General features: G+C 51.8%; 179 protein-coding genes, 1 tRNA gene, 2 pseudogenes and 1 riboswitch (1 of these 183 cut by a window edge). Of the genes and pseudogenes, 73 read left to right on the top strand and 109 right to left on the bottom strand.

From position 1 onward, the window contains the following. From ACOQPM_RS05570 to hypF, 4 genes and pseudogenes are all read right to left on the bottom strand, one after another. Positions 1 to 260, bottom strand: a pseudogene (locus ACOQPM_RS05570) (hydrogenase expression/formation protein HypE); the annotation flags it as partial. Positions 261 to 325: 65 nt separating this feature from the next. Beyond that, the gene (hypD, locus tag ACOQPM_RS05575; protein ID WP_420628255.1) at positions 326 to 1441 is read right to left on the bottom strand and encodes a hydrogenase formation protein HypD; all 1116 of its coding nucleotides are present in this window, start codon (positions 1439 to 1441) and stop codon (positions 326 to 328) included. A gap of 117 nt (positions 1442 to 1558) precedes the next feature. Continuing rightward, on the bottom strand, positions 1559 to 1834 hold the full coding sequence (locus ACOQPM_RS05580; RefSeq protein WP_420628256.1) for a HypC/HybG/HupF family hydrogenase formation chaperone: 276 nt from the start codon (positions 1832 to 1834) through the stop codon (positions 1559 to 1561). Positions 1835 to 1880: 46 nt separating this feature from the next. Further along, entirely contained in the window at positions 1881 to 4271 is a 2391-nt protein-coding gene (gene hypF, locus ACOQPM_RS05585; protein ID WP_420628257.1) for a carbamoyltransferase HypF, read from the bottom strand. A gap of 225 nt (positions 4272 to 4496) precedes the next feature. On the opposite strand from hypF, the gene ACOQPM_RS05590 reads away from it, so the two are divergent. Further along, entirely contained in the window at positions 4497 to 4706 is a 210-nt protein-coding gene (locus ACOQPM_RS05590) for a dodecin family protein (protein ID WP_420628258.1), read from the top strand. A gap of 109 nt (positions 4707 to 4815) precedes the next feature. Here the strand turns inward: ACOQPM_RS05590 and ACOQPM_RS05595 are convergent, their stop codons facing one another. Next, complete coding sequence (locus ACOQPM_RS05595; RefSeq protein WP_420628259.1) at positions 4816 to 5205, bottom strand: hypothetical protein; 390 nt, start codon at positions 5203 to 5205, stop codon at positions 4816 to 4818. Between the two features lie 216 nt (positions 5206 to 5421). Between ACOQPM_RS05595 and ACOQPM_RS05600 the strand changes: the two genes are divergently transcribed. Then, entirely contained in the window at positions 5422 to 6051 is a 630-nt protein-coding gene (locus tag ACOQPM_RS05600) for a hypothetical protein (protein ID WP_420628260.1), read from the top strand. 42 nt (positions 6052 to 6093) lie between these two features. On the opposite strand, the gene ACOQPM_RS05605 is transcribed toward ACOQPM_RS05600, so the two are convergent. The 7 genes from ACOQPM_RS05605 to ACOQPM_RS05635 all read right to left on the bottom strand — a co-directional run bounded on the left by ACOQPM_RS05605 (position 6094) and on the right by ACOQPM_RS05635 (position 21271). Further along, positions 6094 to 6167, bottom strand: a tRNA-Arg gene (locus tag ACOQPM_RS05605). 145 nt (positions 6168 to 6312) lie between these two features. After that, entirely contained in the window at positions 6313 to 6810 is a 498-nt protein-coding gene (locus tag ACOQPM_RS05610; protein WP_420628261.1) for a biotin/lipoyl-containing protein, read from the bottom strand. Between the two features lie 25 nt (positions 6811 to 6835). After that, on the bottom strand, positions 6836 to 8317 hold the full coding sequence (locus ACOQPM_RS05615; RefSeq protein WP_420628262.1) for an acetyl-CoA carboxylase biotin carboxylase subunit: 1482 nt from the start codon (positions 8315 to 8317) through the stop codon (positions 6836 to 6838). Positions 8318 to 8396: 79 nt separating this feature from the next. After that, the gene (locus tag ACOQPM_RS05620) at positions 8397 to 9944 is read right to left on the bottom strand and encodes an acyl-CoA carboxylase subunit beta (RefSeq protein ID WP_420628263.1); all 1548 of its coding nucleotides are present in this window, start codon (positions 9942 to 9944) and stop codon (positions 8397 to 8399) included. Positions 9945 to 10033: 89 nt separating this feature from the next. After that, the gene (locus ACOQPM_RS05625) at positions 10034 to 10738 is read right to left on the bottom strand and encodes a 4'-phosphopantetheinyl transferase family protein (RefSeq protein ID WP_420628264.1); all 705 of its coding nucleotides are present in this window, start codon (positions 10736 to 10738) and stop codon (positions 10034 to 10036) included. Positions 10739 to 10823: 85 nt separating this feature from the next. Continuing rightward, a complete protein-coding gene (locus ACOQPM_RS05630) occupies positions 10824 to 19532 on the bottom strand; it encodes an SDR family NAD(P)-dependent oxidoreductase (RefSeq protein WP_420628265.1) in 8709 nt (2902 codons plus the stop codon). A gap of 83 nt (positions 19533 to 19615) precedes the next feature. Continuing rightward, positions 19616 to 21271, bottom strand: a complete 1656-nt coding sequence (locus tag ACOQPM_RS05635) for an acyl-CoA dehydrogenase family protein (RefSeq protein ID WP_420628266.1) — start codon at positions 21269 to 21271, stop codon at positions 19616 to 19618. A 489-nt stretch (positions 21272 to 21760) separates the two neighbouring features. Between ACOQPM_RS05635 and ACOQPM_RS05640 the strand changes: the two genes are divergently transcribed. Together ACOQPM_RS05640 and ACOQPM_RS05645 are read left to right on the top strand one after the other, a co-directional pair. Then, on the top strand, positions 21761 to 22552 hold the full coding sequence (locus tag ACOQPM_RS05640; protein WP_420628267.1) for a response regulator: 792 nt from the start codon (positions 21761 to 21763) through the stop codon (positions 22550 to 22552). A gap of 54 nt (positions 22553 to 22606) precedes the next feature. Beyond that, the gene (locus tag ACOQPM_RS05645) at positions 22607 to 25258 is read left to right on the top strand and encodes a HEAT repeat domain-containing protein (protein ID WP_420628268.1); all 2652 of its coding nucleotides are present in this window, start codon (positions 22607 to 22609) and stop codon (positions 25256 to 25258) included. Positions 25259 to 25375: 117 nt separating this feature from the next. On the opposite strand, the gene malQ is transcribed toward ACOQPM_RS05645, so the two are convergent. After that, the gene (gene malQ, locus ACOQPM_RS05650) at positions 25376 to 26899 is read right to left on the bottom strand and encodes a 4-alpha-glucanotransferase (RefSeq protein WP_420628269.1); all 1524 of its coding nucleotides are present in this window, start codon (positions 26897 to 26899) and stop codon (positions 25376 to 25378) included. Between the two features lie 163 nt (positions 26900 to 27062). Further along, on the bottom strand, positions 27063 to 28508 hold the full coding sequence (locus ACOQPM_RS05655) for a glycogen synthase (protein WP_420628270.1): 1446 nt from the start codon (positions 28506 to 28508) through the stop codon (positions 27063 to 27065). Positions 28509 to 28753: 245 nt separating this feature from the next. Between ACOQPM_RS05655 and ACOQPM_RS05660 the strand changes: the two genes are divergently transcribed. From ACOQPM_RS05660 to ACOQPM_RS05670, 3 genes are all read left to right on the top strand, one after another. Then, entirely contained in the window at positions 28754 to 29515 is a 762-nt protein-coding gene (locus tag ACOQPM_RS05660; RefSeq protein WP_420628271.1) for a LysM peptidoglycan-binding domain-containing protein, read from the top strand. Further along, positions 29502 to 29741, top strand: coding sequence for a hypothetical protein (locus tag ACOQPM_RS05665; protein ID WP_420628272.1), 240 nt, complete (start codon positions 29502 to 29504; stop codon positions 29739 to 29741). The genes ACOQPM_RS05660 and ACOQPM_RS05665 overlap by 14 nt, the downstream gene beginning before the upstream one ends. A 101-nt stretch (positions 29742 to 29842) precedes the next feature. After that, the gene (locus ACOQPM_RS05670) at positions 29843 to 30718 is read left to right on the top strand and encodes a deoxyribonuclease IV (protein ID WP_420628273.1); all 876 of its coding nucleotides are present in this window, start codon (positions 29843 to 29845) and stop codon (positions 30716 to 30718) included. Between the two features lie 388 nt (positions 30719 to 31106). On the opposite strand, the gene ACOQPM_RS05675 is transcribed toward ACOQPM_RS05670, so the two are convergent. Continuing rightward, on the bottom strand, positions 31107 to 35054 hold the full coding sequence (locus ACOQPM_RS05675) for a DNA polymerase III subunit alpha (RefSeq protein ID WP_420628274.1): 3948 nt from the start codon (positions 35052 to 35054) through the stop codon (positions 31107 to 31109). Between the two features lie 233 nt (positions 35055 to 35287). Here ACOQPM_RS05675 and ACOQPM_RS05680 point away from each other — a divergent pair, with 233 nt between their 5' ends. Together ACOQPM_RS05680 and ACOQPM_RS05685 are read left to right on the top strand one after the other, a co-directional pair. Beyond that, complete coding sequence (locus tag ACOQPM_RS05680) at positions 35288 to 35707, top strand: MarR family winged helix-turn-helix transcriptional regulator (RefSeq protein ID WP_420628275.1); 420 nt, start codon at positions 35288 to 35290, stop codon at positions 35705 to 35707. 40 nt (positions 35708 to 35747) lie between these two features. Continuing rightward, a complete protein-coding gene (locus tag ACOQPM_RS05685; protein WP_420628276.1) occupies positions 35748 to 37619 on the top strand; it encodes an alpha-amylase family glycosyl hydrolase in 1872 nt (623 codons plus the stop codon). A gap of 9 nt (positions 37620 to 37628) precedes the next feature. Here the strand turns inward: ACOQPM_RS05685 and ACOQPM_RS05690 are convergent, their stop codons facing one another. The 3 genes from ACOQPM_RS05690 to ACOQPM_RS05700 form a co-directional block, all read right to left on the bottom strand. Then, complete coding sequence (locus tag ACOQPM_RS05690) at positions 37629 to 38042, bottom strand: VOC family protein (RefSeq protein ID WP_420628277.1); 414 nt, start codon at positions 38040 to 38042, stop codon at positions 37629 to 37631. Positions 38043 to 38126: 84 nt separating this feature from the next. Then, a complete protein-coding gene (locus ACOQPM_RS05695; RefSeq protein WP_420628278.1) occupies positions 38127 to 40064 on the bottom strand; it encodes an aldehyde ferredoxin oxidoreductase family protein in 1938 nt (645 codons plus the stop codon). A 197-nt stretch (positions 40065 to 40261) separates the two neighbouring features. Continuing rightward, positions 40262 to 40453 (bottom strand): hypothetical protein, encoded by a 192-nt coding sequence (locus ACOQPM_RS05700; protein ID WP_420628279.1) that lies wholly within the window; start codon positions 40451 to 40453, stop codon positions 40262 to 40264. On the opposite strand from ACOQPM_RS05700, the gene ACOQPM_RS05705 reads away from it, so the two are divergent. Next, the gene (locus ACOQPM_RS05705) at positions 40440 to 41873 is read left to right on the top strand and encodes a tetratricopeptide repeat protein (RefSeq protein WP_420628280.1); all 1434 of its coding nucleotides are present in this window, start codon (positions 40440 to 40442) and stop codon (positions 41871 to 41873) included. The genes ACOQPM_RS05700 and ACOQPM_RS05705 overlap by 14 nt on opposite strands. 7 nt (positions 41874 to 41880) lie before the next feature. On the opposite strand, the gene ACOQPM_RS05710 is transcribed toward ACOQPM_RS05705, so the two are convergent. The 11 genes from ACOQPM_RS05710 to ACOQPM_RS05760 form a co-directional block, all read right to left on the bottom strand. Beyond that, a complete protein-coding gene (locus ACOQPM_RS05710; protein WP_420628281.1) occupies positions 41881 to 42822 on the bottom strand; it encodes a YitT family protein in 942 nt (313 codons plus the stop codon). A 228-nt stretch (positions 42823 to 43050) separates the two neighbouring features. Then, positions 43051 to 43311 (bottom strand): hypothetical protein, encoded by a 261-nt coding sequence (locus tag ACOQPM_RS05715; protein ID WP_420628282.1) that lies wholly within the window; start codon positions 43309 to 43311, stop codon positions 43051 to 43053. 87 nt (positions 43312 to 43398) lie between these two features. Then, the gene (locus tag ACOQPM_RS05720) at positions 43399 to 43635 is read right to left on the bottom strand and encodes a hypothetical protein (RefSeq protein ID WP_420628283.1); all 237 of its coding nucleotides are present in this window, start codon (positions 43633 to 43635) and stop codon (positions 43399 to 43401) included. 173 nt (positions 43636 to 43808) lie between these two features. After that, the gene (locus tag ACOQPM_RS05725; RefSeq protein WP_420628284.1) at positions 43809 to 44486 is read right to left on the bottom strand and encodes a response regulator transcription factor; all 678 of its coding nucleotides are present in this window, start codon (positions 44484 to 44486) and stop codon (positions 43809 to 43811) included. A 51-nt stretch (positions 44487 to 44537) separates the two neighbouring features. Further along, entirely contained in the window at positions 44538 to 46499 is a 1962-nt protein-coding gene (locus ACOQPM_RS05730; RefSeq protein WP_420628285.1) for an acetyl-CoA carboxylase biotin carboxylase subunit, read from the bottom strand. Between the two features lie 120 nt (positions 46500 to 46619). Further along, the gene (locus tag ACOQPM_RS05735; protein ID WP_420628286.1) at positions 46620 to 47588 is read right to left on the bottom strand and encodes a phosphotransferase enzyme family protein; all 969 of its coding nucleotides are present in this window, start codon (positions 47586 to 47588) and stop codon (positions 46620 to 46622) included. Positions 47589 to 47642: 54 nt separating this feature from the next. Further along, positions 47643 to 48791 (bottom strand): acyl-CoA dehydrogenase family protein, encoded by a 1149-nt coding sequence (locus tag ACOQPM_RS05740; RefSeq protein ID WP_420630512.1) that lies wholly within the window; start codon positions 48789 to 48791, stop codon positions 47643 to 47645. 89 nt (positions 48792 to 48880) lie between these two features. After that, positions 48881 to 49300, bottom strand: coding sequence for a four helix bundle protein (locus tag ACOQPM_RS05745; protein ID WP_420628287.1), 420 nt, complete (start codon positions 49298 to 49300; stop codon positions 48881 to 48883). A gap of 14 nt (positions 49301 to 49314) precedes the next feature. Further along, the gene (locus tag ACOQPM_RS05750; RefSeq protein WP_420628288.1) at positions 49315 to 50352 is read right to left on the bottom strand and encodes a TIGR03617 family F420-dependent LLM class oxidoreductase; all 1038 of its coding nucleotides are present in this window, start codon (positions 50350 to 50352) and stop codon (positions 49315 to 49317) included. Between the two features lie 176 nt (positions 50353 to 50528). Continuing rightward, the gene (locus ACOQPM_RS05755; RefSeq protein WP_420628289.1) at positions 50529 to 53423 is read right to left on the bottom strand and encodes an SUMF1/EgtB/PvdO family nonheme iron enzyme; all 2895 of its coding nucleotides are present in this window, start codon (positions 53421 to 53423) and stop codon (positions 50529 to 50531) included. 140 nt (positions 53424 to 53563) lie between these two features. After that, the gene (locus ACOQPM_RS05760; RefSeq protein WP_420628290.1) at positions 53564 to 54169 is read right to left on the bottom strand and encodes a nucleotidyltransferase family protein; all 606 of its coding nucleotides are present in this window, start codon (positions 54167 to 54169) and stop codon (positions 53564 to 53566) included. Positions 54170 to 54320: 151 nt separating this feature from the next. On the opposite strand from ACOQPM_RS05760, the gene ACOQPM_RS05765 reads away from it, so the two are divergent. Beyond that, on the top strand, positions 54321 to 55496 hold the full coding sequence (locus tag ACOQPM_RS05765; protein ID WP_420628291.1) for an esterase-like activity of phytase family protein: 1176 nt from the start codon (positions 54321 to 54323) through the stop codon (positions 55494 to 55496). Positions 55497 to 55547: 51 nt separating this feature from the next. Here the strand turns inward: ACOQPM_RS05765 and ACOQPM_RS05770 are convergent, their stop codons facing one another. The 14 genes and pseudogenes from ACOQPM_RS05770 to ACOQPM_RS05835 all read right to left on the bottom strand — a co-directional run bounded on the left by ACOQPM_RS05770 (position 55548) and on the right by ACOQPM_RS05835 (position 71999). Next, positions 55548 to 57161: an acyl-CoA carboxylase subunit beta gene (locus ACOQPM_RS05770; protein WP_420628292.1), complete on the bottom strand. Its 1614-nt coding sequence runs from the start codon at positions 57159 to 57161 to the stop codon at positions 55548 to 55550. Positions 57162 to 57347: 186 nt separating this feature from the next. After that, positions 57348 to 57830, bottom strand: a complete 483-nt coding sequence (locus ACOQPM_RS05775) for a hypothetical protein (protein WP_420628293.1) — start codon at positions 57828 to 57830, stop codon at positions 57348 to 57350. Then, positions 57826 to 58017, bottom strand: a pseudogene (locus ACOQPM_RS05780) (toxin-antitoxin system HicB family antitoxin); the annotation flags it as partial. The gene ACOQPM_RS05775 and the pseudogene ACOQPM_RS05780, both read right to left, overlap by 5 nt. Before the next feature lie 14 nt (positions 58018 to 58031). Next, positions 58032 to 58892, bottom strand: a complete 861-nt coding sequence (locus ACOQPM_RS05785) for a 3-keto-5-aminohexanoate cleavage protein (RefSeq protein ID WP_420628294.1) — start codon at positions 58890 to 58892, stop codon at positions 58032 to 58034. Positions 58893 to 59008: 116 nt separating this feature from the next. Beyond that, positions 59009 to 60229, bottom strand: coding sequence for a phenylacetate--CoA ligase family protein (locus tag ACOQPM_RS05790; RefSeq protein WP_420628295.1), 1221 nt, complete (start codon positions 60227 to 60229; stop codon positions 59009 to 59011). A gap of 44 nt (positions 60230 to 60273) precedes the next feature. Then, positions 60274 to 61068, bottom strand: a complete 795-nt coding sequence (locus tag ACOQPM_RS05795; protein ID WP_420628296.1) for an ABC transporter ATP-binding protein — start codon at positions 61066 to 61068, stop codon at positions 60274 to 60276. 80 nt (positions 61069 to 61148) lie between these two features. After that, the gene (locus ACOQPM_RS05800; RefSeq protein WP_420628297.1) at positions 61149 to 62642 is read right to left on the bottom strand and encodes an ABC transporter substrate-binding protein; all 1494 of its coding nucleotides are present in this window, start codon (positions 62640 to 62642) and stop codon (positions 61149 to 61151) included. Between the two features lie 145 nt (positions 62643 to 62787). Then, a complete protein-coding gene (locus tag ACOQPM_RS05805; protein ID WP_420628298.1) occupies positions 62788 to 63912 on the bottom strand; it encodes a branched-chain amino acid ABC transporter permease in 1125 nt (374 codons plus the stop codon). A 31-nt stretch (positions 63913 to 63943) separates the two neighbouring features. Then, positions 63944 to 64360: a four helix bundle protein gene (locus ACOQPM_RS05810; protein WP_420628299.1), complete on the bottom strand. Its 417-nt coding sequence runs from the start codon at positions 64358 to 64360 to the stop codon at positions 63944 to 63946. Positions 64361 to 64417: 57 nt separating this feature from the next. Then, positions 64418 to 65374, bottom strand: a complete 957-nt coding sequence (locus tag ACOQPM_RS05815; RefSeq protein ID WP_420628300.1) for a branched-chain amino acid ABC transporter permease — start codon at positions 65372 to 65374, stop codon at positions 64418 to 64420. Positions 65375 to 65468: 94 nt separating this feature from the next. Then, the gene (locus tag ACOQPM_RS05820; RefSeq protein ID WP_420628301.1) at positions 65469 to 67385 is read right to left on the bottom strand and encodes an AMP-binding protein; all 1917 of its coding nucleotides are present in this window, start codon (positions 67383 to 67385) and stop codon (positions 65469 to 65471) included. A gap of 6 nt (positions 67386 to 67391) precedes the next feature. Next, positions 67392 to 68165, bottom strand: a complete 774-nt coding sequence (locus ACOQPM_RS05825; RefSeq protein WP_420628302.1) for an ABC transporter ATP-binding protein — start codon at positions 68163 to 68165, stop codon at positions 67392 to 67394. Between the two features lie 224 nt (positions 68166 to 68389). Next, the gene (locus ACOQPM_RS05830) at positions 68390 to 69577 is read right to left on the bottom strand and encodes an NAD(P)/FAD-dependent oxidoreductase (RefSeq protein ID WP_420628303.1); all 1188 of its coding nucleotides are present in this window, start codon (positions 69575 to 69577) and stop codon (positions 68390 to 68392) included. A 103-nt stretch (positions 69578 to 69680) separates the two neighbouring features. Next, positions 69681 to 71999, bottom strand: a complete 2319-nt coding sequence (locus ACOQPM_RS05835; protein ID WP_420628304.1) for an N-acetylmuramoyl-L-alanine amidase — start codon at positions 71997 to 71999, stop codon at positions 69681 to 69683. 183 nt (positions 72000 to 72182) lie between these two features. On the opposite strand from ACOQPM_RS05835, the gene ACOQPM_RS05840 reads away from it, so the two are divergent. From ACOQPM_RS05840 to ACOQPM_RS05875, 8 genes are all read left to right on the top strand, one after another. Beyond that, complete coding sequence (locus ACOQPM_RS05840) at positions 72183 to 73307, top strand: PQQ-binding-like beta-propeller repeat protein (RefSeq protein ID WP_420628305.1); 1125 nt, start codon at positions 72183 to 72185, stop codon at positions 73305 to 73307. A 66-nt stretch (positions 73308 to 73373) separates the two neighbouring features. Then, on the top strand, positions 73374 to 75638 hold the full coding sequence (locus ACOQPM_RS05845) for a glycosyltransferase family 39 protein (protein WP_420628306.1): 2265 nt from the start codon (positions 73374 to 73376) through the stop codon (positions 75636 to 75638). A gap of 24 nt (positions 75639 to 75662) precedes the next feature. Beyond that, positions 75663 to 76937: a glycosyltransferase family 87 protein gene (locus tag ACOQPM_RS05850; protein WP_420628307.1), complete on the top strand. Its 1275-nt coding sequence runs from the start codon at positions 75663 to 75665 to the stop codon at positions 76935 to 76937. Next, positions 76934 to 78085, top strand: coding sequence for a hypothetical protein (locus tag ACOQPM_RS05855; protein WP_420628308.1), 1152 nt, complete (start codon positions 76934 to 76936; stop codon positions 78083 to 78085). Before ACOQPM_RS05850 ends, ACOQPM_RS05855 begins: the two co-directional genes overlap by 4 nt. A gap of 175 nt (positions 78086 to 78260) precedes the next feature. Continuing rightward, a complete protein-coding gene (locus tag ACOQPM_RS05860) occupies positions 78261 to 79115 on the top strand; it encodes an SDR family oxidoreductase (RefSeq protein ID WP_420628309.1) in 855 nt (284 codons plus the stop codon). A 94-nt stretch (positions 79116 to 79209) separates the two neighbouring features. Next, the gene (locus ACOQPM_RS05865; protein ID WP_420628310.1) at positions 79210 to 80337 is read left to right on the top strand and encodes a pyridoxal phosphate-dependent aminotransferase; all 1128 of its coding nucleotides are present in this window, start codon (positions 79210 to 79212) and stop codon (positions 80335 to 80337) included. Between the two features lie 109 nt (positions 80338 to 80446). Continuing rightward, positions 80447 to 81085, top strand: coding sequence for an RNA polymerase sigma factor (locus ACOQPM_RS05870; RefSeq protein WP_420628311.1), 639 nt, complete (start codon positions 80447 to 80449; stop codon positions 81083 to 81085). 480 nt (positions 81086 to 81565) lie between these two features. Continuing rightward, complete coding sequence (locus tag ACOQPM_RS05875) at positions 81566 to 82792, top strand: FecR family protein (protein ID WP_420628312.1); 1227 nt, start codon at positions 81566 to 81568, stop codon at positions 82790 to 82792. Between the two features lie 117 nt (positions 82793 to 82909). Here the strand turns inward: ACOQPM_RS05875 and ACOQPM_RS05880 are convergent, their stop codons facing one another. Together ACOQPM_RS05880 and add are read right to left on the bottom strand one after the other, a co-directional pair. Beyond that, on the bottom strand, positions 82910 to 86407 hold the full coding sequence (locus ACOQPM_RS05880; RefSeq protein WP_420628313.1) for a CHASE2 domain-containing protein: 3498 nt from the start codon (positions 86405 to 86407) through the stop codon (positions 82910 to 82912). Between the two features lie 192 nt (positions 86408 to 86599). Next, positions 86600 to 87601 (bottom strand): adenosine deaminase, encoded by a 1002-nt coding sequence (gene add, locus ACOQPM_RS05885; protein WP_420630513.1) that lies wholly within the window; start codon positions 87599 to 87601, stop codon positions 86600 to 86602. A 129-nt stretch (positions 87602 to 87730) separates the two neighbouring features. Between add and ACOQPM_RS05890 the strand changes: the two genes are divergently transcribed. Beyond that, complete coding sequence (locus ACOQPM_RS05890) at positions 87731 to 88885, top strand: uroporphyrinogen decarboxylase family protein (RefSeq protein WP_420628314.1); 1155 nt, start codon at positions 87731 to 87733, stop codon at positions 88883 to 88885. Between the two features lie 118 nt (positions 88886 to 89003). Here ACOQPM_RS05890 and ACOQPM_RS05895 read toward each other — a convergent pair whose 3' ends face one another. From ACOQPM_RS05895 to ACOQPM_RS05905, 3 genes are all read right to left on the bottom strand, one after another. Then, positions 89004 to 90410, bottom strand: a complete 1407-nt coding sequence (locus ACOQPM_RS05895; RefSeq protein ID WP_420628315.1) for an aspartate kinase — start codon at positions 90408 to 90410, stop codon at positions 89004 to 89006. A 53-nt stretch (positions 90411 to 90463) separates the two neighbouring features. After that, on the bottom strand, positions 90464 to 91729 hold the full coding sequence (locus ACOQPM_RS05900) for a trans-sulfuration enzyme family protein (protein ID WP_420628316.1): 1266 nt from the start codon (positions 91727 to 91729) through the stop codon (positions 90464 to 90466). Positions 91730 to 91832: 103 nt separating this feature from the next. Then, a riboswitch (SAM riboswitch) is annotated at positions 91833 to 92024 on the bottom strand. A 212-nt stretch (positions 92025 to 92236) separates the two neighbouring features. Next, complete coding sequence (locus ACOQPM_RS05905) at positions 92237 to 94384, bottom strand: ATP-binding protein (RefSeq protein WP_420628317.1); 2148 nt, start codon at positions 94382 to 94384, stop codon at positions 92237 to 92239. Between the two features lie 97 nt (positions 94385 to 94481). Between ACOQPM_RS05905 and tgt the strand changes: the two genes are divergently transcribed. The 4 genes from tgt to ACOQPM_RS05925 all read left to right on the top strand — a co-directional run bounded on the left by tgt (position 94482) and on the right by ACOQPM_RS05925 (position 99268). After that, on the top strand, positions 94482 to 95594 hold the full coding sequence (tgt, locus tag ACOQPM_RS05910; protein WP_420628318.1) for a tRNA guanosine(34) transglycosylase Tgt: 1113 nt from the start codon (positions 94482 to 94484) through the stop codon (positions 95592 to 95594). 55 nt (positions 95595 to 95649) lie between these two features. Beyond that, the gene (locus tag ACOQPM_RS05915) at positions 95650 to 96462 is read left to right on the top strand and encodes an undecaprenyl-diphosphate phosphatase (RefSeq protein WP_420628319.1); all 813 of its coding nucleotides are present in this window, start codon (positions 95650 to 95652) and stop codon (positions 96460 to 96462) included. Between the two features lie 3 nt (positions 96463 to 96465). Next, positions 96466 to 97284 (top strand): substrate-binding domain-containing protein, encoded by an 819-nt coding sequence (locus ACOQPM_RS05920; protein WP_420628320.1) that lies wholly within the window; start codon positions 96466 to 96468, stop codon positions 97282 to 97284. Positions 97285 to 97756: 472 nt separating this feature from the next. Then, the gene (locus tag ACOQPM_RS05925; protein ID WP_420628321.1) at positions 97757 to 99268 is read left to right on the top strand and encodes an aminoacyl--tRNA ligase-related protein; all 1512 of its coding nucleotides are present in this window, start codon (positions 97757 to 97759) and stop codon (positions 99266 to 99268) included. An 80-nt stretch (positions 99269 to 99348) separates the two neighbouring features. On the opposite strand, the gene ACOQPM_RS05930 is transcribed toward ACOQPM_RS05925, so the two are convergent. The 4 genes from ACOQPM_RS05930 to ACOQPM_RS05945 form a co-directional block, all read right to left on the bottom strand. Beyond that, positions 99349 to 100116, bottom strand: a complete 768-nt coding sequence (locus tag ACOQPM_RS05930) for a nucleoside phosphorylase (RefSeq protein WP_420628322.1) — start codon at positions 100114 to 100116, stop codon at positions 99349 to 99351. Between the two features lie 13 nt (positions 100117 to 100129). Further along, positions 100130 to 100444 carry a hypothetical protein gene (locus ACOQPM_RS05935; RefSeq protein WP_420628323.1) on the bottom strand — a complete coding sequence of 105 codons (315 nt, stop codon included), beginning with the start codon at positions 100442 to 100444 and terminating at the stop codon, positions 100130 to 100132. A 129-nt stretch (positions 100445 to 100573) separates the two neighbouring features. Continuing rightward, a complete protein-coding gene (gene rocD, locus ACOQPM_RS05940) occupies positions 100574 to 101767 on the bottom strand; it encodes an ornithine--oxo-acid transaminase (RefSeq protein ID WP_420628324.1) in 1194 nt (397 codons plus the stop codon). Between the two features lie 765 nt (positions 101768 to 102532). Next, entirely contained in the window at positions 102533 to 102733 is a 201-nt protein-coding gene (locus ACOQPM_RS05945; RefSeq protein WP_420628325.1) for a hypothetical protein, read from the bottom strand. A gap of 664 nt (positions 102734 to 103397) precedes the next feature. On the opposite strand from ACOQPM_RS05945, the gene ACOQPM_RS05950 reads away from it, so the two are divergent. The 6 genes from ACOQPM_RS05950 to ACOQPM_RS05975 all read left to right on the top strand — a co-directional run bounded on the left by ACOQPM_RS05950 (position 103398) and on the right by ACOQPM_RS05975 (position 110027). Further along, positions 103398 to 103880 carry a hypothetical protein gene (locus tag ACOQPM_RS05950; RefSeq protein ID WP_420628326.1) on the top strand — a complete coding sequence of 161 codons (483 nt, stop codon included), beginning with the start codon at positions 103398 to 103400 and terminating at the stop codon, positions 103878 to 103880. Between the two features lie 105 nt (positions 103881 to 103985). Next, a complete protein-coding gene (gene recJ, locus ACOQPM_RS05955) occupies positions 103986 to 105710 on the top strand; it encodes a single-stranded-DNA-specific exonuclease RecJ (protein WP_420628327.1) in 1725 nt (574 codons plus the stop codon). 70 nt (positions 105711 to 105780) lie between these two features. Next, the gene (locus tag ACOQPM_RS05960; RefSeq protein ID WP_420628328.1) at positions 105781 to 106749 is read left to right on the top strand and encodes an SDR family NAD(P)-dependent oxidoreductase; all 969 of its coding nucleotides are present in this window, start codon (positions 105781 to 105783) and stop codon (positions 106747 to 106749) included. A 54-nt stretch (positions 106750 to 106803) separates the two neighbouring features. Continuing rightward, positions 106804 to 107934, top strand: a complete 1131-nt coding sequence (locus ACOQPM_RS05965; protein WP_420628329.1) for a ribonuclease D — start codon at positions 106804 to 106806, stop codon at positions 107932 to 107934. A gap of 100 nt (positions 107935 to 108034) precedes the next feature. Further along, positions 108035 to 109444, top strand: coding sequence for an MBL fold metallo-hydrolase RNA specificity domain-containing protein (locus tag ACOQPM_RS05970; RefSeq protein ID WP_420628330.1), 1410 nt, complete (start codon positions 108035 to 108037; stop codon positions 109442 to 109444). A 208-nt stretch (positions 109445 to 109652) separates the two neighbouring features. Next, positions 109653 to 110027 (top strand): hypothetical protein, encoded by a 375-nt coding sequence (locus ACOQPM_RS05975; RefSeq protein WP_420628331.1) that lies wholly within the window; start codon positions 109653 to 109655, stop codon positions 110025 to 110027. 58 nt (positions 110028 to 110085) lie between these two features. Here the strand turns inward: ACOQPM_RS05975 and ACOQPM_RS05980 are convergent, their stop codons facing one another. The 18 genes from ACOQPM_RS05980 to ACOQPM_RS06065 form a co-directional block, all read right to left on the bottom strand. Beyond that, on the bottom strand, positions 110086 to 111267 hold the full coding sequence (locus ACOQPM_RS05980) for a glycine C-acetyltransferase (RefSeq protein WP_420628332.1): 1182 nt from the start codon (positions 111265 to 111267) through the stop codon (positions 110086 to 110088). 60 nt (positions 111268 to 111327) lie between these two features. Further along, the gene (locus ACOQPM_RS05985; RefSeq protein WP_420628333.1) at positions 111328 to 112050 is read right to left on the bottom strand and encodes a hypothetical protein; all 723 of its coding nucleotides are present in this window, start codon (positions 112048 to 112050) and stop codon (positions 111328 to 111330) included. Between the two features lie 24 nt (positions 112051 to 112074). Next, a complete protein-coding gene (locus tag ACOQPM_RS05990; protein WP_420628334.1) occupies positions 112075 to 112830 on the bottom strand; it encodes a Nif3-like dinuclear metal center hexameric protein in 756 nt (251 codons plus the stop codon). Beyond that, a complete protein-coding gene (locus tag ACOQPM_RS05995; RefSeq protein WP_420628335.1) occupies positions 112823 to 113317 on the bottom strand; it encodes a low molecular weight protein arginine phosphatase in 495 nt (164 codons plus the stop codon). Before ACOQPM_RS05995 ends, ACOQPM_RS05990 begins: the two co-directional genes overlap by 8 nt. 66 nt (positions 113318 to 113383) lie before the next feature. After that, positions 113384 to 113956: a ribosome hibernation-promoting factor, HPF/YfiA family gene (gene hpf, locus ACOQPM_RS06000; protein ID WP_420628336.1), complete on the bottom strand. Its 573-nt coding sequence runs from the start codon at positions 113954 to 113956 to the stop codon at positions 113384 to 113386. A 101-nt stretch (positions 113957 to 114057) separates the two neighbouring features. Further along, a complete protein-coding gene (locus tag ACOQPM_RS06005; RefSeq protein WP_420628337.1) occupies positions 114058 to 114789 on the bottom strand; it encodes a ComF family protein in 732 nt (243 codons plus the stop codon). A gap of 90 nt (positions 114790 to 114879) precedes the next feature. Continuing rightward, positions 114880 to 115824, bottom strand: coding sequence for a type II secretion system F family protein (locus ACOQPM_RS06010; protein ID WP_420628338.1), 945 nt, complete (start codon positions 115822 to 115824; stop codon positions 114880 to 114882). 17 nt (positions 115825 to 115841) lie between these two features. Then, complete coding sequence (locus tag ACOQPM_RS06015) at positions 115842 to 116840, bottom strand: type II secretion system F family protein (RefSeq protein WP_420628339.1); 999 nt, start codon at positions 116838 to 116840, stop codon at positions 115842 to 115844. A 36-nt stretch (positions 116841 to 116876) separates the two neighbouring features. Continuing rightward, a complete protein-coding gene (locus ACOQPM_RS06020) occupies positions 116877 to 118253 on the bottom strand; it encodes a CpaF family protein (protein WP_420628340.1) in 1377 nt (458 codons plus the stop codon). A 2-nt stretch (positions 118254 to 118255) separates the two neighbouring features. After that, positions 118256 to 119542, bottom strand: a complete 1287-nt coding sequence (locus ACOQPM_RS06025; protein ID WP_420628341.1) for a response regulator — start codon at positions 119540 to 119542, stop codon at positions 118256 to 118258. A 307-nt stretch (positions 119543 to 119849) separates the two neighbouring features. Further along, positions 119850 to 120002 (bottom strand): pilus assembly protein, encoded by a 153-nt coding sequence (locus tag ACOQPM_RS06030; RefSeq protein ID WP_420628342.1) that lies wholly within the window; start codon positions 120000 to 120002, stop codon positions 119850 to 119852. A 237-nt stretch (positions 120003 to 120239) separates the two neighbouring features. Beyond that, positions 120240 to 121310 (bottom strand): ATP-binding protein, encoded by a 1071-nt coding sequence (locus tag ACOQPM_RS06035; protein WP_420628343.1) that lies wholly within the window; start codon positions 121308 to 121310, stop codon positions 120240 to 120242. Between the two features lie 113 nt (positions 121311 to 121423). After that, complete coding sequence (locus tag ACOQPM_RS06040; protein ID WP_420628344.1) at positions 121424 to 122116, bottom strand: response regulator; 693 nt, start codon at positions 122114 to 122116, stop codon at positions 121424 to 121426. A gap of 152 nt (positions 122117 to 122268) precedes the next feature. Continuing rightward, positions 122269 to 123810, bottom strand: a complete 1542-nt coding sequence (locus ACOQPM_RS06045) for a hypothetical protein (RefSeq protein WP_420628345.1) — start codon at positions 123808 to 123810, stop codon at positions 122269 to 122271. Between the two features lie 41 nt (positions 123811 to 123851). Beyond that, entirely contained in the window at positions 123852 to 125441 is a 1590-nt protein-coding gene (locus ACOQPM_RS06050) for a glycosyltransferase family 39 protein (protein ID WP_420628346.1), read from the bottom strand. Between the two features lie 19 nt (positions 125442 to 125460). After that, a complete protein-coding gene (locus tag ACOQPM_RS06055; RefSeq protein WP_420628347.1) occupies positions 125461 to 127056 on the bottom strand; it encodes a hypothetical protein in 1596 nt (531 codons plus the stop codon). A 137-nt stretch (positions 127057 to 127193) separates the two neighbouring features. After that, positions 127194 to 128138, bottom strand: coding sequence for a class I SAM-dependent methyltransferase (locus tag ACOQPM_RS06060; RefSeq protein WP_420628348.1), 945 nt, complete (start codon positions 128136 to 128138; stop codon positions 127194 to 127196). Then, positions 128095 to 128850, bottom strand: coding sequence for a polyprenol monophosphomannose synthase (locus tag ACOQPM_RS06065; protein ID WP_420628349.1), 756 nt, complete (start codon positions 128848 to 128850; stop codon positions 128095 to 128097). The genes ACOQPM_RS06060 and ACOQPM_RS06065 overlap by 44 nt, the downstream gene beginning before the upstream one ends. A 171-nt stretch (positions 128851 to 129021) precedes the next feature. Here ACOQPM_RS06065 and ACOQPM_RS06070 point away from each other — a divergent pair, with 171 nt between their 5' ends. Beyond that, a complete protein-coding gene (locus ACOQPM_RS06070) occupies positions 129022 to 129183 on the top strand; it encodes a hypothetical protein (RefSeq protein WP_420628350.1) in 162 nt (53 codons plus the stop codon). Here the strand turns inward: ACOQPM_RS06070 and ACOQPM_RS06075 are convergent. The 3 genes from ACOQPM_RS06075 to ACOQPM_RS06085 all read right to left on the bottom strand — a co-directional run bounded on the left by ACOQPM_RS06075 (position 129152) and on the right by ACOQPM_RS06085 (position 132503). After that, complete coding sequence (locus ACOQPM_RS06075; protein WP_420628351.1) at positions 129152 to 130330, bottom strand: response regulator; 1179 nt, start codon at positions 130328 to 130330, stop codon at positions 129152 to 129154. The genes ACOQPM_RS06070 and ACOQPM_RS06075 overlap by 32 nt on opposite strands. Before the next feature lie 93 nt (positions 130331 to 130423). Continuing rightward, complete coding sequence (locus ACOQPM_RS06080) at positions 130424 to 131500, bottom strand: ABC transporter ATP-binding protein (RefSeq protein ID WP_420628352.1); 1077 nt, start codon at positions 131498 to 131500, stop codon at positions 130424 to 130426. Position 131501: 1 nt separating this feature from the next. Further along, the gene (locus tag ACOQPM_RS06085) at positions 131502 to 132503 is read right to left on the bottom strand and encodes an ABC transporter ATP-binding protein (protein ID WP_420628353.1); all 1002 of its coding nucleotides are present in this window, start codon (positions 132501 to 132503) and stop codon (positions 131502 to 131504) included. A gap of 511 nt (positions 132504 to 133014) precedes the next feature. Here ACOQPM_RS06085 and ACOQPM_RS06090 point away from each other — a divergent pair. Further along, entirely contained in the window at positions 133015 to 134496 is a 1482-nt protein-coding gene (locus ACOQPM_RS06090; RefSeq protein WP_420628354.1) for a choice-of-anchor Q domain-containing protein, read from the top strand. A gap of 227 nt (positions 134497 to 134723) precedes the next feature. On the opposite strand, the gene ACOQPM_RS06095 is transcribed toward ACOQPM_RS06090, so the two are convergent. The 4 genes from ACOQPM_RS06095 to ACOQPM_RS06110 form a co-directional block, all read right to left on the bottom strand. Further along, the gene (locus ACOQPM_RS06095; protein WP_420628355.1) at positions 134724 to 135350 is read right to left on the bottom strand and encodes a hypothetical protein; all 627 of its coding nucleotides are present in this window, start codon (positions 135348 to 135350) and stop codon (positions 134724 to 134726) included. 175 nt (positions 135351 to 135525) lie between these two features. Continuing rightward, positions 135526 to 136767 (bottom strand): TolB family protein, encoded by a 1242-nt coding sequence (locus ACOQPM_RS06100; RefSeq protein ID WP_420628356.1) that lies wholly within the window; start codon positions 136765 to 136767, stop codon positions 135526 to 135528. Positions 136768 to 136880: 113 nt separating this feature from the next. Beyond that, the gene (locus ACOQPM_RS06105) at positions 136881 to 137996 is read right to left on the bottom strand and encodes a glycosyltransferase family 9 protein (RefSeq protein ID WP_420628357.1); all 1116 of its coding nucleotides are present in this window, start codon (positions 137994 to 137996) and stop codon (positions 136881 to 136883) included. 28 nt (positions 137997 to 138024) lie between these two features. Further along, a complete protein-coding gene (locus ACOQPM_RS06110; RefSeq protein WP_420628358.1) occupies positions 138025 to 138666 on the bottom strand; it encodes a helix-hairpin-helix domain-containing protein in 642 nt (213 codons plus the stop codon). Between the two features lie 355 nt (positions 138667 to 139021). On the opposite strand from ACOQPM_RS06110, the gene ACOQPM_RS06115 reads away from it, so the two are divergent. After that, positions 139022 to 139372, top strand: a complete 351-nt coding sequence (locus ACOQPM_RS06115; protein WP_420628359.1) for a DUF3467 domain-containing protein — start codon at positions 139022 to 139024, stop codon at positions 139370 to 139372. A gap of 139 nt (positions 139373 to 139511) precedes the next feature. Here ACOQPM_RS06115 and ACOQPM_RS06120 read toward each other — a convergent pair whose 3' ends face one another. The 17 genes from ACOQPM_RS06120 to ACOQPM_RS06200 form a co-directional block, all read right to left on the bottom strand. Further along, positions 139512 to 140738, bottom strand: a complete 1227-nt coding sequence (locus ACOQPM_RS06120) for a class I SAM-dependent RNA methyltransferase (RefSeq protein WP_420628360.1) — start codon at positions 140736 to 140738, stop codon at positions 139512 to 139514. An 18-nt stretch (positions 140739 to 140756) separates the two neighbouring features. Continuing rightward, complete coding sequence (locus ACOQPM_RS06125) at positions 140757 to 141380, bottom strand: type II CAAX prenyl endopeptidase Rce1 family protein (protein WP_420628361.1); 624 nt, start codon at positions 141378 to 141380, stop codon at positions 140757 to 140759. Between the two features lie 138 nt (positions 141381 to 141518). Continuing rightward, the gene (locus ACOQPM_RS06130) at positions 141519 to 141914 is read right to left on the bottom strand and encodes an IS1 family transposase (protein WP_420627216.1); all 396 of its coding nucleotides are present in this window, start codon (positions 141912 to 141914) and stop codon (positions 141519 to 141521) included. Continuing rightward, positions 141911 to 142270 (bottom strand): helix-turn-helix domain-containing protein, encoded by a 360-nt coding sequence (locus ACOQPM_RS06135; protein ID WP_420627217.1) that lies wholly within the window; start codon positions 142268 to 142270, stop codon positions 141911 to 141913. Before ACOQPM_RS06135 ends, ACOQPM_RS06130 begins: the two co-directional genes overlap by 4 nt. Before the next feature lie 79 nt (positions 142271 to 142349). Continuing rightward, positions 142350 to 142595 carry an SWIM zinc finger family protein gene (locus tag ACOQPM_RS06140; RefSeq protein ID WP_420628362.1) on the bottom strand — a complete coding sequence of 82 codons (246 nt, stop codon included), beginning with the start codon at positions 142593 to 142595 and terminating at the stop codon, positions 142350 to 142352. A gap of 206 nt (positions 142596 to 142801) precedes the next feature. Then, on the bottom strand, positions 142802 to 146779 hold the full coding sequence (locus ACOQPM_RS06145) for a GAF domain-containing protein (RefSeq protein ID WP_420628363.1): 3978 nt from the start codon (positions 146777 to 146779) through the stop codon (positions 142802 to 142804). A gap of 68 nt (positions 146780 to 146847) precedes the next feature. Further along, positions 146848 to 149196 (bottom strand): ArnT family glycosyltransferase, encoded by a 2349-nt coding sequence (locus tag ACOQPM_RS06150; protein WP_420628364.1) that lies wholly within the window; start codon positions 149194 to 149196, stop codon positions 146848 to 146850. Between the two features lie 24 nt (positions 149197 to 149220). Then, entirely contained in the window at positions 149221 to 150111 is an 891-nt protein-coding gene (locus tag ACOQPM_RS06155) for a J domain-containing protein (protein WP_420628365.1), read from the bottom strand. A gap of 23 nt (positions 150112 to 150134) precedes the next feature. Next, positions 150135 to 152159 (bottom strand): ArnT family glycosyltransferase, encoded by a 2025-nt coding sequence (locus ACOQPM_RS06160; protein ID WP_420628366.1) that lies wholly within the window; start codon positions 152157 to 152159, stop codon positions 150135 to 150137. A 198-nt stretch (positions 152160 to 152357) separates the two neighbouring features. Beyond that, positions 152358 to 154487 (bottom strand): ArnT family glycosyltransferase, encoded by a 2130-nt coding sequence (locus ACOQPM_RS06165; protein WP_420628367.1) that lies wholly within the window; start codon positions 154485 to 154487, stop codon positions 152358 to 152360. A 188-nt stretch (positions 154488 to 154675) separates the two neighbouring features. After that, positions 154676 to 155032: a 50S ribosomal protein L20 gene (gene rplT, locus ACOQPM_RS06170; RefSeq protein ID WP_420628368.1), complete on the bottom strand. Its 357-nt coding sequence runs from the start codon at positions 155030 to 155032 to the stop codon at positions 154676 to 154678. A 90-nt stretch (positions 155033 to 155122) separates the two neighbouring features. Beyond that, positions 155123 to 155371 (bottom strand): 50S ribosomal protein L35, encoded by a 249-nt coding sequence (gene rpmI / locus ACOQPM_RS06175; protein WP_420628369.1) that lies wholly within the window; start codon positions 155369 to 155371, stop codon positions 155123 to 155125. Positions 155372 to 155511: 140 nt separating this feature from the next. Continuing rightward, the gene (infC, locus tag ACOQPM_RS06180) at positions 155512 to 156060 is read right to left on the bottom strand and encodes a translation initiation factor IF-3 (RefSeq protein WP_420630514.1); all 549 of its coding nucleotides are present in this window, start codon (positions 156058 to 156060) and stop codon (positions 155512 to 155514) included. 175 nt (positions 156061 to 156235) lie between these two features. Continuing rightward, positions 156236 to 156436 (bottom strand): hypothetical protein, encoded by a 201-nt coding sequence (locus ACOQPM_RS06185; RefSeq protein WP_420628370.1) that lies wholly within the window; start codon positions 156434 to 156436, stop codon positions 156236 to 156238. Between the two features lie 77 nt (positions 156437 to 156513). Further along, entirely contained in the window at positions 156514 to 157506 is a 993-nt protein-coding gene (locus tag ACOQPM_RS06190; RefSeq protein WP_420628371.1) for a sortase, read from the bottom strand. A 79-nt stretch (positions 157507 to 157585) separates the two neighbouring features. Beyond that, a complete protein-coding gene (locus ACOQPM_RS06195; protein WP_420628372.1) occupies positions 157586 to 157963 on the bottom strand; it encodes a VOC family protein in 378 nt (125 codons plus the stop codon). A gap of 96 nt (positions 157964 to 158059) precedes the next feature. Next, positions 158060 to 160045 (bottom strand): glycosyltransferase family 39 protein, encoded by a 1986-nt coding sequence (locus tag ACOQPM_RS06200; RefSeq protein WP_420628373.1) that lies wholly within the window; start codon positions 160043 to 160045, stop codon positions 158060 to 158062. Between the two features lie 188 nt (positions 160046 to 160233). Here ACOQPM_RS06200 and ACOQPM_RS06205 point away from each other — a divergent pair, with 188 nt between their 5' ends. The 4 genes from ACOQPM_RS06205 (at position 160234) to ACOQPM_RS06220 (ending at position 164806) form a co-directional block, all read left to right on the top strand. Then, a complete protein-coding gene (locus ACOQPM_RS06205) occupies positions 160234 to 160593 on the top strand; it encodes a helix-turn-helix domain-containing protein (protein ID WP_420627217.1) in 360 nt (119 codons plus the stop codon). After that, positions 160590 to 160985, top strand: a complete 396-nt coding sequence (locus ACOQPM_RS06210) for an IS1 family transposase (protein WP_420627216.1) — start codon at positions 160590 to 160592, stop codon at positions 160983 to 160985. The genes ACOQPM_RS06205 and ACOQPM_RS06210 overlap by 4 nt, the downstream gene beginning before the upstream one ends. A gap of 78 nt (positions 160986 to 161063) precedes the next feature. Beyond that, positions 161064 to 162509, top strand: coding sequence for an LCP family protein (locus ACOQPM_RS06215; RefSeq protein WP_420628374.1), 1446 nt, complete (start codon positions 161064 to 161066; stop codon positions 162507 to 162509). Positions 162510 to 162661: 152 nt separating this feature from the next. Then, positions 162662 to 164806, top strand: a complete 2145-nt coding sequence (locus ACOQPM_RS06220) for a PPC domain-containing protein (RefSeq protein WP_420628375.1) — start codon at positions 162662 to 162664, stop codon at positions 164804 to 164806. Here the strand turns inward: ACOQPM_RS06220 and ACOQPM_RS06225 are convergent. The 3 genes from ACOQPM_RS06225 to ACOQPM_RS06235 form a co-directional block, all read right to left on the bottom strand. Further along, positions 164803 to 165600 carry a hypothetical protein gene (locus ACOQPM_RS06225; protein ID WP_420628376.1) on the bottom strand — a complete coding sequence of 266 codons (798 nt, stop codon included), beginning with the start codon at positions 165598 to 165600 and terminating at the stop codon, positions 164803 to 164805. The two genes, ACOQPM_RS06220 and ACOQPM_RS06225, sit on opposite strands and share 4 nt — an antisense overlap. 59 nt (positions 165601 to 165659) lie before the next feature. Then, positions 165660 to 166658 (bottom strand): peptidylprolyl isomerase, encoded by a 999-nt coding sequence (locus ACOQPM_RS06230; RefSeq protein WP_420628377.1) that lies wholly within the window; start codon positions 166656 to 166658, stop codon positions 165660 to 165662. Positions 166659 to 166831: 173 nt separating this feature from the next. After that, entirely contained in the window at positions 166832 to 167128 is a 297-nt protein-coding gene (locus ACOQPM_RS06235) for an isoamylase early set domain-containing protein (protein ID WP_420628378.1), read from the bottom strand. A gap of 180 nt (positions 167129 to 167308) precedes the next feature. Between ACOQPM_RS06235 and ACOQPM_RS06240 the strand changes: the two genes are divergently transcribed. The 18 genes from ACOQPM_RS06240 (at position 167309) to hpaD (ending at position 191897) form a co-directional block, all read left to right on the top strand. Continuing rightward, positions 167309 to 168223 carry a pseudouridine-5'-phosphate glycosidase gene (locus tag ACOQPM_RS06240; protein ID WP_420628379.1) on the top strand — a complete coding sequence of 305 codons (915 nt, stop codon included), beginning with the start codon at positions 167309 to 167311 and terminating at the stop codon, positions 168221 to 168223. A gap of 131 nt (positions 168224 to 168354) precedes the next feature. Next, positions 168355 to 169821, top strand: a complete 1467-nt coding sequence (locus ACOQPM_RS06245) for a GAF domain-containing sensor histidine kinase (protein ID WP_420628380.1) — start codon at positions 168355 to 168357, stop codon at positions 169819 to 169821. Between the two features lie 72 nt (positions 169822 to 169893). Beyond that, positions 169894 to 171348, top strand: coding sequence for a polyprenol phosphomannose-dependent alpha 1,6 mannosyltransferase MptB (mptB, locus tag ACOQPM_RS06250; protein ID WP_420628381.1), 1455 nt, complete (start codon positions 169894 to 169896; stop codon positions 171346 to 171348). 38 nt (positions 171349 to 171386) lie between these two features. Then, complete coding sequence (locus tag ACOQPM_RS06255) at positions 171387 to 172346, top strand: ring-cleaving dioxygenase (protein WP_420628382.1); 960 nt, start codon at positions 171387 to 171389, stop codon at positions 172344 to 172346. 144 nt (positions 172347 to 172490) lie between these two features. Further along, a complete protein-coding gene (locus ACOQPM_RS06260; protein WP_420628383.1) occupies positions 172491 to 173144 on the top strand; it encodes an alpha/beta hydrolase in 654 nt (217 codons plus the stop codon). Between the two features lie 60 nt (positions 173145 to 173204). Beyond that, complete coding sequence (locus ACOQPM_RS06265) at positions 173205 to 173798, top strand: VOC family protein (protein ID WP_420628384.1); 594 nt, start codon at positions 173205 to 173207, stop codon at positions 173796 to 173798. Positions 173799 to 173814: 16 nt separating this feature from the next. Further along, positions 173815 to 175206: an FAD-binding oxidoreductase gene (locus ACOQPM_RS06270; RefSeq protein WP_420628385.1), complete on the top strand. Its 1392-nt coding sequence runs from the start codon at positions 173815 to 173817 to the stop codon at positions 175204 to 175206. Positions 175207 to 175286: 80 nt separating this feature from the next. Next, positions 175287 to 179060, top strand: coding sequence for an ExeM/NucH family extracellular endonuclease (locus ACOQPM_RS06275; protein ID WP_420628386.1), 3774 nt, complete (start codon positions 175287 to 175289; stop codon positions 179058 to 179060). Between the two features lie 81 nt (positions 179061 to 179141). Further along, a complete protein-coding gene (locus tag ACOQPM_RS06280) occupies positions 179142 to 180224 on the top strand; it encodes a pyridoxal phosphate-dependent aminotransferase (RefSeq protein ID WP_420628387.1) in 1083 nt (360 codons plus the stop codon). Positions 180225 to 180257: 33 nt separating this feature from the next. Further along, positions 180258 to 181124, top strand: a complete 867-nt coding sequence (locus ACOQPM_RS06285) for a helix-turn-helix domain-containing protein (protein WP_420628388.1) — start codon at positions 180258 to 180260, stop codon at positions 181122 to 181124. A gap of 176 nt (positions 181125 to 181300) precedes the next feature. Next, positions 181301 to 183562, top strand: coding sequence for a protein kinase domain-containing protein (locus ACOQPM_RS06290; protein ID WP_420628389.1), 2262 nt, complete (start codon positions 181301 to 181303; stop codon positions 183560 to 183562). Between the two features lie 176 nt (positions 183563 to 183738). Next, positions 183739 to 185361: a thiamine pyrophosphate-dependent enzyme gene (locus tag ACOQPM_RS06295; protein WP_420628390.1), complete on the top strand. Its 1623-nt coding sequence runs from the start codon at positions 183739 to 183741 to the stop codon at positions 185359 to 185361. A 69-nt stretch (positions 185362 to 185430) separates the two neighbouring features. After that, positions 185431 to 186711, top strand: a complete 1281-nt coding sequence (locus ACOQPM_RS06300) for a hypothetical protein (protein ID WP_420628391.1) — start codon at positions 185431 to 185433, stop codon at positions 186709 to 186711. Between the two features lie 102 nt (positions 186712 to 186813). Further along, on the top strand, positions 186814 to 187359 hold the full coding sequence (locus tag ACOQPM_RS06305; RefSeq protein WP_420628392.1) for a hypothetical protein: 546 nt from the start codon (positions 186814 to 186816) through the stop codon (positions 187357 to 187359). Between the two features lie 79 nt (positions 187360 to 187438). Continuing rightward, positions 187439 to 188290 (top strand): hypothetical protein, encoded by an 852-nt coding sequence (locus ACOQPM_RS06310; protein ID WP_420628393.1) that lies wholly within the window; start codon positions 187439 to 187441, stop codon positions 188288 to 188290. 85 nt (positions 188291 to 188375) lie between these two features. After that, positions 188376 to 189113, top strand: a complete 738-nt coding sequence (locus ACOQPM_RS06315; protein WP_420628394.1) for a fumarylacetoacetate hydrolase family protein — start codon at positions 188376 to 188378, stop codon at positions 189111 to 189113. 108 nt (positions 189114 to 189221) lie between these two features. Further along, positions 189222 to 190751 (top strand): 5-carboxymethyl-2-hydroxymuconate semialdehyde dehydrogenase, encoded by a 1530-nt coding sequence (gene hpaE / locus ACOQPM_RS06320; protein ID WP_420628395.1) that lies wholly within the window; start codon positions 189222 to 189224, stop codon positions 190749 to 190751. A 159-nt stretch (positions 190752 to 190910) separates the two neighbouring features. Continuing rightward, the gene (hpaD, locus tag ACOQPM_RS06325; protein ID WP_420628396.1) at positions 190911 to 191897 is read left to right on the top strand and encodes a 3,4-dihydroxyphenylacetate 2,3-dioxygenase; all 987 of its coding nucleotides are present in this window, start codon (positions 190911 to 190913) and stop codon (positions 191895 to 191897) included. A 69-nt stretch (positions 191898 to 191966) separates the two neighbouring features. On the opposite strand, the gene ACOQPM_RS06330 is transcribed toward hpaD, so the two are convergent. The 3 genes from ACOQPM_RS06330 to ACOQPM_RS06340 form a co-directional block, all read right to left on the bottom strand. After that, entirely contained in the window at positions 191967 to 192257 is a 291-nt protein-coding gene (locus ACOQPM_RS06330) for a hypothetical protein (protein ID WP_420628397.1), read from the bottom strand. A gap of 141 nt (positions 192258 to 192398) precedes the next feature. Beyond that, positions 192399 to 193415, bottom strand: a complete 1017-nt coding sequence (locus ACOQPM_RS06335) for a fatty acid desaturase (RefSeq protein ID WP_420628398.1) — start codon at positions 193413 to 193415, stop codon at positions 192399 to 192401. A gap of 113 nt (positions 193416 to 193528) precedes the next feature. Beyond that, positions 193529 to 195055 (bottom strand): bifunctional metallophosphatase/5'-nucleotidase, encoded by a 1527-nt coding sequence (locus ACOQPM_RS06340; RefSeq protein ID WP_420628399.1) that lies wholly within the window; start codon positions 195053 to 195055, stop codon positions 193529 to 193531. A 452-nt stretch (positions 195056 to 195507) separates the two neighbouring features. Between ACOQPM_RS06340 and ACOQPM_RS06345 the strand changes: the two genes are divergently transcribed. The 5 genes from ACOQPM_RS06345 (at position 195508) to ACOQPM_RS06365 (ending at position 199622) form a co-directional block, all read left to right on the top strand. Next, entirely contained in the window at positions 195508 to 196491 is a 984-nt protein-coding gene (locus tag ACOQPM_RS06345; RefSeq protein ID WP_420628400.1) for a vWA domain-containing protein, read from the top strand. Beyond that, positions 196475 to 196999, top strand: a complete 525-nt coding sequence (locus tag ACOQPM_RS06350; RefSeq protein WP_420628401.1) for a hypothetical protein — start codon at positions 196475 to 196477, stop codon at positions 196997 to 196999. The genes ACOQPM_RS06345 and ACOQPM_RS06350 overlap by 17 nt, the downstream gene beginning before the upstream one ends. 255 nt (positions 197000 to 197254) lie before the next feature. Beyond that, positions 197255 to 198925 carry a cyclase family protein gene (locus tag ACOQPM_RS06355; RefSeq protein WP_420628402.1) on the top strand — a complete coding sequence of 557 codons (1671 nt, stop codon included), beginning with the start codon at positions 197255 to 197257 and terminating at the stop codon, positions 198923 to 198925. A gap of 35 nt (positions 198926 to 198960) precedes the next feature. Continuing rightward, the gene (locus ACOQPM_RS06360; protein ID WP_420628403.1) at positions 198961 to 199371 is read left to right on the top strand and encodes a GxxExxY protein; all 411 of its coding nucleotides are present in this window, start codon (positions 198961 to 198963) and stop codon (positions 199369 to 199371) included. A gap of 2 nt (positions 199372 to 199373) precedes the next feature. Next, a complete protein-coding gene (locus ACOQPM_RS06365; RefSeq protein ID WP_420628404.1) occupies positions 199374 to 199622 on the top strand; it encodes a hypothetical protein in 249 nt (82 codons plus the stop codon). A 49-nt stretch (positions 199623 to 199671) separates the two neighbouring features. Here ACOQPM_RS06365 and ACOQPM_RS06370 read toward each other — a convergent pair whose 3' ends face one another. The 5 genes from ACOQPM_RS06370 to ACOQPM_RS06390 form a co-directional block, all read right to left on the bottom strand. After that, positions 199672 to 201093 (bottom strand): peroxidase family protein, encoded by a 1422-nt coding sequence (locus tag ACOQPM_RS06370; RefSeq protein ID WP_420628405.1) that lies wholly within the window; start codon positions 201091 to 201093, stop codon positions 199672 to 199674. 29 nt (positions 201094 to 201122) lie between these two features. Then, positions 201123 to 202031, bottom strand: a complete 909-nt coding sequence (locus ACOQPM_RS06375; RefSeq protein ID WP_420628406.1) for a hypothetical protein — start codon at positions 202029 to 202031, stop codon at positions 201123 to 201125. Between the two features lie 71 nt (positions 202032 to 202102). Continuing rightward, on the bottom strand, positions 202103 to 202576 hold the full coding sequence (locus tag ACOQPM_RS06380) for a hypothetical protein (protein WP_420628407.1): 474 nt from the start codon (positions 202574 to 202576) through the stop codon (positions 202103 to 202105). Positions 202577 to 202976: 400 nt separating this feature from the next. After that, entirely contained in the window at positions 202977 to 204194 is a 1218-nt protein-coding gene (locus ACOQPM_RS06385; protein WP_420628408.1) for an AfsR/SARP family transcriptional regulator, read from the bottom strand. A 507-nt stretch (positions 204195 to 204701) separates the two neighbouring features. Then, a complete protein-coding gene (locus tag ACOQPM_RS06390; protein ID WP_420628409.1) occupies positions 204702 to 204893 on the bottom strand; it encodes a hypothetical protein in 192 nt (63 codons plus the stop codon). 243 nt (positions 204894 to 205136) lie between these two features. Between ACOQPM_RS06390 and ACOQPM_RS06395 the strand changes: the two genes are divergently transcribed. Further along, positions 205137 to 208019 carry a BTAD domain-containing putative transcriptional regulator gene (locus ACOQPM_RS06395; RefSeq protein WP_420628410.1) on the top strand — a complete coding sequence of 961 codons (2883 nt, stop codon included), beginning with the start codon at positions 205137 to 205139 and terminating at the stop codon, positions 208017 to 208019. On the opposite strand, the gene ACOQPM_RS06400 is transcribed toward ACOQPM_RS06395, so the two are convergent. The 3 genes from ACOQPM_RS06400 to ACOQPM_RS06410 all read right to left on the bottom strand — a co-directional run bounded on the left by ACOQPM_RS06400 (position 208016) and on the right by ACOQPM_RS06410 (position 212604). Further along, positions 208016 to 209536, bottom strand: a complete 1521-nt coding sequence (locus tag ACOQPM_RS06400; protein WP_420628411.1) for a hypothetical protein — start codon at positions 209534 to 209536, stop codon at positions 208016 to 208018. The two genes, ACOQPM_RS06395 and ACOQPM_RS06400, sit on opposite strands and share 4 nt — an antisense overlap. Before the next feature lie 252 nt (positions 209537 to 209788). Beyond that, positions 209789 to 210811, bottom strand: coding sequence for a metallophosphoesterase (locus ACOQPM_RS06405; protein ID WP_420628412.1), 1023 nt, complete (start codon positions 210809 to 210811; stop codon positions 209789 to 209791). Positions 210812 to 211035: 224 nt separating this feature from the next. Continuing rightward, positions 211036 to 212604 carry a peroxidase family protein gene (locus tag ACOQPM_RS06410; RefSeq protein ID WP_420628413.1) on the bottom strand — a complete coding sequence of 523 codons (1569 nt, stop codon included), beginning with the start codon at positions 212602 to 212604 and terminating at the stop codon, positions 211036 to 211038. Between the two features lie 334 nt (positions 212605 to 212938). Between ACOQPM_RS06410 and cutA the strand changes: the two genes are divergently transcribed. From cutA to ACOQPM_RS06450, 8 genes are all read left to right on the top strand, one after another. Continuing rightward, entirely contained in the window at positions 212939 to 215266 is a 2328-nt protein-coding gene (gene cutA / locus ACOQPM_RS06415; RefSeq protein ID WP_420628414.1) for an aerobic carbon-monoxide dehydrogenase large subunit, read from the top strand. 146 nt (positions 215267 to 215412) lie between these two features. Beyond that, a complete protein-coding gene (locus ACOQPM_RS06420; RefSeq protein ID WP_420628415.1) occupies positions 215413 to 216762 on the top strand; it encodes an MFS transporter in 1350 nt (449 codons plus the stop codon). A gap of 251 nt (positions 216763 to 217013) precedes the next feature. Beyond that, positions 217014 to 218309, top strand: coding sequence for a hydroxymethylglutaryl-CoA reductase, degradative (locus ACOQPM_RS06425; RefSeq protein WP_420628416.1), 1296 nt, complete (start codon positions 217014 to 217016; stop codon positions 218307 to 218309). Between the two features lie 59 nt (positions 218310 to 218368). Next, entirely contained in the window at positions 218369 to 219445 is a 1077-nt protein-coding gene (locus ACOQPM_RS06430; protein WP_420628417.1) for a hydroxymethylglutaryl-CoA synthase, read from the top strand. A 30-nt stretch (positions 219446 to 219475) separates the two neighbouring features. Continuing rightward, positions 219476 to 220630, top strand: coding sequence for a thiolase domain-containing protein (locus tag ACOQPM_RS06435; RefSeq protein ID WP_420628418.1), 1155 nt, complete (start codon positions 219476 to 219478; stop codon positions 220628 to 220630). Positions 220631 to 220799: 169 nt separating this feature from the next. Then, positions 220800 to 221201 (top strand): Zn-ribbon domain-containing OB-fold protein, encoded by a 402-nt coding sequence (locus tag ACOQPM_RS06440; RefSeq protein WP_420628419.1) that lies wholly within the window; start codon positions 220800 to 220802, stop codon positions 221199 to 221201. 189 nt (positions 221202 to 221390) lie between these two features. Further along, positions 221391 to 224483: a tetratricopeptide repeat protein gene (locus tag ACOQPM_RS06445; protein WP_420628420.1), complete on the top strand. Its 3093-nt coding sequence runs from the start codon at positions 221391 to 221393 to the stop codon at positions 224481 to 224483. A 320-nt stretch (positions 224484 to 224803) separates the two neighbouring features. Continuing rightward, positions 224804 to 227743: a BTAD domain-containing putative transcriptional regulator gene (locus tag ACOQPM_RS06450; RefSeq protein WP_420628421.1), complete on the top strand. Its 2940-nt coding sequence runs from the start codon at positions 224804 to 224806 to the stop codon at positions 227741 to 227743. A gap of 23 nt (positions 227744 to 227766) precedes the next feature. Here the strand turns inward: ACOQPM_RS06450 and ACOQPM_RS06455 are convergent, their stop codons facing one another. After that, complete coding sequence (locus ACOQPM_RS06455) at positions 227767 to 229359, bottom strand: hypothetical protein (protein WP_420628422.1); 1593 nt, start codon at positions 229357 to 229359, stop codon at positions 227767 to 227769. Between the two features lie 25 nt (positions 229360 to 229384). Here ACOQPM_RS06455 and ACOQPM_RS06460 point away from each other — a divergent pair, with 25 nt between their 5' ends. The 4 genes in view from ACOQPM_RS06460 to ACOQPM_RS06475 are tightly spaced (at most 39 nt apart) and all read left to right on the top strand, a layout consistent with a single transcriptional unit that may run on beyond the window. Further along, positions 229385 to 229510, top strand: a complete 126-nt coding sequence (locus ACOQPM_RS06460; protein ID WP_420628423.1) for a hypothetical protein — start codon at positions 229385 to 229387, stop codon at positions 229508 to 229510. A gap of 39 nt (positions 229511 to 229549) precedes the next feature. Further along, positions 229550 to 229777, top strand: a complete 228-nt coding sequence (locus ACOQPM_RS06465; RefSeq protein WP_420628424.1) for a hypothetical protein — start codon at positions 229550 to 229552, stop codon at positions 229775 to 229777. Positions 229778 to 229787: 10 nt separating this feature from the next. Beyond that, a complete protein-coding gene (locus ACOQPM_RS06470; RefSeq protein WP_420628425.1) occupies positions 229788 to 230237 on the top strand; it encodes a DUF2589 domain-containing protein in 450 nt (149 codons plus the stop codon). Between the two features lie 31 nt (positions 230238 to 230268). Next, positions 230269 to 230686: the 5' portion of a DUF2589 domain-containing protein gene (locus ACOQPM_RS06475; RefSeq protein WP_420628426.1), read on the top strand. It continues 164 nt past the right edge of the window; only the first 418 of its 582 coding nucleotides appear in the window; its start codon is at positions 230269 to 230271; the stop codon falls past the right edge of the window.

Below are 230686 nucleotides of genomic sequence, written 5' to 3' on the forward strand. Positions count from 1 at the left end.
CCGGGAAAGAACAACGGCCGTACCACAAACGAATCGGTAGAAATGGCGAAACGCTGGCCGGGCATGGTGAAAACAGCCGCATCCCCCAAATCTTCAAGCTGCTCATTGCGAAACGCAGGCAAAAAGAGATGCTCCACCAATTCCGCCGACAGCTTGCCGCCACCGCCATGCCCCAGCACGATGTTGGGGTAGCTCCGCAGCGGCATCGGGCAGACCCAGCCTTCAAAATCCAAATCATGTGTTACTGGTTTTTGGGTCAAAGTTCATCCTTTTTGGATAGAGACTGGAGACTAGAGACTATCAATCTCTAGTCTCCAGTCCCCTTTTAATCGGTGACGGCGACGTTTTCTACCGCCACAAAACGGCCGTACTGAAAATAAGCCGCACACGCCCCCTCGCTAGACACCATCGTCGCACCCAGCGGATTGCGGGGCGTACATTCCTTGCCGAAGGCGGCGCACTCGTGGGGCTTAATCATCCCTTGCAGCACCTCACCGCTGCGGCACAGTTCAGATTCTCTGGTTTCGATATGCCCCACGTCAAAGCGAACGGCCGCATCAAAATCCCGGTACGCTTCACTCAACTCCCAGCCGCTTTGCGGAATCAGGCCAATACCGCGCCACTGCCGATCCGTTACGGTGAACACGTCGGCCAGCATTTTTTGGGCGGCGGGATTTCCTTTTTCCGTCACGGCGCGGGGGTAAGCATTTTCTACGGTGGAACGGCCGTTTTCCAACTGCACCACCGTCCGCCGAATCCCCTCCAAAACATCCAGCGGCTCAAAACCAGTCACCACAATTGGCACGTTGTAGGTTTTGGCGATGGGCTTGTATTGCCAATACCCCATCACGCTGCACACATGCCCTGCCGCCAAGAATGCCTGCACGCGGTTCGTCGGCGACTGCAAAATCACCTCAATCGCTGGTGGCACCAGCACATGAGACACCAGCATTGAAAAGTTCCGCAAATTTTGCTGCTTCGCCAAAAAAACCGCCATCCCGTTGGCCGGTGCCGTCGTCTCGAAGCCGATGCCGAAGAAAACCACCTCTTTGTCTCGGTTTTCACGGGCAATTTTTACTGCGTCCAGCGGCGAGTAAACAACCCGCACGTCACCCCCTTCGCTCTTAACGCGGAACAAATCTTTCTCGCTGCCCGGCACGCGCAGCATATCGCCAAAGGAGCAAAAGATAACGTTGGGGCGGGCGGCAATGGCCAACGCTTTGTCAATAACGCCCAGCGGCGTCACGCAGACCGGGCAGCCGGGGCCGTGAATGAGTTCGATTTTGTCGGTGAGCAACTGGTCAATGCCGTTGCGGATAATCGAATGGGTTTGGCCGCCGCACACCTCCATCATTACCCATTTTTGGGTGGCGATTTGGTCAATTTCGGTGAACAGTTTTTGGGCTAATTCCGGATCACGAAACTCTTCCAAATATTTCATGCGATTTGCTCCTTCGAAATTAAAAAGCGGAACACAGAGTTGCACAGAGAAGCACTGAGCTACACGGAGAAAAAGGAGAAATTTGTGGGTTTTCATTCATGATGTTTATGTGCAAACTCATGAAGACGCCTCTTTCAATGTTTCCTCGTCGGCAAGTAGTTCTTCTTCTAAAACGCCCATCTCGTTAAAAAGTGCCAACGTTTCCAGCGCAGATTCCTCATCGAGCTGGGTGATGGCAAAGCCAACGTGGACGATGGTGTAGTCACCAACTTCAATCTCTGGCAGGTAGGCCAGGCAGACCTCTTTTTGGATGCCGCTGAAATCCACCTTGCCCATGCGCGTGCCGTTGGCTTCATAAATTTCGGTTACTTTTCCAGGTATTCCTAAACACATATGATTCTCCTATTCAGGCCACAGAGGTCACAGAGGTTTATGAGAATTATTGCTGTTTTGATGCAATCATGATTTGTCCCAAAGCAAGTCCACCATCATTGGAAGGGACGAGGCGATGGGTGAATATTTCAAAGTTGTGGTGGTGTAAATGGCGCACGGCCGTTTCCAGCAACATCACATTCTGAAAGACGCCACCACTTAGCGCCACCTGGTTGAAGCCGTGCCGCTGCCGCATTTGCAAACTAAGCTGCAAAATGAGGTTGGCCACCGCATTATGAAACTTGGCGGCGATAACGGCCGTTGCCACCCCTGCCCGCAAATCTACCACAATATCAGCAAAAATGGGTGCCGCATCAAAACAACTGTTTGCTAGTTCAAATTGGTAGCTGGCTTCCACGCCCGGCGCGGCGATTGCCTCTAGCTCAATCGCCGCCTGCCCTTCATACGTCACCTCTTGGCGAACGCCAATCAAAGCCGCCACCGCATCGAAAAGCCGCCCCATGCTGCTGGTAGGTACGCTGTTCAGGTTTTTGGCTAACTGTTGTTGCAAAATGTGCCGCTCGGCTCCCGGGCAGGCAGCAACGCAAGGTAACGCATCATCCCAGGGCAGCCCGGCGGCGTGCAGGTGAGCCAACGCGAGGCGATACGGCCGTTTCACCGCCACATCTCCCCCGGCCAACGGTACATATTTAAGATGCGCCGCTCGTTCAAACCCTGCATAATCGGCCAGCAGCAGTTCGCCGCCCCACACCGCGCCATCGGTGCCATAGCCAGTGCCATCGAAGCTAAAGCCTATGATGGGGGTACGGCCGTCTAGCCGATGCTCGGCCAAGAGGCTGGCAACGTGGGCATGATGGTGCTGCACAGCCACCACCGGCACGTCTGTTTGTTCATGCGCCCAGCGGGTGGAGAGGTAGCCGGGATGCAAATCGCAAACCAGCTTTTCTGGCTCGGTGCGGAAGATGGCTTTGTAGTGGGAAACGGCCGTAGCAAAAGCGTCCAGCGTCTCCAAATTTTCCATATCGCCGATGTGTTGGCTCATGTAGCCGTAGTCGCCTTTGGCCAAACAAAACGTGCTTTTCAATTCTCCCCCCACCGCCAGCGTCGGCGGCACGGCCGCTGGCAACTTCACAGGGAAAGGCGCGTAGCCGCGTGAACGACGGACAGGTAACAAGTTATCGGTTATCAGTAATCCGTTATCAGTGGTCGGTCTATTGATTACCGACAATGGATTAGGGATTACGCGAACCACCGAGTCGTCGCAACGGCCGTAAATCTCGCGGTTGTGCATCAGAAAGGCGTCAGCTAGAGTGGAAAGTTGTTCACGGGCTTCGTTATTGTCCTTGACGATGGGTTCGTTGCTGAAATTAGCGGAGGTCATAACAAGAACTGGAGTGTGGAGAGTGGGGACTGGCGATTGAAAGTCTAACAGGAGGTGGTGGAGCGGCGTGTAGGGCAGCATGACCCCGATGGTGTTGTTGCTGGGAGCGACCAGCTTGGAGAGCGGATTGTTTGCTTTTTGGTGGAGGAGCAAAATCGGCCGTTCTTTGCTGGTGAGCAGCGCTTCTTCCTCTTCTGAAAGATGGGCAAATTGGCGCACAGTGGCCACGTCGCGAGCCATGACGGCAAATGGTTTATCTACGCGCCCCTTGCGTTCGCGCAGCGTTGCCAACGCCACATCGCTGGTAGCATCACACGCTAGATGAAAGCCCCCCAGCCCCTTCACCGCCACAATCCGCCCCGCCGCCAGCAATTCCTGCACCGCCACAATCGCCGCCTCACCCCTCACTGATAACTGAACACCGTTTACTGAATACTGTTCACTTTCCTCCAGCCAGACCCCCGGCCCACACATCCCACACGCATTCGGCTGGGCGTGAAAACGGCGGTCTTGCGGATTATCGTACTCGGCCTGGCAATCGGCACACATCGCAAATTCGGCCATCGTGGTCAACGGGCGATCATAGGGGATGTCCTTGATGATGGTGAAGCGGGGGCCGCAGTTGGTGCAGTTGGTGAATGGATAGCGGTGGCGGCGGTTTTGCGGATCAAACAGTTCGCTCAGACAATCGTCGCACAGGGTAATGTCGGGGGAGATGAGCGTGTTGGTAGCCGCTTGCGCCTGGCTGTGTGTAATGACGAAGTTGCGGCTATTTTGCACGGGCAGTTCAGCAACGAAGATTTGCTCAATGTGCGCCAGCGGTGGCTGGTTGTGGGTAAGCGCGTGCTGGAATTGGGCAACGGCCGTTGTCGTCCCCTCAATTTCTATAAACACGCCGCTGCTGTTGTTGCCCACAAAACCAGTTAAATTGTGCTGCTTGGCTAAACCATACACAAACGGCCGAAAACCAACCCCTTGCACCACGCCCTGCACCTTCAGGCGTTGGCGAACAGTTTGTACAGCAGGCTGCGTAGCCGATGTTGCTTGCTGAGTCATGGCACAATTTTACATCAACCTGCTCCACAATGGGCTGCGCCGAATGACATCATTACCATGTGCCTTTGTTCATATCAATAGAACTTACGCATGTCTAGATTTAATTGGGCTCGTAGTCAGCAATATGCTATTTTATAGATGTTCAGCTTCTTTATATTTGGGGAGCCTTAGGTGGTGGTGAACTGGCACACGGCCGTTCGCAACCACACTTTTTGGAGGAAGATTGTGTCTGAAAGTGTTTACAAAGTAATCGAACTTGTGGGAACCAGTGAAGAATCTTGGGAGAAAGCAGCGATAGCGGCCGTAGAACGCGCCGCCGAAACGCTACGCGATCTGCGTATTGCTGAGGTTGTGGAGCAAGATATGCAGATCGAGAATGGGAAAGTGGTTAGTTATCGTACAAAGGTCAAAGTGTCCTTCAAGTTTGACGGCTAACATAGTCGTCAATCGACAACTTAGTTCTTCAAAGAATATTGCGTATTGCGTAGAAGATGACGGAATACGCAATACGCTTTTCTCCCTTCTGTACCTATTTCATCCGATATTAACTGAATCTTACCTGCGGGCGGCGGGGGCGCAGGGGCACCTTTTGCAAAAAGGGGAAGGCGGGTTGCCAGGAGGGGGCGGCAGGCGTAGGCATCGCTTTGCGGGCGGGCTGGCACTCGTCGGCACGGATGAGCCACTCGCGCCGCACGGCTACACGGGCTTCCTGGTAGCTGGTGCGGGTACGCCTCGCTTCAAACGTCGCCAGCCGATCCAGCAACGCATCGGGAACGGCCGTATTGTCCAAATAATATACAGGCACATCCCCCCAACGCTGGGTGCAGGCTAGATGGGGCAATGGGAATTTTACGGGGAGTTCGGTACGGCCATAAACATGCTCCCACCGCTTGGCTCTATTTTCATTGATTGGTGTAATCACATACTGTGCCATTTTGGTTATCCTTATCTAGTTATAGAACAATTGTTCTAATTTTAGCATAGAACAACTTGCTTGTCTACCTACTTCTTTACCAGCGGAATAATAATATCCAGAGTGGATATTCTCTTAAATTCAAGAATTTATACGACACGATGTAAACACATAAGTGCTTGACTTGGTGGAGGGTTTAATAGAATGTAATGAAAAATTTTTACAAAAGGAAAGCAAATGGCGAACACCAAAATTACGCTTGCAAAGAATTCAGCTTTGTCGAAGCTTGCAATAATTTGTCTTCTCTACGGAGCTGTTTCAATTATTTTGACAGCACTCCAGTGGTTCCTTGTACGTTTTTTAACTCCTTTTTTGATGGCACCAGCCTTACTGTGTTCATGGGGTTTATTTGCTATATTGATGTTAATAACAATCGTGTACTTTTTTCGTGAAGTAAGAAAAACCCCTAAGAAAGCCAGCCTCCCTCTATTGATTAACATTGTTACGTTCTTGATCTTGTGGTTCGTACCGTTTACATCTCTTTGGCTTGAATTTGAGTTCAAATTGAACAAGAGTCAATATGATGAAATTGTACTAATGGTAGAAAACGAACAAATTCAACCCGGAGAAATTGGTCTTGCACAATTGCCGCCTGGATATGAAAATGTTTCAAGAGGTGGGCAAATTATCATTCAAAAAGAAAACGGTGTGACTAGCGTCTTCTTTTTTACTTTTCGTGGCGTTTTAGATAGTTTTTCGGGATACATGTATCGCTCAGATGATACACCACCGCCCAAAAATTTTATCGGCGATTGGTTCCAAATTGAAAGAAAGGAATCACACTGGTTTTTTTGTGCGTCCCAGTAAGAAAAAAGCTCGCCGAATTGGCGAGCTTTTTCTATGTCTGTGTGCCCCTGCCAGAATTCGAATCTGGAACCTTTGCCTTCGGAGGGCAACACTCTATCCAATTGAGCTACAGGGGCGTTTTGTTGCGGGCGGATTTTGCCATACGGTCTGGTAAAAGTCAAATATGGTGAACGGTGTTCCGTCGTCGGTAATCGGTGAACGGTCTGTACGCAAAGCGGTCGCCCAGCGACATTACTGACCTACCGATTACTGATAACCGCCTCAACTGATCTCAACCAGCAGCGTGTTGCTTGCCACCGTCTCACCAGGGGCAACGTGAATGGCTTCCACACGGCCGTTCGTTGGCGAACGCACTTCATTTTCCATCTTCATTGCTTCCAAGATGACAATGGGCTGCCCAGCCGCGACTTCTTCACCAACCTCCACCAAATAGCGAGCGATGAGGCCAGGGATGGGTGCTTTGAGACGGCCGTCGCCGCTGCGGTGTCGGGGAGCCATGGCCTCTAAATCGCGCACTTCGATGGGATGCAGCCCGTTGTTGCCCGCCACCCAGCGCAAATCGGGATCGAACAACAGTTCATACGGCCGTTCGTCCACTATCATCCAGGTGTGATCATTGATCGGCGCATTGGGGTTGGGAATTTGCACCATCACGGTTTCACCATTCACCTGCACGGTAAGGCTGTTAGCCTGCGGCGTGGGACGGTCAAAGCTGATTTCATATGGTTCTTCGTTTAAGGTGATCAGTAATTTACTCATTGGAATTTCTAACTGTGTTAGTCACTTACTGCGGCAGCCGCCGACTGTCTTTGTGCCAACCGCTTTGCCACCGTTCAGGCGTGGTTGGGTTAAACAGTTGATGACGCCGGGCAAAGTGAACGGCCGTAATCACCGCCAGATCACGCAATTGCACCTCAGAATCATCCCCGTTGGCGGTGGGTTTGGTAAAAAAGCTCGTGTTGTAATGTGCCCGCGCAAAAGCAGATGTGTGCATAATGCGCTGCATGAGCGGTAAATTGGTTGGCGTGCCCGCCAACACAAAATCGGCCAACGCACTCTTCATGCGTGCCAAACAAACATCCCGGTCTGCGCCCCAAGTGGTGAGCTTGGCCACGAGCGGATCGTAGTTTGGCGGCACATGGCATCCGTTGTAAACGTAGGTGTCAATGCGTACCTGTGGCCCTGTTGGCAGCCGCACCTCGGTAAGCTGCCCTGGGCTAGGCAAAAAGTTTTGCCACGGATCGTGGGCATTCAGGCGGCAGGTCATCGCCCAACCGGTAAAGGTAATCTCGTTTTGCGTCCAGGCCAGTGGTTCACCTGCGGCTACAAGAAGTTGTTGCCGCACCAGGTCAATGCCCGTCAACATTTCGGTAATGGGATGCTCTACCTGTATGCGCGCCTTGATTTCGCTGAAATAGAAATTTCCTTCGCCATCCAGCAAAAATTCCACCGTACCCACATTTTGGTAATTAAACAGCTTGCCAATAGCCAAAGCCGTTTGCAAAATCGCTTCGCGCTGAGCGTCGTTGAGAATAGGAGAGGGCGCTTCTTCAATGATTTTTTGGTTGCCAACAATGATCGAGCCTTCTCGTTCACCTAGATGTACCAGGTTGCCATGCTGGTCGCCCAGCAACTGTACACCAATTTGGTGAGCAGGCAGCAAGGCACGTTCCAAATAAAGATGTTCGTTGCCAAAGACGGCACGGGATTCGGCGGAAGCGCGCTGTACGGCCGTTGCCAACTGTTCGGGTTTATACACCAGGCGTTCTCCCCGGCCGCGCCCACCGTGGCACGATTTAATCACGAGCGGATAGCCTATTTCTGCGGCTGTGGCGCTGATGGTTTCAATATCATCAACATCCAGGCAAGCGGGTGAGTTGAGAACAGTCGGGAAACCCGCCGCACGTACAATTGCCAATACATCAACCTTAGCGCGAACCGCGTCAATGACCTCGGCGGGCGGCCCAATGAAGCAAATTCCTGCATCTTGACAAGCACGAACAAAAGACGGCCGTTCCGCCAAAAAACCATAGCCCGGATGCACCGCATCCACTTCATATGCCAGGGCAATCTGAATGATCGTCGTCTCATCCAAGAAGGTTTCTGGGGAAGGCAACCGTACGCAAAAATCGGCCAGCCGCACATGCAGCGACTCAACATCGCTTTCGTCGTACAGCACCACCGTTTCAATACCCATCTCGCGGCAGGTACGAATCGCGCGCACTGCAATTTCGCCCCGGTTTGCAATTAAAATTCGTTTGAACATTTTTTCCTCAGGGAGTTTGCAAGTGGCAAGTGTGCGAGTCTACAAGTTTTACTTGCAGACCTGCATACTTGCAGACTTTCTACATTGGCGAAATCCCATGCTTCTTGGATACATGGCTTTCTCGCTTAGAGAGCGTTAGCTCCAGCGCACGCACCAGCGCAGTGCGCGTGTCGCGTGGCTGGATCACGTCGTCAATGAGGCCACGCGCGGCAGCCACGTAGGGATTGTTGAACTTCTTCTCGTAGTCGGCTACCAGCTCTGCACGACGGGCTTCCGGGTCTTCGGCGGCCTGCACATCGCGGCGGAACAGGATGTTGACCGCGCCTTCGGCACCCATGACGGCGATTTCGGCATTGGGCCAGGCGTAGAGCAGATCGCCACGTAGGCCCTTGCTGCTCATCACACAGTACGCGCCGCCGTAGCTTTTACGCAAAATAATCATCAACTTAGGCACGGTGGCTTCGCTGTAAGCGTAAATCATGCGTGCGCCGTTGCGAATGATGCCGCCGTACTCCTGGTCTTTGCCGGGCAAAAAGCCAGGCACATCTTGCAGGGTGATGATGGGAATGTTGTACGCATCGCAAATGCGGATGAAGTGAGTGGCTTTGAGGGAGGCTTTGATGTCTACACAACCTGCCAGCACCATCGGCTGGTTAGCTACAATGCCCACCACGTAGCCATTCAATCGCGCAAAGCCCACCACCATATTTTCCGCCCATAGCTGGTGTACTTCAAAAAAACGGCCGTCGTCCACCACGCTATGAATCACCCGACGCACATCATATGGTTTGTGTGGGTCTGTGGGAACCACATGCTCCAATTCAGGCGTGCGTCGGTTGGGATTATCTACAGGACGCATGTACGGTGGGTCTTCTTTGTTGTTGCTGGGCAGGTAGCTCAACAGTTCGCGCACCCGCATCAGGCATTCCCGGTCATCGGTGGTGAGGAAGTGACACACGCCGCTTTCCTGGCTGTGCATCTGCCCGCCGCCCAGCTCTTCAAAGGTCACATCTTCTTGCATGACGGCTTTAACTACCTGCGGCCCGGTGATGAACATATAGCTCTTCTCGGTCATGAAGACGAAGTCGGTGAGGGCAGGTGAGTAAACCGCGCCGCCAGCACACGGCCCCATGATGACCGAAATTTGAGGGATGACGCCGGAGGCTTCGCAGTTGGCGTCGAAGATTTTGGCGTAACCGCCCAGGCTATCAACCCCTTCCTGAATCCGCGCCCCACCAGAGTCGTTGAGGGCAATGAAGGGGCAGCCGTACTGGATGGCCATCCGCATCGCTTTCACAATTTTATTGGCGTGCATTTCGCCCAGCGAGCCACCCATGACGGCCGCATCCTGCGAAGCGGCCATGGCGTGACGGCCGTTTATCAGCCCAAATCCGGTAACAACGCCATCGCCGTAACGGGATTTCTTGCCGCCGACGTAGCTATCGTAGCGGGGCGTTACCAGCGAATCAATTTCGTTAAAGGTGCCGGGGTCAAACAACAGCTCAATGCGCTCCCGCGCCGTCAGCCGCCCCTTGCCATGCTGCCGCGCGACGTCTTTTTCCGTGCCCTGGGCAATCTCCTGCCGATTTTGCAACTCGTCTTTGTAATACTGCATTTCTTTTATCATCTTTCTTCCCGTTGTCGGTAATCGGTATACTGTAATTGGTAATCAGTGCGTTTTACTGATTACTGGTCATCGATTACTGATTACCGTTTTTATTGTTTAACAACCAGCGTCATCACAAAGTGGTTCATGGTGCGCCACCAGCCCGAAAAGTGCGGGGCTTCTTTTGGCAAGCGTGTATTGTCACACCGAATCTTAAACCGCACCCAGCTATCAGACGGCCGTTCCCCCGGATCAATCAAACAAGAAATGGCGCGTGTATCAACCGACAGCCCCAGGTGCAACGCTTTCAGAACAGACTCTTTGGCACTCCAAACGGCCGTTACCAACGTATCCCGCTGCGTCCCTGCCACCTGCCTTACCAGAAGGGCTTCTGTCTCAGTAAAATAATCATCAATAAACGCTTCGCTGCGCGGTTTAATTAGCTCCAAGTCACAACCAATTGGCCACACTGGTTTGGCAACGGCCGTTACCAGCGCGTGCCCGTGCGAATGGCTAATTGAGATGCTGAATTGACCGTTTACCATCGGTAACTGCGACTCAATGGTAGGCACCCCATCTGCATTGTTGCTCACCGTGATGAGGTCGAGCGGCACGGTCGTATTTTGCGTTTCCCAAACCACCGTTTGCAGCAGCCGCTTGGTTGTCCAGCGACCCAGCAGCCAGTCACGCCGCCGCTTTTCTGTTTTCAATGAGGCCAGTCGCGCTGCTTCTTTTTCACTCAAAAATTGAAACGAACCGCCAGTAACGGCCGTTTGCGGAACAACTTCGTGGGATTGTGCGAGCCAGTGGATCATTTTTCTTCCTTGGAGATTGGAGACTGGAGATTGACTGCTCAAACAGCCCAATCTCCAGTCTCCAATCTCTAATCTCCCCAAATTCCTAAAGTGAAACTTCACCCGGCAGCTGAACCGTCCGGTAGCCGTTCAGCTCCACAAACACGTTGCCAGATTTGTCCACAACTTGTGCATTAAACGCCGCGCCATCATCAACTGCTTCAACGATGGCGTATAGGCGCCCTTTCGCGTCTGCTTCCTGCTTGTAGGCGGTCACGCTGCCAATGGCCAGTGGGAGGGCCATCTGCTGCTTACTGTGGATTTCCCACACGCCTGCCGTCTGGAAGCAGAACTCAACCAATCTTGGGGCGATTAGCTCTGGCGCGTCTACCGGATTGCAATTGGCGGGTAAATCCTGTGCCAACAGACCAATTGCCGTGCCGCCATCTACCTGCACGCTTTCTAAAACCTGGTAGGCCGGGCCGTGGAAGTAGATTTTGTAGATGTCTTCAGCCCCGATGTTCATATCTTCTGCTTTGGGAGCTTTGAATTTCAACTTCTTGGTTTTGGGTGCCTTAGCTCCCAGCCGCACGGTGGCGGTGAAGTGCAGCTTCTCCTGAATGCCGGTTTTCAATTCACGGCGGGAGTGCATACTGGTGTGTACCAGAATTTCCTTGCCATTCGGTACGGCCGTTGCGCTCAAAATCATCATCTGCGGCTCCATCCGGTAATACTTAAACGGGGCGTGGAAATCTTCATTCTCAACGGCCGTTACTGCGTAACCGGGAGCCACCAATGAAGCGATTTCAGCAAACGTTTCTGTACCCATCACGCCAGGCAGCAGCGGCGTGCCGTCCATCGCATGGTCAAACAAAAACGGCTGTTCGTTCGGGTCTAACACCGTTTCTGCCTGGAGGCCGCCGTACAGATTGTACGCTGTCACCTTGCCCACCATCAGCAGATCATCATCATTCACTTTGTCTAAATCGAGGCCACCTGTCGGATGCCGCTCTTCAATGAGAATGCCAAGCTTGCCGCCTGCCAAAATCTCGCCCTTGAAGCCGCTGGCGACCAGCTCACGCCGTACCGTTGGTACGCCAACCTCTGGCGGCAGCATCTCGATGCCAGCCATCTCCATAATTCTGGGAATGGAACCGCGCGTCGCCATGCCAATGCCGCCCCAAGCTGTCCAATCAATCGCGATCCCTTTGGTATTGGGTCGCGTATTGCGGAAGCTACTGGTGAGCTTGCACAGCAGGTCGTTGGCTGCGCTGTAGTCGGTTTGGCCGTTGTTGCCAAATCGTCCCGCCACGGAGCTAAAGACCACGGTTGCACCAATTGGCATCTCTTTGGCTGCACTCAGCAAGCTAAAGAAGCCGTCGGATTTGATGTCGTACACCAGGTCGAACTGGGCTGCATCCTTCTGGTCTAGCCCTCGGCTAATTTCGATGCCGCCTGCATGAACCAGAACGTCGATTTTACCGTACGTCTCGCGAATGTTTTCGACAACGGCCGTTATCGCCTCGCCATCCAGCAAATTCACGCTGTGGTAAAGGGGCAGCCCGCCTGCGGCCGTTACTGCTTCAATCGCGCTCAACGCCGCCTCAGACCGCTCAATTGCCATCAGCTTCTTGTTGATCATCACCGGGGTCGGTTTTTCACCAGCCGCTTTGGCTTCGGCAATGAGTTGGGTCTTCAGTGCATTTTCATCCTCGCGGAACAGCTGGATATGCGGGTCATCCGGTGCGGGTGCTTCTACCAAATCCAGCAGGTAGAAGATGCCGCCGCTGGCCGCTGCCAAATCGCTGACGATGGCACTGGTGATGCCACCCGCCGCGCCGGTTACCACAAACACCGTTTCCTTGTCCAGCGTCAGGCCGGGTTCACCGTCGGCTGCCGGTTGCTCGAGGAGGGTCACGGCCGTTCGCTGTTTACCGACATAGCCAACTTCTACCACACCGGGGTCGGTGATGGTTTCAGCAATCAGCAGATCGGCGAAGGCGGCCGTTTTGCGGCTTACCTCAAAGTCTACCGCTTTCACCAGGACGGACGGCCGTTCATGGCGATACGCTTTGGTAAAGCCCGTCACGCCGCCGCCCAATGGCGCCACTGCGCCGTTGGAGTCGTAGCCGTGCTGCCCGCCCAGCCGCGTCGCCGAAACGAGGAAGTTGTTCGCTTCATTCACCACATCGTACAACACGCGCATCGTGATGGAGAGGTTCTTCACCCGGATGCGGTTGGCTTCGCGCCACGCTGCTAAGTCCATCGTCATCAGGTCAGCTTCCACATCGAGTGCGGGCAGCCAGTAGACGCCCTGGATCGCACCGTCGGCCAGCCAGCTTTGCAGCTGTGCCTCCAGTTCAGCTTGGGGCAGCGTCACGTCTAATGTCAGAACGGTTGCACCCATCTTCTCCAGCTTCTTCACGAGGGCTTTGCCCACGCCGCCTTCGTCCAACGCCACAATCACGCGGCTGTTTTCATCTAAAACGACGCCCGTGGGCACGCATTCGTCGAGATCTGGCCGCAGAACGGCCGTGGCAACGCGGCGGGGGAATGTATCTGCATCTTCGAGATTATATTGGGAAACGGCCGTTTGCGGGGCTGCTGGTGAATCAGAGACGGCCGTTTCTGCCTTCTCCTCAACCGGCAAACGGCTCGCCGCTTTTAAATCAGGCCGCATCTCATGTACAAAACCCACCACCTTCGCCAGCGTGTTGTAATCACGCAGGTTCAGGTCGTCACGGCGGGGAATGTCAAACGCCTGCCGAATCGCCACAAACGTCTCCGCCTGTTTCACCGTGTCGATACCCAAATCAGCTTCCAAATCCAAATCTGGTTCCAGCATGTCCACCGGATAGCCGGTCTGCTCAGCAATGATATTGAGTACCTTGTCCATCACCGGGTCACCGTCAGTCGCTGGTGCTTCGGATGTAGCAACTGGTTCACTCACCGCTGTTTCAGTAGCTGCTGGTTCACTAACTGCCAACTCTGGCCGCATTTCGCGCACAAAGCCAACCACGCGAGCCAACGTGTTGTAATCACGCAAATTCAAGTCGTCGCGGCGCGGAATGTCAAACGCTTGCCGGATGGCTACAAACGTCTCCGCCTGCTTCACTGTGTCGATGCCCAAGTCCGCTTCCAAATCCAAATCTGGCTCCAGCATATCAATCGGATAACCAGTCTGGTCAGCAATGATATTTAACACTTCGTCCATTACCGGGTCGGAGACTGGAGATTGGAGATTGGAGATTGGTTCTGCTTCAACAACTGATTCACTGCTTGCCGATGACTGACTACTAATTACTGGTTCACTGGCGACTGCCAACTCTGGCCGCATTTCGCGCACAAAGCCAACCACGCGCGCCAGCGTATTGTAATCACGCAGATTCAAGTCGTCGCGACGCGGAATGTCAAACGCTTGCCGAATCGCTACAAACGTTTCAGCTTGTTTCACTGTGTCGATGCCCAAGTCTGCTTCCAGGTCTAAATCTGGTTCCAGCATATCCACCGGATAGCCAGTTTGCTCAGCAATAATGTTCAATACCTGATCCATTACCGGGTCGGAGACTGGAGACTGGAGATTGGAGATTGGTTCCGCTTCAACAACTGATTCACTACTTACCGATGACTGACTACTGATTACTGGTTCACTGGCGACTGCCAACTCTGGCCGCATCTCTTTAACGAAGCCAACAACTCTTTCCAGCGTGTTGTAATCTCGCAGGTTCAAGTCGTCGCGGCGCGGAATGTCAAACGCTTGCCGGATGGCGACAAACGTTTCTGCCTGTTTCACCGTGTCGATGCCCAAGTCCGCTTCCAAATCGAGTTCCGGCTCCAGCATTTCGGTGGGGTATCCGGTTTGTTCAGCAATAATGTTGAGTACCTGTTCCGTTACTGTGTCGGAGACTGGAGATTGGAGATTAGAGATTGGTTCTGCTGGCGGCGGCGTTGGTTCTGGCACGGCCGTTTCTACCTTCACCTCTGCTGGTTTTGCTTCTACAGGTTTAGGTTCTAGCTCTTCCTTTACTGGCTCACTGATTACTGACGACTGTTTACTGATTATCGGTTCTGGCATGACGATGGGTGCGGGTTGTGCCGCAACGCCAACGCTGCCTTGCCCTATTTGGGTGCGAACCACGGGGCCAGTGCCGTACTGCCAGTTGCTAGGTGCGGGTGGCCGTCCCGGGTTCCCTTTGGCAACGATGCGTAAGTTTCGCTTTTCGACTTCCAGTTCAGCATAGTCGTAGCCGCTAATGGCATCGAGCCATTGCTGGTAGCGAGGTTGCTGGTCAATGCGGTTTGGCCCACCAGGAATGCGTCGCGTCAGGCTAAAGGCAATTTGGGAACCAAAGCCAGCCGCCAGGTGGAGCGAATATTGCACCGGATACCGTCCGCCACGACTCAGGTTGAGCTGACCCAAGTCTGGGTCTACCTCTTTGTAGTTGGGGACGGGGGGCACGATGCCGTGTTCCAAAATCTTAAGAGCTATCACGTCTTCAACACCCACACCCATCGGATGTCCGGTGAAGCCTTTGGTGTTCGCCACAATGATTTCTTTGGCCGCATCGCCAAAGTTTTCACGCAGGGCCGTTACCTCGGCTGCTGCGCTGCCGCCGCGTGCCGGAGTGAAGGTTTCGTGTGACATGAAAACTAGCTGCGGCGCCATGGCATACCGATTGAGGCCAAAACGACTTTCGGCCGTTTTCAACAAATCATCCATCACCATCGAGATGTGGTCGACGTCTAGCCGGGAACCGTGGAAGGCACTGTTGCGGGTTTCGGTGCTGAGAACCTCAACGATGCCGCGCATCCCACGTTCCTGAACAGCGTCTTCGCTCTCCAAAACCAAAGCGCAGGCACCCATGCCCAAAATCGTACCGTGACGACGCTTGTCGAATGGCAGGGCGGCTTCATCGACTTTGTCATCGGTGGCGGCTGCGCCTAATGCCAGGAAGCCGGAGCCAACCCATTCCATCAGGTGATCGCCAGTTACGTCGTCGGCGGCGATAACAATGACTCTGCGGCAACGGCCGTTCCGAATCCAATCTTCTGCCAGGGCAATACCTTGGGTGGTGCTGGCACAGGCGGCGTTTACGTGGGTGTTCGGGCCACGTGCGCCAATGTACTCAGCAAACTGGCTGTGCCCCATCGCCAAAATGCGGAAAATAAAGCGACGGTCAAAGATGTATGGTTCATTGGTTAGCTGTTCACGCAGCTCATTAATGCGGCGCGTGATTTCCAGCAAGGTCGTTTGGTCACTGGCATAGCGGCGTAAATCTTCCAGCATTTCTAGCTGCTCTACCCGACTTTGGTGCGTGTAGAACCGCTCAAAATCTTCGGCAAAGCGGTCACCACCGGGGAACGCGCTGGCAAAAATGACACCAGTCTCGTCCCGCAACGCCTCAGGCAGCATCCATTTTTGCGGCAGGTAGCTGCCCGTTGTTGTCTTCTTGTAGGTCATCGTCAGCGGAATACCCGCTTCGCGCAGGGCATCTAAACCAGCCGCCATCGCCAACTGGGTGGTGATGTCTAGCGCATCCACCAATTTTTGCGGCACGCCATACTCTTCAGCCAAATCAAAGCTGCCAGGGCGACCTGCCAAACGAATCACTTTGTCCTGGTCGTCAATGGTGGCAAAGCTGCCGCCGCCGTCTGCGGCTTTGACAAGCCGAGTAATTTGCTTACCCACCATCTTGCGCCGGAATCGTTCGGGGATGAGATCAACAAACTGTTCGCCCTGCAAAATGCGGAGGGCGTTGTCTGGGTCCATCACTGGCTTTTCCGTGCCGGGCAAGCCCAAACCGGTGCCGCTAATCACCACAGAGCCGTTGGGTTCCTGGTTGCGATTGTAGGGGAGATTAGAGACTGGAGATTGGAGATTGGTTTGCAGGGCCTGGAGTAACTGCCCTAAATTGTCTGGCGAAGCAACGGCCGTTGGACTGCCATTTGCCGCCGGGGTTGAAACTTTCATAACGGGTTCCTCATTTTGTAAACCTCTGGCCATTGGGGGCGTTGGTTGTGCAAACTGCCCCGCGTATCCGGCCGCGTACAAGCCACACAACGCCTGGTTAAAGGAAGGCATCGTGCCATTTTTGGGATGATTGGTCATCAGAGCGGTAACGTCTTCTTTATCAGCAAAAACATCGTTGGCAAAGCCGCGCAACGCCCGTTTTGGCCCGACCTCTACAAAGGTGCGCATGCCTTGCGCGTAAAGCGTTTCCAGCCCCTTTACCCACTGGACTGGGGAAGCGATCTGCAATTTCAGCATATCTTTAATCGCTTCCACATCGGTCGGGTAAATTTCGCCCGTCACGTTGGCCACTAGCGGCAGCTGTCCCGGTCGGATGTCTAACCGATCCAGCACGCGCCGGAGCGGTTCACTGGCCGGAGCCACAATGCTGGTGTGGAAAGCGTGGCTCACGGGCAGCAACATGCCCCGATACCCTTTGGCTTCAAACTGCTTCACGGCCTCTTCCACTGCTTCGCTCGCCCCACCAAAGACGCATTGGCTGCGGCTGTTGATGTTGGCTGGAACCACATAGCCATCGATGCTGTTCAAAACGGCCTCAACTTCCTCATACGGTGCCAAAACAGCCGCCATCTTACCTTTGTCCGGCACGTCTACCGCTGCCATTTCTGCACCGCGCGCGGCGGAAGCTTCCAGCGCGTGGGCAAACGGCATGATGCCAGCAGCAATCAGCGCTGCATATTCGCCTAACGAATGCCCCATCACCATGTCGGGGTTAAAACCGTAGCTTTGCAGCAGCTTAAAGATGGCAATGTCCATCGTCAGCATCGCGGGTTGGGTGATTTCCGTTTGCATCAGGTCAAAGGTCGCCTGATTGATCGCGTCCTTGTCCTCTGGGTCTACAAAAATGTAGTCGGTGAGCGGCTTGCCCAAGATGGGCTTCATCACTGCATCCGCTTCATCAAACACTTTCTTGACAATGGGTGAGAACTCGACCAGTTCTTGGCCCATATTCACATATTGGCTACCCTGGCCGGGAAACATAAAGGCTATTTTGCCTTTGGGCTTGCCGGAGCCCCGGAAGATGCCCTGGGCCTCCATTGCTTTCCATGCCTGATGGGAATCCATCCCCATCACTTTTTGCGCTTTTTGCAGCCGACCCAGCAGTTCTTCATGGTTGCCAAAGTCGATGACAAGACGTTCTGGAGATTGGACAACGGCCGTTTCTGGCAAAGCAAATTCTGGCGTCCAGCCACCTTCAACTTTCTTCAGCGTGGCATCAAGCTGTTGGCTCAAGCCAGCCGTATCATTCGCTCCTAGAGCGACAATGCCACGCGGCGGGGCCGGTTTACTGCTGGCTGGAGGTGTAGGTGGTGGGGCTGCGGGACGGCCGTTTACCTTCTCACTCACGGCAAACTGCTTGCGGTCGCGCGTTAACGCCCCTGGAATGTGCTCTTCCAACACCAGATGGAAGTTGGTGCCACCAAAGCCGTAAGCACTTACCCCCGCGCGGCGCGGCGTACCGTTTGTTTCCCAATTGCGTGCGTCATTCAGCAGCGCAAAGGGTGTTTGGCTAAAATCAATGTTGGGGTTGGGCGGATTTGCATTCAGCGTCGGTGGCAAAATCTTGTGGTGCAGTGCCATCGTGGCTTTTAGCATTCCGGCTGCGCCCGCCCCGGCCTTCAGGTGGCCGATGTTGCTCTTGGCCGATCCCAAGCCAATGCTGCCGCGCTTGGCTTCGCCAAAAATTTTTGTGAGGCTTTCCACTTCCACCACGTCGCCAACGCGGGTGCTGGTGCCGTGGGCTTCCACCATGCCAGCCGTGGCAGGGTCTAACCCAGCATTTTCCCAGGCGCGGGAGATTGCTAGCTGCTGGCCAATTGGGTTGGGAGCGGTGATGCCCTTCCCCTTGCCGTCGCTGGCGCCGCCAACACCACGAATCACAGCGTAAATCTTGTCGCCGTCCCGCTCGGCATCGGCCAGACGCTTTAATAGGAAGAGCCCCGTGCCTTCGCCCATCACAAAGCCGTCAGCACCATCGCCAAACGGCCGTGTGCCAGTCGCACTCAAGGCACCGATCTTGCAGAACTTCACAAAGCTGCCGATGCCCATATTGCGATCCACACCGCCAGCAATCACGGCATCAATCTTGTGCTCCGTCAGCATCTCAACGGCCGCTTCCACCGCGGCAAAGCTGGAGGCGCAAGCAGCATCCGTAATGAAGTTTGGCCCCCGAAGATTCAACATGTTGGCTACCCGCCCAGAGACGATATTTGGTAGTTCACCGGGCATGGAATCTTCAGTAATCGGGGGAATTTGCTGATCAATATGGTTGTGCCAACCAGTCAAAATGGCTTCCCGCGTAGCGGCGGGCAGTGCCTGAAATTCAGCTACGCCCGTTAAAGCATTCGCATATTCGGGGAAAACAATGCGGGTATTAGTCTGGTAATGCAGCTCACCACCCATTGCTGTACCGATAATGGTGGCAACGCGGTCGGTGTCTAACGGCCGTTCTGGATACCCATAATCCGCCAAAACATCCGCCGCTACCGTCACCGCCCACTGCTGCCCCTCATCCATCGAGGCAGCAACTTTTGGCGGCATCCGAAAACGCTTCCAATCAAAAGAAAAGTCCCGCACCCAGCCACCGATTTTGCTGTATGTCTTATCGGGTGCTTTCGGGTCGGGATCGTAATAATCGGCGATGCTCCAACGGTTGGCAGGCGTTTCGGTGATGCTGTACCGTTTGTTCAGCACGTTTTGCCAAAAAGCTGCCGCACTTGACGCATCCGGCAGCAACGCCCCCACGGCCACAATGGCAATCGCTCGGTCTGCTGTGTTACTCATTTCTTTACTCCAAAAAGAAGTAATAGGGTAATTAGGTAATTGAGTAATTAAATTACCCAATTACTCAGTTACTCAATTACACATTACGCTGTAAAAACCTTATTCAACTGCTCCGAGGCAAAATCCATATCCGCCAAGTTGCCCGTCTGTGCCTGGTAAATACCGGGCAAATTAAGAGAGGCAGCTAAGTTCGGGTCGGTTTGGCCAGCACCAATTGTCCAGCGCAGCCCGTCGGCCGCTACCTTGAGGGCAGCTTCGCGGGCAAAGATGCGAGATAAAGCTTGGCGGGTGGGCACGTCTAGCTGGATGGCTTCAGTTGGTTTTTGCACGACGCGCTCGGCAAAAACGGCCGCACACTCCGCATAAGCCACCAGTTCACCCAGCCGGAACAACACATGCTGGTTGCGCGTCAGCCGATCCAGACGGCAACGCTCCAAAATCACTGCCAAGGCTCGCAGCCCCATCGCGGCAATTCCTGCCCCATTGTCTGGCTCTTGCTGATGAATGGCAGCCAGACGATTTGCCCACTCTTTGTAATAATCGCCACGCGACTTTAGATGCTGCTGCCAGCGGTCACGGGCAATTGTCCACTCCATAATTTCAGATGTGCCTTCATAAATGGTGGTGATACGCACGTCCCGCTTGATTTTTTCTACCATGTACTCTTTGGTGTAGCCGTAGCCACCCATTGCCTGAATGGCATCCTCCGCCATTTTGTTGCCTGCTTCGGTCGCCATATATTTGGCAACGGCACCTTCTGTTTGCAACCCTTCCTCATCACCATCCAGCCGTTCAGCCACCCATTCAATGTAGGTGCGTGCCGCTTCCAGCTTGGCAGCGTTGGGAACAATAAGCTTGTGCGTGTACCCTTGCTTTTGGCTCAATGGGGCACCGCCCTGAATCCGCTCTTGGGAGTAGCGGATGGCACGGCGCAGCGCTTCCCAGCCTGCCCCCAGACCAAACGCGCCCACCATCAGGCGGGTATAGCCAAAAACTGCCTGCGCTTGAGCTAACCCTTTGCCTTCTTCCAAACCAATCAGGCGGTCAACTGGCACGTAAACATTATCCAGAAAGAGAGCGGCCGTATTGCTGGCGCGAATACCATGTTTATCTTCCGGTTTACCTTTGGTGAACCCCTCTGCATCAGCATCAACCACAAACCAGCTTGGCCCGCCGGGAGCCAAGGCCAAAATGGTGTAAATATCGGCCACGCCACCGTTGCTAATCCACTGCTTGCGCCCGGTGATGTTATAGCCAACAATTTCGCCATCTTCTTCAACAGGCTCCGCCTTCGTTGTCATTGAAGCCAAATCACTGCCCGCTTGCGGCTCCGTTGCGCCATAAGCACATAGCAGCGCTTCTTCAGCAATACGGCCGAACCAATATTGCCTCTGCTCTTCAGTTGCCCCAACACTAATGGGATCAGAACCGAGGAAAGTCGCTAGTACGCCCGTTGCAATGCCCAAATCCACCGTAGCCATCAATTCAGAAACGCGGTAAATGTCATAAGCGCCACCGCCCAGTCCATCATACTTTTCTGGGATGAACAGAAGATGCAAGCCAATGGACATCGGATCGTATAGCTCTTTCAGGACATCGTGGGGAAATGTATCGTTGTGGTCTAGCTCTAGTAAAAATTCGGGGGTTAATTTGCGTTCAGCATACTTTTTAATGGTATCCAGAATCATATCGCGGGTCTCTTTGTCGAGACCAACTTCAGGTACGGCCGTATCAATCATTTCATCCTCCAGAAAAAAAGAAGCAAAGCAAATGCAGGTTTGCTCTGCTCCCCAATATTGCAAATGTGCTGTAATAAACTATTTGGCTGCTAATTGAATTGCGAAATTTTTCACAAACCCTGACTTTGATTGTAATTACTTATAGTAAAGGGCAAGAGTGACAACTGTCATGTGATATAGATGAAAAAAGCATAATGCGTTGTGTCATGATGATTAGCTTTCCTTATGCAAGAGATAAGTTAGCGAAGTTATTGTAGATGCTTTCGGGGGGTATTCAGAGTGACAACTGTCACGCACTATTTAGGCGAAAAGCATAATGCGCTGTGTCATGGGACGAACGGCCATTTCTCCATGAAGGTATGCTAGAATATGGTCATCTTCATATCAGTAAAATAGGCAGTACGATAGTGCAACTTGAGCCAATGACAACTGCGGCGGAGCGGGATTTCAGTCTAATCGAAGACCGATCCGGAGCAGGAATCTCCTGATATGATCAATATTGACGTCTTTGAAAAAAGACTGCTAGACTTGAACAAGGCAGGTACTATGTCTAATCCATTGATGAAGCTGCTTAAAGACATCACAAATTCATATGATTTGGATGAACTAAAGACCTTGTGTATAGAATTAGGTGTTTCTTATGATAACTTAAGTGGCGACAATAAACTTGAGTCAAAAGCTAGAGAAATGATTCTTCATATGTGTCGCCGCAACAAATTAAATATTCTTTTAACAGCCTTACAGAATACGAGACCGCATCTGTTTGAGCGAGAACTAAATCAAAATTATATAGATACACTTTACGATTCACTCCAAATTTTTAATGACAACAAAAATTTAGATCAAGGCATCCATGACTCAGGAATACCAGTTGAAAGAGGGAAAATCAAAGCACTCATTGTTGAAGATATTCCTTCTCAACAAAATGCCATCCAACAGATTCTCCATGAAATTGGAGCAAATGTAACCATCGCTAATAATCTTGATTCGGCATTAGGGTTTATACGGCTAACAAAGTTTGAGCTCATAACTTTGGATATGCAATTAGATGAGATGGACTCAGCAGGACAAGTTGGTATCATGTTACTTGATCAGTTGCGAACCTATCAACGCGAAGCTGTTGTTATTATTATCAGTGGCTTGCCCTGGTCAGGAGAAAATGTTCGAGATTTTCTTCGTGACTATAAAGCATACGACTATCTTAAAAAGCCTTTTAAGCCTGATGAACTCAAAATGCTGATAAATGAAGCATTTCCTTTACCATCACAAAATAAGAACTAGATTGCATCCAACAGAAGGGCAATATTGGGTTATCAATTTTTTTGGAAAAGATAAATGACGGAATTAAAGGAATGCCTTCCCAGAATTGTTTACGCCGATGATGATCAAGAAATACGGGAATTAGGGGCATTTGTCTTGCAATACAATGGATTCGAGGTCATCGAGGCTGAGGATGGAAGGGAAGCTATCGAAAAGACTTTAGAGTTTCACCCCGATTTAGTGATATTAGATGTTCGTATGCCTAGATTATCTGGATACGAAGCAATTAAATATTTAAAATGTTATCGACCCGTCAAAAATATTCCAATCGTGATATTTTCTGCACATGGGCAGGAAGCTGAAATATCTTTTGCTTTAGAGTTGGGAGCCTCCGACTATATAGTAAAACCTTTTGCTCCAGACACGTTAATTCGCTCTATTAGTTCTTTAATTGGCGAAATATCACAATCACCTGCCTCAAAAATTTGGCATAATAATACACCTAATGAGGCTTTTGCTGAATATAAGCAAAGGCTTATTTCCACTCCATTGGTTGAAGAATTAGAAGATATTTCCTTTTGGCTAACGAAGATTGCGGATTCTCGTTGTGTTGAGAGTCTGTTAATTTGCCTAAACTATAACGATAATCCACGTAAAGGTGATGTTATTGAGACGTTGGGAAGACTACGAGTTAAAGCGGCCATACCCAAGATTGTTGAAATCGTAATTAGCAAGGCATCCACGCAGCTTCGTTCAATCTCCGCTTTGGCACTTGGCAATATTGGAGATGTCAACTCCATTTCTGTGCTTGGTAATGCTCTAAATTACGATCATAACCATGTTGCTAATGCCGCAGCAAAGGCACTTGGAAATATTATGGATGACGCCAGCATAGTTTATTTGGGACAAGCTTTAGCTGAACATAAGAGTCCAAATGTGAGAAAAACGGCTGCTGATATGTTGGGCAGAATAGCTTCCCCAACGGCTGCTGACATATTGGCTCATGCCCTTCATCATGATAAACCGAGCATAGGGATTGCGGCAGCTCGGGCACTTGGAAACATTGGAGACGATGCTAGCATAATACACTTGGGACAAGCCTTAATCGAACACAAGAGTCCGAAGGTAAAAAAAACGGCTGCTGATATGTTGGGCAGAATAGCTTCCCCAGCTGCCGCTGATTCACTGGCTCATGCCCTTCATCATGATAAACCGAGCATAGGGATTGCAGCAGCCAAAGCATTTGGAAACATTGGAGACGATGCCAGCATAATACACTTGGGACAAGCCTTAGCCGAACACAAGAGTCCAGATGTGAGAAAAACGGCTGCTGATATGTTGGGCAGAATAGCTTCCCCAACGGCTGCTGACATATTGGCTCATGCCCTTCATCACGATAAACCGAGCATAGGGATTGCGGCAGCTCGGGCACTTGGAAACATTGGAGACGATGCTAGCATAATACACTTGGGACAAGCCTTAGCCGAACACAAGAGTCCGAAGGTAAAAAAAACGGCTGCTGATATGTTGGGCAGAATAGCTTCCCCAGCTGCCGCTGATTCACTGGCTCATGCCCTTCATCATGATAAACCGAGCATAGGGATTGCAGCAGCCAAAGCATTTGGAAACATTGGAGACGATGCCAGCATAATACACTTGGGACAAGCCTTAGCCGAACACAAGAGTCCAGATGTGAGAAAAACGGCTGCTGATATGTTGGGCAGAATAGCTTCCCCAGCTGCCGCTGATTCACTGGTTCATGCCTTCCATCATGAGGAAAATTTTGATGTACTTATCGTTGTTACTGAAGCTTTGGGCAACAATACAGTGGCAGGAAGTGTGCGAACTCTGCGACTGGCTTCAAAGAATCATCAGAGCAAACGTGTCCGCGAAATTTCAAAACGGCAATTAAAATACGTTGAAAGTATAATTAAAAACATCGCCCTTCTGGATTCAGATTATCTAGTATTAAGAGGGGAGAGCGTTATTAGATTGGCAAATTTAGCTAAACACTCAAGTTCATTAACTGCAACAAACGCACAAAAAACTTTCTGGGCAAATGTTCGTCACAGTCTACCAAGTGTGACTGATAATGCTTCTTCTGATGAAAATAAGGAGAAGTGGGGTAAATTGAGTGATATTGCCTTTGCGTTATCCGGAGAGAGACAGTACCAAAATAAAATGTTACGTGAGATCGTAATCTCAAAGAGGGAGCCAGAATTATTAAGCACTGCCCTTTCAGCACTAGGACATAATATAGATGAGGATTCCGTTGACCTAATAATTGACTGCACCTCACATGAAAATCATAATATTCGTCGGTCAGCCGTTGACGCCTTAGGACGGATCAAGAAAAAATCAACGGCTTCCTTGATGATAAAAATGTTAGATGATCCTTCTCCAAGCGTACGGTTAGCAGTTGTTATGGCTTTGGCTTCATTAGATACATCAGAGACGATACAAGCCCTTAATAATGAATTGCAGCGTGGAAACAAACATATGCGTATTGACGTGACAAAAGCATTAGGGCACTCCAAAAACCTGCTGGCAACACGCTCAATTTTGCAACACATATTGCGTGAAAAAGATACCGATGTATTACATTCTTCTATTCAGGCTTTGGAAACAAAAGTTGTAGAAGATGGCACAATCATAGAGATTTTAACACCGTTTTTAGATCATCCGAGTGATCATGTGCGCCAAGTAACTACAAAAATCTTGAAATGATCACCAATGCCGAAACAAAATGCTAACAATACGGCAATATTAGTTCAATACAATAAAACAGAAACGATTATAAACTCTATTCATTCCTCTCTCTTATCACGAAAAATGATTTGAACCTTAATCTAGCTTATCTTCTGGTTGGGGCATACGGCCGTACATCTCTGTCATGTCTCCCAAACGCTTGGCAATGCCATCGGTGAGCATGTGGGGCAGGTAGCGCCAGCGCCAGTAGCCACCCACCTTGCCGGGGAAGTTCATCCGCGCTTCGTTGCCCAGCCCCATGAGGTCTTGCAGGGTGGCAACGGCCGTATTCGACACCGACGCATACGCCAATCGAGTCATGTCCCAAGAGATATTTTGTCCGCTAATTTGCATGTAGCGGCGAATATGATCCCGCTCGGCATCGATGGCGTTTTGGTACCAGCCCAGCACCGTTTCATTATCGTGCGTGCCCGTATAAACAACACAGTTCTTATCAAAAGTGTGGGGCAAGAAGCCGCTGTTGCGCTCGCCGCCAAAGGCAAACTGCAAGATTTTCATGCCGGGAAAATCAAACTGATCGCGCAAAGCCTCCACTTCCGGTGTGATCACGCCTAAATCCTCGGCAATGAGGGGCAGTTCGCCTAGCTTGTCTCGCATCGCCTGGAAGAATTTTGCCCCCGGTCCCGGAACCCACTGGCCAACAACGGCCGTTGGCTCCTCAGCCGGAATCTCCCAATACGCATCAAAGCCACGAAAATGGTCAATCCGCACGATGTCTGCCTGGGTAAAGCACATTTGCAGACGAGCAGCCCACCATCTGTAGCCGTTGTTCGCCATGCGCTCCCAGCGGTAGAGCGGGTTGCCCCAGCGCTGCCCAGTCTCGCTAAAATAATCCGGCGGCACCCCGGCAATCACAGTCGGCGCACCGGTTTCATCCAAGTAAAACAGCTCTGGGTTGGCCCACACGTCTGCGCTGTCGAAGGCAACAAAGATGGGGATGTCGCCCACAATTTGGATGCCGCGCTCGTTGGCATACGCCTTCAGGCTGAGCCACTGCTGAAAGAAGAGGAACTGCAAAAATTTGTGGAGATCGACTTCTCTTGCCAGCTTCTCGTCCCAGCCTGCCATTGCCTCCGGTTCGCGCAGGGCAATCTCGCGGGGCCACGTATTCCACACGCCACCTTCATGTTCTACATGATGGTTTTTCAGTGCCATGAACAAGGCGAAATCATCCAGCCAGCTTCTTTGCTCAGTGCAAAATTGCTGATAAGCAGCTTTTTGTTCCTCAGTGCCATGCGTCAGAAAATATTCGTGAGCCTGCTGCAAGAGCGCAGTTTTGTACTCAATGACGGGACCAAAGTCTACGGTGTGGTCTGGAAATTGGGGGAAGGTGAAAACGGCCGTTTCCGGCAAATACCCATCCCGCACCAATCGGTCTGGACTAATGAGCAGCGGATTACCGGCAAAAGCAGAAAATGCTTGGTATGGAGAGTCACCATATCCTGTAGGCCCCAGCGGCAAAATTTGCCATAAAGATTGCTTGCTAGCGACCAAAAAATCTACAAATTGGTAAGCCGAATCACCAAAATCACCAATGCCATACCGTCCGGGGAAGCTGGTCGGATGAAGTAAAATGCCTGCGGCACGTTTAAAGCGCATAATTGAGAACCTTTTCTGAGATTGAGTAACTGTTCACGTCATACCTGCAAAGGCAGGAATCCATCTGCCTGGATACCTGCCTTCGCAGGCATGGCATTGAGGGCAACTTGTTCAGTTACGGATTTTGAATGTTTTGGAAAAGTGTAATCGAGTAATTACTCAATTACCCATTCAATGTGCGAGCAATGGCCCATTCATAAAGCTGCTGATACCCGCTGGCGGAGCGTTGCCATGAGAAATCGGCCGTCATGCCGTTTTGCTGGATAGTTTGCCAGCGGGGCTTGTCTGCATTGTAGACGTAAATGGCCCGTTGGAGGGCGTGCCAAAACGAATCCGCATTGTAATCATTAAACAGGAAGCCCGTTTCGCCATCCCGCACGGTGTCGGCCAAGCCACCTGTGGCGCGCACAACGGGCACGCTGCCGTAGCGCATGGCAATGAGCTGCCCCAGGCCACACGGCTCAAACAGCGAGGGCATGATAAACATATCGCTGCCTGCGTAGATGAGCGGAGCAAAGTTGGCATCGTAGCTTAGGTAGGCGGTCATTTTGTCTGGATGGTAGCTGGCGAGTTTGGCAAACATATTTTCGTAAGCCGGATCGCCCGTGCCCAAAACAATAAATTGCGCCTCGCCAGCAAGGCCGTTCATCAGTAAATGAATGACGTGGCCGGTAATTTCTAGTCCTTTTTGAAAATCAAGGCGAGTGACCATGGCAACTAAGGGGATATTGTCTCGCTGGGGCAGGTTGGCGCGGGCTTGTAGGGCGTGGCGGTTGTGCAGGCGGTTTTCTAAATGCTCGATGTTGAAGTGGCTGGCTAAACGGCCGTCTGCTGCCGGATCCCACTCTTCATAATCCAGGCCGTTCAAAATGCCATGCACATCATAATGGCGATGGCGCAGCAGGCTGTCTAGCCCTGCCCCGCCGGAGGGTGTCATAATTTCCTGGGCATAGGTAGGGCTGACGGTATTGACCATGGTGGCATGGTAAATGCCCCGCGCCATGAAATTTACTTCACCGTATCCTTCTTCAGCCAGCGAGTGCGTTTGCAAGCCCAAATAATTAAAAATTTGCCAATCGGTTTTGCCCTGATGGGCTAAATTGTGGATGGTAAAAACTGTGGCAATGCCGCGAAACGCCTCGTATCCTTGCCCGGCCGTAGACAGCCAAGTAAGCGCGGGAGCAGTATGCCAATCGTGAGCGTGAACTACGTCTGGCTTCCAATCCAGAGCAATGGTTAGCTCTAGTGCAGCACGGCTAAAGAAGGCAAAACGGTAAACATCATCATCGTAGCCATACAGGTTCGGGCGATTAAAAAGATTACCTTCGGCAATAAAATAAATGGGAACTTCACTATTGGGTAACGTACTTTGGAACGCGCCTGCCACAAGCTGCCCTGCCCCTGTTGGCACAGTGAGCGCACCAGGCATCGGCGTAACGCCAGGATAGCCAGCCTCAATCTTTTGGTAAGCAGGCATCACGACGCGAACATCGTGACCCATCTCGTGTAAGGCTTTGGGCAATGAGCCACCCACATCGCCCAGCCCGCCAGTTTTGGCAAAGGGAGCAACCTCGGCGCTCAGAAACAGTATCTTTAATTTCTTGGACATCAAACGGCCTTTATGTAAAAGCGGGAAAGTTTTTGAAAATTAGAAGTGCCTTTCTCTCGCCTTTACTTGAATCACAATGCGTTAGGTTCGTTTATCTAAAAATCTTCTTGTGATTTGCTTATCAATTTCTTCCTAAAAAACCATCAATCGCTATTTTCCCTGATTTTGGCCATTGTTCAACAGAATTGTCTATTTTGGTGTGACTTTGGCAGTGATGTACAATAACAACAAATGAGGAGAGTGGCATGTCGGCTCGAAAAATGATCCCTTTTTTATTGCTAAATGTTCTGGTGTCTGCCGTGGTGGTTTTGGCTATTTTGTATTGGTGGGATGATCGGGATGATGGCTCGGAAACGGCCGTTTCCATCCCTACCACCATCACCCCAGCCGCCTTGCAAAATACGGCCGTCTCCCAACCCCAAATTGCCCCCACCAACACCCCAGAGCCAGACAGTGGCCCACCCATCCACATTGTGCAAGCGGGCGATACTTTAGGCACCATCAGCCAGCTTTACGATGTGCCGCTCGATGACATCATGGCAGAAAATGGGCTGACCAACCCCAATATCATTTCCGTTGGGCAGCAGTTAGTCATTCCCATTGGTGGTATTTCGACGCCCATGCCAGCGGATACGGCCGTTCCTGAAGAAGCGGTTGTGCCAAGCCCGATTGCCACAGAAGCAGTTGGTTCTGGAGAGGCGGTGGTAGAGATAACGGCCGTTATCGGCCCCGGCCAACTGGCCGATGAAGCTATTTTGCTCACCAACAGCGGCGAAGATCGCATTGCCCTACAAAACTGGACGCTGCGAGACGAAGACGGCCATGAATATGCGTTTGGTCAGGTTACACTTTTTGCTGGCTCCGATTTGCGAATCAACACAGCCAGCGGAGCCAATAGCCCAACGGCACTTTACTGGGGGCTTGATGAAGCCATTTGGACGTCGGGTGAAACCGTGACGTTACAAGACAGCACCGGGGTCACCCGCGTAACCTATGAGGTACCTTGAGATGCGTGGTTTAATTGATCGAAAAGGTGAACAGTTTGCGTATTTACAAGGCAGCACGCTCTATACCCTGGCTGGCGAACCGACCGGGCGGGTGCGTGACGGCTTTATCGAAGATTTAGCCGGAAAACGCATGTGGCGCGTGGTCGGCGACGCTGTTTATTCGCTCGATGGCAACGAGACCATCGGCTATTTCAGCGCCCCGCGTGGCGAAGAGTACGATTTCTAAAACATCGGTAAGATTTTTCAGCCGCGAATTTCACGAAACGCAAAAAAATAATAAGATTCGCGTAATTTGCGGCACATTACATCATTTAAGCGAGGTCATTTATGCGATTAGGCGCACACATGAGCGCAGCAGGCGGCTTGTTCAAGGCGTTTGCCCGCGGCGACGAGGCTGGCTGCGACTCCATGCTGGTTTTTACAAAAAGCAATCGGCAGTGGAAGGCCAAACCAATCACCGAAGAAGATGTAGAGAAGTATCGCAACGCAGCAGCAGAATATCCCCATATTGATCCAGTGGCAGTTCATGCTAGCTACCTCATCAATATTGCCTCGCCCGATGAAGCGTTATGGGAAAAATCGTACTTGGCGTTAAAAGAAGAGGTTTTGCGAGCGGCAGCGTTTGATTTGCCGCTCATTACCTTTCATCCCGGTTCGTTTATGAAGAGTGATGAGCAAGCAGGCATGGCTAAGATTGCCACTGGGCTAAAACGATTGCTGGCGGAAACGGCCGTATCCGCCCCTAATGTCACTGTCTGCATTGAAACAATGGCCGGACAAGGCACACATATCGGCCGTAGCTTTGAACAATTGGCCACCATCCTCAATGAAGTTGGCGAGCATGACCGATTAGGCGTCTGCTTCGATACCTGCCACGTTTTCGCCGCAGGCTACGACATTCGCACCCCGGAAACCTACGCCGCCACGATGGACGCCTTCGATAAAGCTATTGGCTTAGACAAAATCAAATGCTTCCACCTAAACGACAGCAAGCATGAGCTAGGCTCCAACAAAGACCGGCATGAGCATATTGGTGAGGGGTTCATCGGGCAGGCCGGCTTTGCCAATTTTGTGAATGACCCGCGCTGGGCAAACCATCCCGCCCATTTGGAAACGCCCAAAACCAAAGAGGACGCCGACGGCAACGAAATCGAAATGGATCCGGTGAATTTGAAAACTTTGCGGGATTTGATTGAGAATTAAAGTGAGGGGATTAACCTTTAATGATGAGTGAAACGTAACCAGATCAGCCATCACATTTCACCCCCCACAAAATCTAATGGCTCTCATCAGAAAAACAGATGGGCGGGGAAACCTTATAAAACCCCGCCCAGTCTCCCAATTTCCTTTCCTGGTAAATCCAAGTAAAAGAGATTGAAACGAGGAAGTACGTAAACAGTGTAACACACCGCCCCATTGGTGTCAATATGGTGACATTACAGTGTCTTTTTCGGTTCTTGTTATTCGTCTGGGGGTGGACTAGAGACCACATCATCATTCTCTGTGTAACTCTGTGTTCCGCTTTTTAATTTTCCAAAGCAGGTACTAGCACTATGCAAATAAATCATCAAGGGGTTTGCATTATGCTATTTTATTGATTGTACACTTTAGCAATGCCGGGGATGGTGCGGAGGGTTTCCAAGAGTTCGGGGCAACTGCGGGTACGGCCGTTTTCAAATTCCATCTTCAAATCTTGCCCGCTAATCAAAATTGCCAGTCCGTCACTCCCCTCGTACTCATTTACCTTGTTTAGCACGCGGCGGCAGGCGGCTTGCCAGTTGCCCACGGGGCGCACTTCTACCACGACAATTTTATGAATACCGTTGGTTTGGCGCGTAGGCGCGGGGCTAACCAACGGCTGTTTGGTTGGCATAGCCACTGTGCCATTACCAGCGGGCTGCGCCACCAGACGCGCTTCCGAATCTGCATCAAAGTTGGGGGGTGGGGGCGGCATCCGGTTGTTGCTGGCAACGGCCGTTTCTCTTGGCGGGACTGTCTGCTGCAAAGTTGGTTTCGGTTCGGCAACATGGGTTGGTGGTGGCGGCGTGTAGGCTTGCGCTTTGCCATTGCCGTTTGTTTGGGGCAATATGGCCGTTTGTTTAGCCCGATTTGGTTTCGCAGAAGGCGTGGCATCCGCATCCTGGGCAATCTCCAGGTTGGTTTCAACACGATCCACAATCAGGTTCACGTCTTCGCCCTTTAGCTGCACCTTGCCCGTCACCAACATCACCTGATCCACAGCCACATCATCGCGGCACGCTTTCCAGGTGCGAGGGAACAGCACCAAATCCAGCTTGCCGTCCAAATCTTCCAGCGTGGCAAAAGCCATGGGATCGCCCTTTTTGGTGGTCAGCGGGCGCAGCGTGCTAATCATGCCCGCTAGCCGCACCTGCTTGCCGTTCCAGTTCGTGTCAATGTCGCCAATGGTGGCGTTGGTGCGGGACTGTAGCATGGCAAGCGGCCGTTCCAATGGATGCTCAGACACATGCACACCCAACGCCTCTTTTTCCCACTCCAACAGTTCCTTGTGCTTAACAGGCTTGAGCTGCTTGGGGTGGTGCAATAAATCTACCGCCACGTTGAGGGCAGGCGTGCTGGCACCGCCACCAAACAGGCTCATCTGCCCGGTGGAAGCAGCGGCGTGTTCACTACTGCTAAAATTCACAATTCGGTCAAGCGCATCTACAAACTGCTCCGGCGTGCCCCAAGTGTCGAACACTCGCCCCTTGGCCATGTATTCAAGCGGCCGTTTGCCCACACGCTTCAAATCTACCCGCTTGCACAAATCTTGTAGATCCTCAAAAGTGCCGTTTGCCTCTCGCTCTTCAATAATCGTCATGAGGGCAGCCGCCCCGGCATTTTTGATGGCACCAAGACCGAAACGAATTAACGGCCGTTCCCCGTCATCCTCAATCGTAAAGTCCAGCCCCGAACTGTTGATGTCCGGCGGCCCTACGTCAATGCCCAAATTCTTGGCCTCGGCAAAGTAACGGCGCACCTTTTCTGTGTTGTCCCGCTCCACAGAGAGCATCGCCGTCAAATATTCCACCGGATAATGCGCCTTCAAAAAGGCAGTCTGGCAAGTCACTTTAGCATAATCGGCCGCATGTGCCTTGTTGAAACCGTAGCGGGCAAAAAATTCAATATCACCCCAAATTGCTTCACCAACCTCCCGACTTAACCCTTTGTCCGCGACCCTATCCACAAATTGGGCATGATGCTTCTCCATTAAATCTTTTTTCTTTTTGGAGACAGCTTTGCGGATAATGTCTGCTTCACCTGGCTCATACCCTGCCAGATCAGAGGCGATACGGATAATTTGCTCCTGGTAAACCAAAATCCCGTAAGTATCATTCAAGATTGGCTCCAGAGCAGGGTCATGATACTCAACAATATCTTTTTCATCATAGATAGCTGAGTGCATTCGGCGAATGTATTCGGGAATATTCTCCATTGGACCAGGACGGTAAAGGGAGATAGCCGCCATGATATGGTCGAAGCGGCGGGGCTTCATTTCCATCATCAGGCGGCGCATCCCCGCGCCTTCCACCTGAAACACCCCAGCAACCTCGCCCCGCCCCAACATGTCAAACAAGATTTCTGGCTTCTTGGTGGAGTCTGGCCCCACATGTCCCTCGTCGTAGGGAATGTTGTCCATCGTGTAGGCGATGCCGTACCTCTCTTCAATGAGTCGGGCGGCGCGACGCATCACGGTGAGGGTGCTCAGCCCTAAAAAGTCCACTTTGAGCAGGCCAATAGATTCTACTATTTCCATCGGCCATTGGGTCACACGATCCACGCCACCAAGCCCTTCGTCGCCGCTAGTGGGCTTGTTGAGCGGCACGTATTCATGCAATGGCTTATCGGAGATGATGACGCCGGCAGCGTGGCTGGAGGCGTGGCGAGCCACTCCTTCTAAATTGCGGGCAGTGTCTAGGAGGGTGCGAACGGCCGTTTCCCCCTTATATTTTTGCTCCAGCTCATTGGAATAAAACTCATGCTCCTTGTCCAGCACATTTTCAATTTTTACCGGCTTGCCAGGGATGGCAGGAACCATCCGAGCGATCACATCCACCTCTTCTAGCGGCATGTCCATCGCCCGCCCCACGTCGCGGATGGCCGCTCGCGCGCCTAACGTTCCAAATGTAATGATTTGTGCCACTTTTTCAGAGCCATACCGCCGTTTGGAATAAGCTACCATCCAGTGTCGCACATCGTCCGGGTAATCCAAATCAATATCCGGCATCGAGACGCGCCCGGGGTTCAAAAACCGCTCAAAAATGAGGCCGTTGGCCAGCGGGTCTATGCTAGTGATGCCTAACGTGTAGGCCACCACCGAACCTGCGCCGGAGCCGCGCACGTTCCACCAAATATCATTCTCTTTCCACGCGCTGTAGCTATCGTAGGGGAACGGGTCTTGATACTGTTCCCACCATTCGTCACTGCGCGCTGCCCATTCGCACAAATCCCACACAATGAGGAAGTACGTCTCAAACCCCATGCGGCTAATGATGTTTAGTTCATGATCCAGCCGAGCACGCAGTTCAGCATCACTTTCAGCTCGCTCGCCCCCATAGCGCCAGGCAAGCCCTCTCTCGCACAAAAACCGCAAATAAGAGTGTGGATCATATCCGGCTGGTACCTCAAACTCTGGCAGATGGTATCCCTCGGAATCCAGATTTACGTCACACATCTCTACAATGCGTAGGCTGTTCGCCAATGAATTCAGGATGAGCTCTTCCTGGTATCCATTGCGCTGAAATAGCTGGAACATCTCATCCCGCGATTTGACATAATACTCTTTGTCAGAGAAGGTCAACTTGGGCGCATTGACAGTGGAGCCGGTCTGGATGCAAAGTAGCACTTCATGCGGATCGGCATCGCTAGCCAGCGTGTAATGCACATCATTGGTGGCCAGGAAGTTGTTCTCCAGACCAAAATGGGGGGCCATTTCGACGAGTTTTCTGTTGATTTCAGTGAGTTCGGGGATGGAATGCTCTTGCAGCTCAATAAACAGCCGATCTTTACCAAAAATATCCAAGTATTCGCCCATCAGCTTTTTGGCGAGCTTGGGATTGTTATCGCCTAGGGCGCGTGGGATTTCGGCAGCCATACAGCCAGTGGTGGCAATGAGACCCTCGCTGTGAGCAGCCATGAAGGCGCGGTCAATGCGTGGTTTATAGTAGTAGCCGTCTAGCTGTGATTTGCTAGCAATTTGCAGCAAGTTGAGATAGCCCGTCTGATTTTCAGCCAGCAGCAGCATGTGAAAACGGTTTTTGTCCAGTTGGGGGTCGCGGTCTTGCATGGTGCGTTGCGCCAGGTAGGTTTCTACGCCGATGATTGGCTTAATGCCTGCCGACTTGGCTGCACGATAGAAGGGCATGGTGCCGTACATCGCGCCGTGATCGGTAAGGGCGATGGCTGGCTGATCGAGCTCTGCGGCGCGGTTGACCAAATCTTTCACACGACTCAGGCCGTCTAGCAAGGAGAATTCACTGTGGCAGTGGAGGTGAACAAACTGGTTGTGGTTTTCACACATGGTGGACAATTTCCCTTAAATTTTGTTCAGCGAGGAAGGCTATTGATACAGTTGCGAGGCGACAATTGTTGTAATGCCCCACATGGTAGACAAGTATAGCACAAACGGCCGTTTCCAATGTAAAAATTTTCAAACTTTTAAGACCAACTTTCTCTGTTGCCGTGTTCACAAGTATACGCTACAATTTGGTATATATTCTCAAATGAGAATATATCATTTGCAAATAAATTGCTATGGAAAGAGAGATTTTTACGACGCTGCGCGAACTGCTGTTGCTGCTGGTTTGGGAGATGATGCAGGTGTTACGGCCGTTCCACCTCACCCCAGAACAGTTTGACACGCTGCTGCTGCTGGAAGTTGATAGTGGCTGGCGCATGGGGGATTTGAGCGGCCGTTTGCTCGTGGACAACAGCAAAATGACCCGCATCGTGGATTATCTGGAAGGGCAAGGCTGGGCTGAACGCCAGCCAGATCCTAACGATCGGCGGGCGCAGCGCGTGTTCCTGACGGCTACAGGCTCCAACCACCGCGAGGCGGCCCAAGCAGCGCATTTGGGAGCACTGAAGGCAAGTTTATCTGGCTTTGACGAAGCAGAGCGGGCGCAATTGTTGGATTTGCTAGCAAAATGGCGTACCAATTTAGGAGATTCGTAATCGGCTTGGTAGATCATTTTTCCATTGAGGAGAACAACCAATGGCTGAAGAAAATGTATTCGACGAAAATGAAGCAATCGCCACCGCCCCGGGCGACATTCCGCTGCCGATGGTGCGCGAGCGGATTGCGGCACAAGCCAACCAGTTCCGACACGATAACACGATACGGCCATTTGCCCCCCAACCTGATGAACCTGTTCAAATCTGGGCCACCAGCGGGGTCGAGATGCCGCTGGATCGCGCCGAAGTGTGGTTTACCACAGATGGGAAATTGCCAGATACCACCTCTGAAAAAATGCCAATGACGGTAGAAACAGTTGATTGGGAGGCCGGTGCAGGGTATTTGAGCCGCTGGCACGCCACTTTGCCCGGACAGGTGGGCGGAACGGCCGTTCGCTACCGCATCGCTGGCTGGCGAGCAGGCCGCCCCGCCGACGCACCGCCGGATTTGTTTGCCCACGACGGTCAGGGCTTTTGGTATCCAGTGGATGACGAAACGGGCATCCAAACCTTTGCTTACTACGTGGAACCGAAACAACCCATCGGCCCAGATTGGATGCAGGAGGCGGTGATTTACCACATTTTTCTAGACCGCTACCATCCAGGGACTGTGGACGGCCGTTTCTCCCCAGACATTGACCAAAGTGACCGCCATGCCCGGCACGGCGGCACGCTGCGCGGCGTCACTCAAACGCTGCCCTACCTGGAAGCGCTGGGCATCAACTGCCTCTGGCTCTCACCGCTAGGCTTGGCTGACACGTATCATCGGTACGACACTAAAGATTTGTTTGCCATCGATCCAGAGCTTGGCAGCGAGGCTAACTTGCACAAGCTGGTTAAACAGGCACATGCGCGTGGCATTCGTGTCATTTTAGATTTTGTACCCAGCCACTGCTCCTGGAAGCACCCCGCCTTCCTCGCCGCGCAAGAAGATCCGGAAACAGACAGTGCTTCCTGGTTTGTTTTTTACGAACACCCAGACAAATATCGCTGCTTTTTAGGCATGATTCCCTACCTGCCCTCGTTTGATACGAATGATCCGGCAGGACGACAGCATATTTGCGATGCGGCCGTTTATTGGCTAAACAAATTTAAGCTGGACGGCTTTCGGCTAGATCACGTCATCGGGCACGGCATGGATTTTTGGGTACAGTTCCGCCAAGCAGTGCAGGCGGCCAATCCTGCGGCAGTGACAATTGGCGAGGCGACCGATTCGCCCGACGCACTGCGCCGTTACCGAGGGCGAATGAGCCATGTGCTCGACTTTCCGTTGGCAACCGCGTTTCGCTACGCTTTTGCCCTCGATTTGTGGGATGTGGCCCAGCTAGACGCCTTTTTGCAGAGCTACGAGGCGTACATGGTCAGCGGCGCAGATCGGGTCAGCTTTTTAGACAACCACGACATGAATCGCTTCCTCTTCATGGCAGGCGACGACGTGAATCGGCTGAAGCTGGCGGCACTGTGCCAATTTACGCTGGCTCCCACGCCAATTATCTATTACGGCACCGAAGTAGGTCTGTCGCAAACGGTGAACAAGAACCAATCTGGCTTTGGCGGCGACCACCATGTGCGGGCCGATATGCCCTGGCAGCCAGAAGATTGGGATGAGGAATTGCTCACGTTTTATCGCCGATTGGTACATTTGCGGCGGACGCTGCCTGCACTGCAGCGCGGCTCTCGTACGCGGCTGCACGTAGATGCGGCAACCCAGACCTATGCCTATGCGCGGGAATTGGATGGTGGGGAAACGGCCGTTGCCCTCTTCAACCTTAGCAACAAAACCCAAATTATCCAACTGCCGAATGCAAATTCACACCAATGCTTACTTTCTACAGGGGAACAGCCTGAGTTTATTGGGAATGGTGTGGTTTTGGGGGCGAGAACGGCCGTTCTCCTTGTAAATCGTGAATGATTGCGTAGCTCAATCGCTTGCCCCGACCTGACTAATCTCAAACAAATGCCCGTCCGGGTCACGGAAAAAGCAACGAATTTCATATCCCCAATTTACCGGTGGCGTTAAAAATTCTGCGCCACGCGCTTTGAGCGTTTCATACGCTTGCTGGCAATCCGGCACGCGAACGGTCATGGCATGGCTAACGCGGTTTGGCTCGGAGGGAGGCGCAAACACAACATCTGGCTTGTCTTTTGTTGGCTCCCCGCCAGTGACAACCAGCAGCCAGGCTCCTGCAAAGCTAAACACGATGGACGTGCCACCATACTCGTTGTAAAGGGAAGCCCCTAACACGTCTCGGTAAAACGTTCTGGCACGATCCAAATCGCTCACCACGAGGATGTGCGTTAAGGTCATGCCTTCGGTTGGAAATGTGCTGCTCATTTTCTACTCCAATCTAACATGCAAGATGAGGTACGAAACGGCCGTTCCTCCCTTCACAATTCACAATTAATTATTCACCATTCCCTAAATACCTAAATCATCTGCTACCCAGGCCAAACCAACATCTTCCAGCGTGGCGCGGATAGGGGTACCAGTGGTAGCATCCCAGCCAGCTTGTTCGTGGTACATATCTAGGCCAGCTTGCAACTCCTCATTTTCAATCATGATGCCATCGGAACGGCCGCCTGCCAACGGTTTGGTTAGCAATTTCTTGGGCAAGGTGTCGTGGTCGCGGGTCAGCCCCTCACGCGCGTTGTAAGCCCGCATCAGGTTCAGGCGACGACGGCCGATTTCCTGAATCTCATCCACCGTTACGTCCCAACCGGTGGCCGCTCGCATCAGGTCGGCCATTTCTTGCGTGCCATACATCTGCCAGCTAGGGCCGTACACAAATTGGCAGACGCTCACCGTGTCGGTGGCGCTGTAGGTGTACTGCGTTTTCAGAGCAAACTCGATTTTCTCCGCGTTGAGTACCTTGGGATGCTGCGGCGTGTGCAGGCCAAGCTGGTCGAGTCGCTGTTTGTAGAACCGCTCATACGCCTTCTCGCTGTACACCGGGTCATGCTCGGAAGATTGATGGTCCGCGCCAAAGGGATTGGTGGCGTAGATGACGCCCAAGCTGCGCTTGACGTGGGGCATGTGAGCAGGTAGCTCCTGTCCCTTCACCGTCAGCAAATATTCATGCCCCTTGCCCAGCCGAGCGGCGGCTTTGGCGGAGCCATCGGCCAAAATATCGCCGAAGCCTTCCCGATTGAGCGTCTTTTTGAGCATGGCCATCATCGCCTCGGCGTTGCCGTAGCGCAGCTCGATACCGTCGGTTTCATCCAGATTGATGACCTCGTTTTCAAAACATTCCATCGCCCAAGAGAGGGTGGCTCCGCAGGAAATGGTGTCTACGCCGTACTCATTGCAAAGCTGGTTGGCGTAGGTCACGGCCAGTAAATCATCCACGCCGCAGTAGGAGCCGAAGGTAGCGGCCGTTTCATACTCCGGCCCACCATATTCGGGGATGAGCCTATTGTTTTTGTACTCAGCTTCCACCACCCGCTTGCAGCGCACAATGCAAGCGTAACAGGTATCACGGCCGTCTTTGTCTTGTTTGCCTGCTTCTGCGCCGCGCAAAATTTCATCGTACAGCTTTTCGCCACTGATGCCCTCGGCGTTGGCCATCACCCCTGAATCCCAATTATGGGTGGGCAAGCCACCGCCGCGATCTTGTCCCATCACGCTGCCGATGGTGCCGTAGCGACCAAAGCTCTCCATGCCGCTGCCGGGGAAGCCTTTCGCACCTGCTTTGGACAGCGCGGCGACCGCTTTTTTGTCGGCGGGGGTTACTTTTTGGGTGCCGCGCACCGCTATTGCTTTCAGCTTCTTGCTACCCATCACGGCCCCAACGCCCGTGCGGCCCCAAGCCCGATTGCTCATGTTCATGATAGCGGCAAAGTTGGCCAGCTTTTCACCCGCCGGGCCAATTTGGGCAATCTCGATCCGCTTGTCGTTCAGTTCATCGTGTAGAATGTTGTCTACGTCCAGCGTCGTTTTGCCCCACAGATGACTAGCGTCACGCAGTTCAGCCTCGCCATCGTTAATCCAGAGGTAGACGGGCGTGTCAGAAGCCCCTTTGACAACGATGGCGTCGAAGCCTGCGTATTTCAGCTCGGCTGGCCAGAAGCCACCGGCCTGGCTGTCGGCCGCGCCGCCGCTGCTGGGGGATTTGCAGGTGACGGTGCAGCGGCTTTGCCCGCTCACGGGCAGTCCGGTGGGGGCACTGAGGGCAAAGGTGAGCGTGTTTTCCGGGCTGAGGGGGTCGGCGTTGGCGGGGGTGTTGTGCCAGAGGTAGTAAAGTCCCATCAGACTGCCGCCCTGGTAGTGACGGTAAAAGTCCTCGCTGGGATTTTCAATTTCTAATGTGCCGTTGGTTAAATCAACGTGAAGGATGTTGCCGGTGAATCCGTATAACATGTGAGACGCTCCTTACGGTGAGGGTGTGGGTTTTTATTTTTGCCGCGAATTGCGCGAATTGCGCAAATTGCGCGACGCGAATTGTTGGGATAAAACTATTTTATCTGGTGAGCGGGTGGTTTCCAAGTGTGGTTTACTGTTTTATAATGGGGCAAGTTGCAAGTGTGCAGGTGTTCAGGATTCCAAGTTTTCAGGTGTCAGGTGAGGTTTGTGATGAAATGGGGATGGGTTGGCGCAGTCATTTTTGTGGTTTTGGGATTGGTGGCCTGTGTGGAGGGGGAAGAATTGGGGGTGAGTACGGCCGTTCCTACCCCACTTCCAATGATCGAACCGACTGTGATGGAAACGGCCGTTGCTGTTGTGGAAGCAACGGCCATGCCTACTAACATTGCAACAGCTACAGCTACTCCCACCCAATTACCAACGATGACCCCAACGTCAGAAGGTTTTCTACGATTTGAGCCTAGTCCGGACGGTCACCCATACCCTGAAATACCACTCGTTGAAATGGATGTTTCAAAATACCGACTAACAACTCCTGATACAACAATTTTATTTCAGGTTTTGTTGGCAACGATGAAGGAAACTTGCAACTACGATCATGAAACCCAATATCGAGCAGAGTATGCTTTTGGCGACTTGTTCAGAATGCTCAAGTTTGAATATGACAAGCTTACGGAAGAGGAGTTAGAAAAAACAGCTTGGTTAATTCAAGATACGGACAATTGTTTAGGAGAAGGTTTTTCTCACTACATACCCGCAATAATTCCACAAGCATTACAGATCGGCACAGTAAATTTTCTCAATCAAAACAAGATAAGGTTTGAACCTTTAGTTCAGTCGTCACCAGAGATTGGTTTTCAGGCAATTCCAATTGATTATGATCCTTTGCTTACCGAATGGTTAATTGAAGCAACATTTTCCAGGTACGATCTCAGAATTTTTGTGCCAATCTATGAGGATAACTTGGGAACTTATCATTTAATTCCAAATGAATTTACTCCACAACAAATCCGCTCTTTATTTGGACGTGAATTAAGGCCAGGTATTGATCTAACCGGTGATGGTGTCAACGAAATCATTATCGTAGCGCGTATAGACGGAAGCACCGCAGTTGGTCACCCTGGTTTTATTGAAATATTCTCGTGGGACGAAGGTTTCATAAAAACATTTGATACATTGTGGATTGGTGATGCAAGGGTATTCAGTGCGGCGTTTGACACGGACTACACAATTGCTGATTTTAACAACGACTCGGTTCCAGACATTCAAGTAATAAAGCCCCACTATGACTTTGATTTTCCCAATTGCAATTGGTTAGAGAAGCATCTCTACTCCTGGCAGGGAACTGAAGTAAATTCAACCATTGAATTTTTAGAGGAACCAAATAGATCGGAATGCCTAGCGCTAGACATAGAATATGCCGGCAGTTCTTTGCTGATCGATGGGAATTTTCTGATTGATTCGTATGTCATTAATGACTCTGCTACCTTCACATATGATGAAACTGGTGATTCCCTGCGTGGCTTTGTATCAAACCATGCTCATATTATGCAATGGCACACATTGGCTGGACATGATTTGGATTACCTGCAAGAAGTCCTCCAACGAACATTAGATCGGATGGATTCTGAACAAAGTTTTTATCAGCCTTCGCATCTTCGGTATTTACTTGGATTGAGTTTTGAGCTGAACGGGGAGGAGGAAACGGCCGTCGCCACCTACCTCGATCTCATTCAGCAATACCCCACCTCCCCGTGGAGCTGGCTGGCATGGGCGCGTCTGGAACCCATGCCGGATGAGCCGTAGACGCTTTCTACTTTAGCACGCTGGCGGGCATAGGGGTAAAGCCTGCGCCCATTGCCTCATGGCTGACGCCGATGGTTACAAAGGCGTCCGGGTCGGCTTTGGCAACTATCTGCTTTACCTGCCTCACCTGCGGCCGTGTGACGGTACACAGCACCAGATATCGCGTCTCCCCGGTAAAGCCGCCCGTCACCTCCCAAAAGCTGACGCCCCGATGCAGATGAACCATCAGTTCATCAATGACGGCTTGCGGCCGATTGGTGATGATGGTGGCGGTGCGGGCACTGCTGGGGCCTTCCAGCGTGTAGTCGGAAGCCAGCCCATTCAAAAAGAGCATAAGAAAGCCGTAGAGCGCAATGTCCCAGCCAAAGACAAGGCCAGCGGCCATGATGGTGAGGCCGTCGGTGTAAAAGTAGACCTGGCTAAGCGGCTGACCCGTTTTTTGCTGGATGATGCGGCCAATGATGCCGGTGCCGCCCATTGTGCCGCCAGAGCGATAGATAAGGCCACCGCCGATGCCGCCCACAATGCCGCCGTAAATGGTGGTCAGCAGCAAGTCGTCGGTGATGGGGTATTGGCTAAGCCAGTGGGGCATGTAAACCACAAAAAAGTCGGTGGCAATGGAAAAAACGGTTACGGCCACCAGGGTGCGTAGCAAAAAAGCCCAGCGACCCAGGTAGAAAAAGCCTAGAACGAGCAGAGGCAAGTTTAGCGCCCAATAAAGTAAGCCAACGGGCCAACCCACAAAATGGTTTACGATGATGCTGATACCCGATACGCCCCCAGCAGCGATGTTGTAGGGTACCTGGAACATGGCATAGCCAAAGGCGGCCATGATCGCCCCCACAATCATCACCACGTTGAGTCGGGTTTGATACCAAATTTTTGCCCAGGGCAACGGCCGTTTCCGCCCCTGTATTCGTCTACGTTTAATGGATAATTGCTTTATCATCTTATTGCTCCCTAAATCAGAAAAAAAGCACCATCTTTTACAAAGTGATGGTGCCTTTGTATATTTGTGTGGGCAGGAATAGCTGACGCTGCTTTTCTACCTTACAAATCATGACTTACGCAATGAAGACTACAAAAGTCTTGTTCACACTGGAATTTATACCATTAGACTCAAGACTTTTGTAGTCTAGTTAGGCCGAATGCGTAAGTCCTAAAATTAGACGACGAGCTAATCATCCCAGTCGTCATCACCGTACTCTTCGTCGTCGTCATCAAAGTCATCATCATAATCGCCATCGAATTCATCGTCGAACGGGTCTTCAAAGGCCCAATCGAGCTTGATGGGTGAATTGCTGACGACTTCCAGCTCATCGCCACATTCTTCACAATTTACAAATTCACCGACCTGAATTTTGTTCATAAAACGAATACGCGCACCACAGCCGGGGCAAATACCAACTTCTGTTTTGAATTGCGGGTTAAGTGTCATACTTTTTACCTCCTAATCAGGAAATTGAATGAACTTTGGGTCACAGAACTACCTTGTTTTGGCAATCAGTTACCCTGAGTCGGCTTATCACCGCCACACACGTTTGTGGCGCTGGTTAAACTTGGGAGATTCAAACACTTCTATATCTTCTTCCCAATTTTCCGTTTTTAGCCGTAAAGCCACAGGAGCTTTCCGTACAACTTCTAGCTGCGCCGAGCAACGACGACAGGTAGCCAACTGACCCATGAAAGGGAATTTTTTAAAGCGAACTTCTTCACCACAGTCGGGACATAATCCAATATTTTTGGATTGAGCCATGCTCATGAGATTTGTACCCTCTTTCTTAAACCAGGGGCTCAAAGCAAGCCCGAGCAGATATTGATGGGTATGACTATAGTGGGGATGTGTGCAAGAAGCGGGGCAAGAGGTGTGTTATTTTTGTGCCAAAGTGGATACGGCCGTGTCAAAAAGATATTATCCGCAGATTTTCTCTGAGGTTACACAGAAAAGCGATAACCAACGCCGGGATGGTTGTGGATGAAGCTTGTCTCATGTGGGTCTGGCTCAATTTTGCGACGCAGGCGGCGCACCAAACCGCGCACCAACTCCCGATTACCCTCGCCACTGTACCCCCAAACGCGCTCAATAATCACGTCGGTGGGAATCACCTGGTCGGCGTTGGACATAAGTACATAAAGCAAGCGGAACTCCAGCGGCGTGAGCGGCTGAGCGGTTTTACCCGCCAGCGTAACCGTGCGCGTGCCGGGGTCCAGGCTAATATTTTCTGAGCGGATGGTGGTAAGTATGGAAACTGGCACAGAACCTGCCCGACGCAAAAAGACGGTGACGTATCGGGCTAATATGCGGGGAGAATACGGCCGTTCCAGAATCAAATCTACGCCCGCATCCAGGAGGTCACAGGTGGCGTCTTCGGTGAGGGGATCACGCAGCAGCAGCAACGGCGCTTGCGACATGGTGCGAATGGTAGCGACTTCTTCAGTGACGGCCTCACCGCTCTTGGCCGATAGCAAGATGAGGTCAACCGGCTGTTTCAGCAGTGAGCCTAGTGCCAGCTTTACCGAGGCCGTGCGTGCCACCGCCAAGCCCGTATGGCGCAAAATGTAGCTTAAAAACTCCCGTTCTTCGCTGTTCTCAGCGATGACAATTGCCTGCATACAATCACCATTTATTTAGATTGGTAAATTTTGCCACGCCTTCGGCAATTGTCAATTGGCAAATTCCAGGCGGAGCAGTTGAGCATCAGCAGGCACGGTGTCGCCCGGAGCGTAGAAAATCTCGGCCACCCGCCCAGCAGCCGGAGCGCGGATGGTGTGTTCCATTTTCATCGCTTCCAGTTTCAGCAGTGGGTCACCCTCGGCAACCGTTTGGCCTGGTTTGACCATTACCGCCAGGACGGAACCAGGCATCGGGGCGCGTAACGATCCGGCAGTGGCAGATACGGCCGTCTTCCGGGACAACCTGGGCAGCACAGTCACACAAACCGCACCAGCGTCCGTCTGCACCCAAAAATCAGCCTCGTTTTGGACGATGATGAGTTTGTGAGAACGGCCGTTCACCACCATCGTCCAATCTGGCCCCACCTGCGGTGCACAAGCCACGGCAAATTGCTCACCTTGAATTATTATGTCAAATTGTTTGGTCTGGAAGCGAAGCGGTTCCAGCAGCACCGTGATCGTCTCATCGTCTGCTAAAAATTGGCTACGGATGGGGCCGTTGGGATTGTTACGCCAGTAGCCGCTGCTCTGCGGATGCTGCGGCCAGCCAAAAAATTGCGCCAAGGCCGCCCCAATTAGCCCCAGCGCTAGGTTGCTAGCAGGTGGCTGCCAATTCGCCAGCTTGTCGGCCAAAAAGTGGGTGTTGTACTGTCCAGACGCAAATTCTGGCTGCTGCACGATGGCTTGGAGATAGGGCAAATTGTGGGTGAACCCTAGCAGAACGGCCGTCTGCAAAGCACGATCTAGTCGCTGAACGGCCGTTTCTCGATCTGGCCCGTGTACAATAATTTTCGCCAGCATTGGGTCGTAATGCACCGAGATGTCATCCCCTGTTTGGATGCCATCATCCACCCGCACCCCCTCACCCGCCGGAGACTGCCACAGCAGCACTGGACCAGTGACGGGCAAAAAGTCGTTGGCCGGATTTTCGGCATACAGTCGCGCCTCGATAGCGTGCCCGTTCAGCGAAATCTCGTCCTGTGCCAACGGCAGCGGTGCCCCAGCCGCCACTGCGATTTGCCAAGCGACCAAATCCTGCCCAGTAACCATCTCCGTAACGGGATGCTCCACCTGGAGGCGCGTGTTCATCTCTAAAAAGTAATAATTCCCTTGATGATCCAGCAAGAACTCAACGGTCCCAGCATTGTCGTAATTGACAGCACGAGCGGCGGCAACGGCCGTTTCCCCCATTTGTGCTCTCAGTTCGGGCGTCAGTGCCGGGGAGGGTGCCTCTTCAATGACCTTTTGGTGCCGCCGCTGAATAGAACAATCCCGCTCGCCCAAGTGGATGATGTTGCCCTGCTGGTCGCCAAACACCTGAATTTCCACATGGCGCGGTTGAAAAACGAGCGCCTCCAGCAGCAATTCATCGGAGCCAAACGCCTGCTTTGCTTCACGTCGGCAGGTAGCCAATGCTTCTGGCAATTCATCCAGCTCAAAAACGAAACGCATTCCTTTGCCACCACCCCCGGCCGCCGCTTTCACCATCACAGGCAGCCCAATTTTCTGCGCTTCGGTCTGGAAACGGCCGTCTGCCTGATCCTCCCCGGCATACCCTGGCAACAGCGGCACGCCTGCTTGCGCCATCAGCTTCTTGGCAGCACGCTTGTTGCCCATCAGCTCAATGGCCTCTGCATTTGGCCCGATGAAGATAAAACCAGCATCGCTACAGGCGCGGGCAAAAGCGGCATTTTCTGCTAAAAAGCCGTAGCCGGGATGAATGGCATCTACGCCGGTTTGGCGAGCTGCGTCTAAAATGGCATTTTGGTTGAGGTAGGATTGTGTGGCAGGGGGTGGGCCTATGGAAACGGCCGTGTCCGCCACCTTTACATGCTTTGCCCCCACATCCGCCGCCGAGTAAACCGCCACCGTGCGAATACCCAGCCGCTGGCAACTCCGCACAATACGATACGCAATTTCCCCCCGGTTGGCAATCAAAATTGAGCGAATCACAAGAACTGGAATCTTTTTGGTATTTATCAAAGCTCTCGCAGATTGAAAAGGTTAAAATCTGTTGAATCTGTGAAATCTTTGATTATCTTCTCTCCGTCATTTGCACGCGGCACTTGGCGGCTAGTTACTTGCCGGAGCAATAAAGGTATGCCCCACCAAGCCATCGTTCATGGAGAACAAACCAGTCTGCCAAATGCGCCGAATGGTTAAGAACGGTGCAATCGCCGCATGTTCATTTTCAGATAGCTGTCGCTGGGAATAGTAACCAGCAAAAAATGCTTCAGACAGGTCGGCAGATTGATTATGAATGAGACTCGTGTTGAACAAAAAGACGGCAATATCATAAGCACGCCAGCCCAGACCGCATAGATCAAAGTTAAAGAAAGTGGGCTGATTATCCCTCGTAAAAAAGACGCTGCTGTTGTGGAAATCCCCACCAATCGGCCCCCAACCATCTGGTGTATGGATCTCATTGGCCAGCAAATCCTCAATTTCCTCTTTGGCTTCCTCAGCAGAAATCATTAAGATTTCCAAATCATCGGCTCGCTTTTTGTCCCAATATTGTTTAATCCGTTCAATTGGTTTGTCTACTAGAAATTCTAAATTCATTGGCTGGCGTTCATGCTTGGGCACATAATCGTTAGAAGCCAGATGTATCCGCGCCATCTCACGCCCCAGAACAAAAAGTTGTTCCTCATTTTTGAGCGACATGGGACGCCCTGGAGCCAGGCTAAATAGCGCAAAGTAACGCAGACCTTCGGGTGCATTGAGGCTACTCAGCAAACCGCCATCAGCACGCGGAACAGGGTAGGAGACGGGCAAGCCCGCCTCGTGCAAATAGTTGAGCCAATCTACCTCGTACAAATAATCGGATTCCTGGCGATTGAGCCGGGTGTCAAACTGATAAACACGCACCACGAACTTTTCGCCATTGCCTGTGGTAACTTTGTAATGGTCATTGTCCTGCGTTCGCAGCATTTTGCTAAAGAGCTTGCAGCGCACGGGGCCTTCCAGGTTGTATTCGGCTTGAATCAGTTCAGCCAAAGCATCAGCCGCTATAAATGAGCGCATCACGCGAATTTGGTTCATATTGGATTCTCCCTTTTTTCGGTAATCAGCAAACGGTAAACCGATTACCGTTCACTATCTCGTTAGTATGCCTTCGTATTTGGCAATGATGTTAAGCATGATTTCGTCTGCGCCTGCACCAATGGAAAGCAGGCGGGCGTCACGGAAGTAGCGGGCGACAGGGTACTCTTCTACATAACCCATACCGCCGTGGAATTGCAGGCAAGTGTCGGCCACTTCGCGGGCAAGTCTACCTGCTTTTAGCTTGGCCATAGAGACTTCTTTAGTCATGTCGCCGCCTGCTACCAAGACGCGCGTACAATGGTACGCTAATTGGCGCAATGCTTCCACTTCGGTGAGTAATTCGCAAATTTTGAACTGAATCCACTGATTTTCAATCAGCGGTTTGCCAAACGTTTCTCGCTGGCGACAGTAATCAATCGTTAGTTGGAGGATGCGCTCCATACCGGAGATGCCCATCACCACGCCTGCCAGCCGCTCTTTTTGGAACTGCTGCATTTGCAGCATGAAGCCTTGCCCTTCGGGGCCAATGCGGTGGCTTTGCGGCACGCGCACATTGTCGAAGGAGAGAATGGCGGTGTCGCTGCTGTGGTTGCCCAGCTTTTCCAGCTTGCGGCTCACGCTGAAGCCAGTCACATCCGTGGGCACAATGATGAGGGACATGCCCTTGAAACCGCGCTCGTCGCTGGTACGGGCCAGTAGGGTAAGGTAATCTGCCTGGGTGCCGCTGGTGATCCACATTTTGCTGCCGTTGATGACGTAGTGGTCGCCGTCGGCTACGGCGCGGGTTTGGATGGCAGCCACGTCAGACCCTGCATCTGGCTCACTGACAGCAATGGAGAAGACGGCCGTTCCCATCACCGCCGCCTTCAAAAATGTCTCCTTCTGCCAAGGGGTGCCAAATTGCGCCAGTGCTGGGGTCGCCATGTCGGTTTGCACAGCAATGGCCATCGGCACGCCCGCGCAATGCGCCCGTCCCACTTCTTCCAGCATCACCACCTGATACCAGTAATCCAGCCCCATCCCGCCATATTCTTCTGGATAAGTGATGCCCAGCAGCCCTAAATCGCCCATCTTTTTGAAGAGGGCATGGGCGGGGAAAGTTCTTCCTTCTTCCCACACTTCTACATTGGGATTGATTTCACTTTCAACAAAACGCTGCACCGTTTGCCGCAGCATTTCATGTTCGTCATTGAAGTAAATTGACATAAGGTCTAATCCTTCAAGTTTGCGAGTCTGCCTGTCTGCGAGTTTGCAAGTAAAAACAAGAGACTTGCTCAGCAAGAACGTTTTCATTTTTTCTTGAATTGGCTTTGCTTGCTGATATTGGGAGCAATGAGAGCAATAATTTCATCAATTAGCATTAAACGATGATTTAGCAGCTCCTCTGAGAGCAACCTACGTCCTTTCCAATACCATCCACGCGATTCTCTGGCTTCGCCAATGGCAATTTTTAGCCGATAAGCATAATCTTTTCCATAGCCACGGCCGTATCCTTCCTCGATATTCGCGCTAATGGAACCAACACTGCGTGCCAGTTGTCGAGCAATTGCTTTACCTCTTTCATCATGGAGTAAATATTCACAATCCTCCCACATCAAATCATAGGCAAACAACGCTTTTTGATATGCTAAAAAGTTCCACAGTGGATCATTCTTTATTACAGTATGAACATTCTGCTTCCACTGTTCATAGTTCAACGGTCTACTCATTGTTCCTCCAAATTTTACTCGCCACTCGCCACTCGCAAACTGGCAAACCCTTCAATACTTGCCCGCCATCCCTGCTGATTCTCAGTCGGGATGAACGGCAAATAATAGCTGACGCGATCCAGCAATTGACCATATTTATCATGAATAATCCCAGGCAACTCCGCCCAGGTGCCGCGCACGGCCATCACGTCCAATATGTTGTCATTGATGAGGTTTGGCATTTGCGCCCACTTCCCTTCGCGAGCGAGCTGACTGAGCTGAACGGCCGTATCCTCCCACCCATGCAGCTCTGCCAACACTCGGTAAGCGGGGGTGCTTAAGTAAAAGGAGATTTGCTGCTTCACATGGTTCTCGGCAAACGTTTCATAGTCGGGGTCGTCGGTGGGAATGGCGAAGACGGCCGTATTCAACGAAATATCTGCGCGAGAACGGCCGTTTTTCTGCAAACCCGCTTCAATATGCGGCAAGGCAAACTCTTGGAGGTATTTGACTGAATGAAGGGCGTGGATGTGAACCCCCTCACACAGCTCGCCCGCCAGCCGCAGCATTCCCTTGTTCACGGCGGCGATGTAGATAGGAATGTGTGGGTGTTCGATGGGGCCGGGGTTAAAAAATGGGGTCATGAGCTGGAGCTTGAAATATTCTCCCAAAAAATCGAGCGGAGTGCCGTTTTGCCAGCAATCCCAAAAGGCGCGGGTGGCTAAAATTGTTTCGCGCATCTGCTTGAGCGGCTTGTCCCACGGTGCGCCCAGCCGCAGCCGGTTGTGCGCCTTTACCTGTGTACCTAAGCCGAGCATGAAACGGCCGTTGCTAAACTTCGCCAAATCCCAGGCCATCTGGGCCAGAATGGCGGGCGTGCGGGGGAAGGCAACGGCAATGCCTGTGCCTATCTGCAAATTACTGGTGTGCTCCGCGCTGAGCAGCAGGGGGAAAAATGGATCGTGCTGGGTTTCGGCTGTCCACAGCCCATCAAAGCCGAGAGTTTCGGCCGTTTGCGCCATCTGCGCCATCTCGTTCAAATCATGGGAAAGTAAAGTTACATCAAATTTCATCGCAGTTCAATCCTTTAATGATATGGGGTCCGGCAGAGGTGAAACAGGCGGGAACGATTCGATGATAGCAACAATCATTTCTACCACCTGTCTCACCCAAATTAGTTCTATGTTTTTAGTTACATCGTGCCATCCCGCCATGATTTATATATCACCTCCTACTCTGGATACAGAAACTAGTATCCCGAACCAATGGGAGAAACAACGCGAAAACCAAGGGATCTGCTCCTGCTGTGCGGATTTATCCTGTCGCGGATACCAACCTGCGCGTCGTCCTGAAGGTTCCTCCACGAACCGCCGCGCAGCACGCGCCTTACTTTTTTCTCATCATACCAACTATTCATCCATTCCCACACGTTTCCAGCCATATCGGTTGCGCCGCACACCGCCTTCCCTGCGGGGAACATGCCCACAGCGCAGGTTTGCCTAAGCCTGGCTTCATAAGTATTCGCAAGATCCATCTGCCATTCAGCACCCCACGGGCAGTTTCGGTCATCGGTGTGCCCCGCTGCCAGCTCCCACTCAGCTTCAGTTGGTAAACGATAGCCATCATTTATCACCTGATTCAACCAGTTACAGAACGCCTCTGCTTCATACCAACTTACACCCGCCACAGGCTGGTTCGCCTGATTTAACTCTCCATTATGCCAATAACGCGGTTCAGCCCAACCTTCTCTCTCTTTCCAGCCCCACCCCTCATCAGACCAGCAATTGCGCCACTCGCCACTATAGCCGCCATCTGCCATAAATAAGCGATATTGGGCGTTTGTTATAGGGTATTTAGCTATGGCAAACGGTGCTAAAGTGACTGTTTCATCCTTCTCGCGCAGCGTAAACGACTCGGGTTCGGTTATCACGGGCAACATCAAAAGCTCCTTACTACAAACCCCTGGCCGCGGATCGCCCAAAACAGCCAGTGCCGAACCCGCTGCCGCCCGCTGCTGAACTGTCAGCCGCCCACCATCCAACAAAGCGGCCAACATCTCTTGCAAACGCGGTAGCAACTCCTGTCCCACATCATCCATCTGCAAAGCATTTTTCCCCACCACGGCAGCCATTTCCCCTGCCAACCAAACCTGCTGCCAGCTAATCGCATCATTTCCATCAGGCAGCATGTTAGGGCACACAATATCAATACCATCTACTGCCTTTTCCCGGTTCTTTTGGTTAAAAATCAGCGTTCCTGCTGCCAGATTCAACACTTCCCGCCAACTGTCGCTTTCTGCCGCCAATTTTGCCGCTTGCCGCCCAAACCGTCGCAGGCTGGCTAAATGGCACGCTGCTAAATATTCCTGGAAAGTGCGGTGCGGAAACGTAAACATACGCTCATCCTGACCACCCCGCCCAATTAGCAAATGCGCCCGCCGCTCAGTATATTCCACAAACTGCTCTGCTTTGGCGTAGCTCCCATCCAAATATTTTCGGGCTATTTGAACGACCTCGCTCTCGGGAATATCGGCCGCCTCGTCTCGCGCAGCCTGCTGGTTGTGAGCCTGCCAGCCAATTTCCCACAGTAGGCGCTCTAAATTTTCTTGGGTCGTGCCCAACTGGGCTAAAACGCTAGGGAGTTCCTCGATTTGCTCTGCCTCTTTGTGTCGCTGCCAGCGCAGCAATAATGTTTCTACACATTGCTGGTACAGTTTGGCGCGTTCATCGGGCAAGGTGCCGTAATAAGTTTGCACCAAAGTCATTATTGTCAGCAGCATAGGATTTTGCGCCAGTGGGTACAGTCCTTCTCGCCGTGCGGCTGCTTGCAGTTGCCGTGTCATTGTTTGGGCTTTTTCTTGGGTAAGCTCCCCCAAAGTGTGTAAACTACCGTACCATCTGCCAATAAAATCATCAATTTGCTTGGCATCAAACGGTTCAATTGTTTGTACAGGCACCCGCGCGGCCTCTTTGGTGTTAAAGGAAAGAATGCGACAAGTCGTTACCCAGCGGTTGCCCCCATAAACGCCATTATCATGGGATTGAATAGCCTGCCAAACCTGAGACCGCTGTTGCACCGGCACTTCATCCACCCCATCCAGCAAAAAGATCAACCCTCCTCTTTGACCCTCAGCACGTAAGGCCGGAATAGTTTGTCCTAAATCCTCTTTTTCTAGCTTCTTGGTCACAAATTTCCAAATTGCCGTCGATGAATGAGGATCAAATTCTACAGTCGCTAGGTCCCGCAAATTAAGCAAAATTGGAATTGGGAGAGGAGGTCGCCAGAACATCTGCCTCGTCCTCGTCTTTGTTTCATAATTTCCAGTAATGGGATCACCTAACGTGCGATATTTCCCACTTTCTGTCCATGAGAGTCCATCTTGCCATTCCCCCTCGGGAGCCAAACGAACTTGTGCCAATAAAAATGCCACATATCGTAGCAAAGTTGATTTACCAGAGCCTGGATCTCCTAAAAGTGACAACTTAGGCGCATGGTAGATATGTCCAATCATTGCATGGCATTCCCAGCGTTCTTCTTTTCTTGATTTCGGAAGAAAAATATTGGTCGACGCCCTGGTATTGAGAGAAATAAAGACCTGATGCAATGATAACTGCGAACTTTCTCGCCCGCTGGGGTCTAGTGGACCCAGTGGCAAACGGCTCGTTTGGCGAACGACGGTTTCCAAGTAAATTTTCAAGGCAGCTTCATATGGTGGGGTAAGCATGGTACCAATTTGCTCAATTTTGGTCAGTAGTTCACGGTGACGGTCAGCGTCCCGCTCCTCCAAAATGCGGGTAGCGCGGTAAAATTCCTGTTCGGTTAGGTAGTCTATAGGCTGAACCTGGGCAAAAACAGCTTCAACCATCTGCTGGATGTCGGCGGCAGTCAATTTTTCTTCTTCGTCCTGGGCTACGCGATCAATCAGCCCAGCCAGCGCGTCACCACCTATCTTTTCCACAAGTTGCCCAATGAGCGGCGAAGCTGCCGCTACCGCTGCCATATTTCCTCCAGCCACCGCATAAATGGTGGCGGCAGCCGTGCCATAAAGCAGCACTTGCGCTGAACCTTTGGCCACATTTTTCGGCGATAGCGCTACTAAAATTCGGTCTAATGCTCTTTTCTCTTTTGAACTTTCTATTGCCATATCTACCCTCCAAACACTGGCTTATGTTACCCGATTTAGCCAAAAATTCCGACATTGTAAGTGCATTTGGATTTGGTTTTTCTGGAAGAAGAACGCTACGCAATTTGGGCAAAGTACCACGAAATCCTGACCCGCCTTATTTATTCTTCAATCACGCGAATGCGCGGCCATTTTTGCTGAATCTGCTTGTCTTGCAGCCGCTGCTGGAACTGTGCCTGCGTCACCCGTGCCGGGTTGCGCCGCAAAACCATCTGAAACAAATCGTCTAGCCCAAACGGAGCCACAATCTGCAATGAATCATCTGGCAACAGGCGAACGGCCGTACAGGTCGCTGTCTCAGGCCAGGTGGCAATCGCCTCGGTGGCAGCGGTAAACGGTGGCCACGTTTGGCCAAAAAGCTCCGCATACCACAGATGCACGGCAGCTTGATTGGTTGCTTCCCATTCGACGGTGGGGAGAACGGCCGTTAGCTCTGCCGTCACCTCAGCATCCCGCTCTGGCCGCAAATCTGTGGCATCAAAAAAGGCAACATCAATGTCCCGTGGTGGGGTTGGCTCACCGTACCCGTGCAAATAATCCCACACCAAATTGCGAATCACCCCTGCGCCCACCAACCAATCTGGCGGATTGCAGTGCCGCACCGCTCTCAAAATCGCCATCATCTTTTCACTTTCCAAAATGAGCTGTTTCAGTTGGATTTCATAACTTGCTGAACCGCCAGATATTGATCCCGAATACTCATTCATGATATTCTATCCTCATCTATAATCCTTGCGTTACGGCCGTTTCGCTTAAAGCCGCCTTCATCTCCCCACTCTACCACAATAGGGTCCAAAAACGGCCGTATGCCACTCATTTGCTCATTGAGAGCATCTAATCCCAAATGGAGGTTGTTTAATGTCCAATCGACCCAAATCCCGGTTGATGATCATCCTGTTACTGCTTCTATTCACCCTATTATTTACCTCAATCGCTGTTGCCCAAACAAACCAATCACATCACGGTGCCCAAACCGTTGCCAGCTATGAATTTTTGGGCGAAGTCACTTTCCCCACGGGCACCATGTTCCGTGATACCGAAGTTGGTGGCTTGTCTAGCATTGTGTACGACGGCCGTACTGGCCTCTACTACGCCATCGCCGACGACCGCAGCGAAATCAACGACGCCCGCTACTACACCATTTACATAGACGTCTCCGATGGCTCCCTAGACGATGGCGACATCCATTTTGTGCGCGTCACCACCATTTTGGATGAAAATGGTCAACCCTTCGCCACCGGTTCGCTAGACCCCGAAGGTATCGCTCTCATGCCGAATGGCTCGCTCTTCATCTCTTCTGAAGGCAGTGCCGGAGCCACGCCACCGATTGACCCTTTCATCAAACGGTTTACGCGCGGCGGGATTCAGAATGGCGAATTGACTGTTCCCAGCAAATATTTGCCGGACGGCAGCACAGTCGGTGTACGCAATAATCTGGCCTTTGAGAGCCTGGCCATCACCCCCAACGGCCACTATTTGGTAACAGCCACAGAAAATGCGCTGGCGCAAGATGGCCCAGCAACTGATGTTGGCCAGGGAAGCTGGTCGCGCATCTTGGCGTATGATTTGCACAGTCGCCAACCCGCACATGAATTTGTGTATGAAGTAGGTGAAGTGCCAGAAGTGCCCGATCCGCCAGACGCTTTCCGCACCAACGGGCTGGTAGAGCTGCTACCCATAGACAACAGCGGTACGCTGCTGGCAATGGAACGCGCTTTCTCGGTGGGGCAGGGCAACACCGTTGGCATCTATGAAATTAGCATTGCTGGGGCAACCGATGTTTTGGGCTATGATGATTTGTATGATGAAACGACGGGAACGGCCGTACCGTTCACCCCCGTCTCCAAAACGCTGGTTTTCGACGTTGAAGCTGATTTTGGCGTGGCTCCCGATAATTTAGAGGGGATGACTTTTGGGCCGATGCTGCCAGACGGCCGTCACCTGCTCATCCTGGTATCAGACAACAACTTTAACCCAGCGAACCAGCTTACTCAGTTCATCGCTGTGGCGGTAGAATTGGCTCCCGCGCCATAACATTTTTGTTCGCGTAGGTGACAGTCACTTTGAAAGTGACTGTCACCTCGTTTACATCCGAAAAACCCCATAGTGCGGCTGACCCGGCGTAATAAAATCCACATTGTGCGCCACAGAAAGCCCCACGCTCAACGCTCGGCGCGTGTCTCGCGGATCCAAAATGCCATCATCCCACAGCCGCGCCGTCGCGTAGTACGGGTCAGACTCCTGCTCAAATTTTTGCCGCGTCATCATCTGCATCGCCTCGATGGTTGTCCGGTCTGGCTCGATACCCCGCCGCTTGGCAGCCGCTTCCTGCACAATGCCTAGCACTCCCGCCGCCTGTTCGCCACCCATCACGGCCACCTGGCTATTCGGCCAACTCCACAAAAAGCGCGGATCGTAGGAACGGCCGCACATTGCATAATTCCCCGCGCCATAAGAACCACCCACAATCACCGAAAATTGGGGTACGCTGCTCGTCGCCACCGCGTTAATCATCTGGCTGCCGTGCTTGATGATGCCACCCCGCTCGTACTGAGTCCCCACCATAAAGCCCGTGATATTTTGCAGATAGATCAGCGGCGTGCGGCTCTGATTGCACAGTTGAATAAATTGCGCCGCCTTGTTGGCACATTCAGAAAAGAGAATGCCATTATTGCCCAAAATCCCTACAGGCCAGCCGTTGAGCACCGCATGGCCTGTCACCAAGGTCGGCCCATACGCTGGCTTAAACTCGAAAAACTCAGAGCCATCCACCAGTCGAGCAATGACTTCATGGATGTCAAACGGCAGGCGCGGGTCAGCGGGGATGACGCCCAAAAGCTCGTCGGGGTCGTAAGCTGGCTCACGCGGCGACTGGCGACGGCTGAGGCACGCCTGTGGTTTTTGCTGCTTGAGCTGTCTGGCAATAAAACGGCCGATTCGCAACGCATCCGCATCATCTTCCGCCAAATAATCGCTTAAGCCCGACACCTGTGCGTGCATCTCTGCCCCGCCCAGCGTCTCGTCATCCACCTCTTCGCCGATGGCCATCTTTACCAATGGCGGCCCGCCTAGGTAAGCCGTTGCCTTGCCCCGTACAAAAACGGTGTAGTCGCTCATCCCGGGCACATACGCCCCGCCCGCCGTAGACGAGCCAAAGACCAGTGCCACTTGTGGAACCCTCGCCGCCGACAGCCGCGCCTGGTTGGCAAAAGTACGCCCGCCCAAAATAAAAATCTCATCCTGATACAGCAAATTGGCTCCCGCCGACTCCACGCAGGTGATGCAGGGTAGCCGATTCTCGGCGGCAATCGTTTGCGCCCGCAGCGTCTTTTGCAGCGACATCGGGTACACCGCCCCGCCTTTGGCGGTGGCATCATTCACGGAAATGAGGCATTCCACACCGCCCACCACACCGATCCCTACAATTTGCAGGGCGGCTGGCGCTTCATCGTTGTACATGCTCCACGCCGCCAGCGGAGACAGCTCCAAAAATGGCGTATCGGGATCCAAGAGTAATTCCAGTCGCTCACGCGGCAGCAGTTTGCCCTGATCCCGAAATTTCTTTGCTCCGCGCTCGCCGCCGCCAGCACGCACCTGCGCCTGCCGCGCTTCCAGCGTTTGCACCAGTTCCAGCATGGCGGCGCGGTTGGTTTTGTATGCTTCGCTGCGGGTGTTGAGGGATGATTTTAGTTTATCCATTTTTTAGCCACAGATTTCACGGATTACACAGATTTTGTTTTGCTCTCTGTGAAACACTGCGCTCCTTCAAAATAGGACACGGATTGGACGGATAACACGGAATTGGATTCTTGGGTCATGACACATTGTCCCGGGGATGAATCCCCAGGCTATGGCGATCGCCGAATATTGATAACCAATTACGGTTCACCGATTACCATTCACCACGCGCAGGCTTAAACCGCCATCCATCACATCTCTGCCCATAACGTGCTGCTGGTGTCGAGCGTGATCGTCTTGGGAAAACTGCTCCGGCTGGGGGAAGGGAGCGAAACGTCCCAACAGAATGGCATCAATCAGGTACGCAACGAGGGCTACGTCGTATTCATCGGACAAGGAACGGTATTGGCGGGGGTCTTGGTTAACCAGCAGCACGTCGGGGACGTAACCGTTTTCATCCGACACAATTTGCAATTGGAAGATGCAGCTACCGCTAACGCTGCGGTGGAAATAAAGCCATTCGTCTTCCAGATAGATGAACCATTTGTCATCAGGGGTTTTGGGAATCAAGCCCTGGCTGATGGTGACAAACTCTTCGCGGGTGTACTGTCCATCGAGCAGCAGTTCTTTGCGTAGTTCAGGCATTGGTTTGTTGGGCCAGGAAACGGCCGTTGCCCGTTGTTTACTCATTAAAAACCTTCTGTTTTACCTCAAGATAATCATCCACTGCTTCTTCAAACGCTTCTCTAAACTCTCGTTCCGAGTTCCCGTGAAAGCCCACCACATCTCTTATCGCCGCGATATGCCCAACGAAACATTTATCTTCATCACTGTATTCAATTTGTGCAGTAAAACCTTTATACGTCATTGTCTTCATCGCTCAATCTCTGCCTAGGATACGATGTCCAGTTTTAGGATTTCACGCGCCTTGGCGACACTTGCTACCTCACCACCAACCAGGCTCACCAGCCTGGCCGCTTTGGCCACGAGTTCACCGTTGGATTGAGCCAGTTCGCCGTTGGGCAAGTAGAGATTGTCCTCCAGCCCCACCCGCACGTTGCCGCTCATGGAAACGGCCGCTGCCGCCAACTTCCACTGCTTTTGCCCAATGCCAATCACCTGCCAATGGGCATTTGCTGGGAGCCGATCCACCTGCTGCACCAGATTTTTGGTGCTGGCCGGGATGCCCCCCAGCACGCCCATGATCAGGCTAAATTGGTACGGCGGTCGCAAAATGCCCAAATCAATTAGCGGCTGGGCGTTGTTGATGTGGCCGCTGTCGAAACATTCCATTTCGGGGCGCGTACCTGCCTCGTTCATCGCTTCCAGAAAGAACTGGATGTCGGTGAATGGATTGGCAAAGACGTGATCGTGGTAGAACCTTTTGTGCTTGCGCGAGTAGATGGCGTAATTCATCGAACCCATGTTGAGCGCGGCCATGTCTGGCTGGAGGGCGCGAATGTGGTGGATGCGCGTTTCGCGGTCTATGCCGATGGCGCCGGTGGAGTAGTTGATGATGACATCGGGGCAGCGCTGGCGCACCTTGGCATCAATTTGGGCATAGGTTTCTACGTCAAAGGCGGGACGGCCGTCTGGCTGGCGAGCGTGAATATGCACAATGCTGGCCCCAGCGTCTACGCTACGCCGCGCTTCTTCGGCAATTTCTGCGGGTGTGTAGGGGATGGCGGGGGATTGGGCGCGGGTGGTGAGGACGCCGGTGAGTGCGGCCGTTATGATTGTTTTTTGGCTCATGTTGGTTGAATTATAAATAATATTGGGCGAGGCAGACGGTGGAAAAGAGCGTTCGCTTTGCCTAATCGTTTCCCGTCTGCCTACGCCCCTACCAATTACCGTTTACTGATCACCGATCAAGCCTGCCAGTCGCGGGCATCCACCATGCCGGGGGCGTTGTCAGCTAAGCTGCCAGGGGCGATGAACTCAACTTCGTCCACACGGACACGGCAGAGCCCCTGTACGGCCGTTTTGATTCGGTCGGTTACGGCCGTTTCATCCACCCCCTCAACCTCCACCCGCACCACAAAATAATCCTTGTGCTCCGGCCGAGAGACCACGCCCTGCACCTTTTGCACGCCCGGAATTTGCCCGGTGGCAAAGCGCAGCTGGTTGGGATGAACAAACATGCCCCGCACCTTCGCCGCCTCGCCGGAACGGCCGACCAAAATGATGCTGCGCTCCGTTTGCTGACTCTGGCCGGGGTTCGGGTCCATGTTCATCGCCATGTCGCCCGTGCCTATGCGAATCAGCGGGTAAGCGCGGCTAAAGTTGGTCGCTACCACCTCGCCAGCCTCACCGGGGCCAACAGGTTGGCCAGTCTCGCTATCCACCACCTCAATGATCGGTTCAGGCAGCAAGGGCATCGCCATGCCATCACCTGTGTTTAGGGCTAATAAGCCAAAATCGGCCGTAGCGTAAGCATTGCCCACCGCCAAACCGTACTCCTCAACAAACGTTTGTCGCAAAGTTGGCGGTAGCGGTTCAGCCGAGAAAATTGCGGTTTTTAGCTGCAAATCGTTCTTAAAATCAAGGCCGCTGGCTTCTGCCTTCTTAATCAGGCTCATCAAAAAACTGGGCGTACCGCTGTAACCCGTCACTTTCAAATCCTGCATCATCTTTAGCTGAAGCTCCGCGCTACCCGTACCGCCCGGCACCACGGTGCAGCCCAGCCGCACCAGCGCATTATCAAACAAGTACCCAGCCGGAACCAAGTGGTAAGTAAAGCTGTTCAGCACCACATCACCTGGCTTAAAGCCCGTCGTTTTCAAAGCACCAACAGCCACGTCCCAAGCTCCTTCGTCTGGTTCAGGGGCTGGTTCATAAATTGGGCCAGGGGAGAAAAAGATATGCGTGACTTTCTCAGGCGGAATGCCCAACATGCCGCCAAATGGTGGATTTGCCTGCTGTAAGGCCACAATCTCGTCTTTGGGCAGCACGGGTATTTTGGGCAAATCGGCCACACCTTGAATATCGGAGGGCATGATACCGGCTTTCTCAAATCGCTCACGTACAGCAGGCGCATTTTCATAAGCATGTCGAACAGTTTCTCTCAGTTTTGCATCTAAATCGGTCATAAAACTAGTTCCAATAATGAGGAGAAAGCATCCCCACAAAATGATTATCCAAGCCAACGCTTGCGGCGTTTGTAATGTTTTACGTCGCGGTAACTTTTGCGCTCACCAACTTGTGTAAGGCCCAAATAGAACTCTTTGATGTCTGCATTTTGGGCAAGTTGATCGGCTTCACCGTCGAGGACGATACGGCCGTTCTCCATCACGTAGGCATATTCGGCCGTTTTTAGAGCAACGTTAGCATTTTGCTCCACTATCAAAATAGAGACCCCGCCCTCTTCATTAATACGACGAATGATTTCAAAAATGTTTTGCACTAATAGCGGAGCCAATCCCAAAGATGGCTCGTCTAATAGCATCAGGCGCGGTTTGGCCATAAGTGCCCGACCAATCGCTACCATTTGCTGCTCACCACCAGAGAGATAACCGGCTGTGCGATTTCTCAAGGGCTTCAAAGCCGGAAAATAATCATACACCTGTTCCAATAACTGCCTGGTTTCTGACTGGCTAGGATTCACCAAAGCCCCTACTCGCAAATTTTCCTCGGTAGTTAGATGTTGAAAGAGACGCCGCCCTTCAAGCACTTGCACAATGCCCAGCCGCGTAATTTCCTCGGCAGGCAGCTTATCGAGTCGCTCACCATCAAACTCAATGCTGCCTCGCGTCACTGCGCCATCCTCCCGCAGCAGCAAGCCAGAGATCGCCTTGAGCGTGGTAGTCTTGCCCGCGCCATTTGCCCCCAGCAAGGAAACAATCTGCCCCTGCCCTACTTCCAGCGAAACGCCGCGCAGCACCAAAATAACATCACTATAAACGACTTCGATATTGTTGATTTTTAGCATAAGAAGTGGGAAAGCCACAGAGGGCACAGAGGAATAAGAGAAAACCTTATTCACCTCTGTGTTCTCTGTGGCTAAAAAGATTAGTTGTTGGAGAAATTTTCTTCCGGGCGCAGATCGGGCGTTGTTGTCCAATCTTGCAACGGCACAAATGCACCACCTTGCACCTGACGGATTTGCGCCTCATGCGGGGAGCGACTGTTGTTAGAGAAGTCTACACGCATGACACCATCCAACACATCAATAGCACCCAACTCAATCAAAGCTGCATGAACATCAGCCCCTGTCAGATGATCAAAACCGACATTGTCAATGGCTAGCTCAATGGCGCGAACTGCCAAATCTACACCGGCAAAGGTCAGCAAGTACCCAACACCATGCTCGGCTGGCTGACGCTCATTGAGGGCAAACTGCTCTTCAGCAAACTGGATGCCTGGATTGTCTGCATCTGTCCAGAACAGGTAGGGGAATGGAGAAATCATGCCTTCTACCAAGGCTGGATCGCTTACAAAGGCATAGATGGAGATGTCCATCGCCCAGTTGTTGGCCCCAAACAAGAAGGATTCGCGCAAACCAAGCGCACCTAAACCATTCAAAATGGAAGCAGGACCAAAAGCAAGAGAGTTGGTGTAAATCACATTGGCACCCGCAGCTTGGGCATTGAGGATCGCCGTGGTGGTATCGGCCGTTGGGGCGGGATCGATTAGTTCATTGGCCACAATTTCGATGCCGAGGCTTTCAGCGTAGGCTAATGCCTCATCGGTGTAAGCACCCTGGCCGTAGGCGGTGGGCCAGCTAATGTAGGCAATCTTGATGTCGTCGCCAGCGCCTTCTGGCTTCACGTCATCCCAGTTAGCACTGATATAATCCATGAACAGGGCGAACTGATCGGGGTAAATGGGGGCGTAGCCAAAAGTGTACCCAGATTCTGGGCCGTAAAAGGCAACAGAGCTGAGACCAGCAGCCAGGTTGGGAATTTGGTCTTCCACAAAGCGGCTAGCCAGAGCTTCACCATCGCCAGAACCATAGGTAAACATAACGAGGACATTGTCATCCTCGCTAGTGTAGCGGTCATAAGCAGCTACAGCTTCATCCACACTGGATTGGGTATCGGTAAATTCCAGTTCGATTTGCGCGCCACGAATACCGCCATTGGCGTTAACGGCCGCAACAGCATCATTGAACCCATTGATCAGCGGCCCGGTGATACCGGCTAAAGGCCCGGAAAGGTCACCAAAGTGGTAGAAAGTGATGGTTTCGCCTTCGAGATTGTCAGTTCGCATCTCTTCATCCATCGCTTCCTCTTCTTCGTCCATTTCTTCTTCTTCTGCCATCTCTTCTTCGTCGTCAGTCGCTTCTTCAACAGCTTCCACAACTTCTTCGGCGGCGGCTTCTACCGTGGGAGCAATTTCTTCAGCAGCCGCTTCGACAGTAGGGGCAATTTCTTCCACAGCATCTTCTACCGCTTCGGCAGCGTCTTCCACTGCCTCTTGCACTTCAGCAGGGCTGCCGCAGGCTACCAAAAACAAGGTGCCTAAAAGTAAAAACAGCAATGTAAGTACGGGTATTTTCTTCATGTTTACTCTCTCCTTTCATGGGTAAATAAGATTTTTATCTTGTGTGAAATGGTTTGTGAAAATTCACCTCCTTGCCAAATAAATTAGTGGTTGATGGTTAGTGGCTAGTTGTTTGCATCAGCAACTTGCCACTAACCACCAGCAACTATCTAGCAAACGGCCGTAATCGCCAAGCAGCCTTTATCAACCGCCAACGATACGCCAAACCGCGTGGTTCAAAAATGAGAAACAGGGTGAGCGCCAGGCCAAAGATGAACGGCCGTAACGCCGCGCCAATCCCACCTGCATTTTCCGGGAACAGTTGGATGATAGGTGGGGTTAGCAACGTGGCTAGCTCTTCTAGAAAGATGATGAGCGTGGTGCCAAAAATGGGACCAACGCTCGTTCCCAGACCACCCACAATTAACATCCCCAACATGATAATAGAATCATTCAAACCAATGGTTTCGGAGTTAAGATGGCGTAAATTGTGCGCCAACAGTGAGCCAGCCACACCTGCATATACCGAGGCAATGAAGAAGGCGCGCAGCTTGTAGCTAAATAAATTGATGCCCAGCAGTTCGGCCGCCAGATCATTGTCGCGGATGGAGATGAAGGCACGCCCCAGGCGACTGCGCGCAATATTGTGTGCGGCAATAGTGCTTATGAGAAGCACCACGAGCGTGATATGTATAAATTCTGTGGGGGTGGCAAAACGGTAAAAGCAAGCGGCCGTTTCCGCATCAAACGTCGTGCCTAAATAACAAATATCGTTGATAACCGGAATCTGAATCACCGGCACCGGCACGTTGATACCTTGCGCCCCGTTTAGCACGTCGGGCCACAAATTGCGCGTAAACCAGGGAATAATAAATTGGGCACTCAGCGTAGCCATGACCAAATAAAACCCTTTAACCCGCAGCGAAGGCAAGCCAAATAGCAATCCCACCAAGCCAGCGCCCAAACCGGCCACCGGTAAGGCCAAAAAGAAACTCCAGCCTAACACACCAACCAGCAAAGCCGAAATGTAACCACCCACCGTCATAAACGCCGCTTGCCCTAGCGAAATCTGCCCTGTGTATCCCGTTAAAATATTCAGCCCCTGTACGGCAATCATAAAAATACAGATGCGATTTACCAGAGAGACCAGTGACTCAGAAGCAACATAGGGCAGAGCAAACAGCAAAATCAAAAAGGCAATCAACACCACATACTGCCACGGCTTCCGCAGCACGGCCATATCTTGTTCGTAAGAGCGGTCAAAATCACCTGCTGGTCTTAAAACAGCCATTTTTTCTCCAGTTGCTAGTTTTAGTTGCTAGTTATCGTTTGCGTTGTTGCTCGGCGATGATGGTAAGCATTCGGATAATTTCCGTTGCCAAGTTCATGCGATGGTTCACAACCTCTGCCTCTAACGCTTGACGACTTCGCCAGTACCAGCCTCGTGTTTCACGAGCCGATCCAATCGCAATGCGTAGAAATCGTGCATAATCTTTACCAAAGCCACGGCCGTATCCTTCTTCAACATTGGCCGAAATTGAACCGCTGCTACGCAATAATTGCGACAATCTTGCCTGACCTAAACGGTTTCCTTGCAATTTTTCACAGTCTAGCCATGCTAAATCAGACAAAAACAGCGATTTTCGATATGCTTCCAATCGCCACAAAGGATCTTCCTTAATGCAATTTGGCAAAACCTCCAGCCATTCCTCATAACGCTTCCAATCAACTTTGTCCACAACTTAACCACCAACCACTAACCACTAACCACTAAAACTAGCCACTAAAACTAGCCACTAAATTCTTTCGATGCGCTTTTGACCAAACAGGCCATCCGGGCGGAAGAGCAGGACAATGAGCAAAATAACGTAAGGAATAATTGCGGCCGAATTGCGGATTGCTTGAGCAGCTTCTGGCCCCAAAAAAAAGGTAGGAGGATTGGGGAGGCCAACCAAGCCTTGTGCCAAGCCCACTATTAGGCCACCAACCACCGCCCCAGGAATGGATTCCAGGCCTCCTAGCAGCACAGCAGGGAACGCAGCCAGCACCACAATCGAGAGGCTCAAATCTAGACCGCTGGCGGTAGCTATGAGGATGCCGCCTACGGCCGCAATAATGCCAGCAATGGCCCAGGAGATACCAAACACGCGATTGATGCGAATACCTACACTTTGCGCCGTTTCATGATCCTCAGCAGTAGCACGCATGGCTAAACCAGTGCTGGTGTATTGAAAAAAGAGCCAAAGCAGCGTCACACAAACCATCGCCACTACAAAAGACCAAACTAAATTTTGCCGTAGCACCAAAATCATGGGATTGTCGTTGTAGGTAAAGGGCAAGGTGATTTGATACGGATTCGTCACATCGAAAATGACGGGGAAGCTGCGTTGTACGGTGCCAAAGACAAGAATCGTCAGCCCTTGCAGCAGCTGCGCCAACGCCAATGTCATCAAAATAATAGAGAGGAGCGGCTGCCCAGTCATGGGGCGCAGCGCCAGGCGTTCAATGAGCAAGCCCAGCAGCACAGAAACGACCAAAGCGCAAATGATAGCCGCCCAAAGCGGTAAGCCCATGCCATCATCAGAGGCAAACCACCAGGTAGTCATCGTGCCAATGAGGAGCATTTGCCCCTGGGCAAAGTTGAATACCTCGGAGGATTTGAAGATGAGGACAATGCCCAAAGCAATGAGGGCAATGGGGCCACCGTTGAGCAAGCCGGTAATTGCAAATTGGGGAAGTAGCTGCCAGTTCATACGCTTATCCTGCAATTTTTTCTTTTTGCCACAGAGGGCACAGAGATTTATGAAGTTTTCTCTTTTTCCTCTGTGTTCTCTGTAGCATCGTTTTTTAGTAGAGGGAGGCGATTTTTACGGCCGTTTCCACCACACTCGTACTGCCATCCTGATACTGCACCGTTGCCCGCACCTCTACACGCTCGCTGCCATTGTACATGCCCGTAATGATGTCGTCGTATTTGGTATACAACACATTGCGCTTCAGCTTGCGAGAGCGGGTCATCTCCTCTTCATCCGCGTCGAACTCTTTGTGCATGAGAACAAAACGGCGCACACGGCCGTTTGGCGGCAAACTTTCATTCACTTCCGACACCGCCTGCTGAACCAGGTCGTACACTTCCTGCTTCTGCGACAGATCAATGAAGGTTGTGTAACCAAGACTACGCCGCTCGGCCCAGTTGCCCACATTGCCAAAATCCATCACCATGAGCGCCGTCACGTAATCTTTATCTTCTCCACCAACCGCCATCACATCCTTAATGTAGGGGCTAAACTTTAGTCGTCCCTCAATAAATTGGGGCGAAAAGACCTCGCCGTTGGCCAGACGCAGCATATTTTTCACCCGATCCTGGAAGATAACGTGCCCATCGTCATCAATGTAGCCTGCATCGCCAGTGCGGAACCAGCGACGGCCGTCTTCATCCACCAAAATATCCTTCGCTGTTGCCTCTGGATTTTTGTAATACTCCTTCATCACGGTAGAACCAGCGATCAGCAGTTCACCGTCTTCTGAAGTACGAATCTCCACGCCAGGATAAGGCACCCCCACGCTGGCAAACTTAATATCCCCATCTCGGTGTACGGTCACGCCACCACACACCTCAGTAGAGCCATAAATCTGCTTCAAATTAATGCCCAGCGCATGGTAAAAGCGAATATGATCCGGGCTCAGCACCGCGCCAGCCGTGTAAGCTCCACGCACATTTGATAACCCTAACTGATTGCGTAGCGGGGCAAAAACCAGCAAATCCCCCAGCGTATACGCCGCCTTCAAACCCAAACCAATCGGTTCCTTGTTAAACTTCTTATCTGCCACCCTGTAGCCAATAGGCAAAAACGTTTCGTACAGCTTGCGGTTTAGACTTGTTGATTCCTCAATTTGCACCTGCACCTGCCCCACTAGCTGATCCCACAGCCGGGCTCCATAAAAAAGATTCTGTGGGGCAATTTCCCGAATATTTTGGCGCACCGTTTCCGGTTCTTCAGGGAAATTCATAATCATGCCCTGGTAGCAATGTGGCACAATGCCAAAAACAGGCTCGGCAATCCAGCCCATTGGCATAAAGCTTACATGGTTGTCCGTGTCGTAGCGTGGATCAACTTCAAAAGCCATCGCCGCAACCGTAAGAAGGTTGTCATGGGTTAGCACGACCCCTTTGGGGAGGCCGGTCGTGCCAGAAGTGTAACAAATGAGCGCAGCATCATCCTCTTGTCCCAGGGCAATTTCCGTTTCAAAGCGATCTGGCTCTTTCTCAGCCAACGCTGCTCCCAACGCCTGCACTTCTTCAAAAGAGATCAGCCAATCATCGTCATAACTCCACAAACCCTTGTCATCCCAGTAAATGACCTTTTTAACGTTTGGCACCTCTTCTTTTAGCTCCAGGAACTTGTCACATTGCTCCTGATCTTTGGCCAAAGCAAAAGTAGCATCGCTGTGGTTGATGATGTAAGACATTTCGCTGGGAATGGCATCGGTATACATGCCCACACCAGCAGCCCCCACCGCCTGCATGGCCACAAAGCCCCACAAATATTGGCGGTCGTTATCACCAATGCTGCACAAATGGTCGCCACGCTGCAAACCCAGCACAATCAACCCTAAGGCAAAGTCTCGCACCTGCTGGTAAGACTCTTGCCACGTAAATTCGCGCCAAATGCCAAACTCTTTTTGTCGCAAAGCGACTTTATTTGGTGCAGCTTGCCCGACCTGTGCCAAAAAATGTTGGGGGATTGTATTTAGTCCGTTCATGATACTTTATGCTTTACCCAAATAGGCATCAATTACCTTTGCATCCTGCTTCACTGCATCCGGTACACCATCGGCAATTTTTACGCCAAAATCTAGCACCACCACACGGTCAGAGATGTCCATCACCAAGCCCATGTCATGTTCAATCAACACGATAGTTACACCGCGCCGCTCATGAATGTCCAAAATGAAGCGGGCCATATCCTCTTTTTCTTCGATATTCATGCCCGCCATTGGTTCATCCAGCAGCAGCAGTTCCGGCTCCATTGCCAGGGCGCGGCCTAGCTCTACCCGCTTACGCAAGCCATAGGAAAGCGCCCCGACAGTCGCCTTGCGAATGTGGGCAATCTCTAAAAAGTCTATGATTTCTTCTACAACTTCACGGTGCTGTACTTCTTCGCGCTGGGCACTACCCCAATATAACATGCTGGCCAGGCTATTTTGCTTCATGTGGATATGGCGGGCAGCCATCAAATTATCCAGGGTGCTTAAGCCTGTGTAGAGAGCAATATTCTGAAAGGTGCGGGCAATGCCTAAAGATGCAATTTTGTGGGTGGGGGTTTTGGTGAGGTTTGCATTTTTGAAAAGAACCTGCCCTTCCTGCGGACGATAAAAACCACTGATGCAGTTGAGCATGGAGGTTTTACCTGCCCCATTTGGCCCAATAATGGCTCGAATCTCTCCTTTATTCACACCAAATCCAACATCTGAGAGGGCAGCATTGCCCCCAAAGCTCAAGGATACATTTTTAACATCGAGCAGGACGGCGTTTGAACTCATGCAACCTCTATTTTGTATTGAGTGGCGCAGGACACAGGCTTTATGGAGCCAAGTCGGTTACGTTTTTGTTTATGTTCTTTGCACAAAGGGTGTTCTTCTCTTCTGTACAAAAGTTACCATATGCGAGGGGGATAGGCAAGAAATTTTTAGAGACTGGAGATTAGAGATTAGAGATTGAAAGTCTCTAGTCTCCAGTCTCTAATCTAGTCATTTTGGGGCAGCGTTCAAGTTGTTTGCACGCGATCTGTTAGCAGTATTTGGGGCAGCTCGGCAGGGATATAGTTGGGGTCGCGCCAGCGGGTGAGCTTGATAGCGTGGCGAGCCAGCCACCACCCCGCCCGGAAGAGGCGCGGGTATTTGAGTACATAGGCAAAACGAGCCAGCCGGGTACGGATATTTAGCTGTACAAACAGAGGGTGTTTCTGTAGCTTCTCTTTGTAGGTCTCGAAGCTGAAATCTTGCCGCGCAAACGCATCTTCTAATGCTTCGGCCGCCACTTCACCATAACCGAGAGCAAAGGAAATGCCTTCGCCAAAGAGCGGGTCGGTTCCGGCAGCATCACCGACTAAAATGATGCGGGGCTGAGCGAAACGGCCGTCCTTACCCCACCACCGTATCGGATGACCTTTCAACTTATAGTCGCGCAGGCTGCGCTCGCGGGCTGCCATTGAATCACCCAGTGTTTGTTTGAGGTTTGCTTTGGGACGTTCTGGCCGGGCACGGCTATCGAAGACACCTCGGTTCATGTATGGTTGGCCATTTACATAGCTGGGGAAGTCCCAATAGTAGCCTTGCAACTGGTGGTCGGTCATCGGGGTAAAGTCGAACACAGCTACGCCGTTGCGGAATTCTGGCTGGACGCGGGCATTTTCTGGCGTCAGCACCTCGATGAGGCGCGCCACGCGAGAATCATCATCCCACTTGAGGCGGCGGCGTACAAAGCTGCGGGAACCATCGGCCGCAACCACCGTTTTGGCATGAAATTTGGCTTTTTCGGTGGTGACTTCGACGTAATCGTCGTGCGGAACCACGTCGGTGACGGCTTCTCCTTGTCGGACGGTGATGTTGAGAGATTCGGCCGTTTTCACCAACCAATGGTCAAATTCATCCCGGCGGATAATGCGGAACACCGGATTGCCAAAAAAGGAGTAGCTTTTGTCTTGGTAAAGCAAGCGCACTTCACGCACTTCAAAGTTTTTTGGCTCAAAGGGCAGACCCAGCCGCGCCAAAATATTTTGCCCAATGTGGGTCACGCCCCCGCCACACAGCTTTTCGCGTGGATGCACCGCTTTATCTACCACCACAATGCGCTTGGCCCATTCTGGATTGTTTTTGACCATGTGTAATGCGGTTGATGTCCCTGAAGGCCCCGACCCCACAATTAAAATGTCAACGTGTTGAATCTCCGCCATTTTCTCCCTTTTGCCTCCACTGTTGACAGTAACCAGTATTCAGTAATCAGTATCCAGAGGGTTAGCTTTTCCTGAAAACTGATTACTGTTTACCGTTTACTGATTACTTGGTGATCATAGGTAGCATTATAGCATGGGGCAGGGGAATTGCCTGTTCGGTGCTGAGGGCGGCTGCGGGCGTGTCTAGGGGTTGAATGTTGCCTGCCACATCGGTGGCGCGGACGCGAAATTCGTAGATTTGGGTGGGGTCTGGCGCGGTGAAGGTTCCGCCTACGGCCGTTGTCTCCGTCAACCAACCCGTCCAATCCAATTCACCTTTTACCCGGTATTCCACGTCGTAGCTGGCAATGCCAGAGAGTGCATCGGAGCCATCCCAATGGATAAGGAAGGTATCAGTGATGGGCATTTGGTAAACGGCCGTAATCGTAGAAGTCGGTACAGTGGCATCAATGGCAAATTGGATGGGTTGCATGGTGAGGGTATCTGTGATGCCGTCGGTCGTGGTGAGAACGGCCGTTGCCTGCCAATACAGTTCCGGCTGATCGGTGACAAAATCAACGGTGTGTGTGAGAACGGCCATGCCCCATGTTTCTGTGACCAGCTTGGTGGTTTGCGAAATATCGGTGCTCACAGTAAAGGTGGTGGTGAGCACCTGGTTGGTCGTCGTGAAAATCTCCCAGCTAAAGTCCACTTGCGGATTCGTCACCCAACTGCCCTCGGTAGGCGCAATGGGCGTCAGCGCATCCGGTGGCGGTTCCACCTCCAGCAGTCGCATCCCGTCAAACCAAACGCCCAAGCCATCATCGGTCGTCAAATCATCCAAGTAAACAGAGTTGTCAGTACCAGCCGTGAGCGCATAGGTTCCCAACGGTAGCCACAGGCCTAAATATTCCTCGTGGCTGGCGGTAAGCTGCGTTACGCCACCCGCGTGAGTAATTTCATACGTTGCACCTTCCGTTTCGCCAGTGCCGGTATTGCAATATGGCACATACATCTCGATGGTGTAGTAGCCATCTTCGGGAATAGTGGGGCGCCAAACGGCCGAATTACTACTCTCGGCGGGATTGGTTGTGGAAAAAGTGTAGTACGAATGGCCATTGTGACCACATTCGTTCAGGCCTTCATACCAGTTGGCGCTACTTTTGGTGAACTCCGCGCTATCTTCATGCACATATAGGTAAGGGTCTACCAAACCGATATTGGCCGCCACCTGCTCGCGCAGCCAGGGCAATAGCACATGCGCCTGGTCGCCGGGGCATTCGGTAGTGCCATACACATCCCGGTGTCCCATCAAGTTAGGGCGACCACCCGTTACAAAAGGCATCTCGGCAGAGGCATCAAACACGTTGATGTCCTGTTGATCGGCCTTCCAGGAAAGCAACTCAACCAATGAGTCTTTCATTGCCTCCGGCGGGTCAATGCCGGGCAGGCCGGGGTAATCTACGGCCGTAAAGGTGCCGATGAGCGAAACGCCCATGCTGCCCGTGTTGGCACCAGCGGCGTGGGTTCCCACCACATCCAGATTTTCGTAATCTTCATTCAGGTGCCCTTCGTAGATGATGCCGTTCTGGTCAATGAGGTAGTTATAGCCAATGTCGCCCCAGCCCCGGCAGCTAGAGCAGGTGTCGGAAGCAGGGTAAGTGTGGAAGGCCCAGATGGCCCGCACCGTAGCCGCCCAGTCGCTGCTGCTGTTGCTAGAGACGGTATGATGCACAATCATGTGGCTGGCGTCGTCATATGCCAGGCCGTCAGTGTAGTCACAATCAACAGAGGTGCACCACACCTCGCGGCTGATGACGGAAGGGCGCGGGTAGCCCGTGCCGCTAGGCTTGCTGCCGTTGGCGGCGTCTAATTCTTGCTGGCGTGCCAGCAGTTCTTCGGCGGTAGGGCCGTCGGTGGTATCAATGAAGGTAAAACTGATGCTGTGGAGTTCTAGAGCCACCAAGCTGCTAAAACGGCCGAAACTGACGCTGAACTGAATCGTGTCGTGTGTCTCGTCAGCCTCTGGCACGGTGATCATGTCGCTCAGGTTTTCATGATCATCTTCTTGCACCAAGTCTAGGTGGCTGTGCAAATGGTACCATTCTGACCACTCACCGCTGCCTTTACGGGTACGTAGCTGCACCTCTAGGCTAGTATCGGTTGGCACGGTGGCCTCCCAACTAGTAACGATGGCATTGAAGTTGATTGGGGTTTGGATGGGATCGGAGATGTAAACGGCCGTAAATGCTGTCGCATTGAGTGTGAGACCTGTGGGGGAAACGGCCGTGTCCATCCCAGAACCCTGCTCGAAATCATCCCCCTGCCAAGTGAGGCTTTGCATGATGGGGGCTGCGGCAGTGGATCCGGTTTTGGGCCAGCTAACCGCCACCAGGAGGGTAAGCAGGGTTAGGAAAGAGATTGTTTTCAAAGATTTAATCATCGTTCGCTCCCGCAAGGATTGGAATTGCAACTTTCTCTCCCCAACGGGTGCATCTTAGCAACGGTGCTAGAAATGTGCGGTATAAAAAGGGTGAATTTTTGATTAGCGTGGGGTGAATGCTTAGGAACGGGGTATGGTAGAATTCCTCAAGTTTTAGTCAAATTTTGGATATGGCCGTTGCCAATGAAACAAACTTCACAACGCAGGAAAATAATAGGGGTAGTTTGGATTACTGTAACGATTGTGTTTGCTTGCTCTCAGTTTCTACCGCAATTTCTTCCACAATGCTATGCACCAAGCACAGTTCAACGTACATTTATTGAAAGTGGCAAATTTGAAATCCTGTGGCAAGCTCCAGATGTATACATTGCTCCTAGCCAAAGTGCCATTCATCTGGTTGCCAATGAAGAGCATGTTGTACTTTGGGGAAGGCTCGATTACCCATGCGGCAACCCAAATCCAATGAATTTGAATGCAATTGATGGATCGGTTTTTCGTCGTGGAGTCAGGTTTTTACCTTCAAATCTTGGAATTTATCATACAGCCTACAATTCAAATTTTCTCTACCTAGGATACGACGGACCAGGTAAAGCTTTGGAAGGTACAACCGCTGGTGCAGGTGGTGTCGCGGCTTATAAAATTAACAGCGGCGAAATTAGCTGGACGCGTCAAATATCCGGAACTAGAGGAATACATTCATTGGTTGCTAACGAAAATATTATTGCCTTCGATGGTGGCGGATTCTCTGATTGGCGTTATTTGATCAGCAGCCAAACCGGTGAAATCATAGCGAAACAAAACAAACGGGAATTTCACAAATTAAACCTAGAAATTTCACCATCCAATTTTGCTTACTGGTACTTGCACTTATTTACAAACGAAGATGCGCCATCACAAGACACAGACCTGCAAGCTCTAACATTTTGGTCAGAAAAGTTTGACAATGTTTTTCAGCCTCCCCTTTTGGCCGATAATTCAGTACTCCTGCGAAAAGATGATGGCACAATGCCCGGAACCGTCATTGCCTTACATCCAGAAACTGGTATGCCACTTTGGCAAACGAACCAAAATGTCATCAGCAATGTGGCCATTGCTGATTCAACAGCCTTTTTCCTAACAGATTCAGCAGAGCTTGTAGCTTATAACATCGAAAGCGGTCAACAAATTGGCTCCGTACAGTTCTCCGGTGAAACTGTTTTGCTGGAAGCAGACAGAGGCTATTTTGTAGCTGCTGGCGGAGAAAATGTTTTTGTTTATTTTGGCGACGGCCGTCAGCTTTTTGCTTTCCACTTTATCGGTCAAGAATAATCCGCCAATGCCAATTAGGAAAAGCGGTTCTTGTGCCAAACTATTAAGATACGTATGATTACCCACATGCGTGATCCCAGGCTCAAGTGGGGCCTCATATTTCTCTTTGTTTTGTGGTTGTTTTATGGGCTGAGTGCTTACTATGTGGTGCAAAAGCCGTTCAGCGTGCCGCAATTAGTATTGTTGTTGGAAGACCCATCCGCCTGGCTGACGCTGGATTTTGCCTGGTCGTCGGTTTTCCGTTCGCTGCTGGATGTGGGTACGGCCGTTCTCATCAACCTCGCCGCCTGGGGCATTGGCATAACAATACTTCGTTTTACAAAATTGAAGATGGATGGGTTGGAAACGGCCGTTTTCGGCACAGGTCTCGGCTTTGGCATTCTAGGCTTGTGGATATTCCTACTCGGACTCATCGGCGCATTCACCCCCATCGCCTTTTGGGGCACAATGGCCGCCGCCCTTGCCCTCACTCTCTGGCAAATCTCCAAACAAATTAAAAATCTGCGCCAATCTGCGAAATCCGCGGCTAAAAAAAATAAATCTCCGCGCTCTCTGCGGTTAAATTTCCCCTCACGCGGCATCACATTTTATCTGCTCATCGTCCTAGGCCTCGCCCTCATCATCGCCCTGCTGCCCCCCACCGATTGGGATGGCCTTTTCTACCACCTCAAAGGCCCCAAACTCTACCTGGAAGCCGGGCGCATCGTCGGCGGCATTGACATCCCCCATCTCAGCTTCCCCGCCCTCTTCGAGATGCTCTTCACTCTAGCAATGGGTCTACGCGGTGACGTTGGCGCAGTCGGCGACAGCGCTGCCAAATTGCTCCACTTCAGCTTCATTCCCTGGCTGATGGCTTTGGTATATCTCATTTCAACCAGATTTTTTGCCACAGAGGAAAAAGAGAATTCCTCAAAAACCTCTGTGTCCTCTGTGGCTAATAAAAAAAGTGGGTGGACGGCCGTACTCATCCTCATCTCCATGCCCATGGTGCTCAACCTGGGCGCACAAGCCTACAACGACCTGCCGCTGGCTTTCTACCAAGTTGCGGCATTGGTGGCTCTGCTCCGGTGGCGACAAGCCGAGCAAACTGGCTGGCTCCTACTCAGCGGTGTCTTTGCTGGGCTAGCGATGGGTCTTAAATACACCAGCTTTGTCACCCCGCTGCTTCTGGCTGGCACAGTCATCTGGCACTTTTGGCAGCAAGAAGTCCGCGCTGTGGCCGGCGTCCCCACCGTGCCGCCAAGTGGCGCGGTAGCGCAAACTGCGCCGAGGCCGGCCACAGCACAAACAAAGCCCCCGCGCCTTCGCGCCTTTGCGTGGCAAAAAGTAGTCAAACCACTCCTCATCTTAACTTTAGCAACCACCTTCGTTGCCCTGCCCTGGTACCTCAAAAATTGGGCGTTTACCGGCAACCCCGTCTACCCCTTCGTCTTTGGCGGCCACTTTTGGGATGATTTTCGCGCGGCCGCTTATGCAGGCACTGGCACGGGTCTTGGCTTTGATCCGATTGCCCTGCTGCGCCTTCCCCATGACCTCATCCTGGGTCTCAACGACGCCAGCCAGGATGGGCAGCCGGGACCACTGTTTCTCATCTTTTTGCCAGCAACTATCATTTATGCGTTTGCACAGTGGAAGAAAAGCGGGGGAGTGGAACGGCCGTTCAACCTTCTGCTCATTTTTGTCTTAGCCCAATACCTATTCTGGGTCTGGGGGGTCATCTTCTCCGCTGGATTGTGGCAAAGTCGCCTGCTGCTGCCCGCCTTTGTCGCCCTCACGCCCATCATCGCCTGGATTTTCAACGATTTAGCCCGCTGGGATCATCTCCAATTTTCGTTGCGCCGCTTTGTTCGGCTGGTCATTATCCTCGCGCTGGCGTTCAATTTGGTGGGGCAACTGCTCAACTGGCTGCCTGGCGTGCCGCTCACCTACGTCGCTGGCAGTGCCAGTAGGGATGAAATTCTCACCCACTGGCTAGGCAACCACTACACTGCCATGCAGGGCATCAACGACCAAACGCCGCCCGATGCCATTGTGCGCTTTTTGTACGAACCGCGCAGCTACTATTGCGACCGCGACTGCCGTCCCGACTCCATTTTAGACACCTTGGCCCATCTGGAATATTTACATAACGATGCAGATGGCATCGCCCAGGCGTGGCGCGACGAAAGCGTTAGTCACATTTTGCTCTTTGAAACTGGCTACGAATTCATCCGCGAGCAGCAAATGGAATGGATTTCGCCCCAAAACATCCACCTCATGGACGACCTCGCCGCCACCCATCTGCAACTCATCGCCGATTGGGGTGATTACCAGCTATACAAACTCCGATAACGCGCATTGTAGGGGCAGACCCCCGTGTCTGCCCTAAATTGGGGTGCCCACGGAGGGACACCCCTACACAACCTTATGCAATTTTTCACCCGCAAAAATTTCCTCATTTTCCTATTCATCATGCTCCTGTTCGGCGTCAGCGTGGTGGGCATGTACACCTTCTTCACCTCCAAAGTGCCTGGTGCCAACGACTTTTTCCCCCGCTGGAAAGGCGCCCAACTTTACTGGCAAGACGGCATTGATCCCTACTCCCAAACCGCCACCGAAGCAATTCAGCGCGTCCTGTACGGCGGCAAACTCGCCCGCCCCGACCAGGACCAGGTGCTATTTGTCTACCCGTTCTACACCGTGTTTTTGCTACGGCCGTTGGTGAATTTGGATTACGCCTGGGTACAGGCAATCTGGCTGGTCATCGTCCAATTTTCGCTCATCGGTGGGGTGATTGCCACACTGCGCCTGCTGGATTGGCGACAGCCCCCCTGGCTGCTGGCAATCACGCTACTCTGGGCCGTGATCATGTACAACAGCACCCGCACCATCGTCCTGGGTCAGTTTGCCGGGCCGATTTTCCTTTGGCTGGCAGGCACCCTGCTGGCACTCAAGCACGAGCGAGATGCGTTGGCCGGGGTGCTGCTCTCGCTCACCACCCTCAAGCCGCAGATGAGCTACCTGATCATTCCGGCACTGATGCTGTGGGCGGTGTGGCACCAACGCTGGCGCTTTGTGGCTGGCTTTGTCGGGACGATGGCACTGCTGACTGGATTGTCCTTTTTGCTGCTCCCTAGCTGGCTTACCAGCTTCATCGAGCAGGTGCTTTACTATCCGGATTACACCGTCACCCCCTCGCCGCTGCGGGTGATTACCAGCACCTTTTTCCCCGAGCTCGGCCAGCCGGTGGAATACGTACTGATTGCTCTGCTGCTGGCAGTGATGCTGTGGCAATGGTGGCAATTGCGCCATGAAGCAACCACCACGCCCAAATTCCTCTTCATCATTGGGCTGATGCTAATTGTGACCAACAGCATCATCGTGCGTACGGCGACGACGAACTACGTCATCATGTACATTCCACTCTTTTTGCTGCTGCACACGATAAGCCAGCGGTGGCGGGGCGGCAATGTATGGGTAGCCGGGCTGCTGTTGACACTGCTGATAGGCACCTGGGCGCTCTTCCTCACCACCATCCAGGGCGATTTTGAGCATCCCGTCACTTACCTCCCCCTACCGATTGGCCTGCTACTGGGGTTGGTCTGGCTAGCATGGGGGGATAAATTGAGAATGGTGAAGGGTAAATTGTGAATCGTGAAGTAGGAAACGGCCGTTCCCCCTCCCGAACCCTTCTCATCCTAATCCTAGCAATCGTGGTGCTAGTCGCCGCCGTCATCCTCATTGCCCCACAAATGCCCCGCCTGCGCGACTTTGACCAGACGTTTTACCCTGCCGCACGCTACACGCTGGCGGGCGAAAATCCGTATACGGCCGAATATATCGAAACCGACCAGGGCGCACCTCCCGACTTTTTTAGCCCCGCCTGGCTGCTGCCCATTTTAGTACCCTTCGGCTTGCTGCCACAGGAGATTGCCCGCACGGTTTGGGTACTATTTTTGGTCGGGGTGACATCGGCAGCCTTGTTGCAAATGCAGGCGTGGGGGTTTAGGGGATTACGGCCGTTGCTCCTCATCCTCCTCCCCTGGGCACTCATCACCCTGCTGTTTGGGCAAGTCACGCCGTTGGTGCTGCTGGGCACGATTTGGGCGATAAATTTATTGCGTATTCCGTATTCCGTAACACCAAACGCAACACGCAATACGCAATACGATCTCCCTAAACTAATAATCGCCTTCCTCCTCATCGGCATTAAGCCGCAGCTGGGTATTTTCATCGCCGCGCCGCTGCTGCTGGAGATGCTGTGGCGGCGGGATCGGAGGCTGATTGGCCTCTCGATTGTAGGTGGGCTGTTGCTGGGACTGACGCTGCTCATCACCCCGCCTTGGCTTATCAGTAAGGCAGCGGCCGTTCAAGAAATCACCGCCCCGCTGTGGAAATCCACCCTAGAGCGGGAGTTGACGCTGTGGGGCTGGCCGCTTTGGTTGGCTCAGCCAGTGCGCTTGTTGGTGGTTTTGGTGATGGCGCGGTGGGCGTGGTTGCAAAAGGGAACGTCGCCACTATGGTGGGCTGGTTGGTTAACGGCCGTTCTCATCATCACCCCCTACACCCGCGCCTACGACGGCATCCTGCTGCTACCCATTTTGGGGCTAATGGTGATGCACCGCCGCTGGCAATTGGCACTTTTTGTCGGCATCATGGCATTGTACATCCAGCTACCCATCGGCGAACTGGGCAGCGTCGTGGCCTCCCTTACCCTCTGGCTACTTTTTATTCCCTGGCCCGGCTTGCTCGCTGGCTCACTCCCTGCCCCTTTTGTTGCCAATTGGTCAAATAAATAATCACGAATGGGACGAATTTCACGAATCAATTTGAATTACATTCGTATCATTCGTCAATTCGTGCGATTTGTGATTCCCTTTTCCACCAAAATCGTATGCCGGATTGTTAGCGAATGGGCTACAATAATCCTTGAGAGGATATTCCTTTTTGAACAAAAGCAATTTGGAGATTAGCATGATTCTAGTGACAGGCGCAGCGGGAAAGACAGGCTTGGCAATCTTGGCAGCGTTAAAGCAGCAAGGGGTCAAAACGCGTGCTTTTGTGAAAGATGACGAGCAAATTTTATCGGTTCGCAAAGCAGGTGCGAATGAAGTGGTGGTTGGGGATTTGCTGGATGCAGATGTGTGGCGCTTGGCGACAACGGCCGTTTCCACCATCTACCACATCGCCCCCAACATGCACCCGCAGGAAGTACGCCTTGGTCAATTGATGGTCGCCGCCGCCCGCGCCATTGGCAACTGTCGCGTGGTTTACCACTCCGTCATTCATCCCCAAATTCGGGAAATGCCCCACCATTTTAGCAAGCTCAAAGTGGAAAACGTTTTGTTCAACTCCGGCTTGAGTTACACCGTTTTGCAACCCACGGCCTACATGCAAAACTTGCTTGCCTACCTGCCATCCATCCAAAACGAAGGCGTGCTGCCCGTGCCTTACCCCGCCAAAACGCGCCTCAGTTTGGTTGATTTGCAGGATGTAGCCACGGTCGCTGCCAAAATTCTAACTGAGCCAGGGCATGAATACGCCACCTACGAACTGGTTGGTAACCGCCCCATGAGCCAAACGGCCGTTGCCGACACATTTAGCCACATTTTGCAGCGCCCTGTCGAAGTACGCCCCGTCTCGATAGATGCGTGGGAAGCCCAAGCGCGGGCTAAAGGGACGGATGAATTTACAATTGAAACGGCCGTTAGCATGTTCACCTACTACGCCCAAAGCGGCATGGCAGGCAACCCCCACCAGCTTCGCTACCTGCTCGGCCAAAACCCCACCAGCCTCGCCGACTTCATCAAACGTACTACCAGTGGCTAGTAAATGGCTGTTAGTGGCTAGTGAACTTTGCAAACCACCAACAACCAACAACTAGCCACCAACGACTAACCACCAACCACCAGCAACTAATCCAATGAAAATCACTCCCTTTGCCACCGAACATTTCTTTGCCGAGTACGAATTCACCACCCCTTACCAACTTTGCAACTCCGATTGTGAAACCATCACCATTGCTGAACTACTAGCGATGGCCGAGGTGGATTTAGCTAAACTAGGACAACTCGGGTTGGGCTACACTGAATCGCAAGGCAATCCACAGCTACGCGAAGCGATTGCTGCCAGCTACACCACCGCTACCCCCGACGACATCGTCATCCTCGGCACGCCGGTGGAGGGCATCTATTTAGCCGCCCGGGCCCTGTTAGAGCCTGACGACGAGGTGATTGTGCTCTCCCCAGCCTACGACGCGCTTATCAATATGTTCGAGCACGTTGTTGGCCCAAGCAACGTTAAAAAGTGGCAGTTCCAGCCCACCGACACTAGCTGGACGCTCGATTTTGAGACGCTGGCACAAAAAATCACGCCCAAAACCAAACTGCTCGTCGTCAATTTTCCGCACAATCCCACTGGCTACCTGCCCACGCCAGAGCAGCTTACCCAACTGGTACAAATCGTCGAGCAGCACAACCTGTGGCTCTTTTACGACGAGATGTATCACGGCCTGATCCATTCTGGCACGCCCTCCATCCCCTCGGCAGCAGATGTTTACCAGCAGGCCGTAGTCCTGTCTGGCTTGTCTAAAACGTACGGGCTTCCCGGTCTACGCACTGGCTGGCTGGTGATTCAGGATGAGGCGCTGCGGCAAAACGTGATGAACTGGAAGTTTTACACCAGCATCTGTCCCCCAGCCCCGTCGGAGTTTTTGGCGATGGCGGCGTGGCAGGTGCGGGAGCAGCTACGGCAGAAAAATATTGCCCAAATTGAGCATAATTTGGCACTGGCGGAGGACTTTTTTGCGCGATGGGAAGCGTTGTTTGTGTGGAAACGGCCGTTAGCCGGTTCCGTCGCCCTGGTAAAAATGAACATCCCCTCCGTGACCCAGTTTGCCACCCAGATGGCCACCGACGCAGGTGTCCTCATCCACCCCGCCACCACGCTCGGCAGCGATGACCAACACATGCGTATGGGCTTTGGCCGAGCAGCTTTTGCTACCGCCTTAACTCATTTCGACAACTATTTGCAGCAAACCACATTGCCCTAATTCAGGACAAAAGTGCTGTTAAGAATGCGGGAATTTGCCTCTTTACTGCTTAATTCCACCTAGTTAAACTGCTATACTGGCAAACATTCACACCAATAGGAGGCCATTCATGCCCGCTTCTGAGCCTTCCCTTCCTTGGCAGATGCAGAAGCACCAGGAAATCTTGACCGAGAGCAATCCTACGGCGTTTGCTCAGCTAGCTGAGCTTGCCTTGCCTCACCTTATTCACTTTTTGCGTCGGGAATTCCGCCAGGTTGAGCCTCATCTGTGTGAAACGGCCGTCATTGACTGCCTGCTCACTTACCACCAATCCCCTAACAAATATAACCCCGATAAACTGAGCCTATTTGCCTACCTACGCATGTCTGCCCGACACGATTTGCTGAATGCTATTGACAAACACAATCGCCAGAAACGTCCCCTGGTTCATATTAATGAGCCAGATGTGCAATCTCAACTTATTGGGGAAGACAATACAGTAGAAGATGGTTTCTCTTTTGCAGACTGGCTGGGTGATGACAACAAAACCGCCACTCAAACAATTTTGCACGAATTTGAAGCCAATCTATCCAGCACTGATCGGCAGCTCTTTTTACTGATGCTCAATGGCGTAAGAGAAACTGAGCCGTATGCTGACATCTTGCAGATTTCCACCATCCCGATCACCGAACAACGACGCGAAGTTAAGCGTGCTAAAGATCGCCTCACCAAACGCCTTCAGCGCTTTGTGAATCGCCACAAAGTATAAATCCCTCCCTCACCATTTCATCAAAACTATTTGTCGAACTTTGCCGGTAACTTCGGTACTAAGCTATAGAACAGCAAAAATATCTATAGTTCTCAATAATTGTGAAGGTGCCTTATGCAGAACCAACCATTGCTACAACTAGCCAAGCGCTCAGCGGCAGACCCAGCTTTTATGGCGAGCCTAATTGCACAACAAGCCCACCGGGAACAGGTTCGCTGGGAGCAGATGGCTGAGTTGTTAGACATCTCTGATGAGAAACTGGCTAAGCTGGCCTTGTGCAAACTGCCGCGCGACGATTATTTCATGCAAGACCTACGCCACATTTCGGGGTATTCAAGCGTCAATCACGTTGTGCTTATGCACTTTATGGATTGTGTACAAAAAGAGGTACGCATGGCACGGCACAGCAAACCATCTACTGCACCTAAACAATCTAGTACAAGACAACCTAGCCGAAACACATGGAGGACGAATTTTTTCATGACAAATAAAAGAGGTTTAGCCTTTAGCTTAGCAGCAGTACTTATTCTGATTTTGGGCGCTTTTGTGCTGGCACAGCCTGGGAACACGGAAGCTACATTGATTGTCTCGTCCGGTGAAGCGGTTGTGAACCAGGCTGGTGGCGCAATTTTTGCGAGTATGGCGGAAGATACGGTTGCTTCTGGTGAAATTGTTACAGTTAGCGAAGGGGATACCATCCGAGTGGCAGAAAATGGTTCTGCCCAATTACGGCTGCAAGATGGCAGTACAGTTGATCTGTTTGGAGGCAGTACCGTTACTGTGGCCGAATTGGTGATGGAAGAAGATAGCTATCGCTTTCAGCTCAATTTGATCAGTGGCAAAACATTGAGCCGCGTGGTGCGTTTACTGAGGGCCAACGATACGTTTGAAATCAAGACCCCTTCCTCTACTGCTTCTGTACGTGGCACAATATTCACTGTAGAGGTTCAAACAGGGGACAGTACGCACGTTGCGGTTGAAGAGGGTGTGGTGCGCGTCGCGTTGCAAGATGGTGCGTTTACGGATGTACAGGCAGGGTTCCAGGTAACGGCCGTTACCGACAAGCCACTCCAAACACGTCCAAACAGTGAGCCAGCAACGCCAACGCCTGCCGATGATGATTCAGAACCAGAAGACGACGGCACACCATCTGAACAAGATGAGGAGCCAGATGATTCACCTGAATCACAAACGGAAAAAGTCGTTATTTGTCACTATCCCGGTGGGGACACAACGAAGGGCAATACCTTAGAGATTAGTGCCAATGCTTTAGAGGCTCATTTGGCACACGGCGATACGGAAGGGGCCTGCCCCGACTCGCCTGATGGCGAAGAGGATGATTCATCTGAATCGCAAACGGAAAAGGTCGTTATTTGTCATTATCCCGGTGGGGATACCAGCAAGGGCAATACCTTAGAAATTAGTGCCGACGCACTGGATGCCCATTTGGGTCATGGTGACACACTGGAGGCTTGCCCCGACGACCCATCTGCTGATGAGGATACTAGCCCTGGCAACAGCGGCAATGCGCCTGGACAGAATGATGATGAGAACCCTGGTAACAGTGGCAACGCACCTGGACAAAATGACGATGGCAACCCCGGTAACAGCGGCAACGCTCCCGGAAACAACAACGGGAATGGGAACTCCGGTAATAATGGCAACTCTGGTAATGGCGGCAATGGCAACGGAGGTGGCAAACCGTAATGGCTTTCAGTTGAGCAAACTACAGAGAAATTACTCTTCCGTATTCAAAACAGCTTCTGTAGTTTACGTAAACGGCCGTAAAGAACACAATTCTTTCATCATTATTAAAACTGTTCTTTACGGCCCCTCTTTTTCATCAGCTTCTTGGGAAGGCAAGGCAAACAACGGAACGGCTGCAATTCGGCCTGTGATTCGCAATGGGGTCAATGGCAACGTTTCGATACCGCGAACGGCCGTTTCAGCTTGACTTTGCTCACCCAACACAATTTGCCACGCACTGGCAACCGACAGCATCTCACCTGCCAAATCAACAACCTCGCCTAAAGTCACAAATGCTCCCTGGCTATTGGCTCCTGCGTATCCTACAATTGCTTGCCCCGTGTTGATAGCAAAGCCAAAAGAAACCCCACGATGCGTATGATCCGCGGGCAGCGAATCTTGATAGCGGCGAATCTCATCCCGCAATGATTGCGCCGCCTGCACTGCCCGCCACACATGATCATCTTGGGGAAGCGGCACATTAAATGCCGCCAGGATTTCTCCCTGTTTAGATTGGATCACCGTTCCCTCGAAAGCCAAGATTGTTTCATTTACCTTTTTATGGAAAAAATCTAGCATCGCTAGTACGTCCATTGGATCGTGCTGGGCAGCGAAAGTCGTTTGTCCCTGCATCCCAATTAGCAACACAGTTACCATTTGTTCCTGACCATCCAGGTTTAGCTCCCCTTGTCGTACGGCTTCGAGCGTTGCCTGGGCAATTGCGGGTGACACATTCGAGGCAAACAAATCCATTATTTCCTGTCGCCGCCGCACTTCAACAGAGTAGCGGTATGCAGTGACTAGCAAATAGCTTAACCCCATGGTCGCAAAAGGAAAGTACAGATCGAGTAGGATACCTGTTGCGTCAAAAAGCCAGCCAGCCAGCAAAAAGTACGTTCCGGCAATGGCCAGCATAAAAACCAAGCCACTCATTGGACGTACGCTCACCCACCCGACTAGCAGCCCCAACAGCAGCAAAATCAATATACGAACGGCCGTCACCGGCACCTGAATAAACTTTTCTGACCAAATGGATTCAATGACATTGGCCAAAATCTCTACGCCATACATGGGACGGCCGTCGCTAACAGGTGTCAAGTAGCGGTCTGGCTCAGCCGTGGCGGTAATGCCCACAAGGACAATCTTGTCACGCAGGAGAGTCTCTGGCACGCTGCCAGCCAGCACATCCTGATAGCGCACCATGTTAAAGGTGGTTTGGCCCGATTGAGCTGGTGGGCCAGCGTAATAAATTCGCATCTCACCATCTGCTTCTACTGGCACCTGACGACCCAAAATGGACAAACGGCCGTTTTCAATCGTACTTTTATCCACGCCAACCCCAACATAACTGGCCAGAGCCGCAATGGCTAAACTGTTATACGATTCACCATTTGCCGAAACCACCGTCGGCACCCGGCGAATATAACCATCCTGATCGTGTAATATGCCCGTATGCCCCAGTGCAGCCGAAGCGGCCGTCAGCACCGATTGGGGCAATACAGCTCCCTCGTATCGCAGTTGCCCTTCCAAATCGTGGAAGGCATCTCCTTGCACCAACACCGGCTGCACCACATTCCCTGCCGCTGCCATTGCTTCGGCCAGGGCTGCATCTTGGTCCGTTTCGGCTTCAAAAACAAAGTCAAAGACAATTGTCCCAACATCGGCTGCGGCAAGCTGGTCAATAAGTTCAGCATGTAGCGAGCGAGGCCATTGATCCCAACGGCCGTACTGGGCCAGGCTCGCATCGTCTACCTCAACAATGGTAATAATGTCACTTACCGGATAAGGAGCGAGTAGCACATCCTGCATTTGTGCAGCCGAAACTGAAAAGACGCCAAGAACCAGCAGCAGACTCAACATGGCACCGGCTACAATGCCAATCAGGCTACGCGCCAACGAAATACTTTCTTCATCTTCAAGTAGCTGCTGCTTGAGACGCTGCCACAGTAAACGACGACGCACCATAGTGGGCAAAGAAGCGGGCAAGCTGCCCACTTGTTGCTGAATTTGCTGCAAAATCTCTAAGGCAGGCTGGGACGCATCATCTATTGCCCTGCTTGCCAGCAGATGAACGGCCGTTTCGCTCTGCAACCGCCCAATCACAGAAATGGCCTGTCTACTTTGGCTCGATGCGTCCAAAGCCAACTGCGCCAAACGCCTATCACCCACCTCAGAAATGCCTACCGGCTGCCAATCCTCAGCAGCGGGTAACAAATGCAGCAGCGCCTTTAGCGCATCTTGGCGTACACGCCGCTCGGATGATGAAATGCCTAAATCCAACAACTTTTCGAGTGAGATAAGCGTGGTCAATGTGGCCGGTAAAGACCCAGCAGGCTCCCGCAGTAATAACGCCAGCACTCGTCTGACAACCGACTCATTTTCTGAGGCCAGGGCTGTTAAACTTATCTGCCAGCGCAGGTCTGGATCAGGCGAATGCTGCCACCAATGAGACACATCATATTCATGCACCAGCGCACCGCGCAGCAAGAATTGGTAACTATCAGCATCAAGCAGTTTGGGAAAACGGCCGTAATAAGATGATACGAACGCCAAATGAGTTAAACGGGCTAGGAATGGTTCCTCAACTTGCCAGCGCTCCTGGTAGCGCTGGAGTAAATAGACCACATCCTGAGCTACAAACTTATCTTCCATTAGCTGAATTGACTGCAAACTGGGTCCCAGCTCTGCCTGAATCGCCTCTGGGAGTGCCTGGTAGAACATTGTGTAAGCTTCTTCGGCCGTCCCCGGTCTATCTTGCCATTGAAACGCAGTGAATTTTCTGAGAACGGCCGTTAATGCTTCCGGACACTCAACCCCAAGCTCGGCAGGGTCTGGCAAAAGCGCCCCTTCATTTTTTTGCATCGTTGCTAAACTGTAATGTCCTTCCCACGGAAGCTCTCCAGAAAGCATTTGGTAAAGCACAACCCCCAAGCTAAAAATATCCGACTGCTGCGTAATGCTGTGGTACGCCTGCTGTTCATATGGCGCGTACGGCCCTGTCCCCCGCCCGGTATGTAGCACCATCGTGCTTTGTCTTACCTGCTTCGCCAAACCAAAGTCGGCTAAATAAATCCGCTGCTGGCTATCCAGCAAAATATTGCTTGGCTTAATATCTCTGTGCACAATGCCACGCATGTGCAAATAGTTCAAAGCAGACAATATCTGTTTTGCAGTTCGGGCAACCTCAAACAGCGAAATCGCGCCTGCGCTTAACCAAGTGTCTACAGTCCCTAAACCCTTGTAAGCCATAACAAAATATGCAAAAGACGATGCCATGCCAAACTCATATATCGGCAAAATATGGGGATGTTCTAAACTGGCAACTAAATGTACCTCCCGCTCAAAATTAGCTGACAGAATGGAGGCCGCACTCGGATCATTTTTATCTGAAGCAATAAGCTTTATAGCTACTAACCGCTTGCGTACATTGTCAATACCAGACCAAACAACTGCCTCCCCACCCTCGCCAATCCGTTCTAACAACGTGTAAACGCCAAGCTGATAGCCACGTTTTAACTCTAGCGTGTCTTCTTGCTCTGCTAACAGCAGGGGAATTGGTTGGATTTTGTTTGTCATTGCTTGTATTAGTGGCGCATCTATGCGATGCTATTATGCAAACCGCAGGAACTATTTTGAATACCAAAGCGCGATTTCTCTGTAGTTTGCTTTACCAGCCGTATCATACCGGATAATACAGTTCTGTTTCTAGCTTTTAAGCTGTTGGGGGTCGCTTGAGGACAATTTTTACTGCATTTTCATGAACAGCATCTACGCAGATTGCTTTTTGGCACGCAATGTCGCTTTTTCCTCTTCTGATAAAAACGCTATCGTCAGCGCATTTTGCTGCGCTTGTGCCACCTGATCTTCATACAAACCGGCCCGCTCTACCGCAATTTCATACTCATACGGCAAATCAATATCGCTGATGCCCGGGTCATCGGTGTTGATGGTGGCTAAAATGCCATGTTTCAGCATTGTTTTGAGGGGATGGCTAGCGTAATCTGGCACGGTGCTAGTCTGCACATTGCTCGTCAGGTTCATCTCCACGCCAATGCCATTTTCAGCCAGATAATCCATTAAATCGGGGTCGTCTACAGCGCGAACGGCGTGGCCAATGCGCGTGGCTCGCAGCTCCCGGATCGCTTGCCAAATGGCTGGACTGCCGCCCGCTTCGCCCGCATGGACGGTGACACCCCAGCCCACATTCCAAGCGCGCTTAAAGTGCTCCACAAACCATTCGCCAGGGAAATTCACCTCGTCGCCCGCTAAATCCAGCGCTACAAAATCATCCCGGTGGGCGAGCAAGGCATCCAACTCCTCGTGCCCAACTTTAGGGCCAAAAGTACGGCTGATGATGCCAATCAGGTTAGTTTTGACGCCAAAATCGCGTTCCCCAGCGGCAACCCCGTCTACGACGGCTTCCACAATACCCTGCGGGTGCAGTCCATTCGGCTCGGCCATAAACACGGGGCTAAAGCGCAGTTCGATGTAGTCAATGCCTTCCTTCAGGGCATCCTGCACATTTTCGTAGGCGATGCGATGGCACACGTCATAATTCACCAAAATACCAACCATCCACTCAAATTTTTCAAAGAAGGCGAGGAGGCCAGGGACGGGGGTTGTCACTTGGACGAACGGCCGTAATCCCTCCAAATCCTTCGCGGGCAGTGGCAAATTATACTTCCCGCCAACCTCTAGAATTGTTTCCAGCCGCACGCTGCCATCCAGGTGGCGGTGCAGATCAATTAGAGGCAAATCGGGACGAATGATAGACATTGTTGGGTAAAAACCTGTTGTCACTTGATAGAATGCTGGTATGTTATCCGGCGATAAGCGAATCAACAAATATCTAGTAACCAACTTATTCCATACTTGCAGATGCTTTTTGAAGGAGACAGCATGACCCCACGCAAGCGCGTTTTATCCGCCATGAACCATGAAGAGCCTGACCGAGTGCCAATTATTTTGGGCATCAGCAATGCTACTGGCATCAAAATGAAAACCTACCAAAAGCTCAAGAAGCTGCTAGGGGTGCAGGGGGAAGATCGTTATTTGTACGATTGGCCGGAGTTGGGAACGGCCGTTCCCGACGAAGCCATCCTGCAACGCCTCGGCACCGACGTGCGCCCCGTCTTGGATCGTCATCCGGCAGCCAACATGCAGGCCAACGCCAGCCGCGAACCTGGCACACCTTTCATAGATTCGTGGGGCATCGGCCAAGTGGAGTTGGCTCCCGGTGAATGGTTCCCCCACATCAACCCGCTGGTCGAAGCAGAAACCATCGCCGATTTAGAAGCGTTCGACTGGCCAGACATGGACGACTTCAGCCGGGTAGCCCATGTAAAAGCAGAAGCCGCAGCCCTGGCCGCCCAAAACGAGTATGCCATCATGGCCACGCCGTGGCTGCTCTTCCCGCTGGAACGCGCCTTCCAAATGCTGCGGATGGACAATTTCATGATGAGCATGGTAGAGAAGCCCGATTTTGCCAAAGCGCTGCTGGCAAAAATCACCGATTTATGTAAACAATTGATGGGTCATTTTTTGCGGGAGCTGGGCGACAACGTGGACATCGTCAAAATCGGGGATGATCTAGGTACACAAACCAGCCTCCTCATCTCGCCCAAGATGTACCGCGAATTTTTGAAGCCATTCCACGCCGATTACATCGCCTTCATCAAAGAGCGCACCAAAGCAAAGGTGCTATTCCACACTGATGGTGATGTGTTCCCGCTGGTTGATGATTTTGTCGAAATTGGGGTAGATATTTTGAATCCGATTCAAACGTCCGCTGGGCGCATGTCTGAACTGGATGAGCTGAAGCGGCAGTTTGGGGACAAAATCGTCTTTTGCGGCGGTATAGACACGCACCGGGTGCTGCCCTACGGCTCACCAGACGACGTACGCCAGGAAGTGAAGCGCGTCATCGAGGCGTTGGGGCCAGGGGGCGGCTACATGCTGGCCTCGGTTCACACCATCATGAATGATGTGCCGCCAGAAAATGTGTTGGCAATGGTAGACGCGGTGGAAGAGCACGGCCGTTACCCACTCAAATGATTACCTAACTGATGTCACGCACTTCGTCTAGGGAGACTACAAAAGTCTTGGCCGCATTTCAGGTACTTGCCTGACTGAGTAAGACTTTTGTAGTCTTGGACTGCGTAACATGAGTTACCTAAATTAGCGCGTGGATTTGGGCAACGGCCGTTGCTGTATCCACATCATCCACCACCACACTAATGCTGCATTCAGATGAGCCCTGAGCAATAGCGACGACATTGACGCTGTGGTTGCCCAGTGCGGTGAATACGCGCCCAGAGATGCCCGGCGTACCGCGCATCCCCGCCCCCACAATCGTCACGATGGAGACAGGCTCCTGCGCCCAGATGCGATCCACATCCTTGCGCGCCAGCTCCACCGCAAACTCCGCTTCCAGGCTGGCAATGATGCTGTGGGTGGCTGCGTCTGGCGCAGCAAAGCAGATGGATTGCTCCGATGACGCCTGACTGATGAGCAAAACGCTTTGATTGTCGCGAGCTACGGCACCAAAAGTGCGGGCGGCAATGCCGGGGATGCCCATCATGCCCTTACCTTCTACGGTGATGAGACTCAGGTTTTTAATGGCAGTCACCGCCTTGATGCCACCATTGCCGTTGGGCGCATCTGGCACAATGACGGTGCCGGGATGCTCTGGATTGAACGTGTTCTTAATTCGCAGGGGGATGTCATTTTCTACGCAGGGTCGCATCGTTTTGGGATGCAGCACCTTTGCGCCGTAAAAAGCCAGCTCAGACACTTCGCGGTAACTGAGCTGCGGAATAGATTGTGCATTTGGCACCAGGCGCGGATCGGCGGTCATCACGCCATCCACATCGGTCCAAATCCAAACCTCGTCGGCGGCCAGTGCTTCGCCCAGAATCGCCCCGGTGTAGTCGGAGCCGCCCCGCCCCAGCGTGGTGGTAATGCCATCTGCATTGGCGGCAATGAAGCCGGTGACGATAGGAATGATGCCTTGCGCCAGCAACGGCCGTATTCTTCCCACTGTCTTCTCTTTCGTCAGTTCAAATTGGGGGGTTGCATTTTGAAAGTTGCTGTCCGTTACGATCAGTTCGGTGGCATCAATTGCTTCGGCTGGCGCCCCGCTTTGGCGCAGGTAAGCAGCCAAAATGCGGGCGCTCATTTGCTCACCCATGCCGCCAATGATGTCCAGAGCGCGTGGGCTGAGTTCGCCCAGCACATTCACAGCCCGGCATAAATCGGCAAAACGGTCAATGAAACGGCCGTTTTCTGCCAAAATTTGCTGCCGTTCCCCATCAGGCGCCAGCAAGCCGTCAATCGCTTCGTAATGTATTTGGCGTAGTTGCTCCGCCAACTGCTGGTACGTTTTGTTATCCCCACTGGCGGCAGAATGCGCCCCTTGCAGCAACAAATCGGTTACTTTCACTGGTTTGGAACCCATTGCCGAGACGATGGCAACGGTTTGCCCCCACTGTTTTTTTGTGTTTTGAATGAGAACGGCCGTTTCGCGCATGGCTTGTGCGCTGCCAACAGACGTTCCCCCGAATTTCATAACGAGTGTCATTTTTTCTCCAGTTTGCAAGTTTGCGAGTCTGCGAGTGGCAAGTTATTACTCGCTCACTCGCCTACAGGCATACTCGCTAGCGCCTGTGTTAAATCCGCCAGTATATCGGCCGTTTCTTCAATGCCAATGGCAAATCTAACCAAATTATCCTTGATGCCAATTGTGCGACGTTCCTCGGTAGATAGTTCAAAGTAAGACATGATAGCAGGCTGCTCGATGAGGCTTTCTACCCCGCCCAGGCTGGCGGCAATGTAGGGAATCTGCATGGCATCTACCATGCGGGCGGCGGCATTGAGGGCTGCCTCGCCAGGCGGCACGGCTACTTCAAAACTCACGACGCCGCCAAAGCCGCACATCTGTTGGCAAGCAACGGCATGGTCGGGATGGGACGACAGGCCAGGATACCAAACTTGCTCGATGGCGGGGTGGTTTTCCAGGAACTCCGCCACTGCCTGCGCCGAGCGATTTTGCTGCTGTACGCGCAGGGTCAGCGTCTTCAGGCCGCGTTCCAGCAGATAGGCGGCGTGCGGGTCAAGGACGCCGCCTAACATTCCCTGGCTTTGCCGCAGGGCGTGGATTAGCCCTGCCTCACCCACGGCTACGCCCGCCATCACGTCGTTGTGGCCGCTGAAATATTTGGTGCCGCTGTGAATAACGAGATCAATGCCGTAGGTTAACGGCCGTTGATTCACGGGCGTAGAAAAGGTGGCATCAATCATCGTTTTGATGCGTTTGTGCTGCCGGGCAATGGTCACGATGCGCTCCAAATCAGCCACGCGCAGGTACGGGTTGGTGGGGCTTTCGGTGAGAATGATGCGGGTATTTGGCTGGATGGCAGCAGCGAGCGCTTCGTAATCACCCATCGGCACTTCGCTGCTTTCTATGCCCAGCCGCTTGAGGAACGTTTGGCAAAATTGGCGCGTTTTGCGGTAGCTGTCATCGGTGAAGATAACGTGGCTACCGGTGGGCAACATGGAGAGAAGGATATTGGTAACGGCCGTCATGCCTGTGGGAAAGAGCAGCGCATCATAATTGCCGGGCAGATCGCCCACCTCCAAAGCGGCCAGCCGCTGCTCCACGGCGCGCACGGTAGGGTTGCCATAGCGTGCGTACTCCACACGCCCGCTTGTGCCGCCCCACAGTTTGCCCTCCTGGTAGGCAATGAGATCGGCCGTGTTTTCAAAGGTGTAGGTGGCCGTTTGCCAGATAGGCGTGGTAAGGGCATGGCTGGGCTTGGGTGTGCGTGATGGGAGGTGTCCGTGAACGGCCGTTGTGCCATTAAGCAATTGTGCTTTCTGTAACTTGGTTAAATTCTCCATAATTTCCTCCACTTGTCATTCCCGCCTGTGCGGGAATGACAGGCCAAAAACAAAAGCCCCTCCTGGAAGTTACAGAAGGGGCTCATCAATTCATATTCGCCACATCTCATCTTCCAGAAGTTAAACGCTTCTGCCGGAATTAGCACCTGTCTCTTGTTTCGGTAATCGGTGTTCAGTATGTCAGTAACCAGTTTTCAATGATTTTTACTGATTACTGTTTACCGATTACTGACAACTGTCAGAAATGGTTGCTGAGGCTTCATCGGGCCGTTCCCTCCGCCTCTCTAGATAAGAAATGCTGGCACAAGCTGCTGCTTGAACCAGACTTTATTTAGTTGTGATCGAGATGGTAGCAAATGCGGGGTGGGTTGTCAAAAAGTTGCGGGAGACTGAGTTATTTCACCATGTTACGCGGCGTAGACTTCAAAAGTCTCGGCCAACCTTGGTGTTGGGCAAGCTGCTTACAAGACTTTTGAAGTCTGGCTGAGAATGAGCAGTTGACCTCTATTATAAAAATTGATTTAAGCGACTCACAAAGGTGTCTAAACGGTAGGGTTTTTGCAAAAAACCAACGAGGGGCGGCGAGGCAAAGCCGCGCGTTGCCAAATCTTCACTGTAGCCAGAAGAAAGCAAAATACGCACGTTGGGATCAACTGCTTTTAACTCTTCAAATGTTTCCTGACCACTTTTGCCAGGCATTGACAAATCCAACAAGATCAAATCAATCTCATCAGAATGTGCTTTGTATAAATGGATGCCCTCATCACCGTTAGCGGCCGTTAGCACACCGATTTCTTCTATTTCCAGAATATCGGTCACTGCTTCTCGCACAGCTCGCTCGTCATCAATTACTAGTACCAACCCTTTACCGTTCATGCTCACTTGTTCGGGCTCCTCAGGTGGAATCTCAGCTATGTTTGCTGCAATGGGAAATAGTAATTCAAAGGTTGTTCCTTGCCCAGGCGCACTTTTTACGTGCAGACCACCCTTGTGGCTACGGATGATACCCGACACAGTGGCCAAACCCAAGCCTCGACCCGTAAATTTTGTGGTAAAAAATGGATCGAAAATTTTGGATCGGGTTGCTTCGTCCATGCCAATGCCGCTATCTTGCACAGACAGCTTAGCATATTTTTGTGACGGTAGCGGGTGGTCTGTATACCGCCAAAAGCGATGATCTTGTGAGGTGATTTGGCAAACGACCGTACTTAACCAAATGGTGCCCGCTTGCTCACCAATCGCTTCGGCAGCATTGATGATCAAATTCATAATCACCTGCTGAATTTGGGTCACATCGCCTTCGATGTGTGGCAAATCGGGGGCCAGGTTTAGCTGCAGCGTAACCTGCTTGGGCAAAGCTAGGTTGAGTAAATCCACGCTTTCATCAATCAAGCGATTCAGTGCCACTGGTTGAATGGTAAACTGGCCACCGCCTGAATAAGCAAGCAACTGACGCGTGAGACTTGCAGCTTGTTCTGCGGCCTGAACCGCTTTGCTTATGTGTGTAAAAGCCGGGTTTGTTTTAGATAGGTGCGTTTGAGCCAACGTGGTCTGCCCCAGCATGGCAACAAGCAAATTGTTAAAATCATGGGCAATGCCGCCAGCTAAAATGCCCAGGCTTTCCATTTTTTGGGTACGATACATGGCTTGCATCGTCTGTTTTCGCTCGGTAACATCTCTGGCAGTGGTAACAAATGCGGTTATTTCACCGTTTGGTCCTAAAAATGGATTGGTCACAAATTCTATTTCCACTTCGCCATCGGGCATGGGATACACAAATTCCCGTGAAGCAGCCTCACTAGTCTCTAAAACGGCCGCACGATCCTGGTCGCTCAATTCCCCAAACGCCGGGGGAAGATTCAGCTCCCGCCATGTTTTGCCCACCACATCTGCCACATCTACCTGCAGATACTCTAAAATGGCGTTGCTAATGAACAAGAAACGGCCGTCCAGATCAAATACCAAAAAATTATCCGGCGTTGCTGCCAAAATAGCTTCCAGCAGGTGCGTTTGCTGCTTTAGTTCATTTGCCAGTTTGCGTTGCTGCTTCTCTGCCTGCTGCATTGCCTGGAACAGGCGGGCATTTTCTAAAGCAATGGACAAATGCGTAGAAAAAGCGCCAATAGCAGGCACATCTTCAATGCGTAACCGCTCACCTGCCAAATACAACACCCCCACGATCTTTGAGTCGGCATACAATGGTGCCAAGATGGCAGGCAGCTTGAGGAATGGTTTGAGAAACGGTTTGGCAAATCGGTAGATATTTGGCGTGATAACTTGCCGCATCTTTTCTGAATTGTCGGGCAAAAAGATAATGTCTCCCTTCTGCAGAACGGCCGCATCCGCTGGGGCTGCATCTGCCAGGTACGAAAACCCTATCGAACTGAGTCCTAACCTTTTTTCGGCTAGCTCAATGATCTTCATCAAACGTTTCGAAAAGACCACAGAAACAACGCGCAAATTTTCACCAGATTCGTCTAGCAAGTTGACCGACGCATGTAATCCCAGCTTTAGAAGCTGCTCGCCAAAAACCTGGTAAACGGCCTCTTCAGATTGGGCAGCCTTTTGCAAGGCAACCGAAGCTGCATTGAGACCTTGCCAAATCTCACCATGTTGGGGATTACCTTCCAGAGAGGCTATCTGAAACTCAATCATGCTCATTGCCCACAGTGTAGCACAAAGCCTTGAAGATAAATCTAGCAACATAGTACCTTTTTGTGATGGTTCCAAAATTCACATATAATGCGGCGCTATGGATTTTGAGTTTGCTTTTGAGGTCACTGCCACCGATACAGATACTCACGCCCGCAACGGCCGTTTCCACACCCCGCACGGCATCATCGAGACCCCCGTTTTTGCGCCGGTGGGTACCCAGGCGACTGTGAAGGCAGTACGGCCGTCTGACCTGCACGAACTCAACGCCAGCCTCATTTTGAGCAATACTTACCACCTCTACCTGCGCCCAGGCGACGAGCTAGTAAAGGAGATGGGTGGTTTACATAACTTTATGCAGTGGGATGGTCCCATCCTCACCGACAGTGGCGGTTTTCAGGTATTCAGCCTGAGTGAAACGCGCAAAATAGATGCCGACGGCGTTACCTTCCAAAGCCACCACGACGGTTCGCGCCACCGCTTTACCCCAGAACGCAGCATCGCCATTCAAGAAAATTTAGGCGCAGACATTATCATGGCCTTCGATGAATGTCCACCGCCTGATGATCATGATTATGTCAAGCATTCGCTGACGCGTACCCATCCCTGGTTGGAGCGTTGCCTGGCAGCCAAAATCAGAGGCGACCAGGCACTGTTTGGCATTGTGCAGGGGGGCATTTTTGCAGATTTGCGGGAGGAAAGCGGCCGTTTCGTTACCGATCTCGATTTACCAGGCTATGCCATCGGCGGGTTGGCCGTGGGCGAAACCAAGCCACAAATGCACGCCGTTCTCGACGTGCTGCATCCCATCCTGCCCCAAAACAAGCCCCGCTATCTGATGGGCGTTGGCGCACCGGAAGATTTGGTGAACGCAGTGATGCGCGGCGTAGATATTTTTGATTGTGTGCTGCCCACCCGGCTGGCGCGGCACGGCTCTGCCTTTGTGCTGGGCGGGAGGCTGAACCTGCGGAACGCCCAATTCAGTCGCGATCCACAGCCAATTGCCCAAGATTGCACCTGCTACACTTGCCAAAACTTTAGCCGCGCTTACCTGCGCCATCTCGTTAAGGCCAACGAGATTTTGGGCCATATGCTGCTCTCTACTCACAACCTGCACTTTCTCATTAACCTGATGGCGCAAATGCGAGAGGCCATCGGCAAGGGAACATTGGCACAATTTGGCGCGGACTTTTTGCGACATTACGAGGATTAGGTAATTGGGTAATTACCCAATTACAAGACTATACACCAACAAGGCAGCAGACTTTATGTCAATTTTTGAAGCGATTATTCTTGGAATCATCCAGGGAGCCACCGAATTTTTGCCCATCTCCAGCTCTGGGCATTTGGTGCTGCTGCCAGAAATCTTCCAGATGACCAATCCCGACCTGACGCTCATCGGGCTGGTACATGCAGGTACGCTGCTGGCGGTACTCATCTACTTTCGGCAAGATTTGTGGGACATCGTAACGGCCGTTCTGCGCGACCTATCCCAACGACAACCGTTAGCCAGCCCTGAAGCCCGGCTTGGCTGGCTCATTGTGGTAGGCTCTATCCCTGTGGGCATTGTGGGATTGCTGTTTGCCGACTTTTTTGAAGAAGCGTTTGGCAGTCCTCGCGTCGCTGCCGGATTTTTGCTGGTAACGGCCGTTCTTCTTGTGTTGGGTGAGCGCATGTTGTCTGGCAAAAAGGAGATGGCTGCCATGTCCTGGACCGATGCGATTATCGTAGGGTTGTTTCAGATGATGGCACTTTTTCCGGGCGTGTCGCGCAGCGGCAGCACCATTGTGGGCGGCCTGGCGCGTGGCCTAGACCGCCCAACGGCCGCTCGCTTCAGCTTTTTGCTAGGCATACCGGCAATTCTGGGCGCTGGTCTTCAGGCAATCCTGGCGATTTTTACAGAGAGTGCCCAATTTTCGGCAAGCGTCTACATTTTTTCTTTTTTGGCAGCGGCCGTTTCTGGGTATGTCTGTATTCACTGGCTGCTAACCTGGGTAAAAAACCATACGCTGTACGGTTTTGCAATCTACGTGGCATTACTTAGCATCGGGTATCTGATCTATTCTGCCATTATCGGCTAACGAATGAGACGACAATTTTGGCTCTTGTTGCTGCTCATGCTGGTTGCTTGCAGCCCCCAGCTTGCCTCTGCACCCACCCTGCCAGCCACAACCGCCCCCACGCTCCTGCAAATTGGCATCGTCAGCAGCGCCCAGCCCCTTATTCCCCTCATTGAAACAAATTATGCGCCAGAGAATCCACAGGTTGCCTTGCAATTTGTGGTGGGCAACAGCGAATCGTTGCAAACTGATTTGGCCAATGGCTTGCTAGATGCGGTACTGTTGCACCAAATTCCGGTGGGAATCGGCCGTTACTTCAATCCAGTCGCGCTAGATGGCCTCGTTATCGTCACCCATCCAGACAATCCTGTGGCTGGGCTCTCTTTGGCGGAGGTACAGGCGATTTTTAACGGCCGTATCACAAATTGGCAGACAGTAGGCGGAATTGATCAGGCGATTATGCTATTGAGCCGTGAGCCGGGGTCTGGTTTGCACACTTTGCTGCGCCAGCGCGTGATGGCAGAGCAGCGCCTAAGCCCCAATGCGCTACTGCAAACCAGCGACCAGGCCATGCTAACGGCCGTTGCCAAAAATCCCGCTGCCATTGGCTTTAGCAGCCTGGGCAGTGCTAGCCAGACCACCTCCGTGAAAATTGTGCAGGTAGACGGCCGTTTTGCCACCTCAGCCACCGTTACCGACCAGACCTACCCGCTCACCACCCCACTCTACTTCCTCGCCGCCACCGAGGCCGAACCCATTGGCGAGTTGCGTGCCTTTCTAGCCTGGCTGCAATCTGACGTGGGGCAAACGGTGCTGGGGGATGTGTACGGCCGTGTTCGCTAACTTCGGTGCCAGACATCGGCGAGCAAATCAACAATCGGCACTACTATTTTTGTGTATAACTACGAGAGCACCAACAGACTCTCGTGAGGTTAAAGCCGAGCTATACACAACTTTTACCGCACCCTTGTAAACCAAGACTGTTGACAAGCACGACGCTTTTTTTGTAAAGTTACGCCACAATGAACGAATGGTTGAGCTTGATTTACGCACCCGTACCTACCAGCCCCGTTGCCGAGGCAGCGGGCGGCTGGCGTTTGTCACACAATCAGCACATCAATTACCTCACCTAACCATCACCTGATTTGCAACTGTGAAAATGCTTTGCCCCGTGTCTGTCGGCACGGGGCATTTTTGTGTTCACTGGCAATAGGAATTATTTTTTTGCCACAGAGAACACAGAGTTTTAAGAGAATTTCCTCTTTTTCCTCTGTGCCCTCTTGTGGCTGCCCTAAGGGGCTAAGGATTAAAAATTATGAAGATGAGTCGGTTGATGAATGAAACGCTGCGGGAGGTTCCGGCAGCGACGGAAGTGAAGGGGCATGAGCTTCTGCTACGGGCGGGGTTTGTGCGGCAGGTGGCGGCGGGTGTGTTCAGCTACTTGCATTTGGGGCAGCGCACGCTGCAAAAGCTGGAAGCCATCATGCGGCAAGAGATGAACGCACTGGGCGGGCAAGAGATTAAGATGCCGCTGGTACATCCGGCGGTGCTGTGGCAAGCATCGGGACGATGGTATGAGATTGATGCGGAGTTGGGGCGTTTGGTGGATAGAAACGGCCGTTCCCTCACCCTCGCCCTTTCTCATGAAGAAACGCTAGCCGAGTTGGCCCGCCAAGAAATCCACTCTTACCGGCAGCTGCCGCAGATGGCTTACCACATCCAAACCAAATGGCGCGACGACCCGCGCCCGCGCGCCGGGCTGATTCGCGGCCGTGAATTTACGATGCTGGACAGCTACAGCCTGGATACAGACGATGCCGGGCTGGACGAGCAGTATCAGGCACACTTTGCGGCCTACTTCCGTATTTTTGCTCGCGTTGGGTTGCCGGTGCTGGCTGTGGAGGCGGACGTGGGCATGATGGGCGGCACGATGGCGCACGAATTTATGTATCTGACGCCAATTGGGGAGGATACGCTGCTGCTGTGCAATGCGTGCGGCTACCAGGCCAATCGCCAGGTGGCGACGTTTCGCAAGCCGGAAAAGATGCGTGGCACGGAGGCCGCGACGTTTGTGGCGGAAATTGTGCAGGGTGAGGAGACGGTTGAGCAGGTGGTGACGGCCGTTTTCCCGGCAGGCTCCCAAGTTAACGAAACCAAACTGGTGCACCTGCTGGATGCCCAACGGCTGCGCCTGGCGGCAGGGCAGGGCAGCGGCTGGTGGATTTTGGATGATGGCATTGATCCGAAAGTGTGGGGCACAAAGGTAGACAAAGTGGGTGACATCACTGCCGCGCAGGAAGGGGATGCCTGCGCCACCTGTGGTGAATTGCTGCGTACGACGCGGGCGGTGGAGGTGGCCAACATCTTCAAGCTGGGCACGCGCTACAGCAGCACCATGAACGCCACTTTTGTGGACGAGCAGAACCAGGCGCGGCCCATTGTGATGGGCTGCTACGGCATTGGCGTGACGCGGCTGCTGGCTTGCCTGGCGGAGCATCATCAGGATCAGGTGGGGCTGGTCTGGCCGGTGGCGATTGCACCGTACCAGGTGCATTTGTTGGCGTTGCGGGGTGGGGTGGAAACGGCCGTTGCGCTTCACCAAAATTTGCGACAAGCTGGTGTCGAAGTGCTGTTTGATGACCGGGACGTGCGGCCAGGGGTGAAATTCAATGATGCGGACCTCATCGGGCTGCCGCTGCGCCTGACGGTGAGTCAACGCTCGCTGACGGCGGGGGGCGTGGAAGTGAAAGAAAGGATTGGTAGTGAAACGGCCGTTGTTGCCGAGGACGATTTACTCAATTACATCACTAACTGGCTGGCAGGCTAGCAATTTTTTATCCGCAGATTGACACAGATTAGCGCAGATTAGTATTACGACGAAAAATCTGCGTTAATCTGTGGATGATTTCATAGAAGTAGGCAAGCTTCGACGGCAAGTTGGAACAGCCGGGCGCGGGTGGAGCTTTCTTTTTGCCAATTACGGCCGTCCCACGCATCCCCTGTCAAATCATCGCCGCCGTAAAGCAGTTGCCCAAAGCGCACGCCACGAAACTGCGCCACGGCGAAAAAGGCAGCGGCTTCCATTTCCACCACATGGCAGCCCTCTTCGCGGCGGCGGGCAATACGCGTGGGCGTCTCACGGTAAATGGCATCAGTCGTCCACGTTTTGCCCACAATGTAGGGGAGGTGGTGGGCTTGTAAGGTTTGCTCGATGGCCTGCACCGCGTTGGGATGGGCTGCCACTTCCCGGCTGGGTGGCAAATAGTGATAAGAGGTACCCTCATCCCGAACGGCCGTTGCTGGAACCACCACATGCCCCAAATTAATCTCTCTATCCAGCACGCCGCAGCCGCCGCAGGCAATAAAATTGCGGCAACCCAGGGCGATGAGCTCCTCTAGAAACGCACCCGCCAGCGGCGCACCCACGCCAGGGTGCAACACTGCAATTCGCTCGCCCTCAACTTCCATCTCATAAACCGGGTTGCTGCCAATTTCAGAGCCAAGTTTGTACACAACTGAAAGCGTGCCAGCCGCAACCAAATCTTGCAGCACATCCTGAAAGAAGCAAAGCACGCAGCGCCGGGCAACGCCGCTTGGCTTTAGCAATTTTTGTGGGTCAATGAAGGTCGATGTGTCCGGGTCAAATTCAAGGATAGGAAAGGATTCGCGTTTCATGCGGGGAATGTAACTAACTAGACAAAAAGCTGCGAATTTTTTGTCGTAAAGACTGGGGTGCTTTACTGGTGTCCCGGCGGAAACGTTTTTCCCACCAGCGTGAACTACCGCCTGAAGCAGGTTCCCAGCCATCTTTCCGAAGCATGTGCACTAGATCGCTATGTATACTTATGTGGGCGGGGTTGTGTGAATCTGGGATGCCTTCTGCTACACGGCTAAAGGGAACTTCATTCGATTTGCCGGCCTGGTAACGGCCGTTTGACCCTTTAGCTTCCGCCTCAAACCATAACAAGCCGTAGTTCAAACCAGCATGTTCACCACCACCCATATTGTGATACGTTCTGAAGATGATGGTGCAATAATCTCATTTTGTTGATTTCATGCAGGCTTTCCCTAGCGGATTCTTGCCTTGTCCTATTGGCATGGCAAGAATCCGCAGATACCGGACAATCGAAGTTTAGGGCATCATCAAAATGGGCTCGATATGTTCCATTGCCCAATCAATCTCTTCTTTTTTGATAACCAGCGGCGGCGCAAAGCGGATCACGTTTTCGTGCGTTTCTTTGCACAAAATGCCCCGATCCTGCAACGCCTCGCAGAAGCGACGGGAGCGGGTGTGCAGCTCCACGCCAATGAACAGCCCCTTGCCACGTACCTCTTTGATGTGGTCGCTTTCTACGCGTTGGAGGCGACCCTTGAAATATTCACCCAGCTCGTGGGAGCGAGCGACCAAATTGCCATCAACCAATGCTTTGAGGGCGGCGCGCCCGACGGCCGCTCCCAGAGGATTCCCGCCAAAGGTGCTGCCATGATCGCCGGGATGGAACAGCCCTAGCACGTTGCGGTGGCTGAGAACGGCCGAAACCGGGTAAAACCCACCGCTCAATGCCTTGCCAATAATCGTCACATCTGGCTGCACGCCTTCGTGGTCGCAGGCAAACATCTTGCCCGTTCGACCAAATCCTGTCTGAATTTCATCGGCTACAAATAACACATTGTGCCGCTGGCAAATGTCATAAGCTTCTTTGATGAACCCAGCGGGCGGGATGATGACGCCACCTTCCCCCTGAATTGGCTCGAACAGGAAGCCAACAGTGTTTGGCGTGATGGCGGCTTCAAGGGCGGCTGCGTCGCCGTAAGGAATCATGACGAAGCCTGGGGCAAAGGGGCCAAAGTTGTGTTTGTAGCTCTCTTCGCTGGAGAAGCCAATAATAGTGGTGGTGCGGCCGTGGAAGTTGCCTTCGCAGACGATGATTTCGGCTTGGTTGGCGGGCACGTTTTTCTTTTCGTACCCCCACTTGCGGACAGCTTTTACGGCCGTTTCTACCGCTTCTGCCCCTGTATTCATGGGCAGTGCCATTTCATAATTGGTAAGTTCACACAGCTCTTTGAGAAACGGCCCCATCTGGTCATTGCGGAAAGCGCGAGAGGTGAGGGTGACGCGGTGCATCTGCTCTGCCGCTGCCGCCAAAATGCCTGGGTGGCAATGCCCCTGGTTAACAGCCGAATACGCAGCTAGGCAATCCAGATACTTTTTGCCATCCACATCGTAAACCCAGACGCCGTCTGCCTTTTCAATCACTACGTCCAGCGGGTGATAGTTGTGGGCACCGTAGGTTTCATCTAGTTCAATAAAGCGTTGACTTTTCATGTTACACACTCCTTGCCAGTAGGTTATGGGAATTTGCTGAAGTTTCTTATGTAGGATTGGCACTCCTACAACTTATTTATCGTTGCAAAAATGGTTCAAAGGAGTGCCAGTCCTGATACTTATAAAAAAAAGCCTGATCAAATCGGACAATGTCCGGTCATCAGGCTTTGCTCAAACGACGAGAAGTGCGTCGTTATCTTTTCACAAAAACTATGTTGTTTTTCAAGCCTCATTATAGAGAGGGAAACTGTTTCTGTCTATGGGGAAATTGTTGGAGGGTGCGGTCAGTTTTTGTGTAAGGCATAATCTTGATAAGGAAATATCCAACGATGATCTTGCCAGGGCTGCTTTTTCTTCTTGGCTATTTAGTCAGCAAGTACCAACATGCGCTGACAATCTGTTTCAGTGACAATTGTCGATTTTAGGACTGATGGCGACGGCGCGTTGGGGCGATTGGTGACCTAGCTGCTTAGACATCCGCCTATACCATTGTCAGAACGCATCTGTCACTGTCCCATAAATCGCTCGACCAATCGTTGCCACGTATGCTTGAGCGTGAGCAAAGTCAATCACACAGGTTGCCTGGGGACAATGATAATCAATGAAAGACTGTATCCATGGTGCCTCATTCTGGACGGCAACCACCGTATGGGCGTTTTCCCCACCGCGGTGGAACCATTCTACTAGAGCTGAGTGGCTGAACGCCTCTGCCGTTTCCACACGGGAAAAGTAACTAATTTGCTCTGTTTGGGTGACCACTTTTCCCTAGTTTGCATCCCAGCAAGGTCTAAACTCGCCAAAGGTAACCATTTTTACTTCGCGCCAATCGCCATTGGTTAATTGCACCATCGCCCCATCGGTACACATCACTAGTTGTTCCGGTTGTGCCAGCGGAACCGGTGCAGTCACTTCCAACTGGGCTGCCCTTTCTCTGACCAGCCTGTCGGCCACCCGACCATGGCGCATCGTCACATTCTGCAAGCTACCTTTGCTGACCGCTACCTTCCACAGCAGCATTAGCTCTTCTTGCGCCTACCGATAGGTCATCCGGCTGCTTAACCAGGTGATTGCCTCCTGCACCTGAGGTGTGTACCCACCTCACATTAAGCCTAATGCAGGGGGAAAGCGTTGCCCCACAGGGGAGACAACGCCACTACTGCCTTTTGAGGTAGATCGTTTGTCCTGCTTTACTTTTCAGTTTCCGTTCTCGCCGTCCATTTTTGACCATTTTTTCACCACATTGGGGACAGGCTGGCTTATCATGGATTCCGGCTGCTTCTTCCTTGACCATTTCCTCTACTATTTGCCTGCGTAGTTGTGCCAATTCCGCTTCAACTGCCTCCTCTATCTCGGTTAGGGTTGCCTGGGGGTTTGCTTCTCGCCACTGGCGCATCTTCTCTGTTAATTCGTTGGGTTCTGTTTCTCGGGGGCATCTTTTTTGTTCATACCCTTTATTCTCGCTGCTTCCCCCTTTTACACCAATCTTGGACGCACCCACTTTACAAACTTTTTACACCTCAACAACATTTTCTTGCAAAACGGCCGTTAATCTCCCATTCACCATCAAGTTATGCAAGCGTTCGCATCTGCTGGCTCCATGCCAACGCTTGCCGCCACACGGAGGCGCAAAATGTTGCAAAGTTTGTTGAAAAAGAAGGCAGTTTGGATTGTGATGATATTGTTAGGCAGTTTGTTTGTGGTAACGGCCGTTTCTGCCGACACCGCCACAGGTACAGGCTGGGTAGAAGCCCATGGCAGCGGCGTGGCTGGGCTAAAAGGAAACATTGACCGCCTGCACATCAACGGCCATGGCGTCTTGTATTACTACGACGGTGGCCAAACCGACACCCCTCACGTTACTGGCGTGGGGCGCAAAATTGAGCTACCCAACGGCTGGGTCAAATGGGTTGGCTTCCACGGCTCGTTCCACCTGGAAGATGCAGATCACGTAAAAGTGGTGCTGCACGGACGAGATATTGACCTGTACGCCTCTGGAACCGGGAGCATTTGGCTGCGCGGGCATGGCACCTACACACATGGCCGTGCCGACGGCACCATCGTCCATGGCCTCTGGTCACATCCAGATTCCACAGATGAAATGCCACTTGAGTAAGTAAATTGGAGACTGGAGATTAGAGATTGATCAATCTCCAGCCTCTAGTCTCTATTCTCCCTCTACACTGGCAAGCCCCCCCGCTCCGTGTTACCATTCGGAGCTATGAACCGACCCACAACATTGCGTAAAAGCATTTGGCAAGTTGCCCCCCGCGTACCAGATCACATTCAAGAAAAATTTGGCCATATCCACCCCGTCATGCTCCAGGTTTTGTACAATCGGGGCATCATTGAACCAGCCGACATTCAGGCATTTTTAGAGGGGCGGTATCTGGAATCTACAGACCCCTTTTTGCTGCCAGATATGGACAAAGCCGTCGCCCGCATTGAGCAAGCGATTGATAATGAAGAGCAGATTGCCGTTTACGGCGATTTTGATGCGGATGGGGTAACCAGCACAGTGCTACTGACGCAAGCATTACGTGGAATGGGGGCGGAGCGTAATTCGATACGGCCGTACATTCCCAACCGCGTAGATGAAGGATACGGCCTCAACGTTGATGCTCTTACCAACCTCAAGCAAAAAGGGGCTGATCTCATCATCACGGTGGATTGCGGTATCCGCTCTGTGTTTGAAGTGGAACATGCCAACCAGATTGGCCTGGATATGATCATTACCGATCATCACAGTTTGGGGCCAGAGATGCCGCCGGGAACGGCCGTTATCAACCCCAAACGCCCCGATTCCGAATACCCAGACGACATGCTGGCAGGAGTAGGCATTGCTTTCAAACTGGCTCAAGCACTCAAGCAATCCCGCCCCGACCAAGCCACCTTCGATGATGCCGATCTACTGGATTTGGTTGCCATCGGCACCGTAGCTGATCTAGCACCTCTACTCAAAGAAAATCGCAAACTCGTTATAGACGGCCTGAAATCGCTCAATAACTCCAAGCGAGCGGGCATTGCCGCCATTGCCCGTGCTGCGCGCCTGACCCCAGGCAGCCTTACTGCCGAATCCATCGCCTTTGGCATTGGGCCACGCATAAATGCCGCCGGACGGTTATCCAGTGCTTACAGTGCCGCCCGTCTGCTGGCCGCCAACAATAGCCACGATGCCAACCGATATGCCAGCGAATTAGACAAGCTCAACCGCCAGCGGCAAAAACTAACTGCCGATCTAAGTGAACTTGCTGAAGGCATGGTTGAGCCAGACGCACCCATTCTCATCGCCGCAGACGAGAAGTTTGTTTCCGGCGTCGTGGGGTTGGTTGCCAGCCGCCTGGCCGAGAAGCATTACCGTCCGGCCATCGTTATGGAGCAGGGCGAAGAAGAAAGTCGCGGCTCCTGCCGCTCCATTGACCAATTTCACATCACCGACGCGCTAGACGAGGTGGCCGATTTGCTGGTGCGCCACGGCGGACATGCCCAAGCCGCTGGCTTCACCGTTCGCAACGGCAACCTGCCTGAATTTCTTAACCGCATTACTGAAGTGGCAACCCGCAAGCTGCAAGACGTGGAGCTAATTCCCACAGTCAGCATTGACGCCGAAATTGCGCTGGAAGATGTGGATTGGGCACTATTTGAGCATTTTCAACAGCTAGAGCCAACCGGCGCAGCCAACCCGCAGCCAATCTTCTTGAGCCGAGGCGTCGAGGTGATTCACCATCGCGCTGTGGGGCAAAACGGGGCTCATTTGCAGCTTACCCTAAGCGCAGACAGCATGAACGGCTACCGCGAAATTGGGGCGATTGCCTTCCGGCAGGGGGAATGGGCCAGCCAGTTGCCGCAAACCATTGACTTGGTGTACAGCATCAGCGTGAATGAGTGGCGCGGCAGGCGGAATTTGCAGTTGATGGTGAAAGATTTACGGCCGTCTCAATTCTGACCCTCACCCCAGTTCTCTCCCCCTGCGGGGGAGAGCTAGAGAGGGGGGAAATTCACACAAGAAACCAACTATGAAAATACTCGTCACCGGCGCAGCCGGATTCATCGGCAGCAATCTTGCCGAAAAATTAGCCAAACGAGGCGACAGCGTCGTGGGGCTGGACAACTTCAACGATTATTACGACCCCGCCAAAAAGCGCGCCAACGAGCAGCGACTTATCGCCTATCCCAACTTCCGCATGGTGGAGCAAGACATACGCCAGCGGCAAGCCATGTTCGACCTGTTCGAGACTGAAAAATTTGATGCAGTTGCCCATCTGGCGGCAATGGCGGGGGTGCGAAACGCGGTGCTGCACCCAGATTTATATGTGCAGGTGAACCTGAACGGCACGCAAAACCTGATGGATGCCACCCGCACCGTTGGCGGCGTGCAAAATTTTGTCATGGCCTCTACCTCTTCTGTGTATGGCAACACCACCCAAATTCCATTTGTAGAAACTGACAACTGTGACCGACCACTCCAACCCTATGCCGCCGCCAAACGCGCCGCCGAGATGCTGGGTCATGCCTATCATCATCTGTATGGGCTGAATTTTACGGTGCTGCGCTTTTTTACGGTTTATGGGCCAAACGGCCGTCCCGACATGATGGCCTACCTGGTGGCAGAAAGCGTGGCCAAAGGCGTGCAAATTCCTCTGTACGACGGCGGCCAAATGTACCGTGACTGGACGTTTGTGGAAGACATTACCGATGGCGTTGTGGCGGCTTTGGATAGACCGCTGGGGTACGAGATCATCAACCTGGGGCGGGGCGAGCCCACCTTGCTCAAAGAATTTGTGCAAATGATTGAAACATTGGGGGGGCGGGCAGCCAATGTGGTACACAAGCCACGCCTCGCAGCAGACTTTGTAAAAAACCAGGCAGACATTAGCAAAGCCCGCCGCTTACTCGGTTACAATCCACAAATCTCGGTGGCAGAAGGGGTACAGCGTTTTTGGGAATGGTATGAAAAGACTATTCTCTCGGAATCGCCAACTTGACCAAACTGCTATAATGGGTGTCCAAATTCCCGAACCAATTTCTGGAGCATCTTTGTGAATTTACCGCCACATAAACTCATTACAACGCAGTCTGATTGGCAACTTTGTTTAGAACGTCTTCAAGCAGAACCTCGTCTGGCCATTGATCTAGAAGCCAACAGCATGCACGCCTACCGCGAAGAGGTGTGCCTCATCCAAATCAGCATTCCTCATCAAGATTACATTATAGACCCGCTTGGCGTGGATGATTTATGTGATCTGGGCAATATTGTCCAAAATCCTCAGGTAGAGAAAGTTTTCCACGCAGCAGAGTATGATTTGATTTTGCTGAAACGGCAGTTTGACTGGCAGCTGCAAAATCTGTTTGATACGATGTGGGCAGCTCGTATTTTGGGCTACCAGCGGTATGGTTTGGCCAGCATGATCGAAACGGTTTACAACATTAAGTTAGATAAACGGTATCAAAAATCGAACTGGTGCAGACGGCCGTTATCCCCAGAACAACTCACCTATGCCCAGCTAGACACACATTACCTGCTGCCCCTGCGTGACCACCTGGAAAAAGAGCTGCAAGCCGCCAACCGACAAGAAGAAGCCGCCGAAATTTTTGCTGAACAAACGCTGGTAACGCCAAGCAACAACACTTTTGATCCTGACACCGACTTTTGGTCCATTAGCGGTGCTTACGATTTAACTCGGCAGCAACAGGCTGTGCTGCGGGCGTTGGCAATTTATCGGGATAAGGAAGCACACGCACGCAATCGGCCGTTGTTCAAAATTTTTAACGACAAAACATTGCTGGAGCTGGCCCAAACCTTGCCATCTAGCATTTCGGCCCTGCGGGATGTTTATGGCATGTCGGCTGGGCAAACGCGGCGATACGGCCGTCAACTACTCAACACCATCGCCGAAGGATTACGCGCCCCGCCCCCCCCCTTCCCCCAAAAAACCAAACGGCCGCCCGATGCCGCCTTGCACCGATTTGACAAACTGCACACCTGGCGCAAAAAGAGTGCCAGCCAGCGTGGTGTTGAATCTGATGTCATCATTAGTAAAGATGCTCTGTGGGCAATTGCCCTGAAAAATCCAAAATCGGAAGCAGAGCTAGCCCAGCTAGATAAAGTCGGCACCTGGCGCTGCAAAACCTACGGCCAAGAGATTCTGGCCGTCCTGCGTAAGAACTAATAGCCACAGAGGACACAGAGAATAAAGAACAAACAATCCACGACTGAGCCCTTTCTCTAAACCCTCTGTGCGCTCGGTGGCAAAGAAAAAGGAGAAAAAGATGGAGATTACGTTTCACGGCGCGGTACGTACCGTTACCGGTTCGCAACATCTGGTAGAAGTTAACGGCCTCAAAATCTTGCTGGATTGTGGCCTGTACCAGGGTTCCCGCAAGGAAAGCTACAGTCGCAACCAAAATTTGCCATTTAATGCCAATGAGGTTGATGTACTAGTGCTTTCTCACGCTCACATTGACCACAGCGGCAATATCCCCAACCTGGTAAAAAGCGGCTTCACGGGCGATATTGTTTGCACGTATGCCACCCGCGACCTGTGCGCCATCATGCTACGCGACAGCGCCAAAATTCAGCAATATGATATTGAGTATGTAAACAAAAAGCGGAAGAAACAAAATTTACCGCCTGTGGAACCCATCTACACCATAAGCGACGCGGTTCAGAGCCTGAAACATTTTATTGGCATTGGGTATGAACGGCCGTACAAACTTACGCCCAACATTAGCCTCACCTTTTACGATGCCGGGCATATTCTTGGCTCCGCTATCGTGGCTCTAGACATTGTGGACCAGGAAGAGAAACGCGACGTGCGGCTGGTGTTTACCGGGGATATTGGCCGCCCCAACCGCCCCATCCTGCGCGACCCCACCTTTTTAGACGAAGCCGATGTGTTGCTAATCGAAAGTACCTACGGCAACCGCCACCATGCTGAATTGGATGAAGCCAAGACCAAACTGCAAAAAATCGTCAATTCAACATGCAAACGCTCCGGCAAACTGATTGTGCCTGCGTTTGCAGTGGGTCGCACCCAAGAGCTAGTGTACCGCCTCCATCAACTCGTAGAAGCGCAAAAAATTCCACACGATTTACCCATTTTTGTGGACAGCCCCTTAGCTATTGACGCAACCGGTATTTACCGCCTGCACCCGGAGGCGTATGATGAAGAAACGCATGAATTTTTGGCTGGAGACCGACATGGAGATCCATTTGGATTTGAAATGATGCGCTACACACGCACTACCCGTGAGTCTAAAGAGCTAAACTTCTTGCGCCAACCAGCCGTCATCATCAGTGCTAGCGGCATGGCTGAGGCAGGGCGCATTTTGCACCACCTGAAGAACAATGTGGAGGACCCGCGCAACACAATTTTGATTGTTGGTTGGCAAGCGCCCCACACACTAGGGCGGCGCATTGTGGAAAAGCAGTCCAAGATTCGCATTTTTGGCGAGGAGTATCAGCTTAAGGCCGAGGTTGCCACCATCAACGGGTTGAGCGCGCACGCAGATCGGGCGGAGCTGCTGGAGTGGACGGGACGTTTGAAGAAACGGCCGTTGCACACCTTCATTGTCCACGGTGAAGAAGAAGCTTCTTTGGCTTTTGCCGAAGCCTTGCATCAGGAACAGCAGTTTGAAAACGTGGCCGTACCGGAATTAGGACAGAAATTTAAGGTCTAAGTAGCCGTTCAAAAAAACTGCCATTCGCCAACCTCGCAGCATATAAACGCGCCCTCATTCTACGAATGGGTATTTAGCCCAGGATTCCTATGCCCATACCACCCCCTTCTTTGGTATAGTGAACAAGAATACGTCCGATCAATGCAGCCAAACTATTGTGAGATTTATTAAACGCCCATTTGATACGGGCAACGGGAGCCAAGATAAAGTGAGCCATTTTACAGAAACTGGGCTTTGGCACATTGCCAAACCATATGAATCTGAGCAAAGCAATCTCGGAGTAATTTCTGGGAATCAATCTAGCCTTAGCACAGACGTACAAGCCTTGCGACGCAAATTGAAACAACTTCATGCCTGGCCAGAAGCGGGGGATACGTTTTTAGATCTACTGGAACAAGCGCAAGGCTACGGCGTAACGCTTGTGCCAGACGATTACGAATGGTTAGCCCAAGTGGCAGACTCTGCGTGCAAAGGGGAAGATATTGGCTCGCGCTATCCTTCTATCTTCCAAAAGCTGCTTACCTACGCCGATTTGCGCGAAAAATTTTTGCAAACGCTGCACATTCGCAGCATGAGCGTTTAGAAGAACTGTCGCCCTATTTTCGCACAAAATATGCAAAAATACGGCGACAGACAAAAAGTTAAATTACCCCAAGCTCTTTGCCTACCCGACTGAACACATCCAACGCTTGCTCTAAATCATCATGGCTATGTGCGGCCGAATTCATGACGCGAATGCGGGCTTTGCCGCGTGGCACGGTGGGGAAGCCAATGGCCATAGCAAACACGCCTTCCTCAAACAGGCGCTGGCTAAATTTCTGAGCCAGGGGGGCTTCACCTAACATCACCGGCACGATGGGGGTTTGGGTCACGCCCGTGTCGAAGCCTAAATTTTGCATCTCTTTTTTGAAGAGCGCGGCATTGTTCCATAAGCGATCCACCAATTCGGTAGATTCTTGCAACATCTCAACGGCTGCCAGGCAAGCGGCCGTATCTGGCACGGTTAATGCGCTAGAGAAGAGAAACGGCCGTCCTCGCTGCCGCAGCCACTCAATAACAGGTTGTTTGCCAGCTACCAGGCCACCCATCACACCAAATGCTTTGCTAAGGGTGCCGACTTCAATATCCACACGGCCGTGCAGTCCAAAATGATCCACAATGCCACGCCCACCTTCGCCCAATACGCCTTCGCCGTGAGCGTCGTCTACCATCAGCAGAATGTCATTTTCTTCGGCTACTTCACAAATTTTGTCCAGCGGGGCGATGTCGCCATCCATGCTAAATACGCCGTCAGTGACGATGAGGCGACGGCCGTATTCGGTCGTCTCGGCAATTTTTTGGCGCAAATCAGCCACATCGTTGTGGTTGTAACGCACAATTTTGGCGCGGCTGAGTCGGGAGCCATCAATAATGCTGGCGTGGTTTAGCTCGTCAGAAAAAATGACGTCGCCGCGCCCCACAAGGGCGGGAATGGTGGCTAAATTGGCCGTAAAGCCACTTTGCAGCGTAATGCACGCCTCTGCCCCCTTGAAGGCTGCCAGCTTTTGCTCTAGCTCAATATGCAGCGACATCGTCCCCGCGATGGTGCGAACCGCGCCCGGCCCTACGCCGTATTTATCAACAGCATCTTTGACGGCCGTTCGCAATCGGGGGTGGTTGGCTAATCCCAAATAGTTGTTGGCGCAGAAGTTGAGCAGGGAACGGCCGTCAATCGTTACATGCCCATCCATCGGCGACTCGATTGTGCGAATGCGGTTAAACAAGCCCGCCGCTTTCAGCGCGGCAATTTCATCATCAATCCAGGCGATTGCTTTGTCAGTCATTTTGTTCCTCATCTGTTAAAGTTTTCAATGCTTTACTTCCCATTTTGCACTCAGTTTGATTTACCGTCTCCTTTGGTTTCTTGTCGGCATTCTTATATTTGCCGATTTGTAAATAACCTTGATCCTATCATTAGCTTCAGTATCTTTGATAAAGTTATCAAATGAACGACAAGTTTTATTGGTCTTATTGAAGATGATCTGATAAGCAAAAACTTCATCGCCTTGGCCTTTACTATCTAAGATGCTAAAAAGATTCTTTATCTTATCAAAATCTGCTTGAATCTTCCTTTGAAAAATAGATTCATTTATGCCCTCGGGCTTACGGATGAACTTCAACTCAAAAATTATCGCCTCTCCACCAAATTCAAACTGTTTGCTAGGCAAATCAGGCGACATAAACTCTTGTTTCCTGTGTCTAATCCCCTGCCTCGATTTGTTATTTTTTAACATAAACGAAGACGATTTAAGAATGCGAAACGGATCGTAGAGACCACGTAATATACTCAAACGACTATTATCTACAATCGTCAGATCAGGGACGATGTTAAGTCGATCACCATGACCAAACCAAGGCAATTCAGCATGAACCATGCTACCAACTATTCCCTTATCGATTGTTTCTTGAAATTGCTGCAAAGAAGGTAAATCAGAAAGATACTTGTAAATTAAACACTTCAAATCATCTTCTGTAAGAATAAGTGCTTTTTTGTTATTGAACTCTTTTCCAAGGGAATTAATTGCATCTTCTACATCATGCTTTATCTGAACAAAATCCAAAGACATCAAATTTCTCTCAATAGTAAATTCTTACATGGCAGTGGGAAAATCAAAAAAGCGCGTTTCTACGCCAAATTTTTTGGCAAGATGGGCACCTAAGGCCTGCACACCAACGGTTTCTGTAGCGTAATGCCCGGCAAAAATCACGTTCATGCCAAAATCGGCAGCAGCCCAATAATTAGCGTGGGACGTTTCGCCTGTCAGGAACGTATCGGCACCCAATGCTTTGGCTTCGGCCACTTTATCTGCGCCAAAACCGGAGAGAACGGCCAGCCGCTGAACTTTAGCCGGGCCATGTACCAAAACGTGGGCGTTGGTGTTGAGCTGGCTGTTAACCTGCCCCACGAGCTCATCCAGGCTAGGCTGTGTCGGCACGCTGCCAACCACGGCGATGGGCACATTGGTGGGCGAACACCACCATTCTACATTGGTAACGCCAAACATTTTGGCGAGAACAGCATTGTTGCCCACTTCGGGATGGGCATCCAGCGGCAGATGAGCGGCGTACAGATTCAGGCCATGCGCCATCATTTGCCGCACGCGCTCTCCCAGCGGCCCAGCAATTCGCTCTACCTGCCGCCACAGCACGCCATGATGCACGAGTAACATATCGGCTTGGGTGGAAACGGCTGTTTCAATAATCATCGGCGACACATCAACCGCCAAGGCAATCCGTTTCACTTCACTGTTGCTTGTCTCAACTTGCAACCCCTGCGGCCCGTAATCTACAATCTCGCTAATGCGTAAATATTCGTCTAAATAAGCGACCAACTCCGCTCTATCCATTTTCACCCCTCTTCAAAAAGTTTTCTTGCACCAATGCCTGAATGCGTGGCAGCCCTCGTTCAAGTAAATCATCTACCTCAGCCACCATGCGCTCATACTGCCGCCGCGAGCCGCCATATGGATCTTTAACGCAGCCTCGCTTTTGCACCATTTGCCGCAGCGTGTAGATTTTGTGTGCGTGGGCAGGATAAGCCCGCTTCAACGTGCGAACATGGCCTGTTTCCATGCACAAAGCCAAATCTGCCTGCTGCATCACCTGCTCTGTTACTGGCTGTGAACGATGCGGCTGGATATTGATTCCCTGTTCAGACATGAGGGCAATGCTGTGCGGTGCGGCCGTATTTCCTTCAATTGCCCAGGTTCCGGCAGAGGAGACTGTCCAGCCATCTACACCAATCGCGCTCAATTTGGTACGCAGCAACGCCTCCGCCACTGGTGATCGGCAAATGTTGGCTGTACAAACAACTACGATGTGGGGTGCGGTCATTGGAAACTTGTTGGGGAAAAGAATTTGCCCGAAAAAACTATTTTCGGGCAAATAAAATTTTATCAGTTAATCCATATCTGGTTGGAGCAGTCCGTAATTATTATCCCGTCGCCTGTAAAGCACATTCACAGCCTGCTCATCTGCGTTAAAGAATACAAAAAAGTCGTGGCCAAGCAGTTCAATCTGGTCAACTGCCTCATCCGCACTCATGGGCCGCATGGTAAAACGCTTTGTTCGCACAATGGCTGGCTCATCAGATTCAACCATTTCCTCATCAAATGGCAGCGGGTCGCCCATGATCAGTTCTTCACTGTTCCCGTTGCCGCCACCACGCCATTTGCGCCGCCGTCTACCCCGATACCGGCTAATTTGCCGATAAAGCTTGTCCACCACTGCATCTACAGAGGCAAACATATCGTTGCTGCGCTCTTCCGCACGCAAAATGGTGCCTCGGTTGTCTCGGATGGTAATTTGAGCCACCTGCCGCTCCACTGCGTTACGGGCGTTGGTTTCAGAAAGATCTACGTGTATTTCAGCCAGATTGGGCATATATCTATCGAGTTTTCCTGTTTTCTTCTCCACATAGTTGCGTAACCTTGTGGTGACTTCCATGTTACGGCCGTTAACTGATAGTTCCATTGTCTAATCTCCCTTTGTTTAGAGGTTGTTTACACATTTCTATCATACGAGAAATAGTGTGATAGTCACAACTAAAGCGAATAATTTCTTAAGCAGCCAGGCTAAATTGCACGAGCTACACAATAACCGGATACCGACTTGGCTCCATCTATTAGCAGAGTAGTAGCTGCAGCAGCCATTGTTGCCCCGGTGGTACAAACATCGTCAATGAGTAAAATATGTTTGCCCACAACATCTACTTGAGTGGCAAAGGCATCCTGTACATTTTTCAGCCGTTCAACAGCCGTTAAACCCACCTGTGGCGTGGTAAAGCGTGTTCTTTTCAGGCCATCTTCTGTAAAAGGCAAGCCGACGAATCGGCAAAAATTGCGGGTCAACAGGGTAGATTGATTGTACCCTCTTTTGCGCTCGCGCTCGGCATGAAGCGGTATTGGCAGCACCAAGTCTATGGACATTCGCCATTCTGCCCAAGCATCAGCCATGAGCTGCGCCAGCGGCTTAGACAAACCAAAGGCACCATTGTACTTCAGGTTGTGAATCAATTTGGAGGCAGGATGGGCAAAAAGAACGGCCGCACGAATTTGGTTGAGAGGTAACGGCCGTTCTTGGCATGTTGAGCAGCAATCAGTCGCGCGGGGAACGGGCCGACCACATCGGTTACAAAGTGGCGTACGCACCCACTGGATCTGAGCGCGACACGCTTCGCACAACAAAGAACCTGCTTTTTTGCAAGCACCACAGACAGGGGGAAAAACAAAATTGAGGAGGGAATCTGCCAGCCCTCTAGCACGGCTTCGCCAGGTCAAGGCTGGCAGTTGAGTCTTTTCAGTCAACGACTGCTTGACCTTTTCAATAGAAAGAAATTTTGTTAATAAATCAGATGAGACTGCCTTCTTTATAAATAATTGGAACGCAAACTATCTCTATCCGGTAATGCCACCCAAAGAGTCGTTTCGCAACACCTGAAAGCCCGCTGGCCCCAACAAAACAACGAAGATTGAGGGGAAAATCAGAAACACCATTGGGAACAGCATCTTAACTGGTGCCTGCTGGGCTTTTTCTTCAGCCCGCTGCCGCCGCCGCACACGCATCTGCTCAGACTGGATACGCAAAATTTTACCAATACCCACACCAAGCTGGTCCGCCTGCAAAACGGCCGCAATAAAACTCGTCACATCTGGCACATCCATTCGGTCAGACATGTCTCGTAACGATTGGCGACGCGATTTACCTAACTGCATCTCATGAATCACACGGCCAAACTCATTCGCCAGCGGATCGTCCCATTTTTCATCCACTTTCTGCATGGCTGCATTAAATGTCAACCCAGCATCTACACAAATTGTCATCAAATCCAACGCATCGGGCAATTTTTTGATGATAGCATCTTTGCGGCGGTCTACCATGGAACGCAACAACATCCAGGGCAAAAACCATCCCAAAACGGCAGCACCAAGCGTATACAGGAGCCGTCTGTTGAGTTCTGCATTGCCCACACGGGTCATCATTAAAAAGACCAGTGCGGCCAACAACACGGTAAACACACCACGTATCACAATGAAGTCTGCCGCACGCATATTTCTTGGGTTGCCAGCTAGTTCCAGCAGCCGCGTTGTACTTTCTAAGGTTTGTTGTGGCGTATACCGAACCAAAAATTCACTAATGCGCCGAATAAAAGGTACAAAAACGCGATCAGTAAACGGTAGCGATAGCTCAATCTCCTCAATAGAAACTATCTCTTCACGCGCAGCAAATTCATCAATTCGCACTGTCAAAGGGTCATCTTCTGAGCGGCGCAACAGCAAAATGCTGCCTGCCATTAACAAAATGGCAACAACCACAACAACGAGTAACATTAATGGTGACATAATTTAATGTCCTTCAGCTAAACTTCAATATCCACAATTTTACTGATGGCATATGCGCCGCCACCAATCATCATGGCACTAAAACCGATGACTACCCAGCCGCAGGGAATAACCTGAGGCCATATCCACGGTTCCTCTCGAACCCATAATTCTGAAACATATTCCGGGTTGATTAAGAAGAGAACGAAGCCTAAAACAATGGGAAGCAAGCTGATAATCCAGCCAGATACCCGTCCTTGGGCGGTCAAGGTACGAATCTCACCTTTAATTCGCACACGCTCCCGAATCGTAAAGCTAATCGTATCTAGCACCTCTGCCAGATTACCCCCTACCTCACGCTGAATATTTACGGCCGTAATCACCAAATCCAAATCTTCGCTTGGCACCCGCCGGTACATATTCGCCAACGACTGTTCCACACTCAAACCCAAACGAACTTCCTGCACCACCCGCTCAAACTCCACCGATACCGGTGGCGGCAGTTCAGTAGCAATCGCTTCCATCGCCTGCAATACACTATACCCAGACCGCAAGGCATTTACCCAAAGATTAAGCGTATCACTCAATTGGGCATCAAAAGCCTGCATACGTCGCTTGGCTAAGGTTGAAACATAAAAGCGAGGAATACGAAGGCCCAATAAACCGGCAACAACCGCAATAAACCAGGAATTTTGCTGCGGCAAAAAATAGCCAATAGTAGCGGTCACGGCTCCCGATACGATTACCAAGATCACATATTCACTAACGCGCAATTTCGCGTCTGCTCTGGAAATACGTTCCCGGAGAGGCTCAAAAAAGTTACGACCAGATAATGCCTGATCAAGCCGATCTGCTACATCAGGGCCATCATCAACAACGTCTACACTTTCTGGGAGATCCACAACTGTAGTGGTTCCAACAAATTGCTCAATACGTTCGTCAACGCCACTCTCGTTGCCAGTAACTACAATAGCAATACCGGCACCAAGCATTAACAACAAGGCAAAGGCACCACCAATAATAATCAATGGAGACATAAACACGCTCCTATGGGCTCAAAACAGCAATCCCAACTAACGACGACGGCTACCAATGCCAAAGATTGAAGGCGGTAGCATAATCCCAGATTCCTGAATCTTCCACATAAACTTCGGGCGCAAACCGGTTGGGCGCAAACGGCCGATCACCTTACCATTTTCAATATTCGTTTGCTCAAAACGGAAAATCTCAGATGTCGTGATCACATCACCTTCCATACCCTGAATTTCACTGATAGAGGTAACTTTACGCGAACCATCCCGCATACGATCCTGATGCACAACCAAATGAATTGCCGATGCAATCTGTTCACGAATAGCCCGGTGCGGTAAATCCATACCGGCCATCAGAACCATTGTTTCCAAACGAGAAAGCATATCACGCGGGCTATTAGCATGGCCCGTAGCCAAACTACCGTCGTGGCCTGTATTCATGGCCTGGAGCATGTCCAGAGCCTCACCGCCACGAACCTCACCAACAATGATGCGATCGGGCCGCATACGCAAGGAGTTAATAACCAAATCCTGAATGGTCACCGCGCCACGCCCTTCAACATTGGCATTCCGAGATTCCAACGTCACTACATGATCCTGGCGCAACTGTAGTTCTGCTGCGTTTTCAATCGTAACAATTCGCTCTTCATCAGGAATAAAACCAGAAAGGATATTTAATAAAGTCGTTTTTCCAGAACCTGTACCGCCTGAAATCATGACATTGAGCTTGGATATAACGCACGCTTTTAAGAATTCAACAGCTTCAACAGTAATACTGCCGAACTCAATAATATTCTCCACCGTAAACGGTATTTTAGAGAAAATACGAATGGTTAACGAAGCACCATTCAAGGAGATGGGGGGGATAACGGCATTGACACGAGAGCCATCTGGTAAGCGAGCGTCCACCATTGGTGAGCCTTCATCAATACGACGCCCAAGCGGGGCTACAATCCGGTCAATGATTCGCAACAAATGATCATTATCTTCAAACGTTACATTGACGCGTTGAATCTTTCCACCCCGTTCAATATATACATTTTTGGGCCCGTTTACCATAATTTCGGTAACGCCATCCATATGCAAGAACTGTTCCAAAGGGCCAAAGCCTAAAATTTCTGCAACGATAGCTTCAAATAGTCGGCGCTTTTCATTGCGCGTAAGGACAATACTCTCCTCGGCAAGCATAGATTCAAACATTTCCTGGATGGTCATGCGTACTTCGGCCGTTTGGGTAATATCCATGCTGGGATCAAGCTCTGCAATAAGCCGCTGTTGAATTCGATTCTTTAAATCCACATAAGCATCTCGAGAGCCCACTGCTGGAGATGCACGCTTCACTCTCAATTCCTGCAATTTTGAAGGCTCTGCCTGAGTTGATGACTCTTGGTTTCTTTCAATACGTTTTAAGAGAGACACAATTATCCTCCGGCTTTTTCACGGCGGCTAAAAAGGCGCCCAAATAGACCACTTGGTTTTTCAGGTTCTTCTTTGCCGTTACCGATTGGTGTTTTACCTTCCATCAATTCCTTGGCAATTTGATCTGCAACTTTGATAAAAGCCAAGCTGATGGGTTTCTTTTGATGTTCGCCCATGACCATAGGCACGCCCCGATTTGAAGCATCGCTTACCGTCGTTTCATCATCAGGAATTGTGCCATAAATCGGCCGTTTTAACGCCTTGCCAACATCATGAACAGAAATACCCCTGCCCTGCTTGCTTTTGGCCCTGTTGATTAACAACCAAACCTTTTGAGTTTCGTACTCCAAGCTCTCAGCAAGATCAAAAAAGCGGCTAACATTTTTCAGGCTCGATAGGCTTTGTTGTGCAATCAATACAATTCTGTCCGACAAATCCAAAATTGCTAATGTTTTTTCGCTAAGGTACGATGTGGTATCCACAATAATGAAGTCAAAAGATTCCTTCAAGGTTGCTAGCAGTTGCTTAATATTCTCTTCAGTAACTACATCAGCCATTTCAGGGCGAGGGGGTGCTAACAATACATTCAAGTTACTGCGATGCACCTGTGAAATACTACTAATCAAATCTTGGTCAAGTTCATTTCCACGATCGCTTAAATCTGCAATACTGGTAACCGCCTTCATGTTCAACATGACAGAAACATCACCGAATTGCAAGCTCCCATCAACCAAAATGGTTCTGCGCCCCCTGCGTGCTAACGAAACCGCTAAGTTTATGGCCACAGTGGTGCATCCAGCTCCGCCTTTCGGACTGTATACAGCAATCAAATTTCCTTCCGGAGCAGTCATGGGCTCGTCTGGAATATTGCTTGCCTGTCGGGGTTGGCGGGCGGGGGCAGCACTTACTGTTGGGCGCTTATCATGAACCCGACGAATTGCCGCTACTAATTCATCTCCGCCAAATGGCTTGGTCAAAAAGTCGCGGGCACCAGCCATCATAGCCCGGCGCAGATAGTTTGGATCGCTCTGCACCGACATGATGATTATCTGAACTGTTGGAACTGATTCTGTGATTTGTTGGCTTGCCCCAATACCATCTATGCCCGGCATATTAATATCCATCAAAATGATGTCAGGCTGATGTTCTTTAGCCATCTGAACAGCTTCTTCACCCGTTCCAGCTTGGCCAATTACTTCTATGTCAGATTCAAATTGAAGGAGTTTTCTAACATTTTCCCGTGTTTCAGGGAGGTCATCTACTATCAGTACGCGAATATTTCCTGCCATTATACATCCAAAAGTATTGAATTTCCTATTTATTGAATTTTGTTAAGTTTGCTGCCGTGTTTAACTTCTCTCTAAGAATCTTTTGCGGTTGAGGAAAGAGAATCATATCTCTACATAATATTATGCCCTAATCTAGGGATTTAGACCATCATACTATGATCCCTAACAATGTCAATAGGGCAAGTTTATATATATGGTACAGGGGATAAACAAGAACAGTAGAAAAAAAGTGAGCCCTATCTTAAAAGATAGGGCTCAGGTCTCAAAACAAACAATTAATATGTCTTAAAATGAATATTGCCAATAATTAGGCACTGAGACCATCAACGATGCGGCTAAATACGTTACCAATTTGCGGGCCGAGCAGAGTCAGAATTGCAATTACAACAACAGCCACAAGGACCAATACCAATGCATATTCAACCAAGCCCTGACCATCTTCACGGTGTAAGAATAACATCTGTTAAAACCTCCTTTACAGTTTACAGATATAAATCACGTTACAATAGAATTTACGTTATCTAGCTTAATCTTTTCCAAGGTTAGCCACAATAGGATTGTGGTACTTGATTTTTACTGACTAGTTAAAGTTAATCGTAGAGTAGTCCTAGTACCTTACACTTAACATTACTTGTTGCTTTTGGAATCAACTTTTGTAGGGTAGCAGTAATAAGCTAAATCTGTCAAGAATCTCTGCTTATAAGTCAGTATCTTCTAAAATTGGTATCGAAAATTCTACCCTTGTTCCCTGACCCAAATTACTCTGAATATTTAATTCGCCACCCAACATTTCGGTTCTTTCTCTCAAAGTAGATAGGCCAATTGTTTTTTGATTGCCATTGAAAGCGTCGTCAACGTTAAAGCCAGTGCCGTTGTCTTCAACTACGGCCGTTACCTGCTCCGATGCCATATCTATTTGTATTTGAATTTGCGTTGCCTGGGCGTGATTTAGAGCATTTTGAAGCAATTCCTGCACATTGCGGAACACTGTCACCTCAATGTGACTCTCTAAACGGCGCTCAACACCTGTAACGGTAATTGGCACCGGAAGGCCATTCTTTTCCTGAAAAGATTCGGCATATCGGCGCAAAGTAGGAATCACGCCAAGATCGTCCAGCATCATTGGACGCAAGTCAAAAATGAAATCTTTTACATTGCTAAAAGTGGACCCAGCAGAACTTTTCAACGCGTTCAATTCTGTACGAGCCCGATCAGGATTGACATCAAAAAACCGTTGGCAAATTTCTGCTTGCAAAATGAAGTTGCTGATGGAAGAAGCAACGCTGTCGTGCATTTTGCGAACCAAACCTTGCCGCACAGCTTCTTCCGTTTGAATTACCCGAATAACATTTGGCTGATCACCTGTGGCCTTACGCCGGCCTCCTGAAGTTGGAAGAGGCACCGACCCATCGGTTAATTCTATTATTTTTCTTTGAAATTCAGCTAAACGTTCCAGATTGCGTTGGTCGCTTTGCAATTTTTCTAGCTGACCACGCATGGTAAACAAACGTTGTTGCACATCATTAAGCGCTTCATACGCCTCTTTGATGTCTTCACGGGGCAACGTTTCAAAGTTTGTTTGAAGTTGGCGAGTGTAACTGTTTACTTGGGAATTACGCTGCGCCAACCGCTCAACTTCTGCCGCGCTCTGTTTTATAAGGATGTCAATTTCTTTGAGGTCTCGTTGGGTTTGTTCGTAATCTTTGTGGGTTTCTTCTAAAAAAGAAGCGAGCGAAAACTCGTTTTCCATTCCGGCTGTGTCTACCATTTGATATATTCCTTGCGTTTAGCAAGCCACAATGGCGTTATCGCTGCTCATTGTGGCTCACTTAAAGCATTTTCAGAATAACAAATAGTGCTTACTCGGAAAATGCTTTTGGATTAGCGAGAGCCCTCCAGACGCACCCATCCATGACGCAAAGCATATACGGCCGCTTGTGTACGATCATCTACACGCAACTTACGCAGGATGGCCGTCATGTGGTTTTTAACCGTCTGATGGCTAATCCCTAGTTTATACGCAATCTCTTTATTGCTCAAGCCCCTGGTAACATGCTCCAAAATTTCCATTTCACGAGGCGACAGCGGAACAAACAAATCTTCAGAATCACTAATTAGCGGCCCGCTAAAACGGCCGATTCGTGACTCTACCCAACTCATCAGTTCATCATAAGACATTGTCTTCTCTTCCACATAATAGTTGCCTTCACGAACCGTGTGAATGATGTTGATCAATGCCTCAGGTGTAATATCTTTGGGGCAGTAAGCAGAAGCGCCAGCCCGAATGGCGTGAAATACTTGTTCAGCGTCATCGTACCCTGTGATCATAATTACCTTCACATCGGGCAGCTGGGATTTAATTTTGCGTGTAACTTGCAAACCATTAATGGTTGGTAAGTTGATGTCCATCAAAATTACTTCTGGATTAACCTCGTAAGCCATTTCAATGGCAACCTCACCGTCGGCAGCTTCTCCTATTACTTTCATGCGGGAATCTGTTTCTAGAACATCACGCAAACCTTGACGGAAAACAGGATGGTCATCAACAATGAGTAGTTCAGTTTGTTCGGTCATTATTTATTTACCTCGTTTTATAAATTGTTACATGCGAACAGCTTAAATTTTTGCCTTAATTTGGATTCGTTAAATGCTAAAATGCGGATGCTTGTGGTGCGTGTTCAGAAGTGAAATCAGTATAGCAGTTTTCACTTAAACAGGTACTAGGACTACGGTCCCATCATCTGGTAAACGGCCATGTTGTTTAAACCTTGCTCAGTTGTCAGCACAAATTCTGTAGAAAACCGCAGCACAGTTGTTGGCTGATTCACAATTTGGGCGTAGGGCCACCCCGGTGCTGTTACCAGATATTGAGCATCGCTGTTTAGGATATATTGCGCGAGGGCTTCTTCGCTTTCAAGCAATGGAATTACCTCTGGTGAAATGAGGCCAGCTAAATCCAGCAACGGCCGTTCTGCAAAATATCCAATCGCACCAATATCATGGGAAGCAATGAGGGCGTCTGGCGGGGTGTTGTCTGCTAACCACCCCGCCACTGCGACCATTTCCCCTTCAACGATGGCAACATCGGCTGCAAAAGCAAAAGCCCCTTGCAGCAAGAAAAACAATAGTATGATGGTAAAGGACAGGCGCGCTACCTGTTGTACTAGCCATAAGGTACGGGGATTTTCTGACGAACTATATAACAGTACTAGGACCCACCCAGCCAAACCATACAGCACCCAAACGGGCATGATCGGAATAAGGTAACGGCCGTGTTGAAACGTGACCGGCAAACGCCAAGCATAAAGTAAAACGTGCCCCCCAGCCCAAAATAGCGGTAGCAAATAAAGAAGTCGTCGCTGCGCCCAATCGGCGCGAATAGCGTGCCAGGCGGCCACGATGAGGCCAGGTAGCAAAAGTAAGTGGGGGCTGCTAACGCCGCGCCAACCAGAGGCAGGACCACCCAGGCTCAGAAAAAGCAACTGACTAAAACGAGAGATGAAGGGCTTGGCCAAAACGGCCGCATACTCAACCTGTTTGGCATATAGCGTATTGGGCCAAACGGTGCCGCTGGTAAAGAAGTTGAACAGGAAATAAGGAATAAGGGGCAGGACGGCCGTTCCCAACAAAACGCCACCCCTCTGCAACCGTGCCAAACTACTGGTGGGCAATAGCAAAACGCCCGCAAACAGGAGCAGCAGAAGCCCCAAACCATCTGGCCGAATGAGGATAAGCAGTCCGGCAAAAAAACCGAGCCTGGCTACTTGTCGCGGGTTTGGTGAGCCATTTTGAACCATCTCTGCGTACCAGGCGGCAAGCTGTAAACCCATCGCGGCAAAAAAGAGTGTTTCCATGCCGCTGGTAGCCGCCCAGATGAGCGGCCAAGTGAGTACTATCACAACGCCAGCCAGCCAGTCGTGCGCCGCTTTTTGCGGCCAGAGGGTGCGCCAGAGTCGCATCCCGCTCCAGCCTAGCCAGATTAGGCTTAAGCCACCCAACAGATATGCCCAAAACAGGTAGGGAAGCCGCACCAGGTAGCCTAAAGCCAGCAATATCGTCCAGAGCGGGGCGGTAGAGCCTGCGCTGCTGACACCGGGGGTAAATTCGAGACGGCCGTTCCGAGCCAAATTCCGCGCATAAGTCTGGTGAATCCAGGCGTCATCCAGCGGAAAACCCAGCCTGTTTTGGGCAGTGATGCCCAGGAAGAGCGCGAGCCCAATTCCTGCTGCAAGCAGCACCCACACTCGGCGATTGCGCCACCATTTCATAACCTATGCCGCCTTTTCCAAATCATTCTCAAAGCGTAAATTCATGGAGTCAATTCGTAAAGTTGATACCCATCGCGGACAAATAATAATGTAAAACCGGGCTGGCTAGTCTGCTGCACGTACAGTTCGTCTAGCGGCTGCGGATGGTCTACGTCCAAAAGCAGATGGGTCACGCCATACCTGGTTGCTGCCTCTTGCACAATGGCAATGGGTTCGTTGGGAATGCTGAGTGCGGGCAAGCCTGTGTGATAGTAAACACCGGGCGCATTGCCTGCCATGAGTACGGCCATTTCCGGCAACATCGCCCCTACGTCTGCGTACACCTCTGCTTCCAGTCCACTATCCGCCCGCGCATAAAAGAGGGTGGCACTGATGGCAAAGGCGACAATGACAAACAGCGCAGCAAAGCGGGGTTTGGCGGTTTGCGGTTCCCAGTGGGGCAGCTTTGTGGCCATCCACTCAACGGCATAGCCCAGCCCAGCCGTCGCCAGCACCATCAGCCACGGCCACAATGCCACAGAAGAATGTAGTAAGCCGCCACGCCCACCCGGCAGCGTGAAGACGAGGCTCATGCTGGCAAAAAGCAGCAGGGCATACCAGCTCATTGGCCGCAAATACGGCCGTTTTTCCTCATCCCGCCACCATTTCCACCAGCCCCACACAACTAGCGGCGTTAAAAAGACCAATCCGCAGACAGCAATGAACGTGCCGCCAGCCAGCAGCAAGCCATCCAGTTTGGATTGCAAAATATTGCCCCAACCCCACTCCAAAAAGTGTGTCAGGTCAAAGGAACGGCCGTACGCAAACAGATCATCATAGGTGGTGAGGAAGATGGTTTGGGTGCCGCTAGTGGGCAACGGCCGTCCAAACAAGCGCCAGTTGCGGATGAACCAGGGGGTCATCACCAGCAGGTAACCCAAAATTAAATTTACCACAGAGAGCACAGAGGACACGGAGATTTTTCTTTCTTTTCTCTGCGCGCTCCGTGCGCTCTGTGGTGAAAAAATCTGCCAAAGCCACAGCAGCCCACCGACAATTAGCAGCAGCGCCCCATCTGCCCGCGTGAGGTGCGCCAAGCCAGCGGTGAGCCCCGCCAGGAACCACCACTTTTTTGCGGGACGCTGCTGGGTGAAGGAGAGGAAGAGTAAGCACAGCCCACCCGCCCAGGCGAAAGGAACAAAGGTGGAGGGCTGGTTAAGAAAGCGTGTGTAAAACCCGCCGGAGATTGTGAGAAGTACGGCCGTCCACATCTGCCACCGTTCACTAAAAAATTGCAGGCTAATCCAGTAGGCCAGTAACGGCAGCAAACCCGCTAGCAGCCAAAACGGAAGCTGCGCCGCCCAAAAGCCACCCCCCAGGCTATAGCCCGCCGCTGCCAAAATGGAAGTCAGCGGCATCCAGTAGCTGTGGCTGGGCGTAGGCACCCCCGCCGGATCGTCCAGGTATTGCCAGATGACCAGCTCCGTGAAGCCGTCGCCAGCCGCTAGCCGCTGGCCGTTGCTGGTATAGTAGTAAGCGTCCATGTAGGTCGGCGTGGGCATCTGCACCAACCAAATGGCCTGGAACAACAGCCCCAGCAAAGCTAACCACAACCAATCGGTACGCCGCCAGTTAGCAGATTGCGTAGACAAAATCTCCAGTCTCCAATCTCTAATCTCCGTTCCTCACAAAAATCTGGGCAATGTCATCTTCGTATACTTGTTTCCAATCGGGGCTGGTGGCAAGGACTGTTGTTAACGGCGTGCCGCGCTCCATCAAGACGTAATCAACCTCGTATTCGTCCAGCGGTTCTTGCCAGGTAGGGCGCACCTCAAACGTCTCGCGGTAGCGCAGCAAGAACGGATCGCCGTACACGTCGGCACGGCCGTCCACAAACACAGGCACGCCCCGCCAAATGAGGTAGCCACCCCAGTTGTAGCTGTTGTAACCCCGTGCGTCATCCAACCCGGCTTCTTCCAAATAATCCACCGCTGCCACTGGGTAACGAGCAGCAATCGCGGTTTCATTGTTGTCTATTTTGGTGTTGCTGTAGAGTACGGCCGTTCCCACCGCTACCAACAAAATCACCCAATTCAGAACCGCAAACAACAGCTTCATCGTCTGCTCCAATAGCGAATCATGCAAAACAGGCTCTAAGCGACTGCCAGCAATTACATTGTGCCAATGCCGCACAATAATTGGCGTGGCCACGATGGCGAACAGCGGAATGTGCCGCGCCGAGAGTAATCCCGCCGCGCCAGTGCCTAAAAAGAGCAGCAGATCAGTGAAAGTCACTCGTGCTGGGGCCGGCGTCGGCGCATTTTGCGCTGCCGTGCCACTTGCTTTCACGTTGTGGTTGGTGCCCTCATTATCTAACCAACTGGCACGGTCAGGAGACCGGCCAGAGCCTGTAAATTGACCGCTTTTGTTAAAAACCCAGCCCAATACGCCCAACGCCAGCATCCCGGCAAACGGCCAAAAGTAAGTTTGGTGAAAATCGGGGGAGAGCCATTCCTGAATGTACCCCTGCATCGCGCCGCTGCCCAGCGTGAGGAATGGATAAATCCACAGTTCAAAGCCGCTGGGATTCACCGCCGCTGCCAAAAAACTAATAATCGTCACGCCAAAGAGCTGAAAAATCGCAGGCTGCGCCAAAGTGCGTTCCGTCGGTGTGGCCAGCCAACGCTGCGCCGTATCTCCCACCGCGTATGTGCCCAGCAACACCACGCCCAGTAGGTAGCCGCTATGCAAGTTGGCCCAAACCAGCGTCAGTAGCGGCAATAACCAGAGCGTCCACGTACGCCACTTGCCATCTTTCACCCGCTCGACGATGAGGACGAAGACGGCCGTAAGCAACAAGTTAAATATCTGCGGCCGCGCCCCCCAAACGATGGCGGAGGTGATGGCGGCTAATAACACGATGAATGCGGCTAGGTACGGCCGTCCCGCACACGCCAAATACAACAACCAATAAGTCAAGGCAATAAGTGCCGCAAAAAAAAGAATCAGCCCCGGCAAGCCAGCCGCCAAATAAACCAGCCACATAATTACCTGCGAGAGCCATTCATGCGTTACCCACGCATTTTGCGGCACGGTAAAAGTGAACACATCCTGCGCCGGGATGCCATTTTGCAAAATGTACTCTCCCGTCCGCAGATGCCACCACATATCTGGGTCTAGCGTCTCACGCACCGCCATCGTGAAGAGGGCAATGGCAAACAGAGCCACAAACAGTCTTTTAGTGTTCAGAAAAAAGATTTTAGTCATAGGAAAACACGGTACTAATAAACTCTGTCAGCAAAAACCACGCAGCGAAAAAGATTCTTGACAAGGTGACTGCATTCTGCGAATGCTTGGTGAACGGCCGCATCAACATTTAACCATTTACCATTCACAATTAACCATTAACTCGGTTTTTTCGCATACACCGTAAACAAATCACCAAAATTCAGGGGAATAGCCACATGCCCTAGCCGCAAACCATTCACCACCCAGCTTGCTAGGCGACCCAGCGGGCGGCTTAGTGCCTCCACACGACTAACAAAGTAGTTCAGCCGCAGGTAGCGCCCTTCTGCGCCAGACCAAACCACCTCAAACCTATTCTTCTTCAGCATTTGGCGCAGCGTTTTTTGGCTAAAGTAATGAATGTGCATATCCATCAGCCAGGGCCAGCGTGCGCCCATCAGTTTGGCCATCAGGCTGCTGATGTCCATCGTGTGAATCACTACCCAGCCACCTGGCTTTAGCAGATGGTACGCTTTGCCAATCTCGCCCAGCGGATCGGCCACATGCTCAATCACGTCCCACATGGTCACCACATCGAACTGCTTACCTGCCAATTCTGGCGCATCCTGCGTGCCGTGGATGACGTGCAGCCCTTGTTTTTGCGCTACGCTGGCAGCCCATTCGGATGGCTCCACGCCACATGCTTGCCAACCGGCCTCGCAGGCTGTTTCTACAAAGACGCCAATGTACGCGCCTACGTCTAGCAGAGAACGGCCGTTTGCCATCCCCACTCGTTTCTCCATTGCCCGCAAATGTTTTTGGAAGGTTAGCTCACGCGCGGCACGCTCTTGCAGGTAGGTTTCATCAGTAACGGCCGTATATGCCTGCAAAATTTCATCCCCGTCCCAGCGCGGATTGGCATACACATACCCACATTGGCGGCACTGCACAATCTGGGCATGATGTCCATATCCTGGATTGGTACACGAAAACGCATCAACTTCTATCTGCTCTTGCGGCTGAATTGTGGCCGGAAAGCGAACTTTGTAATCATCCGCGCCGCACAAATTGCATGGCACGCTAATCATGATGAGGAATAGGCACTTTTGGTCGTCTTGGCTCACCACCCCGCAGCCGCCGAAACGCTAGCCGCAGCAGCGTATATTGCGCTTTGATCACTTCGTTGCGCGAGATTTTGGTGGTGCCTTTGCGCCGATCTTCAAAAACAATGGGCACTTCCCCAATTTGCCAACCGCGCCGCTGGCACAAAAAGAGCATCTCTACCAAAAAAGAGTAACCACTAGAAAAAATACGATCCAGCGGAATAGATTCCAACACTTCACGCCGATATAGCCGAAAACCGGCCGTAGCATCCCGCGCCTGCAGGCTTAGAAGCGAACGGGCCACAAAATTTGCCCCCTTGCTGAGTAAAACGCGCTTCCAGGTGCAGTTGCGCTGGCCACCGCCCGCCACGTAGCGCGAGCCAATAACAACATGCTTTTGCTTACTCAACTCAATCATGGCGGGAATGTAGCGCGGGTTGTGAGAGAAATCGGCGTCCATTGTCATAATGCGCTGAGCGCCAATGGCTAACCCCTTTTTAAAGCCAGCAATGTAAGCCGTGCCCAAGCCCATCTTGCCCGGCCGATGCACCACATACACCCGCCCCGGCTCTTTTGCCACCCATTGATCGGCCAGTTGGCCCGTACCGTCGGGAGAGTTATCATCCACCACAATCACACCAATGGCAACTGGCAAGGCCAGCAACTGAGAGATAAGATCATCTAAATTATCTGCTTCGTTATAAGTTGGTACAATTACAAATGTGTTTGTCATATCAATTACCACCCTAAAGGCTCGTTCACAAAGATAGCTTGTTCCGAAAACGAACCTCAAGGCCTGGTTGTGTCACAATCAAGCCCTAAAACTGGCTGATTGTAACGGTTACTTTTCTGCCAAACAACTACAATATCCAAACGTTTCCCAACTTTTCTGTCAGGAGTTTGTATGACACAACAACACAACTGGAAGCCAAACACGGCCGTTTCCATCAAGCACAGTCATTTTTTAACGATTTGGTGGCGGCAGAATGCGTATATGTGGGGGGATAACTATTTTGCTGGCAGGTTGGGAGCCATCATTCAGCACTGTCTTCGTCGCCAAAATTGATCAGCCCGCGCTGCAACGCCTCTTCCAGAGAGATGCCATCGGCGTTGCCCGTGCTGTCGCCTCCACCAGATGTATCCCAAAATGCGTCCAGATCGGCCGTTTCGTCTGCAGGTGCGTCAGCAGCACCAGCGAGCAAGTCCATCAGTTCGTCTGGGGCAATGTCCAGGTAGTCGGCTGGGGGAGCGGGTTCTGGTTCCGGTTCTGACGTTGGTTGTGGGGGGGCAACGGCCGTTTCAGAATCATTCAGTGTAGGCGTTTCCACCTTCATCTCCGCCGTATCCATTTCCTCAACCACTGGGGGCTCTGTAGCCAGCGGTGTGGCTGCCAGCGGAGGTGCATCTAGCGAGGGCAGCAGCGCCAGTAAATCCTTGATTGCCCGCTGGGTGAACACCCAAATGGTGCCAATACGCCCCCGGCGGGCTTCCATATCAAAAAAGAGCGTCAAAAAGTGGTGGCGACCAACATTGGCGCAGTAAAATTCAAACGCACTGCCCATGTGGTATTGCAGCGTGAAGGGTTCCGTCGCGCCCAGTTCATCTGCCAAAGAAAAGCTGTTGCTCAAATTATCAGCCACGATACCCATCAGCTTGGGTAAATCGAACTGACGGCCGTCTCCCGCCGAAAACAAAATCTCCCCCACAGCCGAAGCCAGGGTGAGGTGTACGGCACCCGTATCCACCCGCAATGCGTCCAGGCGACGTTGCAAATCATCAGAAACGGCCGTAGCGGCCGTTTTGGTTACCAGCGGTGCGGTTGTAGGGAGCGTAACAGATTCGCCATGCAGGGCAGTGTGAACGGCCGTTAAAACACTGTCTGTATCCAATGGCTTCTGGAAATAGCGGTAAACGCCGAGTTCATTCGCCTCTTTCTTACCCTGGCTAGAAGAGTACGCCGTAATCATAATCACCGGCACGTCTCGCCCCAACGCTTTGAGCCGTCGCACCAAATCAAACCCGCTCATGCCTGGTAGGCGCACGTCGGTAATGAGTAAATCAAATTGAGAGCGGCGCAGCTCCAGCAGCCCTTCTTCTGCCGAAGGAACCGCCAGCACTTCGCAATCCTGATTAGAAAGTTCCAGCATCGAGCGTAAGAACTCCAGCATCTCAAAATGATCATCAACGACTAGAATTTGCTTTGCATCCGCCATAGAGTTACCCACAATTTGGTTCGATTTCGCCCATTATAAAGTCTGCCAACAGGTAAAGACAAGTAGAGTGGCGTGAATAACAGACCTTAACAACTATACTTCAACGATGTGAACCTCTTCTGGCAAATTCTCCCGCGTTAGCTTGCTGGCACCCTTCTCACCCGTTTCCAACAGCCAACACGCCGCATAATGCTCATTGCCGTAATCCTTAAAGGGCGGCTCCTCCTGCAAACATTTGTCAAAAGCCAGCGGGCAGCGCGTGTGGAAGCGGCAGCCAGTGGGCGGGTTCAGCGGACTAGGCACATCCCCCTCCAAAATGACCCGCTGACGCTTCACCATGGGGTCTGGGATGGGAATGGCAGACATAAGTGCCTGGGTGTATGGATGCAGCGGATCGCGGTACAAATCATCGCGCGAAGCCATCTCTACCATTTTGCCTAAATACATCACACCCACGCGGTCACTAAAATGCTCCACCACGCTCAAATTGTGAGCGATGAACAAGTACGTGAGGCCAAAATCTTTTTGCAGCTCCCGCAAAATATTTAGCACCTGTGCTTGAATAGAAACGTCTAACGCCGACACAGGCTCATCACAAACAATGAATTTCGGCCGTAGCGCCAGGGCTCGGGCAATGCCAATGCGCTGCCGCTGACCGCCAGAAAATTCATGGGGATACCGCCGGGCATGATCCGCCCGCATTCCCACGCGGGTAAGCATCTCTACCACAATATCGTACCGGTCAGCGGCGTTCTTGTCGGTGTGGATGCGTAGCCCTTCGGCAATGCTCTCGCCAATTGGCATTCGTGGGTCTAGTGATGAGTATGGGTCTTGGAAAATAATCTGAATATCCCGACGCAGCTTCTTCAACTCATTGGCCGTCAAGTCAAAGATATTTTTGCCATCAAAAATAACTTCGCCAGATGTCGCCGGGAGCAGCCGCAAAATGGTGCGGCCAACCGTAGTTTTGCCGCAGCCAGATTCCCCCACAAGCCCAAACGATTCGCCTTCGTAAATAAAAAAGGAAACATCGTCTACCGCTTTTACCCAGCCCTGGGTGCGCTGCAATAACCCACCTCGTACCGGAAAATGTTTCACCACATTTTTAACATCTACTAAAATGCGCCTCTTTTCGGGCGTGTCACCATTCTGCTCTACATCGCGTGCCATCTTAACTCTCCAATTCCTCTTCATGCAGCCAGCAGCGAACCTGACGGTTTGGAGCAACGGTTTTGAGTTCCGGCTCTTCTTCGGTGCATATGGTTAGATCGTGCTCAACCCGCGCCATGCAGCGGGGCGCAAATTTGCAGCCTTGTGGCAAATCAATAAGGTTTGGCACCGAGCCGGGAATCGTCACCAGCTCCTTTTCTGCCTGCCCCAACACAGGTGTAGAACCGATGAGAGCGGCCGTATACGGATGTTTGGGCGATTTAAACAGGTCAACAACGGGGGCTTCTTCTACCACGCGCCCGGCATACATTACCACCACCCGGTCACACATTTCGGCCACCACCCCTAAATCGTGGGTAATTAAAATGATGGCCGTTTCCATTTTAGAGCGGAGATTACGCATAAGGTCCAAAATTTGAGCCTGAATGGTTACGTCCAGGGCGGTGGTTGGCTCATCGGCAATGAGCAATTCTGGCACACAAGCCAGAGCCATCGCAATCATCACGCGCTGAGCCATGCCACCGGACAGTTCGTGTGGGTAGGCATTCGCCCGCGTCTCTGGCTCTGGAATGCCCACCATGCTCAGAAGCTGAATCGCTCGCTTCTGCCCGGCTTCTTTGCCAAGATCCTGATGAATAAATAACACTTCCGATAGCTGATCGCCAATTTTGAACACCGGATTCAGGCAACTTTGGGGTTGTTGGAAAATCATCGAGATGCGATTGCCTCGAATTTTCACCATTTGAGATTCTGTTAATTTCAGCAAATCCTCATTGTCAAAGTTTATTTCACCTTCAACGATTTTTCCGGGCTGGCCAACAAGGCGCATGACGGATAGCGATGAAACGCTTTTGCCACAGCCAGACTCGCCCACGACACCAAGGACTTCGCCCCGTTTCACATGAAAATCAATACCATCCACCGCGCGGACAACGCCAGCCTCGGTAAAAAATTGCGTTTTTAAGCCTTTGACTTCTAATATAGTTTCTTTGTTATTTTGCACGCTTGGCCTCTTCGTCCCTTGATGGTTTTCCTAATCCATAACCGCTGCAATTTGTCCTTCGGGCAAAATTGTGTATTCCGGTGAATCAGGATGGGGTGGTCATTTTACCAGAGCAAACTTTTCGATGCCATAAGTGACCCAGTCCCTACGCGGTTTTTCAGTTGTCACCAAATAAGACGCGGATTAACGCGGATGGCGCGGATAGAAGTGAATAATCCGCGTTTTCAGCGCTTGTCCGCGTCCTGCCGCCATTTTGATGGCGATTACTGAAAAATCCTGCCAGCCCCTGAATGCTAGGCACTAGACTCAATATATTACAATACTCAATTGTAACCTCGCTCGTAAGTGAGGCTGGCTAGGATTCATCGCGTAGGTAAATGGGCATGTTTTGGGAGAAACGGCCGTCTTCATCATCACCTACACCGAAAGAATCAACAGCCTTTTTAATTGGTAGTTTCCATATTTTTATCATTTGTTGTCTTGCGTCCTCTTTATTGAAGGAGGTTTTTTCATGTTGCAACCAGATTTTACTTTTCAACCCAAAACCAGTTGGCTGACCTTTTGCTTATCTTTGTTCGTGGCGCTGCTTGTGGGGCAGTTGGGCGTTCAACCATCCAAAGCGGGTGGCAATGTGTGGACAGTTTGTCAATCAGCCCCCCCAGATGATTGTGATTTCGACGATATTAATACGGCCGTAAACAACGCATCGGTCATGGATGGAGACATTCTCACCTTTCCTGTTAATCGAGAAACTTACGCGCCAATAAACATTAACAATAAAGAAATTACGCTTCAAGGGAACAATACAGAGATTGATGCTGCCGATGCAGGGACGGCCGTTACCATCACCAACGGCAGCAAAACAGCAACCTTCAACGACTTTACCATCCAGAATGGCAACAGCAGCAACGGGGCAGGCATCCTGCTCAACAGCGGCAACCTAACGCTCACCGACGTGTCGTTCAACGGCAACGACGCCACCAACGACGGTGGCGCACTGTACGTGAGCAGCAGCGGCAGCAGCGTGAACCTGACGGACGTTACCATGCAGACGAATACGGCCGTAGCTTCCGGCGGTGCAATTTACAACAATGGCACCCTTACCGCCGACAACCTCTCCCTCACCGACAACGAAGCAGTCGAAGGCGGGGGTATTTACAACAATGGCACCGTTATGTTAAACAACCAGACGGCCGTACAAAGAAACATGGTTACGCAATCTGGCGGGGGTATTTACAACGATTCGGGGGGCGATGTAACCATCACAGACTCAGATGTTTCCAGTAACGAAGCAGTTAACGGTGCGGCCGTTTACAACGAAGGCACCCTACAAGTGACAAACAGCAATTTGGGCAGCAGCAATATAGCCATGCAGGCCGGGGGCGGGCTGTTCAACAGCGGGCAGGCCACCTTGCTGAACAGCGCCGTTGTACAAAACGACGGCGCAACCGGGGCTGGCATCTACAATGAAGGCACGCTAACCGCCACCAACAGCACCTTCAGCCGCAATGAAGGCGCAAACGGAGCCGGTTTGTACAACCAAAGCGACACCGCCACGCTGAACAACGTCACCATTCACCTGACTATTGGCACATCCATTTTTGCCAATGGCGGCACGGTAAACGTGGGTAATACCATCATTTCTTCTGTTTCTGGTAATGCGGCGTGTGGGGGCAGCGGTAATTTCAACTCCAATGGCTACAATTTGGCCAACGACCAAAGCTGCACCTTCCTGACGGCAACTGGGGATTTGCAAGGCTTAGACCCAGACCTCAACGGAATCAACTCGCCAGCAGATAGCGCAGCTTACCACGCACCAAAGCTCACCAGCCCAGTTATTGATGCTGGGAATCCTGCCGCCCCGGGCAGCAACAGTACCGCCTGCCTTGCCACCGACCAACGAGGCTTGGAACGGCCGCAATCAACTCGCTGTGATATTGGTGCAGTGGAAATTGAGATTTTCCGCCTGTATGTACCAGCCGTGTTGAAGTAATGGCAACGCTTGTTTAGCATCGAATTTTCACGAATTAGCGCGAAACTGTGCCAAAATTCGAGACCATCCGCGTCTTTCGCCCTCACCCAGCTGCGGCACGGCCTCTGACCGCGTCGCCGATTTTGTTGTGCTGCGCTTTCAAATTTTTGCGTGCGTTGGGTGGCAACGAAGATTAAACAATTTCATCAAAATCGAAAAACCAGATAACCAGATATGAACATGCCGGCTCATTCTACAATCTCAAGGACCCAAGTATAGTGCTCTACCTTCCCTGAAGTTTGCTGAAACGTGAATTCAATTTGATGTTGTCCAAGTGTTAATGGTGCCTTCCAACAGTAATCAGCCGGTGTAAGCCAAGCTGTGCGAACGTCATCTGGGTTTTCTGGCATATGTATCACTGGCAAAGTCTTCAGCACAGAGCCTGTCATTTCCATTTGCGTATAATTGACATATAATGCCATTCGTTTCTCCATTTCACCCAAAGGCGTCAAATCATCTCCCTCTTCGGCTAGTGGTTCACTAGACACTCTAAGACAAATAGTTGATTGATACCCTTCTTCCGGATTATCCGTTGCAGAACCGATAATTTCGATACCGGCCGGGGAATAACGATAAATATCTAAGGGTACAATTGAGTACTCCTTAGGGCTTACTGCTTGAATATAGTTAGGGCGCGGCTGAATAGGCGTCATTTCCATTATCCTTATCGGTTTTAGTAAGAAAGACGCATCTTGTGTCGCCATCGGTTCAGGTTCTTTCGTTGAACCAGGTGCACCTGTACTTTTTGTACATGAGCCCAAAATATTGAAAATGAATAACAGAACTACAACTTGCAGAATATATTGCCGAGTCATTCCAATTTTCTCCTGCCCGTATTCGTACCTTGCTTGAATTTGCTGTTGCCTTTGCCGCTCATCTCACCAACTCGTACAGGTTAGGAAAAATGACGCTGTCAGAGCCTGCACTGAGCGAAGCCGAAGTGAGACAAATCACAGCCCATGATTGAGAATACCCGTCCAGAGCAGAGGTTTAGGGAGCCCAATCTGGATAGTCATCATAGAAATTGTTTTCTGTAAGCAATGTTCTTAACTCAAAAGCAAATATTGAAGGAGTTCCGCCCTCGGATGTTGTCAATGTTGAGAAATCAACCGGGATCATAGAAATTTCATAACCACTTCGAACATCATTTGAAGATTTTTGTGGCCCAAAACCATCTGTTTCAATCAACAAATGTCCGCCATTTGCCCAAGTATACCCACCAAATATATCCTCAATAGAAAAAAGAAGGGTCGGTTGTTTGTAAAGATCATCTTGGTTTAGCTGAAATATTAAAAGTGATGCAGATGAAAAATCACCAGGTGATTGAATAAGGGAGAGAAACAACCCATCAAATCTTGGGAGAAATTTTGGTTCATCATAGCGCTTGTTATCGAGGTTTAACCCTATAAGCTCACCGGCTTGCAAGTCCAAGATAGCAATGTGGCTTTTATTGCCTTGCTTATATCCTATGACAAGATGAGAACCATCTGGGGACCAGCTTGGGCAATCCAGTTGATTATTGGGCAGATGTACTAATATTTCTGTCTCTCCTGTCTCAAGGGAAAAAAGTTCAATACGGTTCTGATCCTCCTCGCCTTCGGAATTATTAACCGTGTACGATATTTGTTTACCATCTGGCGACCACTTAGGACAAGCTTTTTCTCCAGGCGTTTCAGATATTTGTATAACTTCTGTTCCATTTATATTCATTACGAAAACTTGGCTAAGGTCATTGTTTCGGTTTGAGATAAAGGAAATCATTCTTGTATCTGGTGATAAATTTGGATGTAAGTCACGGTACTCTCCAGTTGTGAGTTGTATTGTCTCGCCTGACTCTACATTCAGAAGATATAAGTGAATCCCATCATCTATATTTATTATGCCATCCTCGTTTGTATCAATTCTTCTTGACTGATAAACAATGAAGCCTGTTAACTGAGTGGAAAATACATCCATTGTTTCTGTGGGTTCCACCGTGGGTAATAAAGTTGGTTCAGGACTAGAAGTTACGGTTGGGAAGGGTGTTCCTGATGGACTAGGCTGAGGTATCGTCAGAATCGTGTTTATTTCATTTACACTAACCGGTGTTGGTGTTTCAGTCAGATGTAAAGTAGCCGAAGCAATTGAAGCTTCAATTGCTGGATCACTGGAAATCGTACAGGCAACACTTGAGATTATTACTATAAAAAGCAGTCCAGAGAGCAACATATATGCTCTTTTTACTATAGCCATGTTTTCGCCTCTTAAAATATGCCCTTGCTCTGGCACGGTACCGGTACGCCCGAAACTCTGCCCGGCTGCGGCGCGGCTAGAGGCCGTGCCGCCTTTCCTCAATCACTTTGCAATTAGGTTTTCTGGCGAAGGAGTTTATCTGCCGCTTTGATGGCTTGCGTAACGGTGACACCATCTTCCCAGGAAAACGGCCGTCTCACTTCAGCGTTCCATAGCGTAACCACCCGGTCGGCTTTGGGCGAATAGGGGGCAGAAAGGGCGGGGTTGCTGGGACCAAAAATGGCTAGCGTGGGGCAGCCACTGGCGGCGGCAATGTGTGTAGGGCCAGTGTCGTTCCCCACGTAAAGATTGGCTATCTCCCCTAGCGCACCGAGTTCACCCAGCGTCACGCGGCCTGCCCAGTTGGCGCATTTTACCGATGTCATGCCTGCTATGGCAGCGGCATTCACCTGGTCATGCTGGCTGCCCACGAGCAAAATGCGTGCATTGTGCTGGCGGGCTAGATGATTGATGAGCAGCACAAATCGCTCGCTGGGCCACCGCTTGAGCGGATCTTCGTACAGCGAGCCAGCCCCGCCGCCAGGATGAACCACCACCAAAGGTACATCCCCCAACCAGTTTAGATCATCAATGAGGCGCTGGGTAACGGCCGTTCGGTCATCATCGGCAGGGTAAAAAGCCATCGGCGGACGTTCGCCAGGGGGCAAATCTACGCCACACGCCTCGGCCAGCGACAAATAGATATCGACGGCATGTTGTTGGCCCGTGCGGGCCGGAGCCACCAGCGTGTGGGCAAAGCCACGCCCTCCAGAAGCAACGCCAATGCGCTGGGGAATGCCCGCCTGCCACGCCACCCAGGACAACAAGCTGGAACGGCCTGGAATAAGGCAGGTATCATAATTTCCTTGCCGCAGTTGCTCCGCCACTGCTCGAAGCTCGACAAATGTAAGTCGCGCTACGCCCAGGTCGCCCGTGGGCAGTAGTTCAGTAATGTGTGGATTTTTGGCAATGGCAGACCTGGCCCATTCGCTCACGGCCCAATCGAACCGGGTATTTGGAAAGGCGGTGGTTAGCACAGAAAGCAGCGGCGTAGCCAGCAAAACCTGGCTCAGGCAGCAAGGGTGCAAAATGAGCGCTTTTTGGGGCGTAGTAAACGGCCGTCTGCTAAACCGAAACGGTATGCTTAACAATCGGGCAGCAGCGGCAGTTAAAAAGGTTTCTTGGGGCATAAACTGTACTGGGAAACCACCAGTTCCCTCATTCTCCTACAGTAATGAACGGTTCAATTTGCTCAAATTTGGCTGGCCCAATGCCAGAGACGCTCATGATTTCGTCAATGGTGGCAAATGGGCCATTGGTTTCTCGGTATTCTACTATCTTTTCGGCCGTGCTGGGGCCAATACCAGGGAGGGTATCTAACGCGGCAACATCAGCACTGTTTATGTTAACTAATTCACCTACGTCCTCTACGGCCGTTCCCCCATCAACGCCCAAATCAACCGCTTCAGACCGCACGACTGGTTCAGAAATGATCGGTGGCTGTTCGGCCGTTTCTGCCACTGTGGGTACATAAATTTGCATTCCTTCATGCAGTGGATGGGCTAAATTGATAACGGCCGTATCCGCCTCGGTGGTAAAGCCGCCTGCCCGTGCAATCGCATCTTGCACAATGCCACCGTGTGGCAGTTCATACACGGCGGGCGCAGCCACGGCTCCGTTTACAAAAACACGCAGCGGCCCCGGTGTGGGCGTTGGGCCTGGGGCTGCCGTCGGTGCGGCTGGCTGAATAACAATTGGCGCAGGCTGGATGCGCCCTGCCAAGGTTACACTCCCCGCCCCAACAATCACACCGACAAACAAAACAATCAAGTAAGAAAGCAAATTGTTCTTATTAACCACAATCATCCCCCAAAAGATGACGGCCGTTTCACAACCTCAATGAAATAATCTGATGAACATTGGAACTGGATGCCAGCTATTTTACACAGAGTAACAGCCACGTACAAAATGAAGGGTTTTTCAGTAATCGCTTTCAAATGGCGATAGGACGCGGACAAGCGCGGATTATTTGCTTTTATCCGCGTTCATCCGCGTCCCATTTAGTGACAACTGAAAAGCCCTATACAAAATAGCTCATTTTTCAAAGAGGCAGGGTTGCAGTATCTTATGTGGGTAATCTGGCGCGACAATTTGTGTCCAGCAGCACAGAATCGTGTCAAAGTGAATAGATTGTTTGATTTTTATGGAGATTTAAATGAGTGATACACCCAAACCCCAACCAGCAGCCAAGCCAGGGCAAAAGCGAATTGCTATTGATATTCCCAAAGAGTTAACGGCCGTTTACGCCAACCTTGCTTTTATCAGCCACACGCCAGGCGAAATTGTACTCGATTTTGCTCAGATGCTGCCCAGAATGCCGCGTGGTCGCGTACAGTCCCGCGTCATCATGTCCCCTATGCACGCCAAAATGCTGCAAAAAGCACTGGCGCAAAACATTACCAACTACGAGCGGCAGTTTGGTGAAATTCGGCTGCCAACAACCCTTGCTGATCAATTCTTTCGCTTTCCGCAGCAGGGGGGAGACAAAGACGACGATTCTGAATAAATAGTTTCCTAACTCATGTTAAGCAGCGTAGATTTCAAAAGTCTCGAATCTCTCTGGCAAATTGCGGAACTACTTGCAAGACTTTTGAAATCTTTTCACCGGAAGTGCGAAATCTGCGAAATCTTTGTTTTTGAATAGGCTACTCTCGTACCCACAAAGAGACGGTTTCGATGTGAAAGGTTTGTGGCTGCATATCAATTGGCTGCACTTCCACCAGTCGGTAACCTGCTTTGACCAAAGAACGGCCGTCGCGTGCCAACGTCGCCACATCAGAACTCACATAAATAAATTTGAGCGGTTTGGCACGGGAAACGGCCGTTACCGCCTTGCGCGATAAACCACTCGCGTCGGGGTGAGCCACCATGAGCTCCACACTTTCCGGCATCAGCGGCAGCACCGTTTCCACATTGCCTTCAAACACGTTCACATTGTCCAAATCATTCAAATTCACCGTGAGATCGGCCACGGCATCGGTATTGCGCTCGACGGCCACAATTTCGGCCGCCTGCTGCGCCAAAAACGCCGTCAGCGTTCCCGCACCGCTATACAGTTCAATCACATTTTCTTCCCCAGACAACGCTGCATACCGCAGCACCGTTTGCACCACCAGTTCCATCCCCACTGGGCTTGGAGCCAGTGCCACCCCAGGTGACACGCGAAAATCACGGCCGTTTATCTGCTGCACGGAATAAAAATCACCGACGAGGGAAGCGGCCGTTTTGTCTGGCAGCACAATCGCCACAGAAACCGGGAAATCAGCTTCCAGTTCGGGTAGCTCGACCCCATTTACCTCAATCGCCGCCAGCAAGGCCTCATCATCCCCCACCCGCAAAGAAAGCTTACGCAAACCGGGCAAATCCAGCTCCACGTCTTGTAGCAGAGCCACCAGATCTGGCCGGGCAATGGGGCATTCTTCAATTGGAATCACTTCACGCTGTACGGGGGACCAATATCCAGTACGGCCGTTTCCCACCGGACTCAACACCATCTCCACCCGATACCCCCACGGCTCAGGATTGGGCAACACAGGCAGCACATTTGCCCGCTTAAAACCACCCAGCCGCGCCAACTGATCACGCACCACACTTTCTTTAGCCGCCAACTGCGCCTCATAAGACATATGCTGAAAATGGCAGCCGCCACATACCGCAAAATGTGGGCAGCGCGGCGCAACCCGCTCCGGCGAAGCCCTAAGCACCTGCACCAATGCCGCCTGCGCGTACTTATTTTTCTGCGACACAATCTGCGCCCGCACCTTCTCGCCAGGCAGCGTCAGCGGCACAAAAATGGTGCGCCCACGGCTTGCCCGGCCAATGCCAGCCCCCCCGTGAGCTATATCAGAAATATCCAGCGTAACTTTGTCCATAGCACCTAATCGCCAAACTCAGCCAACCCTTGAAGCAATAACCATCGTAAACGTAGAAATAAACCAATGAATCAACCACGGGTAAATAAACGATTCCGACTGCCAGGCAATAAAGCCAAAGCCTGCGCCACCAAAAATAGTGCTCAAAGACTCCACCTCTGGCTTGCCCAAGTGCATAAATGCAAATGGCACCGCCTGCAAAAAGATAGCAGCTCCCGGCCCAAAGGCGCGTGCGAAGGCAAACAGCATCAAACCGCGCCACATAAACTCCCAACCCAGCATCTCCACGCCATTCAAAAAAATAATACGAGCCACCGACTGTTCCCCGGTACGAGCAGCATAGTACGCCTGCATCCCCGGCTGGCGTGCCAAAAACCACAAAATAATTGCTATCCCCGTGCAGGCACCCACCGTCCAGGCCAGCCCTGTTTGCCACTTGCCCAGCTTGAACCCATAATCGGCCATAGGCTCCCGAAACAGCAGCACAATAACCAACAGCGGAATCACAAAATACCAAATCAACCGATCATACGCTTTGATGCTGGTGAACTTGTGTCCATAATAATCCAGCATCGGCACCACCGTTGCCAAAACAATGAGAAAGGTAATCTTTAAATCAAACTGAACGCCACCAATTGTCACGGCCACTCTCCTACAATGAAAAACCTCCCGCAGGTTTCGTTTATAAACACCTTCTTGGCTTAAACCTGCGGGAGGCTATGTATCCATGATGGACGATTATAACAAAAAAAGCCCGACCATAAGGCCGGGCGGGAGTGGCTAATTCTGTAGGCATACGAACTCAATCACATGTTTCTTGTCAAACGGCCGCATCCGATTGTGCAACTGACGTCGGTTCCAGGCATGAGCAAACGCTTTCACATGACGATTTAACCAAACCAAGCTGCGTGAGAAGCAACGGCTCTTTCTGACTAGTCGAGTGAGATAGTGTCGCAGTTCCGCATTGCCTCCTTCAACTGAGTACGTTTCGCTCTTATCTCTTAGCGATAAATGGTAGCCGCGACGATAAATCAAACTGTCGTACAGAGGGAACTTGTCACTGTAATACTGCTCGGCAGGCGCCTCATCAATCATTTTTTGTGCCACTGCCTGCGTGCGTTGCAAAACGGGCTCAATCCCTAGAAAACAGCGGGTTTGCCGGTCTACAACGGTCATGATGTAGATTTCGTTTTTTTCTCACCGATAAAGGTGAAGAGCTCATCCTGTTCAGCTACTTCCACTGGTTCATTAGGGCCGGGCAAGGTTGATGGCAACTTATCAGCGTATGCTTTAAGCCAATTAGCGACCGACTGTGGCGCAACACCTAGATGTCGTGCTGCCTGACGTTGGCTATTGCCATCCAAGACCAAGCGAATGGCTTGTTGGCGGATGGCAATTGGATGGCCATTTGGCTGAGGCTGGGGTACATATTTACGATTGCAGGCTTTGCATTTGAATACTTGGCTACCAGCCACAGTTTTGCCATTTCTAACTTGAGAATCTGTTCGGTGACAGTGCGGACATTGGTTCATGTGCCTTTTATACCATGCCTTTGTGTTTAGTCACTCCCAGGCCGGGCTTAAAGTTTGGAATTAGTTGTTGAAACGATTGTTAAGCAGTTGCAGGAGCTCCAAGCATCTCACCCAAAATACGCTCAATTGCCATCGTGTGGCTGCAATATCCACGCGTGTGGAAAAAGCTGCAGTCGCAATCCCACTGGCCTGACTCATAGTTAATGTGGTGTAACCCACCGCTATCCCCTTCAAGGCGGACATTAAAAGAATCAAAACTGAATCGTTCGGGCTCTTGTGCATAGAACTTTGATTTCTCAATCTTTCCAATCATTCCATAGTCCATAATTTTTATGCTCCTCTCTGCATGAATAAGGGTTCAAGGGACTTCACATTGGTTAATAGAAACAAAAAACGCACGCGAAGTGCGTGCGTTGCGGTCTAAACTGTTGGTGCCTCAACTGATGATTTTGTTGTTTTCTCATCCATGTTCCAAAGTATAACGCACAAAGAGGCGATGTCAATGAACCATAAATGATGATTTACCTAATTTTAAGTTTGAACAGTATCTTGGGGGATTGAAAATTGGAAGGAGGTACCTTCCCCTAATTTACTTTCTACCCAAATTTCACCGCCATGCAGTTCAATGATTCCCTTTGTAATTGAAAGGCCTAAACCAGTCCCTTTTGCCTGACGAATATTGGCGTCATCAGAGCGGAAGAATTTGGTAAATAGTTTTTCCTGATCCTCAGGCGATATGCCGTAACCGCTGTCTTTGACACAGCAGCAAACCATTGGCTGCATCTTGCCGGTTTCTTCGTTGGGTATCATGCGGGTCATAAACCTTAGCCAAACATCGGTGTTGGGCGGTGAGTATTTGCAGGCGTTGCTAAGTAAGTTAGTAAGCACTTGCACCATGCGACCTTTATCCGCCATGATGAGGGGTAGCTCTTCTGGCAGTTCCAAATGGATGCGTATCCCTTTTTCATCACACATTCCTTTGACAGTTTGCATCGTTTCATTCATGACGTTGACGAAAGAAGTTGGTGCAAGTTCTATGTGCAATTGCCCGGTTTCAATGCGGGAAATGTCGGTGAGGTCTTGAATTTGCTGGCTCATGCGCCGGATATTGGCAGACATTGTTTCCAGAAAGTTGTGCTGTTGTTCTGTTAGATCACCCGTCATGCCAGAGAGCAACAGGTCTGTGTAGCCTCGCAGTGAAGTCATGGGGGTTTTGAGTTCGTGTGAAACCATAGAGACAAATTCAGATTTGGCCTGGTTGGCTTCGTTTACTTTTTCGTAGAGGATGGCATTGGCAATGGCGGCGGCGGCGTGGTTGGTTATGCGAACGGCCGTTTGCAGATCATCCTCAGAATAATTGTCAATCTTGTCACTTTCGATGGCAATCACCCCAATAAGCTCCTGCTTATTGATGAATGGCAGCGTCATCTGAGACAGCGTACTATTGTTGCCAATAATATAGTTATCATCATCAATAACATTGTGAGCATAATGTGGCTTTTTGGATTGAATGACGTGACCAATCAACCCGGATTTAGCAGACAATTTTTTCTTATCCGAAAGCTCATTCTGCTGGCCTTCGTACCCTCGCGTTACCTTGCGGGTCATTTCACCTTCTTCATCAACTAAAACAATAGCCCCGGCAATGCCCTGGTAAATGCCTAACATGCGATCCAGGGTGATGTTTAGTACGTTTTCCAGATTCAGAGTCGTGCTTAAATCGCGGTCTAGCTGTTGGAGTAAGAACAGTTCGTCTACGCTTTTTTGTAATTTTTCATCTGTTTGGGCTAAAAGGCGGGCATTTTCCATGGCCACGACGGCTTGGCCCCCAAAGGCCATCAGCAGGCTTTGGTCTTCTTTGTTGAACTCGGCTTTGCTCTTTTTGTTGATAACCTGCACCACGCCCAAGACGGTGTTGTGCCGCACCAACGGTACGGTGAGGATCGATTCAGAGCTAAAATTAGAATCGGCATCAACATCGGAAAACCAGCGGTCGTCGTCTTTGACGCGGTTAACGAGGATAGGACGCCCGGTTTGTGCGGCCGTTCCCGCTAAACCGGCTCCTAACGGCAAACGACGACCAATAAGCCCATGGCTAGACGGCCCTCGTGCCACCTTGAATTCCAGCTCGCCATCTTCTTCACGAGAGATCATGAACGTACCGGCTTCTGTATCCAGCAATTCCATCGCCGTATCCAGAATAAGCTCCAACAAAGCATCCAGTTCCTTAATGGAAGAAAGCGAGAAGGTGACTTTGTTCATGATTTCTAGCTGTTCGGCCCGTTCTTGTAACTTCTCTTTGGTGTCAATGCGTTCCAGGGCAGCGGCCGTTCGGTCGGCAAAAACAGAGAATAGTTGCTGCTGCCGCGCCCGAATTTTGTGGGTGGGATCGCGGTAAAAGGTGTGGATGGCACCAATGGTGTCGGCACCAGCGTTTAGGGGAGCGGCAAGCCAGGAACGGCCGTGTTCGTCTTCCTTCACCACGATTTGCCCCATGCCCATTACCTGATGAATCGCCGGGTCGGTCACGACGCTTTCCGAGCCTTCCTTCTCTTCATATCGCTCCCCGTTTTCCAGGTAAAATGCTGTATAAATTTGCTTGGTCGCTTTGTCGCGCAGCGAAATGAAGAAATCGTTGATGCCCAACAGCCGCTGAAAGTTGATAAATACCAGTTCCAGCAGCGCGTCAAAATCAATAGTGAAGTTGAGTGCCTGTGAGAAGTTACTCAGCATATCCAGCTCAGAAACGCGCGTCTCCAGGCGGCGAATGACGTTGGCCCGCTCTAAACCAATCAATGATTGATCCACTAACGCGCTGATGTAGTTGATTTCTGCCTGCCGAAAATGATCGCGGTTTTGCTTGGGTGAAAGTGACAGCCAGCCGAGCAGCTCACGGCCGTTGTTGATAGGAACCAGAACGGCCGCATTCAAAGCATGTATTTCCGCCGACTGTTCAGAAAAAGGCTGGGGCCAAGCCCGCGTCTCGGTTAAATCTATGGGGGCTGTCGTTTCGCGCATGTAAGCCACCAGCGGCGACTCAGCATTCAGCCGTTCGGAGGCACCATTTTCATAGCTGCTGTAATAATTCATCTGGGCATCGGGCAAAAAGAGGTGTGGCGTACTGTCTGGCACCCCGGAGGCAACATATTTGAGCAGATTTTTAGCAACCTGGTCGGTATTAACGGCCGTTGTCAACTCTCGATTATAGCCGCGCAGCAGTTTATCCAGCGCCACTGGCTTGGCAAAAAAGAGCTGATCAATCGCCTCCTGCAGCCTGGAGCGTAGCGGGTTGAACAGCAGCACCATTGTCACCACCAGCACCGAGAGCAGTACCGGATTTTCCGTTACGGCCCCAAACGTGTTGGTCAACCCCACTGTCAGCAACAAAAAAGCCAACAGCAAAAACCCGGTCATCGCCCCATAAGAAAGTGAGCGGCGCAAAACCAGATCAAAATCGAGCAGCCGATAGCGAACAATGGTATAAGCAATGGCCAGCGGATAGATGACCAGGGGCGGCAAATAAAAAGCAGAAGGCAACCAGGCTACATCCACCATTTGAGATGCAGGAATGAAGAAGAGAACGAGCGGCGTAAACGCTAGCAAGCTGCCGCCTAACACAATGCGCGCCTGCTGCCGTACCAGCGGCGACGGCGAGCGGAAGCCACGATACGCCATCATCAACAACGAAATGACGATAGCCAGCCCGTTAAGCAAAAACAGCGTTCGCCAGGGGATGGCATACTGCCAGGGATCGGCAGAATCATACAGCCAAAGCTGTGCCCACAGCCCAGCGGCCAATCCGGGCAGCAAGGTGAACCAACGGCCGCGTGGATATTTATCTACAAAGCTCATCTCATGAGGGAAAACGGCCGTTAGCCAAATGCAAAATCCCGGCGTGAATGAAAGAGCCAACAGCCAAACGCGGTCAAACTGGTGCAAGGTAAGCATGTTAAACAAGCTGCCCACAGCCAACGCCGCAAAGCCCATAAACAAAGCAAACACCTGCGCCGCTTCACGCTTGGGGCGCACAATAAAGGTCCAAGTGCCAATAACAAGCAGCAAAAAGCCAGTGAGATAAAAGAGTCCAAACTGGTTCCACAAGGCCAAAGTGGTAAATGGAATGACGGGGAGCGTCACCGTGCGCTCGGCATCGGGATGGCCAGACTCTACGCGACTGCCAGCGGGGGGTTGGGTTAGCGTCAGCTCAACCAGGTCGCCGGGGGCTTTGTTGGCAACTACAGCCAAATAATCATCTATGGTACTGATGGGTTGGTTATCTACGGCCGTAATCCGATCCGGATACCCCACTAACGCCTCATCACCCTGCGAAGGCCAGTCCGGTTCGCCCGAATCGTTGATGACTAAATTGGGGTCAATGAAGAAGCCAAGAAAGGGGGATTGTGCCCAGCGCAATGCCGAAAAGGGCAGGAGGAGGTAGATGATGCCGCCCACAAGCAGCAACAAGCCTACTAAACCGACCCGAAGTTGGCTAACTCTCTCCGCTGTCACAATAATATAATATAGAAAACCCACCAAATAGTTGTGTAAAAAACGAGGGAGTAGTTCTCATCCTCGCATCAAGGTTGAACACGGATTTCTGACAATAATAAGCGATCATCAATATAGTGTCCATCCTCGGCAACAATATTCTGGGGGGCTTTTGTCGTAGCGTCAATTAAAGTGACGTGAATACTGTAAGAACCGGGGGGCAAAGTTGGGTCAAGCGTTAACATATGGGCGTCCGCCACAATCTGGCCCAATTGCCAACTGCTGGTGGGGGCCATTTTTGGTGGCGAAGTAATGGTTTGCCATTTGGGCATCCAATCGGCGCAAGGCAACTGGCACAATGCCACCTCCACCAAATAATCCGGCGGGGCATCACGCAACGCTTCCCAATACAGCGTCACTTCGATTGAATCGCCGGGAGCCAGCACCCGCTGACCGTATTCATAACCAATCAGACGCACATCGTTAAAAAAGTTCTGGTTTAGCAAATTGGGGAATGATTGTCCATCCTCGCGCCAATTATCCAGTTCAGCAATGGTGATGTCGGCCAAAGGCAGCGCATCGCCCAAAAAGCTGCCATCTTCGGCAGCGATGCCCAGCCGATAGCTGTTTTCGCCCGGTGCGTACAGGCCAATGCTGAGAACGGCCGTTGCTGGCGCATACATCGTCTCGCTGGCGTGCAGCCGAATCGAATCCACAAAGCGATCACCGGGCTGCCACTGGCTGCTGGGGAAGTTGCCTAAGCCAGGGTGCGTGTCCCGCTGGGCAATCAGTGTGCCGGTTTCTTCGTCAATTAGATGGACAAAGAGCAAAAAGTTGCCTGGTGGCTGGCCAATCACTTCCCAGTACAGATCGAGCGTGAGGACGCCGCCGGGTTGCAGCGTGGTGTCGTCCAATTCAAAGCCGCGCAGGATGGCGAAGCTGTCGAATTGGGCGTTGGTGGGGTTGGGCCCTGCATCCGCCGCAAATGGTTCTGGCTGGGCAAACGCCGCTGCCAGGTAAACAAAAATCGCTACAACAGTGAGGGTCGCCATCCCCACATTGACGGCTGCTGCTAAAATAGCGGTGGGCTTTGTGCCGCCAAACAACTCAACCCAGGCGGACAGGCCGTAAAAAGTGAGCAGCGCCAGGGCGGGCAATGCCGGGAAGAAGAAACGCCCCATTGCCCCGGCCGGGCTGACAAGCAGGTAGTTGAACACGACGGCAAAAAAGAGGGCGACGTTGAGGGTAAGTAGAAGTAGGGGGAAGGCCGACCCCAACCCTAGCCCTCCCCCTGTGAGGGGGAGGAGACGTTGCCCCCTCTCCCTTGAGGGAGAGGGTGTAAGTCGCTCTCGAAGCCAAGAAACCGGCAGAAGACGCAGCACCAACCCCAGCAAACCGATACCCACCAGCCAGCGTAAACCTATGTAGATGCCATCTGGCAAGGGGACTTGCCCATAGCCAAAGCGGCCCCACAGGCTGGTCCAGGTGTAGGGCAACTCAAAAATGGCCACGCCCCAGCTTTCGGCGGGATTACGCACGCCCCACAGCTCCGTGAGCCGCTGGAAGCCAGTCGGTTCGCCGTACAAAATCTGGTTCCGCACAAACCACCAGCCTGCCAGCAGCAGGGTAAAGCCAGCAATGAGCAGGTTCACTTCCCACCAAAGCCGCCACTGTTTTTTGCGCCAGGCGGTGTAGGTAACGGCCGTTTCAATCAAAAGCGCCACCGCAGCCAAATTAAACTTACTCAACAGCGCCACGCCAAACAGCACGCCCAGCCAAATTCCCCAGCGGCGGGACAACCCGGTTTCTGATTGCACCAATTTGACGCCGGCGAGTAGAACGGCCGTACCGCTCAAAGCAGCAATTACATCATTGTTAATGGATCCGGCCATATAAACAAACATCGGGTTAAAGGCCACAAACGCACTGGCTCCGATGGCAAGAGACGGCCGTTTCGGCCACAGCGTTCGCCCCAACAGCCAGGTCAGATACACAACCCCTGCCCCAATCAGCACATTCAGCCCGCGTACAATATGCGCCGCCAACGCCTCGCCAGACCACGGGAACGCTTCCGCCGCTGTATGCAAATACAGATTCTTGTTGTCATCCCCTACCTCCCAGTAACGGTACTGCCAAAATGGATTTTCCTCTAACTGAGAGCAAACCGGACGACCCGTATCAATCCAAAAAGTAGCCGCTGCCCCCAGCGCGTAAAAAAGTGGGGGATGATGCCCCTGAGCACTGCACCCTACCTCCCCTTGCACCGGCAAACTTTTTTGCTGGATGATGTACTGCACAAAACGATAATGGCGCAGTTCATCCGTTGATTCAAACAGCGGATTTATGGCGCTGGAAGCAAAAGAAAGCGTGACAAACGCCAGCAAAATCCAGGCAATTGGTTGTTTGTACCAGACACTTTGTTTATGGACGGCCATCATTCTTTTCTCTTTGCACCCAAACTGTTAATTCGTCCTTCCCTTCTCTAAAAGATCAGGGGAAGAAGTATCATCAAAAAACTCATCAGTTGGTTCGATTATCTCTCGATTCTTTTCCAAACCATGCAATTGCAAATGATCTACACTGCCAGGTTTTACTGATCGGGTCAACTTATTGCGCTTGCCGCACCATGGACACGTAGAAAATCTACCTCTTCTTGTTTCTTCAACCGCACCAGCGCAGCGAATACGCCCGCATTTTGAACAGCCAATCCAGGTTGCAAAAGTACCATTATCATTTTGAATCATACCTTGACAAGCGGGGCATTTATGCCAACCCCAATCAATATCCCCCATCGTGAAATCAGGCTTCTTCAACCGTTTGTGAAGATCATCATCTGTCAAGGCATCCAGTTCAGCAAAACTCGGTATTTTTGAAATGGACCGAGTGCTTTTCCGTTTAAAAAAGCTTTTTGCTTTTCCGTAAATAGACTTCGTTTTGGGGGGCGGCAAAACTGGCACCGGTTCAAAACCCATAATTTGGTAAGGTTCGTCAGAATTACTATTCCGAACCAGCAATGCCTTAAAAATCTCCTTTGTCTGCCCACACCGAACATACAAAAAAGCGTGTTCTTTTCCCCCGGTTTTGACCTGAGTTTTTCCCGGTGAAGAGGCGGCACGTTGTGCCTGCTCTTTTTGTTTTAGCTTACGATCGTAAATAGTCCGCTTAGCTGGACTACTTAAAATTTCATACGCTTCATTAATATCTTTCGCTTTTTGCAGAGTTTCAGGATCATCACGAAGCTCAGGCAACAAAAGATCGGGATGATACTTCCGCATTAAGCGTTTATATGCTGCTGTAATAACTTCTGACTCGGCTTCAGGATAAACCTGCAAAATGCGATAATAATCCTTCATTATGTCAAATTTCCAATTTGTCTTTACGGAATTTCCAAACGCAGATGGTCTCGGCCGTCGGCGGTGAGGATGCGTTGTCCGGTCATTGGGTCGTACAGACCAAAGGCAACAAATGCGGCCGCGCTATCCTCTGGCAGCGTAAGCCAATGCTGCTGCAAAAAGGTATCGCCGGGCTGCAGCGTTACGGGGTCTACCCACAGGCCATCATCTCCGGTCAGGAAGTTGCCCTCTGTATCCAGCAGTTGGGCAAACACCTGCAAGCGTGGCCCAGCATACACACCTGGCGGGGGCGGGTTGCTGATCAGCGGCATTTCCGACAATTGCAATGTCTCGCCTACCTGCCAACCTAGCTCCAGGCGATTGGTTTCGGAATTGAAAACGGCCGTTAACCAGCACAATCCATTCACAAAACAAACCCGCTCATCTGCCCGCTCAGCCAGCATCTGTGCCTCCGTTTGCGCCAGCAGATAGTAGCCAGCTGTCACGGGTGGGTCAACTGGATTTAGGAGCGGCTCGTAGGCAACGGCCGTTTCCGGGAAGCCCACAAAACTTAGCGGCGGACTCAGCAGCAACGCTCGCTCCGCATTAAACCAGCGGGGGCGTACATCTTCATTGTTATGTAAGCCATTTTCCAACGCCAACCGATCCCACGGCCCTGCCAGCAATCCAGACACGCCAAAATCGTTCATTTCCGGGTTTAAGTTAACATAATCCGCTACATCCTGAATATCTGCCCGGTACAAAAAGCGCACCATCCCCCGCTCTGGCCAATGCTGGAAGTAGTCGGGCAAATCACGCATGGCGATGCTACCAACTAACAAGATTGCTAAAAACAGTCCCAAATGAGGCTGGAGACTAGAGACTGGAGACTGGATGGCTTTACTCAGTCTCCAGTCTCCGCTCCCCAGTCTCCCAATCAACAACGCCGCCAAAATGTACGTAGCCGATTGCGCCAAAATGGTATGCCCCAGGCTGGCTGGCGGCACGCTGATGAAGGCAGGCGCAATGCCCGCTAGCCACCACAGCAGCAAAAAAGTGGTGGCCAGTCCGCGCATTTGGGCTGCTGGCTCGATGGCCTGGCGGCGCACTCTAACCCAAACCAACCGCAAACTATCTACCAGCGCCAGTAGCACGCCGCCCCAGAAGAAAATCACGCCAACCACGCCAAACAACGGCCGATTTGGGATGTTGTACAGCCATTCGCCGTCGCCCGTGGCGTGGAACATGCCCAGCGTGATGATGATGTATTCTTGCAACGGTTCAAAGTTGCCGGCGCGGGCTTCCACCAGCGGCACGGCCAGCTCGGCCACTCGCCCTTCTGCTTCTGGCTGGGCTTGCAGGGTGAGAATAAGGGGAATGGCGAGAACGGCCGTTGCCCCCAACAACAGCAACCAGCCACGCCAATGTGCCCGGAAATACGGCCGTGCCAACAACCACACCACCCCCATGAACGCCAGCAAAATCAGAGGCACGCCCCTGCCAGCAAAGTAGGTGTAGAAGCCGAGGTTAATGAACAGAGCCGCAACCAAATAACAGGAGATTGGAGATTTTCGTGGCTCAATCTCTAATCTCCAATCTCCCTGTTTGAAACCACGCCAAAAAAAGTAAAACGCACCCAGCGTCAGCAACGGCATCAGCACATGGCGCAGGCCAAAACGAGCGTACATCAAGCCCCAAAAGCTGAACGTTAATCCGGCAGCGGCCGTTAGCCCCACCATGCGCCCAAACAGTTTGCGCCCCACCAAATAAGTTAGCGGCACGGCCAGCGTGCCTAAAAATGCGGAAAGCAACCGAATCCCCACCCAGTTTGCGCCAAACAGCCCCAACATGAGCGCATTAAGCGCGTGGTACAACGCTTCATGACCAGAGGCATCTGGGTAATAAACAGCCAAATCACCATCCAGCACCTTTTGCGAGATGACCAGCGAATTGATCAGCTCGTCATCGCGCCAGCCAGGGGGCAAATGCCCCAACTGCCACAGCCGCAGCACAAAGGCCACAAAGGTGATGACCACAATCAGCCAAAACTCACGCCGCCGCTGGCTCATGCCATCCCCCCAAATTTAGCCACAGATTACGCAGATTAACGCAGATTATGTTGACGAAACCAAGATGGACTGTCATACCCGCGCAGGCGGGTATCCATTTTGTCGGCGTGGTTGGATTCCCGCTTTCGCGGGAATGACAAGGGGAAATTCCTCTGTGAACCTCTGTGTCTTCTCTGTGCAACTCTGTGTTCCTCTTTTCTATTCAGCAACGCTCATCTCGGTGAGTAACAAACTATCGCCTACGGCCGTTCCATCCTGCCACACTGTCAACCGCTCCGTTTGGGTACAGGCCGTGTCCAGGCAACTGTACAGGCCAACGGTAAGCGGGTAAACACCAACGGCCGTTTCCGCCGGAATCACAATCTCATGCAGCTGCACCAGCCAATCCCCTGCTACCCAACTGCCGCTAGGCGCATCCAGCCGGTCCGCCTGCGCTAGCGGACGGCCGTCTGTACCCACCAAATGAGCAAACAGCAGCAGATCGGGCGCGGCCTGCTGCACCTGCCACACCGTGATTAGCTGCACCGTCTCGCCCGCTGCCACGCGCTCTGCCGATAAATCATACCCCACGATTGTTGCCGCCTCACCAAACTGAGCTGAGTGCGGCGTCAGCCAATCTTGCCACGCCGCCACCGCCTCAGAAGCAGACACACGATACACCCAGATGGGGCGATCCGCATCGTCGGGACGCAGGGGGAGGGTTTCTTGCAGGACGGCTGCTTCAGCTTCGCTCGATGCAGGCGCTTCTAAATAAGGTTCCAACGCTTGCGGCAACGGCGCAAATCCAGAAAACAGCAATAGCGCCTCGTCTGCATTCGGCACAATCAGGCTACCGCGACCATCAAACCAGCGGGGTTCGGTAATGTTTGACGGCAACACCATCTGCGCCAGCGCGGGTGTGTGAAACTGACCGGGCGTAATGGTAGAGACGGCCGTCTCGGTTATGCTCTGCTCCGCTAAATAATCCAGGGCAGCGGTCATCGTGCTTTCGTACTGCACCCGCGCCTCTGGCGCATTGGCCCACGTACCAAAATAATCTCGCACGGTGATTACGGCCGTTCCGCCAAATAACACAATCACCCCCACCAAACCAACCACTTGCCACTCGCCACTCGCCACTCGCCACACCCTATCAATCCCCACCGCCACGAACAAATACACTACCGGCTGCATCCCCATCCCTTGCGTCATGCTCAATTCTGGCCCAGTGATGAGTACGGGAGCCAACCCACCCATCAGCCAAATAATTGCCGCCGCGTAGGCCAAACGGCCGCTCTGCCCCATCACTTCACCTTTGCCGCGAAAAATCTGCCACAGCGCCAGCCCGACGCCCAAATAAAACAAGCCACCCATGATTGGCCCCAGCAACGGCCGTTCTGGAATGTTGTACCGCCAGGCCGTGTCTCCCGCCACCGTAAAAATCGCTAGCCCACCTTTGATGTTGGCCCACAGCAATGAGAAGTCGCCCTGGCGAACGGCCGTAAGCGGCACACTTAACTCATCAATGCGTAGCTCGGCGGTGGGGTTGGCTTGCAAATAGGCAAACAGTGGCCACGCCAGCAGCCCAGCCACCAGCAGCATCAGCAGTGTCCCCGGCCATACCCCCCACATCCAACTACGCTCCCACAAGCCACCCATCAGCAATAACGCTGGAAACAGCAGCCACAACCCCCGTGCCGGAATGTACGTGTAAAAAGCGAGACCGAGGAGGAAACCAGCGGTGACAAAAGTAATCAGTAGTCGGTGGTCAGTAATCAGTAATGTCGCTGCGCGACCGCTGCGTGTTCGGTAATCGGTAGTCAGTTTTCGATAATCAGTTTCCAGTCTCCAGTCTCCAATCCCTAATCTTTGAAAACCACGCCAGAATAAGTACAAGGCCAGCGTAAAAAGCGCAGGCAGCACAATAGAGCGCAGCCCCTGGCGAGCGGCCATGAGCGGCCAGAAGCCAACAGCTAGCCCGGCAGCAGTAAGCAGAGCGATGCGATTGTTGAATGCGAGTCGCGTCCAGGTCGTCATCCCCCCAATCAAAATCAAGCTGAAGAAAACGGCCGTACCTCGCAGCACCCAACCATGTTGCCCCAGTAGCGCCATTGCCCCCGCCGTGGCGTAATCAAACAGCGGTTCACGGCCGTAGCCAACGGTAAAATAAATCTCCCGCGCCCCATCCAGAATGGCAACGGCCGTTATGCCGTGGTCCGCCTCATCATGTGTAAACCCTGGCGGTATGCTATCTAATTGATAAAGGCGAAGGGAGACGGCCGTTAGCAAAATCAGCAGCAGCCAAAAGTAAAATCCGGTTTGCGTCTCCACATCCAATAAATTTCGCATCGTCGGCGGATATTACAAGAGCAAGAAAGCGGAGACAAATACGGCCGTCCTGCGTTTAACCAACATTCAACCAAACAAAAACCTCTTTACCTCTGTGTTCTCTGTGGCAAACAAAAAAAAGCGCCCGCAAAATGCGAGGCGCTTCCAAAATGTAGGCAATCAACAGATCAAGAAAGGCAGTGTACGATTTAGTTCGCCAGCGCGTCCTTTGCCAAACCAACAACGGCCGCAAACGCAGCTTCATCCCGCACAGCAAGATGCGCTAACGCCTTACGATCCAAATTCACATTCGCTAACTTTAATCCGTGCATAAAACGACTATAGCTCAGGCCATGCAACCGGGAAGCCGCATTGATGCGCGTGATCCACAAACGGCGGAACTCACGCCGACGAACGCGACGATCTCGGTACGCATACCAATAAGATTTCATCATGGCCTCATTGGCCCGGCGGAACAGCTTGCTCCGCGTGCCCCATTGGCCTTTGGTCATCTTCAATATTTTTTTATGACGTCTTTGGGTTGTAAACCCACCTTTTACTCTCATTTAAATACCCTCGCATTTGTTGAGCCTGGCGCTCAAGCCAGTTCCCCAAAGGGAAGACCGAGGCCAGGCAGCGAACCATCTGTTAATAAATTAAGCTGGCGGATTTGCCTTATGCTTCTTCAGGTAAGGTGCCAACCGTTTGATACGTTTAATATCACCAGAGTTTTCCACAACTAGCATACGGCTAAACAACCGCTTGGAGCGCTTAGCTTTACGTCGCCGCAGATGGCTCTTGCCGCCTTTGGTGCGTACAACTTTGCCGCTGCCAGTTACGCGAAAACGCTTGGCCGCCGCTTTGTATGTCTTCAACTTATATTTTTTCTTTTTTGCTTTAGCCATTTTTTCCTCTTAAAACAAAGTGAAAGCATAAAGTAAAATTCTGCTCTCACACAAAAGCCCCCGGAGGGGCTTTACCTACGAACCTACATTTTGTATTCTGCACTATTAACAGGCAATAGACTCAGATTGTAAAATAAAAGCTAGCCCGTTGGATTTAATAACAGTGTCATGGACCAACCTTCCAATTTTGGTGCTTGTTCCACTTCAGAAATTTCACCCAACTCTTCAGCAATATCTTCTAAAGTTTTCTGACCAATTTCCGGGTAAGTGATCTCACGCGCTTTGAAGCGAACCTGGAATTTAACCTTTTTGCCTTCTACAAGCCATTTCTTTGCTTTATTTACATACACATCCCGATGAAAATCAGACGTGCGTGGGGTCAGACGAAGCGTTTTGATTTCAATCTGCTTTTGCTGCTTCCGTGCTTCTCGTTCCCGCTTTGTCTTTTCATAAGCAAATTTGCCGTAATCCATGATGCGGCAAACAGGCGGTTTGGCGTTTGGCGCTACTTCCACCAGATCGAGTTCGGCATCTTCTGCCATTTGTAAAGCCTGATTGGTCGGGACAACACCATGATTAGTTCCGTTATGGTCAATTAACCTGACCTCACGAACCCGAATGCGCCGATTAACACGATATTCTGGACCCTTATTGACCCTTGAATAATTTTTACTGCGTCGTTTTCGAATAGTTAATGTTCTCCAATTTTTAAGGTGAGCAATTTGTTTAATTACTCAATCAATAAGTAAACAAACAACCCGGTCAAATGACCGGAATGAGGCAAAAATCATATCACATCAGCCTGGGAGCGTCAAACATTTTGCTGCAAAATCGCCAGCTATTTTTCAGGGTAATAAAGCAAATTTATAGCAAAACGACGTTCAGAACGATTAACAGTACAAACATGCTGGCGGCTAGAACAAAAACACGCCGTAAATCTTTCAGCACATAGGCGTATTCTTGTGCAAAAGCACGATTACTGTCTCGTTTGTTGCCTGCTGCGTTGGCAGCCTCGGCAGTTTGTCGCCTTAACCGGGCGCGGCGGCTTGCGCGATCTTTAGCCATGATTTTTCCTGTGAAAATTATGGATTATGAAATTGGGTACGAGATTGAATGTTACCGCCAGACAACATAAAAAGCCACTAGGTTTTTAGATCGGCGAAGACGACAATGCGCTGGGTGTTAATGCGATACGGATAGCAGGATATGAGGGTGGCACTGGCATGGTCGGTGGGGGCCATTACGGCAACTTCGGTTGGTTCCACAAATTCAATTTTAGTGACGATGTAGGTATAGCTGCGTGCGCCCGTCGAGATGGTGAATTCATCTCCTGGGGAAAGCTTGTTGAGGTCTCGGAAGATTTCGCCGTAGATGTCGTTGTGGGCGGCGAGAACCATGTTGCCATCTTGCCCTGGCAAGGCAGAGCCAATGTGGTGTCCTACCCCGCGCTTGAGTTGTTCCCAATCATATACACCGGGCACAATGGGGGCGTTAACGCCAATTGAGGGGATTTCGATAATGCGAGCCTGTTCAGGACTGGGGGTGGGCAGTGGCGGTGGCTTGTAGGTCTGCATGGCTGGCAGCAGGTGGGCCGGTATGTCGCCAGATTCGATGGGTTCAGGGGAACGGCCGTCTATATACCGATGTCCCGTTGGTAAAACCACCAAATCTATGAGGGGAGCCGCCGTGGGTGTGGGTAAGGTCAACGCCGCCGCCTGCGATTGCTGCACATTTGCCAACTCCTGGTTCAGATCTCGCTGAGTACCCCATAAGCTGAGCAACACCACAACCAAGCCAACTACCGCACCTACTTCTACTAAAAAAAGGAGACGATTGAGCCAGGTACGGCCGTTCCCCCCCTTCCCATTTTCACTATTATCATTTTCTATTGGGGCGGGCTCCGGTTCATCCTCTAGCTGAAGTTGATATTGGCGCAGGGCACCGCTGGGGGCAGCCTGCGGTCGGGGCAGCATGGGCGGGTGCGGATTGGGCGCAGGCAAACCAGCCACATCCACCACGCGCCCTTCTTTTTTCAACCGCTGCAGGCGTTGGCGACGCAAGGCATGTTTTTTGCGATAAAGTAACTGCTCTAGCTCTTCAACCGAAAGGTTTTCGGGCAGATGCGGGTTGCTCATGCGCTCAATGATACGTAAGAGTTTACACTATGTAAAGTAAGAAAAGTCCAATTCGCAAAATTCTCATAATGAAGCCGAGTTATTCAGCACCGAGAATATCAAGTACGTTGCCTGCTGGATCAACGACTTGCAGCCAAAAAGCACCCGGTTGCATTTCAATGGGTTCATCCTGAACAATTTTTTGGTTGTCAGCTTTTAGGCTACGATACAGCTTACCTACTGAATCAACACCTATCATGACAGTGGCTCTTGTGTTATTTTCGTCCGAATTCGCAGCTTTATATCCAGAACCTATCCACAAATCAACATTGCCCATTGTTCCATAAATTTCACCTGGTCTAAATTCGGCCGTTTGCACAAAGCCAAAATAAGTTTCGTAAAAAGCCTGGCATGGCTCAAGTTCATCCACGTAAATCAAGGCAAATTTTAGATCTTGCACAACAACATTTTTGCTCATGACGCCTCCTAGTTTACACACTTAAAAGAACACTTGTTCTGAATTGTAGCTAAACAAACCTAAGTCTGCAAAACCCCAGATACAGCAGAAGCTAATTCAATTGCCAATTTCTAATGGAGATACGGCCGTAAAATCCCCCACTATCTCCCCATCTTCCCCTAAAACAGGTAGGCGGTTGCCAGAAAGTCGATCGTAAATGCCCACGATGGCTTGGTAGCTGCCCAGCGTAGTTTCCACTGGAATGGGGATGGGATGAATTTGGGCCACCAAATCCCCTGCTTGCCAGGCCCAAGATGGCGCATCCAGCGCATCTCGCTGGGCAAAGGGCATCCCAGACGCATCTAGAAGCTGCGTAAACATGACCACATCGGTGGTAAAGGCGGGCGGCACAATTGGCCCCGCGTTGGCTGGGTTGGTCACGCGCCAGATGAGGAGCAATTCGGCCGTTCCACCAGGAGTCACAGAGTTGAGCCATTGGGCATGGTGCAAGGCAAGGGCGTTGTTGAAGTTGGCCAGCGCAGGCTCCTGCGCCCACGCCTGCAACTGTGAGGCATCCAGCCAATAATCGGTAAAGCTGGGGTCTAGATCATCGGGCCGCATGGCAACCGTTTGGCGCGGTTCTAGCCATTGGGCAAAAAACGGATGTGGCGGCGTGGAAGCGGGAATCATGGCGCGGCTACTTTGGCCGCCGGGAGCCACCAGCGCCCAGCTTGCATCGGCCCATCGCTTGTTGGCTTCTTCACCAGTCAGCACTAAATTGATAGAGGGATCGTGTGCTGGGCCGGGGTAAACGGTAGAAAGCAGCACTGGCTCTGTAGAACTTTCGTTTGCCAGATAGTCGAGCGTTGCCACGAGGTTCACCTGGTACGCGCCGCGCACGCCTGGATTATTGGCCCAGGTAATGAAGTAGTCGGTACTGCTACTCCAGCCAGCAAACAGCAGCCAAACGGCCGTACCCACCCCAAGCACCCAGCGAGGCAATGTTGAGATTTTGGGCTTGAGCCACTGCACAACCGTACCAAAGCCAATGGCTGGCAGCACAAAAACAGGAATCAGTGCGGCCAAATTGCGGGTGGTGTTGGCCGTTGGCCCCGTGATGAGTGAGGGCAAAATACCTATGCCAAACCACAGCAGCACAACAGCATAAGACGGCCGCTTCCACCGCCACAAACAAATCCCCAACCCAAGTACAAAGAAAACGGCCGTCACTGCATCAAACACAGGCCGGCCTGGAATGTTGTACGCCAAAAATTGGTCACCGAAGCCCGGCCAGACGAAGGCCAGCAGTGCCGCCGTTGCATTTTCCCAAAGCGGCAGCAAATTGCCGTTACGCAAATTTTCCAGCGGCGCATCCAACATGCTTAACCGCGTCAGGGCATACGGATTTTTCTCCAAATAAACAAAAAGCGGCGTGACGAGTATGCCCGCCAACAGCAGCCCTGCGATTACAAATCGCCAGCTTTGCCGGAATATTCCCCGCTGCTGCCAGGCCAAATACGCCAAAAAGAGGGGGAAAACCAGCCAGGCCACTCGCGCTGCCAAATAGATGTGCAAGGTAATGGCTACGCAAACGCCAAATGCTACCGTCCACCCCCAGCTGCGGCGCGACTGCCCATCACTTTTGTCTAAAAGTAGCCAGAAGAAGTAAACGGCCGTTCCCATGAAAAAGGGCAGCATCCCCGCTCGCAGCGCCTCCCGTGCCGACGCCAAAGGCCAAAATGTAATACTAAGGAGAACGGCCGTTACCAGCGCAGTTGTCTCATCAAAGCGGCGGCGCACCCACAAGTAACTCACCCCAATAGCAAAAACGCTAAATAACACATTCACAAAGCGCAAGGCAAACAGCGTCTTCCCAAATAGCCACATGCTGGCAGCGGCCGTGTAGCTATACAGCGGTTCGCTGCCATAATTCAGCGGAAACACAAACAGCCACACGCCCTGCAAAATGCCAATCGCCTCGCGTCCATGATTCGCTTCATCGTGTGTCAGCCCTGGTGGAATCTCTGAGAGCGCGTATAGGCGTAGGCCAAACGCCAGTAACAAAATGAGCAGAATGGGTAGCCATTTTTGGTATTGTTTCATCACAAGAGGCGCATTATAAAGAATAGCAAATAAATCTGCACACTTCAGCTTTGCAAAATCAGTGCAGGCTCTCCACTGATTTTTAGTCCGTGCAGGCGGGCTTTGTAATCATAGCTGCGATTTTAATCGCCGGATTAAGTCTCAAATTTCGGGAGTGACTAAACACAAAGGCATGGTATAAAAGGCACATGAACCAATGTCCGCACTGTCACCGAACAGATTCTCAAGTTAGAAATGGCAAAACTGTGGCTGGTAGCCAAGTATTCAAATGCAAAGCCTGCAATCGTAAATATGTACCCCAGCCTCAGCCAAATGGCCATCCAATTGCCATCCGCCAACAAGCCATTCGCTTGGTCTTGGATGGCAATAGCCAACGTCAGGCAGCACGACATCTAGGTGTTGCGCCACAGTCGGTCGCTAATTGGCTTAAAGCATACGCTGATAAGTTGCCATCAACCTTGCCCGGCCCTAATGAACCAGTGGAAGTAGCTGAACAGGATGAGCTCTTCACCTTTATCGGTGAGAAAAAAACGAAATCTACATCATGACCGTTGTAGACCGGCAAACCCGCTGTTTTCTAGGGATTGAGCCCGTTTTGCAACGCACGCAGGCAGTGGCACAAAAAATGATTGATGAGGCGCCTGCCGAGCAGTATTACAGTGACAAGTTCCCTCTGTACGACAGTTTGATTTATCGTCGCGGCTACCATTTATCGCTAAGAGATAAGAGCGAAACGTACTCAGTTGAAGGAGGCAATGCGGAACTGCGACACTATCTCACTCGACTAGTCAGAAAGAGCCGTTGCTTCTCACGCAGCTTGGTTTGGTTAAATCGTCATGTGAAAGCGTTTGCTCATGCCTGGAACCGACGTCAGTTGCACAATCGGATGCGGCCGTTTGACAAGAAACATGTGATTGAGTTCGTATGCCTACAGAATTAGCCACTCCCCAAATTTCTATTTGGTTTTTACATATGCTATAATCGCCCCCGCATTTCTAGCATGAAACGCACAAAAAGTATGAAAGTTAATTCAACTCGTCGCACCCCTCCCCGAATTCGTTTACCGCTGTGGGCTGTATCGCTTCTGGGTTTGGGAATTATTATTTTGCTTATTGGTAGCTCGGTTTGGCTGTACCAGACGGTTCAGGCAACCGTTTCTTCTCTAGAAGTCATCAACCCCGATTTTGCCAATCCAAACAGCAGTAGCGCCGCAGCTGTGCAAACATTGCCCGCACCCAGCAGCAGCGATTCTTCTAATAACGCTGCTGATAACGAGCCAGCCCCCATTCTTTCAACAGATGCTCTTCGGCCGTGGGAGGGCAAAAATCGGGTCTCGATTTTGTTGCTGGGCATTGACCAGCGGTGCGAAGAAGATGGCCCCACTCACACAGACAGCATGATGGTGCTAACGATTGATCCAGTTGGCTTGTCTGCGGCCGTTTTATCATTACCGCGTGATTTGTGGGTAGAAATTCCAGATTTTGGGGTTGACCGGATTAACCAGGCTCATTATCTGGGCGAAATTTATGAATATCCCGGTGGCGGCCAAGCGTTGGCCGTCCAAACCGTTGAAACCTTATTAGGGGTACCGATTGACTATTATGTTGCCGTTAATTTTGAAGCATTTGTAGAAGTGGTTGATCTCATTGGGGGTATTGATATTGATGTTCTTGAAGCGATTGATGACCCCAATTACCCCGATCGGTGCTATGGTTATGATCCTTTCTCTATTGAAGCAGGCAAACAACATTTAGATGGTGAAACAGCATTAAAATATGCCCGTACGCGGGCAACCTTTGGCGGTGATGTTGATCGCGCCGCTCGTCAACAGGCTGTCATTTTGGCGGTGCGTCAGCAGGTCTTTGACCTGAATAACGTGACGCAGCTAATTGCCCAAGCGCCACAATTGTGGCACACGTCGCAAGAGAATATACGTACCAATATGACGCTGGATGAAGCCATTCAGTTGGCTTTGCTGGCGCAAGATATTCCTCGTGACAGTATTCGTACGGCCGTTCTTAACTTTGACTATGTATACAACGAAACCACACCAGACGGCCGCCAGGTGCTTGTGCCTGTGCGCGAAAATATACGCCAACTACGAGACCAGTTGTTTGCCCCCCCGGCCATTCCCACGCCGGTTATTGAAAATCTTCCTGCGCTCATGGCTGCTGAAGAAGCCCGCGTGGCTGTGCTAAACGGTACACCCGAATTTGGCTTGGCGGCCTCTACCCAGGAATATTTACAATCTTTTGGCATTAACGTTGTTGAAATTGGTAATGCAGACGCCTCAACGTATCTCACTTCTCAGATTATCACCTATGGATCATACCCCAACACCAGCCGCTACCTAACCCAGTTGATGCACGTCCCCCCGCTCAACGTCAGTAGCGGCACCAATCCTGACGGCGACTACGATATCCTGATCATCATCGGCAATGATTGGAGAGTACCTGGCTCATAGCTGTGCCTGCCTGATGTTTGGGTAGCACTGTTTGTCTCTCCAGAAACGGCCGTGTTCGCCTGCTGGCTGCTAATGCTTGGCTTTTAGGCAATTTGTAAGCAAGTAAGCAAGCCTAGTCGGGCACGTTTGAGGAGAAAACAGGAGGATTGTCCATGCGAAAACCAAGCTGGTCCTGTTTGTTGTTTGGGCTAATGTTGGCAACCCTTATTGCCTGCAAACCCATCAGCGAAGATGAACAGGAGCAACCGACTGCTGAACAACCAACAGCCACAACAGATGTTCCCATCGAAAGTCTAGGTGAACAGGCTGCTACAGTGCCCATTCCTACCAAGCCGTTGGCCACCAGCGCGCCACCCCCTGCGCCAACGGCCGTTCCCACCTCGGCTGCGTACGCTGGTTGGCAACAAATTGGCAATCCAGCGACAGGGTTACAGTTAATGGCTCCCCCAAGCTGGTTCAATTTGTCTGGTCAGGTTGATACGGCCGTTGCCGCCAATGAACTAGGCATCACGGTCTTACTGTTGGCAGACTCACAGCGCACTGGCGATGGCCTGCTTGGCAACAAAAACATTGGCGACGGCGCGTACGTCGCGGGTCTCATTACCCATCTGGATTTCCCCCCCAACACCCCCCAGGCCACGCTCAACCGCCTGGCAACAGACCTTACCAGCCAGGCAGAAAGAACAATCATCGCTCAAGCAACAACGGTAAACGCCACCGTCGGCAGCGGCGGCATGGTAACAGGATCCTATTTAGACCTAGTAGGGACACCACTGCTTTTTAGCGCCAGTGGCACCAATGTGCGTACCCGAATTTATCTATTCTCTACCGCCCTGGGGGGCAATCTTAGCCAGCAAACCCAGGCACTTTTTATTATGAGCAGTGCCGATGGGCAATGGCCTCTATACGAAGCAACCTTTGAGAAGATGGCCAACAGCATTATTCTGCACAACATTTATGCCGATATTGTCATTCAGGATGGCTCTGCCAACGTTCTTGGCAGCTTGGGTCAGCAAGATTTGGTCAATGGAGAACTGAGTGAAGGCGTCAAAGACGTGTGGACGTTTAGCTTGCCCGGCTCTCGCTATGCCAACATCACCCTTAGCCCAGATAACAAAGACATTGATCTCATTCTGTCACTCATCAGCCCCACAGGGCAAACGGTAACACGCATAGACAACGGGTACGCGGGCGATACCGAAATTATGATTGACAATTTACTGCAAGATAGCGGCCTGTATGTGGTGGAAGTAAGTGAATTTTTTGGCGACACGGGTCGTTACACCATGAGCCTGGTTTTAACGGAAGAACCACTCTTTGGGGGCGGCGGCCGTTTGTCACCGGGGCAAACCATTCAAAGCACATTGGCCCGCGGCGCACAACATATCTGGACATTCACGGGCAATGCTCAGGAGGTTATTAGCATTGTGCTGACGCCAGAAAACCAGTTTGATGCCATTCTAGATATTTACGGCCCGGATGGATCACGTTTGGCAGCTCTGGATGAAGGGTTCAGTGGCGATGCCGAGGTAGTGGCCGCTTTGGAATTGCCACTTACCGGTGAATATGACATTTTGGTACGCAGCTTCGCCGGGGAAGGCGGTGGCTACTCGCTTTCTTTGGATGAGGGTGGTGATAGGACGAGTAATTTTTATGATGCTGGAGATCTGATCGCTGGGCAGATTGCTCAAGAAACCTTGCGGGCAAATGAAGCCCACGCCTGGTTCTTTACGGGCCATGCCGGGGATGAAATCTTTATTACCGTCAATCCACTTACGCCTGATTTAGATCTTGATGTTTGGCTGCTCGATGCGAACGTGGCGCGTTTGGCGGAGGAAGATAGCTTCCTTGCCGGCGAATCTGAAACTATTAACTATACTTTGCCAGAAGATAGTCAATATCTGGTATTGGTTCGGGACTTTTTTGGGGAACCGGGTCAGTATGAAATTGATTTGCAAGTCAACCAAGCCACGCCGCCAGAGGAGGCTGGTACGTTGGATTTTGGCACGGCCGTTTCTGACACGCTTCAGCCATATCAAATGGTGGTTTGGTATTTTGAGGCGGAAGATGGGGATGAAATTGACATTGAGCTAACCCCGGGCAATGATAGCGCTGATTTACTCTTTACTGTTTACGACCCGTCGGGCAACCAGATTTGGTCAATAGACGCTGCCCAAGCAGGCGAGGGCGAAGCCGTGAACGCTTACCCCGTGATGATTGAAGGGCGCTGGAGCATTGTGGTACGCGAATTCTTTGGTGAAGCAACCAGCTACACACTGGAGATCAACGAAAATTAGTGGTTTTGAACAAAGTTAATTTGCAGCAGGTTTTCGTCGCAGTTGGGTCTGGTTTGCACGCGATAAATTTGGGAAACGGCCGTGCCGCTCGGCGACTCTAACTGCACATTGTAATCACGCGTCACGGGGGAATCGAAAACAAACTGCTCCCAGCCAGATGGCCCATAATCCGGGGCACTGCCCACCAGCACCCGCTCATCTATGCCGCTGCCCCACACATGCACCCGGTAACTGCCAAATGCCACTGGATTCCGGTTTAAATCCAGCACCTCGCCTGCAATTCCCAACCAACCACAGCCCGCATTATTGGCATGATTTTGCAAATAAAATGGGCTGTTGTCTGTTTTGGTGAATATGAAGGCAGACCGTGTGGCAGTAGGCGTAGGCGTGGGGCCGGGTGGCGTGACTGTGGGCGTGTTGGTTGCTGTGGGCGTGTAGGTAGGCGTAGGCGTTTTGGTGGGGAACGTGGGCAGTGGCGATGGCGTGACCGATGGCTTGAGGGTGCTGAATGGCAGCGGCGTGGTGGAGGGCTGTGCGGGCGGTGGCGTCCAGGTTGGGGCTAAGGGTGGCTCTGTTTCTGTGGGGGTGGCCGTGGGCAGTTCAATGGCGGCAACCACGGTTGGCAATTCCTCGTCTGGAGCAAAAGCTGGTGGCAAAGCTACTGTTGGCAACGACTCGCCCAATCTGTCTAGAAAAGCAAGAGACGGCAGCCGCTCAGGTGCCAGAAAAAAGAGCGCAATCATGACAATAATGCCAACTGAGAGCAGCAGCAGCAAGGCCGCAGCCAGGCTCATCAAGCGTCCAGCACAACCGGAATGTCGTCTACCTTGGGTAGCCATGAATAGTGTGCAGCCTACGAGCCGCTGCTTACCTCGACCACACGCTCGATGGTCGCAGCTTGCCAAAGGCCATCCAGCCAAGTTTCAATTGTGCCTTGCACCAAAATTTCCCGGACCTGCGTGTCCAACGGCCGTTCCGGATCGCGCTCAATCAACTGTACGAGGTAATAAACGGGGATGCCTTCGGCATTGACGGCCGTAATTACCTCGCTTACCCTGCCCGGCTCGGTTAGGGCAAAGGCAGCGGTTTCCACCTCTGGCACCAGCAACGTGCCTGCTGCAAAAAAGCCCAAATCGCCCCCATTTTCTCCCGTGACCCGATCCAGCGAATGAATCTGGGCCAGCGTGGCAAAATCATCCCCGTTTTGTAGCTGGGCCAGCAATGTGTTGGCCAAATTCAGGTCATCTACCTGCAAATAACGAGCGTGAACTTGCTCCACAGCAAAGGGAACCTCGGCTGTAACGGCCGCTACCATCTGTTCTAAAATAAGGCCATATGCCACTTCGTTTCGAATTTCTTCTTCCGTATATTGATTGGCTTCTAGCCAGGCTGAAAAATTTTCTGCGCTGCCAGCACGTTCTTGCAAGGCAATCAACGCCTGCTCCACCATTTCATCCGTTATCACAATCCCCCGCGCCGCAGCCGCCTGGCGAATGAGCAGCTTCCCGATGAGCGCGTTCAACACCTCAGTTTTGTAGCTTTCGTCGCCAGATACTGTTCCCAATTCTGTTACGGCCTGCTCATACCGCACCAGTTCAGCTTCAAACAGAGCTAATGGCAGCGGCTCGCCATTCACTACTGCTGCCAAAGGGGTGTCAGGCGTGGGGGTAATGGGAACGGCCGTTTCCGTCGGCAGCACAATCGGCTCATCACTCACCACTGGGGGAGCTAGCGTTTCGTCTGTTTGTTCAGTGCCGCTAACTGGGGGAACGGCCGTGGGCAACGGATGTTCTTCCCCACAAGCCACCAACACCAGAAACAGCAGCAAAAATAACCAAAATGTTCGTTTCATATTGTTTTCCAAATACAAAATTTTGGCGATTATACCCAGCCCAAAAGGGATGCCAACTCACAACGCCTGCCCCAAACGGATTCTCACAAAAATTTCACTGCCTCCTAAAACAAAAAAATGCGCTGTCTGACCGACAGCGCATCTTGATGTTGCACCGTGAAATCTGGAATGTATCAAACAGTTATCAATGAATCTTCTGAACCGTACTGATTGGCCACATACGCATCTGCCTCCCAATCATTTTCCCACCGTGTACTATCCAACAAATACCGAAACCGGTAAGATTGTCCCGGCTCTAGCGAAAGGGTGACGCTATAGCTACCATCTTTTAGCTGCTTCATTGGATTTTCTGTGGGGCTCCATTCGTTAAACTCACCACAAAGATGCACTGTTTCAGCATCCACATCTGCGGGGAGCTTAAAGGTTACCCGGCACGTTTTCCCTGTTTTTGAATAATTTTTCTTGAGCATAAGCTATTCAACTCCTAAATTAGTGTGGCCGACCGTTGATATTGAAAATCATATTGAGCATCTTGCAGGCGTACAACGGATATGTTGTTAGAATTACGGCCGTTCTGACTTGTACAGGTTCACTGGTATGACGAACAACAACTACAGCTATAAGATACCATGAGACAGTTAGGAGGATCAATGCACAATTATTTAGTCATTCAGCCAGTAGTGGCAACAGCGCTGGCAGAAAACAAACCCGTTGTGGCTTTAGAAAGCACCGTGATTACCCATGGACTACCTTACCCCGACAATGTGGAAACGGCCGTAAAAATGCAAACGGCCGTGCGCGAGGGTGGTGCCATGCCCGCCACCATTGCTATCATCAAGGGACAAGTTCATGTCGGCCTCACGGATGACCAACTGGAATATTTGGGGCGTTTGGCAGGAACGGCCGTACGCAAATGCAGCCGCCGAGACATCCCCCTAGCCATCGGCAACGAGGAGGATGGGGCTACCACCGTAGCAGGCACCATGATCTTGGCCCACCAAGCCGGAATTCGCTTGTTTGCCACGGGCGGCATCGGCGGCGTCCACCGGGGGCATCCCTTCGACATCAGCGCCGATTTGCTAGAGCTAGGGCGCACGCCCGTAACGGTGGTGAGCAGCGGCGCGAAATCCATCTTAGATTTGCCCGCCACGCGAGAAGTGCTAGAGACAAACGGCGTACCCATCATTGGCTACGGCACCGACGAGCTGCCTGCCTTTTTTGCCCGCAGCAGCGGCCTGCCAGTAGACATCCGCCTGGACACGCCCGAAGCCGTCGCCCGCATCGTGCAAGCCCACCAGCAAACCGGGCTACAAAACGGGCTTCTGGTTACGGTTCCGGTGCCAGAAGCGGATGCCTGCGATCCGCAGATGGTTGAAGTGGCCATCAGCCGCGCCACCCAGGAAGCAGACGAACAGGGCATTCACGGGCCAGCCGCCACCCCCTGGCTGCTGCGGCGCGTGGTGGAACTGACAAACGGCCGTAGCCTGCAAGCCAACGTCGCCCTGTTACGCAACAACGGGTACACCGCTGCCACAATTGCTCAGGCTCTAACGGGGCTCTCATAAGCGTTTAACCCAAATTAGTACCATCAGTTCACCGATTTTAACGATTCTTTCTATCGTTATTTTGGCTGGCTTTTGTATAATTGGGCAGCAGCGTGCAATCCGTTGTAAATCTATCAAAACTACTATCATCCATGAGTAAAAATTTAGCGGCAAAAATCAAAAGAGAATTTCAGCGGCTGAACTGGTTCATTATTGCCATATTTTTGCTGCTTCTCATCGTGTTGGTTGCCAGCTTTTTTGTGGTGTACTCCATTGTTTTTGGTACCACCTCCTTCGATTGGCTACCGGCAATGGCCATTGGCGGCCTAACCCTGCTTCTCGGCTTAGTACTAGCTTATGCCGTGATTGACCGTTCCTCAGACCGGATTCAGCGCACCACGTCCCAATTGGTTGATGCAGAGCTGCACGACTTGCGGGCAGCCAATAACCGCGCCAAATCATTGCAATCAATGGCCTCGGTAATGCGCGCCACGCTCAGCTTTGAGCGCGTGGTTGAAGAAGCGCTTGACGTATGCAGCCTGGCTATTGAAGAGATGGGGATTCCCCGGCAATCATTGGTAGGGGCAGTCTTTTTGTTCAACGGTGAGGATTTAATTCCGGTGGCCACGCGCCGGTTTACGGCCGTTGATTACGAAAAGCAGCTACAGGGCAAACGCGGCATCGTTGGGGCTGCACTCACACAGGCAGAGCCCGTCACCACCGATCATCCTCGGCAAGACCCGGAATTACGTCAGTTTATTGCGTTCCATCAATGCCTCACGGCCGCTTGCATTCCCCTACGCGCCGGCTTCCAAATTTTTGGGGCGATTGTGATTGGTTCGGATACGGCCGTAAAGTTCGACAATGAGCATTTTGAGCTATTCAATGGCGTGGCTGACCAGGCCGTCATTGCCCTGCAAAATGCCCAGCTTTACCAGCGGCTGGAGGCTGAAAAGCAGCGCATCATCGAGGCAGATGAGGAAGCACGCAAAGAGCTAGCCCGCGACCTGCACGATGGCCCCACCCAAACCATCGCCGCCATTGCTATGCGAATCAACTTTATCCGCTCCCTGCTCTCCCGCGACCCGGAACAGGCACTAGGCGAACTGGAAAAGGTGGAAGAGCTAGCCAAACAAACCTCCAAAGAGATTCGCGGCATGTTGTTTACGTTACGGCCGTTGGTGCTAGAAACACAAGGGCTCGGCCCCGCCGTAGAAACCGTCATTGCTCGCATCAAAGAAACCGACGGCCTGAACATTCGCCTGATTGGTGGTGACCACGGCGATTTGCTCAACGAGCAAGCCCAAAGTGTGGTTTTCTCTATTGTGGAAGAGGCACTCGGCAACGCCCGCAAATATTCACGCGCCAGCAAAATTCAGGTGCGCTTCTGGCAAGAAGACAATCTTTTTGTGGCCCTGGTGCAAGACAACGGCGTCGGCTTCGACGTGCAGGCGGTGAACCAGGATTACAGCTCACGCGGTAGCCTGGGCATGGTCAATATGCGCGAACGCGCCGACCGAATTGACGGCTCGCTGCGGCTGGAATCTGCCCCCGGTCATGGCACCTCGGTTACGCTTGTTGTTCCCCTCGACAAGCACGGCAGTCACGTCACGGCGTAATCAGTAAACGGTATTCAGTAAACGGTAATCAGTTTATAATTACAAAAACTGTTTACTGACTTACTGATCACTGTGACAAAATTCACCCCAAAACTCCCTAATTTAATATGGCTGGCAGCGGCCTCGCTGGCGGGGTATTTACTGTTTTGGTGGTGGTTTCCGCTACGGCCGTATTTCAACACCGTTCCCCTGCAAGATGTGCGCTCTTTCGCCCTGTCACTTTGGGCTGGTCTGGGATACGGTCTGCTGCTGCTAGCGTTATTCGGACTGTATTGGCTAGCGTTCCGGGCAGTGCAATCGGAACAGAGTAAACCGTCGCTGCTTTTTTTGTTGGGAACGGCCGTACTCTTTGCCATCCCCCTGCTGCAAACCTACCCCATCAACGCCAACGATCTGTACCGCTATGTTATTCGTGGGCGCGTCAGCAGCGTTTACCAACAAAGCCCCTACGCCACCCCGCCCAACGCCTTCCCCGACGATCCATTCCTGCCGCTAGCGGGCGAATGGGCGGATGCCACCTCGCCGTATGGCCCCCTGTGGGAACTTTTGGCGGCGGGCACAGCGGCCGTTACCCAAAACAATCTATGGGCAGGGCTATTAGCCTTCAAACTGGTGGGGCTGCTGGCTCATCTGGCCTGCGGCTGGCTCATTTGGCAACTGTTAGCGCAGACGGATGCCGCCAAACAGCGCGGCTTCGCGCTGCTCTGGCTGTGGAATCCCGCTCTGCTGCTGATGTTTGTCGTGGACGGCCACAACGACGTGCTGATGATGGTGTGGCAACTAGTGGCGATTTGGTTCTGGCGGCAGGAAAGGCCGTTGTTCACATTCTTCTTTTTGCTCCTGGGGGCGCTCACCAAACCGATTGGGCTGTTGCCAATTCCATTTTTTGCTGTGGCTATCTGGCGAGAGCTGGAAAACAATACAGCCCGATTGCGGGTTTTGGGCTGGGGGGTGCTGTTGGGGGGAACGGCCGTTTTCCTTAGCTTCTTGCCCTTTGGTTCCCCACTGGATTTGCTTACCCGTTTGGTGCAAGAATCCTCTGGCGGGCCTGGGTTTTCACCCGGCACCTTGCTGCTGCTCATTTTAGGCGAGCTAGGGCAGCCGTTGACGCCCGAATTTATTGAAAGCGTGGCTAACTGGTTAAGGATACCGTTCGGTTTGTTGGGATTGTGGCTGCTTTGGTCGGGATGGCGATACGGCCGTTCTCCCCTCAAAGCTGCTGCCGATTTTCTGGCTGCCTACACGCTCCAGGCACTCAGCTTTCGCCTCTGGTACAGCACCTGGCCTTTTCTGTGGCTGCTGCTGGAAGATGAGCAGGCAGAGGCGCATGTATTATTCCGGCTGCAGGCTGGCCTCTGGTTTTTACTCAACGTACAGCTTTCCGTACTCATTTATGGGCATTTGCGCGTCTATCTGCTCGGTGGCAGCCAACTCGCCGCTCACCTCATCGGTATTCCGTTTGTATTCTTGTTGCCGATCTTGCTTGCCTACTTCAACACCAGAAATTCAAAGCAGAATTTGATTTAACATTAAACGATTTAACGCAAAACATTCAGGAGTCAATTATGAAACCAGTACAGGGCTTACACCACATTACGGCCGTTGCCAGCAATCCGCATAAAAACGTAGAATTTTTCCACACCATCCTGGGGCAGCGGCTCGTCAAAAAAACCGTCAACTTTGACGATCCCGGCACCTACCATCTTTACTACGGCGATGAAGTGGGCACGCCCGGCACCATCATGACTTACTTTCCCTGGCAGCATATGCGGCGCGGCAGACGTGGCAATGGCGAAACGGCCGCAATGGCCTACACCATCCGTCCAGAAGCAATGGGCTTTTGGCAAAGCTGGCTCAAAAAGAACAATATCAGCACAGGTGAAATCCAGACTCGCTTTGGTGCCGACGTGCTCCCCTTTACCGACCCGGATGGGCTGCCGCTGGAGCTGATCACCAGCAATGCCCCAGCCACCCTGCGCCATTGGGCCGATGGGCCAATTGGTGAAAAAGAGGCCCTGCACGGCTTTCACAGCGTCACACTTTGGCTGGATGCCGTAGAGCCAACCGGCAAGCTGCTCACCGAGCAGCTGGGCTATCAGTTTGTGGGCGAAGAGGGCAACCGCTTCCGCTACCAGGCCGAGGCCAACGACATGGGCATCATCGTAGACATTTTGCGCCGTCCCGGCCAGCCATCCGGCCAATTTGGGGCGGGGTCTATCCACCACGTCGCCTTCCGCACGGTGGATGACGCAGAGCAGTTGGAATATTTGCAAAAGCTGCGGCAAGCAGGGCAGCAGGTGACGGCCGTACAGGATCGGCAATATTTTCACTCGATCTATTTCCGCTCCCCCGGCGGTGTGCTGTTTGAAATTGCCACCGATGCCCCTGGCTTCCTCTATGATGAGCCAGTGGCGGAACTTGGCACGCACCTTAAGCTGCCACCCTGGCTAGAGCAGCACCGCCCAGCCATCGAGGCGCGTTTACCTGAAATCAAACTGAAGCCAATTGCCAAAGCAACACCGTAGCCGCGCTTTCGTAGCGCGAAAACAGAATGCAGATTCACATGCTCTTTTTCCACCGTGAATAAAAACATCCAACCTCCCGTAGGTTTGTGCTTGTACACCGCTGGCGGATGGAACCTGCGGGAGGTTTTTTTCAGGAGAAAGCAAATGACCACAAAAGTAATCGGCCCACATCAGGGGCAACCAATCTTACAGCGCGGCAAACCGATTGATGAAGCCAAAGCAGCCATGATTTTGGTTCATCGCCGTGGCGGATCGTCTCATAGTATTTTTCAATTTATCAATTTGCCACACCCAGAAATCGCCTATTTTGCACCTCAGGCTGGAGGACACACCTGGTATCCGTACAGCTTCTTGGCTCCGCTATCACAAAACGAGCCGGGAATCAGCTCTGGTTTGCAAGCGATTGCTGATTTGATCACACACATCGAAGCGGCAGGTATTCCCGCTGAAAAAATCATTATTGGTGGGTTTTCGCAGGGGGCGTGTTTGGCCAGCGAGTTTGTGGCGCGGAATGCGCGCCGGTACGGTGGCTTGCTGGTGTTCAGCGGCGGGCTAATTGGCCCACCCGGCACGCCGCGCAATTATGAGGGGGCGCTGGACGGCACACCGATTTTTATTGGTTGCAGCGATGTGGATTTTCATATTCCGGTGGAGCGCGTGGAGGAAACGGCCGTTACCCTTACCAATCTTGGCGCATCTGTCAATAAAAAAATCTACCCCAGCATGGGCCACACCATCATCCAAGATGAGCTAGACCACGCCCAACAGATTGTTAAGAATTTATTGGCCACAGATTAACGCAGATTTACACGGATTTTCGTTGAATCCGCGAAATCCGTGGCAAAATTGGAGGCAAGCATGCAAAAAATTCAAACGCAAGGCGTACACCACATCACCCTCATTGGCGCCGATCGGCAAACATCTATTGATTTTTGGGAGGGCGTTTTGGGGATGCCACTCATTTTTGAGCAGCCCAACCTGGACGTGCCTGCCGAGAATCATCTCTATTTTGATCCGGGCGACGGCCGTCTCATCACCATCTTTACTAATGAAAACCGCCAGCCAGACCCTACGCCCAACCCAGAGGGAATCGGCAATTTGCATCACGTGGCTTTCAACGTCTCCCGCGCCACCTACACCCAGGTGAAAAAGCGACTGGATGAGCGGGGCATCTCTAACAGCGGCGAGGTAGATCGCGGCTTTATGTACTCCATTTATTTCCGTGACCCATTGGGACAGCTATACGAATTGGCAAACTACAAATTCGACCCGCCGCTCGGCGTGAGCCATGCCGAAGTGCTGTTGCTAGCGCACAAGCTGCGCGTCGAGCGCGGCGACTACAACATCACCGACGCGCATTTGGCGGATGCCATCGAGATATTGGTGCAGCGCACGACCAGCAGCTTGTCTGATGACCGCAGCCCAAAAGACCCGTACCGATACGGCCGATAACTATTGAGGGACAATCATGCCCCATTTCAATCCAGTTTCAAACGAGGTTTTGGCACAATTAACGGCCGTTCTCACCCCTGATCAAATTTCCACCACCGAGGCCGATCGGCAGCAGCATGCCCAGGATATGTCGCAACACGCGCCACGCTTAAGCGAGGTTGTGGTCTGGCCAACCAACAGCCAGCAGGTAGCCGATGTGCTACAAATTGCTCACCGTCATCGCATTCCCGTCACGCCGTGGGGTGCAGGCTCCTCGCTGGAGGGCAACCCAATCCCCCTGTTTGGCGGCATTACCCTCTCGCTGGCGCGGATGAACCAAATTGTAGCCCTGCACGCCGATGATTTTCAGGTGACGGTGCAGCCCGGCCTCGGCTACAAAGATTTGAATCAGCAGTTGGGGCCGCACGGTCTCTTTTTCGCGCCCGATCCGGGCGCCAATGCCTCCATTGGCGGCATGTTGGCTAATAATGCCGCAGGCAGCCGCACGGTGAAGTATGGTGCTACCAAAGACAATGTTTTAGCAATGGAGGTGGTTTTGGCAGACGGCCGTATCCTCCAAACAGGCTCACGCTCCGTCAAGCAATCTGCTGGGTACGATATGCTGCATCTGTTTGTGGGCAGCGAAGGCACGCTGGGCGTCATTACCCAGGCCACGCTGCGTCTGGCTCCTGTGTCAGCCATCATGAGTAGTGCCGTAGCCACCTTTGCCGATGTGGAGACGGCCGTTGCCGCCGTGGTAGAATTGCGTGCCTCTGGGCTAGACATCGCCGCCCTGGAATTTATTGATGCCGCTACATCGGGATTGTTGAGCCGGGAAGAGGACGTGGATTGGGGCGAAAATCCCACTCTGCTGATGGAAATTCACGCCGCCCATGCCGAAACGGCCGAACTCGACCTCGCGCTCATTCAAGAAACGTGCCGGGCACACGGCGCAGGCCGCTTTGTCGCCACCACAGACGCAGCCGAGCGACAAAAGATGTGGCAGACGCGCCACCACATGTTCGAGACGCTGCGGCGCGTCTTTGTGGGGCATCGCTGGCAGTTGGCCGATGTGGCCGTGCCCATCAGCCAGTTCCCGGCACTGGTGAAATTTGCCCGCCAAACGCTGCAAGAGCGCAACTTGCCTGAACTCATGGTAGGTCATGCCGGGGATGGTAATCTGCACATTGCCATCCCCTACGCAGATGAAGCCACCCGCCAGGGGGCCAATCTGGCCAACGAAGAAGTGGTTTTGCAAGCCATTGCGCTGGGCGGCACGGCCACTGGCGAACACGGCGTGGGTATTGGCAAAGCGAAATTTATGGTGCGGGAACATGGGGAAACGGCCGTAGAGATCATGCGCCACCTCAAACAAACCTTAGACCCCCACGACATCCTCAATCCAGGCAAAATCATCCCCCAGCCTTAAAATTTCTTGCGCTATCCTCTTGCCTCCTATATAAAACCGCAGCTTATCAATCACAACTCCCACTCTTGGAGAAAATAAATATGCGTGGCAAACGACTTTTGGTTCGACTTCTTTTCTTAACCACACTTTTCTCGTTTCCCTTTTTTATCAACCCTTCACCTGCACGAGCCGTAGCATCCTCACTTTTTATTTCCGAATATGTTGAGGGTTCCTCCAACAACAAAGCCATTGAAATCTATAACGGCACGGGAACGGCCGTTGACCTCAGCACCAACAACTACCAACTGGAATTTTACTTCAACGGCAACACCTCTCCCCTCACCACCATCAACCTGGCTGGCTCGCTGGCCGATGGCGATGTGTACATTGTGGCCGATAACGACGCCACCACCGCCATCCTCAACGTGGCCGACCAAACCTCCACCTCCTCCTTCTTTAACGGAGATGACGCCATCGTTTTACGCAACAGCAGCGGCATTGTAGATGTCATCGGCCAGATTGGGTTTGATCCCGGCAGCCAGTGGGGCAGCGGCGACACCTCCACCCAAAACAACACCATTCAGCGGCTAGACACCGTTTGCGGCGGCGACAGCAACGGAAGCGACGCTTTCAATCCGGCCATTGAATGGCTTGGCTTTCCCCAGGACACTTACACCGGGCTGGGTAGCCACACTGCCAACTGCGGCGATAGCCCGCCCTCCGTGGTTAGCACCTCGCCAGTGAACGGCACGCCCAACGTGGCGCTCAACGCCGACATCACCATCAACTTTAACGAGCCGGTAACGCTGGGCGGCAGTTGGGTAGCTATAAGCTGTACAACAAGTGGGACGGTAACGGCCGTTACTACCGGTGGCCCCCAAAGCTACACAGTCAATCCCTCCACTGACTTCACGGCAGGTGAAACCTGCACTGTTACCGTCTTTGCCAACCAGGTCACCGACCAGGATGGCACCCTAGACAACATGACCAGCGACTACGTCTTCAACTTTAGCACCGTCTCCGGCGGCTTTGGCAACTGTGGCGACAGCGCCACTCTCATCAGCGCCGTGCAGGGCAGCGGCAGCAGCAGCCCCCTCAACGGCGTCGCCGATGTCATCATCGAGGGCGTGGTTGTAGGCGATTACCAAAGCACAACCGATGAGCTTTCCGGTTTTTACCTGCAAGAAGAAGATAGCGACGCCGACGGCAACGCCGCCACCTCCGAGGGCATCTTCGTCTACGACAATGGCTTTGGCGTGGATGTGAACCCCGGCGATGTGGTGCGGCTACAAGGCACCGTCACCGAATTTGAATCCAGCGCAGGCAGCGGTGCCTTCCTCACCGAGATGACGACGCTGACCACCGTGACCGTTTGCAGTAGCGGAGCCAGTGTCACGCCCGCCACCATCACCCTGCCCCTCACCACGCTCACCGACCTAGAAGCGTATGAAGGGATGCTCGTGACCTTTCCGCAAACGCTGGACGTGACGGAAACGTACAATCTGGCACGGTACGGCAATGTGGATTTGTCGCTGGGTCGTCTTTATAACCCCACGCAGGTAACAACGCCGGGGGTAGCCGCCAACACGCTGCAAGCCCAAAACGATCTCAGCCGCATCCTGCTAGATGATGCCAACGGGGCGCAAAACAAAGACCCGGTTATCTACCCGGCTCCTGAACTGAGCGCAGCCAATACTTTGCGCGGTGGGGCAACAGTGACGGGCTTGACGGCAGTTCTCGACCAACGCTTCGACACCTACCGACTGCAACCCGTGGGCACCGTCAATTTTGTGGATAGTAACCCGCGAACGGCCGTGCCTGCGCCAGTTGGTGGCACGCTCACAGTCGCCAGCTTCAACGTACTCAACTACTTCAACGGCGACGGCAGCGGGGGTGGCTTCCCCACCTCACGCGGGGCCGACAGCCTCTCTGAATTCAACCGGCAGCGAGACAAAATCATCGCCGCCCTGGCAGACATAGACGCCGATATCGTAGGCCTCATCGAAATTGAAAACGATGGCTACGGCAGCCAAAGCGCCATCCAGGATTTGGTTAATGGCCTCAACGCCGCCACCGCACCCGGCACTTACGCCTTCATCAACCCCGGCGTCAGCCAAATTGGCACCGATGAAATTGCCGTCGGTTTCATTTACAAACCAGCGTCTGTCACGCCCAGCGGTGCGGCTGCCATTCTAGACTCATCAGTCGATCCGCTCTTCCTAGACGCTAAGAACCGCCCTGCCCTGGCTCAGACCTTTAGTCAAAACGGCAGCGGTGAAACGTTCACCATTGTCGTGAACCATTTCAAATCCAAAGGCTCCGCCTGTGATGACGTAGGTGACCCCGACTTGGGCGACGGGCAAGGCAACTGCAACGTTACCCGCACCAACGCCGCCACCGCCCTGGTCAACTGGCTGGCCACCGACCCCACTAGCAGTGGCGACACGGATTTCCTCATTGTGGGTGACTTGAACGCCTACGCTATGGAAGACCCCATCACCGCCATCACCGGTGCTGGCTACACTGACCAGGGTAACAGTCAGCCCAACGCCTATTCCTATGTCTTTACGGGGCAGTACGGCACGCTAGATTATGCGCTTTCCAGCCCCAGCCTCACGTCGCAGGTCAGCGGCGTCACCACCTGGCACATCAACTCCGATGAGCCGCGTGCGCTGGATTACAATGAAGAGTTCAAAACCGCCAATCAGATTTCACTTTACTACAGTGCAGATGCTTACCGCTCATCGGATCACGATCCCGTCGTGATTGGTCTTAACTTGGGCGGCACCAATCCAACAGCAACCCCGACACCCATACCGCCAACACCGACAAATACACCATTACCAACGGCCACCAATACACCACTGCCAACAGCGACCAACACGCCGCTACCGACAGCGACGAACACACCATTGCCGACTGCTACCAACACGCCATTACCAACATCCACAAATACACCGCTGCCAACGGCCACCAATACACCATTGCCGACAGCAACCAATACCCCTCTGCCAACGGCAACAAACACACCACTGCCAACGGCCACAGCGACGGTGACAGCATCGCCTACGCCAACTCCAACCACGCCGCCAACTGGGGGGGATGTGATCTATGTTAGCTCGTCAAGCGGTGGCAATGTGGGCGGCGTCTCGTTTGCAGACGAGGACATTTTGGCCTTTGATGAAACAACTGGCCAATGGAGCAAATATTTCGATGGCTCAGATGTGGGTCTAAGTGGCGCGGGCGCACGGGATGTGGACGCTTTCCACTTATTGGATGATGGTTCCATCCTGCTCAGCTTTGTGGGCGCAACCATTATCCCCGACGTTGGCTCCGTGGATGATTCTGACATAGTGCGCTTTGTGCCTACACTGTTGGGCAACACGACTGCTGGCAGCTTCGAGATCTATTTCGATGGCTCAGATGTTGGTTTAACAACCAATGGCGAAGACGTAGATGGCATCTTTGTTGCCGCCAATGGCGACTTGCTCATTAGTACAGCAGGTGGCCACAACGTTCCCGATGCAGGAGGCGGCAGTGATGAGGATATTTTGCGCTTCAGTCCAACCACGCTTGGCGCAACTACCAGCGGTAGCTGGAGTCGGGAATTTGATGGCTCTGATGTTGCCTTGAACAATTCCAGTTCAGAGGATGTGTGGGGAATTTGGCTGGATGAAGCTAGCGGTGACATCTACCTCACAACACGAGGAGCCTTTACCGTTTCTGGCGTAACGGGTGACGGCGCAGACATCTTTGTTTGCGGATCACCCACAACTGGTGGCAACACGGCTTGTACCTTCTCATTATTCTGGGATGGCTCGGCCAATGGGTTTGGCAGTGAAGCGATAGATGGGTTGTTTGTGGAACGGCCGTAATCTAACCGCCACCTAGCTAAATCAAAAAAGCCCACTGAGCAAAACCATCTCGGTGGGCTTTTTTAGTATACAAGGATTTTTATGTCAACCACAGAGTATAAACCCGGTCTTTCTATTGAGGATTTGCCCGCCGATCTGCAAAAAAAACGGCCGCTCAAACTAGCCTCAAATGAAAATTCACTAGGGCCTTCACCACTGGCGCTGCAAGCAATTCGGGACAATTTGGATTCGCTGCACATCTATCCGTCCAAACAGCTAGAGCAGCAGCTACGGCAAGCAATCGCGGCCACGATTAGTGATCAGTTGGGGGCAGAGCATATCGTCATTGGCAGTGGCGGCATTGAGATATTGGAGTTTGTGGCGCGCAGTCACCTCACCACACCAGAGGCAGAAAGCGTGCTGCCCCGACAAACATTTCCCTTTTTGGCACGGTATCACGGCCGTTCCGGCCAAAAAATAAACTTTTACGATTTGGATGAAGATGATTTCAGCTACTATCCTGAGCGCATTGCCGCTGCCATTACCCCCAAAACGCGGCTGGTCTACGTTTGCAACCCTAACAATCCCACCGGAACCTATGTGCCAGCTGACACATTGCAACAAATCATTGAGGTTGTTCCTGACGATGTGCTACTCATCCACGATGAAGCCTATTACGATTTTGTGGACGCACCCGATTACCCAGACGTGCTGCCCCATGTTTTGGCCGGTAAAGATATTTTCATCATGCGAACCTTTGCCAAAATTTATGGCCTGGCCGGGCTCCGGCTTGGTTTTGGCATTGCCAGCCCGCAAATTATTGAGCAGGTGGCGGGGGTGAAGCGCAACTTTCATGTGAATAAACTGGCGCTCATGGCGGGTCTGGCCTCGCTAAACGATGATGAGCATCGTCAACGGACGCTGGCTAACAACGTAGCGGGCAAACAGTGGCTCACTGAACAACTCCCGCGGTTAGGCTGCCGTGTCTGGCCTAGCCAGGCAAATTTTGTCCTCTTTTCACACCAAACCGTTCCTGCCAAAACGCTCATTGATGGGCTAATGGCCCAGGCGATTATCGTGCGTCCGGCGTTTGGGCTAGACAACCACATCCGGCTCACTATCGGCACACCAGAGGAGAACGCGCGGCTGATTGAGAGTTTGACAGCCGTTCTACAACACAATTAATATCCGAGGACTGGCAGTCCTAGTCAATTATCCATGACCAAATCACCTTCTCTCCCCACCCAACCCCTCGCTGAAACGGAGCGGGACTTTTTGATACGGCCGTTCCTCATCGAAACAGACCCCCAAGAAACCCACGAACAGCCGCACCGCCACAACTTTCAGGAAATTTTGTGGGTGCGCTCTGGCCAGGGCAAGCACGCCATTGACGGGCAAGAGCTAACCATTCAACCCAACACCTTTTACCTCATCGCCAAAGGGCAGGTGCATCAACTCATTACCGGCATTGATTTGGATGGCTTGGTCATTCGCTTCACCGACGCCTTCCTGCCCAACTTCCTCTCGCAGGAGGTGGGGCATTACCAGACGGTTCTGTTCAACAATGTGACTATCAACCACACACTGCCCGTGCCGCCGGATGCGCTAGCCAATTTTGAGGCACTGCTGGGATTGTTGTTGACTGAATTTAACACGGCAAACGGCCGTTCCAACCGGGAAGTGCTGCGGCATCTGCTGACGGTGCTGCTAGTGAAATTGGGGAAGGTGCAGAAAGAGGTGGTGAGGGGTTGGGGAACGGCCGTCTCCCCCGATGCCCAGCTTTTCCACCAATTCACCCTGCTGCTTGAAGAAAAATACAGTCAAACCCACGCCGTCGCCGATTACGCCCGCATGCTCAACATCACCCCGCGCCAGTTGTCCGACATCTCTCGTCAATTCGTCGGGCGCACCGCCAAGCACCTCATCGAAGAGCGACTCGTTTTGGAAGCCAGACGGCTGCTGACGTTTACCAATTTGTCCATCAAAGAAATTGCCCATAAGCTCGGCTACAAAGATCCGTCCCACTTCAGCAAAATCTTCAAAAAGAACACCCAAACCTCGCCGCAAAGTTACAAATCATCATAATCCGCCCGCCTGTAAACCGACAGGCTAGCGATGGAAGCTCGCAGAGCTTTACATAATTAGTTGGGGGATTAATTCTCCAGCGATCCATGCCCACATTTTTGTCCACATGAAGAAAGCAAGTTTGGTGTTAGAATACAATGGTAACAGTCAACAAATGTCAAAAATGATATAAACCAATGTCCCAAAATTTGCAGCGGTACAAAATCGGCAAAAAAATAGGCGAAGGTGCAATGGGAGCCGTCTACCGCGCTTACGACACGCAAACAAAGCGAGATGTGGCTATTAAAATGTTAGCCTCTGGCACTTTGCACGGCCGTCGGCTAGCGCGGTTTAAGCAAGAAGCCCGTACAATTGCCCCCCTGGAACATCCTTTTGTTGTGCCTCTGTACGATTACAGCTTGCCAGAGGGGGACGAACAACCACCTTTTCTGGTGATGCGCTACATGAAAGGCGGTTCTCTTGCCGACAAAATTGGCCAAGGTCGCTTGCCTATTGAAGAGGTAAGCCAAATCCTTCGCCGCATTGCTTCGGCACTAGACGCTGCCCACAATCGCGGTTTGATTCACCGTGACCTAAAGCCAGGCAATATTTTGCTGGATCAAGATGGCTACGCCTACCTGGCTGATTTTGGCATTGTCAAAGATACTAAAGCTGAAGAAAGTTTAACGATTGGCCAACAACTAGGCACCTCGCTTTATATGAGCCCAGAACAGATTCTAGGAGAAAAGCTGGATCATCGCTCAGATATTTATGCGCTTGGTGTTGTGGCCTTTGAAATGCTAACGGGTCGCCCCCCTTACATTGGCGATATGCACACCATTTTTCAGGGTCATCTGCACGAAGAAATTCCCCGACTGTATGCTTTTACTACTGGTTTACCTGATGAGTTAGACAATGTATTGCGTAAAGCAATGGCCAAAAAACCACAGGATAGGTACGTTAAGGCCAGCCAGATGGCAAAAGCGTTTGAAGCGGCTCTCAATTCGCCCCCAGCTTATCGACAATACCAATCTTTTTTGGCTGAAACACCTGAAGCGTTTGAATTTAAGCCTTTAGCAGATGAGGAGGAGGCAAGATCAGATACCAAGCCTTCTCCTTCTGTGGCAGATACGGCCGCTTCGGCAGATGCTTCTCGCCAATGGCAACTGTTGGCTGCGGGATTAGCAATTGTTTTACTGATTGTGGTTGCTCTGTTTGTAGGAAACAGGTTGGGACAAACCAATCAAGTAGCCTCTGACGCCGTCACGGCCGTTTCCCCAAACGCCCAACTGGTATCAACCAACACCCCAAGGCCAGCCACGCCCATTCCTAATGTCATTCTGGTACTGCGTCAGGATGAGAGCGCTATCTGGCAAAATGATGACCGCCCGGAAAAATTGCCGGAAGACGGTCGGATTCCTTTTCGCAATCCCGTTACTTTTCGATCTGGACGAGAGCCCATCGAACTGCTGCTGCCCAACTTTACCAGGATCATTTTGGACAAAAACAGTACGGTGCGCGTGGCAACGGCCGTTGCCGATGGCGAAACAACGCTAGAATTGCTACAAGGACGTATCCTCATCAAATCTGACCAACCGGTACGCATTCACCATGCAGACAAATACGAGACATATCTGTTAACCGGCATGATAGGCGTAGAGGTTAATCAAGACGCCACGCATTGGGAAGTAGATTGTTTAATTGGCACTTGCCTTCTTGAGCAGGTCGCAGCAAACGAACCGTTAGCGTTTAACAGCGGTCAGTCGGCTCAATTGGCTGAAGATGCAGAATTTATTATTGTAGACACGCAGCTTTCCCGGCTGGAAATCTACAATCTTTTAGATGTTTCCATTAATTTGCCCACTGCAACTGCCACAGAAACCGCAACCGCTACGAACAGCCCGCCCCCTACAGCCACGCCAACCAACACAGCAACAGCAGCGCCCCTCCCTACCCCAACGCCCATTCCAACCCTTCTTGTCGAAAGTTTTGAAATTTATGATGATAATTCCCTAATAGACGCATTTTGGATCAACCCAGATGCTGGTAATATCGGTTCTTTTAGGATAGTTGGCACACCTTATGCCGTTGAGGGAAAGCAGGCGTTGGCGTTTGACTTTACAATTTTTAGCCCGGTTGAGGATCATTATTTTATTGGCTTTGAACATGATTTTCCGGCACAGGATTGGTCGGGGTACTCACAACTTTGCCTATGGGTTGAACACGTCGGTAGCGGCAGTGAGCTTGTTATCCAGATTCGAGATAGTAACGAGGAACTGCTGAAGGCATCACCCACCCCACTTGACATCATAGACACTGGTGATTACTGCATATCATTGAACGAAGAAGCAACTGCTATCAACTTTTTGCAGATAAGCAATTACGGTATTTATGTCGAAGGTTCCCCTGCGGGAGATGGGGTTCTCTACATAGATAACATTCGGCTTATGAAAGAGTAATCATGGCACAGATTGCAGAAAAAAGCACCAGCCACAGGCACTTTTTTCCATTGGCAATTACTAGCCTGCCGCTAAAATCTCTACACTGAACCGTTACGCGTAATTGAGTAGTTGGTTCCCACTAATTTGCCAACTACTCAATTGCCAAACTACCCAACATCCAACAGCAACTCATCATGACCCAACTCACTGGCGGCGAAGCGGCCGTTAAAACCCTCATCGCTCACGGCATCCATACCCTGTTTGGCCTGCCCGGCGTGCAAAACGACTGGCTGTACAATGCCCTGCATGACGCCCAAGACCAAATTCGCGTCATTCACACGCGGCATGAACAAGGTGCAGGCTACATGGCATTGGGTTTCGCATTAGCTACTGGCGAGATTGGTGTGTTTAACGTCGTGCCGGGGCCGGGTTTGCTCAACGCCAGCGCAGCGTTGGCCACAGCCTATGGGCTCAACGCCCCCGTCTTCTGCCTCACCGGGCAAATTCCAACCGGACAAATTGGTAAAGGACGCAGCGTGCTGCACGAAATTCCTGACCAGCTGGCCATTTTGCGCGGCCTCACTAAATGGGCCGAACGCGCCAATAGCGTCGCCGACGTGTCTGGCATCATGTATGCCGCCTTTGCTGAATTGCAAAACGGCCGTCCCCGACCCGTCGCTGTCGAAATTCCAATGGATGTGTTGGCCGAGCGCGGCGCAGTGGAGCTAGCCGTCAGACCAGCCTCCACAAACCATCCTCAACCCGACCCAGATTTGATTGAACAAGCTGCAAAAACATTGGGGAAAGCGAAACGGCCGCTTATTCTCGTTGGCAGTGGCGCACAAAATACCAGTGCCGAGGTGCGCCAGTTGGCGACGATGCTGGAAGCCCCCGTCGTGGGTTACCGTACCGGCATGGGCATCATGGACGGCCGTTCCTACCTGAGCCTGCATCTCCCACCCGCCCACGAACTGTGGAAAACGACCGACGCGGTGCTGCTCATTGGCACACACGGCCGTATCCCCCTCAAAAGCTGGGGTGTAGATGAGCAGATGACGCTCATCAAAATTGACGTTGATCCAACCACACACACCCTGTTCCACAAACCAAATATTGCCATCACTGCCCGCGCCGAAGATGCGCTGCCCCTGATGCTGGCACGCACCGCTGCCCACAACCAAAAGCGCACAAGCCGCAAAGATGAACTTTTAGCAATCAAGGCCGAGTGGGAACAACACACCGCCTTCCTAGAACCGCAAAAAAGCTACCTCAAAGTCATCCGAGAGGAACTGGGCGAGGACGGCATTTTTGTGGATGAACTAACGCAGGTGGGTTTTGCCAGCCGGATTGTGTATCCGGTTTACCATCCCCGTACCTACATCTCGACGGGCTACATGGGCACGCTGGGCTACGGCTTCCCCACTGGATTGGGCGTCAAAGTGACCAAGCCAGATGTCTCGGTCATTAGCGTGGCTGGGGATGGTGGCTTTATGTTTGGCGTGCAGGAGTTGGCAACGGCCGTTCAGCACCGCATCGGCCTCATCACCATCGTCTTTAACAACAACCAGTACGGCAACGTGCAGCAAATGCAGAAAAATTTGTACGGCAACCGGGTCATCGCCAGCGATTTGCACAACCCGGACTTTGTAAAATTGGCCGAATCGTTTGGCGCACAAGGGCTGCGGGCTACCAACCCCGCCGAACTGCGCCGCGCCATTCAGCAAGGCCAGCAAACTGACCTACCCACCGTTATCGAGGTTCCCGTTGGCGACATGCCCAGCGTGGATCGTTTTCGCAAATTACCAAAGATAAGATAAAGGGGATTGGAGATTGGAGACTAGAGACTGAATCAATCTCCAATCTCTAGTCTCCAGTCTCAGGAAAAAATGCTCGTTATACCAATCGCCTCCAACCTATACAAAGTTGTCAAAGAGATTGTGCAAAGCAAGCGCATGATCTTCGTCAGCGGCATTCCTGGCGTGGGCAAAAGTTTGCTCATCCAGCAGATGGCACTCATCGCCAGCGAAGCGGGGTGTGAGGTGCATCTGCTGCGCTACAATTTTGCTCGCCAGCCGTTCGAGACAGAGGTTAACATAAGTAAATATCCCGAAATTGACGGCGTGACCGACCCAGCCATCCGCAAGGCGGTGGGGTTGTGGGCGCGGCAGGCGGTGCAAAATTGGCACGAGCAACACCCCGCCCCCAACCAACTGCTCATTGGCGAACTGCCGCTCATCGGCAGCCGCCTCATCGAGCTGGTAGAGCCAGCCGACGATGCCGCCGAGCCGCTGCTAACCAGTGAGCAAACGCTGTTTGTGGTGCCGGTGCCATCCTGGGAAGTACGCGAAGTGATCGAAGCCACCCGCGCCCGCACCATCGCCGACCCGCAAAATGAGCAGGAGAAGCTAGACGCGCCGCCCAACGTTTTGCAATCCATGTGGCAAGAAGTCAATCGGCTGGCGCGGCAAATTGACCTAACCAAAGCCAGCCCGCAAACACCGTACAATCCTTACATTTACGGTGGCGTTTTTGAGGCGTTGCTCCAATTCCGGCCTTTCAAGTTACTGCTGATTGACCAGGTTTTACGGCCGTCTCGTTCTGTCTACGATTTAGATGTGTTGGCAGGCACGTTGCAGCCCACCGCAGAAGAAGCCAATGCGGCAATGGCGGCGGTAGAAAGCCGCTTTAGCCACGAGGAATTGGCCGAACTCGTGCAAAATTGGCACGCCGTTGTCACCACCAACCCCAGCCCAACTGATCCCGGCCCGGAACTGCGCCTGCCGCTGCCGCAGACGTTGGCCAATGCACCGGAAGAGACTATGTTAACGGCCGTTCAGCGCACCGCCCTGCAAAAAATCATCAATCTACCGCTGGATGCCCCGCCCGAAGACACAATTGTGGCTTTGGATGAGGCGATTGCGATGTTGGGGGTAGAAACGGCCGTCCCAACAACTCCTGCCAACGTCCACAAATTCGACGTCTACGACAGCTACTTTAACGTCAGCCGCACCAGCGAACAGAGCGGGCTGGCTTTCCTGCACGGGCTGCTACAAGCATATCGCAACGTGATGATCAATCTGCAACAGCCACCGCACACCCTCACCGTCATCGAGCTGCCCTTGCTACGCATTGCGCTGGAAACAAGTTTGCGTCAATTCGATATTTGATTGGCCACGGATTACGCGGATTAACACGGATTTCGTAGCGTACAGAAGTTCAATTTCTCGGAGAAGTTGAACTTGTAACTTGCGAGGAAAACTATGCTAAACATGCAAGAGTTAGATCAAGCACGACAGCGTTGGCAGGTAGGCCATCATCTCTTTTTTGTCTATGTGCAGTCACTCATTCTCATCTGCCAAAAGCTGCAAAGGCAGGCGGATGATGGCGATTTGAGCGCAGCCCACGCCTCCATCGAAGAGGCTACCTACCTAATGTGGGGCATCTCTGTCAGCTTCAAGCTCACCGGTGGCTTTAGCCAGGCGGCATATGATGGCTACGTGCGTCCGAATATGTTCGAAGCCAGCGAAGGGTTCAGCGGCATGTGGGCGCAGGACCACGACTATTTGATCAAGAAGACAATGCGGCAGCTCAAGCCGCTGTTTGCCAATCCGCCGGAGGAGTTGGCTGCGGCCGTACAAAAGTTCCGGCAAGCCTTTGCCATTACGTACGATTCCCATAAATACGTCTGCGACAAATTTGAAGGCGGCCAGCCCAGTTTGCTCATGGGTGAAGCTGCCCAAAAAACAGCCGGAGAAATGATTGACACCTTCAAACGCAATCGCTTGCTAGTGTTAGGCGCACCCATGCCAGGGTAAAAATAATGGAACGCAGATTTTCCTGATCGCCCTAATCAAAAAATCAGGAAAATCTGCGTCCTATTGAGATCTAGAAACTTTGAAATCTGAAATTATCTTGCCAACCAATTCCAACATCTACACCGCCTTCCAAAAGCTGGCTGCCGAGCAGCGGATGGTTTTTCTGGCTGGGCTGCCGGGGACAGGCAAAAGTTTGCTCATTCAGCAGTTGGCAGTGATAGCACAGCAAGCTGGGCGCACCGTGCATTTGCTTCAGTGGGACGTAACGCGGGCAGCTTTTGAAACGGCTGTTCTCCTGCAAACCTACCCCGAAATCGACGGCGTCACCCACCCCGCCATTCGCAAAGCTGTGGGGCTGTGGGCGCGAACGGCCGTCTTGCAATGGCATCAAACCCACACACCCAGCCACCTGCTCATCGGCGAAGTGCCGCTCATTGGCAACCGACTCACTGAACTGACCCAGCCGCTGGACGATGCTGCCGAACCGTTGCTAAACGATCCTACCTGCTGCTTTGTCATTCCCACGCCTAGCAAAACCGTGCGGCAGGTCATCGAGGACGCCCGTGCCCGCTCCATTGCCAATCCGCGCCACGAAAAAGAGGCGAGAGACGCCCAGCCCAACGTTTTGCAAATGCTGTGGGAAGAGGTAGCGGCGATTGGCTACAAGCTGGGGCTGACCGATGGCAAAAATCTAGCGTACACTCCTGGAGTGTATACGGCCGTTTACCAACACCTCCTGCAGCACCGCCACCACCAAACGCTGCTCGTTGACACTGTGCTTACACCCAACGGCTCTGCCTACGCCCTGCAAATCAGCGGCAGCGAACTCGCCGCCACGCCCAACGAAGTGGACGCCATTATGCAGCAAATCGAAACTGAATTTACGGGCAACGAACTGGAAACGGCCGTTGCCAACTGGTACAAACTATAAATCCACAGATTTCGCAGATTACACAGATTAAACCAATAAATCTAAATAATCCGCGAAATCCGTGGCTAAAAATTAAGGAGAAGCAATGAAGTTAGCCCGATTCGCTTACAACGGCCAAATTCACGAAGCCGTCTACAAAAATGACCAGCTTTGGGTAGGCAACATTGCCTACGACCCGGACGATGTGATGTGGCTGCCTCCGGTAGACGCACGCGGCTGTACGGCCGTTGGCGTCGCCCTCGGTTACGCCGACCACGCCGTCGAGCTAAAGCTGGATGTGCCGGAATACCCCCTGCTCTTTCACAAGCTGCCCAACACCTTCATCGGCCACAAAGCCAAAGTGATCCGCCCCGACGTGGAATACATGCACTACGAGGGTGAACTGGTGGTGGTGATTGGGCAAAACGGCCGTCACATCCCCGAAGAAGATGCGCTCAACTACGTCTATGGCTACACCATCGGCAACGAATGCACCGTGCGCGACTTTGTGGGCAACTACTACCGCCCCCCTGTCAAAGCCAAAGGGTTCGACACGTTTGGCCCGATGGGGCCCGTCCTCGTCACCGCCGACGAGATTGACCCTACCAACACAGAAGTTCGCACCTACGTCAACGGCGAGCCACGCCAACAAGGCAACACCAAACATCTGCGCCACAGCGTTGCCCAGCTCATCGCCTATATCTCCGAATTCAAAACCATCCAGCGCGGCGACATTATCTACACCGGCACGCCCAAAGGCATCTCCCACGTCCACGCCGGGGATGTGATGCGGGTGGAAATTGATGGCATTGGCGCACTCGAAAACGAAGTCATCGCGGGATAAATTTAGCCACAGATTTCACGGATTTACACAGATTTTTTATTTTCCTCTATGACCCTCTGTGCCACCTCCGTGTACCTCTGTGTTCCGCTTTTAAAAAAGGACTAAATTATGGCAGCAACAGGAACTCTACAAGAAAACCTCGAAAAAGTAGCTCCCTACCGAGCCAGGGTTGTCGAGCGTGGGGTGAACAACTTTATAAACGGCCGTCACACCGACGCCCTCTCCGGCAAAACATTCAACAACCACACCCCCATCGACAACAGCCACCTCTGCACCGTCACCGAAGGGGATGCCGCCGACATCGATCTTGCCGCCCAAGCCGCCCACGACGCGTTCCCCGTCTGGGCCGCAATGCCCGCCAGGCAGCGGCGCGACCTGCTTTACCGCGTCGCTGACCTCATCGAAGCCAACGCCGACGAAATCGCCCTATTAGAAAGCATCGACACTGGTCAGCCGATACGCTTCATGAGCAAAGCGGCCATACGCGCCGCCGCTAACTTCCGCTTTTTTGCCGATCGCGTCGAATCCGCCAACGACGGCCTCGCGCTACCCGCCGACGAGCATATGAATTACTCCATCCGCCAGCCCATCGGCCCCGTCGGCGTCATTACCCCGTGGAACACCCCTTTCATGCTCAGCACCTGGAAAATCGCCCCCGCGCTGGCCGCAGGCTGCACCGTCGTCCACAAACCAGCCGAACTCAGCCCCGTCACCGCCCAACGCCTCACCGAGCTGATGCACGAGGCGGGCATTCCCGCTGGCGTCGTCAATCTGGTCAACGGCTTTGGTGAGACGGCTGGCAAAGCGCTCACAGAGCATCCACTCATCAAAGCAATCGCCTTTGTCGGGGAGACAACCACCGGCAGCCACATCATGCGCCAGGGCGCAGCAACCCTCAAGCGGGTGCATTTTGAACTTGGCGGCAAGAATCCCATCATTGTGTTTGGGGATGCAGATTTGGAACGGGCTTTGGATACGGCCGTTTTCATGAAATACTCCCTCAACGGCGAACGCTGCACTTCCAGTAGCCGCCTCCTGGTAGAACGCACCGTGTACGACGAATTCACCGCCAAGCTCGCCAAGCGCGTTAAAAACCTAAAAGTCGGCCACCCACTCGACCCCAACACCGAAATTGGCCCCCTCATCCACCAAAGCCACTGGGAAAAAGTGAGCAGCTATGTGCAAATCGGCCAGGAAGATGGTGCCACCCTCATGGCAGGTGATGGCCAACACCCCGCCGGGCTGGGCGACGGTGCCTACATCACCCCCACCTTCTTCAAAGACGCTACCCCCACCATGCGAATTGCCCAAGAAGAAATCTTCGGCCCCTTCCTCACCGCCATTCCCTTCGACACCGACGCGGAAGCGCTGGAAATCGCCAACGGCGTCAAATACGGCCTCACCGCCTACATCTGGACCCGCGACGTGAGCCGCGCCCTGAAAATGGCACACCAAGTCGAAGCAGGCATGGTTTGGGTCAACTCGCAAAACGTGCGCCACCTGCCCACCCCGTTCGGCGGCGTCAAATCCAGCGGCATCGGCCGCGACGGCGGCGACTACAGCTTCGACTTCTACATGGAAACAAAAAACATCAGCATCGCCTTTGGCGACCACCGCATTCCGCGCCTCGGCGCGTAGGTCGGTAATCGGTTATCGGTGAGACGCCGGCCACAGCAAGAATTTTGCTAGGTAGGGGCAGACCCCCGTGTCTGCCCACTCTTGGGCGCACACGGGGGTGCGCCCCTACCATTGCCCAATTTTTCAAACGAATAATTTCCACCCCGCAAGGAGACGAAAATGCCAGTACGACACCCCGCCGGAACCCCACCCTTCAACATCATCCGCATGAGCCACATCGAGCTTGGCGTCACCGATTTAGATGCCTCGCGCAAGTTTTACACTGAAATTTTGGGGCTGATTGAAACCGAGCAGGTCGGCGATTCAATTTATTTGCGCGGACTGGAGGAACGCAACCATCACTCCTTCGTCCTCACCAAAGTGGCTGAGCCACACGTTATTCGGCTGGGCTTCAAAGTCGCCAGCGAGGTAGATCTGGACAGCATGGCTACCTATTTTGGCGAAAAAGGGATGGCGACAAGCTGGGTCACGCAGCACGGGCAAGGCCGCTCGCTGCAAATTCGTGACCCATTTGGGATGCCATTAGAGTTTTGCTACAAATTTGCCCAGGCAGAACGAATGCTCCAGCAGTACGGCGCGTATCGCGGCTGCCACCCGCAGCGCATAGACCATTTCAACTGCTTCACCCCCAACGTGCAGGCCAGCCACGACTTTTGGGCATTAGAGCTAGGCTTCCGCACCACCGAATACACCGTCTCTGAAGATGCCGACCCGCAGCTATGGGCAATTTGGATGCACCGCAAAGGCAACATCCACGACATGGCGTTCACCAACGGCGCGGGGCCGCGTTTGCACCACGTGGCGCTCTGGGTGCCTACCGCCATGCACATCATCCACCTTTGCGATTTGATGTCTACAACAGGGTATCTCAGCAACATGGAGCGTGGCCCTGGACGACACGGCATCTCCAACGCCTTCTTCCTCTACGTTCGTGACCCAGACGGCCACCGCATTGAAATTTACACCAGCGACTACCTCACGGTTGACCCAGACCTGGAACCCATCGAGTGGCAGCTCCGCGACCCTCAGCGGCAAACCCTGTGGGGCGCACCCGCCCCCAAATCCTGGTTTGAAGAAGGCTCCCCGTTAGCAGGCGCAACAGAACAGCCGCCTACATTACAGGCCCAACCCATCATCGCCCCGTAGCCGCAGATTATTTCCGCGCCGCAAACTCGCGGAAAGAATCCGCGGCTACAAAAATTTGGTGACAAATGCTCAATCTTCTTTCTCTTCCCTATATTTCCTTTTTAGCCTTTCCATAGAAATAAGAAATGAACCTACAACAAGAACGGTCATAATGACTGTGTATTTTCCGTATGATTTAAGTGACAAATCCATTACCACGCCCAACGCACCGGAAACAATTACAAACTTAAACAAGGCCGACCGCACAAGGTCAGAGCGTACAGCTTTTTCTTCCTCTAATTTTTCGCCCAATAGCATGAAGACAATTATCAGGTAAACTACGGAAATAAGTATTACAGGCACTAACCATGTGGTTGGCATAACCAAAATCCTCTTCGCTGGCAGTATACACGAACAACGTCAAATTAAAGTTGTTGAATTTTAGCATAATGTAGTACGGCCGTTTCCCCACCTCCCCCAAACTAAAAAGTGACCAACTTTCGTCGGCCACTATTCAAACAATCAAGCGCGGGCGATTTTCTTTAACTCGCCAAAGCCAATAAGGCGGTAGTTAGCCTCATCCCACAGCCGGTAGCGAATGCACTTGAAGCTTTGCAGCAGCGTCAGCGGCTCTACGTGCAGCTCAGGGTTGGCATTGTGGCACGGCTCTAAGTTGTAGTTGGGAATGCGCGGGCTGAGGTGGTGAATGTGGTGGAAGCCGATATTGCCGGTAAACCATTGCAAAATCTTGGGTAACTTATAAAACGAGCTGCCTTCGACAGCGGCCGTTGCGTAATCCCACTCATAATGCCGCTTCCAATACACTTCTTCGTACTGGTGCTGCACGTAAAAAAGCCACACGCCAGCCGAAGCGGCTAATCCCAACACAGATAGCTGCAAAATGGCGTACGTTTTGAACCCAATCAACAGGCTCATCAAGGTCACAATCATCACCAAAGCCACATTAGTGAGCCACACGCTGCGGCGTTCCCGCTTGCGCCCCTTTAGCGGAATGCGGTGTACAAAGAGGAACAAGATCAGTGGGGAAATCACAAATAAAACCAGCGGGTAGCGGTAGATGCGATACGCTGCCCGCAGCCACCAGGGGGAAGCCAAATATTCATCCACGGTCATCATCCAGACGTCACCATCGCCGCGCCGATCCAGGTCGCCAGAGGCAGAGTGGTGCAGGGCGTGGCCGTGCCGCCAAGCAAAGAAGGGCGTAAAGGTGATCAGCCCGGTAATGAAGCCCACAATTTCATTGGCTCGCCGGGAAGGAAAGAAGGAACCGTGACCGCAATCATGAAAAATGATGAAGGCGCGCACGGTAAAGCCGCCTGCCAAAATGATGAGCGGCAGCGCCAGCCAAAAAGATATGCGGTAAGCTGGCACCATCAGGAACCACACCAAAAAGTATGGCACCAGGGTGTTTACAATTTGCCAAACGCTGCGGCGCAGGTCTGGCTGTTGGTAAGGAGCCACGGCCGTTTTCCAGGCGCGGCTTTCGGCTAAAATTGGCCGGGTTTGTGATTGGGTCATCTGTTGTCTCTCCAAATGTGATTCTAAGGTTGGGCAGGATACTGAGTGTAATTGTAACGGCCGTTTCCCCAAAAACGACCCATCCGCCACCAAACACCCAAATTGTTTAGCTGTTACTCACCCACTAATGCTGCAAAAGCGTCATCAATTGGCGCATCTGGCGAGGATGCCTGTGCCATAATCCAGTCAATGACGGGTTGTCGCCAGTTGATGGCGGTGTTGTAGCCATCGGGGTCGTACACAGACAGCAGAGCGTAATCGTCACCGCCCGCGTACATGAAGTCGTTGACCAGCACGGTGTAAAAAGCGTCCGGGTCTAGCTCTTCGCCAGTGGCTTTGAGATGCCAGCGGAAGCTCTCGCGGTAAACACCGCCCACCGCCGCCGAATCTTGCCCCAGCATCACCTCCAACTGCTCACCCGTCAGCAGCAGTTCCACAATCACATTCTCGAAGGGCATCACGCCCACCACATCCGCCAGGGTGATGTCGCCTGGGGGCAAATCGGCGCGCATGCCGCCCAGGTTGGTGATGGCCACATCGGCCGTGGGGTAGGCCCACAGCCACGCCTCGGTGATGAGCGACTGCATCCCCTGGCTGCGCCGCAGCAGCCCACCCTCGCTGTAGCCGATAGTGCGATTCAGCTCGGCGTCGGCCTCCTCTTGCCAGCGCATCACAATCGCCTCAACCTCAGGATCGGCTGCGCCGCCGCTGTTGCTGCGTACGCCATAATCTACAGAGACAACTTCATCATTTTCGATATCGAATTGAAAGGTGGCGTAGGCGTAACCGGCAAAGGCGGTGCCGCCTTCTAGCAACACAATGTCATTCACTTCGCTGGCAAACAGTTCGTTGCAGTGGCCCCCGCCCAGCAGAGCAATGCCCAAATCGGACACGTTCTGCGCCAAAATTTCCAACGACGTTTGGCAAATATGGCCGGGTACGACAATCATTTCCGCGCCAGTTTCCCGCACCTGTGGGACAACCTCACGCAGGGCGGTTTCATACGCCAAAAAATCAAACTCAGTGATGTTGACGGGGTTGGTGGTAGTTGGCGTTTGGGTGGTGGTGAGGCCGATGACACCAACCTGGATGTCATTGACGGTGACGATGGTGTACGGCCGTATCCCCAAATCTTCCGGCGTCGTGCCATCACTTTTGTACCGAATGTTAGCGCTCAAAAATGGAAAGTCCGACTCAGCGGCGCGTGCTTGTAAAGCCTCCAGACCAAAATCAAACTCGTGGTTGCCCACGGCAGCGGCATCATACCCCATCGCGTTCATCACTTCGGCCATGCTCTGCCCCTGGAACCAGGTGGAGATGGCTGGGCCCGTCCACATATCGCCGCCGCTGAGTAGCAGGAAGTTGCCATCGGGCTGGTATGCTTCGGCCGTGCGCCAGAGGCCCATCAGGTTGGCGGCGCTGGCCCCGGCCTGCAAGCCTGCCATCCGGCCGTGCTCGTCGTTGGTGTAGAGGATGGTGATTTCGCGGATGGCGTCACCTGTTTCTTCCAAAGCAGGTTCAGCTACTGTTTCTTCTGTTGGCGTGGTTGTGGGGGTGGAAACGGCCGTTTGGCGACAACCAATCACAACCAAGCCAATCACACCCATCATGACAAGAATCAAACGTTTGTAAGGTTTCATAACACCCTCTAGTTTACATAATCAATTAGTTTAGATTGAAATGATTACACAAGTATTACAGCACTATTCAAATAGCAGAATAAGTAAAAACTATTATGAATTTTTTATAGACATTCATTTCTTTATGGCTATGATAGCACAAGGTCTGGCTAGGTTAAGAGGAACTCCTCCCCCCAAACTGGCACGAGAGAAGCTAATGGAAACATTGGCACGCGACTGGAACAACCCTAGTTCAGGCGCAGACGGATATTCACCCCTTCCTCGACCCGAATATTTGTCGTAGCTCATAGAAAACCACCCTCCTGGTTGATTGAGCGAGCCGCCCTCTGGGCGGTTTTTTTTTGCCAGTTTGCAAGGAACTAACTTTCACATTTTGTCGTTATTAGTGTATGCTCCAAGCAGCCGGGGTGATCCTGCTGCCATTTTGTCTAACTTTCATACGCAAAAACAAAATGATGATACGTGAACAACATTCCGCTACGACAACATTCTTTCGACTGAGCCTGTTGCTGCTGCTTTTCCTCCTGCTGCTAGCGGCCTGCGGCGGTGCAGATGAAGCCGTGGAAGAAGCAGGGGATGCAGATACCAGCGAAATAGATGATACGAGCGACAGCGAAACGATTGAAGATGGAGACATCGGGGCAACCGGCAGTGAAGAAGACAGTGGCGAAATCCCACCAACGCCAGAGCCGGGCAGCAAGGTAGAGGAAGCCCGCTCCACCCCAATCCCAGCCAGCGCTGATGCAATTGCCGCCAACCCTGCGCCCCCTGCAGACCGCGTCGAAGCTGAAAATACGGCCGTTCTCCCCAATCTTGATCTTGTTTTCCTCATTGACGTTACCGGCAGCATGTCCAACGAGCTGTCGCAGCTTCAGGCAAATCTCCCAGATTTTGTCAATCATTTAGCCACATTATCGGCAACAGTCAACCTGCGGTTGGGTCTGGTAATGTACCGCGATCAGGGGAAATTGGATGCCAGCCAACTGTTTGACTTTACTGAAGACACGGCTTTGTTTGCTGACCAATTAGCGACTTTAACGGCCGTTGGCGGCGGCGACTATGCAGAAGCAATGAACGATGGACTATATCAAGCCGTCACCAGGTTAAGCTGGCGCACGGAGTCTGCCAAACTTCTCATCATCGTTGGTGATGCACCACCGCGGGCCACCGATGCGAACGCCCCCACTTTCGAAGAAACCAGCACAATTGCCGCCGAGCAAGACATCATTATTTACACTGTTGGCAGCGATGGTCTGGATGCCGAAGGTGTAGCGACCTACCAGCAGATTGCCCAAATTGGCAACGGCCGTTTCTACTTCGTCTCAGATAATCCAGAAGTTAATGTGAACGGGGCAACGGCCGTTTACCCAACCAGCCAGCTCACCACCATAGTTGTTGAAATCGTCCAGGAGGTGCTCGATGCCCAAATTCCATAAGACAATGGGGAAAAGGCCGCTTTTTTGGACCATTTGCGCCCTACTTCTGTTGCTGGCTGTTTGGCTAGCCGCTTGCTCCTCGCCACCAGAGGTTGTTGAAGTCACTCGCGTGGTCACAGAAGAAGAGAGTGTAACCATCGAAGTGACGCGCGTGGTCACCGAAACAGAAACGGTTACTGAAACCGTGACAGAGACAGTTGTCGAAGAAGCAGAAGTTACGGGCGATGATCTGCCTTCGGCCACAGGCAGCGAAGATGATTCCGGGCCGCTTCCTCCAGCGCCGGACGATGGGCCAAAAGTAAGCTCGCGTGGGGTCACAACCATTGCCACAGCCTTCACCGCAGATGAGATTGGTTTGGAAACGGCCGTGCCACGCCGCGCTAATCCATCCAGAGAAAACAGTATCGAGGAGCCAACCCGCAGTGCCGCTGCCAGCACCGTAAGCGCGAGTGAATGGCAGCAATTATGTCAACTATCCAAAAAAGTGCCTAAAATACAGTGCGAGTAAGCGGCCGTTTACCAATCACACGGCTATTTGCGAATTAATGGTTTCATCTCGCAATGGACTATAGTAGAATCTGCTGGGAAATACGGCCGTGGGTCGTCATCAGCACCGCCTACGAAAAGTAACTATCCGCAGGGTTACACAGGCTTGTCCTGAGCTTGCCGAAGGATTATGCAGATTTTCCTCTCGCTTTCTCTGTGTAGCTTTGTATCACCTCCGTGTAACTCCGTGTTCCTAAAAAATTTCCAGGAGAATAAAATGAGCGAAAAGCAAACCATAAACTTACTCACAAATGCCAAATGGTACGATCTCACCCAATCCCTGAGCATCTTCACCCCACCCTGGCCCGGCGAAATGCCCTTGCAGGTACACTTCTTCAAGCGGCTCACTGGCTCTTGGGGCGGCGGCCAGGGAGCCAATGGCCAGCTCATCGAGTGGAGCAACAACACAGGCACGCACCTCGTCGGGCCCCGTGCCTTCCACTCCGGCGCCAAAGCCATCGCCGATATTCCCCTGTCTGACCTGTGTGGTGAAGGCGTCGTTGTAGATATTTCTGATGCGGTGTCTGATTATTCGCTTTACACGCCAGAAATGATTACCGAGCGCGCCGAAGTGAAAGAAGGCGACATTCTCATCATCAACACCGGCTACCACAAGCACACCTTTGACCAGCCCGACACACCCAACCCCACCGCACAAGGCGGCATCGAAAACAAAGAATTTGGCTACTACGTGCGCCACCCTGGGCCGTCGCCAGAATTTTTCCAATGGGCACTGGATATGAAGCTGAAACTCATTGGCGTGGACTGCGGCAGCGCGGAACATCCGATGAACACTAGCATTCGCTACCAGCACGCCCGCGAATTTGAGAAGGCAGAGGCCAAGCTACGTGAGACGCACGGCAAAAGCTGGGATGAGCTGTTTCCACCAGAGGAATATCACGCGCTTTCCCACATCACAATTCCAAAGTCGGGCATGTTGCTGGCCGAATCTTTGGGTGGGCAAATTGGCGCATTGAGCAACCAACGTGCCTGGATTATGGTCGGGGCGATTCCGTTTATGGAAGTGGAGTCTGCCTGGGCGCGGGTGGCGGCTCTGCAAGCACCAGATGGCATGAGCAACGACGACTTTTTCGCCGCCATGCGCGAACAAGCGATGCTGGATTTGACGCTGCCGTTTAGCGTGCAGACGCCGCAGTGGGCCAACTATGAACCTTTGAGCGTGAAATACACCAAGCGGGTGGGCGGGCAAGATTTTGGGCTGGGGCGCAACAACGCCCACTGCCGCGCCAGCTTCCACCTGGCTACACATATGGATGGCGAGAAACATTTCCACGCCGCCGGGCGTACCGTTGGACAGATGCCGTTTGAGACATGGTTTGGCCCAGGCGTGATTGTGGATATTTCAGACACGGTGAGCAATTCTAGCGTCTACACGCCCGCGATGATCGAGGAGCGGGTGGATATTCAGCAGGGTGACATCCTCATCATCAAAACGGGCTATTACAAATACGGCTGGAACAGCCCAGATTCGGATGAGTTCCGCTACATGATTAAGCACCCAGGGCCATCGCCAGATTTTGCGGATTGGTGCCTTCAGAAAGAAATCAAGTGGCTGGGCATAGACTGTGTAGCCATGGAGCATCCGATGAACACAATTCAGCGCATCTGGCATCCCAAAACCTTTGCCGAGGCGAATCAAAAGCTGATTGATCAGTACGGTAAGGATTGGGATGAGATGTATCCGCTGGACAAATTTTACCAGGATATGCACCTCAACCTGTTCAACAAGGGCGTGATTCATGCAGAAAATTTGGGTGGTGATATTGGGGTGGCGGGAAACGGCCGTTACTTCATCGCCGCCTTCATCCAAAAAGGGATGGAACTGGCCTCCTGCTGGGGCCGCTTCATCGCCTTTAAGGACAATTAGCCACGGATTGCGCGGATTTTCGCGGATTAGATTTTATGGGCAAATTGCTTTATGAGAGCCTATCGCATGAGGTAATTGGAGCAGCGATGGAGGTTCATCGTACTTTGGGTTACGGTTTTTTAGAGGCCGTTTACGAAAATGCTTTGGCACATGAGTTGGCTCTTCGTAGTGTACAGCTTGAAAGGCAGAAGCAGCTACCAGTTCAGTACAAAGGATTGAACGTTGGGCATTATGTAGCAGACATTGTTGTAGAAGATGTCATCATTCTGGAACTAAAATCATTATCCAAAGGATTGGCAAGAGAACACCATGCTCAAATAATCAACTATCTTGTAGCCACAGGCATTCAAGTCGGTTTATTGTTGAATTTTGGGCAACCATCTTTAGAGTATAAACGTTTCACCAAAACGAAAAATCCGCGCAATCCGCGGCAAAAGAGGAGCTAATAATGTCAAAAACACATACTGTTAGCATGTCGCAGAAGGCGTACCCAGGGGGTTTGCGGTTTTTTGAGTGTCGGGAGTGTGCGTATGCGTTTGCGGCCGAGGTGAACGAGGTGGGTGTTTTGGAATATGCTACCAAAATCACCGTGAATCATGGCGACCTGGAGGCGGCGCATTCTTACTTCTTCATCCCTGATGAGGTGCCAACGCTTAGCATCTCAGCCACGTATTCGCAGGATGATGACGAGATGTAGAAGCAAAATGGCCTGACAGATTTTGCCAATCTGTCAGGCCAAATTATTGTTAGTATGGGGAGCCACCATTGACATAGAGTGGTGTGTCTAGCACACCTACATATTGCAGCAGATCCACCATTGTGAAGTCACCGTATGACCCCAAAACAGGCTTCCAGTTAGGGTATGAGCGCACAAACGAGAGTCGATCTCCCTCTAACAGACCAATAAGCACTTCGGCTACGATACGGCCGCCTACCGGCCCCAACCGTTCACCATATTCACGCACCTGCGCCTCGCGCAAGATGTAGAACCAGAGTGGGGTTTCCTCGGCAAAGCCCAAGTCACGTACGTCATCTAGCTCATCACGGCCAAGTGGTTCTTCACCCATAGCACGGGCAATGGTTTGACCAGACGGCAAGCCATAAGTGCGACCACGCACCAGATTACGCTGCGCCAGTGAGCGAATATCGTTTTTGCCTGTGAAGAAGGGTAGCTCAAACAGAGGGCCAGATAGCACCGTGTTGATGCTGCGGCTGGATTGATGTACCCCATCGCCGGTATCGAACAGGTAGCGCCAATCTACAAAGCGGCGGTCAGCCCGTACGCCAAACCCAGACAAGTCATCGGGGTCATCTTTGCCGATTTCGTTGACATCGAACAGGGGGATTTGAGGACGGCCGTTCGCTTCAAAAACGTCATTCACCTGCAACGCACCGGGCACCTGGGCATGCCCATACCGGTACGCTGCCACGGCAAACTCCACCGGAATGAACGGCTGATGTCGCCAATTGTAAAAGCGACGGCCACTACTATAGCTTTTGCCCGTGTAGATGCTCTCCACCAGATCGTGCCCCACCAAAAGCGGCAAGAACTCGTGCAAAACAATCCACTGATAATGCCAACGCACCAGCCGCTGCGCCTCATCAAAGTCGCGCACATCCCGCAAAACCTGGTTGTGGAACTTTAGGAAAGCAAGGTGTAGCTGGGCAACAACCAAATTTTCATCATTGCGTGGGTCGCCAATGAGCGCCGTGCCAATGCTATTGCGGGGCAAATCGTTGGGAGCGTCATCATCCAAAAGCATGTAAGGCAAGCCGCGAATGGCACGGTACAGGTGTGGCGTGGCGTCAGGATTTGACCCGTAAACGCTGTCCAGTTCCAGCACTGGGGTGCGGAAATTTTGAATCGCTTCCGGGTCGTTGCGCTGTTCCAGGCTCGATGTGGTATCCAGAGTGATGTCGTGGTCAATAAACTGGCCGAGAAAGACAAACCCGGCGGGCATGGCGTCATTTGGTGTATCGTGGGCAGTGCCGGGGTCCATTGGGCCACCAACTGCGCCTAGCTCAATGAGTGCCTCTGGCGGGGGCAAAAAGGGCGGCAATGAGGGGAACAAACGGCCGAATTTGCCTTGATTATAAAATCGAGATTGCGGTGCATTTAAGCCTCGCTGAAACGCACCGCCTCCGTGTCGAGAACGGATATGACTCATAATTTTTCTCCTTTAATTAACAATACAATTTAGTAGATATGTAACAAGCCACCTTTGGTGTTGGCCGTGAGGTCTGGCGTGGCGGGAATCCAGGCGATGGCCATTTCTGCCTCCAGGCGGTAGGTGCCCGGTGCGCCAATTTGGGTGGGTACGGTGATGGCAACTTTTTTGGCATCTGTGTTAATAGCACCATAGGCTGTCCCTATCTTTTGCCGCGCTTTACTGCCAAGTTGGGCTGCGTAGATAGCGGCCTGGTAGTTCAAGGGGGTTTGCTTTTCAAAACTTATTTTTTCCAAATCAAGATAAAGTTGAACGTTGAACGCATTTCCATGCTGAAGCAGGATGTTTGGCGTATTCAACTCAACAGATAAAGGTTGGGAAGCAACGTTGGTTTGAAGGATTGTGTCTGCTTGTTCTGGCTGGGTTGGTGAGGCAACGGCCGTTTTCAACCGATCAGTCTCAACATTCGATACGAATTGCATCGTTAGTTCGTCAACGGTGGTTTGGGGTTCAGCTTTTGCCTTTGGCTTTTGGGTTACGCCAGCCTGCTCGGCAATAAACTGTTTCACCGCTCTGGGTCGCCAACCCGACCACGATTTCTTACTTTCTTCCTGCACATGCACGACGCGGGTGCGCCGTACTGAATTGTCCTTATCCAGCAGCAGCTCCACGGTAAAGGTGGCATACCGCTGGCCGTCGCCATCTGCAACTGAATGTGCCGCCGAGAGCAGCGCATCTGCCTGCCCCAACCAATCCTCTTGCTGAATTCGTTCGGCCGTAAAGCCTGGAAGTAATTCTGCAAGTGTTCGGGGAGAAACGGCCGTTAACTGTGCATACGTATAAATCTCAGCCGCGTGTAAACGTGCCTCTGTTGCTGGTCCAATGCCCTTTATCTGCCGAAAGTCATCTTGTGTTGTGGGGGATGATTTTTGTTTCATTTTGGCCTCCGGTTTGCAAAAATAAAGCCCTGGCAGTGGACTGCCAGGGCCTTCATACCAACACAGTCAGATTAGTGATCTGCCTGCTTTTCGTCGGTGTAGAATTGCAGGATGGGCAGTTCGCAGAAACCAGCCATTGGGCCAGGACGGTCACAGGCATCCAGATAAGTGAGCGCTACCACAGCTTTGTACGGGATGCCGCAGTCGGCATCACGGATGGTGTGTGCAGGCACCTGAATGTCATAGGTGTATTTGCCGTTGCCACAGGGGTCTAGCGGTACACGAATCTCATCCTGGTGCGGCAGCGGGAAGCTGAACTCACGACCACGACCAATGGATTCCATGAACAGCGTCACACACCAGCTACCAGCGATACAGGGAACCAGTGCGCCTTCCAATTTCCAATCTACCCGCACAGACCAGTTCTGATCGGTACGAATAACGTTGTTGGAGGGACGGCCGTTTTCCAGAACCACCGCGTGCATTTCGCCTGCCAATGGTGGATAGGTTGCTACCGTTACTTCAAATGCAGATTTGTTCGTCATGATTAATCTCCTTTTACGACTACAAGTTAATAAAATATAAGGCGCGACCAGTACTGGTATATTGTGAAACAATTCTTAGCCTCTTTTTTTGATTGGGCGTTTGTTTCATCAATGGCCCTATCTTAATGAAGACTGTTCAGGAAAGTTTCGTAGACGGATCATTTATCGGCCAAATTTGAAATGAATTTTTGCCAATATCTAACAAATCTGGGCAGGTTCATTTGAGTGTTCAAAAAAAGTTCAAATTGGTTCGGCTATAAATTTGAGACGGTTTGTTGTTAGTGGTTAGTGTATGGCTACCAGCCACTAGCCACCAACCACTAAATAAAAAAATACCCGGCTGCACAGGTTTGGGGCTGCACAGCCGGGCAAACAAAAAGGAAGAGAAGAGGAGGCGATTTTAGGAGGTCAGCGGTTCTCCGTTGACGATTTGGTTGAACAGTTGGCGGGTGGCTGGCATTGGTTCCACATCTAACTCTTGCGCCAGCAGCTCAACGCAGTGATGGTATTGGCGAATGGCCAGATGGCGCTGGCCTTGATGCAGGTAAGCGCGCATCAGTCGGCGGTGAATATCTTCGCGGCAGCTATCTCCCTGCAAGATTTTTTTGCAAACGGTGACACATTGCGAATACTGCTGGGTCTTCCAATAATGTTGGCTAATACGATCCAGCAGATCCAGATGAGCATGCTTGATGCGTTCGCGGTGTACCAGCGTCCACTCCTCGTAGATATCCTCGGCTAAAAAGTCACCGGCATACAGCTCATCGGCCGTGGCGTAGGCCTGCACGGCCGTTTCCATATCGCCTTCTTTTTCTAGCTGCAAACCGTGGGCGTACTGTTCCTCAAATAGGGCGCTGTCTACCCAAATATCTAGCTCGTCGTTGAAGCTGTAGGTGCCGTCCTGGCAGAGAATGAACTGAAAATCGGAATCATCCTGCTGTAGTGCCTGGCGCAGCAGATAGACGGTTTGGTACATGTTGCGTTTGGCAGCGTCGGGCGTTTCATCCGGCCAAAACTGCTCCATCAGTACATCGTGGCGCACGGGGCGATGTCGGTTCATGATCATATGCTTGAAGATCGATTTGCATTTGTTACCCGACCAGTTGCTGACGAGACGGCCGTTTACAAACACCCGAAACGATCCCAGTAGGTAAACAGCCAGGGACGGCCGTGTGGCAATTTCCTTGGGCTGCGGCCACAGGTTTGGCGCTGGGGGCATGGTGGTGGGCGACGGTTGTTTTGCGACGGCAGTTTGGTTTGCAGATCCATTTGCTTCTTCTGCGGCAGCGGAGTTGATTGTTGTCGTGAGAAACGCAAGCATCTGTTGCTGTAGCTGCTGCTGCCGCTGCAACGATTGCGTCATGGCTTGGCTGTGCAACTCCACTTGCGACTGGTGCTGGGCACACGCCTCGCAAATTTGGATGGCGGCTTCCAGAAGTGCTTCTAAGCGTGCTTCACCGTTAGTAGAAGCGGCCGTTTGGCGATGGCTCAAAATAGCAATCACCTGTTCATAATTATTGGCAATTAAAAACTCAACAGCATTTTGCCAGTCGTTCTTCCAACCAGGCAATGCAGGCGCTGGTGGAATATCTTGCTTTGGCGCAAAAACTGGTTTCACAATTTGCTCCTTTGGAAAACTTCCAATACGTAAACTTTTTATACCCTCATACAAAAGGAACGAATTATGAGCCTGAGCGATACCGGGAACTGTCATATTTTTCTTTCTAAAGGTATTCTTGCACTAAATTTTTTGATTGTCATTCCCGCGAATGCAGGAATCCACGCGGACACAAAAGATGGATACCCGCCTACGCGGGTATGACACCGTCTCTGGAACGAGGAGTGCAATGTTAGGTTATTGTGTTATTCCAAGCGCAAGATTCACCGGCATCATGTTTCAACCTCATAAGACTTCTTTTGAGATTGCCAGCTTGTTTGCTGGAAGATGAACAACACACTTTCACGGCTAGGGGTAACATACATACGACTCATATTGCTCTCCTAAATAAACTAATAAACTTGAGGTGGACAGAAGATAAAAAAGGTGAGCTGCACTGTTTACATAGCAGTTCACCTTCATTAAACGAAACAATTGGATATTTTCAGGCACGCATCCAAAACAACTTTACGGTGGTTCATCTGCGTCGCACTGCTGCTTTAGAAATTGCACCATTTCATCCAGCGTCCGAAACCCATACCGCACCTGCGTAGCAGGGTCTTCCAGCGAAAAGCGAAACACTTTGCTATCGCCACTGCTTGAGCGTTCCTGCCAGAGTTTGAGGATGTAGGTTTGGTAAAAAGGTAACGAATCGAACATTGAGTAAGCTCCCTTGGATATTAGGCAATTTGCCTTATAATTTATGTAAAAGCGGGAGAAACGACTTTATTTATTTTCTCCCACTTTTACGCAGACTATTCCTCTAAAAATATAGGTGGTAAACACAATTTAATCATATTTGGCAATCGCTAATCTATCGTTGATGATGGTTTTTAGGGGCAACCATTCTCAATACCTCTAACGGGTTCCCTGAGTAATCGGGCTGAAAGCAAGCACCACACCATGACGATGTTGAACATTTCTGTACTTGGCAAACTACGCATTCAACAGAATGGTCGTCCGCTGCCGGGGCTGGTGGCGCGCAAGTCGCAAGCGTTGTTGTGTTACCTGGCATTTACCGGACAGCCGCACTCGCGGCAGGCGTTGGCGGGGTTGCTGTGGAGCGAGATGGATGAGGAGAAAGCGCGCCGCAACCTGCGGGTAGCCCTCAGCCGCATGAAAGGGAGTTTGGCAGGCCATCTAATTATTCAGCGAAGAACATTGGCTTTTAACAAGGAACGGCCGTACGCTCTCGACGTCACCCAATTTGAAACCACCCTCAAGCAAAAAGAACTCTCGATTGACGAATTGAAGCAGGCCACCAAGCTGTATCGTGGCTCCTTTTTGGATGATTTTAACGTGCGCGACGCGCCCCTTTTTGAAGAGTGGGTGCGCTTGCAGCAGGAGCATTACCGGCAATTGGCAATGGACGGTTTGTACCGTCTGTCTGCCATGCAAACCGAAGCGCAACAGTTTAACGACGGCATCGAGACATTGAACCGCCTGCTGCTGCTGGAGCCGTGGATGGAAGAAGCGCATCGGCAACTGATGTTGCTGCTGGCGGTAAGCGGCCAGCGCACGGCGGCGCTGGCACAGTACGAAACGTGCGCCGCTCTGCTGGATGAAGAGTTGGGCGTGGAGCCTGCCAGCGAAACCACGGCACTCTACCAAAAAATTCGTGCCGAAGAGCTAGATGATTTGCTGCCTCATTTGACCGTCGTGCCGTCGCCAGCCCCCAAACCGCTGCCACCCCCATTTCAGATGCCGGCAGGCATTCCCCACTTTGTGGGCCGGGCTGCACAGCAGCAGGCTATTGCCCAAACGCTGCAGGATGATGAGACAACGGCCGTTCAAGCCATTGTGGGCATGGGGGGCGTGGGCAAAAGTACGCTGGCAGCCCAAATTGCGGCGCAGCTACAAGGTCATTTTCCAGATGGCGTGCTGTGGGCCAATGCCGCTACCAGCGAACCGATGTCGGTTTTGGAAAGCTGGGCGCAGCTGTATGGCTATGATTTTTCTGCTGTGGGGGATGTGGAAAGCATGGCGGCAGCTTTCCGCAGTGCGCTGGCCGACAAGCGCGTTTTGCTGGTGCTGGATGATGTGAGAAGTGCGGCTCGGATACGGCCGTTGCTCCCCTCCGGCTCCAATTGCCGCGTGTTGCTCACCATGCGCGATCAAGATTTAGCCAGAGTGCTAAATGCCCAGGTGTGGTCTTTGCAAGAGCTGTCTCCGGAAAACGGCCGTTTGCTCTTCCGCCGCATTTTGGGCGAGAAGCGTGTTGAGGCGGAGCCAGATGCTGCCGCCGCCATCTGTGATGAGCTAGCCAATCTGCCCCTGGCTGTGGAGATTACCGCCCAGCGGCTCAAATCCCGCCCCCGCCGCAAGCTGGCAGACCTAGCCCAGCGACTGCGCGATGAAAAGGAGCGGCTCTCGCTACTCACCATCAGCGACCGGGAGGTGCGCGCCTCCTTTGCCCTCAGTTGGGAAACGCTGGACCGCGACTTGAAGCGCGTCTTTGCCCTGCTCGGGCTGTTTGCCGGCCGCTCTTTCGCGGCCGAAGCGGTGGCTCGCATCGCGGAAATGGACGCTTATTTGCTGGAGGACAAGCTGTACGCGCTGGTCGCGCTCTCCTTGCTGCGCGAAGAGGGACAAACGCGCTACCAGCTACATCCCTTGCTGGCCGATTTTGCCCGTGAGCAGTTGGGGGAGGATGTGGAGGAGGAAGTGAACGGCCGTTTCGCCCACTACTACCTCCAATTCGCCCAACAAAACCAAACCGACTACGACGCCCTCCGCCCCGAATGGGATAACCTCATGGCCGCCATGGCAGCCGCCCATACCCACCAGCTTCACCAAACCGTCATTGATTTTGCTGATGCTTTGAATGATGCTTGGTTTGCACGCGGCCGTTACACTCAGGCGCGGATAGGGCATCAGTGGGTATCAGTGGCCACTAAAAAACAGAAAAATGAAATTGCCCAATCAAACAGTTTGCGCCAATTAGGATTAGCCTGTCTAGAACAACGAGATTTTCATGAAGCAACCCAACACCTTTTAGAAAGCAATCAACTCTCTGAAAAAACAAACAATTTAGCTAGCATAGCTCAGAATCATTGTGACCTAGCCCGAATTGCAATTGAACAGTCTGACTATGATCGCGCAAAAAAACATATATTATCCAGCCGCTCTCTAAGGGAAACGCTGGAAGATACAGAGGGGATGGCAGATGTTCTGCATGTTGAAGCTAGAATGCACTATTTCCGTGGCGACTATGAAGAAACCATTCGGTTAGGAACACGAGGACTTTCTATTTTGGAAGCTAATGGCAAAATAGAAAAAGCTATTCGTACCTTGAGCTTATTAGCGACGACATTCACCGTGAAAAATGATTTAAACTTAGCCGAATCTTATGCGAGGCAGGCTCTCCAACTATCTGAGCGCTTTCAAGACAAGGGGGATAGGGCCGTAATTTTTAGTGTTTTAGGGAACATTGCGCGACTTCAGGAACGTCTAGATATTGCCCAACAATATACTGAAACAAGCTTGAGGCTTCTTGAAACAGTTGGCGATTTGGGCTCTCAAGCAATGGTGTTGTATCAGCTGGGTCGAATCCACCTAAAAAAGGATCAGGTTGAGCTAGCCTTGCAAAAAGGATTAAGAAGTATGGAGCTTTGCCAGCTAGCACAATTTAGGTTGCAATTAGCGTGGACATTCACACATTTAGCAGAATGTTTTGAACATATGAACCAGTTCTCATTGGCTCAGGAAAAGTGGCAAGCAGCAAGAGAACTGGCTCAATCATTAAAGCACCCTGTCCTAACAAATTATATTCGGAAACACAGCTAACCAACCCCATCGCCCGGTGGATTAGGTTCAGGCCCTCGCGTCACCCAACCATCGGCATATGCCACATCCGCCCAACCCCAATCCGTATTAGAGGATTTAGGCTTTCGCCGTTTATCTAAAAGTTCAGTGGCTTTGTTATCCTCAATAATCTCATCAAAACCATGAACTTTAACCCACCGAGTAATCCACTTCACCCACCCTATGCTCAGTGACAAGTGATCGTTAATCTGAATATCGGTATCAAAAGAATCAGAATTGACATCTAGGTCAGGACGCATTTGTTCTTTCAAATCATCCGTGAACAAATTTTCACTTTCAACAACAAATTCGCTGAATCGCTCATAAAGTGTAGTCAAATCAACACCCTCTTCAGTTTTTGACCAATTGAACAGTTTCGGTGGCGCAACATTTTCCTTTGTGAAGCTTCGGTCTATAAAATCTAAAACATTTTTAATCATTAAATCCAAGGGCAAGTTTGATTTCAACTCTTCTCCTGGAGCTCGAATATCATCTAAGGTATATCTGCCATTAAATGTTGTAAAAAATGGAGCGTTTTCTCTATCTCTGGCTTCTAGTTTTGTTTTGCGAAAATCATCCCAATAAGTATTGCGGTGGTCTTGCCATAGGTCACCAACTGGTGCAGCCCATTTTTGCCATTTTCTTTGACCTGAATTTGCTAGCACTTTTGTGTAAATATCAGGTCGAACAATCGGCACGGGATCTTCATAGTCAATATACGACTTAGCAAATTCAACTAGCGGATCATCTAATTGTAATTCCTGAAAATTTACAGCCATAACAGGGCCTGCAATTAGGCAACCATAAATATCAGCAAAGATTTCTTCAACCCAATTCCTTAAATATTTTCTAAACTGTAAGTCTTCTTTCTTAAAAGCTTGTTTTAGATCATTTTTCAGATGCGATGAAATAGCTTTGTCATTGAAAGAACCATGACGATAAATATGGTGGGCAGTTTCGTGAGGAATTGCGAGATAATCACGGGGCAATTCAAGAGCAGTAAAAGGCACTCCCACGATAGCCACATTGCTGTAAGGAATCACTCGAACCGAATATGATTTTTGAAAGTATGTTAGAACTTCAGTTTTTTCGATGAAACCTGCTCTAATTGCCGGAAGGAGGGCAATTCGCCCAAGTCTGCTGGCATTTTGCAGGGTTTCCCCCCGCTTTTCGTTGTGATAAGGTGGCAGACGTTGATGCAAAGCCTTCGAAATAAGCTCAAAATCATAAGCAATTTGATCAATAATCGAGCGAAGGACAGAATCTACTGGAAATTCCTCCTTGGGATCATTTAGGTTTGGTCTTTCCAATAATAATCCCGAAAAAAAGTAGTTAAAATGTGACTGACCAAATGCACGAAGGCTTTTAAGTAGGTACCAGATTGTTTGTTTCTCTGGTAGATCATCAGGAACTTTACCCTGTTCAAACAGTTGTATTGATTGTTCAATGTGTGTGTCGAGTGCTTTCCATCTACGAAACCAGGCATTAGACTTATTCATCACAGACCTCCTGTAGTACCTGTTTGCTTTTAATTCTAAACCCACTTTTACAAAATCGTTCTTTAGAAAATGGGACTCTGCCGATTGGCAGAGCCCCCTGCCCCTCCCAAGGGCACTTGGCTCCCTAGCGACTGGAAAACTTACCTATACGATTTGTTGTTTCCAGTGCTTTAATATTGGGTAGTTTACGGCCGCATCATCACTTTATCCCTAATTGCTGATTGTATCTAAAAAAGCGACGTGGAAGTCAGTCTAAAGGCGCCGGGTACGGGTGTTGGTGATCGAACCATTCAAATCTACATCAACCAATTTGACGCTAATGCCGGATTTGAGCGGATATTTTTCGACAATGACACAGCTTGCATTTTTATCACACCATGTCCCTGTATTGGCGTAAATGCGATCTTCTACAAACAAAAAATCTTTGTCTATTTTTTTGTGGTGCGTATGGCCAAAAAGAACCACATTAAAGCCAAAATCGCGGCATAGTTGGTCAGCATGGAACCCTAATTCAAGTTCCCGAATTGCCGTTCGCAAACTCAGCAAACTATGCCCCTGTTGCGTCGGTAAATCTCGATACTGCTTCTTAATTTCGTCAATCGTTTTGATTTGCCCACCAGGCATCATAATCTCTGTCACGTTATTAGCTCGCTCGGCCAATGCTTCAATTAACGATTCGATCATCGTTGCAGACGTTACGGCCGCCTCCAAAACATCATCAAGAGCAAAAACAATATCCGCAAAAGAAAACCCAGCGTGGTTCGATGATGTGTGCAAACGTGAAATATAGTATCCTAGCGGACGGCCGTATGCAGGATCGTTTAGATAATCGGGACGATTAAAAAGGGTGCATAAATGACCATGTTCTGCATGTGTCCGACCCGCCCCCTTATAGGCTGTAATGACTTTTAATCCCGGCACTTCCTTCTCTAACAATGATTTGGGCAGAGTGTAATCGTGATTTCCATGAACAAAAAAAACTTTTATGCCCAAATTTATTGCCTTCCTAAGCCGCTCAAGCTCCTTTGGATTTGCTGCTAGAATTTCATTAAAAGTTGGGGGTTCCTCGTCTGCCGGACAAACCCAATTATCAAACAGATCGCCTAAAAGAATCAAATCTTTTACCTGTTTCGACTTTACTAAAACTTGGTTGTCTAAAAAGCTAAGGAATCGGTTACGATGATTGTTGGAATCGTACCAAGCTTTCTTTGAATCGTACAACCTTTGTGAAGAGAGATGAACATCACTGACGAAAATTCTTTGATAACGCGACATTCTACATTACCTCCTATTCTTACTTTTGAATCACGAATGGGCTAAGAACCTAGATAAAGGGACTCTGCAATTGACACAGAGTCCCTTCTACCCTCCCAGGGCACTAGGCTCGCCCCAGAAACTGAGAATGACCTATAAAACGCTTGTTTTGTGCAATCCGGTACGCTGACAGAGTCAGTGTATATGTTTATCGTTACTCTATCGTTGATCTCTAGAGGTTGTGCCTATTCGGCGGCGTTAGGAACATGCACGCCAGCAAATACCAGGATGTCTTGCAGTGTAGCAATCAAACCGTTCTCACCTTCTGCAACACGAACGCCCGTAACATTTCCATTGGCGTCTTTTTCAACGGCAGGATGGCAACAGTTATTGAAAAAGCTGTTAGGATCCTGCTTGATGAGGTTGATGATTGTTTCGCTGACAATGCGACTGCCCAATTCACCCAGACGATTTCCATCTTGCTGTACGGCCGCTTCGCGCAAAATGTAATACCAAAGCGGTGTCCGATAATCAACCCAACTCTCATTCAGGGACGTAGCTTTGCAATCATCCTCAACATCACCGCAATCAAGAATTTGGTTAGGCTGTAAGGGGAATATCCCAAAGGCGTCACACATTGCTTGCCCGATGGGAATTGAAAGGTTATAGCCTCTTACCAAATTGCTCCGCGCTAGATGTTTAAGAATAGGGCCTGTTCTGCCTAAACTAAACAGGCCACGCGCTATTTTCGCATCGATCTTCCGTGCTTTTTGTGCATCAGCGCCAACAAATTTGTTCCAATCGATGACCCATTCTGAGATTAATTGATGAGAACCATCGGGGTCAACCTGCTCAAAGTTATCAGGTTTATTCCCGGTTTCTAACAGATCCAACAACTCCAAATTCCCAGTAAGATTATTGAGTTCGTACGATGACCGTATCATGGAATGACCAAACCGGAAAGCCGCCACCGAAAACTCAAGCGGCATAAAAGAGCCAGCTCGGCCAACAGAAGCACCAATGAAACGCGGCCCATTCAGCAGTGTGTCTTCCACAATGTTTGGGTCACAAACGTTTTTTAGGTAATCATGGATAACAACATGCTGATAAGCCCAGCTTGCAAGCTGCCGTGCCTGAATATATCCTTCTGGATTGGTTCCGGGCAGAGTGTCGTAAATGGCATTGTAAAACTTGATGAATGCAGTTTGAAGCTGACTGATCATCACGTTTTCGTCATTACGTGCATCTGCAATAATCGCTGGGTAAGAAATGTTGCCTTCTGCATTAACCCTTTTGCCACGCGGTAAATCAAAATGATTGCCATCTTCATTTTCATACACGTGCATTCTTAGCGCGTCATCAAATAGAATCTGAGATTGGGTTTTGGCTCCAGCCACAAGCGCGGGTCCATCCCCAAACACGCTATCCAAGTCCAACGTAGGGCGACGGCCGTTCCGCAAATTGCTCACCACCTCATCAGGATTCAGCGGCAAAACGGAAGCCCCATTACCAATGGCCGTCACTGAACCATCACGATCTGTTCTAGCGGTTAGATCATGATCAATAAACTGACCAAAATAAGTGAAAATGGCTGGAATCGTCGAATCCAAATCTTCTGCCGGAAGTTCATCTGGATTCCCTGGATCTCCCATACAATCAGCGAGATGCTTCAAAATTTCCCACGTTGCTTCAGAGGTTGGTAACAAACAAGCTTCCGAGCGAGCCGCTTCGGGGAAGAAGTAATCAAAAGGCGTTGAAAAAAGAACCTCATCTTCCTCTACCAAGCCTTCAAGATGACTAACTTTACTGAACATAATACTCTCCTTTTTAGATACCCCAACCAATTTGGATGGTGATACAAATTTCAAATTGGGACTGGAAAACTGGATATTGCTAACACTTTAGAGCGTTATCGTTACTTTACCGCTAATTTCCATGCCAAAATTTAACTGGCTGGATAAAATAGGATGAAGTTTTTGAGACGGCACTTTTCAAAGATGTAAATTCAGCATATTGTTATCTCGATTATTTGGTTATCGCTTGAATCTGTATTTGTTTGTAGTGTAGTGGCTAATCGTTTGCTCTACCGTTTGCAGCAAATCAGGTAATAGAGGTAATTTTTATATTTCTTACTATTTGGAGGCTCCCATGGCTGGTACACAATTCTTTGGCGAACGAATTAAGCGAAACGAAGACCCACGCCTGCTTACCGGGCAGGCACTGTTCACCGACGATGTGAACCTGCCCGACATGCTCCACGCCGCTTTTTATCGCAGCCCGTACGCACACGGCCGTATCCTCAGCATAGACACCTCCATGGCCCAAGAAATGGAGGGCGTGGTTGCCGTGTACACTGCCAATGATTTGGGCGATTACTGGCAACCGGGACCGCTGCTCGTGCCGCCGCCCCCTGTCAAAGACATCGTGTTTAACCAGCGCACCCAGGTGCCGCTGGCCAAAGACAAAGTGCGCTTTGTGGGCGAACCGATTGTGATGGTCGTCGCCGAAAGCCGCTACATTGCCGAAGACGCCACTGACCTCATTTTTGTGGACGTTGAACGGCTGCCCGCCGTGGTGGATTTGGCTGCTGCGCTAGAGCCAGACTCTGCGCTGGTACACGAAGACGTCGGCAACAACATCTCTGCCCATGTGGTGCAAGAAAAAGGCAGCTACCAAGCGGCAAAGGCTAAGGCCGATCACATCATCCAGCGCGAGCTTGAGTACGATCACGGCATCGCAGCCGCGATGGAAAATCGGGGCGTGGTCGCCCAGTGGGACCGCCGCGCTCAGCGGCTGACGATGTGGGACACCACCCAGGCTCCCGTCTTTGTTCGCAACGGCATGGCCGCGCTGCTTGGCCTCTCGGAAAATCAGGTGCGGGTAATTGCTCCCTTCATCGGCGGGGGTTTTGGCCCCAAAATCATGATGTTTTACCAAGAAGAGGTGCTGGTACCCTGGGCGGCGATGAAGCTGGATCGCCCGGTGAAGTGGATCGAGGATCGTGCCGAAAACTTTGTAGCCACCACGCACGAACGCAACCAGACCCACACCGTTGAAGCCGCTTTTAGCAAAGACGGCCGTATCCTCGGCATCCACGACGTTTTCCTACATGACCAGGGCGCCTACGCTCCCTACGGCCTCACTGTGGCACTGAACAGCCAGTGCACTCTGCTGGGGCCATATGATATTGAGAACTATTATTCGGAATTTACGGCCGTTTTCACCAACAAAACCATCGTCACCCCCTACCGTGGTGCGGGGCGGCAGCACGGCGTCTTTGTGGTGGAGCGCCTGCTAGACATTGCCGCCCGCGAGTTGGGCATTGATAAAGCCGAAATCCGCCGCCGCAACTTCATCCCGCCAGACAAATTCCCCTACAACAACGAAATCATCTACCAAGATTTTGGGCCGCTCAAATACGACAGCGGCAACTACGAACCCGTGTTAGACAAAGCGTTAAAAATCGTTGGCTACGACGACTTTTACCAAAACATCCAGCCGCAGGCCCGTGCCGAAGGACGGCAGTTGGGTTTGGGATTGGTTGCGTATGTAGAAGGGACTGGCATCGGGCCATATGAAGGGGCGCGCGTGCAGGTGACCAGCAGTGGCCGCGTCAGCGTCGCCACCGGTATTGGCACGCAGGGGCAAGGGCATTACACCAGCTTTGCCCAAATTGTGGCCGACCAGGTTGGCGTAAACGTGTCTGACGTGGATTTGGTGACGGGCGACACCGACCAGTTCCACTGGGGTGCAGGCACCTTTGCCAGCCGCGGTGCGGTGGTCGCCGGCAGTGCCATCAACGAAGCCGCCCGCGACGTACGCCAAAAAATCCTCAAGCTGGCCAGCGACCTGCTGGAAGTGGCTGAAGAAGATTTAGAGCTAGGAGATGGCAAAGTGCAGGTCAAAGGCGTGCCGGATCGCGCCATTCCGCTAGGGGAACTGGCGCAACAGGCCAATCCGATGCGCGGCGCAGTCAAGCCCGGCACCGAGCCAGGCTTGGAAGCGACCAACTATTTCGGGCCAGAGTACGGCGCTACTGCCAGCGGCGTCCACGCCATGATTGTGGAGGTTGATCCCGAAACGATGGACGTGGAAATTTTGCGCTACGTGGTGGTGCATGACTGCGGCGAGGTGATCAACCCGCTCATTTTAGATGGGCAAATTCAGGGAGGCGTGGCCCAGGGTATCGGCAACGCATTTTATGAGCAAATTATCTACAACGAGCAGGGGCAGCTCCTGACTGGCTCCTTCATGGATTATTTGCTGCCCACCTCGCTAGACGTGCCAAATGTGGAAATTGACCATGAAACCACCCCTTCGCCGCTGAATCCGCTGGGCATCAAAGGGGCAGGTGAAGCTGGGGCTATTCCCACCGCACCGCTCTTTGCCCAGGCGGTGGAAGATGCGCTCAACAACCAAATCGAAATCCGCGAAATCCCCCTCAGCCCCAGTAAGCTGTGGGAGCTGATGCAGTAGTTAGCAAGCACCACAAACTACTTTGGAGCTGGTCATGAAGGTGGCCAGCTTTTTTTACGGCCGTTTCCTTCAACGCACTACATCACACATTTGTTACCCTAAATTGGCATGGGCTATCTAGCCGAACCGACGTATGATGGGCGGCTATGTCTAAAAATCAGGAACACCCATCAGAAGTCACCCTAAACCTTGCCGAAATTACGGAGAATGTGCCGGAAACGGCCGTTTCCCCCAAAACCGACCCCCTCGTTCAAAAATCGCCCATCTTTTACGGCTGGATCATTTTTGCCGTGGGCACGATTGGCCTCACCATGACCAGCCCCGGCCAAACCTACGCCGTCTCCATCTTTATTGAGCATTTCATTACCGACCTGAACCTAAGCCGCTCCTTGGTCAGCACTCTATACACCGTTGGTACACTCACGGGAAGTTTTGCCCTCCCCTTCATCGGGCGGCAAATCGATCAGCGCGGACATCGCCTGATGGTGCTGCTCATCTCCGTGGGTTTTGGTCTTGCCTGCATCTACATGGGATTTGTGCAAAACGCTATCATGCTGGGTCTTGGCTTTGTGGCTATTCGCATGTTGGGGCAAGGCAGCCTCTCCGTGGTGAGCCAAAACGTCATCAACCAATGGTGGGTGCAGCGGCGCGGCATGATTATGGGCTTGGCTGGTCTGCTTTTTGCCCTTTTGGGCTTGGGGCTGTTCCCCAATTTAATAAATTGGCTCATTCCCATTTACAGTTGGCGCACCACCTACATGATTTTGGGCGGCATCCTGTTGCTGTTTATGGCGCCGTTGGGGGCAATTTTCTTCCGAGAACGGCCAGAGGTGTATGGCTTGCAGCCTGATGGCCTGACTGAATCTGTAAAAGATAGTTTGGTGGAAACGGCCGTTCCCATCATCACGCCCAGCGACGAAAATTGGACAGTCAGCGAAGTCATACGCACGGGCGCATTCTGGAACATTTCGCTGGGCATTGCCTCCATTGCCATGCTGTCTACCGGCTTGTTCTTCCACATGATCAGCATCTTCGATGACAACCAGCTATCCGCCTCGGTAGCCGCTTCTGTTTACGTGCCAATTGCCGTCACCACCGCCCTGATAAACCTCGTGGGCGGCTATCTGATGGATCGCGTGGCGCCCCGTTTCTTGTTGGCGACTGCGCTTCTACTCCAAGCCATTTGCCTGGTGATGGCTCCCTATTTGTCTAGCATAGAAATTGCCTTTTTGTACGGCATGGTGCTGGGTGCCACCAGCGGCCTGTCTCGCATCGTCGGCAGTGTTATCTGGGCTAGCTATTTCGGCCGGCGTCATCTGGGAAGCATTACAGGCCTGGCCACTCCCATTGGCGTTGCAGGCACGGCTTTTGGTCCACTTATCTTTGGCGTTGGGCGCGATCTGATGGGGACTTACAATACAGTGCTATTTGCTTCCGCCATCGTGCCGTTCTTACTTGGCATTGCAGCTCTCTTCCTCACAAAGCCTAAAAAATAGAGGCTCATCTATGCCTTTATGTGACAGTCACTTCGGAAGTGACTGTCACATTGATACGTAAATTACTTTCCCGCTTTTCCACAAAATAGCGTGGTATTTCCTTAAAATCCCCCTCATTTCGTCCCTCAAATCCTCTCATGACAGCTTTTGGCAGTGTTTCGACTGTATATTTCGGGGCTGTGGCGGCCAAACGCATCTTGCTGGCAAACGACCGTCCCTCACAATAGACACTAACACGCAAGGAGAGAAAATTGGGCAATAAATCATCACGACTACCTGGATTTTATAAACGGCCGTTAGCCGAACGTGTACAGATCATTGCCGATTGGGCGGGGCTAGATAGCAACGAAGCGGCCGTCCTCAACGAACAAGGGCTAACCAACGAACTGGCCGACAAAATGATTGAAAACACGCTAGGCACCTTCGCCCTGCCGCTGGGTGTGGCCGCCAACTTTAAGATCAACGGCCGTGACTATCTCATCCCGATGGCCGTGGAAGAACCTAGCGTGGTGGCCGCCGTGAGCAACGCTGCCAAGAAGATTCGCGCCGGCGGTGGTTTCCGCACCAGTGCCACCGACCCCGTGATGATTGGCCAAATTCAGGTCCTCGACATTCCCGACATGAACGCCGCCATTGTCGCCATTGAGGCCAACAAAGCTAGCTTGCTAGAAACGGCCAACTGCTGCGACAAGGTGATTGTGAGCCTGGGTGGAGGGGCGCAGAATATTGTGGCACGGCCGTTTCCCAACACCCCCGTCGGCCCCATGCTCATCATCCACCTGTACTTTGATACGCGTGATGCGATGGGCGCCAACGCCATCAACACCGCCCTGGAATCACTTGCGCCAAAGATCGCCGAACTGACAAACGGCCGTACCAGCCTACGCATCCTCTCAAATTTGGCCGACCAGCGCACCGCCACCGCCCGCTGCACCATCCCCGCCGACCAGCTAGCCACCAAAGAGTATAGTGGCCAGGAAGTGGCCAAACTGATCGAAGAGGCCAACGCCTTTGCCATCGTCGATCCGTACCGGGCAGCCACCCACAACAAAGGCATCATGAACGGCATTGATGCCGTCTGCATCGCCACAGGTAACGATTGGCGGGCGGTTGAGGCTGGAGCGCATGCTTTTGCCGCGCGGGACGGCCGTTACCAATCCCTCACTGACTGGCACGTAGATGAAAATGGCGATCTGTACGGCGAAATCACCCTGCCGATGGCTGTGGGCATGGTGGGCGGGGCCACCAAAGTACATCCCACCGCCCGCGTCGCCATGAAAATTTTAGATGTGAAATCCGCGCCAGAGCTGGCTCAGGTAATGGCCGCCGTCGGACTGGCCCAAAATTTAGCCGCCATCAACGCGCTGGCCACCGTGGGCATCCAAAAAGGGCATATGGCTCTGCACGCCCGGCAGGTGGCTATGGCCGCTGGCGCACCCGAAGAACTTATCCAACAAGTGGCCGATCAGCTCGTCGCCGAACGACGCATTCATGTGGATCGCGCCAAAGAAATTATTGCCAGTAATCAGTTACCAATAGGTCAGTAATCAATCTGAAAACTGACCTACTGAACGCTGACTCACTGAATACTGAAACAGGGGAAACAATGAGCGAATACAAACCTCAAGATGGATTGATGAAACCAGATCGCCCAGTGGGCATCGTGGGTTACGGGGCATATGTGCCCCGGTACCGACTACCTGCCAGCGAGGTCTCCAAGATGTGGACCAACGGCACAGGCGGCACGCCTATCGTGGAAAAAGCGGTCAATGGACTGGATGAAGACGTGATCACCATGTCAATCGAAGCAGCCCGAAATGCACTCATGCGTGGCCGTATCAACCCGCAGGAGATTCGCGCCGTCTGGGTGGGCAGCGAGAGTCATCCGTATGCCGTCAAGCCCAGCAGCACTATCGTCGCTGAAGCGATTGGCGCCGTGCCAAACACAATGGCAGGCGACTGGGAGTTTGCCTGCAAAGCGGGTACCGAAGCGATGCAGGCAGCCATTGGCTTTGTCGGCTCGGGCATGGCACGTTATGCCTTCAGCATTGGTATGGACACCGCCCAGGGTCGCCCCGGTGATGCGCTAGAATACACGGCGGCGGCTGGCGGAGCGGCCGTTCTGCTGGGGCCTGGCGATGAATCAGTTGCCATCATTAACGGCTCCTACTCCTTTGTGACAGATACGCCAGACTTTTGGCGGCGCGCTCACGCTGAATATCCCTCCCACGGCGATCGCTTTACGGGCGAACCCGCCTACTTCAAGCACGTCACGGGTGCGGCCGAAATGCTGATGGAATCACTTGGCACAATCTCTGCCGATTACGATTGGGCGGTGTTCCATCAGCCCAATGCCAAATTCCCGCAGCGCGTGGGCAAAAGCCTCGGCTTCACGCCAGAGCAAATCAAGCCAGGTCTGCTCAGTCCGCGCATCGGCAACACTTACTCTGGCAGCACCATGATTGGCCTCACCGCCATTTTGGACATCGCCCAACCGGGCGACCGCATTTTGATGGTGAGCTACGGCTCTGGCGCTGGCTCCGATGCCTTCGACATCGAAGTGACCGAAAAACTACCAGAAGCGCAAAATCGCGCCACCACCACCGAAGGCTACATTAGCCGCCGCACGGAAATTAGTTACGCCACGTATACCCGGTACCGAGATAAATTGAAACTGAACTAAAACTAACCTCCCGGAGGTTTTGAGAAAACTATGAACGACGTATCAATCATTGGCCTGGGTCAAACCGAAGTAAAAGAGATGTGGAGCACCTCCATTCGCCATTTGGCATGGTACGCCATCGAGGCAGCTCTGGACGATGCCCACGTAAGCAAAGTAGATGCTCTGTTTGTGGGCAACATGGCTGCTGGCCAGCTAAGCAACCAGATGCACCTAGGTGCACTCATCGCTGATTTCGCGGGGATGCGTGGCATTGAAGCAGTGACGGTGGAAGCAGCTGATGCTTCTGGCGGCGCGGCCTTGCGTCAGGCTGTCTTGGCCGTGAAAAGTGGCCTGGTTGAAACGGCGCTGGTTGTCGGCGTGGAAAAGATGACGGATCAGGTAGGGAGTCCGGTTACGGCCGTTCTCTCCAGCACCCTCGACGCCGATTATGAAGCGATTCATGGACTGACCGTGGCTGGCATGGGAGCGTTGCTTATGCGTCGCTACATGCACGAATACGGTCTCAAGGTAGAAGATTTTGCTAACTTCAGCGTCAATGCCCACGCCAACGGGTCAAACAATCCGCTGGCAATGTTCCGCAATCGGCTCAAGGCTGAACGTTTTGCCAACGCGCCTCAGGTCGCCACACCGGTTAGCTTGTTTGACGCAGCACCCAGCGGCGACGGCTCAGCGGCAGTGATCATCACTAGTCACGAACGGGCGCAAGATATGATGCCACAGCCAATCCGCATTGTTGGTTCCGCCCTGGCTACCGATACGCTAGCCCTGCACGACCGCAAAAATATGTTACACCTACGGGCTGCCGAAATCAGTGCCAAAAAAGCCATGGAAGCGGCGGGCGTTAGCCACGACGACATTGATCTGTTTGAGCTGCACGATTCGTTTACCGTCATGGCTGCCCTGTCGCTAGAAGCAACGGGCTTTGCCGCACCGGGCGAAGGGTGGCGGTTGGCGCGGGATGAGGAGATTGGTAAGAACGGCCGTATTCCCATCAGCACGTTTGGCGGACTTAAAGCGCGGGGCAATCCGGGCGGCGCAACAGGCATGTACCAGATTGTGGAAGTGGCCCGCCAACTGCGCGGTCAGGCAGGCGATAACCAAATTGCAGACGCCAAAGTTGGCATGGCGCAAAATTTAGGGGGTAGTGGGGCAACGGCCGTTACGCACATTCTTAGTAATCGGTAAACGGTAATCGGTGAACAACCGACCACTGATTACCGTCTTTTGATAGCTTTTGACAGTCTTTTTACCGTGACTGACAGTGAATGAGAGGGGTTTTAGCCATAATAGGTTGTGATGAAAGGCGCAAACGGCCGTTCGCAAAACCTGATAACGTATTTAGGGAGACAACATAATGGAAGTTTCACGCCATTGGCGATTACAAGAACAGCGATATAAATTAGTAGGCGAAACCTGCGATACCTGCGGCGTCAAGCTATTTCCGCCGCGCGACGTCTGCCTGGAATGCAAGGCACCCGCTTATGAACTGTACACCTTCACCGGTCTCGGTGAAATCTACTCATTCACCACCATTTACGACCCCCCAGCAGGCTTTGAGCACAATGCCCCTTACACCGTTGCCCTCGTCAAACTAGAGGAAGGCCCCATTGTCACCGCCCAGCTTACCGACATGGACGAAAGCAAACTGAGCATTGGGATGCCTGTAGAAATGGTTACGCGAAAGCTGCGTACCGACGGCGAAGAAGGAATGATTGTGTACGGCTATAAATTCCGTCCAGCCATGCTAGCCAACTAACAACCAACAAACTTGACCAGATATTTGTAGGCTGGCTTCACAAAGAAGCCAGCCTTTTTCTTTGGAACGGCAAACTAAGCAAGGAGACTTGTAACTTACCCCTGATGTAATTTGTCCGAGCGTCTCTCTTGGTTGGGAGCTTGAGTTGTGTGTAAACTATAGTCACTTCCTGCTGCTTGGAGAACATTGATGCTGTCGTTTTCGTTACTTGGACAAACTGTTGTACTAAAAAATGGGGAGCCTGTAAGCAAGTTTCGCAGCCAAAAAGAGGCTGCCCTGCTCATCTATTTGGCCCACACCGGGCAAACCCACCAACGCGAATTTATTGCTGAACTGCTCTGGGAAAGCAGCTCCACAAAACAAGCGCTAACCAACTTACGCACTGCCCTCTCTCGTCTGCGAAAGCAAGTGGACGCTGCGTTGGTGATTACCCGCAAAACATTAGCTTTAGCGCCAGAAAGCCAACAGCAGGTTGATTCTGTCAAATTATTGCAAATGGTGGCATCTATCGAGCAGATTGACACCGTCGAAAAAGCCACCACCCTGCAGAAAGCACTGGACACCTATCAGGGCGCGTTCCTGGCAGATTTTCACCTAACTGGTTCACAAAATTTTGCAGAATGGGTTACGACAACGCGTGAGCAGATTCGCAGGCAGGTGATGACGGCCTATGACAAGCTGGGGCGGTACGCGCTGGCTGCGGATGACGCAGGGTATGGCATTGCCCTTGCCCGTCGCTGGCTACAGGTAGATGCGCTCAATGAGTCAACCCACACACTCCTGATTCGGCTGCAAATTGAACAGGGGAATGTGCGAGAAGCGATGGCGCAATACGCTCACGCGGCTAACCTGCTAAAAACTGAGTTAGACATTGAACCGTCCGCCGAAATGACGGCGTTGATTAAGAAAGCACGGCCACGGCCGGCTACCACAAAACGTGAACCAACCCTCATCCGCCACAACTTGCCACCCGCTTACGACCAGTTTTTTGGCCGCCAGACCGCCCAACAAGAGATTCATACCCGCCTAGACCAGCCGTGGTGTCGGCTCGTCACCATTATGGGGCAAGGCGGCGTGGGCAAAACGCGCCTGGCCACCACCATCGCCCGCAGCCGCCGCAGCCAATATCCCGATGGGGTGTGGCTGGTTGAGCTGGAAAACATTGACGCAGATGATAATGATTTGGCAGAAACGATTGCGGTCGAAATTGCCACCATTCTTGACCTGCGGCTGACGGGGTCAGCTACACCGGTTGAACAACTGCTGAACCATCTGCAACACAAACAGATGCTGCTGGTGCTGGACAATTTTGAGCATTTGCTGGCTGGCGCGCAAATTGTGCTAGATATTGTGCAGCGGTGCGAAAAGGTGCAGATGATTGTCACCTCGCGGGAAGCATTGCGGATACGTGCCGAGTGGACGATTGCGCTAACGGGGTTGAGCTACCCCACCAGCGACGCGGATGCTCTGTCTTCCGAGGCGGTGGAACTGTTTGTAGCGCGGCGGGCGCAGCAGCAACGGGGGGCGGTTGCGGCGGATGAGCTAACGGCCGTTCGCAACATCTGTCGCCTAGTGGAAGGATTACCGCTAGCAATTGAACTGGCCGCCGCCCTCACTCGCCACGCCACGCCCCAGACCATTGCCAACCGCTTGCAGGATGGCTTTGATGCGCTAAAAACGTCGTTGCGAGACGTGCCGCAGCGTCATCAGGAGCTGCACGTTGTTTTTGAGATGTCGTGGCGTACGCTGACCCCGGAGCTGCAAACACAACTGGCGCGACTGTCAATTTTCAGGGGCGGGTTTACGGAAACGGCCGTTGCCCACATCACCCAAGCCAGCACCCATCACCTCACCGCCCTCATAGAAAAGTCATTGCTCACCTATCATGCAGAATCAGAGCGATACACCCTCCATCCGGTCATTCGCGCATATGCGGCTGAGAAGCGAGGCTTTGCCGACCCCACCCCACACAAACACGCTCATTACTACCTCACCCTGTTGGCGCAACAGACCAAACCGTTACAGAAAAACGAGCCGCAAACCTCCATCCGCCTGCTCGAACCAGACATTGAGAATGCGCGCCAAGCCTGGCAAACGGCACTGTCCGCACACAATGCCGAATTGCTCCATAACGCCCTCACCTCGCTCTCCATTTACTACCAACTGCGCGGCTTGGCGCATGAAGGGGAAACCGTCATGCAAGAGACCATGAGCGCGGCAAAAACATGGGAGGCAGAAGCTGTGGGGTTGGCAGCCCGTGCCGGGCTGGAGCGGGCGCGGTTCCAAAATCGGCTGGGGCAATATCGGCCGGCAATGCAGACAATTAAAGCGACGTTGAAGTCGGCTAACCAATGTAATGATCGCTGGGCAGAGGGGATGGGGCATATGTGGTGGGGCGAATCGCTGTGGCGGCTAGGGGAATACAACGCGGCCAAAGAGAAGCTCACCCATGCCCTCGACATCGGCCACGCTCTCGATGCCACCCTGATTATTGGCTGGGGCCATCACCAACTGGGCATTGTCCACGACATCCAAAGCCGCTTCGATACCGCCCACGACCATCTTGAAAAAGCGTGTACCGCATGGCGGGGAATAGATAATCTCCAAGCCTTAAGCGGCAGTCTCAACAGCATTGGTCTTGTTTGCTACCATCAGGGTGACTTAACGGCTGCTCAACAGGCAATGGAGAAAGCCCTTGCAATTTGTGATCAATTAGATGATCGTCATCGTCAATCGCTTTTGGTTAACAACCTTAGCATGATATTACTTGAGCAAGGTGACTACGAAGGCGCACAATATTATTTACAACTTGGTCATGAATTGGCAACCATTAGCGGCAATTTAACAGTTCAGGGAGAAATTTACATTAATCTCGGTAGAAATTATCTGCTACGGGGTGAACCTGATTTAGCAGGCGAAAGTTTAGAGAGAGGGTTGCAGATCGCGAAGTCGGTAGGGAATCGTACTTTGATGGCAACGGCAATGTTCGTTCTAGCAGAGGTAAAAAGTGGACAAGGAAACCTGGAACGAGCAGAATCTTTATATGATCAAACCTTAAAGATTGCCCGACAAGACAACCTACAAGGTGTTGAATGTGAAACCTTGATTAGCATGGCAGAACTTTTTGGCATGATTGACGCAGAACGGGCAAAGCAATACATTGTGCAAGCTGTTAAGTTAGCAGAAGGCATCCAAAACCTGCAGTTGCTTGAACAAGCTAAGACCATTGCTTACAATTTGAGTGCGTCGGCAAATTTAAACGACAAGAACCTGCCTACATGACAGGTTCTTGCGAAAAATCTGTGCGATTTTGCTGCTATCCACCACTGTGCGAACCACACGTCAAGCAAGCGTAAGTGATGGCAGGTTGCCAAGTAACAAGAAAGGGTACGATGGCGGCCAAGATGAGGGTTTTCCATTTGTTGATACGTTTCATGATTTGGTCTCCTATACTGTGTGTTTTGGCGATTCCCTGTGAACCGCTCTGTTGACCACACCTTAGGAAGACCACGCACCCATAGCGCACCCAAGTGAATAATTAATTGTGAAGTTTGAATTGAGAATTGTGAATGAGCTGCTCCGTTCACAATTCACAATTTGTTATGATGAGTAGAAAGCTGCAAATAAAAATCCTCGGATCGTTGCAGGTGAAGGTGGGGGAAGAAACGGCCGTTTTCCGCACAGACGCCCTTCGTGTATTACTCTCCACCCTCGCCGCGCATCAAGGCCAGCCCCAACGCCGCGACACGTTGGCTGGCTTGCTCTCCCCTGATCGTCCCAATAAAGAAGCACTCACTTATTTGCGAAACCGCCTCACGCGCTTGCGGAAGACGATTGGTGACGATACGGCGTCGCCGCCTTACCTAGCTATTGACCGCAAACAGATCACTCTCCGCACGGGCGACGACATCTCCGTTGACGTTGTGCAGTTTGAACAATGTTTGGCGACAGTAGAAACGCATCCGCATAGGCAGTTAGCGGGTTGTCCGACCTGTTTGGGGCTGTTGGAAACGGCCGTCTCCCTCATCCGTGGTGAGCTTTTGGCCGGCCTCAACTTCCCCAGCGAGACGTGGGAGGCATGGCTAACCGCCCAGCGGGGGCACATTCACCAACGGGCTTTGGAGGCAATGAGTTTGCTGCGGGACGCACGAATGCAGCTTGGGGAGTGGACGGCCGTTCTGGACATTGCCCAACGCCAACTACAGCTAGAACCGTGGCTGGAGCCTACCCACCGCGCCCTCATGCAAGCCCACGCCCTCCTCGGCGACCGTAATGCCGCTTTGGCCCAGTTTGAACAGTGCCAAACGGTGTTGTGGGATGAGTTAGGCATCGAGCCGGAGGAAGAAACCATCACACTTTGGGAATCAATTCAGGCTGGAGAGCTGGATTTATCCCTCATCATTCCTAATTCATCCCTCCCCAACAATTTACCACTGCCACCAGGCCAATTTTTTGGCCGCGAAGCAGAGCAAACGCAGCTACTCCAGCGGCTAGTTGATCCCAACTACCGCCTTATCACGCTGGTTGGCACAGCTGGCATTGGCAAGACGCGCCTCGCCATCGAGGTGGGACGGCAGGTGAAAACGAGTTTCCCGGATGGGGTCTGGTTTGTGCCGCTGGAGGCAGTTCAGGAGGGCGCAGAGCAAATTAAAATTGCCGTTGGGGAAGCAGTGGATCTGGCGCAGGATGACAAGCAACTCACTGGCGAGCAGGTGCTGGCCATTTTGCGCGACAAGCAGATGCTGCTGATTTTTGATAACAGCGAAGTGACGCTTGACAATCTTGTCTTCATTCCCGAATGGCTGCGGCGCGCGCCAAACATTGCCATTTTGGCCACCTCGCGGGAGCCGCTCAACTTTCAGGCGGAATCGGTCATCTTTTTGGATGGACTCCCAATTGGCGAAGTTGACATGAGCGCAGCGGAAGCGATGTTTGCAGAACGGGGACAAACTGCGCGGGCAGATTTTGCGGTAACGGCCGTAAACCTGCCCCAAGTGCGCCACATCTGTGAATTAGTCGGTGGCTCGCCGTTGGGGATTGCGCTGGCGGCGGCGTGGGTGCGGCGGCGGTCGCTGCCGCAGATCATCGAAGGCATCGGCCAGTCGCTGGACTTCCTCAGCACGCGCCTGCGCGATGTGGATCCGCGCCATCGCAGCGTGCGAGCGGTGTTTGAGACGTCGTGGCAGCTACTTTCGGCAGAGGAACAGGCGGTGCTAGCCACTTTGTCTGTGTTTCCGGAGACTTTTACGGCCGTTTCTGCCGCAAAAGTCTCCGGAGCCACCCTGCTAGACCTCGACCTGCTGTGTGAAAAATCGCTGCTGCAACAGCAGCACGAACCGGAACGCTACGAAATGCACAGCCTCCTACGCCAGTTCGCCACTGACAAATTGGCAAACCGCAAACCAAAAGTTAACCGCGCCTTTGTTGACCATTTTTATCAATTTGCCTCCGACCACCGGGATGATTATGCTGCGCTGCAACCGGAATGGCGCAATTTTTCGGCAGGTATCGCCAAAGCCCACACGCTTGCAGCGTGGCAAACCATCCTCGATTTTGTGCAAGTGCTAGACGAGCCGTGGTTCCGCCAGATTCGCTTTCAGGATATGCGGGAAGGGCTGGCATTGGCTTTGGAGGCAGCAACACTTTTGCAAAATCAGCCTGCCCTGGCGTGGACACTGCTGCGCCTGGGTGAGATTGAAACGGAGCTAAATGATTACGCGACAGCGGAAGCACATTTAGCCGAGGGGCTGCAACTTTTCATGCGGTTGGAGGATAGTTTGGGAATCGCCCAGGGGAGGTATTTGTACGGCCGTATCAACATGGAGCAAGCAAAGGATAATCAAGCCATCGAGCTTTGCACAAATTCCATGCACATTTTCGAAGAGCAAGAAGATTGGTTAGGTGTGGCAAAAAATCTAAACTTGCTGGCACTTTGTCACATCAAAAAACATCGAGATTTTCAAACAGCCCAAGCATTTTTGGAAAAATCTGTCACGCTACAGCAAACAATGCCCCCCACTTCAAATTATATAGAAACGCTACGCCATTTGGCTCGTGTAAAGAGCGTGATGAAGGAATTTGATGCTGCAGAGGATTATCTTTCCGAAGCAGCTCACATTGCACACCAACACAAAAATGTGGGCGAGTATGCGGCCACATTGTATGAGCGAGTTATATTGTGCAAAAAACAAGGTCAACATCATGAAGCATTGAAATTTGGCTATGAATCGCTGGACAACCTCAAAAAATTAGGCAGCCTCCGGCTGGAGGCGATGCTTAAAACACAGCTTGGTCTTTTGCATCAAGCAGAGCAAAATTTTGAACAAGCCATGGACTTGCTTAAAGATGGGTTGCAAATTTTTTCTGAATTGGGCGATATTTTTGAGCAGGCGCATTCCCATTTTTATTTACATAAACTGCACGCCGCCGTGAATAACACCAAACAAAGCCAAAATGCGTGGCAGCAAGCGTACAATCTAAACCTTAAATTGAAAGACCCGCGCCTAACCGAGCGGCTAAATGAAAGTGCTTCACCTCATTGATTACCAATAACTGGCAACCGTTCTTAGTCATGATCGCCAATCACGACTGGCCCTTTCTTTTGCCATTCTTTAACCAGTAAATGGATGTCTGTCCCATCTTCGGGGTCTATTTTGTCCAGTTTAGATGGCTCTAAGCCTTCAAAGCCAGGCATTGTTTTGATTTGCTTTAGTTCAGTGGCGCAATCGGTTAAGTTACTTACATTTGTTGAACTCCACAGTTTGAAGTCGGCGGGGGTATCTGCCAGCAAAAGTCTGGTAAAGACGCGAATGATTTTCTGAATTTCGTCTGGAACCTGCGTGATGTCACCAGTTACTTGCCGACCAGCTCTTTTCTGATTACCTTGCCATGTAGCAACGATGTCTTGGGCAGCTAAATTGAACTGGTATTTGTCAGCGTTGATTTTATTTAGTTGAAGCAAGATTTCTTTGAGGATGTACGGTCGTAACGCCCCAGTTGGATGCTCCCCGTCTTCTTTTTTATTTGCTTTTTCCGTTCGCGCCACCAGAATTGATAGCAAGCTTAAAGCCACCAGAGGTCCTGCTACAATGCAGCTGCAAATATCAGAGAAGATTTCCTCACACCATTTCCGATGGCGTTCGTTTACTAAAGGTAATTTCTCGGCAACAACCTCAAAGTCAGAAAGAGGTTCATCGCTTGGCTTTGGCGTCAGAGGTTCTTGGGCAAACTCATCCTTAATTATTTGATCAACATCGGCACTGGCTGTGCCGATAGTGGCACGTTGGTACACGTAATGGCCAATCTCATGTGGAATGGCCAACAGCTCAAACGGCGGCGGCGTTTCGTCATTTTCCAAATCTTGCAACACTTGGTCGTAGCGAATGCCGATGAGCAGAACATCATCGCAGTAAGGCACGCTACGGATGTGGGTTTCTTGGCTGAAGAAGGTGATGGGCGTGATGTCTGATTTGCTTGGCAGCAACTGTTGAAAAGGCATCAGCGCCATAAGAGCAAGCATGTCGGTGATTTGTAGGGCGCTGGCTTGCATACTGGGTTGATACTTTCCATCGTCATCCACCTCATGCACCCGCTGCACAATCGCCCGCTGTACAATTTCAATATCCCCCGAAATGTACTGGAAGCTTTTCCTAATATCAGCAATTCCATCGTTCCCCACGCTTCTATCATTCACTTGTTCAAGCGCACGAGCCACACTCTTTTGGAGCCGGTTATTAACGAACTTCTTCTGATTTAGGCTCAGCGTACGCAAATTAAAAAGCTGGGTCTCCTCAAATTCAAACCTTACCTTCCCATGAAGATCGTCTGAATTCAGACTCCCCTCGCGCTCTGGCTCGTCTGCTTGAGATTGTTCTCCTGACAAACCTAAAACACTCTTCCCAAACGATACTAATGGGTCTCGGAGAATCTCTATCTTTTTCATCGATTTTTTGAAGTTGGTAGGCAGCTTATCATTGGTTGCATTTACTGCCAGCAAACCTTTGTCTAACAGCTTGCCGAATTCCATGATGGTGGAACCTTTGATTAGCAGAATTACGCGCAGCAGCTTGAGATTAGAATCAATGGATTTGGTGAAGCTGGCCAGGCGACCTGTCCACAATTTTTTCTCGTAGAAGTTGTACTTTCCATTTTTGCTCATCTCCTGTCTCCTTAGGGGTGTTGTTTTGGGCTGGTGGCAAGATTATAGCTTCCAGTTGAAAGAGGCGCATATGGGGGAAACGGCCGTTGGAAGCGTTTTGGAAGCGGTAGATATGTATGCTGAGTTTGTTTATGCGAAACCGTATTCATAAACCAAAATTCTGAGCCAAATAAGGAGGTCGACGACAAAGATGAAATGGAATGATCTAACTTCAAACAAGCCTTTTATCACTAACCTTGACAAGCTTGTGAAGGTAAAAATTGATGAGGATAAAGAGTTGAGTGGAAGATATGCCGTTTGGCAGCCTACTGATGATAAAAGACATGCTATTGTCGAAGTAAGTAGCGATTTGTCTTATCTGATAAATAAGTACAAAGTGAATCCGACCATGGTTTTTAGAGTTAATTCATCAAAGTGAAGTAAGCGAAATGTCTCATATTCCCTTAGATAATCTGCTTGCTGCTTTAAGCATATCCATTCACCGAGCGAATGAAATATTAAAAGAGAGTTCTATTGATGAGTTCAGTAAGTACTTTGATGAAACCCACGATGAGGAGGGTCAGGTAAGCAGTTATACACCTACCTCTATTCCCCTTAAGGTGCCCGCAGGAGACGGTTCTCACAAAGTAATAGATGTTCCAATTGTTGCCCTCCTCCACCATCATGCAATGGCTCTAGAAAATGTGAAAGTGGAGATCAACCTCAAAACGGTATATTGGGAAGAAGAAAATGAGATGCTGGCAGTTAGGGTTGGTCCTTTGGATCAAGAAGAAAATCAACCCTCCGGAATAAGTGCTTCATTTGTGCTTGATTTTAAGCTGAACGAAACACCCGAAGGAAAGTCTCGAACATACGATAACTTCATAAAACATCTATAAATCTTTATTTCAAAACAAGAGGTGCAAAATTATGGCAAGCAAAAAGATCACTAAAGATTTCGTTGGATTACCGATAGAAAAGCTAATCGCCGGTCCTATGATAGCCTCTGCACATGCTCAGGCAGAGCTTTGCAAAATTTATCTCGAATATATATTTGAATTAGCGTTTGGTGAAGAAGATCCCGGTGATAGTACTAAAACACAAACTGTTACCTTCAACCTGGAAAGACCTGTAACAAATTCAACAACAGGTGATGTATCTACTGAAACAGTAAAGATTGAAGCACCTGTCATTTCGCTGGTTCCGGTTCCGGCATTTCTGATGCAAAAAACCCAGGTGAATTTCTCGATGGAGGTCAAAAAACAAACTGCTGAAAAAGATACTGAAGATAAAACTGGTAAATTAAAAATTGGGGGCAGCTTTTTTGGATTCGGGGCTAATATTTCGG

Origin of the sequence: Candidatus Leptofilum sp., from assembly GCF_965223525.1 — a bacterium.
Taxonomy (GTDB): Bacteria; Chloroflexota; Anaerolineae; order Promineifilales; family Promineifilaceae; genus Leptofilum.

What these genes read in the sequence shown, in the direction of transcription:
- ACOQPM_RS06070 (WP_420628350.1), top strand. Translation starts at nt 129,022, where the DNA reads ATGACACAACAACACAACTGGAAGCCAAACACGGCCGTTTCCATCAAG.
- ACOQPM_RS05660 (WP_420628271.1), top strand. Translation starts at nt 28,754, where the DNA reads ATGTCGGCTCGAAAAATGATCCCTTTTTTATTGCTAAATGTTCTGGTG.
- ACOQPM_RS06470 (WP_420628425.1), top strand. Translation starts at nt 229,788, where the DNA reads ATGTCTCATATTCCCTTAGATAATCTGCTTGCTGCTTTAAGCATATCC.
- ACOQPM_RS05950 (WP_420628326.1), top strand. Translation starts at nt 103,398, where the DNA reads ATGTTGCAAAGTTTGTTGAAAAAGAAGGCAGTTTGGATTGTGATGATA.
- ACOQPM_RS05700 (WP_420628279.1), bottom strand. Translation starts at nt 40,453, where the DNA reads ATGTTAGTAGGCATGGCCGTTGCTTCCACAACAGCAACGGCCGTTTCC.
- ACOQPM_RS06445 (WP_420628420.1), top strand. Translation starts at nt 221,391, where the DNA reads ATGCTGTCGTTTTCGTTACTTGGACAAACTGTTGTACTAAAAAATGGG.
- ACOQPM_RS06015 (WP_420628339.1), bottom strand. Translation starts at nt 116,840, where the DNA reads ATGTCTCCATTGATTATTATTGGTGGTGCCTTTGCCTTGTTGTTAATG.
- ACOQPM_RS05690 (WP_420628277.1), bottom strand. Translation starts at nt 38,042, where the DNA reads ATGAGCAGCACATTTCCAACCGAAGGCATGACCTTAACGCACATCCTC.
- ACOQPM_RS06185 (WP_420628370.1), bottom strand. Translation starts at nt 156,436, where the DNA reads ATGGCTAAAGATCGCGCAAGCCGCCGCGCCCGGTTAAGGCGACAAACT.
- tgt (WP_420628318.1), top strand. Translation starts at nt 94,482, where the DNA reads ATGGATTTTGAGTTTGCTTTTGAGGTCACTGCCACCGATACAGATACT.
- ACOQPM_RS05625 (WP_420628264.1), bottom strand. Translation starts at nt 10,738, where the DNA reads ATGATCCACTGGCTCGCACAATCCCACGAAGTTGTTCCGCAAACGGCC.
- ACOQPM_RS05980 (WP_420628332.1), bottom strand. Translation starts at nt 111,267, where the DNA reads ATGACTGACAAAGCAATCGCCTGGATTGATGATGAAATTGCCGCGCTG.
- ACOQPM_RS05765 (WP_420628291.1), top strand. Translation starts at nt 54,321, where the DNA reads ATGTCCAATCGACCCAAATCCCGGTTGATGATCATCCTGTTACTGCTT.
- ACOQPM_RS05970 (WP_420628330.1), top strand. Translation starts at nt 108,035, where the DNA reads ATGGAGATTACGTTTCACGGCGCGGTACGTACCGTTACCGGTTCGCAA.
- ACOQPM_RS05760 (WP_420628290.1), bottom strand. Translation starts at nt 54,169, where the DNA reads ATGAATGAGTATTCGGGATCAATATCTGGCGGTTCAGCAAGTTATGAA.
- ACOQPM_RS06410 (WP_420628413.1), bottom strand. Translation starts at nt 212,604, where the DNA reads ATGTTCAGTAAAGTTAGTCATCTTGAAGGCTTGGTAGAGGAAGATGAG.
- ACOQPM_RS06275 (WP_420628386.1), top strand. Translation starts at nt 175,287, where the DNA reads ATGCGTGGCAAACGACTTTTGGTTCGACTTCTTTTCTTAACCACACTT.
- ACOQPM_RS05600 (WP_420628260.1), top strand. Translation starts at nt 5,422, where the DNA reads ATGGCGAACACCAAAATTACGCTTGCAAAGAATTCAGCTTTGTCGAAG.
- ACOQPM_RS05985 (WP_420628333.1), bottom strand. Translation starts at nt 112,050, where the DNA reads ATGTCTTTGGATTTTGTTCAGATAAAGCATGATGTAGAAGATGCAATT.
- ACOQPM_RS05995 (WP_420628335.1), bottom strand. Translation starts at nt 113,317, where the DNA reads ATGACCGCACCCCACATCGTAGTTGTTTGTACAGCCAACATTTGCCGA.
- cutA (WP_420628414.1), top strand. Translation starts at nt 212,939, where the DNA reads ATGGCTGGTACACAATTCTTTGGCGAACGAATTAAGCGAAACGAAGAC.
- ACOQPM_RS06375 (WP_420628406.1), bottom strand. Translation starts at nt 202,031, where the DNA reads ATGAAACAAAAATCATCCCCCACAACACAAGATGACTTTCGGCAGATA.
- ACOQPM_RS06160 (WP_420628366.1), bottom strand. Translation starts at nt 152,159, where the DNA reads ATGAGCCAGCGGCGGCGTGAGTTTTGGCTGATTGTGGTCATCACCTTT.
- ACOQPM_RS05805 (WP_420628298.1), bottom strand. Translation starts at nt 63,912, where the DNA reads ATGGCTGTTTTAAGACCAGCAGGTGATTTTGACCGCTCTTACGAACAA.
- ACOQPM_RS06360 (WP_420628403.1), top strand. Translation starts at nt 198,961, where the DNA reads ATGGGCAAATTGCTTTATGAGAGCCTATCGCATGAGGTAATTGGAGCA.
- ACOQPM_RS05665 (WP_420628272.1), top strand. Translation starts at nt 29,502, where the DNA reads ATGAGGTACCTTGAGATGCGTGGTTTAATTGATCGAAAAGGTGAACAG.
- ACOQPM_RS06265 (WP_420628384.1), top strand. Translation starts at nt 173,205, where the DNA reads ATGCAAAAAATTCAAACGCAAGGCGTACACCACATCACCCTCATTGGC.
- ACOQPM_RS05865 (WP_420628310.1), top strand. Translation starts at nt 79,210, where the DNA reads ATGAAAATCACTCCCTTTGCCACCGAACATTTCTTTGCCGAGTACGAA.
- ACOQPM_RS06120 (WP_420628360.1), bottom strand. Translation starts at nt 140,738, where the DNA reads ATGGACAAAGTTACGCTGGATATTTCTGATATAGCTCACGGGGGGGCT.
- ACOQPM_RS06200 (WP_420628373.1), bottom strand. Translation starts at nt 160,045, where the DNA reads ATGAAACAATACCAAAAATGGCTACCCATTCTGCTCATTTTGTTACTG.
- ACOQPM_RS06235 (WP_420628378.1), bottom strand. Translation starts at nt 167,128, where the DNA reads ATGCTCAAGAAAAATTATTCAAAAACAGGGAAAACGTGCCGGGTAACC.
- ACOQPM_RS05785 (WP_420628294.1), bottom strand. Translation starts at nt 58,892, where the DNA reads ATGAGCCAAAAAACAATCATAACGGCCGCACTCACCGGCGTCCTCACC.
- ACOQPM_RS05830 (WP_420628303.1), bottom strand. Translation starts at nt 69,577, where the DNA reads ATGGCGGAGATTCAACACGTTGACATTTTAATTGTGGGGTCGGGGCCT.
- ACOQPM_RS06300 (WP_420628391.1), top strand. Translation starts at nt 185,431, where the DNA reads ATGCTCGTTATACCAATCGCCTCCAACCTATACAAAGTTGTCAAAGAG.
- ACOQPM_RS05595 (WP_420628259.1), bottom strand. Translation starts at nt 5,205, where the DNA reads ATGGCACAGTATGTGATTACACCAATCAATGAAAATAGAGCCAAGCGG.
- ACOQPM_RS05580 (WP_420628256.1), bottom strand. Translation starts at nt 1,834, where the DNA reads ATGTGTTTAGGAATACCTGGAAAAGTAACCGAAATTTATGAAGCCAAC.
- ACOQPM_RS05840 (WP_420628305.1), top strand. Translation starts at nt 72,183, where the DNA reads ATGAAACAAACTTCACAACGCAGGAAAATAATAGGGGTAGTTTGGATT.
- ACOQPM_RS05890 (WP_420628314.1), top strand. Translation starts at nt 87,731, where the DNA reads ATGACCCCACGCAAGCGCGTTTTATCCGCCATGAACCATGAAGAGCCT.
- ACOQPM_RS06350 (WP_420628401.1), top strand. Translation starts at nt 196,475, where the DNA reads ATGCCCAAATTCCATAAGACAATGGGGAAAAGGCCGCTTTTTTGGACC.
- ACOQPM_RS05930 (WP_420628322.1), bottom strand. Translation starts at nt 100,116, where the DNA reads ATGAAACGCGAATCCTTTCCTATCCTTGAATTTGACCCGGACACATCG.
- ACOQPM_RS06380 (WP_420628407.1), bottom strand. Translation starts at nt 202,576, where the DNA reads ATGACGAACAAATCTGCATTTGAAGTAACGGTAGCAACCTATCCACCA.
- rocD (WP_420628324.1), bottom strand. Translation starts at nt 101,767, where the DNA reads ATGAAAAGTCAACGCTTTATTGAACTAGATGAAACCTACGGTGCCCAC.
- ACOQPM_RS06390 (WP_420628409.1), bottom strand. Translation starts at nt 204,893, where the DNA reads ATGTTCGATTCGTTACCTTTTTACCAAACCTACATCCTCAAACTCTGG.
- ACOQPM_RS05670 (WP_420628273.1), top strand. Translation starts at nt 29,843, where the DNA reads ATGCGATTAGGCGCACACATGAGCGCAGCAGGCGGCTTGTTCAAGGCG.
- ACOQPM_RS05695 (WP_420628278.1), bottom strand. Translation starts at nt 40,064, where the DNA reads ATGTTATACGGATTCACCGGCAACATCCTTCACGTTGATTTAACCAAC.
- ACOQPM_RS05845 (WP_420628306.1), top strand. Translation starts at nt 73,374, where the DNA reads ATGCGTGATCCCAGGCTCAAGTGGGGCCTCATATTTCTCTTTGTTTTG.
- ACOQPM_RS06240 (WP_420628379.1), top strand. Translation starts at nt 167,309, where the DNA reads ATGCACAATTATTTAGTCATTCAGCCAGTAGTGGCAACAGCGCTGGCA.
- ACOQPM_RS05795 (WP_420628296.1), bottom strand. Translation starts at nt 61,068, where the DNA reads ATGCTAAAAATCAACAATATCGAAGTCGTTTATAGTGATGTTATTTTG.
- ACOQPM_RS06450 (WP_420628421.1), top strand. Translation starts at nt 224,804, where the DNA reads ATGATGAGTAGAAAGCTGCAAATAAAAATCCTCGGATCGTTGCAGGTG.
- ACOQPM_RS06260 (WP_420628383.1), top strand. Translation starts at nt 172,491, where the DNA reads ATGACCACAAAAGTAATCGGCCCACATCAGGGGCAACCAATCTTACAG.
- ACOQPM_RS06270 (WP_420628385.1), top strand. Translation starts at nt 173,815, where the DNA reads ATGCCCCATTTCAATCCAGTTTCAAACGAGGTTTTGGCACAATTAACG.
- ACOQPM_RS05775 (WP_420628293.1), bottom strand. Translation starts at nt 57,830, where the DNA reads ATGAGTAAACAACGGGCAACGGCCGTTTCCTGGCCCAACAAACCAATG.
- ACOQPM_RS05790 (WP_420628295.1), bottom strand. Translation starts at nt 60,229, where the DNA reads ATGACCGATTTAGATGCAAAACTGAGAGAAACTGTTCGACATGCTTAT.
- ACOQPM_RS05725 (WP_420628284.1), bottom strand. Translation starts at nt 44,486, where the DNA reads ATGCAGGCAATTGTCATCGCTGAGAACAGCGAAGAACGGGAGTTTTTA.
- ACOQPM_RS06080 (WP_420628352.1), bottom strand. Translation starts at nt 131,500, where the DNA reads ATGGCACGCGATGTAGAGCAGAATGGTGACACGCCCGAAAAGAGGCGC.
- ACOQPM_RS05935 (WP_420628323.1), bottom strand. Translation starts at nt 100,444, where the DNA reads ATGGGTGGTGGTGAACATGCTGGTTTGAACTACGGCTTGTTATGGTTT.
- ACOQPM_RS06040 (WP_420628344.1), bottom strand. Translation starts at nt 122,116, where the DNA reads ATGACCGAACAAACTGAACTACTCATTGTTGATGACCATCCTGTTTTC.
- hpf (WP_420628336.1), bottom strand. Translation starts at nt 113,956, where the DNA reads ATGGAACTATCAGTTAACGGCCGTAACATGGAAGTCACCACAAGGTTA.
- ACOQPM_RS05990 (WP_420628334.1), bottom strand. Translation starts at nt 112,830, where the DNA reads ATGGATAGAGCGGAGTTGGTCGCTTATTTAGACGAATATTTACGCATT.
- ACOQPM_RS06355 (WP_420628402.1), top strand. Translation starts at nt 197,255, where the DNA reads ATGAGCGAAAAGCAAACCATAAACTTACTCACAAATGCCAAATGGTAC.
- ACOQPM_RS06215 (WP_420628374.1), top strand. Translation starts at nt 161,064, where the DNA reads ATGAAAGTTAATTCAACTCGTCGCACCCCTCCCCGAATTCGTTTACCG.
- ACOQPM_RS05735 (WP_420628286.1), bottom strand. Translation starts at nt 47,588, where the DNA reads ATGAACCAAATTCGCGTGATGCGCTCATTTATAGCGGCTGATGCTTTG.
- hypF (WP_420628257.1), bottom strand. Translation starts at nt 4,271, where the DNA reads ATGACTCAGCAAGCAACATCGGCTACGCAGCCTGCTGTACAAACTGTT.
- ACOQPM_RS06105 (WP_420628357.1), bottom strand. Translation starts at nt 137,996, where the DNA reads ATGCCCCAAGAAACCTTTTTAACTGCCGCTGCTGCCCGATTGTTAAGC.
- ACOQPM_RS05620 (WP_420628263.1), bottom strand. Translation starts at nt 9,944, where the DNA reads ATGATAAAAGAAATGCAGTATTACAAAGACGAGTTGCAAAATCGGCAG.
- ACOQPM_RS05685 (WP_420628276.1), top strand. Translation starts at nt 35,748, where the DNA reads ATGGCTGAAGAAAATGTATTCGACGAAAATGAAGCAATCGCCACCGCC.
- ACOQPM_RS06330 (WP_420628397.1), bottom strand. Translation starts at nt 192,257, where the DNA reads ATGCCAACCACATGGTTAGTGCCTGTAATACTTATTTCCGTAGTTTAC.
- malQ (WP_420628269.1), bottom strand. Translation starts at nt 26,899, where the DNA reads ATGCGCTTTAAACGTGCCGCAGGCATTTTACTTCATCCGACCAGCTTC.
- ACOQPM_RS05915 (WP_420628319.1), top strand. Translation starts at nt 95,650, where the DNA reads ATGTCAATTTTTGAAGCGATTATTCTTGGAATCATCCAGGGAGCCACC.
- ACOQPM_RS06140 (WP_420628362.1), bottom strand. Translation starts at nt 142,595, where the DNA reads ATGGACTATGGAATGATTGGAAAGATTGAGAAATCAAAGTTCTATGCA.
- ACOQPM_RS05745 (WP_420628287.1), bottom strand. Translation starts at nt 49,300, where the DNA reads ATGAGTAGACCGTTGAACTATGAACAGTGGAAGCAGAATGTTCATACT.
- ACOQPM_RS06405 (WP_420628412.1), bottom strand. Translation starts at nt 210,811, where the DNA reads ATGTCGCGTTATCAAAGAATTTTCGTCAGTGATGTTCATCTCTCTTCA.
- ACOQPM_RS06025 (WP_420628341.1), bottom strand. Translation starts at nt 119,542, where the DNA reads ATGGCAGGAAATATTCGCGTACTGATAGTAGATGACCTCCCTGAAACA.
- ACOQPM_RS05655 (WP_420628270.1), bottom strand. Translation starts at nt 28,508, where the DNA reads ATGTCCAAGAAATTAAAGATACTGTTTCTGAGCGCCGAGGTTGCTCCC.
- hypD (WP_420628255.1), bottom strand. Translation starts at nt 1,441, where the DNA reads ATGAAATATTTGGAAGAGTTTCGTGATCCGGAATTAGCCCAAAAACTG.
- ACOQPM_RS05615 (WP_420628262.1), bottom strand. Translation starts at nt 8,317, where the DNA reads ATGTTCAAACGAATTTTAATTGCAAACCGGGGCGAAATTGCAGTGCGC.
- ACOQPM_RS05835 (WP_420628304.1), bottom strand. Translation starts at nt 71,999, where the DNA reads ATGATTAAATCTTTGAAAACAATCTCTTTCCTAACCCTGCTTACCCTC.
- ACOQPM_RS06210 (WP_420627216.1), top strand. Translation starts at nt 160,590, where the DNA reads ATGACCGTTGTAGACCGGCAAACCCGCTGTTTTCTAGGGATTGAGCCC.
- ACOQPM_RS05750 (WP_420628288.1), bottom strand. Translation starts at nt 50,352, where the DNA reads ATGAAATTTGATGTAACTTTACTTTCCCATGATTTGAACGAGATGGCG.
- ACOQPM_RS05640 (WP_420628267.1), top strand. Translation starts at nt 21,761, where the DNA reads ATGATCAATATTGACGTCTTTGAAAAAAGACTGCTAGACTTGAACAAG.
- ACOQPM_RS06400 (WP_420628411.1), bottom strand. Translation starts at nt 209,536, where the DNA reads ATGAATAAGTCTAATGCCTGGTTTCGTAGATGGAAAGCACTCGACACA.
- ACOQPM_RS06340 (WP_420628399.1), bottom strand. Translation starts at nt 195,055, where the DNA reads ATGAAACCTTACAAACGTTTGATTCTTGTCATGATGGGTGTGATTGGC.
- ACOQPM_RS06220 (WP_420628375.1), top strand. Translation starts at nt 162,662, where the DNA reads ATGCGAAAACCAAGCTGGTCCTGTTTGTTGTTTGGGCTAATGTTGGCA.
- ACOQPM_RS06095 (WP_420628355.1), bottom strand. Translation starts at nt 135,350, where the DNA reads ATGACTCGGCAATATATTCTGCAAGTTGTAGTTCTGTTATTCATTTTC.
- ACOQPM_RS05875 (WP_420628312.1), top strand. Translation starts at nt 81,566, where the DNA reads ATGACAAATAAAAGAGGTTTAGCCTTTAGCTTAGCAGCAGTACTTATT.
- ACOQPM_RS06345 (WP_420628400.1), top strand. Translation starts at nt 195,508, where the DNA reads ATGATGATACGTGAACAACATTCCGCTACGACAACATTCTTTCGACTG.
- ACOQPM_RS05900 (WP_420628316.1), bottom strand. Translation starts at nt 91,729, where the DNA reads ATGGAGAATTTAACCAAGTTACAGAAAGCACAATTGCTTAATGGCACA.
- ACOQPM_RS06430 (WP_420628417.1), top strand. Translation starts at nt 218,369, where the DNA reads ATGAGCGAATACAAACCTCAAGATGGATTGATGAAACCAGATCGCCCA.
- ACOQPM_RS05770 (WP_420628292.1), bottom strand. Translation starts at nt 57,161, where the DNA reads ATGGATAAACTAAAATCATCCCTCAACACCCGCAGCGAAGCATACAAA.
- ACOQPM_RS05960 (WP_420628328.1), top strand. Translation starts at nt 105,781, where the DNA reads ATGAAAATACTCGTCACCGGCGCAGCCGGATTCATCGGCAGCAATCTT.
- ACOQPM_RS06335 (WP_420628398.1), bottom strand. Translation starts at nt 193,415, where the DNA reads ATGACCCAATCACAAACCCGGCCAATTTTAGCCGAAAGCCGCGCCTGG.
- ACOQPM_RS06290 (WP_420628389.1), top strand. Translation starts at nt 181,301, where the DNA reads ATGTCCCAAAATTTGCAGCGGTACAAAATCGGCAAAAAAATAGGCGAA.
- ACOQPM_RS05800 (WP_420628297.1), bottom strand. Translation starts at nt 62,642, where the DNA reads ATGAAGAAAATACCCGTACTTACATTGCTGTTTTTACTTTTAGGCACC.
- ACOQPM_RS05945 (WP_420628325.1), bottom strand. Translation starts at nt 102,733, where the DNA reads ATGCGCCATGGTCGGGTGGCCGACAGGCTGGTCAGAGAAAGGGCAGCC.
- ACOQPM_RS05675 (WP_420628274.1), bottom strand. Translation starts at nt 35,054, where the DNA reads ATGTGTGAAAACCACAACCAGTTTGTTCACCTCCACTGCCACAGTGAA.
- ACOQPM_RS06455 (WP_420628422.1), bottom strand. Translation starts at nt 229,359, where the DNA reads ATGAGCAAAAATGGAAAGTACAACTTCTACGAGAAAAAATTGTGGACA.
- ACOQPM_RS05820 (WP_420628301.1), bottom strand. Translation starts at nt 67,385, where the DNA reads ATGAACGGACTAAATACAATCCCCCAACATTTTTTGGCACAGGTCGGG.
- ACOQPM_RS06285 (WP_420628388.1), top strand. Translation starts at nt 180,258, where the DNA reads ATGACCAAATCACCTTCTCTCCCCACCCAACCCCTCGCTGAAACGGAG.
- ACOQPM_RS05645 (WP_420628268.1), top strand. Translation starts at nt 22,607, where the DNA reads ATGACGGAATTAAAGGAATGCCTTCCCAGAATTGTTTACGCCGATGAT.
- rplT (WP_420628368.1), bottom strand. Translation starts at nt 155,032, where the DNA reads ATGAGAGTAAAAGGTGGGTTTACAACCCAAAGACGTCATAAAAAAATA.
- ACOQPM_RS06165 (WP_420628367.1), bottom strand. Translation starts at nt 154,487, where the DNA reads ATGCGAAATTTATTGGATGTGGAGACGCAAACCGGATTTTACTTTTGG.
- ACOQPM_RS06075 (WP_420628351.1), bottom strand. Translation starts at nt 130,330, where the DNA reads ATGGCGGATGCAAAGCAAATTCTAGTCGTTGATGATCATTTTGAGATG.
- ACOQPM_RS05635 (WP_420628266.1), bottom strand. Translation starts at nt 21,271, where the DNA reads ATGATTGATACGGCCGTACCTGAAGTTGGTCTCGACAAAGAGACCCGC.
- ACOQPM_RS05905 (WP_420628317.1), bottom strand. Translation starts at nt 94,384, where the DNA reads ATGATTGAGTTTCAGATAGCCTCTCTGGAAGGTAATCCCCAACATGGT.
- ACOQPM_RS06035 (WP_420628343.1), bottom strand. Translation starts at nt 121,310, where the DNA reads ATGGTAGACACAGCCGGAATGGAAAACGAGTTTTCGCTCGCTTCTTTT.
- ACOQPM_RS06065 (WP_420628349.1), bottom strand. Translation starts at nt 128,850, where the DNA reads ATGACAAACACATTTGTAATTGTACCAACTTATAACGAAGCAGATAAT.
- ACOQPM_RS05815 (WP_420628300.1), bottom strand. Translation starts at nt 65,374, where the DNA reads ATGAACTGGCAGCTACTTCCCCAATTTGCAATTACCGGCTTGCTCAAC.
- ACOQPM_RS05860 (WP_420628309.1), top strand. Translation starts at nt 78,261, where the DNA reads ATGATTCTAGTGACAGGCGCAGCGGGAAAGACAGGCTTGGCAATCTTG.
- ACOQPM_RS05920 (WP_420628320.1), top strand. Translation starts at nt 96,466, where the DNA reads ATGAGACGACAATTTTGGCTCTTGTTGCTGCTCATGCTGGTTGCTTGC.
- ACOQPM_RS06395 (WP_420628410.1), top strand. Translation starts at nt 205,137, where the DNA reads ATGACGATGTTGAACATTTCTGTACTTGGCAAACTACGCATTCAACAG.
- ACOQPM_RS06100 (WP_420628356.1), bottom strand. Translation starts at nt 136,767, where the DNA reads ATGGCTATAGTAAAAAGAGCATATATGTTGCTCTCTGGACTGCTTTTT.
- ACOQPM_RS06195 (WP_420628372.1), bottom strand. Translation starts at nt 157,963, where the DNA reads ATGAGCAAAAATGTTGTTGTGCAAGATCTAAAATTTGCCTTGATTTAC.
- ACOQPM_RS06255 (WP_420628382.1), top strand. Translation starts at nt 171,387, where the DNA reads ATGAAACCAGTACAGGGCTTACACCACATTACGGCCGTTGCCAGCAAT.
- hpaE (WP_420628395.1), top strand. Translation starts at nt 189,222, where the DNA reads ATGGCAGCAACAGGAACTCTACAAGAAAACCTCGAAAAAGTAGCTCCC.
- ACOQPM_RS06230 (WP_420628377.1), bottom strand. Translation starts at nt 166,658, where the DNA reads ATGAAACGAACATTTTGGTTATTTTTGCTGCTGTTTCTGGTGTTGGTG.
- ACOQPM_RS06150 (WP_420628364.1), bottom strand. Translation starts at nt 149,196, where the DNA reads ATGATGGCCGTCCATAAACAAAGTGTCTGGTACAAACAACCAATTGCC.
- ACOQPM_RS06010 (WP_420628338.1), bottom strand. Translation starts at nt 115,824, where the DNA reads ATGTCACCATTAATGTTACTCGTTGTTGTGGTTGTTGCCATTTTGTTA.
- ACOQPM_RS05630 (WP_420628265.1), bottom strand. Translation starts at nt 19,532, where the DNA reads ATGAGTAACACAGCAGACCGAGCGATTGCCATTGTGGCCGTGGGGGCG.
- recJ (WP_420628327.1), top strand. Translation starts at nt 103,986, where the DNA reads ATGAACCGACCCACAACATTGCGTAAAAGCATTTGGCAAGTTGCCCCC.
- ACOQPM_RS05825 (WP_420628302.1), bottom strand. Translation starts at nt 68,165, where the DNA reads ATGAGTTCAAACGCCGTCCTGCTCGATGTTAAAAATGTATCCTTGAGC.
- ACOQPM_RS05925 (WP_420628321.1), top strand. Translation starts at nt 97,757, where the DNA reads ATGAAGATGAGTCGGTTGATGAATGAAACGCTGCGGGAGGTTCCGGCA.
- ACOQPM_RS05610 (WP_420628261.1), bottom strand. Translation starts at nt 6,810, where the DNA reads ATGAGTAAATTACTGATCACCTTAAACGAAGAACCATATGAAATCAGC.
- ACOQPM_RS05715 (WP_420628282.1), bottom strand. Translation starts at nt 43,311, where the DNA reads ATGACACTTAACCCGCAATTCAAAACAGAAGTTGGTATTTGCCCCGGC.
- ACOQPM_RS06370 (WP_420628405.1), bottom strand. Translation starts at nt 201,093, where the DNA reads ATGAGTCATATCCGTTCTCGACACGGAGGCGGTGCGTTTCAGCGAGGC.
- ACOQPM_RS05705 (WP_420628280.1), top strand. Translation starts at nt 40,440, where the DNA reads ATGCCTACTAACATTGCAACAGCTACAGCTACTCCCACCCAATTACCA.
- ACOQPM_RS06055 (WP_420628347.1), bottom strand. Translation starts at nt 127,056, where the DNA reads ATGACTAAAATCTTTTTTCTGAACACTAAAAGACTGTTTGTGGCTCTG.
- ACOQPM_RS06115 (WP_420628359.1), top strand. Translation starts at nt 139,022, where the DNA reads ATGAGTGATACACCCAAACCCCAACCAGCAGCCAAGCCAGGGCAAAAG.
- ACOQPM_RS06295 (WP_420628390.1), top strand. Translation starts at nt 183,739, where the DNA reads ATGACCCAACTCACTGGCGGCGAAGCGGCCGTTAAAACCCTCATCGCT.
- ACOQPM_RS06135 (WP_420627217.1), bottom strand. Translation starts at nt 142,270, where the DNA reads ATGAACCAATGTCCGCACTGTCACCGAACAGATTCTCAAGTTAGAAAT.
- ACOQPM_RS05680 (WP_420628275.1), top strand. Translation starts at nt 35,288, where the DNA reads ATGGAAAGAGAGATTTTTACGACGCTGCGCGAACTGCTGTTGCTGCTG.
- ACOQPM_RS06090 (WP_420628354.1), top strand. Translation starts at nt 133,015, where the DNA reads ATGTTGCAACCAGATTTTACTTTTCAACCCAAAACCAGTTGGCTGACC.
- ACOQPM_RS06205 (WP_420627217.1), top strand. Translation starts at nt 160,234, where the DNA reads ATGAACCAATGTCCGCACTGTCACCGAACAGATTCTCAAGTTAGAAAT.
- ACOQPM_RS06190 (WP_420628371.1), bottom strand. Translation starts at nt 157,506, where the DNA reads ATGAGCAACCCGCATCTGCCCGAAAACCTTTCGGTTGAAGAGCTAGAG.
- ACOQPM_RS05710 (WP_420628281.1), bottom strand. Translation starts at nt 42,822, where the DNA reads ATGATAAAGCAATTATCCATTAAACGTAGACGAATACAGGGGCGGAAA.
- ACOQPM_RS06225 (WP_420628376.1), bottom strand. Translation starts at nt 165,600, where the DNA reads ATGAGCCTGGCTGCGGCCTTGCTGCTGCTGCTCTCAGTTGGCATTATT.
- ACOQPM_RS06130 (WP_420627216.1), bottom strand. Translation starts at nt 141,914, where the DNA reads ATGACCGTTGTAGACCGGCAAACCCGCTGTTTTCTAGGGATTGAGCCC.
- ACOQPM_RS06045 (WP_420628345.1), bottom strand. Translation starts at nt 123,810, where the DNA reads ATGAAATGGTGGCGCAATCGCCGAGTGTGGGTGCTGCTTGCAGCAGGA.
- ACOQPM_RS05870 (WP_420628311.1), top strand. Translation starts at nt 80,447, where the DNA reads ATGCCCGCTTCTGAGCCTTCCCTTCCTTGGCAGATGCAGAAGCACCAG.
- ACOQPM_RS05880 (WP_420628313.1), bottom strand. Translation starts at nt 86,407, where the DNA reads ATGACAAACAAAATCCAACCAATTCCCCTGCTGTTAGCAGAGCAAGAA.
- ACOQPM_RS06440 (WP_420628419.1), top strand. Translation starts at nt 220,800, where the DNA reads ATGGAAGTTTCACGCCATTGGCGATTACAAGAACAGCGATATAAATTA.
- ACOQPM_RS06155 (WP_420628365.1), bottom strand. Translation starts at nt 150,111, where the DNA reads ATGAAGGATTATTATCGCATTTTGCAGGTTTATCCTGAAGCCGAGTCA.
- ACOQPM_RS06365 (WP_420628404.1), top strand. Translation starts at nt 199,374, where the DNA reads ATGTCAAAAACACATACTGTTAGCATGTCGCAGAAGGCGTACCCAGGG.
- ACOQPM_RS05895 (WP_420628315.1), bottom strand. Translation starts at nt 90,410, where the DNA reads ATGACACTCGTTATGAAATTCGGGGGAACGTCTGTTGGCAGCGCACAA.
- ACOQPM_RS06305 (WP_420628392.1), top strand. Translation starts at nt 186,814, where the DNA reads ATGCAAGAGTTAGATCAAGCACGACAGCGTTGGCAGGTAGGCCATCAT.
- hpaD (WP_420628396.1), top strand. Translation starts at nt 190,911, where the DNA reads ATGCCAGTACGACACCCCGCCGGAACCCCACCCTTCAACATCATCCGC.
- ACOQPM_RS05720 (WP_420628283.1), bottom strand. Translation starts at nt 43,635, where the DNA reads ATGAGCATGGCTCAATCCAAAAATATTGGATTATGTCCCGACTGTGGT.
- rpmI (WP_420628369.1), bottom strand. Translation starts at nt 155,371, where the DNA reads ATGGCTAAAGCAAAAAAGAAAAAATATAAGTTGAAGACATACAAAGCG.
- ACOQPM_RS06280 (WP_420628387.1), top strand. Translation starts at nt 179,142, where the DNA reads ATGTCAACCACAGAGTATAAACCCGGTCTTTCTATTGAGGATTTGCCC.
- ACOQPM_RS06315 (WP_420628394.1), top strand. Translation starts at nt 188,376, where the DNA reads ATGAAGTTAGCCCGATTCGCTTACAACGGCCAAATTCACGAAGCCGTC.
- ACOQPM_RS06465 (WP_420628424.1), top strand. Translation starts at nt 229,550, where the DNA reads ATGAAATGGAATGATCTAACTTCAAACAAGCCTTTTATCACTAACCTT.
- ACOQPM_RS06245 (WP_420628380.1), top strand. Translation starts at nt 168,355, where the DNA reads ATGAGTAAAAATTTAGCGGCAAAAATCAAAAGAGAATTTCAGCGGCTG.
- ACOQPM_RS06435 (WP_420628418.1), top strand. Translation starts at nt 219,476, where the DNA reads ATGAACGACGTATCAATCATTGGCCTGGGTCAAACCGAAGTAAAAGAG.
- ACOQPM_RS06030 (WP_420628342.1), bottom strand. Translation starts at nt 120,002, where the DNA reads ATGTTATTCTTACACCGTGAAGATGGTCAGGGCTTGGTTGAATATGCA.
- ACOQPM_RS06420 (WP_420628415.1), top strand. Translation starts at nt 215,413, where the DNA reads ATGTCTAAAAATCAGGAACACCCATCAGAAGTCACCCTAAACCTTGCC.
- ACOQPM_RS05755 (WP_420628289.1), bottom strand. Translation starts at nt 53,423, where the DNA reads ATGGCAATAGAAAGTTCAAAAGAGAAAAGAGCATTAGACCGAATTTTA.